Annotated in this window: 243 protein-coding genes, 1 other RNA gene and 2 riboswitches (2 of these 246 only partly in view); of the genes, 205 read left to right on the top strand and 39 right to left on the bottom strand. The window is 42.7% G+C overall.

All coding sequences use genetic code 11. From position 1 onward, the window contains the following. The 21 genes from spoIIIAD to ACOJQI_RS15590 all read left to right on the top strand — a co-directional run. On the top strand, positions 1-63 hold the 3' end of the coding sequence (gene spoIIIAD / locus ACOJQI_RS15690) for a stage III sporulation protein AD (RefSeq protein WP_421385488.1). It extends 330 nt beyond the left edge of the window; the window shows 63 of its 393 coding nt (coding positions 331-393); the start codon falls outside the window, past its left edge; it ends in the stop codon at positions 61-63. Positions 64-91: 28 nt separating this feature from the next. After that, positions 92-1,285: a stage III sporulation protein AE gene (gene spoIIIAE / locus ACOJQI_RS15685; RefSeq protein WP_421379523.1), complete on the top strand. Its 1,194-nt coding sequence runs from the start codon at positions 92-94 to the stop codon at positions 1,283-1,285. A gap of 11 nt (positions 1,286-1,296) precedes the next feature. Then, entirely contained in the window at positions 1,297-1,908 is a 612-nt protein-coding gene (gene spoIIIAF, locus ACOJQI_RS15680) for a stage III sporulation protein AF (protein ID WP_421379521.1), read from the top strand. After that, positions 1,898-2,554 carry a stage III sporulation protein AG gene (gene spoIIIAG / locus ACOJQI_RS15675; protein WP_421379519.1) on the top strand — a complete coding sequence of 219 codons (657 nt, stop codon included), beginning with the start codon at positions 1,898-1,900 and terminating at the stop codon, positions 2,552-2,554. Before spoIIIAF ends, spoIIIAG begins: the two co-directional genes overlap by 11 nt. Before the next feature lie 13 nt (positions 2,555-2,567). Next, a complete protein-coding gene (locus tag ACOJQI_RS15670) occupies positions 2,568-3,140 on the top strand; it encodes a SpoIIIAH-like family protein (protein WP_421379517.1) in 573 nt (190 codons plus the stop codon). Positions 3,141-3,774: 634 nt separating this feature from the next. Continuing rightward, positions 3,775-4,290 carry an acetyl-CoA carboxylase biotin carboxyl carrier protein gene (gene accB, locus ACOJQI_RS15665; RefSeq protein ID WP_421379515.1) on the top strand — a complete coding sequence of 172 codons (516 nt, stop codon included), beginning with the start codon at positions 3,775-3,777 and terminating at the stop codon, positions 4,288-4,290. A gap of 12 nt (positions 4,291-4,302) precedes the next feature. Further along, positions 4,303-5,655: an acetyl-CoA carboxylase biotin carboxylase subunit gene (accC, locus tag ACOJQI_RS15660; protein WP_421379513.1), complete on the top strand. Its 1,353-nt coding sequence runs from the start codon at positions 4,303-4,305 to the stop codon at positions 5,653-5,655. Between the two features lie 60 nt (positions 5,656-5,715). After that, positions 5,716-6,138 (top strand): Asp23/Gls24 family envelope stress response protein, encoded by a 423-nt coding sequence (locus tag ACOJQI_RS15655; protein ID WP_421379511.1) that lies wholly within the window; start codon positions 5,716-5,718, stop codon positions 6,136-6,138. 257 nt (positions 6,139-6,395) lie between these two features. Beyond that, positions 6,396-6,797, top strand: a complete 402-nt coding sequence (gene nusB / locus ACOJQI_RS15650) for a transcription antitermination factor NusB (protein WP_421379509.1) — start codon at positions 6,396-6,398, stop codon at positions 6,795-6,797. An 11-nt stretch (positions 6,798-6,808) separates the two neighbouring features. Beyond that, positions 6,809-7,672 carry a bifunctional methylenetetrahydrofolate dehydrogenase/methenyltetrahydrofolate cyclohydrolase FolD gene (gene folD / locus ACOJQI_RS15645; protein ID WP_421379507.1) on the top strand — a complete coding sequence of 288 codons (864 nt, stop codon included), beginning with the start codon at positions 6,809-6,811 and terminating at the stop codon, positions 7,670-7,672. A 193-nt stretch (positions 7,673-7,865) separates the two neighbouring features. Then, a complete protein-coding gene (xseA, locus tag ACOJQI_RS15640; protein WP_421379505.1) occupies positions 7,866-9,215 on the top strand; it encodes an exodeoxyribonuclease VII large subunit in 1,350 nt (449 codons plus the stop codon). Then, positions 9,215-9,451, top strand: coding sequence for an exodeoxyribonuclease VII small subunit (xseB, locus tag ACOJQI_RS15635; protein WP_421379503.1), 237 nt, complete (start codon positions 9,215-9,217; stop codon positions 9,449-9,451). Before xseA ends, xseB begins: the two co-directional genes overlap by 1 nt. Next, entirely contained in the window at positions 9,448-10,335 is an 888-nt protein-coding gene (locus tag ACOJQI_RS15630; protein ID WP_421379501.1) for a polyprenyl synthetase family protein, read from the top strand. The genes xseB and ACOJQI_RS15630 overlap by 4 nt, the downstream gene beginning before the upstream one ends. Positions 10,336-11,046: 711 nt before the next feature. Then, positions 11,047-11,667 (top strand): hypothetical protein, encoded by a 621-nt coding sequence (locus ACOJQI_RS15625; protein ID WP_421379499.1) that lies wholly within the window; start codon positions 11,047-11,049, stop codon positions 11,665-11,667. Between the two features lie 21 nt (positions 11,668-11,688). Then, positions 11,689-13,581 carry a 1-deoxy-D-xylulose-5-phosphate synthase gene (gene dxs / locus ACOJQI_RS15620; protein WP_421379497.1) on the top strand — a complete coding sequence of 631 codons (1,893 nt, stop codon included), beginning with the start codon at positions 11,689-11,691 and terminating at the stop codon, positions 13,579-13,581. A gap of 2 nt (positions 13,582-13,583) precedes the next feature. After that, positions 13,584-14,411 carry a TlyA family RNA methyltransferase gene (locus ACOJQI_RS15615; RefSeq protein WP_421379495.1) on the top strand — a complete coding sequence of 276 codons (828 nt, stop codon included), beginning with the start codon at positions 13,584-13,586 and terminating at the stop codon, positions 14,409-14,411. Between the two features lie 304 nt (positions 14,412-14,715). Continuing rightward, positions 14,716-15,165: a transcriptional regulator AhrC/ArgR gene (gene ahrC, locus ACOJQI_RS15610; RefSeq protein ID WP_113930949.1), complete on the top strand. Its 450-nt coding sequence runs from the start codon at positions 14,716-14,718 to the stop codon at positions 15,163-15,165. Positions 15,166-15,181: 16 nt separating this feature from the next. After that, on the top strand, positions 15,182-16,885 hold the full coding sequence (gene recN / locus ACOJQI_RS15605; RefSeq protein ID WP_421379493.1) for a DNA repair protein RecN: 1,704 nt from the start codon (positions 15,182-15,184) through the stop codon (positions 16,883-16,885). A gap of 285 nt (positions 16,886-17,170) precedes the next feature. Beyond that, on the top strand, positions 17,171-18,457 hold the full coding sequence (gene spoIVB / locus ACOJQI_RS15600) for a SpoIVB peptidase (RefSeq protein ID WP_421379491.1): 1,287 nt from the start codon (positions 17,171-17,173) through the stop codon (positions 18,455-18,457). 288 nt (positions 18,458-18,745) lie between these two features. Beyond that, positions 18,746-19,525 (top strand): sporulation transcription factor Spo0A, encoded by a 780-nt coding sequence (gene spo0A / locus ACOJQI_RS15595; RefSeq protein WP_421379489.1) that lies wholly within the window; start codon positions 18,746-18,748, stop codon positions 19,523-19,525. Between the two features lie 172 nt (positions 19,526-19,697). Next, positions 19,698-20,423 carry a glycerophosphodiester phosphodiesterase gene (locus tag ACOJQI_RS15590; protein ID WP_421379487.1) on the top strand — a complete coding sequence of 242 codons (726 nt, stop codon included), beginning with the start codon at positions 19,698-19,700 and terminating at the stop codon, positions 20,421-20,423. 73 nt (positions 20,424-20,496) lie between these two features. Here the strand turns inward: ACOJQI_RS15590 and ACOJQI_RS15585 are convergent, their stop codons facing one another. Continuing rightward, positions 20,497-20,748, bottom strand: coding sequence for a DUF2627 domain-containing protein (locus ACOJQI_RS15585; RefSeq protein ID WP_421379485.1), 252 nt, complete (start codon positions 20,746-20,748; stop codon positions 20,497-20,499). A 133-nt stretch (positions 20,749-20,881) separates the two neighbouring features. Here ACOJQI_RS15585 and ACOJQI_RS15580 point away from each other — a divergent pair, with 133 nt between their 5' ends. The 19 genes from ACOJQI_RS15580 to ACOJQI_RS15490 all read left to right on the top strand — a co-directional run bounded on the left by ACOJQI_RS15580 (position 20,882) and on the right by ACOJQI_RS15490 (position 43,294). Beyond that, on the top strand, positions 20,882-22,960 hold the full coding sequence (locus ACOJQI_RS15580) for a sigma 54-interacting transcriptional regulator (RefSeq protein ID WP_421379483.1): 2,079 nt from the start codon (positions 20,882-20,884) through the stop codon (positions 22,958-22,960). A gap of 120 nt (positions 22,961-23,080) precedes the next feature. Then, complete coding sequence (yqiS, locus tag ACOJQI_RS15575; protein WP_421379481.1) at positions 23,081-23,986, top strand: phosphate butyryltransferase; 906 nt, start codon at positions 23,081-23,083, stop codon at positions 23,984-23,986. 32 nt (positions 23,987-24,018) lie between these two features. Beyond that, positions 24,019-25,113, top strand: a complete 1,095-nt coding sequence (bcd, locus tag ACOJQI_RS15570) for a branched-chain amino acid dehydrogenase (protein WP_421379479.1) — start codon at positions 24,019-24,021, stop codon at positions 25,111-25,113. 134 nt (positions 25,114-25,247) lie between these two features. Further along, positions 25,248-26,354 carry a butyrate kinase gene (buk, locus tag ACOJQI_RS15565; protein WP_421379477.1) on the top strand — a complete coding sequence of 369 codons (1,107 nt, stop codon included), beginning with the start codon at positions 25,248-25,250 and terminating at the stop codon, positions 26,352-26,354. A gap of 22 nt (positions 26,355-26,376) precedes the next feature. Beyond that, entirely contained in the window at positions 26,377-27,798 is a 1,422-nt protein-coding gene (gene lpdA / locus ACOJQI_RS15560) for a dihydrolipoyl dehydrogenase (RefSeq protein WP_421379475.1), read from the top strand. Positions 27,799-27,910: 112 nt separating this feature from the next. After that, entirely contained in the window at positions 27,911-28,909 is a 999-nt protein-coding gene (locus ACOJQI_RS15555) for a thiamine pyrophosphate-dependent dehydrogenase E1 component subunit alpha (RefSeq protein ID WP_421379473.1), read from the top strand. 13 nt (positions 28,910-28,922) lie between these two features. Then, positions 28,923-29,906, top strand: a complete 984-nt coding sequence (locus ACOJQI_RS15550; protein ID WP_409251296.1) for an alpha-ketoacid dehydrogenase subunit beta — start codon at positions 28,923-28,925, stop codon at positions 29,904-29,906. 41 nt (positions 29,907-29,947) lie between these two features. Beyond that, on the top strand, positions 29,948-31,270 hold the full coding sequence (locus ACOJQI_RS15545) for a dihydrolipoamide acetyltransferase family protein (protein ID WP_421379471.1): 1,323 nt from the start codon (positions 29,948-29,950) through the stop codon (positions 31,268-31,270). Positions 31,271-31,542: 272 nt separating this feature from the next. Continuing rightward, positions 31,543-33,303 (top strand): methylmalonyl-CoA mutase subunit beta, encoded by a 1,761-nt coding sequence (locus ACOJQI_RS15540; RefSeq protein ID WP_421379469.1) that lies wholly within the window; start codon positions 31,543-31,545, stop codon positions 33,301-33,303. Next, positions 33,293-35,449, top strand: a complete 2,157-nt coding sequence (scpA, locus tag ACOJQI_RS15535) for a methylmalonyl-CoA mutase (RefSeq protein WP_421379467.1) — start codon at positions 33,293-33,295, stop codon at positions 35,447-35,449. Before ACOJQI_RS15540 ends, scpA begins: the two co-directional genes overlap by 11 nt. Then, a complete protein-coding gene (gene meaB / locus ACOJQI_RS15530; protein ID WP_421379465.1) occupies positions 35,450-36,484 on the top strand; it encodes a methylmalonyl Co-A mutase-associated GTPase MeaB in 1,035 nt (344 codons plus the stop codon). Between the two features lie 144 nt (positions 36,485-36,628). After that, on the top strand, positions 36,629-37,213 hold the full coding sequence (locus tag ACOJQI_RS15525; RefSeq protein ID WP_421379463.1) for a cysteine hydrolase family protein: 585 nt from the start codon (positions 36,629-36,631) through the stop codon (positions 37,211-37,213). A 132-nt stretch (positions 37,214-37,345) separates the two neighbouring features. Beyond that, positions 37,346-37,966: an HAD family hydrolase gene (locus ACOJQI_RS15520; RefSeq protein ID WP_421379461.1), complete on the top strand. Its 621-nt coding sequence runs from the start codon at positions 37,346-37,348 to the stop codon at positions 37,964-37,966. 105 nt (positions 37,967-38,071) lie between these two features. Continuing rightward, complete coding sequence (locus tag ACOJQI_RS15515) at positions 38,072-38,650, top strand: hypothetical protein (protein ID WP_421379458.1); 579 nt, start codon at positions 38,072-38,074, stop codon at positions 38,648-38,650. A 124-nt stretch (positions 38,651-38,774) separates the two neighbouring features. After that, a complete protein-coding gene (locus ACOJQI_RS15510; RefSeq protein ID WP_421379456.1) occupies positions 38,775-39,311 on the top strand; it encodes a DinB family protein in 537 nt (178 codons plus the stop codon). A gap of 247 nt (positions 39,312-39,558) precedes the next feature. Beyond that, positions 39,559-40,821, top strand: a complete 1,263-nt coding sequence (locus tag ACOJQI_RS15505; protein ID WP_421379454.1) for a hemolysin family protein — start codon at positions 39,559-39,561, stop codon at positions 40,819-40,821. A gap of 344 nt (positions 40,822-41,165) precedes the next feature. Further along, positions 41,166-41,603, top strand: a complete 438-nt coding sequence (locus tag ACOJQI_RS15500) for a BrxA/BrxB family bacilliredoxin (protein WP_421379451.1) — start codon at positions 41,166-41,168, stop codon at positions 41,601-41,603. Positions 41,604-41,764: 161 nt separating this feature from the next. Next, complete coding sequence (locus ACOJQI_RS15495; protein WP_421379448.1) at positions 41,765-42,757, top strand: aromatic acid exporter family protein; 993 nt, start codon at positions 41,765-41,767, stop codon at positions 42,755-42,757. A 33-nt stretch (positions 42,758-42,790) separates the two neighbouring features. After that, on the top strand, positions 42,791-43,294 hold the full coding sequence (locus ACOJQI_RS15490; protein ID WP_421379446.1) for a L,D-transpeptidase: 504 nt from the start codon (positions 42,791-42,793) through the stop codon (positions 43,292-43,294). A gap of 979 nt (positions 43,295-44,273) precedes the next feature. Here the strand turns inward: ACOJQI_RS15490 and prli42 are convergent. After that, positions 44,274-44,369, bottom strand: coding sequence for a stressosome-associated protein Prli42 (prli42, locus tag ACOJQI_RS15485; RefSeq protein ID WP_409251283.1), 96 nt, complete (start codon positions 44,367-44,369; stop codon positions 44,274-44,276). 179 nt (positions 44,370-44,548) lie between these two features. Here prli42 and mce point away from each other — a divergent pair, with 179 nt between their 5' ends. The 7 genes from mce to ACOJQI_RS15450 all read left to right on the top strand — a co-directional run bounded on the left by mce (position 44,549) and on the right by ACOJQI_RS15450 (position 52,217). Then, a complete protein-coding gene (mce, locus tag ACOJQI_RS15480) occupies positions 44,549-44,962 on the top strand; it encodes a methylmalonyl-CoA epimerase (RefSeq protein ID WP_421379443.1) in 414 nt (137 codons plus the stop codon). 2 nt (positions 44,963-44,964) lie between these two features. After that, on the top strand, positions 44,965-46,512 hold the full coding sequence (locus tag ACOJQI_RS15475; protein ID WP_421379440.1) for an acyl-CoA carboxylase subunit beta: 1,548 nt from the start codon (positions 44,965-44,967) through the stop codon (positions 46,510-46,512). Between the two features lie 78 nt (positions 46,513-46,590). Then, positions 46,591-47,712 carry a tripeptidase T gene (locus ACOJQI_RS15470; protein WP_421379438.1) on the top strand — a complete coding sequence of 374 codons (1,122 nt, stop codon included), beginning with the start codon at positions 46,591-46,593 and terminating at the stop codon, positions 47,710-47,712. 98 nt (positions 47,713-47,810) lie between these two features. Continuing rightward, positions 47,811-48,275, top strand: a complete 465-nt coding sequence (locus tag ACOJQI_RS15465; protein WP_421379436.1) for a chemotaxis protein CheW — start codon at positions 47,811-47,813, stop codon at positions 48,273-48,275. Positions 48,276-48,419: 144 nt separating this feature from the next. Next, positions 48,420-49,673, top strand: a complete 1,254-nt coding sequence (locus tag ACOJQI_RS15460; protein WP_421385487.1) for a DNA polymerase IV — start codon at positions 48,420-48,422, stop codon at positions 49,671-49,673. Between the two features lie 138 nt (positions 49,674-49,811). After that, positions 49,812-51,224, top strand: coding sequence for an NADP-dependent phosphogluconate dehydrogenase (gene gndA, locus ACOJQI_RS15455; RefSeq protein WP_421379434.1), 1,413 nt, complete (start codon positions 49,812-49,814; stop codon positions 51,222-51,224). 207 nt (positions 51,225-51,431) lie between these two features. Next, positions 51,432-52,217 (top strand): 2-phosphosulfolactate phosphatase, encoded by a 786-nt coding sequence (locus ACOJQI_RS15450; protein ID WP_421379432.1) that lies wholly within the window; start codon positions 51,432-51,434, stop codon positions 52,215-52,217. Positions 52,218-52,294: 77 nt separating this feature from the next. Here ACOJQI_RS15450 and ACOJQI_RS15445 read toward each other — a convergent pair whose 3' ends face one another. Next, on the bottom strand, positions 52,295-52,915 hold the full coding sequence (locus ACOJQI_RS15445) for a cyclase family protein (protein WP_421379430.1): 621 nt from the start codon (positions 52,913-52,915) through the stop codon (positions 52,295-52,297). Between the two features lie 20 nt (positions 52,916-52,935). After that, on the bottom strand, positions 52,936-54,405 hold the full coding sequence (gene zwf / locus ACOJQI_RS15440) for a glucose-6-phosphate dehydrogenase (protein ID WP_421385486.1): 1,470 nt from the start codon (positions 54,403-54,405) through the stop codon (positions 52,936-52,938). A 461-nt stretch (positions 54,406-54,866) separates the two neighbouring features. On the opposite strand from zwf, the gene rnz reads away from it, so the two are divergent. Further along, positions 54,867-55,784 (top strand): ribonuclease Z, encoded by a 918-nt coding sequence (rnz, locus tag ACOJQI_RS15435; protein ID WP_421379428.1) that lies wholly within the window; start codon positions 54,867-54,869, stop codon positions 55,782-55,784. A 17-nt stretch (positions 55,785-55,801) separates the two neighbouring features. Then, positions 55,802-56,350 (top strand): histidine phosphatase family protein, encoded by a 549-nt coding sequence (locus ACOJQI_RS15430; protein ID WP_421379426.1) that lies wholly within the window; start codon positions 55,802-55,804, stop codon positions 56,348-56,350. Between the two features lie 62 nt (positions 56,351-56,412). On the opposite strand, the gene namA is transcribed toward ACOJQI_RS15430, so the two are convergent. Together namA and ACOJQI_RS15420 are read right to left on the bottom strand one after the other, a co-directional pair. After that, the gene (namA, locus tag ACOJQI_RS15425; protein ID WP_421379424.1) at positions 56,413-57,429 is read right to left on the bottom strand and encodes an NADPH dehydrogenase NamA; all 1,017 of its coding nucleotides are present in this window, start codon (positions 57,427-57,429) and stop codon (positions 56,413-56,415) included. 84 nt (positions 57,430-57,513) lie between these two features. Then, positions 57,514-58,659 carry a glycosyltransferase gene (locus ACOJQI_RS15420; RefSeq protein WP_421379422.1) on the bottom strand — a complete coding sequence of 382 codons (1,146 nt, stop codon included), beginning with the start codon at positions 58,657-58,659 and terminating at the stop codon, positions 57,514-57,516. Between the two features lie 198 nt (positions 58,660-58,857). Here ACOJQI_RS15420 and ACOJQI_RS15415 point away from each other — a divergent pair, with 198 nt between their 5' ends. The 4 genes from ACOJQI_RS15415 to ACOJQI_RS15400 all read left to right on the top strand — a co-directional run bounded on the left by ACOJQI_RS15415 (position 58,858) and on the right by ACOJQI_RS15400 (position 63,089). Then, positions 58,858-59,820 carry an MBL fold metallo-hydrolase gene (locus ACOJQI_RS15415; RefSeq protein WP_421379420.1) on the top strand — a complete coding sequence of 321 codons (963 nt, stop codon included), beginning with the start codon at positions 58,858-58,860 and terminating at the stop codon, positions 59,818-59,820. A 15-nt stretch (positions 59,821-59,835) separates the two neighbouring features. Further along, complete coding sequence (locus ACOJQI_RS15410) at positions 59,836-60,630, top strand: SDR family NAD(P)-dependent oxidoreductase (RefSeq protein ID WP_421379418.1); 795 nt, start codon at positions 59,836-59,838, stop codon at positions 60,628-60,630. Between the two features lie 791 nt (positions 60,631-61,421). Next, positions 61,422-62,684, top strand: a complete 1,263-nt coding sequence (locus ACOJQI_RS15405) for a DNA polymerase thumb domain-containing protein (protein WP_421379415.1) — start codon at positions 61,422-61,424, stop codon at positions 62,682-62,684. A gap of 66 nt (positions 62,685-62,750) precedes the next feature. After that, on the top strand, positions 62,751-63,089 hold the full coding sequence (locus ACOJQI_RS15400; RefSeq protein ID WP_421379413.1) for a YolD-like family protein: 339 nt from the start codon (positions 62,751-62,753) through the stop codon (positions 63,087-63,089). Positions 63,090-63,140: 51 nt separating this feature from the next. Here the strand turns inward: ACOJQI_RS15400 and ACOJQI_RS15395 are convergent, their stop codons facing one another. Continuing rightward, the gene (locus tag ACOJQI_RS15395) at positions 63,141-63,359 is read right to left on the bottom strand and encodes a CDGSH iron-sulfur domain-containing protein (protein WP_119546950.1); all 219 of its coding nucleotides are present in this window, start codon (positions 63,357-63,359) and stop codon (positions 63,141-63,143) included. A 198-nt stretch (positions 63,360-63,557) separates the two neighbouring features. Between ACOJQI_RS15395 and ACOJQI_RS15390 the strand changes: the two genes are divergently transcribed. Next, positions 63,558-63,878, top strand: a complete 321-nt coding sequence (locus ACOJQI_RS15390) for an iron-sulfur cluster biosynthesis family protein (RefSeq protein ID WP_421379410.1) — start codon at positions 63,558-63,560, stop codon at positions 63,876-63,878. Positions 63,879-63,921: 43 nt separating this feature from the next. Here ACOJQI_RS15390 and ACOJQI_RS15385 read toward each other — a convergent pair whose 3' ends face one another. The 3 genes from ACOJQI_RS15385 to ACOJQI_RS15375 all read right to left on the bottom strand — a co-directional run bounded on the left by ACOJQI_RS15385 (position 63,922) and on the right by ACOJQI_RS15375 (position 66,210). Then, positions 63,922-64,845: an alpha/beta hydrolase gene (locus ACOJQI_RS15385; RefSeq protein WP_421379408.1), complete on the bottom strand. Its 924-nt coding sequence runs from the start codon at positions 64,843-64,845 to the stop codon at positions 63,922-63,924. A gap of 271 nt (positions 64,846-65,116) precedes the next feature. Then, on the bottom strand, positions 65,117-65,248 hold the full coding sequence (locus tag ACOJQI_RS15380; protein WP_421379405.1) for a hypothetical protein: 132 nt from the start codon (positions 65,246-65,248) through the stop codon (positions 65,117-65,119). A gap of 65 nt (positions 65,249-65,313) precedes the next feature. After that, positions 65,314-66,210 (bottom strand): hydroxymethylglutaryl-CoA lyase, encoded by an 897-nt coding sequence (locus ACOJQI_RS15375; protein WP_421379403.1) that lies wholly within the window; start codon positions 66,208-66,210, stop codon positions 65,314-65,316. A 197-nt stretch (positions 66,211-66,407) separates the two neighbouring features. Between ACOJQI_RS15375 and ACOJQI_RS15370 the strand changes: the two genes are divergently transcribed. The 5 genes from ACOJQI_RS15370 (at position 66,408) to ACOJQI_RS15350 (ending at position 70,141) form a co-directional block, all read left to right on the top strand. After that, entirely contained in the window at positions 66,408-67,592 is a 1,185-nt protein-coding gene (locus tag ACOJQI_RS15370; protein ID WP_421379401.1) for an acetyl-CoA C-acetyltransferase, read from the top strand. Positions 67,593-67,616: 24 nt separating this feature from the next. Further along, the gene (locus ACOJQI_RS15365; RefSeq protein ID WP_421379399.1) at positions 67,617-68,306 is read left to right on the top strand and encodes a CoA transferase subunit A; all 690 of its coding nucleotides are present in this window, start codon (positions 67,617-67,619) and stop codon (positions 68,304-68,306) included. A gap of 29 nt (positions 68,307-68,335) precedes the next feature. Further along, the gene (locus tag ACOJQI_RS15360) at positions 68,336-68,998 is read left to right on the top strand and encodes a CoA transferase subunit B (protein WP_421379397.1); all 663 of its coding nucleotides are present in this window, start codon (positions 68,336-68,338) and stop codon (positions 68,996-68,998) included. A 364-nt stretch (positions 68,999-69,362) separates the two neighbouring features. Further along, positions 69,363-69,614: a DUF3886 domain-containing protein gene (locus ACOJQI_RS15355; RefSeq protein ID WP_421379395.1), complete on the top strand. Its 252-nt coding sequence runs from the start codon at positions 69,363-69,365 to the stop codon at positions 69,612-69,614. Continuing rightward, positions 69,614-70,141 (top strand): GrpB family protein, encoded by a 528-nt coding sequence (locus ACOJQI_RS15350; RefSeq protein ID WP_421379393.1) that lies wholly within the window; start codon positions 69,614-69,616, stop codon positions 70,139-70,141. Before ACOJQI_RS15355 ends, ACOJQI_RS15350 begins: the two co-directional genes overlap by 1 nt. A gap of 100 nt (positions 70,142-70,241) precedes the next feature. Here the strand turns inward: ACOJQI_RS15350 and ACOJQI_RS15345 are convergent, their stop codons facing one another. Further along, a complete protein-coding gene (locus tag ACOJQI_RS15345; protein ID WP_421379391.1) occupies positions 70,242-71,165 on the bottom strand; it encodes an aldo/keto reductase in 924 nt (307 codons plus the stop codon). 68 nt (positions 71,166-71,233) lie between these two features. Further along, a complete protein-coding gene (gene mciZ, locus ACOJQI_RS15340) occupies positions 71,234-71,374 on the bottom strand; it encodes a Z-ring formation inhibitor MciZ (protein WP_421379389.1) in 141 nt (46 codons plus the stop codon). Between the two features lie 186 nt (positions 71,375-71,560). Between mciZ and ACOJQI_RS15335 the strand changes: the two genes are divergently transcribed. Next, on the top strand, positions 71,561-72,115 hold the full coding sequence (locus ACOJQI_RS15335) for an NUDIX hydrolase (RefSeq protein ID WP_421385485.1): 555 nt from the start codon (positions 71,561-71,563) through the stop codon (positions 72,113-72,115). Next, positions 72,112-73,278 carry an endonuclease Q family protein gene (locus ACOJQI_RS15330; RefSeq protein ID WP_421379387.1) on the top strand — a complete coding sequence of 389 codons (1,167 nt, stop codon included), beginning with the start codon at positions 72,112-72,114 and terminating at the stop codon, positions 73,276-73,278. The genes ACOJQI_RS15335 and ACOJQI_RS15330 overlap by 4 nt, the downstream gene beginning before the upstream one ends. Before the next feature lie 41 nt (positions 73,279-73,319). On the opposite strand, the gene hpaB is transcribed toward ACOJQI_RS15330, so the two are convergent. Together hpaB and ACOJQI_RS15320 are read right to left on the bottom strand one after the other, a co-directional pair. Further along, positions 73,320-74,771 carry a 4-hydroxyphenylacetate 3-monooxygenase, oxygenase component gene (gene hpaB / locus ACOJQI_RS15325; RefSeq protein WP_421385484.1) on the bottom strand — a complete coding sequence of 484 codons (1,452 nt, stop codon included), beginning with the start codon at positions 74,769-74,771 and terminating at the stop codon, positions 73,320-73,322. A 133-nt stretch (positions 74,772-74,904) separates the two neighbouring features. Then, positions 74,905-75,477 carry a GNAT family N-acetyltransferase gene (locus ACOJQI_RS15320; protein ID WP_421379385.1) on the bottom strand — a complete coding sequence of 191 codons (573 nt, stop codon included), beginning with the start codon at positions 75,475-75,477 and terminating at the stop codon, positions 74,905-74,907. Positions 75,478-75,635: 158 nt separating this feature from the next. Between ACOJQI_RS15320 and spoIIM the strand changes: the two genes are divergently transcribed. The 17 genes from spoIIM to ACOJQI_RS15235 all read left to right on the top strand — a co-directional run bounded on the left by spoIIM (position 75,636) and on the right by ACOJQI_RS15235 (position 90,421). Further along, on the top strand, positions 75,636-76,292 hold the full coding sequence (gene spoIIM, locus ACOJQI_RS15315; RefSeq protein WP_421379383.1) for a stage II sporulation protein M: 657 nt from the start codon (positions 75,636-75,638) through the stop codon (positions 76,290-76,292). A 111-nt stretch (positions 76,293-76,403) separates the two neighbouring features. Continuing rightward, the gene (locus ACOJQI_RS15310; RefSeq protein WP_421379381.1) at positions 76,404-76,856 is read left to right on the top strand and encodes a Fur family transcriptional regulator; all 453 of its coding nucleotides are present in this window, start codon (positions 76,404-76,406) and stop codon (positions 76,854-76,856) included. A 186-nt stretch (positions 76,857-77,042) separates the two neighbouring features. Then, positions 77,043-77,273, top strand: a complete 231-nt coding sequence (locus ACOJQI_RS15305) for a YqzK family protein (protein WP_421379379.1) — start codon at positions 77,043-77,045, stop codon at positions 77,271-77,273. A 6-nt stretch (positions 77,274-77,279) separates the two neighbouring features. Continuing rightward, positions 77,280-78,173, top strand: a complete 894-nt coding sequence (xerD, locus tag ACOJQI_RS15300; protein ID WP_421379377.1) for a site-specific tyrosine recombinase XerD — start codon at positions 77,280-77,282, stop codon at positions 78,171-78,173. Between the two features lie 248 nt (positions 78,174-78,421). After that, positions 78,422-79,615: a phosphopentomutase gene (gene deoB / locus ACOJQI_RS15295; protein WP_421379375.1), complete on the top strand. Its 1,194-nt coding sequence runs from the start codon at positions 78,422-78,424 to the stop codon at positions 79,613-79,615. Positions 79,616-79,617: 2 nt separating this feature from the next. After that, entirely contained in the window at positions 79,618-80,433 is an 816-nt protein-coding gene (locus ACOJQI_RS15290; RefSeq protein ID WP_421379373.1) for a purine-nucleoside phosphorylase, read from the top strand. 57 nt (positions 80,434-80,490) lie between these two features. Beyond that, positions 80,491-81,801, top strand: a complete 1,311-nt coding sequence (locus ACOJQI_RS15285) for a pyrimidine-nucleoside phosphorylase (RefSeq protein WP_421379371.1) — start codon at positions 80,491-80,493, stop codon at positions 81,799-81,801. A 403-nt stretch (positions 81,802-82,204) separates the two neighbouring features. Next, positions 82,205-83,368, top strand: a complete 1,164-nt coding sequence (locus ACOJQI_RS15280; RefSeq protein WP_421379369.1) for a D-alanyl-D-alanine carboxypeptidase family protein — start codon at positions 82,205-82,207, stop codon at positions 83,366-83,368. Positions 83,369-83,498: 130 nt separating this feature from the next. Beyond that, positions 83,499-83,849 (top strand): anti-sigma F factor antagonist, encoded by a 351-nt coding sequence (gene spoIIAA / locus ACOJQI_RS15275; RefSeq protein WP_421379367.1) that lies wholly within the window; start codon positions 83,499-83,501, stop codon positions 83,847-83,849. A 1-nt stretch (position 83,850) separates the two neighbouring features. Further along, positions 83,851-84,291, top strand: a complete 441-nt coding sequence (spoIIAB, locus tag ACOJQI_RS15270; protein WP_421385483.1) for an anti-sigma F factor — start codon at positions 83,851-83,853, stop codon at positions 84,289-84,291. 12 nt (positions 84,292-84,303) lie between these two features. Then, positions 84,304-85,065, top strand: coding sequence for an RNA polymerase sporulation sigma factor SigF (gene sigF, locus ACOJQI_RS15265; RefSeq protein WP_421379365.1), 762 nt, complete (start codon positions 84,304-84,306; stop codon positions 85,063-85,065). A gap of 161 nt (positions 85,066-85,226) precedes the next feature. Continuing rightward, positions 85,227-85,847, top strand: coding sequence for a stage V sporulation protein AA (locus ACOJQI_RS15260; RefSeq protein WP_421379363.1), 621 nt, complete (start codon positions 85,227-85,229; stop codon positions 85,845-85,847). Beyond that, positions 85,837-86,259 (top strand): stage V sporulation protein AB, encoded by a 423-nt coding sequence (locus tag ACOJQI_RS15255; protein ID WP_421379361.1) that lies wholly within the window; start codon positions 85,837-85,839, stop codon positions 86,257-86,259. The genes ACOJQI_RS15260 and ACOJQI_RS15255 overlap by 11 nt, the downstream gene beginning before the upstream one ends. Before the next feature lie 20 nt (positions 86,260-86,279). Beyond that, positions 86,280-86,852, top strand: a complete 573-nt coding sequence (locus tag ACOJQI_RS15250) for a stage V sporulation protein AE (protein WP_421379359.1) — start codon at positions 86,280-86,282, stop codon at positions 86,850-86,852. Continuing rightward, positions 86,842-88,326, top strand: a complete 1,485-nt coding sequence (locus ACOJQI_RS15245) for a spore germination protein (RefSeq protein WP_421379357.1) — start codon at positions 86,842-86,844, stop codon at positions 88,324-88,326. Before ACOJQI_RS15250 ends, ACOJQI_RS15245 begins: the two co-directional genes overlap by 11 nt. A 77-nt stretch (positions 88,327-88,403) precedes the next feature. Next, positions 88,404-89,711 carry a diaminopimelate decarboxylase gene (lysA, locus tag ACOJQI_RS15240; protein ID WP_421379355.1) on the top strand — a complete coding sequence of 436 codons (1,308 nt, stop codon included), beginning with the start codon at positions 88,404-88,406 and terminating at the stop codon, positions 89,709-89,711. A 344-nt stretch (positions 89,712-90,055) separates the two neighbouring features. Further along, positions 90,056-90,421 (top strand): GNAT family N-acetyltransferase, encoded by a 366-nt coding sequence (locus tag ACOJQI_RS15235; protein ID WP_421379353.1) that lies wholly within the window; start codon positions 90,056-90,058, stop codon positions 90,419-90,421. A gap of 60 nt (positions 90,422-90,481) precedes the next feature. Here the strand turns inward: ACOJQI_RS15235 and ACOJQI_RS15230 are convergent, their stop codons facing one another. Further along, positions 90,482-90,991, bottom strand: coding sequence for a DUF309 domain-containing protein (locus ACOJQI_RS15230; RefSeq protein WP_421379351.1), 510 nt, complete (start codon positions 90,989-90,991; stop codon positions 90,482-90,484). Positions 90,992-91,140: 149 nt separating this feature from the next. Here ACOJQI_RS15230 and ACOJQI_RS15225 point away from each other — a divergent pair, with 149 nt between their 5' ends. From ACOJQI_RS15225 to ACOJQI_RS15160, 14 genes are all read left to right on the top strand, one after another. Continuing rightward, positions 91,141-91,902 (top strand): segregation/condensation protein A, encoded by a 762-nt coding sequence (locus tag ACOJQI_RS15225; RefSeq protein ID WP_421379349.1) that lies wholly within the window; start codon positions 91,141-91,143, stop codon positions 91,900-91,902. Then, complete coding sequence (gene scpB, locus ACOJQI_RS15220) at positions 91,889-92,482, top strand: SMC-Scp complex subunit ScpB (protein ID WP_421385482.1); 594 nt, start codon at positions 91,889-91,891, stop codon at positions 92,480-92,482. The genes ACOJQI_RS15225 and scpB overlap by 14 nt, the downstream gene beginning before the upstream one ends. 200 nt (positions 92,483-92,682) lie before the next feature. Continuing rightward, complete coding sequence (locus ACOJQI_RS15215; RefSeq protein WP_421379347.1) at positions 92,683-93,174, top strand: YpuI family protein; 492 nt, start codon at positions 92,683-92,685, stop codon at positions 93,172-93,174. Positions 93,175-93,345: 171 nt separating this feature from the next. After that, positions 93,346-94,500: a D-alanyl-D-alanine carboxypeptidase family protein gene (locus tag ACOJQI_RS15210; RefSeq protein WP_421379345.1), complete on the top strand. Its 1,155-nt coding sequence runs from the start codon at positions 93,346-93,348 to the stop codon at positions 94,498-94,500. Beyond that, positions 94,493-95,086: a nucleoside recognition domain-containing protein gene (locus ACOJQI_RS15205; protein WP_421379343.1), complete on the top strand. Its 594-nt coding sequence runs from the start codon at positions 94,493-94,495 to the stop codon at positions 95,084-95,086. The genes ACOJQI_RS15210 and ACOJQI_RS15205 overlap by 8 nt, the downstream gene beginning before the upstream one ends. A 1-nt stretch (position 95,087) precedes the next feature. After that, the gene (locus ACOJQI_RS15200; protein WP_421379341.1) at positions 95,088-95,618 is read left to right on the top strand and encodes a spore maturation protein; all 531 of its coding nucleotides are present in this window, start codon (positions 95,088-95,090) and stop codon (positions 95,616-95,618) included. A 761-nt stretch (positions 95,619-96,379) separates the two neighbouring features. Next, on the top strand, positions 96,380-97,111 hold the full coding sequence (gene rluB / locus ACOJQI_RS15195; RefSeq protein WP_421379339.1) for a 23S rRNA pseudouridine(2605) synthase RluB: 732 nt from the start codon (positions 96,380-96,382) through the stop codon (positions 97,109-97,111). A gap of 174 nt (positions 97,112-97,285) precedes the next feature. After that, positions 97,286-97,819, top strand: a complete 534-nt coding sequence (resA, locus tag ACOJQI_RS15190; RefSeq protein ID WP_421379336.1) for a thiol-disulfide oxidoreductase ResA — start codon at positions 97,286-97,288, stop codon at positions 97,817-97,819. Positions 97,820-97,877: 58 nt separating this feature from the next. Then, positions 97,878-99,509, top strand: coding sequence for a cytochrome c biogenesis protein ResB (resB, locus tag ACOJQI_RS15185; protein WP_421379334.1), 1,632 nt, complete (start codon positions 97,878-97,880; stop codon positions 99,507-99,509). Positions 99,510-99,607: 98 nt separating this feature from the next. Beyond that, positions 99,608-100,783, top strand: a complete 1,176-nt coding sequence (gene ccsB / locus ACOJQI_RS15180; protein WP_421385481.1) for a c-type cytochrome biogenesis protein CcsB — start codon at positions 99,608-99,610, stop codon at positions 100,781-100,783. 167 nt (positions 100,784-100,950) lie between these two features. After that, positions 100,951-101,667, top strand: a complete 717-nt coding sequence (locus ACOJQI_RS15175) for a response regulator transcription factor (RefSeq protein WP_006836712.1) — start codon at positions 100,951-100,953, stop codon at positions 101,665-101,667. Further along, positions 101,664-103,436, top strand: coding sequence for an ATP-binding protein (locus tag ACOJQI_RS15170; RefSeq protein ID WP_421379331.1), 1,773 nt, complete (start codon positions 101,664-101,666; stop codon positions 103,434-103,436). The genes ACOJQI_RS15175 and ACOJQI_RS15170 overlap by 4 nt, the downstream gene beginning before the upstream one ends. A gap of 262 nt (positions 103,437-103,698) precedes the next feature. After that, positions 103,699-104,235 (top strand): RNA polymerase sigma factor SigX, encoded by a 537-nt coding sequence (gene sigX / locus ACOJQI_RS15165; protein WP_421379329.1) that lies wholly within the window; start codon positions 103,699-103,701, stop codon positions 104,233-104,235. Beyond that, positions 104,222-105,415: a hypothetical protein gene (locus ACOJQI_RS15160; RefSeq protein WP_421379327.1), complete on the top strand. Its 1,194-nt coding sequence runs from the start codon at positions 104,222-104,224 to the stop codon at positions 105,413-105,415. Before sigX ends, ACOJQI_RS15160 begins: the two co-directional genes overlap by 14 nt. A 31-nt stretch (positions 105,416-105,446) precedes the next feature. On the opposite strand, the gene ACOJQI_RS15155 is transcribed toward ACOJQI_RS15160, so the two are convergent. After that, a complete protein-coding gene (locus ACOJQI_RS15155; RefSeq protein WP_421379325.1) occupies positions 105,447-105,953 on the bottom strand; it encodes a hypothetical protein in 507 nt (168 codons plus the stop codon). A gap of 241 nt (positions 105,954-106,194) precedes the next feature. On the opposite strand from ACOJQI_RS15155, the gene ACOJQI_RS15150 reads away from it, so the two are divergent. Continuing rightward, positions 106,195-107,109: a peptidoglycan DD-metalloendopeptidase family protein gene (locus ACOJQI_RS15150; protein WP_421379323.1), complete on the top strand. Its 915-nt coding sequence runs from the start codon at positions 106,195-106,197 to the stop codon at positions 107,107-107,109. 140 nt (positions 107,110-107,249) lie between these two features. After that, a riboswitch (FMN riboswitch) is annotated at positions 107,250-107,394 on the top strand. A gap of 148 nt (positions 107,395-107,542) precedes the next feature. Continuing rightward, complete coding sequence (locus tag ACOJQI_RS15145) at positions 107,543-108,109, top strand: ECF transporter S component (protein ID WP_421379321.1); 567 nt, start codon at positions 107,543-107,545, stop codon at positions 108,107-108,109. Positions 108,110-108,201: 92 nt separating this feature from the next. Here ACOJQI_RS15145 and ACOJQI_RS15140 read toward each other — a convergent pair whose 3' ends face one another. Beyond that, positions 108,202-108,450, bottom strand: a complete 249-nt coding sequence (locus tag ACOJQI_RS15140) for a ferredoxin (RefSeq protein WP_421379319.1) — start codon at positions 108,448-108,450, stop codon at positions 108,202-108,204. Positions 108,451-108,687: 237 nt separating this feature from the next. Here ACOJQI_RS15140 and ACOJQI_RS15135 point away from each other — a divergent pair, with 237 nt between their 5' ends. The 5 genes from ACOJQI_RS15135 (at position 108,688) to ACOJQI_RS15115 (ending at position 113,117) form a co-directional block, all read left to right on the top strand. Then, positions 108,688-109,743 carry a helix-turn-helix domain-containing protein gene (locus tag ACOJQI_RS15135; protein WP_421379317.1) on the top strand — a complete coding sequence of 352 codons (1,056 nt, stop codon included), beginning with the start codon at positions 108,688-108,690 and terminating at the stop codon, positions 109,741-109,743. Then, positions 109,740-111,218, top strand: a complete 1,479-nt coding sequence (locus ACOJQI_RS15130) for a RecQ family ATP-dependent DNA helicase (RefSeq protein WP_421379315.1) — start codon at positions 109,740-109,742, stop codon at positions 111,216-111,218. Before ACOJQI_RS15135 ends, ACOJQI_RS15130 begins: the two co-directional genes overlap by 4 nt. A gap of 4 nt (positions 111,219-111,222) precedes the next feature. Then, the gene (locus ACOJQI_RS15125) at positions 111,223-111,822 is read left to right on the top strand and encodes a CPBP family intramembrane glutamic endopeptidase (protein WP_421379313.1); all 600 of its coding nucleotides are present in this window, start codon (positions 111,223-111,225) and stop codon (positions 111,820-111,822) included. Beyond that, complete coding sequence (locus ACOJQI_RS15120) at positions 111,819-112,484, top strand: LysM peptidoglycan-binding domain-containing protein (RefSeq protein WP_421379311.1); 666 nt, start codon at positions 111,819-111,821, stop codon at positions 112,482-112,484. The genes ACOJQI_RS15125 and ACOJQI_RS15120 overlap by 4 nt, the downstream gene beginning before the upstream one ends. Positions 112,485-112,661: 177 nt before the next feature. Continuing rightward, positions 112,662-113,117, top strand: a complete 456-nt coding sequence (locus tag ACOJQI_RS15115) for a YpbF family protein (RefSeq protein WP_421379309.1) — start codon at positions 112,662-112,664, stop codon at positions 113,115-113,117. Between the two features lie 32 nt (positions 113,118-113,149). On the opposite strand, the gene cotJC is transcribed toward ACOJQI_RS15115, so the two are convergent. Genes cotJC through ACOJQI_RS15100 form a run of 3 tightly spaced genes read right to left on the bottom strand, consistent with a single transcriptional unit; the run spans position 113,150 to position 114,234 of the window. Further along, entirely contained in the window at positions 113,150-113,719 is a 570-nt protein-coding gene (cotJC, locus tag ACOJQI_RS15110; protein WP_421379307.1) for a spore coat protein CotJC, read from the bottom strand. A 30-nt stretch (positions 113,720-113,749) separates the two neighbouring features. Next, a complete protein-coding gene (locus tag ACOJQI_RS15105; RefSeq protein WP_421379305.1) occupies positions 113,750-114,010 on the bottom strand; it encodes a spore coat protein CotJB in 261 nt (86 codons plus the stop codon). 5 nt (positions 114,011-114,015) lie between these two features. After that, positions 114,016-114,234, bottom strand: a complete 219-nt coding sequence (locus tag ACOJQI_RS15100) for a spore coat associated protein CotJA (RefSeq protein ID WP_421379303.1) — start codon at positions 114,232-114,234, stop codon at positions 114,016-114,018. Positions 114,235-114,389: 155 nt separating this feature from the next. Here ACOJQI_RS15100 and ACOJQI_RS15095 point away from each other — a divergent pair, with 155 nt between their 5' ends. From ACOJQI_RS15095 to ACOJQI_RS15065, 7 genes are all read left to right on the top strand, one after another. Further along, complete coding sequence (locus ACOJQI_RS15095) at positions 114,390-115,022, top strand: CBS domain-containing protein (protein WP_421379300.1); 633 nt, start codon at positions 114,390-114,392, stop codon at positions 115,020-115,022. Positions 115,023-115,069: 47 nt separating this feature from the next. Continuing rightward, positions 115,070-115,453: a hypothetical protein gene (locus ACOJQI_RS15090; protein ID WP_421379298.1), complete on the top strand. Its 384-nt coding sequence runs from the start codon at positions 115,070-115,072 to the stop codon at positions 115,451-115,453. Beyond that, positions 115,450-116,217, top strand: coding sequence for a metallophosphoesterase (locus ACOJQI_RS15085; protein WP_421379295.1), 768 nt, complete (start codon positions 115,450-115,452; stop codon positions 116,215-116,217). Before ACOJQI_RS15090 ends, ACOJQI_RS15085 begins: the two co-directional genes overlap by 4 nt. 83 nt (positions 116,218-116,300) lie before the next feature. Further along, positions 116,301-117,206 carry a MerR family transcriptional regulator gene (locus ACOJQI_RS15080; protein WP_421379292.1) on the top strand — a complete coding sequence of 302 codons (906 nt, stop codon included), beginning with the start codon at positions 116,301-116,303 and terminating at the stop codon, positions 117,204-117,206. Between the two features lie 185 nt (positions 117,207-117,391). Then, the gene (locus tag ACOJQI_RS15075) at positions 117,392-117,946 is read left to right on the top strand and encodes an adaptor protein MecA (RefSeq protein ID WP_421379290.1); all 555 of its coding nucleotides are present in this window, start codon (positions 117,392-117,394) and stop codon (positions 117,944-117,946) included. A 295-nt stretch (positions 117,947-118,241) separates the two neighbouring features. Then, complete coding sequence (locus tag ACOJQI_RS15070) at positions 118,242-119,519, top strand: Glu/Leu/Phe/Val family dehydrogenase (protein ID WP_421379288.1); 1,278 nt, start codon at positions 118,242-118,244, stop codon at positions 119,517-119,519. 255 nt (positions 119,520-119,774) lie between these two features. Beyond that, positions 119,775-120,752 (top strand): YpdA family putative bacillithiol disulfide reductase, encoded by a 978-nt coding sequence (locus tag ACOJQI_RS15065; RefSeq protein ID WP_421379286.1) that lies wholly within the window; start codon positions 119,775-119,777, stop codon positions 120,750-120,752. A gap of 41 nt (positions 120,753-120,793) precedes the next feature. Here the strand turns inward: ACOJQI_RS15065 and ACOJQI_RS15060 are convergent, their stop codons facing one another. Further along, positions 120,794-121,774, bottom strand: a complete 981-nt coding sequence (locus ACOJQI_RS15060; RefSeq protein WP_421379284.1) for an asparaginase — start codon at positions 121,772-121,774, stop codon at positions 120,794-120,796. A gap of 110 nt (positions 121,775-121,884) precedes the next feature. Here ACOJQI_RS15060 and prsW point away from each other — a divergent pair, with 110 nt between their 5' ends. From prsW to rpsA, 8 genes are all read left to right on the top strand, one after another. Next, positions 121,885-122,574, top strand: a complete 690-nt coding sequence (prsW, locus tag ACOJQI_RS15055) for a glutamic-type intramembrane protease PrsW (RefSeq protein WP_421379282.1) — start codon at positions 121,885-121,887, stop codon at positions 122,572-122,574. 205 nt (positions 122,575-122,779) lie between these two features. Beyond that, complete coding sequence (sleB, locus tag ACOJQI_RS15050) at positions 122,780-123,607, top strand: spore cortex-lytic enzyme (protein ID WP_421385480.1); 828 nt, start codon at positions 122,780-122,782, stop codon at positions 123,605-123,607. 13 nt (positions 123,608-123,620) lie between these two features. Continuing rightward, positions 123,621-124,967 carry a germination protein YpeB gene (gene ypeB / locus ACOJQI_RS15045; RefSeq protein ID WP_421379280.1) on the top strand — a complete coding sequence of 449 codons (1,347 nt, stop codon included), beginning with the start codon at positions 123,621-123,623 and terminating at the stop codon, positions 124,965-124,967. A 188-nt stretch (positions 124,968-125,155) separates the two neighbouring features. After that, complete coding sequence (locus ACOJQI_RS15040) at positions 125,156-125,803, top strand: flagellar brake protein (protein ID WP_421379278.1); 648 nt, start codon at positions 125,156-125,158, stop codon at positions 125,801-125,803. Positions 125,804-125,908: 105 nt separating this feature from the next. Beyond that, on the top strand, positions 125,909-126,112 hold the full coding sequence (locus tag ACOJQI_RS15035; protein WP_421379276.1) for a YpfB family protein: 204 nt from the start codon (positions 125,909-125,911) through the stop codon (positions 126,110-126,112). Positions 126,113-126,255: 143 nt separating this feature from the next. Further along, positions 126,256-126,936 (top strand): (d)CMP kinase, encoded by a 681-nt coding sequence (cmk, locus tag ACOJQI_RS15030; RefSeq protein WP_421379274.1) that lies wholly within the window; start codon positions 126,256-126,258, stop codon positions 126,934-126,936. Beyond that, complete coding sequence (locus tag ACOJQI_RS15025) at positions 126,933-127,514, top strand: lysophospholipid acyltransferase family protein (RefSeq protein ID WP_421379271.1); 582 nt, start codon at positions 126,933-126,935, stop codon at positions 127,512-127,514. The genes cmk and ACOJQI_RS15025 overlap by 4 nt, the downstream gene beginning before the upstream one ends. 119 nt (positions 127,515-127,633) lie before the next feature. Then, positions 127,634-128,773: a 30S ribosomal protein S1 gene (gene rpsA / locus ACOJQI_RS15020; RefSeq protein ID WP_421379269.1), complete on the top strand. Its 1,140-nt coding sequence runs from the start codon at positions 127,634-127,636 to the stop codon at positions 128,771-128,773. A gap of 399 nt (positions 128,774-129,172) precedes the next feature. Here rpsA and ACOJQI_RS15015 read toward each other — a convergent pair whose 3' ends face one another. Continuing rightward, on the bottom strand, positions 129,173-129,304 hold the full coding sequence (locus ACOJQI_RS15015; protein WP_421379267.1) for a YpzI family protein: 132 nt from the start codon (positions 129,302-129,304) through the stop codon (positions 129,173-129,175). Positions 129,305-129,407: 103 nt separating this feature from the next. On the opposite strand from ACOJQI_RS15015, the gene ACOJQI_RS15010 reads away from it, so the two are divergent. The 33 genes from ACOJQI_RS15010 to ACOJQI_RS14850 all read left to right on the top strand — a co-directional run bounded on the left by ACOJQI_RS15010 (position 129,408) and on the right by ACOJQI_RS14850 (position 157,667). Beyond that, positions 129,408-130,028: a YphA family membrane protein gene (locus ACOJQI_RS15010; RefSeq protein WP_421379265.1), complete on the top strand. Its 621-nt coding sequence runs from the start codon at positions 129,408-129,410 to the stop codon at positions 130,026-130,028. Next, a complete protein-coding gene (locus tag ACOJQI_RS15005) occupies positions 130,025-130,921 on the top strand; it encodes a YIEGIA family protein (protein WP_421379263.1) in 897 nt (298 codons plus the stop codon). The genes ACOJQI_RS15010 and ACOJQI_RS15005 overlap by 4 nt, the downstream gene beginning before the upstream one ends. Further along, positions 130,918-131,106, top strand: coding sequence for a capping complex subunit for YIEGIA (locus tag ACOJQI_RS15000; protein ID WP_421379261.1), 189 nt, complete (start codon positions 130,918-130,920; stop codon positions 131,104-131,106). The genes ACOJQI_RS15005 and ACOJQI_RS15000 overlap by 4 nt, the downstream gene beginning before the upstream one ends. Positions 131,107-131,484: 378 nt before the next feature. After that, positions 131,485-132,795: a ribosome biogenesis GTPase Der gene (der, locus tag ACOJQI_RS14995; protein ID WP_421379259.1), complete on the top strand. Its 1,311-nt coding sequence runs from the start codon at positions 131,485-131,487 to the stop codon at positions 132,793-132,795. A gap of 17 nt (positions 132,796-132,812) precedes the next feature. Further along, a complete protein-coding gene (locus ACOJQI_RS14990) occupies positions 132,813-133,865 on the top strand; it encodes an NAD(P)H-dependent glycerol-3-phosphate dehydrogenase (RefSeq protein ID WP_421379257.1) in 1,053 nt (350 codons plus the stop codon). A 602-nt stretch (positions 133,866-134,467) separates the two neighbouring features. Further along, a complete protein-coding gene (locus ACOJQI_RS14985; RefSeq protein ID WP_421379255.1) occupies positions 134,468-134,665 on the top strand; it encodes a DUF2768 domain-containing protein in 198 nt (65 codons plus the stop codon). 28 nt (positions 134,666-134,693) lie between these two features. Next, on the top strand, positions 134,694-135,401 hold the full coding sequence (locus ACOJQI_RS14980; protein ID WP_421379253.1) for a hypothetical protein: 708 nt from the start codon (positions 134,694-134,696) through the stop codon (positions 135,399-135,401). A gap of 237 nt (positions 135,402-135,638) precedes the next feature. Beyond that, on the top strand, positions 135,639-137,117 hold the full coding sequence (gene spoIVA / locus ACOJQI_RS14975; RefSeq protein ID WP_421379251.1) for a stage IV sporulation protein A: 1,479 nt from the start codon (positions 135,639-135,641) through the stop codon (positions 137,115-137,117). 437 nt (positions 137,118-137,554) lie between these two features. Beyond that, positions 137,555-137,827, top strand: a complete 273-nt coding sequence (locus ACOJQI_RS14970; RefSeq protein WP_421379249.1) for an HU family DNA-binding protein — start codon at positions 137,555-137,557, stop codon at positions 137,825-137,827. Between the two features lie 139 nt (positions 137,828-137,966). Further along, a complete protein-coding gene (gene mtrB, locus ACOJQI_RS14965) occupies positions 137,967-138,197 on the top strand; it encodes a trp RNA-binding attenuation protein MtrB (protein ID WP_421379248.1) in 231 nt (76 codons plus the stop codon). 180 nt (positions 138,198-138,377) lie between these two features. Then, positions 138,378-139,199 (top strand): heptaprenyl diphosphate synthase component 1, encoded by an 822-nt coding sequence (locus ACOJQI_RS14960; RefSeq protein ID WP_421379247.1) that lies wholly within the window; start codon positions 138,378-138,380, stop codon positions 139,197-139,199. Between the two features lie 3 nt (positions 139,200-139,202). Further along, positions 139,203-139,910 carry a demethylmenaquinone methyltransferase gene (menG, locus tag ACOJQI_RS14955; RefSeq protein WP_421379245.1) on the top strand — a complete coding sequence of 236 codons (708 nt, stop codon included), beginning with the start codon at positions 139,203-139,205 and terminating at the stop codon, positions 139,908-139,910. Positions 139,911-139,943: 33 nt separating this feature from the next. Next, positions 139,944-140,906 carry a heptaprenyl diphosphate synthase component II gene (hepT, locus tag ACOJQI_RS14950; RefSeq protein WP_421379243.1) on the top strand — a complete coding sequence of 321 codons (963 nt, stop codon included), beginning with the start codon at positions 139,944-139,946 and terminating at the stop codon, positions 140,904-140,906. A gap of 102 nt (positions 140,907-141,008) precedes the next feature. Continuing rightward, a complete protein-coding gene (gene ndk, locus ACOJQI_RS14945; RefSeq protein WP_421379241.1) occupies positions 141,009-141,455 on the top strand; it encodes a nucleoside-diphosphate kinase in 447 nt (148 codons plus the stop codon). Between the two features lie 228 nt (positions 141,456-141,683). Further along, complete coding sequence (locus tag ACOJQI_RS14940) at positions 141,684-142,457, top strand: CheR family methyltransferase (protein WP_421379239.1); 774 nt, start codon at positions 141,684-141,686, stop codon at positions 142,455-142,457. A gap of 128 nt (positions 142,458-142,585) precedes the next feature. Then, a complete protein-coding gene (aroC, locus tag ACOJQI_RS14935) occupies positions 142,586-143,758 on the top strand; it encodes a chorismate synthase (RefSeq protein ID WP_421379237.1) in 1,173 nt (390 codons plus the stop codon). A 5-nt stretch (positions 143,759-143,763) separates the two neighbouring features. Continuing rightward, positions 143,764-144,855 carry a 3-dehydroquinate synthase gene (gene aroB / locus ACOJQI_RS14930; protein ID WP_421379235.1) on the top strand — a complete coding sequence of 364 codons (1,092 nt, stop codon included), beginning with the start codon at positions 143,764-143,766 and terminating at the stop codon, positions 144,853-144,855. 3 nt (positions 144,856-144,858) lie between these two features. Continuing rightward, entirely contained in the window at positions 144,859-145,221 is a 363-nt protein-coding gene (gene aroH, locus ACOJQI_RS14925) for a chorismate mutase (protein WP_421379232.1), read from the top strand. 137 nt (positions 145,222-145,358) lie between these two features. After that, complete coding sequence (gene hisC / locus ACOJQI_RS14920) at positions 145,359-146,453, top strand: histidinol-phosphate transaminase (RefSeq protein ID WP_421379230.1); 1,095 nt, start codon at positions 145,359-145,361, stop codon at positions 146,451-146,453. A 51-nt stretch (positions 146,454-146,504) separates the two neighbouring features. Continuing rightward, positions 146,505-147,602, top strand: coding sequence for a prephenate dehydrogenase (locus tag ACOJQI_RS14915; protein WP_421379228.1), 1,098 nt, complete (start codon positions 146,505-146,507; stop codon positions 147,600-147,602). A 36-nt stretch (positions 147,603-147,638) separates the two neighbouring features. Further along, a complete protein-coding gene (aroA, locus tag ACOJQI_RS14910; protein WP_421379226.1) occupies positions 147,639-148,931 on the top strand; it encodes a 3-phosphoshikimate 1-carboxyvinyltransferase in 1,293 nt (430 codons plus the stop codon). Between the two features lie 113 nt (positions 148,932-149,044). Then, positions 149,045-149,941, top strand: a complete 897-nt coding sequence (locus tag ACOJQI_RS14905; RefSeq protein ID WP_421379224.1) for a hypothetical protein — start codon at positions 149,045-149,047, stop codon at positions 149,939-149,941. Between the two features lie 66 nt (positions 149,942-150,007). Next, positions 150,008-151,267, top strand: coding sequence for a tetratricopeptide repeat protein (locus tag ACOJQI_RS14900; protein WP_421379222.1), 1,260 nt, complete (start codon positions 150,008-150,010; stop codon positions 151,265-151,267). Positions 151,268-151,311: 44 nt separating this feature from the next. Further along, positions 151,312-151,854 (top strand): ReoY family proteolytic degradation factor, encoded by a 543-nt coding sequence (locus tag ACOJQI_RS14895; protein WP_421379220.1) that lies wholly within the window; start codon positions 151,312-151,314, stop codon positions 151,852-151,854. A 450-nt stretch (positions 151,855-152,304) separates the two neighbouring features. Then, positions 152,305-152,445 carry a hypothetical protein gene (locus tag ACOJQI_RS14890; RefSeq protein WP_421379218.1) on the top strand — a complete coding sequence of 47 codons (141 nt, stop codon included), beginning with the start codon at positions 152,305-152,307 and terminating at the stop codon, positions 152,443-152,445. Then, positions 152,442-152,612 carry a hypothetical protein gene (locus ACOJQI_RS14885; RefSeq protein WP_421379216.1) on the top strand — a complete coding sequence of 57 codons (171 nt, stop codon included), beginning with the start codon at positions 152,442-152,444 and terminating at the stop codon, positions 152,610-152,612. Before ACOJQI_RS14890 ends, ACOJQI_RS14885 begins: the two co-directional genes overlap by 4 nt. A gap of 103 nt (positions 152,613-152,715) precedes the next feature. Beyond that, positions 152,716-153,180, top strand: a complete 465-nt coding sequence (locus ACOJQI_RS14880; RefSeq protein WP_421379214.1) for a YpiF family protein — start codon at positions 152,716-152,718, stop codon at positions 153,178-153,180. A 147-nt stretch (positions 153,181-153,327) separates the two neighbouring features. Then, positions 153,328-153,837 (top strand): ubiquinol-cytochrome c reductase iron-sulfur subunit, encoded by a 510-nt coding sequence (locus ACOJQI_RS14875; RefSeq protein ID WP_421379212.1) that lies wholly within the window; start codon positions 153,328-153,330, stop codon positions 153,835-153,837. A 14-nt stretch (positions 153,838-153,851) separates the two neighbouring features. Further along, the gene (qcrB, locus tag ACOJQI_RS14870) at positions 153,852-154,526 is read left to right on the top strand and encodes a menaquinol-cytochrome c reductase cytochrome b subunit (RefSeq protein ID WP_148938603.1); all 675 of its coding nucleotides are present in this window, start codon (positions 153,852-153,854) and stop codon (positions 154,524-154,526) included. 55 nt (positions 154,527-154,581) lie between these two features. Beyond that, positions 154,582-155,352 carry a c-type cytochrome gene (locus ACOJQI_RS14865; RefSeq protein ID WP_421379208.1) on the top strand — a complete coding sequence of 257 codons (771 nt, stop codon included), beginning with the start codon at positions 154,582-154,584 and terminating at the stop codon, positions 155,350-155,352. Positions 155,353-155,482: 130 nt separating this feature from the next. Then, entirely contained in the window at positions 155,483-156,073 is a 591-nt protein-coding gene (locus ACOJQI_RS14860; protein WP_421379207.1) for a DUF1405 domain-containing protein, read from the top strand. A 65-nt stretch (positions 156,074-156,138) separates the two neighbouring features. Continuing rightward, positions 156,139-156,930 carry a sporulation protein YpjB gene (gene ypjB / locus ACOJQI_RS14855; protein WP_421379205.1) on the top strand — a complete coding sequence of 264 codons (792 nt, stop codon included), beginning with the start codon at positions 156,139-156,141 and terminating at the stop codon, positions 156,928-156,930. Positions 156,931-156,986: 56 nt separating this feature from the next. After that, positions 156,987-157,667, top strand: coding sequence for a zinc metallopeptidase (locus tag ACOJQI_RS14850; protein ID WP_421379203.1), 681 nt, complete (start codon positions 156,987-156,989; stop codon positions 157,665-157,667). A gap of 32 nt (positions 157,668-157,699) precedes the next feature. Here the strand turns inward: ACOJQI_RS14850 and ACOJQI_RS14845 are convergent, their stop codons facing one another. Further along, positions 157,700-158,572: a YitT family protein gene (locus ACOJQI_RS14845; RefSeq protein ID WP_421379201.1), complete on the bottom strand. Its 873-nt coding sequence runs from the start codon at positions 158,570-158,572 to the stop codon at positions 157,700-157,702. A gap of 236 nt (positions 158,573-158,808) precedes the next feature. Between ACOJQI_RS14845 and ACOJQI_RS14840 the strand changes: the two genes are divergently transcribed. From ACOJQI_RS14840 to ACOJQI_RS14750, 19 genes are all read left to right on the top strand, one after another. Then, entirely contained in the window at positions 158,809-159,159 is a 351-nt protein-coding gene (locus ACOJQI_RS14840) for a nucleotide pyrophosphohydrolase (protein ID WP_421379199.1), read from the top strand. After that, positions 159,146-159,946, top strand: a complete 801-nt coding sequence (gene dapB / locus ACOJQI_RS14835) for a 4-hydroxy-tetrahydrodipicolinate reductase (protein ID WP_421379197.1) — start codon at positions 159,146-159,148, stop codon at positions 159,944-159,946. The genes ACOJQI_RS14840 and dapB overlap by 14 nt, the downstream gene beginning before the upstream one ends. An 84-nt stretch (positions 159,947-160,030) precedes the next feature. Beyond that, positions 160,031-160,450 carry a methylglyoxal synthase gene (gene mgsA, locus ACOJQI_RS14830; RefSeq protein WP_421379194.1) on the top strand — a complete coding sequence of 140 codons (420 nt, stop codon included), beginning with the start codon at positions 160,031-160,033 and terminating at the stop codon, positions 160,448-160,450. Beyond that, positions 160,440-161,141, top strand: a complete 702-nt coding sequence (gene bshB1 / locus ACOJQI_RS14825) for a bacillithiol biosynthesis deacetylase BshB1 (protein ID WP_421379192.1) — start codon at positions 160,440-160,442, stop codon at positions 161,139-161,141. The genes mgsA and bshB1 overlap by 11 nt, the downstream gene beginning before the upstream one ends. 3 nt (positions 161,142-161,144) lie before the next feature. Further along, on the top strand, positions 161,145-162,275 hold the full coding sequence (gene bshA / locus ACOJQI_RS14820) for an N-acetyl-alpha-D-glucosaminyl L-malate synthase BshA (RefSeq protein WP_421379190.1): 1,131 nt from the start codon (positions 161,145-161,147) through the stop codon (positions 162,273-162,275). A gap of 9 nt (positions 162,276-162,284) precedes the next feature. Next, positions 162,285-163,466 carry a CCA tRNA nucleotidyltransferase gene (locus tag ACOJQI_RS14815; RefSeq protein ID WP_421379188.1) on the top strand — a complete coding sequence of 394 codons (1,182 nt, stop codon included), beginning with the start codon at positions 162,285-162,287 and terminating at the stop codon, positions 163,464-163,466. Next, positions 163,451-164,431, top strand: a complete 981-nt coding sequence (locus ACOJQI_RS14810) for a biotin--[acetyl-CoA-carboxylase] ligase (RefSeq protein ID WP_421379186.1) — start codon at positions 163,451-163,453, stop codon at positions 164,429-164,431. The genes ACOJQI_RS14815 and ACOJQI_RS14810 overlap by 16 nt, the downstream gene beginning before the upstream one ends. A 313-nt stretch (positions 164,432-164,744) precedes the next feature. Then, positions 164,745-165,581, top strand: a complete 837-nt coding sequence (gene panB / locus ACOJQI_RS14805) for a 3-methyl-2-oxobutanoate hydroxymethyltransferase (RefSeq protein WP_421379184.1) — start codon at positions 164,745-164,747, stop codon at positions 165,579-165,581. Continuing rightward, on the top strand, positions 165,582-166,448 hold the full coding sequence (panC, locus tag ACOJQI_RS14800) for a pantoate--beta-alanine ligase (RefSeq protein WP_421379182.1): 867 nt from the start codon (positions 165,582-165,584) through the stop codon (positions 166,446-166,448). After that, entirely contained in the window at positions 166,441-166,824 is a 384-nt protein-coding gene (gene panD, locus ACOJQI_RS14795; protein WP_421379180.1) for an aspartate 1-decarboxylase, read from the top strand. The genes panC and panD overlap by 8 nt, the downstream gene beginning before the upstream one ends. A gap of 245 nt (positions 166,825-167,069) precedes the next feature. After that, positions 167,070-169,877: an ATP-dependent DNA helicase DinG gene (gene dinG, locus ACOJQI_RS14790; protein ID WP_421379178.1), complete on the top strand. Its 2,808-nt coding sequence runs from the start codon at positions 167,070-167,072 to the stop codon at positions 169,875-169,877. 94 nt (positions 169,878-169,971) lie between these two features. Continuing rightward, entirely contained in the window at positions 169,972-170,802 is an 831-nt protein-coding gene (locus tag ACOJQI_RS14785) for a hypothetical protein (RefSeq protein WP_421379175.1), read from the top strand. A gap of 190 nt (positions 170,803-170,992) precedes the next feature. Further along, positions 170,993-171,163: a YpmA family protein gene (locus tag ACOJQI_RS14780; protein ID WP_006838066.1), complete on the top strand. Its 171-nt coding sequence runs from the start codon at positions 170,993-170,995 to the stop codon at positions 171,161-171,163. 12 nt (positions 171,164-171,175) lie between these two features. Continuing rightward, on the top strand, positions 171,176-171,649 hold the full coding sequence (locus ACOJQI_RS14775; protein WP_421379173.1) for a DUF5590 domain-containing protein: 474 nt from the start codon (positions 171,176-171,178) through the stop codon (positions 171,647-171,649). Positions 171,650-171,664: 15 nt separating this feature from the next. Beyond that, positions 171,665-172,864 carry a pyridoxal phosphate-dependent aminotransferase gene (locus tag ACOJQI_RS14770; protein WP_421379171.1) on the top strand — a complete coding sequence of 400 codons (1,200 nt, stop codon included), beginning with the start codon at positions 171,665-171,667 and terminating at the stop codon, positions 172,862-172,864. 145 nt (positions 172,865-173,009) lie between these two features. After that, positions 173,010-174,302 carry an asparagine--tRNA ligase gene (asnS, locus tag ACOJQI_RS14765; RefSeq protein ID WP_421379169.1) on the top strand — a complete coding sequence of 431 codons (1,293 nt, stop codon included), beginning with the start codon at positions 173,010-173,012 and terminating at the stop codon, positions 174,300-174,302. Between the two features lie 127 nt (positions 174,303-174,429). Beyond that, complete coding sequence (locus ACOJQI_RS14760) at positions 174,430-175,137, top strand: DnaD domain-containing protein (RefSeq protein WP_421379167.1); 708 nt, start codon at positions 174,430-174,432, stop codon at positions 175,135-175,137. A 145-nt stretch (positions 175,138-175,282) separates the two neighbouring features. Beyond that, positions 175,283-175,933, top strand: coding sequence for an endonuclease III (gene nth, locus ACOJQI_RS14755; RefSeq protein WP_421379165.1), 651 nt, complete (start codon positions 175,283-175,285; stop codon positions 175,931-175,933). Further along, a complete protein-coding gene (locus ACOJQI_RS14750) occupies positions 175,933-176,451 on the top strand; it encodes a YpoC family protein (RefSeq protein WP_421379163.1) in 519 nt (172 codons plus the stop codon). The genes nth and ACOJQI_RS14750 overlap by 1 nt, the downstream gene beginning before the upstream one ends. 37 nt (positions 176,452-176,488) lie before the next feature. Here ACOJQI_RS14750 and ACOJQI_RS14745 read toward each other — a convergent pair whose 3' ends face one another. Together ACOJQI_RS14745 and recU are read right to left on the bottom strand one after the other, a co-directional pair. Continuing rightward, positions 176,489-179,107, bottom strand: coding sequence for a PBP1A family penicillin-binding protein (locus tag ACOJQI_RS14745; RefSeq protein WP_421379161.1), 2,619 nt, complete (start codon positions 179,105-179,107; stop codon positions 176,489-176,491). A 103-nt stretch (positions 179,108-179,210) separates the two neighbouring features. Further along, positions 179,211-179,816, bottom strand: a complete 606-nt coding sequence (gene recU / locus ACOJQI_RS14740) for a Holliday junction resolvase RecU (RefSeq protein WP_421379159.1) — start codon at positions 179,814-179,816, stop codon at positions 179,211-179,213. 113 nt (positions 179,817-179,929) lie between these two features. Between recU and ACOJQI_RS14735 the strand changes: the two genes are divergently transcribed. From ACOJQI_RS14735 to ACOJQI_RS14725, 3 genes are all read left to right on the top strand, one after another. Continuing rightward, positions 179,930-180,931 carry a DUF2515 family protein gene (locus ACOJQI_RS14735; protein WP_421379157.1) on the top strand — a complete coding sequence of 334 codons (1,002 nt, stop codon included), beginning with the start codon at positions 179,930-179,932 and terminating at the stop codon, positions 180,929-180,931. 366 nt (positions 180,932-181,297) lie between these two features. Further along, positions 181,298-181,558: a hypothetical protein gene (locus ACOJQI_RS14730; RefSeq protein WP_421379155.1), complete on the top strand. Its 261-nt coding sequence runs from the start codon at positions 181,298-181,300 to the stop codon at positions 181,556-181,558. A 137-nt stretch (positions 181,559-181,695) separates the two neighbouring features. Continuing rightward, entirely contained in the window at positions 181,696-182,052 is a 357-nt protein-coding gene (locus ACOJQI_RS14725; protein ID WP_421379153.1) for a YppE family protein, read from the top strand. A gap of 106 nt (positions 182,053-182,158) precedes the next feature. Here the strand turns inward: ACOJQI_RS14725 and yppF are convergent, their stop codons facing one another. After that, complete coding sequence (gene yppF, locus ACOJQI_RS14720; RefSeq protein ID WP_421379151.1) at positions 182,159-182,347, bottom strand: YppF family protein; 189 nt, start codon at positions 182,345-182,347, stop codon at positions 182,159-182,161. Positions 182,348-182,590: 243 nt separating this feature from the next. Between yppF and ACOJQI_RS14715 the strand changes: the two genes are divergently transcribed. Further along, positions 182,591-183,076: a YppG family protein gene (locus tag ACOJQI_RS14715; protein WP_421379149.1), complete on the top strand. Its 486-nt coding sequence runs from the start codon at positions 182,591-182,593 to the stop codon at positions 183,074-183,076. 46 nt (positions 183,077-183,122) lie between these two features. On the opposite strand, the gene ACOJQI_RS14710 is transcribed toward ACOJQI_RS14715, so the two are convergent. Then, positions 183,123-183,569 (bottom strand): Hsp20/alpha crystallin family protein, encoded by a 447-nt coding sequence (locus ACOJQI_RS14710; protein WP_421379147.1) that lies wholly within the window; start codon positions 183,567-183,569, stop codon positions 183,123-183,125. A 137-nt stretch (positions 183,570-183,706) separates the two neighbouring features. Between ACOJQI_RS14710 and ACOJQI_RS14705 the strand changes: the two genes are divergently transcribed. The 11 genes from ACOJQI_RS14705 (at position 183,707) to ACOJQI_RS14655 (ending at position 195,969) form a co-directional block, all read left to right on the top strand. Next, entirely contained in the window at positions 183,707-184,492 is a 786-nt protein-coding gene (locus ACOJQI_RS14705) for an alpha/beta fold hydrolase (protein WP_421379145.1), read from the top strand. Between the two features lie 101 nt (positions 184,493-184,593). Continuing rightward, a complete protein-coding gene (locus ACOJQI_RS14700) occupies positions 184,594-186,867 on the top strand; it encodes a DEAD/DEAH box helicase (protein ID WP_421379143.1) in 2,274 nt (757 codons plus the stop codon). Positions 186,868-186,878: 11 nt separating this feature from the next. Then, positions 186,879-188,132 carry a ribonuclease H-like domain-containing protein gene (locus ACOJQI_RS14695; protein WP_421379141.1) on the top strand — a complete coding sequence of 418 codons (1,254 nt, stop codon included), beginning with the start codon at positions 186,879-186,881 and terminating at the stop codon, positions 188,130-188,132. A gap of 603 nt (positions 188,133-188,735) precedes the next feature. After that, positions 188,736-189,050 (top strand): CotD family spore coat protein, encoded by a 315-nt coding sequence (locus ACOJQI_RS14690; protein ID WP_421379139.1) that lies wholly within the window; start codon positions 188,736-188,738, stop codon positions 189,048-189,050. A gap of 127 nt (positions 189,051-189,177) precedes the next feature. Further along, on the top strand, positions 189,178-189,735 hold the full coding sequence (locus ACOJQI_RS14685) for a DUF1273 domain-containing protein (RefSeq protein WP_421379136.1): 558 nt from the start codon (positions 189,178-189,180) through the stop codon (positions 189,733-189,735). A gap of 70 nt (positions 189,736-189,805) precedes the next feature. Continuing rightward, positions 189,806-190,108, top strand: a complete 303-nt coding sequence (gene gpsB / locus ACOJQI_RS14680) for a cell division regulator GpsB (RefSeq protein WP_421379134.1) — start codon at positions 189,806-189,808, stop codon at positions 190,106-190,108. Positions 190,109-190,180: 72 nt separating this feature from the next. Further along, positions 190,181-190,565, top strand: an RNA gene (rnpB, locus tag ACOJQI_RS14675) — RNase P RNA component class B. A gap of 227 nt (positions 190,566-190,792) precedes the next feature. Next, complete coding sequence (locus tag ACOJQI_RS14670; RefSeq protein WP_421379132.1) at positions 190,793-191,932, top strand: THUMP domain-containing class I SAM-dependent RNA methyltransferase; 1,140 nt, start codon at positions 190,793-190,795, stop codon at positions 191,930-191,932. 131 nt (positions 191,933-192,063) lie between these two features. Continuing rightward, positions 192,064-192,249, top strand: a complete 186-nt coding sequence (locus tag ACOJQI_RS14665) for a hypothetical protein (RefSeq protein ID WP_421379130.1) — start codon at positions 192,064-192,066, stop codon at positions 192,247-192,249. A 157-nt stretch (positions 192,250-192,406) separates the two neighbouring features. Further along, on the top strand, positions 192,407-194,314 hold the full coding sequence (locus tag ACOJQI_RS14660) for an ATP-dependent DNA helicase (RefSeq protein WP_421385479.1): 1,908 nt from the start codon (positions 192,407-192,409) through the stop codon (positions 194,312-194,314). A 140-nt stretch (positions 194,315-194,454) separates the two neighbouring features. Further along, positions 194,455-195,969 (top strand): carboxypeptidase M32, encoded by a 1,515-nt coding sequence (locus ACOJQI_RS14655; RefSeq protein WP_421379128.1) that lies wholly within the window; start codon positions 194,455-194,457, stop codon positions 195,967-195,969. Positions 195,970-196,018: 49 nt separating this feature from the next. Here ACOJQI_RS14655 and ACOJQI_RS14650 read toward each other — a convergent pair whose 3' ends face one another. The 5 genes from ACOJQI_RS14650 to istA form a co-directional block, all read right to left on the bottom strand. After that, entirely contained in the window at positions 196,019-197,659 is a 1,641-nt protein-coding gene (locus ACOJQI_RS14650; RefSeq protein ID WP_421379126.1) for a b(o/a)3-type cytochrome-c oxidase subunit 1, read from the bottom strand. A 1-nt stretch (position 197,660) separates the two neighbouring features. Next, the gene (locus ACOJQI_RS14645) at positions 197,661-198,140 is read right to left on the bottom strand and encodes a cytochrome B5 (protein WP_421379124.1); all 480 of its coding nucleotides are present in this window, start codon (positions 198,138-198,140) and stop codon (positions 197,661-197,663) included. A gap of 19 nt (positions 198,141-198,159) precedes the next feature. Next, positions 198,160-198,309 carry a cytochrome c oxidase subunit 2A gene (locus ACOJQI_RS14640; protein WP_421379122.1) on the bottom strand — a complete coding sequence of 50 codons (150 nt, stop codon included), beginning with the start codon at positions 198,307-198,309 and terminating at the stop codon, positions 198,160-198,162. Between the two features lie 226 nt (positions 198,310-198,535). Then, on the bottom strand, positions 198,536-199,261 hold the full coding sequence (istB, locus tag ACOJQI_RS14635; protein WP_421379120.1) for an IS21-like element helper ATPase IstB: 726 nt from the start codon (positions 199,259-199,261) through the stop codon (positions 198,536-198,538). After that, positions 199,258-200,673 (bottom strand): IS21 family transposase, encoded by a 1,416-nt coding sequence (gene istA, locus ACOJQI_RS14630; protein ID WP_421379118.1) that lies wholly within the window; start codon positions 200,671-200,673, stop codon positions 199,258-199,260. Before istA ends, istB begins: the two co-directional genes overlap by 4 nt. An 863-nt stretch (positions 200,674-201,536) precedes the next feature. Beyond that, positions 201,537-201,638, top strand: a riboswitch (purine riboswitch). Between the two features lie 116 nt (positions 201,639-201,754). Between istA and ACOJQI_RS14625 the strand changes: the two genes are divergently transcribed. From ACOJQI_RS14625 to ACOJQI_RS14610, 4 genes are all read left to right on the top strand, one after another. Continuing rightward, positions 201,755-202,339, top strand: coding sequence for a xanthine phosphoribosyltransferase (locus tag ACOJQI_RS14625; RefSeq protein ID WP_421379116.1), 585 nt, complete (start codon positions 201,755-201,757; stop codon positions 202,337-202,339). After that, the gene (locus ACOJQI_RS14620) at positions 202,336-203,631 is read left to right on the top strand and encodes a nucleobase:cation symporter-2 family protein (protein WP_421379114.1); all 1,296 of its coding nucleotides are present in this window, start codon (positions 202,336-202,338) and stop codon (positions 203,629-203,631) included. The genes ACOJQI_RS14625 and ACOJQI_RS14620 overlap by 4 nt, the downstream gene beginning before the upstream one ends. A gap of 165 nt (positions 203,632-203,796) precedes the next feature. Further along, complete coding sequence (locus ACOJQI_RS14615; protein ID WP_421379112.1) at positions 203,797-203,928, top strand: hypothetical protein; 132 nt, start codon at positions 203,797-203,799, stop codon at positions 203,926-203,928. A gap of 80 nt (positions 203,929-204,008) precedes the next feature. Continuing rightward, positions 204,009-204,779 (top strand): SDR family NAD(P)-dependent oxidoreductase, encoded by a 771-nt coding sequence (locus ACOJQI_RS14610; RefSeq protein ID WP_421379110.1) that lies wholly within the window; start codon positions 204,009-204,011, stop codon positions 204,777-204,779. Between the two features lie 73 nt (positions 204,780-204,852). On the opposite strand, the gene ACOJQI_RS14605 is transcribed toward ACOJQI_RS14610, so the two are convergent. Continuing rightward, positions 204,853-205,311 carry a chemotaxis protein CheX gene (locus ACOJQI_RS14605; protein ID WP_421379108.1) on the bottom strand — a complete coding sequence of 153 codons (459 nt, stop codon included), beginning with the start codon at positions 205,309-205,311 and terminating at the stop codon, positions 204,853-204,855. A gap of 146 nt (positions 205,312-205,457) precedes the next feature. On the opposite strand from ACOJQI_RS14605, the gene ACOJQI_RS14600 reads away from it, so the two are divergent. The 7 genes from ACOJQI_RS14600 (at position 205,458) to ACOJQI_RS14570 (ending at position 213,232) form a co-directional block, all read left to right on the top strand. Then, on the top strand, positions 205,458-206,531 hold the full coding sequence (locus ACOJQI_RS14600) for a type III polyketide synthase (RefSeq protein WP_421379106.1): 1,074 nt from the start codon (positions 205,458-205,460) through the stop codon (positions 206,529-206,531). Then, a complete protein-coding gene (locus ACOJQI_RS14595) occupies positions 206,528-207,097 on the top strand; it encodes an isoprenylcysteine carboxyl methyltransferase family protein (RefSeq protein ID WP_421379104.1) in 570 nt (189 codons plus the stop codon). The genes ACOJQI_RS14600 and ACOJQI_RS14595 overlap by 4 nt, the downstream gene beginning before the upstream one ends. Positions 207,098-207,190: 93 nt before the next feature. Further along, positions 207,191-207,355, top strand: a complete 165-nt coding sequence (locus ACOJQI_RS14590; RefSeq protein ID WP_421379102.1) for a hypothetical protein — start codon at positions 207,191-207,193, stop codon at positions 207,353-207,355. Positions 207,356-207,530: 175 nt separating this feature from the next. Beyond that, positions 207,531-211,169 (top strand): dynamin family protein, encoded by a 3,639-nt coding sequence (locus tag ACOJQI_RS14585; protein WP_421379100.1) that lies wholly within the window; start codon positions 207,531-207,533, stop codon positions 211,167-211,169. Between the two features lie 11 nt (positions 211,170-211,180). After that, entirely contained in the window at positions 211,181-211,375 is a 195-nt protein-coding gene (locus tag ACOJQI_RS14580; RefSeq protein WP_421379098.1) for a hypothetical protein, read from the top strand. Next, positions 211,353-212,198 (top strand): sulfurtransferase, encoded by an 846-nt coding sequence (locus tag ACOJQI_RS14575; protein WP_421379096.1) that lies wholly within the window; start codon positions 211,353-211,355, stop codon positions 212,196-212,198. The genes ACOJQI_RS14580 and ACOJQI_RS14575 overlap by 23 nt, the downstream gene beginning before the upstream one ends. A gap of 131 nt (positions 212,199-212,329) precedes the next feature. Further along, complete coding sequence (locus tag ACOJQI_RS14570; protein ID WP_421379094.1) at positions 212,330-213,232, top strand: 5'-3' exonuclease; 903 nt, start codon at positions 212,330-212,332, stop codon at positions 213,230-213,232. A 99-nt stretch (positions 213,233-213,331) separates the two neighbouring features. On the opposite strand, the gene sspL is transcribed toward ACOJQI_RS14570, so the two are convergent. Next, the gene (gene sspL, locus ACOJQI_RS14565) at positions 213,332-213,472 is read right to left on the bottom strand and encodes a small, acid-soluble spore protein L (RefSeq protein WP_421379092.1); all 141 of its coding nucleotides are present in this window, start codon (positions 213,470-213,472) and stop codon (positions 213,332-213,334) included. A 117-nt stretch (positions 213,473-213,589) separates the two neighbouring features. On the opposite strand from sspL, the gene ACOJQI_RS14560 reads away from it, so the two are divergent. Both ACOJQI_RS14560 and ACOJQI_RS14555 read left to right on the top strand, forming a co-directional pair. Next, positions 213,590-214,075, top strand: coding sequence for a divergent PAP2 family protein (locus ACOJQI_RS14560; RefSeq protein WP_421379090.1), 486 nt, complete (start codon positions 213,590-213,592; stop codon positions 214,073-214,075). Positions 214,076-214,311: 236 nt separating this feature from the next. Continuing rightward, positions 214,312-214,590 carry a DUF6123 family protein gene (locus ACOJQI_RS14555; protein WP_421379088.1) on the top strand — a complete coding sequence of 93 codons (279 nt, stop codon included), beginning with the start codon at positions 214,312-214,314 and terminating at the stop codon, positions 214,588-214,590. Positions 214,591-214,671: 81 nt separating this feature from the next. Here the strand turns inward: ACOJQI_RS14555 and ACOJQI_RS14550 are convergent, their stop codons facing one another. The 3 genes from ACOJQI_RS14550 to ACOJQI_RS14540 all read right to left on the bottom strand — a co-directional run bounded on the left by ACOJQI_RS14550 (position 214,672) and on the right by ACOJQI_RS14540 (position 216,805). Further along, complete coding sequence (locus ACOJQI_RS14550) at positions 214,672-215,589, bottom strand: DMT family transporter (RefSeq protein ID WP_421379086.1); 918 nt, start codon at positions 215,587-215,589, stop codon at positions 214,672-214,674. Further along, positions 215,579-215,986 (bottom strand): reverse transcriptase-like protein, encoded by a 408-nt coding sequence (locus ACOJQI_RS14545; RefSeq protein ID WP_421379084.1) that lies wholly within the window; start codon positions 215,984-215,986, stop codon positions 215,579-215,581. Before ACOJQI_RS14545 ends, ACOJQI_RS14550 begins: the two co-directional genes overlap by 11 nt. Positions 215,987-216,127: 141 nt before the next feature. Next, positions 216,128-216,805: a queuosine precursor transporter gene (locus tag ACOJQI_RS14540; protein ID WP_421379082.1), complete on the bottom strand. Its 678-nt coding sequence runs from the start codon at positions 216,803-216,805 to the stop codon at positions 216,128-216,130. Between the two features lie 172 nt (positions 216,806-216,977). Here ACOJQI_RS14540 and ACOJQI_RS14535 point away from each other — a divergent pair, with 172 nt between their 5' ends. Then, entirely contained in the window at positions 216,978-217,631 is a 654-nt protein-coding gene (locus ACOJQI_RS14535; protein WP_421379080.1) for a reverse transcriptase-like protein, read from the top strand. A gap of 29 nt (positions 217,632-217,660) precedes the next feature. After that, positions 217,661-217,837 (top strand): zinc-finger domain-containing protein, encoded by a 177-nt coding sequence (locus ACOJQI_RS14530; protein ID WP_421379078.1) that lies wholly within the window; start codon positions 217,661-217,663, stop codon positions 217,835-217,837. Positions 217,838-217,901: 64 nt separating this feature from the next. On the opposite strand, the gene cspD is transcribed toward ACOJQI_RS14530, so the two are convergent. Further along, the gene (gene cspD, locus ACOJQI_RS14525) at positions 217,902-218,102 is read right to left on the bottom strand and encodes a cold-shock protein CspD (protein WP_113929350.1); all 201 of its coding nucleotides are present in this window, start codon (positions 218,100-218,102) and stop codon (positions 217,902-217,904) included. Positions 218,103-218,433: 331 nt separating this feature from the next. On the opposite strand from cspD, the gene mntR reads away from it, so the two are divergent. Next, the gene (gene mntR / locus ACOJQI_RS14520) at positions 218,434-218,856 is read left to right on the top strand and encodes a transcriptional regulator MntR (RefSeq protein ID WP_421379075.1); all 423 of its coding nucleotides are present in this window, start codon (positions 218,434-218,436) and stop codon (positions 218,854-218,856) included. Positions 218,857-218,918: 62 nt separating this feature from the next. Here the strand turns inward: mntR and ACOJQI_RS14515 are convergent, their stop codons facing one another. After that, the gene (locus ACOJQI_RS14515) at positions 218,919-219,137 is read right to left on the bottom strand and encodes a DUF3892 domain-containing protein (protein ID WP_421379073.1); all 219 of its coding nucleotides are present in this window, start codon (positions 219,135-219,137) and stop codon (positions 218,919-218,921) included. Positions 219,138-219,326: 189 nt separating this feature from the next. Between ACOJQI_RS14515 and ACOJQI_RS14510 the strand changes: the two genes are divergently transcribed. The 8 genes from ACOJQI_RS14510 to ACOJQI_RS14475 form a co-directional block, all read left to right on the top strand. Continuing rightward, positions 219,327-220,028: a class I SAM-dependent methyltransferase gene (locus tag ACOJQI_RS14510; RefSeq protein ID WP_421379071.1), complete on the top strand. Its 702-nt coding sequence runs from the start codon at positions 219,327-219,329 to the stop codon at positions 220,026-220,028. Further along, positions 220,025-220,723: an AIM24 family protein gene (locus ACOJQI_RS14505; RefSeq protein ID WP_421379068.1), complete on the top strand. Its 699-nt coding sequence runs from the start codon at positions 220,025-220,027 to the stop codon at positions 220,721-220,723. The genes ACOJQI_RS14510 and ACOJQI_RS14505 overlap by 4 nt, the downstream gene beginning before the upstream one ends. 213 nt (positions 220,724-220,936) lie before the next feature. Next, positions 220,937-222,625 carry a formate--tetrahydrofolate ligase gene (locus tag ACOJQI_RS14500; protein WP_421379066.1) on the top strand — a complete coding sequence of 563 codons (1,689 nt, stop codon included), beginning with the start codon at positions 220,937-220,939 and terminating at the stop codon, positions 222,623-222,625. Positions 222,626-222,651: 26 nt separating this feature from the next. Next, positions 222,652-223,140 (top strand): hypothetical protein, encoded by a 489-nt coding sequence (locus tag ACOJQI_RS14495; RefSeq protein ID WP_421379064.1) that lies wholly within the window; start codon positions 222,652-222,654, stop codon positions 223,138-223,140. A gap of 48 nt (positions 223,141-223,188) precedes the next feature. Continuing rightward, positions 223,189-224,037 carry a DegV family protein gene (locus ACOJQI_RS14490; RefSeq protein WP_421379062.1) on the top strand — a complete coding sequence of 283 codons (849 nt, stop codon included), beginning with the start codon at positions 223,189-223,191 and terminating at the stop codon, positions 224,035-224,037. A gap of 87 nt (positions 224,038-224,124) precedes the next feature. Beyond that, positions 224,125-224,772 (top strand): HD domain-containing protein, encoded by a 648-nt coding sequence (locus tag ACOJQI_RS14485; RefSeq protein ID WP_421379059.1) that lies wholly within the window; start codon positions 224,125-224,127, stop codon positions 224,770-224,772. Beyond that, positions 224,769-226,661, top strand: a complete 1,893-nt coding sequence (locus ACOJQI_RS14480) for an ABC-F family ATP-binding cassette domain-containing protein (RefSeq protein ID WP_421379057.1) — start codon at positions 224,769-224,771, stop codon at positions 226,659-226,661. Before ACOJQI_RS14485 ends, ACOJQI_RS14480 begins: the two co-directional genes overlap by 4 nt. Positions 226,662-226,738: 77 nt before the next feature. Continuing rightward, positions 226,739-227,129, top strand: the 5' portion of a protein-coding gene (locus ACOJQI_RS14475) for a conserved virulence factor C family protein (protein ID WP_421379055.1). Its footprint extends 734 nt past the window's final position; the window shows 391 of its 1,125 coding nt (coding positions 1-391); it begins with the start codon at positions 226,739-226,741; its stop codon lies off the right edge, out of view.

Below are 227,129 nucleotides of genomic sequence, written 5' to 3'. Positions count from 1 at the left end.
ATGGCAGTGCCGATCTTGACTGTCATCATTGAAACCATCATCAATATGATACCGAATAGTTAAGGAAGCAGCTGCCCTTAGAGGTGAAAAAATGCGTCGATTAATACTAATCATTTGTTGTACACTATTTTGCTTATATGTTGGCACATCCGCAGTTCAAGCTGAAGGGGAAGACGCAGAACAAAACACCCAGGTGGGACAGAAGTTATTGGAAGATCAATTGGAAAAACTGGAGATTGATGAACTGAAGGTTTATTGGGAAGACGTGTTGGCACAGTATGGAGGTTTCCTGCCTGAAAGCCAAAAGGGCAGCCTGGTTGACTTTATTAAGGGGGACAAGCAGTTTTCCTTCAAGGCATGGTTCTCAGGGATGTTTCATTTCGCCTTTCAGGAACTGATCATGAATGGAAAGCTTCTTGGGACCCTGATATTGCTTACGATTTTCAGTATGTTTTTACAATCGCTGCAAAACTCTTTTGAAGGGGGAAATGTCAGCAAAGTCGCCTACGCCATTGTTTTCATGGTATTGATCATTATAGCGCTCAACAGTTTCCATGTGGCGATTGATTATACAAAAGAAGCGATAGGGACAATGATCAATTTTATCATTGCCCTCATCCCCTTGCTGCTGGCGCTTATCGCTTCTTCCGGGGGACTCATATCGGCAGCCTTTTTCCATCCGGTGATCATTTTCCTTATGAATACGAGCGGACTCTTGATTCAAAACATTGTCCTGCCGCTATTATTCCTTTCTGCCCTGTTAAGCATTGTCAGCACTTTGTCGCCGCAGTATAAGGTTACACAGCTGGCTAACCTGCTCAGAAACTGGAGCATTGGATTGCTGGGGATTTTCATGACAGTGTTCCTCGGTGTGATTTCTGTGCAGGGAGCAACAGCCGCAGTGACAGATGGCATTACAGTAAGGACAGCCAAGTTTGTTACAGGGAATTTTGTCCCTGTCATCGGGAGGATGTTTACGGATGCCGCCGATACAGTTATCAGTGCGTCGGTCTTGCTTAAGAATACAGTCGGAATTGCCGGTGTCGCCATACTCCTGATGATTGCCGCTTTCCCAGCTATGAAGATATTGATGATCGCCTTGATTTATAAGCTTGCAGCAGCTCTGTTGCAGCCTTTGGGCGGGGGGCCGGTCATTACATGCCTGGATACCATAAGCAAGAGTGTAATTTACGTTTTTGCTGCTCTGGCAATAGTCTCATTTATGTTTTTCCTCAGTATCACAATTATGATCGCGGCAGGCAATATCACCCTGATGGTGAGATAAGGAGGGAGAAGATGTCATTTCTGACAGAATGGATAACCAATATTATCGTCTTTGTTTTATTGGCAAGTGTAATCGATATGCTTCTCCCAAGTTCCAACATGCAGAAATATACAAAGATTGTTACAGGGCTTCTTCTCATCACGATCATCCTTACTCCTCTTATGAAGTTATTTACTGCTGACTTTGAAGAAGCGCTTACAGAAATCAATCTGGATGGGCCAGTCAAAACAGCTTCAGTAGAAAATTTAGTAGAAATGAAGAAAAAAGAAATACAAGCCTCACAACGTGCATATATTTTAGAACAGATGGCTGTCCAAATGAAAGATGACGTAGAAAAGGAGATGATAGAGCAATATGGTTTAACGGTCAAAAATATCGAGCTGGAAGCGGAAGACCTTGAGAAACTGCCGGAAAGCATCTTGTCAGTTTCTGTTCATTTGGATACCTCCCAGAAAGAAGCAGTCACAGCAATAAAACCAGTAGAAATTGATACATCCAAGAATATTCCCAAGAATGAGAGCAATCAAGAGATCGTGTCAATGCTTTCAGAAAAATGGAATATCCCAAGTGACAAACTAGTGATCTTGGTAGAAGGAGGTGCAGGAAAGAAGAATGAAATTTGATAAAGGTCCGCTTAAAGCATTGCAGCAGCTTTTCTCGAAAGATTCAAACGAAACTGGAGAGCCTGGAAAAAAGCCGGGCAAATTCCACTATTTCTTGATCGTCCTTCTGTTTGGGGTTGCATTTATGCTGATCAGTGACATGTGGGGAAGCGGGGACCAGCAAGCATCCATGGTCATGAATACCGGAAGCCAGCCGGAACAGGAAGAAGTACCTGCTTTCGGGACTAAAGATTCAAAGGATTCCATGATGAGAGATTACGAGGACCGGTATGAGAATCAGTTAAAGGAAGCCCTTGAAGATATCGCCGGTGTAAGCGATCCAACGATTGTCGTAAATGTGGAATCGACTGAGCGAAAGGTATATGAGAAAAACAATTCTTCGCAGACACAGGTGACAAAAGAAACAGATCGGGAAGGCGGCAACAGGTCGATCGAAGATAAATCTTCGGATGAACAGCTGGTGATCATCAGGGATGGTGAAAAGGAAGTGCCTATCATTACCGAAACTAAAAAACCTAAAATCAGCGGCGTTCTTGTAGTTGCAAAGGGTGCTGATAATATACAAGTGAAAAAATGGATCATTGAATCTGTAACGAGGGTGCTGGATGTTCCCAGCCACCGGGTTGCAGTAATGCCTAAAAATTAAGGGGGAAATGAATATGTTATTGAAAAAGCAAACTGTATGGTTATTAACAATGTTGAGCCTTGTGATCGTCTTATCTGTGTATTACATCACGTCACCGACTCAGCAGGCAACGGATATGGCAAAGGTGGATGAGAGCAGCCCGGCACAAGGTGAACAAACTTCCGAGGAAGCCGCTAAGGGTGAAGAAACAGCAGCTGAAGGTGAAATGGATATCGTGACGGAAGCAGCCGGTGATGAAGTATTTGAAACACTTCGTTTAGAATTCAGTGATCAGCGGTCAAAGATGAGAGAAGACCTTGAAACGAAAGTAGCATCTTCAGACATTTCCATCGAGGAAAAGAATGAGGCAATTGAACAAATGGATCAATTAAAAGAGCTTGCCACAACAGAAACAGTTTTGGAAACACTAATCAAATCTATGGGGTATGAAGATGCGCTGGTAAGAGCCGATGGAGAGCAAGTCAGAGTAACTGTAAAAGCAAAAGAACATTCAGCTGCAGAGGCTAACAAAATCATCCGCCTGGTTAACGATGAAGTTGGCGGAACAATGCAAAAAGTGGCTGTCCAATTCCAGCCAGCAAACTAAATATAGTGACACAGCCGGGTGCCTTAGGGCAGCCGGCTTCTTTTATAACCTCCAAGGAAACGAGCAGCCAGCAAATCCGTGCTAATACTTTGAAAAAATGCAAAAGAAGCTTACAATAGAGTCAGGACAAGTTATGGTAAGGCTGTATTATAAAAGATAATGTTGCTTTATACAGTAATTTCGTTGTTACAAAGGTTGATTGGAGCGGAAGGTGTGTGACCTCCTGCGGGACTAGCGGGACAGGTGAGACCCCGCAGGCCAATCCAGCTCCAGCGGCCAGCGACTAGAGATTTCGGTCTCCTTCCTTGCGATAAGTCATCATCAACTCACTTTGTTCGTTGTGATTCCTTTATCTCATGCAGGATCCCTCCAATCTGTACGTCGCTAACCGGCCGCCTACGCTTTTTATGCAGCCGAGGAGGCTCACCGCCCGCCCCGCGGAGTCGCATACCTGGAGCGGAAATCAACTAACTCATACATATAGCAACAATCTAATACGAAAAGCTATTTTTAGAGCTGAATTATGAGTATCGAACAGATTAGTTTTATTCTCATATTGAATTCTTACAAGGTCTTATCGTATGATATTAGTAGCTAGTCCTAATTTTGATTAATTACTCTAAGGGGTGTCATTATGTTAAAGGTTCAAGAAATACGTGAATTGATTAAACTTGTTGATCAATCAAGCATTGATGAATTTTCATATGAACTTGATGGTTCAAAGATCAAAATGAAGAAAAATAAGGCAGTTACTTATGTAGAAGAAACAGCAGCAGTCCCAAATAAAGAAGTACATAAACAAGAAGAAGTTGTATCAACACCAGCTGCCAAGGCACCTGTCCAGGCTTCTGCATCAGCTGAAGCTCCTGCTAAAGAGGAAGCGCCGGCAGCGCCAGCAGCAGATGAAAACCTGCACAAGATCGTATCACCTATGGTTGGTACATTCTATGCATCTCCATCACCAGATGCGGATGCTTATGTGAAAACAGGCAGTAAGGTAAGTAATGATTCTGTTGTTTGCATCGTGGAAGCTATGAAGCTTTTCAACGAAATTGAAGCAGAAGTCAACGGTGAAATTGTAGAAATCCTGGTGAAAGACGGACAATTGGTTGAATACGGTCAGCCGCTATTCCTGGTTAAGCCTGAATAAGGAGCGATCATTATGATAAAGAAGCTGTTAATCGCAAATAGAGGAGAAATAGCTGTACGTGTGATTCGCGCTTGTCGTGAAATGGGAATAGAAAGTGTGGCAGTATATTCCGAAGCAGACAAGGAAGCGCTTCACGTACAATTGGCTGATGAAGCTTATTGTATCGGTCCTACAGCAAGTAAAGACAGTTATTTGAATTTCACTAATATTATCAGTGTGGCCAAGTTGACTGATTGCGACGCCATCCATCCCGGTTACGGATTCCTGGCTGAAAATGCAGATTTTGCAGAGCTGTGCCGTGAATGTAATATCACGTTTGTCGGCCCGTCTCCTGAAGCCATCTCCAAGATGGGGACAAAGGATGTAGCGAGAGAGACGATGAGGAAAGCGGGAGTTCCAATCGTGCCGGGTTCCCAGGGAATTGTTAAGGATGCAGATGAAGCGGTTTCATTGGCAGAGAAAATTGGATATCCTGTAATCATTAAAGCAACTGCCGGAGGCGGAGGAAAAGGAATCCGCGTGGCAAAGACCGAACAGGATCTTATCAAAGGTGTGAATATCACCCAGCAGGAAGCTGCAACAGCCTTCGGAAATCCAGGGGTTTATATCGAAAAATTCATCGAAGATTTCAGACATGTTGAAATCCAGGTTCTTGGGGACAACTTTGGCAATGTCATTCACTTGGGTGAAAGGGACTGCACCATCCAAAGACGCTTGCAAAAATTGATTGAAGAGACGCCTTCACCTGCCTTAGATGGAGAAACCAGGGAACAGATGGGGCAAGCAGCCGTCAAAGCTGCTCAAGCAGTCGATTATTCAGGAGCGGGTACAGTTGAATTCATTTTTGATCATGTCAATAATAAATTCTATTTCATGGAAATGAATACCCGTATCCAGGTAGAACATCCCGTTACGGAACAAGTAACAGGTGTAGACCTTATAAAGGAACAAATCAAGGTGGCATCAGGAGAGAAGCTTTCCTTGAAACAAGAAGACATCGAATTCAACGGATGGTCTATTGAATGCCGTATCAATGCAGAAAATCCTGAAAAGAATTTCATGCCATCTGCAGGAAAGATCGATCTTTATCTTCCTCCAGGCGGACTTGGAGTGAGGGTGGATTCAGCTGCCTATCCAGGATATATGATTCCTCCATATTATGACTCCATGATAGCCAAGCTGATCACTTATGGAGCGACACGGGAGGAAGCCATTGCACGGATGAAAAGGGCATTAAGTGAGTTCGTTATTGAAGGAGTTCACACTACGATACCTTTCCATTTGAAAGTACTTGAGCATGAAACATTCGTAAGCGGCGAGTTCAACACGAAGTTCTTGGAAATACATGAGGTAATGAAGTCTTAAACTAAGCTGTGGTATAATAAATAATAAGTATACAGGCGAAATCAGTGGAGGTGTACATTCATGGCTGAAAATCAAAACCAAAACCAAGGCCTTTTGCAAATGTCACAAGGAAAAGACGGTTTAGGTAAAATTGAAATAGCACCCGAAGTAATTGAAGTGATTGCTGGAATTGCTGCATCAGAAGTAGAAGGCGTTGCGCAGATGCGCGGTAACTTTGCCAGCGGTGTCGTTGAAAGACTGGGTAAAAAAAATCATGGTAAGGGAGTTAAAGTCGAACTTGCTGAAGAAGGCATCCAAGTCGATGTCTATTGTATCATGCAGTTTGGTATATCCATTCCAAATACCGCTCAGAAGATCCAGGATAACATCAGACAGGCACTGCTTAATATGACAGCTTTAGAAGCTGATGAAGTAAACATCCATGTTGTAGGAGTGCAGTTTGAGAACCAGAAGACTGAGCAGGAGCTTGAAGAAGAACAATAAGTTCCAGTCCAGTTCAATATTTGTCATTCAAAAACCAAAGGCAGAAGCCTTTGGTTTTTGCTTTGTCTGGAAAGCCGTGTATCCCCAGGATGGTTTAAGGTTTGGTTATTTGTGATATTTTGTTAACATGCCATTCTCCATATGCGGTAATTTTTCAGAATAAAGTATTAATTGGTGTTTACGTGCTTTCACAGGCTCAGTTATGCTATTATCATTGATATGATGAAATCTGATAAGATTAAAAGGAGTACAAAGTAATGAAAAGACGTACAGCGCGTGAAAAAGCTTTACAAGCATTATTTCAGATGGATATGTCCGGAATGACTGCCGATGAGGCATTAACAAACGTATACGAAGATACACCTTCTGACGAATATCTGGAGGCACTTGTCAAAGGAGCCGCAGAAAATAAAGAAAAGATCGATGGCCTTATTAAGGAAAACTTGGAAAAATGGTCTTTTGACAGGCTGGCGAAAGTCGACAAAAATATTATGCGAGTGGCGGTATATGAGCTATTGGAAGTAAAAGATGTACCTAACAAAGTTGTCATAAATGAAGCTATTGAAATTGCCAAGACGTATGGTGATGACCAATCGGGTAAATTCATCAACGGGGTACTTTCAAAAGTGAATTCGTCCATTGAAACACAGGGTGAATAAGGGGGAGTTTGATGCCCGCAAGAATTATAGATGGAAAGAAAATTGCGAAGCACTATAGAAATTCCATCACAGAAGAAGTTAAACAACTGAAACAGAAAGGTATGGTTCCAGGACTTGCAGTCATTCTCGTCGGGGAAAATTCCGCATCACAAACCTATGTAAGAATGAAGCGGAAAACCTGCGAGGAAATGGGAATCCACTCTGTTTTAATTCAGTATGGCGACCAAGTCGGTCAAAATGAACTGCTTGATAAAATAGATCAGTTGAACAATGATTCATCCATTCACGGGATCCTGGTTCAGCTGCCCCTCCCGGAAGGCATCCAAACTGAGAAGGTGATTGAACGAATCTCACCGGACAAGGATGTCGATGGGTTCCATCCGATTAATATCGGAAGGATGATGATAGGGGAAGATGCTTTTCTGCCTTGTACACCTTATGGCATTCTGAAGATGCTTCAATACGAAAATATTGACCCATCCGGAAAGCATGCTGTTATCATCGGGCGGAGTAATATTGTCGGTAAACCGGCCGGACAGCTGCTTTTAAGGGAGAATGCTACCGTCACATACTGCCATTCCAAAACAGAAAATCTCACTGCTTATACCAGAAATGCTGATATATTGATTGCTGCTGCAGGGCGGGCAAAGTTCATTCATGGGAATGATATCAAGCCGGGTGCAGTGGTGATCGATGTTGGCATGAACAGGGATGAAGCTGGAGTGCTTTGCGGAGATATCGATTTTGACAGTGCGAAAAATACAGCAGGTTATATTACCCCTGTGCCGGGCGGGGTCGGACCGATGACCATCACCATGCTTATGTACAATACAGTCAAAGCGGCCCGGAAAACGATCGAAAATGGAATTCAGTAGTTGTTTATAGTACATTCCTCCGTTTTTTTGTTAAAATAATAATGAACCAAAGGGCTGCATTCCAGACAAAGGAAGCAGCTTTTTATTAAGGTGTTACATAAGAATGCGACAAGGAAGTTTTTGATAAGAACACCCCGGCGGACTTCCGCATGGCGGAAGCCTTAAGCCCAGTGAGAGGGGAGGTAGTAAATACATGGATAATCCTCAATATCTGACTATCCAGGCATTGACAAAATATATAAAAAGGAAATTTGATAAAGACCCTCACCTTTCAGGAATCTATGTCAAGGGCGAGATTTCCAACTTCAAAAGACATTCAAGCGGACACATGTATTTTACGCTGAAGGATGAAAGGGCCAGGATATTGGCAGTAATGTTTTCCTCTGCGAATGCTTCCATGAAATTCACTCCTGAAAACGGGATGAAGGTTTTAGTGAGGGGCGATATTTCAGTCTATGAGTCAGGAGGGCAATATCAGATTTATGTGAAAGAAATGCAGCCGGATGGAATCGGCGATCTGTTCCTTGCCTTTCAACAGTTAAAGGAAAAGCTGGAGAAACAGGGGCTGTTTGATGAAGCGAGAAAAAGGCCTCTTCCAAAGTTCCCTCGCAAGATAGGGGTGATCACCTCCCCTACAGGAGCTGCAGTCAGGGACATCATCACAACAATTGAACGCAGATATCCAATAGGAGAGATATTGGTTTATCCCGCGCTGGTTCAAGGGGAGCGTGCCGCCCAATCGATTGCTGATTGTATTAAGAAAGCAAATGAGAATAAAGAAATAGATGTATTGATCGTTGGAAGAGGCGGGGGATCCATCGAAGAATTGTGGGCTTTTAATGAAGAACGGGTAGCGCTCGCCATCTCGGGTTCTGCAATTCCTGTCATTTCCGCAGTAGGGCATGAGACCGACTTTACAATTGCCGACTTTGCTGCAGATATGAGAGCTCCTACTCCGACTGCTGCCGCTGAATTGGCTGTGCCGAATATCGATGACCTTTTGGAAAGGGTGTTGAGCAGAAAGGTTCTGCTCATAAGGGGAATAAAGGCCAGGCTGAACAGTGAAAGGGCCAGGCTCAAAAATGTTAGTTCATCGATCGTATTCAGAAACCCCCGCCGTTTGTATGAACAAAAAATCGAGACAGTCGATCGCTTGACTGATCAGCTTAACAGGAACCAGCAGATGAGGATGCAAATGCAAAGGGATAAGCTGGCCAACCTGGCTTCAAGTCTAAAAAGAGTTCATCCAGGCAGGCTGCTGGAGCAGAAAAATGAACACCACCTTCGTATGAAGAAACAATTACATGCTAATTTTTCAAATATAGTAAAACAAAAACAGAGTGATTTCAGCAGGACAATCTCAACATTAGAAGCTCTAAGCCCCTTGAAGATTATGGACAGGGGGTACAGCCTGGTATATTCCCAGGATGAAAAACTGGTCAAATCAAAAGGTGCTGTCAAAGAAGGGGAAAAAGTAACAGTCCACCTTCAGGATGGAAAACTGCATTGCAGCGTGAATACTATTGAGGGGAGTGAAGGTTAGTGGCAGAAGAGAAAAAAATGTCATTTGAAGAAGCTATGGATAGACTTGAGAGGATTGTTCAGCGCCTTGAAGAAGGAGAAGTTCCGCTGGAAGAAGCGCTTCAGCAATATCAAAAGGGCGTGGAACTGTCAAAATACTGTCATGACACATTAAAACATGCTGAAAAACAGATGACAAAGCTGATGACTGATGAAGGAGAAAAAGAATTCTCTTTATCCGAGGAGGAGAATTCGTGACCGCTTTAAAGCTAGAGGAATTCACAGTAAAATACAAAGAGCTGGTTGAAAATAAGCTGGATGAACTCGTTCAAAGTCTGGATGCTCCAGAAACAGTAAAAGAAGCAATGGCTTATTCCTTGAAAGCTGGAGGAAAAAGGATTCGTCCTGTTCTCCTTTTTGCGACTCTGAATGCTTTCAGGAAAGATCCCAAGATAGGGCTTGAGGCAGCAGCGGCTCTTGAAATGATTCATACATATTCCCTTATTCATGATGATCTGCCAAGTATGGACAATGATGACTTGAGAAGGGGCAAACCGACAAATCACAAGGTTTTTGGTGAGGCTGCAGCAATCCTTGCTGGTGATGGGCTTCTTACATATAGTTTTGAGGTGCTGGCTGATACAAAAGGGGTATCGGCAGAAAAGATTCTCCGAATCGTTTCCCTGTTGGCTAAGTCTGCAGGCCCGGAAGGAATGGTAGGAGGACAGGCTGCTGATATGGAAGGCGAAAACAAATCCCTATCGGTGGAAGAACTGGAGTACATCCATAAAAACAAAACAGGGAGGCTGCTTGCTTTTAGCGTAATGGCAGCGGCCATACTGGCAGAAGCAGCAGAGCAGCAAATCCAACTGTTGGAAGAGTATGCTTTCCATATCGGCCTTGCCTTCCAAATTCAGGACGACATACTTGATGTCGAAGGAACTGAAGAGAAGATAGGAAAACCTGTAGGCAGTGATCAAAACAAGCTGAAAAGTACCTATCCTTCCCTTTTGACATTGGATGGGGCAAAAGATAAGCTGCAGAATCACCTGGAAAAGAGCAAGGCAGCACTTGCTGCATCTGATCTTGATACAGGGCTGCTTGTTGAAATTGCTGATATGATCGCTTCAAGAGATCATTAATCTGCCCTATTTGAGAAAATGCTCTGTTCGTGGTATAATGAAAATAATTGAATAGGGATGGTGCAGTATTCTAGTCAACCTACCAGTTCTGAAGGTGGGCCTAAAAATCCACTAAAGGGCACATCGATGAAGTTCCTTGTTTCGGCTTGAGGCGCCCAGCCTTGGGTCGAAGCTGGGAGTAAGGTGCAAGGGCGATCCACAATGGCATGTGGGCGTTGACCCTTGCACCGCGGAGGTTCCGTTCCAGGCCGGCAAATGCATGAGCAATCAGAACGGAGTATAGACCTGCGATGCGGTGACAACCGCTAGCAGCGTAGCCTGCCTTGAGTGAAGTGTGAGGGGATTATGGTTACAAGGTACACATCAGTTGGCCATTGATATGTGCTTTTTCGCCCATATGAAATCCACTTTGCAAAAGAGGCTAAGAACCTGGTTAAAGGTTGCCGAGGAAAACTCCTAGACTGTTCCCATTTGAGACATATATTGAGGATTATAGTGCGGACTAAGTGGTAATCCAGTCTAACTGCTGGTGACACAGTTAAGTCGGGTTTAAAGGGAAACCGCCGGTATGGCGACATCCGGTACCTGATTGGGAAAACCTACTGGACCTAAGCTGCAATTTTTACTCAATTTATGACCATCCCTTTACATATACTGAATGTAAAGTACAAAACATAGATTTTTATAAAAGAAACGGTGTGTATCTGCCTGATGAAGGACGTAATGAAAAACTCAATAAAATGGAGTATTAGCATTGCCGTTATCACGTTTGTGTTAGCGGCTCTTTTTTCAATCTTTTCTAATCTAATATTAAACGAAGTTACCTGGGTGATCGGCCTGATTGTAGTGCTTATCATTGTTTTTATAGGTATCTTTTTTGATATGCTTGGAATAGCTGCTACGGCCGCGGATGAAACCCCTTTCCACGCAATGGCAGCCAAAAAGGTTTATGGGGCGAGGCATTCCATCAGGATTGTCCGGAATGCGGACCGTTTTGCCAGCTTTTGTAATGACGTAATTGGAGATATTTCCGGCATTATCAGTGGTGCTGCAGCTGCGATTGTGCTCATCGGCCTGACGCTTGATCTGCAGATCAACAGCGGTTCTCCGATTGAATATGCGTTAAATGTACTCTTAACCAGCTTGATTGCTGCTCTCACTGTTGGCGGGAAAGCTCTTGGAAAGACTTTGGCTATCCAATATTCCAAGGATATTATCTTTCAAGTAGGAAAAGTGTTACAATTTGTTGAGGATAAATTTCACATAACCATCATTAAAGATAAAAAAGATAAAAAGCGAAAAAAGCGTGAAAAATTGAAACAAAACATTTAGTTATGAAAGTTGGTGAACTGGATGGATCTGTTATCAATTAAAGACCCTTCCTTTCTAAAGTCGTTATCTCAGCAAGAGCTGGAACAATTAAGTTTGGATATAAGAAAATTTTTAATAGAAACCTTATCTAAAACAGGGGGACATATCGGTCCCAACCTGGGAGTCGTGGAACTCACGATTGCTCTGCATAAATGTTTTGACAGTCCCAAAGATAAAATCATCTGGGACGTAGGCCATCAATCTTATGTTCACAAAATCCTGACCGGCCGTGCTGGACAGTTTGGTTCTCTTCGGCAGTACAAAGGGTTGTGCGGATTCCCGAAAATGGTGGAGAGTGAACATGATGTATGGGAGACAGGACACAGCTCGACCTCTTTATCTGCAGCTATGGGAATGGCCATTGCGAGAGATGTGAAAAAAGAAGATTCCTTTATTGTGCCCGTCATTGGGGATGGAGCGCTGACAGGAGGAATGGCTCTTGAAGCACTGAATCATATCGGCCATGAACAAAAAGATATGATCGTCGTCTTGAATGACAATGAAATGTCCATCGCACCCAACGTAGGAGCCCTTCATAATGTACTGGGCCGCTTGAGGACGGCAGGAAAGTATCATTGGGTCAAGGATGAGCTGGAGTATATACTCAAAAAGATTCCGGCAGTCGGCGGCAAGCTTGCAGTGACTGCAGAGCGAGTCAAAGACAGCCTCAAATACTTATTCGTTTCCGGCATGTTCTTTGAGGAAATGGGCTTCACATATCTCGGACCGATTGATGGTCATGATTATAATGATCTCTTTGACAATATCCAGTATGCGAAAAAGACAGAGGGCCCGGTGATCCTGCATGTGATCACGAAGAAAGGGAAGGGCTTCCATCCCGCAGAATCCGATACGAAAGGGACGTGGCATGGGACAGGTCCATATAAAATGGATTCAGGGGATTTAATCAAACCTGTGAACGCACCTCCTTCCTGGAGCGGTTTGATCAGCGAAACGGTGCGCAGGCTTGCCAGGGAAGATGAAAGAATTGTTGCCATCACTCCTGCAATGCCGGTGGGGTCGAAGCTCGAGGGCTTTGCCAGTGAATTTCCTGACCGCATGTTTGATGTAGGGATTGCAGAACAACACGCTGCCACTGTGTCTGCAGGTCTGGCAACCCAGGGCATGAAACCGTTCCTTGCCATCTATTCGACCTTCCTGCAAAGGGCTTATGATCAGGTGCTCCATGATATCTGCCGCCAAAATTTGAACGTATTCATAGGAATAGACAGGGCAGGCCTCGTGGGAGCAGACGGAGAAACCCATCAAGGGGTATTTGACATAGCTTTCATGCGCCATCTGCCGAATGTCGTGCTGATGATGCCGAAGGATGAAAATGAAGGGCAGCATATGGTAAACACAGCCATTCAATATGATGATGGCCCAATCGCACTCAGATTCCCTCGCGGTAACGGATTAGGCGTGAAAATGGACAAGGAATTAAAGACCATTCCAATCGGGGAATGGGAAGTATTGAAAGAAGGAAATGATACGGCGATCTTAACTTTTGGAACAACCATTCCAATGGCACTTGAAGCTGCCGAACAGCTTGAGAGCCAAGGGATCTCTGTTAGAGTCATAAATGCACGATTTATCAAGCCTCTTGACGAAAAGATGCTTTCCGGCATAATGCGGGAAAACATGCCAATCCTAACAATAGAGGAGGCAGTACTGCAGGGTGGATTTGGAAGTGCAGTATTGGAATTCGCCCACGACCATGGCTTTAATGAAGTGACAGTGGAACGAATTGGAATACCGGATAAATTCATTGAACATGGCAGCGTTAAGGAACTGCTTAAAGAGATTGGGATGACGACGGAAAATGTGGTTGACCGTATTCAATCCATGACACCAAAAAAACAAAAAAGGGCCTGAAAATGAAAGTAAAAAAACAACGATTAGACGTACTCCTAGTAGAGCGGGGACTTGCAGAAACAAGAGAAAAAGCAAAACGGGCTGTGATGGCGGGCTTGGTTTACACCAAGGAATCCCGCCTGGATAAACCAGGTGAGAAAGTCAATGAAGATATCCCCCTTACGATTAAAGGCAATGTCCTTCCTTATGTCAGCAGAGGCGGCTTAAAGCTCGAAAAAGCCTTGAAGCAGTTTGACCTGAGTGTAGAAGGCAAAACCATGATTGATATTGGTTCCTCAACCGGCGGGTTCACGGATTGTGCACTTCAAAATGGCGCAAAGCTGTCATATGCACTTGATGTCGGATATAATCAGCTTGCCTGGAAATTGAGACAGGATGAAAGAGTGGTCGTTATGGAAAGGACCAACTTCCGGTATGTAAAACCGGAAGATCTGGCTGCGGAAATGCCGAGCTTTGCAACGATCGATGTATCTTTCATTTCCCTTTCTCTTATTTTGCCGGTACTGAGAACACTGCTTATTCAAGGCAGTGACGTGATAGCATTGATCAAACCCCAGTTTGAGGCGGGAAAAGACCAAGTCGGCAAAAAAGGCATTGTCAAGGACCCTAAAGTCCATCATGCAGTGATTGAGAAGATCGTCCAACTCTCCATAAAAGAGGGCTATGACGTCAGGGATCTATCCTATTCACCCATCACAGGCGGTGAGGGGAACATCGAATTCCTCATTCATCTAACCTGGCATGGTGAGAAAGAGACAGGAGAAAATCACTTGGGATACTCCATCCAATCAGTCGTAGACGAAGCCCAAAATGAATTCAAATCAAAGTAGAAAGAATAAACACCTTGTTTATTCTTTTTCTTATGTCAGAAGATAAGACCTGCAGAATCACCAATAGTTGTCTTCATAGCTTGTTTTAACTTTTTTTAATCAATACTGCAGGATTGAAGCGGAAGGTGGGCGACCTCCTGCGGGACTAGCGGGACAGGTGAGACCCCGCAGGCGGAGTCGTTCGCCTGGAGCGGAAATCCTCATAAGGATTGTTTTTTATTGTGATAATAATATAAATAAGCTAACATGAATATAGAAGTATAAATATACAGCAGTTTAACGAGTAAGAGGTGTGGGAGTTATGATGAACAAAGGGCAAAGGTTAATAAAAATCAGGGAACTTATCTCAAACCATGATATTGAAACACAGGATGAGCTTGTAGACCGCCTGAAGAATGCTAATTTCAATGTTACACAGGCCACAGTTTCCCGTGATATAAAAGAGCTTCACCTGGTAAAGGTTCCGCTAATGGATGGCCGTTATAAATACAGCCTGCCGGCAGACCAGAGATTTAATCCGCTTCAAAAATTGAAGAGGACACTGACTGATGCGTTCGTTAAAATCGATTCGGCGGGACACATGCTGGTTATGAAAACGCTGCCAGGAAATGCGAATGCCATTGGCGCCCTGATCGACAATCTTGATTGGGAAGAAATACTTGGAACTATTTGTGGTGATGATACATGTTTGATCATTTGCAAGACCGAAAAGGATACAGAGAAAATATCACAGCAATTTCTTGATATGCTTTGATTGAGGTGAAACCGTATTGCTACAGGAACTTTCGATTAAAAATTTTGCTATCATTGATGAATTGACCGTCTCCATTGAAGAGGGGCTTACCGTCCTTACGGGTGAAACGGGTGCAGGTAAATCCATCATTATCGATGCTGTCCATTTATTAGTCGGAGGCAGGGGTTCCTCCGAGTTTGTCAGGCACGGGGAAAAGAAGGCTGAAATAGAAGGATTGTTCACCTTGGAAGATGATGCCCATCCCTGCTATAAAAAAGCAGCAGAATTCGGGATTGACATTGAAGAAGGGATGATTATCCTGAGAAGGGACATATCCAGCCAGGGGAAGAGTGTCTGCCGGATAAACGGGAAGCTGGTGACCATAGCGATTCTAAGGGAGCTTGGCTCATCCCTCATCGACATTCACGGCCAGCATGAACATCAGGAACTGATGAACGAAACACTTCATCTGACATTACTTGATCAGTTTGCTTCAAAAGAGTTGAAATCTTCACACCAAAACTATAAAGAAGTGTTTAAGGAATTTGAAACTGTTCAAAGCCAATTGAAAAAGTATAATGAAAACGAACAGGAAATGGCTCACAGGCTTGATTTGATTCAATTCCAGCTGTCTGAAATAGAAAAAGCAGCGCTTGTGCCTGGAGAAGATGAAGCTCTTATGGATGAGAAGAATAAGCTGATGAACTTTGAAAAACTGTTCGAATCCCTGCAGAATTGTTATAACAGCATTCAAGGTGAAGGACGAGGGCTTGACTGGGCTGGATTGGCAATGAGCCATATTGAGGGAGCCGCTGGAGTGGATTCAAAATATGACAGTCTTATGGAAACCATCTCTAATAGTTATTATTTGCTTGAAGAGGCAGCGGGTGCAGTCCGCTCGGAACTGGATGAACTTGAATTCGAACCGGACAGGCTCAATACCATTGAAAGCCGCCTTAATGAGATAAATACGCTGAAAAGGAAGTATGGCTCTTCAATAGAAGACATATTGGAGTACAGCGCCAAGATTGAAGAGGAAATTGAAACTGTTACAAATAAAGATGCTCTTATCCATGACTTGGAGAAAAAGCTGAAATCTTTGGAAAAGGACTTATATTTGGAGGCGGTGCAGCTTTCAGGCATACGCAAGAAGGCGGCGAAAAAACTGACTGCCCGAATCCATGAGCAATTAAAAGAATTGTATATGGATAAGACCTCCTTTGAAGTCCGGTTCCTGCAAGAGCCCTCGGAGACGAAACCGTTCAAATATAGAAAAGATGGAGCCGACCAGATTGAGTTCTTCATATCAACTAATCCTGGGGAGCCGTTAAAGCCCCTGTCCAAGGTTGCTTCAGGTGGAGAGCTTTCCAGAGTCATGCTGGCACTGAAAACTATCTTTTCGAAACATCAGGGTATAACTTCCATCATCTTTGATGAGGTTGACACCGGTGTAAGCGGCAGAGTTGCCCAGGCAATTGCAGAGAAGATCTATCAGGTTTCGCTTAATTCCCAAGTAATGTGCATTTCCCACCTTCCGCAAGTTGCCGCTATGGCAGATTCACATCTGTATATTGCGAAGAAATCTGCGGGAGGAAGGACCAGCACTTCAGTAACCTCCTTGAATCAAGAGGAAAAAATCCGCGAAATCGGCCGGATGATTTCTGGTGTGGAAATTACAGAGTTGACAAGGGAGCATGCAAAAGAACTCCTCGGCCTTGCCGAATCCATTAAAAATAAGTGATTGTCCTGCTCCATAGCCTAGGGTTATGGGCCTTTTTTTATGTGACAGGTTGCACGTTTCAGCAAGGAGTCACCTTTCTATGTATAAAATTGGATAAATTGTGTAATTTTAAGCATATTATATGTTGTTTGAATATAACTATTCACCTTTTACAGCATTCCCACAGCTATCCAAAATGGGTAGCTTTTTTTCTTGGACAAAGGTTATAAATGTCCTGTTTCAAGGCAAAATTAAAACTGTAGCCAAGAAGAAAGTGTGTGGATTAGAAGCGAGGAGAGTGAAAAAATGAATTCAGATTTATTCAGGAAATTGATTGGTGGAATTCTCCTTGTTTCACTTTGCTTCATAGGTTTTACGAAACCTGTTCAACAATATATCCAATTACCAAATAAAATAGTCATGATGCAGGGTGAAGAAGTTACACTTCCAAAGGCTGCACCCGTATCAGCCATGGCGGCGTCACATTCAAAACTGGCTTTGAGCGATACCAGGGATGCGTTGACCATACAGGGAGACAATGTCGGTAAAGAGGAGGTTCTCCTCGAACTGGCAGGTGTACCAATAAAGAAAGTAGATGTGGAAGTGATCAAAGACTTCAAGGTCATTCCAGGAGGGCAGTCCATTGGAGTGAAATTGAATACCCTTGGTGTACTGGTTGTAGGGCATCACCTTGTGCAAACCAAAGACGGCAAAGTATCCCCTGGTGAGAAGGCGGGAATACAAGTCGGTGATATGATTACTGAAATAAACGGGCAGAAAATTGAAAAGCTGGCAGACGTCGCTCCTTTTGTTCAAGAGGCCGGGGAAACCGAAGATGCTCTTGAGGTAGTCTTAAGAAGGGACAAAGAGAAGATCAAAACTGAACTGCAGCCCATGAAAGACAGCAATGAAAATTCTTATAAACTTGGGTTGTATATTCGTGATGCAGCAGCCGGAATAGGGACGATGACGTTCTATGACCCTAAATCGAAAAAGTATGGAGCACTCGGGCATGTCATTTCTGACATGGATACAAAAAAACCAATCGTTGTCGAAGATGGCGAAATTGTTCACAGTACGGTGACATCAATAGAAAAAGGCAGCAATGGCAAACCTGGCGAGAAACTTGCCAGATTCACCGAAGAAAAAGATGTCATTGGAGATATTACACGAAACAGCCCGTTTGGGATTTTCGGTAAATTAAATAGAGATATAAAAAATGGTATGCTTGATAAGGCTTTGCCAATCGCATTGTCCCATCAAGTAAAAGAAGGGCCTGCGCAAATTTTGACTGTTGTGGATGGTGAAGATGTAGAACTGTACGACATTGAAATCGTCAGTACCATTCCTCAGAAATTCCCTGCAACTAAAGGGATGGTCATTAAAGTGACAGATCCCGATTTATTAGATAAAACCGGAGGGATCGTCCAGGGGATGAGCGGAAGCCCGATCATCCAGGATGGGAAGCTGATTGGAGCTGTAACTCACGTCTTTGTAAATGATCCTACTTCCGGATATGGCGTTCATATTGAGTGGATGCTGAATGAAGCTGGAATTGACATTTATGAAGAAGAAAGAGAAAAAGCGAGCTGACAGGCGGGTGATACCGTCTGTTTTTTTGTTAACCAGGACGCCTATCCTGTTTTTTTGCCTGTCATTATCTGATAAAATGGGTTTATAAAGATTTTTCGACAAACCAATAACTCTGATAGCGAATCAGGTCGAAATTAAGAGAAAATAAAAGGAAATGAAAGAAAACATTTAATTTTTGAGATTTTTTCAAAAAATAAGAGGATTTCTTATTGCTTTGTCGAAAATTTACTTTAGAATAAAAAATAGAGATTGGATATGGATTATATCGGATTGAGGAGGAAAACTGTAGTGAATTCAATTAAAGTGTGTGTAGTAGATGATAATCGTGAGTTAGTCTCATTACTGGAGGAATATATCTCATCCCAAAATGACATGGAGGTCGTTGGGGTAGCTCATAATGGTCAGGAATGCCTGGAACTTCTTGATGAGGTGGAACCGGATGTAATCGTATTGGACATTATTATGCCTCATCTTGATGGTCTTGCTGTTCTTGAGCGTATCAGGGAGCGTTCTGTCATTCCGAATGTAATTATGCTGACAGCTTTTGGACAGGAAGATGTAACGAAGAAAGCTGTGGATTTAGGTGCTTCTTATTTTATTTTAAAACCATTTGATATGGAAAATCTGGTCAGTCACATTCGTCAAGTCAGTGGTAAATCTAATCCGATATTCAAGAAATCTCCATCATCACGATCTGCTGCAGAATCAAAACCTAAGAATCTTGATGCAAGCATTACAAGCATCATTCACGAAATCGGTGTTCCTGCTCATATTAAAGGATATCTATACTTAAGGGAAGCAATCTCAATGGTTTATAAAGATATTGAGCTGCTTGGATCCATCACTAAAGTCCTGTATCCGGACATTGCCAAGAAGTTCAATACGACTGCCAGCCGCGTGGAACGTGCAATCCGCCATGCGATCGAAGTGGCATGGAGCCGTGGAAACATTGACTCTATTTCTAATTTATTCGGCTATACTGTCAGCATGAGCAAAGCCAAACCGACAAACAGCGAATTCATCGCCATGGTTGCTGATAAGCTACGCTTGGAACATAAAGCTTCTTGAAAGAGTGAGGAGTAAAAAACGCACTTATTTTCTTATATAAAAGGAAGAGCAAACCTGGTAAATCTTTTGGATTACCAGGTTTTATTTTGCGGCTGGCCGGTTAGAAGGTATAACGGCACACCAAAATTATTTTCCCTATTAACAATCTAGAAATGAATGGAGTTGTTTTATTATGACCTTGATTTTTGCACACCGTGGGTCAGCCGGGACCCATCCGGAAAACACAATGGAAGCATTTGAAGAGGGAGACCGTGCAGGGGCTGACGGTCTTGAACTGGATGTACAGCTCTCAAAAGACGGGGAGATTGTTGTCATTCATGATGAAACCGTTGATAGAACGACAAATGGAAAAGGATTCATTAAAGATTTAACTCTTCGGGAAATTAAAAAGCTAGATGCCAGCTACAAAAATAAAAAACTCCTGCAAAAAGTCAGGATTCCTACCTTGCGCGAAGTTTTTGAATGGATGAGGACGAACGGTATGATCTGCAATATAGAATTGAAGAATGGGGTCATCCCTTATCCTCAGCTTGAGGAGAAAGTGATAGCTTTGATTAATGAATTCGGATACAAGGACAGGGTCATCATTTCTTCTTTTAATCATTATTCCATTGTCCACTGCTACAGGCTGAACCCCGATGTTGAGATAGCGCCTTTATATTCAAACGGTCTCTTCATGCCATGGGTTTATGCCCAGTCCATACATGCTAAATCCATTCACCCTAATATTAAAGTGGCGCCGGATGCTCTTATCGTCGACTCCATGAGAGCAGGTGTGGCTGTGAGGCCTTATACCATCAATAGTGAAGCCCTTATGAAAAGGCTTTTCAATATAAATTGTTCAGCCATCATCACCGATTATCCTGAAAAAGCGGTTAAGCTCAGGGGATCGATGTAGTGGAATCCGTTTAAGAGAATCCTCTTTTACACAAAAAATCTATCCTGGATGCAGGATAGATTTTTTTGGTTTATCAAGGCCGCTCATCATTGTTGCTCTTAAAACGGTCTTGGACTTTATTTCTCTTTCTGTCTCTATGAAGGATGAAACCTGCTATAAAGCCCAATCCGCCCAGGAATAAAAGGAGTCCCAGAATGAATTGCAGCCACAAGGCTGGTAAAGGCGGCTGCAGGATTCCAAACAGCATATCTCTCATCAGCTTTATTCCTAAAGCAGCCAGTGCCCCGGGGATGAGCATGATGATTAACGCAATCAGTCTTTGCATACCTATATTCTCCTCTGATCAATGTTTCATGAATAATTATATCATAGATGAAATTTGTCAACCAAAGGAACTTACGCTACAATAAAAGAGTGTGAAAGATATTGCAGTCTCAATACCAAGAGGTGGAAAGAAATTGCAAAAGGTTTTAGTAGTGGGCGGTGGAAAAGGCGGAATAGCCATACTTAAGATCTTGAGGGAAACCTCTGTGCTTAAAGTGGCGGCTGTGTGTGACCTGATAGAGGACAGTCCGGGTATCCAGTATGCTAAGGAAAATGGGATACCTTACGGAAAAGATTGGAGAAACTTTTTAACTGAAGAAATAGATATCATCATCGAAGTCACAGGAGACCAGAAAGTCTTCGAGGACTTAAGGGATTCAAGAGGCAGGAATACAGTTGTGATTCCTGGCAGTGTGGCCTTTTTAGTGGCAAAGCTTCTAAAGGAAAAAGAGCATTTGATTGATGAAATGAAAAATGAAAATTTCAAGCGTGACCTCATTCTTAATTCAACTGATGATGGAATGGTCGGAATCGATAAAAGCGAAACCATCATCCTTTTCAATCGAAGTGCCGAAAAGATGATTGGGATTCCAGCTGAAGAAGCGTTGGGAAGGCATATTTATGAGGTCATACCCAAAAGTGAATTACCAAGGGTCTTGGAATCACGAAGAAACGAAATAAACAAAGAATTGCTTTTGGAGAACGGCTTGAAGATCATAACCAACCGAATACCAATGATCACGGAAGATCAAGAGGTCATCGGTGCCTTTTCTGTATTCAAAGATATAACGGAAGTGGTAAACCTTGCTGAGGAGATAACAAACCTTAAGGAAATTCAAACAATGCTTCAGGCAATCATCCAATCAAGTGATGATGCCATTTCTGTTGTTGACGAGGAAGGAAAAGGTATATTGATCAATCCGGCTTACACACGGATAACCGGCCTGACGGAAGAAGAAATCATCGGAAAGCCGGCGACTGCCGATATATCAGAAGGCGAAAGCATCCACTTGAAAGTCCTTCAAACCCGCAGAGCAATCAGGGGAAGCAAGATGAGGGTCGGTCCCAACAAGAAGGAAGTCATTGTAAATGTCGCCCCCATCATTGTGAATGGAAAACTGAAGGGCAGTGTGGGAGTCATTCATGATGTTTCTGAAATTCAGTCCCTTACAAATGAACTGGACAGAGCAAGGCGCATCATCAGAACGTTGGAGGCCAAGTATACATTTGATGACATCATCGGTGTCTCCGAGGAAATGAAGCTCGCTGTTGAACAGGCTAAACTTGGGGCGAAGACGCCTGCCACCGTGTTGCTGCGAGGGGAATCCGGCACGGGGAAGGAATTGTTTGCCCATGCCATTCATAATGCAAGCGATAGAAAATACAACAAGTTCATAAGGGTCAACTGCGCTGCAATTTCTGAAAACCTTCTCGAGAGCGAATTATTCGGTTATGAAGAAGGTGCCTTCTCGGGTGCGAAGCGCGGAGGTAAGAAGGGGTTATTTGAGGATGCGAATAATGGAAGCATCTTTCTTGATGAAATAGGTGAATTGAAAGCGGATACGCAAGCCAAGCTTTTACGGGTGCTTCAGGAAAGTGAAATTGTCAGGGTGGGCGGCACGAAATCCATCAGCATAAATGTAAGGGTTATCGCTGCAACGAATGTCAACCTGGAAAAAGCGATAGCCAGCGGTGCTTTCCGTGAAGACTTATACTATCGACTGAACAGGATGCCCATTCAAATCCCGCCATTACGCTCCAGGAAGACTGACATCCCGCTTTTGTGCGAAGTGCTGATTCAGAAAATCAATCAGGATTATGGCCGGAATGTAGAGGGTATAAAGCAAGCGGCTATGGACAAGTTGATGGATTACCACTGGCCGGGCAACGTAAGGGAGCTTGAAAATATACTGGGAAGAGCCATTATATTCATGAACTACAACGAAACAATGATTGAACCCAAACACCTGCCCTTTATGGAGAGGCTTCCGGAAAAGAGTGAAGGTGTGAACCTTAAAGCAGGTGCTGAAGGACGTGATCTCGCGTCCTTAATTGAAGAGTATGAAAAAAATATTATTAAACAAGTTTTAGAGCATAATAAAGGCAATAAAACGGCAACCGCTAAAGCGCTGAATGTCTCTGTGCGAAACTTGTATTATAAGCTGGAAAAATATAAAATTGAAACAGATAGCACGCAAAATCTTGCAGAGTGAGAAAAAAGCTGCACGTTTATTATGTTTAAAATAAAGCGTTTTCAACGTTTTAAAGTTGGCACGATTCTTGCATGTCATTAAGGTGTGAAGCAAGTTTTATGAAAGGGGTTGAAACAACATATGAATTTAGATCACTTAATAGAACAGGCAACCCGTTTGAAAGATGCAACTGTTGCGGTCGCTGCAGCTGAAGATAAAGAGGTCTTGGAAGCTGTATCTATGGCAGTGGAACGTGGAATGGCGAAATTTTTACTTTTTGGAGACAGTGAAAAGATAAAAGAAATAGCAGGAACTGTTTCACCTCAGCTGCTCAACAATCCAGCTATATCCATTTTGCATTCAGATAGTGCGAAAGAGTCCGCTGAATCTGCAGTTAAGGCAGTCAGAAATAATGAGGCGACCGCGTTGATGAAAGGAAATATAGCAACGGCGGCCATCCTTAAAGCGGTGCTGAATAAAGAGTTTGGCCTGCGGACAGGGAATGCGCTGTCGCATGTCGCTGTCTTTGAAATACCGGGCTACGACAGGCTCACCGTCTTGACCGATGCAGGCATGAATATTGCACCGGATTTAGAGCAAAAGGTCCAAATCATTAACAATGCCGTTGGGGTTGCAAAAGGGATCGGGATTGAAAATCCGAAAGTTGCTCCTCTTGCAGCTGTAGAAGTGGTCAATCCTGCCATGCAGGCAACGGTTGATGCTGCTGTCCTTACCCAGATGAATAGAAGGGGACAAATCAAGGACTGTGTAGTTGACGGCCCTCTTGCGTTGGACAATGCTGTTTCACCGGAAGCGGCTGAACATAAGGGTATTCACAGTGAGGCTGCCGGAAAAGCTGATATTTTGCTTGTTCCTAATATTGAAACGGGCAATTCACTATATAAATCGCTTATCTACTTTGCGAAGGCAAAGGTAGGAGCTGTCATTGCCGGCGCAAAAGCACCAATCGTCCTTACTTCAAGAGCGGACAGTGCTGAAAGTAAAGTGTACTCTTTGGCATTGGCGATCTGTTCTGCTGGTAAATAAAAAAATAACACATACTCAGGGAGGAACTAAAAATGAAAATCTTCACTTATATGGAAAAATACGATTATGAGCAATTACTTTTCTGTCAGGATGAGAATTCCGGATTGAAAGCAATTATCGGGATTCATGATACAACACTGGGACCTGCTTTAGGCGGTACCCGCATGTGGACATATGATTCTGAGGAAGCTGCAATTGAGGATGCCCTTCGTCTTGCAAAAGGTATGACATATAAAAACGCGGCTGCCGGCCTTAACCTTGGCGGCGGAAAGACAGTTATCATCGGAGATCCACGTAAAGATAAAAATGAAGAAATGTTCCGTGCATTCGGGCGTTTCATTCAGGGATTGAATGGCCGCTACATAACGGCTGAAGATGTGGGAACTACTGTAGCTGACATGGACCTGATCCATGAGGAAACGGATTATGTAACAGGTATTTCACCGGCGTTCGGTTCTTCAGGCAATCCATCTCCTGTAACGGCTTATGGAGTGTACCGCGGAATGAAAGCAGCAGCAAAAGAAGCTTTCGGTACAGATTCACTTGAAGGAAGAACAATTGCTGTTCAAGGTGTGGGTAACGTTGCCTTCACGCTTTGCCGTCACTTGCATGAAGAAGGTGCTAACCTGATTGTTACGGATATTAATAAAGAAGCTGTTCAGCGTGCAGTTGATGAATTTGGTGCAAAAGCTGTAGACATTAATGATATTTACAGTGTTGATTGCGATATCTATGCTCCATGTGCATTAGGAGCGGTAATTAATGACGAGACAATTCCTCAAATCAAAGCAAAAGTTATTGCTGGTGCTGCAAACAACCAGCTTAAAGATACAACGCATGGTGATACAATCCATGAAATGGGCATTGTCTATGCTCCTGATTATGTCATTAATGCCGGTGGAGTAATCAACGTGGCTGACGAACTATACGGTTATAATCGTGAGCGCGCAATGAAGAAGGTAGAGCAGATCTACAATAACGTAGAGCGTGTAATTGAAATTGCGAAGCGTGACAATATTCCAACATACCTTGCAGCTGACCGCATGGCTGAGGAAAGAATTGAAAGAAACCGTAAGTCCCGCAGCCAGTTCCTGCAAAACGGAAAGCATATCCTGAGCTACCGCTAAGCTGCTGCAACTTGAAACGCTTGGCTTCGAAGAGGCGAAGCGTTTCTCGGTTTTAAAAGAACAAGGGGTGCGGAGATCTAGAAAAAGGGGACCACTAAGAAAGGCAATGCTTTTCTACATTGGAGGTAACGACATTGGAAGCGAAAGAACATCGAATTCTGGTCATCAATCCTGGTTCTACATCTACAAAGATTGGTGTATTTGATAATGACATATCGGTTTTTGAAAAAACTTTAAGACATGATGCAGAAAAGATTAATGAATTTGAAACCATCATTGATCAATATCAATTCAGAAAAGAAACCATTTTGGAAGCGCTTGACGAAGAGGGGATCAACATTTCCAAGCTCAGTGCAGTATGCGGGCGCGGCGGGCTTTTAAGACCCATTGAAGGCGGTACCTATTCCGTTAATGAAGAAATGCTGCAAGATCTGCGTGAAGGATATTCCGGACAGCACGCGTCCAACCTGGGAGGGATCCTGGCTTACGAAATAGCAACAGGGCTAAACATTCCGTCCTTCATTGTAGACCCTGTAGTAGTGGACGAGCTTGCTCCGATTGCAAGGATTTCAGGTGTTTCACTGATTGAACGGAAAAGCATCTTCCACGCGCTCAACCAGAAAGCGGTTGCAAGAAGGGTTGCCAAAGATCTGAACAAGAAGTATGAAGATCTCAATCTGATCATTACCCACATGGGCGGCGGTATTACGGTCGGTGTCCATAAGAATGGAAAAGTCATCGATGTAAATAATGGCTTGCATGGAGATGGTCCTTTCAGCCCGGAGCGTGCAGGGACAGTGCCAGCTGGTGATTTAGTCGATATGTGCTTTTCAGGTAATTATTACCGCGATGAGATCATGAAAAAACTCGTTGGACAAGGAGGCCTTGTCGGCTACCTTGGGACAAATGACGCTGTAAAAGTAGAAAAAATGATTGAAAATGGCGATGAGAAAGCTAAGCTTGTTTATGATGCCATGGCTTACCAAATTGCTAAAGAAATCGGTTCAGCAAGTGCTGTTCTCGAGGGGAAAGTGGATGCAATTGTGTTGACTGGCGGTTTAGCATATGGGAAAGAGTTTGTTAAACAAATCAGTGAAAGAGTCAATTGGATAGCGGACGTCATCATACATGCGGGCGAAAATGAACTGCAGGCTCTTGCAGAAGGAGCACTGCGTGTCCTTAATGGTGAAGAACAGGAAAAAGACTATCCTGGCAATGTAAAAACAAAAGCGACAGTTTAAAGATACAGAAGGAGGAATACCATTGGCTCAAGAATATGATCTGGTCATCCTTGGGGGCGGAACCGGCGGTTATGTTGCTGCTATCCGTGCTTCTCAATTAGGACTTAAAACAGCTATTGTTGAAAAAGGAAAACTTGGCGGTACATGCCTTCACCGAGGCTGCATCCCGAGTAAAGCGCTTCTCCGCAGTGCAGAGGTGTATGCGACTGCAAAAGAAGCGGATACTTTTGGAGTAATGATTAACGACGTAAAGCTGGACTTTACCCGTGTTCAAGAAAGAAAAGAGAAAATCGTTGAAGGTCTTCATAAAGGTGTTCAGCACTTAATGAAGCAAGGGAAAATTGATGTTTATGAGGGAATGGGCAGAATCCTCGGTCCTTCCATCTTTTCCCCTATGCCTGGAACAATCTCCGTTGAGATGAATAATGGGGAAGAAAACGAAATGCTGATTCCAAAGAATGTCATTGTTGCCACAGGTTCACGTCCAAGAACGCTGCCTGGCCTTGATATTGATGGAGAATTCGTTTTATCCTCTGACGAAGCTTTGGAACTTGAAAACCTTCCTAAGTCAATCATCATTGTCGGCGGCGGTGTAATAGGTATCGAGTGGGCTTCCATGCTTTCAGATTTTGGGGTGGAAGTAACGGTCATTGAGTATGCTCAACAAATCCTGCCTACAGAAGACCATGAGATTTCCAAAGAGATGCAGCGTTTGATGAAGAAGAAAGGCGTCAAGATTGTAACAGGTGCAAAAGTGCTTCCTGAAACAATCGAAAAAGACGGCGGAGTAAAAATCAAAGCTGAAATCAAAGGCGAGCAAAAAGAGTTCTCTGCAGATAAACTTCTAGTTTCAGTTGGCCGCCAGGCGAACGTGGAAGGCATCGGCCTGGAGAACACAGATATCGTGGTAGAAAAAGGATTCATTAATGTAAATAAGCATATGCAGACAAAAGAGTCTCATATCTATGCGATCGGTGATGTAATCGGAGGCCTTCAATTGGCACACGTTGCTTCTCATGAAGGTATTTCTGCCGTTGAGCATATGGCAAACGAAAACCCAGAACCGATTGATTACAGTCTTGTATCGAAGTGCATCTACAGTAATCCTGAAATTGCCAGCGTCGGACTATCAGAAAAAGAAGCCAAAGAAGAAGGTTTTGATGTGAAAGTCGGAAAATTCTCTTTCCGTGCAATCGGAAAAGCGCTTGTTTATGGTGAATCTGACGGCTTTGTCAAAATTATCGCTGATAAAGCAACGAATGATATCCTTGGGGTTCATATGATTGGTCCTCATGTGACTGACATGATTTCGGAAGCGGGTCTTGCTAGAGTGCTTGATGCAACACCGTGGGAAGTTGCCCACACGATTCACCCTCACCCATCTTTGAGTGAAGCAATCGGAGAAGCTGCATTGGCAGTAGACGGAAAAGCAATTCATTCATAAGTTTGTGAATATTGGTTTATCCCGCATTCGATTGGAATGTGGTGCACATATTTTTTTAGTCGGGGAGCCTTGGCGGGTTCTCCCCCTATAAATGTTTGGGAGGTAAAAATAAATGGCTGAAAATCGTCATGAAGCTCTTGGTTTATCCAATGAGAATGTATTAGAAATGTATGAAACTATGTTGATGGCTCGTCGAATCGATGAGCGTATGTGGCTGTTGAACCGTTCCGGTAAGATCCCTTTTGTTATTTCTTGTCAGGGACAGGAAGCTGCGCAAATCGGTGCTGCATTCGCTTTGGATCCCGAAAAAGATTATGCACTTCCTTATTACCGCGATATGGGGGTTGTCCTTAGATTTGGAATGACGGCAAAGGAACTGATGCTTTCTGGATTCGCCAAAGCAGAAGATCCAAACTCCGGAGGCCGCCAAATGCCTGGTCACTTTGGACAAAAGAAAAACAATATCGTAACAGGTTCATCACCGGTTACCACTCAGGTACCGCACGCTGTTGGAATCGCACTTGCAGGAAAAATGGAGAAGAAGGACCTTGTCACTTTTGTTACTTTCGGTGAAGGTTCATCCAACCAGGGGGATTTCCATGAAGGCGCCAACTTTGCGGGAGTACATAAGCTTCCGGTTATCTTCATGTGTGAAAACAATAAATATGCCATTTCTGTGCCTATCGAAAAACAGTTAGCTTGCGAAAAAGTATCTGACCGCGCTATCGGTTACGGTATGCCAGGTGTAACCGTGGACGGCAATGATCCATTAGAGGTTTATAAAGCAGTTAAAGAAGCTGCAGACCGCGGCCGCAGAGGCGAAGGCCCGACACTGGTTGAAACAGTTTCTTACCGCTTGACACCTCACTCCTCTGATGATGATGACCGCAGTTACCGCTCTCCAGATGAAGTGGCACAAGCGAAAACAAAAGATCCTATCATCACTTTCGGTGCTTACCTGAAAGAAACAGGCGTCATGAATGACGAACTTGAAAAAGAAATAAATGACCGTGTTATGAAGATTGTCAATGAAGCGACGGATTATGCAGAAAATGCACCATATTCAGAGCCGGAAAGTGCGCTTAAATACGTCTACGCAGAAGAGAAGTAAGGGGGAATAATTCATGGCAGTAATTTCTTATATTGATGCAGTAACAATGGCTATCCGTGAAGAAATGGAAAGAGACGAAAAAGTATTTGTTCTTGGAGAAGACGTCGGTAAAAAGGGCGGGGTCTTCGGAGCAACCCGCGGTCTGTATGATCAATTCGGTGAAGACCGTGTTTTAGATACTCCACTAGCAGAATCGGCTATTGCGGGGGTAGGGATTGGAGCAGCTATGTATGGCATGCGTCCTATTGCTGAAATGCAATTTGCTGATTTCATCATGCCTGCAGTCAATCAGATTATCTCTGAGGCAGCTCGTATCCGTTACCGTTCCAACAATGACTGGAGTTGTCCGATGGTTATCCGCGCCCCTTATGGCGGCGGTGTCCACGGTGCACTTTACCACTCACAATCGGTCGAGGCAGTATTTGCCAACCAGCCTGGACTGAAAATTGTCATGCCTTCTACACCTTATGATGTTAAAGGCCTGTTGAAAGCAGCTATCCGTGATGAAGATCCGGTTATGTTCTTCGAGCATAAGCGTGCTTACCGCCTGATTAAAGGTGAAGTTCCTGATGATGATTATGTTCTTCCAATTGGAAAAGCAGATGTAAAACGTGAAGGTGAAGACCTGACAGTCATCACTTACGGGCTATGTGTGCATTTCGCGCAGCAGGCTGCCGAAAGACTTGCTGAAGATGGAATTGAAGCAGAAATCCTTGATCTTAGAACAATCTATCCTCTGGATAAAGAAGCGATCATCGAAGCAGCTTCTAAAACAGGTAAGGTCCTTCTTCTTACAGAAGACAACAAAGAAGGAAGCATCATGGGTGAAGTTGCGGCAATCATCTCTGAAAACTGTCTATTTGACTTGGATGCCCCGATCATGCGACTTGCTGGCCCGGATGTTCCTGCAATGCCATATTCGCCTACAATGGAGAAGTACTTCATGGTGAATCCGGATAAAGTTGAAAAAGCAATGCGTGAATTAGCGGAATTTTAATAGCAGCTTAAATAACAAAATGCAGTAAGGAGGGTTCCTCTTTGGGTATTGAAAAAATGAAAATGCCTCAGCTTGGGGAAAGTGTTACAGAAGGTACAATCAGCAAATGGCTTGTTAGTCCAGGAGACCACGTCAACAAATACGATCCAATTGCAGAGGTTAATACAGATAAAGTAAATGCAGAAGTTCCATCTTCTTTTACAGGAACAATCAAGGAATTGATCGCTGAAGAAGGGGATACACTGGAAGTTGGTGAATTCATCTGCTCAATCGAGGTCGAAGGCGGCGGTTCTGCTGAAGAAGCACCTGCACAAGAAGATCCAGTTGGCGGTGAAACTCCAGCTAAAGAAGGCAAGCAAGAAGCAGCAAAACCTGCGAAAAAAGCGGAAAAAGGAAAAGTCCGCTATTCTCCTGCAGTATTGAGATTATCTCAAGAGCACGACATCGACCTTGATCAAGTAGAAGGTACAGGGAGAGAAGGGCGAATCACCCGTAAAGATCTGCAGAAACTGATTGACTCAGGAAACATTCCAAAAGCCGGAGATGCAAAACCAGCAGCTCCTGCGAAGGAAGAGCCTAAGCAGGCTCCTGCTCAAGAAGCACCAGCAGCTTCTGCTCCTTCAAAACCTGCAGCACCGGCACCAAACGTACCGGTCTTGCCTGGTGATGTAGAAATTCCTGTAACAGGAGTAAGAAAAGCGATTGCTGCCAACATGCTGCGCAGCAAACACGAAGCTCCTCATGCTTGGACAATGATGGAGATTGATGCGACAAACCTTGTGAATTACAGAAATACAATCAAAGGTGAGTTCAAGCAGCGCGAAGGCTACAACCTTACATTCTTTGCTTTCTTTGTAAAAGCTGTAGCACAAGCTCTTAAGGAATTTCCGATGATCAACTCTATGTGGGCTGGCGACAAAATCATCCAGAAAAAAGACATTAACATCTCCATCGCTGTTGCAACAGATGATGCACTTTTCGTACCAGTCATCAAAAATGCTGATGAAAAAACAATTAAAGGCATTGCAAGAGAAATCACAGAACTTGCAGGAAAAGTACGCACCGGCAAGCTGAAGTCTGAAGATATGCAAGGCGGAACATTCACAGTGAATAATACTGGTTCATTCGGTTCTGTTCAGTCCATGGGTATCATAAACTATCCGCAGGCGGCAATCCTGCAGGTAGAATCGATTGTGAAACGCCCAGTGGTAATGGACAATGGCATGATTGCTGTTCGCGACATGGTGAATCTGTGTATGTCACTTGATCACCGCGTATTGGACGGACTAGTATGCGGCCGCTTCCTGCAGCGCGTCAAAGAAATCATCGAAAACATTTCAAAAGAAAATACTTCTATTTATTAATAGAGAAGGCCAAACCGGTTTGCAAACAGCAAACCGGTTTTTTCATAACTAAAACTTTAATACTTTAACGTAACAGGGGACAGTCCCCCGCTGCTTTAGAGCGGTAAAGCGGAACTCCAAAGTTTTTACCGCTTTCATTGAAGTCAGCGGCTTTTTTTTATATACTGAAATAGCATTAGTATAAAAATTTTGAATAGTCTACAGGTTTTTATGAAACCGATTACAACAATCGGGAGGGGGAAGCGTTACGCGAACTTATGGATGTGAATAAAATGAAAAATACTTCATTTGAATCAGTGAGCCTGGATGACTGGAAGGCGAAAGCTGAGGAATCATTAAAGGGGAAACCGTTAGAAAAATTATATAAGGAAACATATGAAGGTATAACTTTACAACCTTTATACACGAGAGAAGATGTTGAGAAAGAATCGGCTGTAAACCGTGATCGTTCCAAACGTGAATGGAAAATTGCCCAGAGGGTGTCAGCAGAAAATGCGGCAGACCTGCCAGAAATCTTGGAAACCGTATTATCCAGAGGACAGGACACCGTGGCTTTTGCGGATCCTCAGAAGGGCATAGATGGGAACACTTTGAAAAAGGTGTTTACAATGGCCGCCTCCAAAGGAAAACCGTTGTTTCATATAACATCAATGTCTTCAGCCGGATTTGAAGTATTGAGAGACGGCTTGTCCGAGCTCAGCGGGGCCTATGCCGCAGATCCAATTCCTTCAATGGTGAATGGAGAATCTTCAGGCGTCCAGCAAACCTGGCTGAAAAATATTACATATTTAAAAGAACATTCTCCAAAAGTCCGGACAGTTGCAGTCGATACTTCGCTGGTCAATGAAGCTGGCGGGAGTGCTGTTCAAGAATTGGCCTATGCCGTTTCTGCAGGAGTCTCAATAATAGAGGAATTAAAAGAAAAGGGATGGACAGCAGAGGAAGCAGCCGGCACACTTGTATTCAATTTTTCCATTGGAAGCAGCTTTTTCGTGGAGATCAGTAAGCTTCGTGCATTCCGTTCACTTTGGAAAAACGTTACGGAGGCATACGGATTGAATGACACCAATGCGGTCATAAGTGCTGAGACGTCACAGTTTACAAAATCACGGCTTGATCCCTATGTAAACATGCTGCGATCAGGTAATGAAACTTTTGCTGCAGTACTTGGGGGAGCGGACTATATACATGTTTCACCATTTGATCAAGTATCAGGAAATACTTCCGCTTTTTCTGAACGTATTGCCCGCAATACTCAATTAATTCTCAGTCAGGAATCTCATTTAAACAAAGTCAGTGATCCGTCCGGAGGTTCATACTATATTGAATCGTTAACAAACAGCCTGGCAAGAAAGGCATGGGAGAAATTCCAGGAAATCGATGGCAGTGGCGGAATAATAGAGTCCTTGAAGACCGGAGCGTTTCAGCTTGAAATCCAGCAGGTTTTCAAGAAAAGAGAGCAGGATACTGCTGTTAGAAAGCAGAGCCTGATCGGGACGAATGTGTATGCCGACCTTGAGGAAACCCCATTGAAAGAGGGGCAGCATAAAAGTGGAACTCAAATACCAGGTTTGCACTCAAGACGTTTATCGGAAAGCTTTGAAAACCTCCGTGAGAGGGCAGCTCGATTAACAGAAAAACCTCGGGCAGGCTTGATATTGCTCGGTAAGATAAAGAATCACAAAGCCAGAGCTGACTTTGTCACAGGATTCTTGGCAGCTGGCGGAATCGGGGTTCTGCCGAGCAAGGAATGTTTGTCAGTGGATGAGGCCATTCAATTTGCGGCCAACACCAATACTGATTATTATGTGATTTGCGGCCGTGATGAAGATTATGAATCTATGGCTGAAGCTATTTTATCCGGATTGAACACAAATGGATTAATGGTAGACATAGCAGGAAAATTAAACGGCGGACAAATGGATGATTTAAAGAAGGCCGGGCTGAACGGCTATATATATTCAGGGCAGAATGTAATTGATAAGCTGGACACTCTTCTAAGCAGATGGGAGGCGAATCCTGATGGGAATTAAGCCTGATTTTAAAAATATCGAAATAAAGTTAGCAGACCATTCAGGGAGTCATCTGGAAGAAGGATCTTTTTTCCAGACGAACGAGAAGATTTCTGTAAAACCTTTTTACAACGGGGAGGATACAAAAGATATCCAGCATGGGGATGACATGCCGGGAATCGCTCCCTATACCAGAGGGCCTTATCCGACGATGTATGTCAACAGGCCTTGGACAGTCCGGCAATATGCAGGCTTCTCCACAGCGGAAGAAAGTAATGCATTTTACCGTCGGAACCTTGCCATGGGGCAAAAAGGGTTATCTGTCGCTTTTGACCTCGCCACACATAGAGGGTACGACTCGGATCATCCGCGCGTTGTCGGGGATGTGGGAAAAGCCGGTGTTGCGATTGATTCTATATTGGATATGAAAGTCTTGTTTGATGGGATCCCCCTTGACCAAATGTCAGTCTCGATGACAATGAACGGGGCGGTATTGCCAATACTTGCTTTTTATATCGTGACAGCAGAAGAACAGGGAGTCCCTCCTGAAAAATTATCGGGAACAATCCAAAACGATATTTTAAAAGAATACATGGTGCGTAATACTTACATCTATCCGCCTGAAATGTCAATGAAAATCATTGCGGATATCTTTGAATATACCTCCAAAAAAATGCCGAAATTCAACAGTATCAGTATTTCCGGTTATCACATTCAGGAAGCCGGAGCACCGGCCGATATTGAGCTGGCTTATACACTTGCGGATGGTCTTGAATATGTAAGGACTGGTTTGAAAGCAGGCATTCCAATTGATAAATTCGCTCCGAGACTTTCCTTCTTCTGGGGAATCGGGATGAACTACTTTATGGAAGTGGCGAAGATGAGAGCGGCCAGACGGATCTGGGCAAGTATGATGAAGACTTTCGATCCTCAAAATCCCAAATCGATGGCACTTAGAACACACTCGCAAACTTCCGGATGGAGTCTGACAGAACAGGATCCATACAACAATGTCATCCGTACATTGATTGAAGCCCATGCAGCTGCGATGGGGCACACCCAATCACTTCATACGAATGCATTGGATGAAGCTATTGCATTGCCGACAGATTTTTCAGCGAGAATTGCAAGAAATACACAATTATACTTACAAGAAGAGACAGGCATCACGGATGTCATCGATCCGTGGGCAGGCTCTTATTATGTTGAAAGCCTGACACAACAGCTGATGGAAAGAGCGTGGGACCATATCGAGGAAATTGAAGAGTTGGGCGGCATGACAAAGGCCATTGAAACCGGGCTGCCTAAGATGCGGATTGAAGAAGCGGCTGCAGAAAGGCAGGCAAAAATCGATTCCGGTAAAGAAGCCATCATCGGGGTGAACAAATACCGATTGGATAAAGAAGATGAATTGGATGTCCTTGATATCGACAATACCGAAGTGCGCCGAAAACAGATAGAGAGATTGGAACAATTAAGGGCTGAACGGGATGACTCCAAGGTGAAGGCCGCTCTTGAAGAGTTGGCAGAAGCAGCCCGGACAGGGGAAGGCAATCTTCTTGAACTGGCAGTGTCGGCTGCCCGTGTCCGTGCCTCACTCGGGGAAATATCGGACGCTGTCGAAAGTGCCTCAGGACGCCATAAAGCCGTGATCCGTTCAATCAGCGGCGTCTATAGTTCAAACTTCTCCAACGAGGAAGAAATTACTGTGGTGAAAAAAATGGCGGAGGAATTCAGTGAAAATGAAGGCCGCCGTCCACGAATCATGATTGCCAAAATGGGCCAGGATGGACATGACCGGGGGGCAAAAGTGATTGCTACAGCTTTTGCGGATCTTGGATTTGATGTGGACATCGGACCTTTATTCCAAACGCCTGAAGAGACAGCACTGCAGGCAGTAGAAAACGACGTGCACGTGATTGGCGTAAGCTCTTTGGCAGCCGGACACAAGACACTTCTGCCGGCATTGGTGAAGGAACTTGAAAAACTCGGGAGAGAAGATATCCTAATTGTCATCGGAGGGGTCATTCCACCGAAAGACTATCAATTCCTGATGGATAATGGAGCAGCTGCCATTTTCGGCCCGGGAACAGTGATTCCTGTTGCTGCGCAAAAAGTAATTGAAGAAATCTACCGCAGACTCGGTTACGAGGAAGTGACAGAATAAATGTCAAACTCCTTTAACCAGGACCAATCTGCCAGGAGGTTCAAAAAAAGGACCAAAGCCCTTCAGCCGATCACTGATCTTGTTGAAGGAGTAAGGTCGGGAAACAGGCGCGACCTTGCAAGGGCAATCACATTAATAGAAAGTAATTCCCAGGATCATTTTCAACATGGCCAGGAGCTGCTGAAAGAGTTGACCCCATACACCGGCAGCAGCATCAGAATCGGCATTACAGGTGTTCCTGGTGCGGGTAAAAGCACGTTCATTGAAACATTCGGTGAGTCCCTTTGTGAACAGGGATATAAAGTTGCCGTTTTGGCTGTAGATCCCAGTTCCACTGTAACAGGCGGGAGCATCCTCGGGGACAAAACAAGGATGGAAAACCTGTCACGCAACCAGAATGCTTTTGTACGGCCTTCCCCTTCAGGAGGGGTACTCGGCGGTGTTCACCGGAAGACCAGGGAAACCATGCTGTTATGTGAAGCAGCGGGCTATGACATCATACTCGTTGAAACGGTCGGGGTCGGGCAAAGTGAAGTCATTGTGAGAGGGATGGTCGACTTCTTCATGCTTCTGGTTATTACTGGAGCAGGAGATGAACTTCAGGGCATGAAAAAAGGAATTATGGAGTTAGCAGACTTGATTGTCGTGAATAAAGCAGATGGGGCTAATCTCCCTGCTGCCCAAAAAACAAGAAGGGAATACAAAAGCATCCTTCACTTTTTGCAGCCTGCCACAAAAGGATGGGAGACACAGGCCGTAACGTGCTCCTCCTTACATGGACAAGGTATTGGGGATATATGGGAGACAATAACAAGGTTCGAAAAGAACACGAAAGACAGCGGAGCATTTGTTGAAAGAAGGAAAACACAAACCAAAGAGTGGCTTCATTCCATGATTTCCGACCGTGTTCTCAATAGTTTTTTCCAAAACCCAGATATCAAAAACAATTTTCCTGATATTGAATCGGAAGTGATTGCAGGTAACAAAACGGCATCACAGGCAGTGGAAGCCTTGATGAGTCTTTATCAAAAGTAATATAAAGAAGCAGTTTATCCGGAAAACCCTTTATGGACAAATGGATAAACTGCTTTTTCTTTTATGAAATACTAGTATCTTAATTACTCATGCAGGATAAGTTAAAAGGTGGAACGATTATTTTTCAGATAGGAGAATACCGGCATGACAAATTTAGTTAACCTGCCTGCTTTACTGATCCTCGATGTCCAAAAAGGGTTTGATGATCCTTACTGGGGACAGCGGAATAACCCGCAAGCAGAGCAAAATATTTCAAGGCTGCTCAATGAGTGGAGGAATAGAAACGGTACAGTTATTTATTCGCAGCACTTATCATTGCAGCCAAAGTCGCCTCTCTATCACCGAAATCCACAAGGAACAGAGTTCAAAGACATGATACAACCTGCCGAAGGGGAGAAAGTTTTTCCTAAAAACGTCAACAGCGCCTTTATAGGTACAGAACTTCAGTCCTACCTGGACCAGCAGCAGATAAAATCAGTGGTCATTACAGGCTTGTCTACTCAGCACTGTGTTTCCACAACAACCAGGATGAGCGGTAATTTTGGCTATCAGACATATCTTGTGACAGATGCGACCGCAGCATTTGAAACAACAGGTGCAAAAGGGAAGAAACATTCTGCAGATTCCATACATGAAGCAGAAATGGCGATGCTTAACAAAGAGTTTGCAACCATTATTACGACTGAAGAAATCTTGAATCAATTAAGTCAACTGAGTCAGCTCAAGTAACCTCGCAGGCACCCTCAGGTTTTGGGGGTGCCTTCTCTATTTATAGAATACCCATGGAAAAGAGGAGATTGAAGGGAGAAGGCGAATAGCTTAAAGAGCAGATTTTAAAGGTGCAAAGGAGATAGATAATTCATGGACAGCATCATTTTTGATTTAGATGGAACACTATGGAATTCAATCGATACCGTTTTGGTTGCCTGGAATAGTATTCTTAAAGACCATCCTAAGATAGAAAGAGAGTTAACCAAAAAAGATTTCGGTTCGACTATGGGCCTGCAAATCCAGGAGATAGGGAGAATGCTTTTTCCGTCATTAAATGAAGAGGAGCAGAAACAGCTCTTGAAGGAATGCTGTACTCTTGAAACTGAACATTTAGAGCGAAAAGGCGGGGCGTTGTATGACAACATTGAGCATGTCCTCGAGACGCTTTCAAAAAAGTATAAACTATATATTGTGAGTAATTGCCAGGATGGATATATAGAGGCTTTTTACAAATTTCATAAGCTCGAGAAGTATTTTATTGACTATGAGAATCCTGGCCGAACGGGTCTCTCAAAAGGAGAAAACATTAAATTAGTCATGGAAAGAAACAACTTATCCAGTCCTGTATATGTGGGTGATACAGAAGGAGACCGCCAGGCGGCCAAGCATGCAGGTATCCCTTTTGTGTATGCAAGGTATGGATTTGGACAGGTTGAGGATTTCGATTTTGCTATATCCCGATTTGATGAGTTATTGGATTTATTCTTATAAGGAGTCTTGAACTATTATATAAATATGAAAATTTTTACAAAATTGAAACTATTTTCACTTGTGATTCTTCTAATTGAAAAAGACCTTAAGAAGAAGGGTGATTAGGTGAATCCAGAAAGAAACAGAACAGGAACTGTGAGTGAAAAACTGTGGTTTTCAAAAGTGTTATCTTTTCTATTTATTACTGCAGGAATCGCGTTGTTAGGATATTTTGGCGGCACCCAGGCAGGTTTGATTGAAACGGGAAATTCAGCCCCTGACGGTTTTTATAAAACAGAAAGGGCCCAGGCAGAACTTCCTGCAGATTTAACCTTTCCGGAGATAGTGCCATTTGAGGCGTCAGAAATTTCTTCTGTGAAGAAATGGGAATTGGCCGAAAGTACTACTTACATAATTGTAATCAAAGGAGCAGAAGAGCAGGAGCTTATGATCAGGTATACACCGGGAGCTCAATTCATCGATCAGACAGATCCCGATTTACCTGAGGCAATCAAAGAAACTTCAGTTGAGATCGAAGCGGCGGAAGTAAATGGAACGGCAGCGAACTATCATGAAACCAGATATGAAAGTTTTCTTTCCTGGCAGGAAGAAGACACCTCTGTCACAATCTCTTATAGGCAAGGGATTTCCGATGAAAAATTGGGTAAAGATGAACTGATTATGGTGGCAGGGTCTTTTAAATAGAGAGAAGAAGCCGGTCTATGCAGCCGGCTCTTCTTAATATTTTTATTAATGAGTATCGAAGCCGATTCTAAAATGATTGTGCTCCAATAATATAGTATTAGCGATGGTGAATGGAGGCAGGCCAATGAATTTTGAAATGAATGAAGCACTTGCAATCCTGGAGCGGACTCCACAGACCCTTGAATATTTTCTAACGGGGCTGTCAGATAATTGGCTGCTCGCAGATGAAGGGGAAGGGGCCTGGAATGTCTCGCAGGTTATCGACCACCTCATTGAAGCTGAAAGAACGAATTGGATACCAAGGTTTGAGACGATCATTCAGGATGGGGAGAATAGGGTCTTTCCGCCGTTTGACCGGTTCGCCCATTTGGAACATAATACAAAAACTCCTCTTGGTCAAAAGTTTCAGCTATTTAAAAGGATTAGAGAAGAGAACCTCTCAAAAATCAAAAAAATCGTCACCTCCGATGCTGTCCTTGAAATGACGGGTTTGCATCCCGCCTTCGGTCAAGTGAAGGGAAGGGAACTGCTTTCCACTTGGGTGGTCCATGATTTGACCCATATCTCCCAAATCGTCCGTATCCTGGCAGAAAGATACCGGGAGGATGTCGGTCCATGGGCAGAGTACCTGGGAATTTTAAATAAGCAGCAGAAAAATTAAATTAAGCCAAAAAGAGTTTCCAGCCTTCGGAAACTCTTTTTATAAGAGAGCATCTATTCCTTTTTAGACTGAACTAACCATCACGTGCACCTGTACACTTTTAAAGGTTGCGAGTATACTATATAGAGGTGATTTATCCGAATTGGCCTTCTGATTGTACCAGATCCCCTAGTAATTATCGTTACTTTGACAGCGTTGATACAACTTTAATCATAGATTACCAACATTTTAGGAGAGTGACATTTTTTTGGACGATATACCACTGTATTCATTGATTCTATTAGGTGTTTTAATTTTGCTTTCTGCATTTTTCTCATCCGCAGAGACAGCTTATTCCAGTGTCAACAAAATCAGGTTAAGGAATTTTGAAAGTGAAGGTCTGAGAGGGAGTAAAAAAGCACTTTATATAGCCGAAAACTTCGACCGTGCCCTGTCCACCATCCTGGTAGGAAACAACATTGTAAACATTGCTGCGGCCAGTATTTCTGCCAAGCTGGCAACCGACCTTTTCGGGGGAAATACCGGTTTGGTGATCAGCACGTTCGTAATGACCCTGCTCATTCTGATTTTCGGCGAAATCCTGCCCAAATCCTTAGCAAAAGAAAATGCTGAAGGGTATGCTTTATCCATCTCGGGCATCCTTTACTTGCTGATTAAAATTCTTACACCTGTTAACTTCTTTTTTATAAAATTAAAGGAATTGGTTTCCAACGTTTTTTCCAAAAACAATACGATGCCGTCCGTCACTGAGGAAGAATTAAAAGTCATGCTTGATATCAGTGAAGAAGAAGGAGTTATTGACAAGGAAGAAAGAGAATTGATACACCGTTCAATGGATTTTGACGATATCATGGTTTCGGAGGTTTTAACTCCCCGAATAGACGTGAAAGCGGTTGAAGTAAATCAGCCGGTTGAAGAAATAAAAGAATTGTTTTTTGAAGAGCGTTTCTCGCGTATTCCAGTCTATGAGGACCATATAGATAATGTAATCGGAATCCTTTCAGAGAAAGAGTTCTTCACTCATCTTCTAAAATACGGGGAAGTGAGTATTAGAGAATTGATCCGCGAACCGATGTTTGTGTTTGAATCAGCGAAGATCTCAACCCTTCTTTCCAGGCTTCAAAAAGATAAAGTCCATATGGCAATAGTAGTAGATGAATTCGGGGGCACAACCGGCCTGATTACCCTTGAGGATATTTTGGAAGAGATCGTAGGGGAAATTTGGGATGAACAAGATGAGAAAATCCATTCTATGACGAAAGTCAGTGACAATGTGTATACTTTTGATTCCCAGTTTCAGCTTGATGAATTTACCGATCTGCTCAATCTGCCTGAACCTGAAAGCTCCTATCATACTATCGGGGGATGGGTAGTGGAAAGTTTTCAGGAAATACCTGCTGAAGGCGAAACTTTTGAATATGAAAATGTGAAAGTGACGGTAGAAGAAGTGGAAAACCGCAGAATCCGCACTATCAAAGTGGAAGTCTCAGAAGAAGCGCCTGCAGAGTAAATCGAATAGAAAGCTTTGAAGATGACGATTGTAACTATACTTTCGTCATTTTTTTTACCCAGATAAAAAAAGAGGATAGCCCATCATGAGCTATCCACCATCTAGGGAGTTTAGGGGTATGGATCTAGATGTATTTTTATAGTACCCGGCATTCAGGTTAATAAACCTAAAGTTTGAATTTTTTAGAAAAAGAGTGGAAACCATCCTCTTTATCTGTAAATGGAATATACACTGAGGGAAAAAGATAATATGATTGATAACGGGCAGCTAATATTGATATGATATAAGTACTGTTATATTAGCATTTTATACTGATGCTACTTTTAGAAAAAGGAGAGAGTAATATGGAAATGGATTTCGACTTATTTATGAATGATGTCGTTCGCCAGGCTCGTCAAGAGATGGAGATTTCAGGATATAAGCAGCTAACAACTGCTGAGGAAGTAGAAGAGACGCTTGATCAAAAAGGAACAACCCTTGTGATGATCAACTCTGTATGCGGTTGTGCCGGCGGAATCGCGCGCCCTGCAGCTGCGCATGCGATTCATTATGATAAACGCCCTGACCGCCTTGTAACTGTTTTTGCAGGCCAGGATAAAGAAGCTACAGCGAAAGCGCGCAGTTATTTCACTGGGTACCCGCCATCCTCCCCGTCATTCGCACTTATGAAAGATGGAGAAATATTGACTATGGTAGAGCGCCATGAAATTGAAGGCCATGACCCTATGTCTGTTGTCACTAAGCTGCAAGGCTACTTTGACGAGTATTGTGAAGAAGTATAAAGTGGAAAAAAGAGTGATTCATTCACTCTTTTTTTCTTTGTTCAGTCAGTTTACAGCTGCATTGCAAAAGGGATATAGATTACATAGGAATTATTTTCGTTAAAATACTTAATTAGGAAACACTATCAACAAAAAGAATTAAATAACAGGAGCTGCAGTTTATGTTTCGTATAGGTTATCGTACTGCCAAGACGGCTGCAGGGACAGCTGTCGCTATCTTGGTTGCGCAATGGTTCGGTCTTGATAATTTTGCTTCCGCGGGAATTTTGACCATCCTTTGCATCCAGGATACAAAGAAGAAATCCTTAAAAGCAGCTTGGAGCAGGTTCCTTGCCTGTATTTTGGCCATGCTTTTTGCTTCCATCCTTTTTGAATTGCTATTTTATCATCCCATCATTATAGGTGTGCTGCTCCTATTCTTCATTCCGGTAACGGTCATGCTGAAGATTACACAGGGGATTGTGACAAGCAGTGTCATCATCCTTCATGTCTATTCCGCCCATAACGTCACGCTTGACCTTATATGGAATGAGCTCGGGATCATTGCAATCGGTATCGGCATTGCCCTGCTGGCCAATCTCTATATGCCAAGTGTGGAAAGCAAATTGATTGCTTATCAGGAACAGATAGAAGAGAATTTTCACAAAATATTTACGGAAATCGTGCGGTATCTCAGGACAAGTGAAGACAGGGGATGGGACGGCCATGAAATTACAGAGGTAGAAAAGCTGATCAATGAAGCCAAAACCCTCGCATTCAAAGATGTAGAGAACCACTTTCTCCGACATGAAAATCTTTATTATTTATACTTTAAAATGAGAGAAAAACAGTTCGATATCCTGCAGAGACTCCTGCCTCTTGTCACTTCGATTTCTCTAAAAGTCGAGCAGGGAAAAATGGTGGCTGATTTCATGGAGGAACTAAGTGAACATATCCATCCGGGAAACACAGCCCTGATGTACCTGAAGAAACTTTATGACATGAGGATCAAGTTTGAGGAAATGGAACTTCCGCAAACAAGAGAGGAATTCGAAGCAAGGGCAGCACTCTATCAATTCCTGAAGGAGATGGAGGATTATCTGCTGATCAAGAGTTCGTTTAAAGGCATCAGGCAGCGCAAAGAGAATGAGATGACACCTAAAGAAGCAAACTAATTTCTAACTAATCCCTGAGAGGATGTGAAGGAAATGCGTTTGCTTCTTTCCATTTTTCTGATCGTTTCCCCGATATGGCCGCTTGGCAAGAATCCTTTACCGGGGGACCCTTTTCTGATCGTCAACAAACAAACCAATACACTTGCCTATATACAGGACGAGGAGGTCCGGCAGCAGTACAGTGTGGCAACAGGAAGAACGGATGAATTAACACCGCAGGGTTTGTTTACCATCATTGTGAAAGCAAGAGACCCTTATTACCGAAAATCTGACATACCAGGGGGCGACCCGAAGAACCCGCTGGGCACAAGGTGGATGGGCTTTGATGCCGAAGGGACTGACGGAAGGATTTACGGCATCCATGGCACTAACAATCCTTCCAGTATTGGTCAATATATTTCCAATGGCTGTATCAGAATGCAGAACCCCGAAGTGGAGGCTCTCTTTGATAGGGTTCCCCAGGGAACAAGGCTGTTGATTGTGAAGAGCGGGCAGTCGTTTGAGGAGCTGGCAAAGGAATATGGGGCGATGCGGTAGGGTTTTTGCTTTATGGAACTTTACACTAAGATTGAAGAGCCAAAAGGCATCTAGGAGGGTTCTAGAGACCCGGACGGAGAAGGTAGAAGAGGAAAAGGGCATTTAGGAGGGTTCTAGAGACCCGGATGGAGAAGGAAGAAGAGGAAAAGGGCATCTTGGAGGGTTCTTGACACCCGAACGGAGAAGGAAGAAGAGGAAAAGGGCATCTAGGAGGGTTCTTGACACCCGAATGGAGAAGGAAGAAGAGGAAAAGGGCATCTAGGAGGGTTCTAGAGACCCGAACAGAGAAGGAAGAAGAGCAAAAAGGCGTCTAGGAGGATTCTAGAGACCCGGATGGAGAAGGAAGAAGGGTAAAAGGGCATCTAGGAGGGTTCTAGAGACCCGAACGGAGAAGGAAGAAGAGGAAATCCGCTCGGCTAGAGAGCAGGTTTCAAGGACTCTAAGAAGAAGAAAGCAGTCCAGAAGTGTCTTGAGGGCAGTGTTCAAGGACATGAAGGAGCAGAAGAAAGTGTAGAAGTGTCTTGAGGGCAGTGTTCAAGGACATGAAGGAGCAGAAGAAAGTGTAGAAGTGTCTTGAGGGCAGTGTTCAAGGACATGAAGGAGCAGAAGAAAGTGTAGAAGTGTCTTGAGGGCAGTGTTCAAGGACATGAAGGAGCAGAAGAAAGTGTAGAAGTGTCTTGAGGGCAGTGTTCAAGGACATCATGGAGTAGAAGAAAGTGTAGAAGCGTCTTGAGGGCAGTGTTCAAGGACATGAAGGAGCAGAAGAAAGTGTAGAAGCGTCTTGAGGGCAGTGTTCAAGGACATGAAGGAGCAGAAGAAAGTGTAGAAGCGTCTTGAGAGCAGGTTTCAAGGTCATAAAGAAGAAGAAAGCAGTCCAAAAACGTCTTGAATTTCAAACCCATCCTTAACCAAGTCAATCCCTTAATATAAAAAGAGGTCCACTCCCGAAGGGAATGGACCTCTTTTTAACAACTCATTTTTATAAGAACATGGAAAGTCCCATCATGATAGTAGACGTGATCATAGCAAATAACATTACATAGACAACTGTTTTTTGAAGTTTTTTATTTCTCATCTTTTCAACTCCCGTAGAGAAAAAATAAAGGTATCCCCCTTATTTTATCTTCACTTGCCCAGTATGACAACCCCTTACTGTCTTGAAATCGCTTTCGGAAATTTGGCTTTTTTGCAGGAAAATGCATTATTTTATCGAATATAGTACATGTTAAGCTTCTTTATAAAGGGGAGATATCTTTGAAAAAAGTCGATCATATCGGGATAGCGGTAAAGTCAGTGCAGGAGGTATTGCCTTTTTACACTGAAACACTCGGACTTTCCCTTCTTCAGATTGAAGAGGTGGAATCTCAAAAGGTTAAGGTAGCCTTTATAGATGGGGGAAATATTAAACTGGAGTTGTTGGAGCCGCTGGATGAAACGAGTCCAATTGCATCCTTCCTTGCCAAAAAGGGGGAGGGCATCCATCACGTTGCATTTGGTGTGAGCGGTATCCAGGAAAGAATTGATGAGCTGAAGGACAATGGTGTCAACATGATCAATGAGCAGCCTAAGCCTGGTGCAGGAGGCGCGCAAGTTGCGTTCATGCATCCGAAATCTGCTCATGGCGTATTATATGAGCTTTGTGACAAGACCAACATCAAGGGGGAGTAAGCATGGATATCTATGAAAAAATAAATGAATTATACGACCGCCGCAGGGAAGTCGAGCTGGGTGGTGGAGATAAGCGTATTGACAAACAGCATGAAAAAGGGAAGCTCACAGCGAGGGAACGAATCGACATTCTGGTTGATGAAGGTTCATTCGTGGAGCTTAATCCATTTATCGAACATAGAAGTACAGATTTCGGACTTGATGAAGTCAAGGGACCGGGGGACGGCGTTGTCACGGGATACGGAAAGGTAAATGGAAGGCCAATTTATTTGTTCTCTCAGGACTTCACTGTTTTCGGAGGCGCCCTTGGTGAAATGCATGCGAAGAAAATTGCTCATGTCATGGATCTGGCTGTGAAGAATGGCGCGCCGTTTATCGGCTTGAATGATTCCGGCGGTGCCCGGATCCAAGAGGGAGTCGTGTCACTTGATGGATATGGCCATATTTTCTACCGCAACTCGATTTATTCAGGGGTGATTCCTCAGATTTCAGTGATCATGGGGCCTTGTGCAGGAGGCGCTGTGTACTCTCCGGCCATCACCGATTTCGTTTTCATGGTGGACAAAACAAGCCAGATGTTCATCACAGGGCCAAAGGTCATTGAAACGGTTACTGGTGAAAAAATCAGCTCAGAGGACCTTGGCGGATCGAAAGTACATAATACGATCAGCGGCAATGCCCATTTCAGGGGAGAGACAGAAGAAGAAGTTCTTCATTCAGTGAGGGAATTGCTGTCTTACCTGCCGCAGAACAATGAAGAAAAGCCTCCAATGCTGAAAGCTGATGAGGAAGATGACTACCGTCCGGATTTGACGGACTTGATTCCATTTGATGCAATCCGCCCTTACGACGTGAGGAAGGTCGTTGAACAGGTGGTGGATGAGGGCTCTTTCATGGAAGTTCAAAAAGAGTTCGCCAAGAACATTGTTGTTGGACTTGCCCGTATTAAAGGTGAAGTCGTCGGCCTTGTATGCAACCAGCCGAAAGTGATGGCGGGAGGACTCGATATCGACTCTTCTGATAAAGCTTCCCGATTCATCCGTTTCTGTGACAGTTTTAACATTCCGCTTATCACGTTTGAAGATGTGACAGGTTTCTTCCCGGGCATTAAACAGGAACATGGCGGGATTATCCGTCATGGTGCGAAGATTCTTTATGCCTATTCCGAAGCTACTGTTCCAAAAATGACGGTGATACTTCGTAAAGCATATGGCGGTGCCTATGTTGCCTTGAACAGTAAATCGATCGGTGCGGACCTTGTTTATTCATGGCCGAATGCGGAGATTGCGGTAATGGGGCCGCAGGGTGCTGCAAATATCATCTTTGCAAGGGAAATTCAAAACAGCGAAAACCCGGAAGCAGTCCGGGAGCAGAAAATTGAAGAGTATCGCGAGAAGTTTGCCAATCCTTATGTCGCTGCTGCAAGAGGGATGGTGGATGATGTCATCGATCCCCGTGAAACGAGAATCAAATTGATTCAGGGACTTGAAATGATGAGAAACAAAAAAGAGGACCGCCCGAAGAAGAAGCACGGCAATATTCCGCTGTAACAGCAGGTTGTAATCATTTGTAGACCTTCACCAGAAGAGATATACTATTCTAGTGACTACATAACTGGAGGTAAAAGTATGATTAATCATGAACGTTTACTGAATGAATTCTTAGAATTGGTACAGATTGATTCCGAAACAAAATATGAAGCGGAAATTGCCAAAGTCCTTACAAAGAAATTTGAATACCTTGGAGTCGAGGTTTTTGAAGATGACACTATGGAGCAGACAGGCCATGGTGCAGGAAACCTGGTTTGTACTCTTCAAGGCACTAAAGAAGGTACTGATACGATCTACTTCACTTCCCATATGGACACAGTTGTTCCTGCTGTAGGCGTCAAGCCTTCTGTGAAGGATGGATATGTATATTCTGACAGTACAACAATTTTGGGGGCCGACGATAAAGCCGGACTTGCAGCGATGCTGGAAGCTGTTCGTGTACTGAAAGAACAGGATATTCCACACGGCACCATCCAATTCATCATCACAGTCGGCGAAGAATCCGGACTTGTCGGTGCGAAGGCTCTTGATTCATCTCTAGTGAAAGCGAAATACGGTTTTGCCTTGGATAGTGACGGTAAAGTCGGTAACATCATTGTTGCTGCACCGACGCAGGCAAAAGTAAAAGCGATTATTAATGGAAAAACAGCTCATGCCGGTGTTGCACCTGAAAAAGGAGCTTCTGCCATCACGATGGCTTCCAAGGCGATTTCAAGAATGCCTCTTGGAAGAATCGATGAAGAAACGACGGCCAACATCGGGCGTTTTGAAGGAGGCGGAGCAACAAACATTGTTTGCGACAGAGTGGATATCCTTGCTGAAGCACGTTCACTAGTTCCAGAAAAAATGGAAGCACAGGTTGCGAAAATGAAGGAAGCGTTCGAATCTGCTGCAAGTGAAATGGGCGGAAGTGCAGAAGTTGAAGTGATCGTTATGTACCCTGGCTTCAAATTCGGAGAAGGCGACCACGTTGTCGAGGTTGCCCGTAAGGCAGCCCAAAAAATCGGCCGTCCAACTGAATTGCTGACAAGCGGCGGGGGAAGCGATGCCAATGTCATTGCCGGTTTCGGAGTGCCAACGGTAAACCTTGCTGTAGGTTATGAAGAAATCCACACGAAAAATGAAAGAATGTCTGTTGAAGAGCTTTCCAAACTGGCTGAAATGGTGGTTGCCATTGTTCAAGAGGTTGCAGGCGAGTAAATATTATTTGAACGGGCTCCGTTTTTAAACGCGGAGTCTGTTTTTTTGTTTTGAATTATATGGTAGATTAGACTTATACATATTGAAGGAGCGTTACTATGGATATAAACAATAAAGCTGTCATCTTTCATTCGGGTAAAGAAGAATATGCCATACCGGTAGGACATGTGATTTCAATTGAGAAGCCTGAAAATATTACCTCCATTCCCCAGCTGCCCGAGTATGTATTGGGGATTACAAAAGTCAGGGGAGAACTGGTCCCGGTCATTGATTTTGCAAACATCCTCTATGGCAGGCAAGAAGCACCAGGAAATAAAAAACTGATTGTTTTAAAGTCAGAAGTTCTATCGCTGGGCATTGTGGTTCATGAAGCAAAAGAAATACTGGACATCCCTGAGGGTGCGCTTACACAAGTGGGCTTGATGGCTTATTCGCGCACAAAATATTTTTCTGGTGTCATCAATCTTGAAGACAGGCTCATTACCATGATCGATCCTGATGTTCTGGTGGAAAGTCTTGATGGCATCAGGGAAATCCAAGATTATATGAAGGCCCATCAATAAGCTGAAAAATGCATGTCGTCAACAGACATGCTTTTTTAGTTGCCGAACATGTGTGCTCAAAAACATGTTGTAGTAAACTAAGAGAAAGGGAAGGGGGCAATGAACTCCTCCCAAAGAGTATTCGGAAAAAAGGGCGGGTTTATCATGCATCCTCATTACCCCAAAAATGGACGGGTCATTCTACATGTCGATATGAACAGTTTTTATGCTTCTGTTGAAGCTGCATACGCTCCTGAGCTTAAGGGGAAACCCCTGGCTATCGCGGGGAATCCTGATGAAAGGCGCGGGATCATTGTTACGTGCAGTTATGAAGCAAGGAGTTTCGGGGTCAAGACCACCATGCCTTTATGGGAAGCCAAGAAGCTTTGTCCCCAGCTGATCATCATGCGGCCGAATTTTGATCGTTACCGGGCCGCTTCTCAAGGCATGTTTGAAATCCTAAGGCAGTACTCTCAATTGGTTGAACCGGTTTCCATTGATGAAGGGTATGTTGACATTACGGACAGTTATACATTGGGGAGCCCGCTATTTATCGCGGAATCGATCCAGAATCAGATCCTTTCGCAGCTTGATCTGCCTTCAAGCATTGGGGTGGCCCCCAACAAGTTTCTGGCTAAGACAGCATCTGATATGAAAAAGCCGATGGGAATCACTGTCTTGCGCAAGAGGGATCTGCCAGGGATAATATGGCCGCTTGATGTAAAAGAAATGCATGGAATCGGGGAGAAGACTGCACAAAAGCTATATTCCTTGGATATCCATACAATAGGCGAGCTTGCAAAAGCGAATGAAATTCTCCTGAAATCACAACTGGGTATCAATGGACTGAGGTTGAAAGCAAGGGCAAATGGGAAAGATGACAGACCGGTTGATCCTGATTCTGTGTACGATTTCAAAAGTGTTGGAAACTCTACAACGCTTCCAAGGGACACGGCCAACCAAAAAGAACTGCTGAATACTTTGAATCAGCTTTCGGCCAAAGTTGCATCCAGAATGAAGTCAAAAGATATCCTGTCTTCTACAGTTATGCTCACGATGAGGTTCAAGGATCGTAAAACCATTACAAGAAGCAGGAAATTAAAAAATCCCGTAGGTTCACAGGAAGATATTTTTGCCGCTGCCAAGGCGCTGTTCCTGGAACACTGGAATGGTAATTCAATCCGGCTCCTGGGAGTGACCGGGCAGGATCTTATAGAACGGAATGATGCGGCATTGCAGCTTGATATCTTCTCATACGAAGAACATGCCAAGAAAGAACCGCTGTATGCGACAATCGAAAAACTTCAAGACAAATTCGGGAAAAAGATGATCCAAAAAGGTATCACGTCGAAAAAAGAAAAACGCGATCCCCATAATGATACAAGTTTCAATAAAGATTTCTTACGGGATGATAAATAGAGTATTTTTCCTGGTTATTTTAACCGTGACAATGTCACAATAATGATAAGGTGTATTGTTTGCACTTCAAACAAAAACTTTGTTAAATTTATAAGGATTGTTTACTTAACTAAATACAAAACGAAAGGACGTTTGAACATGTCGAAACAACAAATCGGTGTGATCGGCCTTGCTGTAATGGGTAAAAACCTGGCATGGAATATCGAGAGCAGAGGATATTCGGTGTCTGTTTATAATCGTTCACGTGAAAAAACGGATGAAATGCTTCAAGAATCAAAAGGTAAAAATGTAGTTGGTACATATAGCATTGAAGAATTCGTGCAGTCTCTTGAGACTCCGAGAAAAATCCTCCTTATGGTTAAAGCGGGAGGTCCTACAGACGCTACAATTGAACAGCTTAAACCTCATCTGGATAAAGGTGATATCCTGATTGACGGAGGCAATACTTTCTTCGAAGATACCCGCAGAAGAAATCATGAGCTCAGCGAATCCGGCATCCACTTTATCGGTACGGGTGTTTCAGGCGGTGAAGAGGGTGCCCTTACCGGTCCATCCATCATGCCTGGCGGCCAGAAAGAAGCTTATGAGCTTGTGGCCCCGATCTTCAAAGATATCGCTGCAAAAGTGAATGGCGAAGCTTGTACGACTTATATCGGTCCAGATGGCGCCGGCCACTATGTTAAAATGGTGCACAATGGTATCGAATATGGTGACATGCAGTTGATTGCAGAATCTTACTTTCTTCTGAAGCATGTAGTGGGACTAAGTGCTGAAGAACTGCATGAAACATTTGCAGAGTGGAATAAAGGAGAGCTGGACAGTTACTTGATTGAAATCACGGCTGATATCTTCACGAAAAAGGATGAAGAAACAGGCAAGCCGATGGTCGATGTGATCCTGGATAAAGCGGGACAAAAAGGAACAGGGAAGTGGACAAGCCAAAGTGCGCTTGACCTCGGAGTATCCCTTCCGATCATCACGGAATCCGTTTTTGCCCGTTTCATCTCCAGCATCAAGGATGAACGTGTAAAGGCAAGCAAGATCCTATCAGGACCGGAAACCAAACCATTTGAAGGCGACAAAAAAGCATTGGTGGAATCCATCCGAAAAGCACTTTACATGAGCAAAATCTGTTCCTATGCGCAAGGTTTTGCACAAATGCGTGCAGCATCCGAGGAATACGGATGGGATTTAAGCTATGGTGAAATCGCCATGATTTTCCGCGGCGGATGTATCATCCGTGCTCAATTCCTTCAAAAAATCAAAGATGCTTATGACAGAGAACCCAATCTGTCCAACCTGCTTCTTGATGATTACTTCAAGGAAATCGTTGAAAGCTACCAGTATGCACTCCGTGATGTTATTTCCACGGCAGTGCAAAATGGGGTCCCTGTACCAGGCTTCTCAGCAGCGCTTTCATACTATGACAGCTACCGTACAGAAACACTTCCTGCAAACCTTATCCAGGCGCAGCGTGATTACTTTGGTGCCCATACGTATGAACGTACAGATAAAGAAGGAATCTTTCACACTGAGTGGATGTCTAAATAATGCAGAAAACACTCTTCAGCGTAATGCTGAAGAGTGTTTTTTTTACATTAAAAATTAAAACACAAAAACCTCTCCTGAAACAGGAGAGGTTTTTGTGGACAGTCTTCAAGGTTAATTATAAAACTTTTAGAATTTTAAGTCTACAATATTTTTATTTTTTTCTCTAAAATCAATGCATGGGTCCCAATAAAAGAAAAGGGTGATGTTATGTTATTTGATCAAACTCCTTATGATTGCCGGTTGGAATGGGGGAGGCGCGGCGCCAGGGAAGCTGCTGAACGAGGTGACATCTTGATCATTGTAGACGTCCTCAGCTTTTCATCTGCTGTTGTATCAGCGCTGCATCATGGAGCGCTGATATATCCTTATCCGCCGGATTTAGATGGAATAGAATATGCAAGATTAGTTGAAGCAGAGTATATATTGGGAAGAGCGGAAGCTGCCAGGAAGGGAAAACCAACTTTATCACCAGTATCTTTCAATGAGGGGCAGGGTGGGAAAAAGTATGTCCTGGCTTCGTTGAATGGTGCTTATTGTACCTGGATAGCATCAGGAGTCCCGGCATTGCTCGCCGGCTCATTACTCAATGCATCAGCGGCTGCCGCTGCAGCAAATAAAATAAGAAAGAAAGTAAATTGCAGTATCACCATCGTGCCCTGCGGCGAACAGTGGTCTGATGTTAAAGGCCATGATGACACTCTGCGGCCATCAGTCGAAGATTACCTTGGTGCCGGTGCCATTCTTTCTTGTTTGAAGGGCAGCAAATCGCCGGAAGCTCTGGTGTGCGAAAATGCATTCAACAGTTCCCGCTCTAAAATAAGTGATTTAATATGGGAGTGTGGAAGCGGCAGGGAGTTACGCGAGCGCGGATTCGGGAACGATGTTAAACATTGCAGCAGATTAAATGCCCTCCAAGTCGTTCCAAGTTTGCTTGGTGATCACTTTGTGCCTTTCTCTGAAGAAATGCTGCAGCCAGGCGGGAAGTTTGTATAATCCGAAGAGAAATAATCATATGCATAAAAAAGACTCGTCACCAATTGACGAGTCTTTTTGCCTTCACCGCTCTATATTTATCCAATCAATTCATCCATCAGGATCACGCGTGCAGGCGATGCATCAGTTCCTTGAATCTTTAACGGTGCAGCCACCATGAAATATGAGCCTTCTTCAATATCTTTCAATTGCAGGCCTTCCATGATGATGATGCCGCTTCCCATCAATGCTCTGTGGGTCGGATGTCCTTCCTGGGCTCTTTCAATGCCAAGGGAGTCGATCCCTGTCCCGGCAATCTTTTTCTCTTTCAGATATTCCGCAGCATCTTCTGCTACATAAATGAAGTCAAAGTTAAACTCGGTATCCCAGGAATTCTTTGTTTTGAAAAGAAGGAAATCATTTTCCTGGATGTCATGGTTTTCGATATCCTTCTTTGTGATTTTCTCTTCTACTGATGTCAGGTCGAGTACTTTTACAGGGCGTACCAGCTGCTGGATATCAATCGTTTCGATTGTTTCGCCATCATTGATCATGTGAAGGGGTGCGTCCACATGTGTTCCTGTATGAACATCCATGGAGATTCTGGATTCTGTCACATGGCCGTTTGTGTTTGTGTTGATTTCCGGCTGTTTTTCCGGCTTGTTCTTATAGACCGGCATACCGTTAAAGATTGGTGCAGTAATATCGTAGATTTTCAAGATAAAACATCCTTTCTAAATTAACATTCATCCACTTCAAGCTCAGAGAATGGCCACCAGAAGAATCCGTCTTGTGCAACGAGTTTATCCGCTGCCAGCGGCCCCATCGTTCCGGCATTGTAATTAGGGAATTCCTCTTCGGTTGTGTTTTCCCATACATTCGAGATTGTATCCGTAAATGCCCAGGAAAGTTTCACTTCATCCCAGTGTGTGAAGTTCGTGGCATCTCCCCGCATGCAGTCATGCAGAAGTTTTTCATAGGCTTCGGGTGTATTCATCCCGTCGACGCCGTTATTGACAAAGTTAAGTTTCACAGGCGTTGTTTCAATGTTTTGCCCTGTCTTCTTCGCATTGAGATGAAGGGTAATTCCTTCTTCCGGCTGGATATGGATAACCAGCAGGTTCGGTGACAGCTGTTTGTCTGTATTATAATAAAGGTTCATCGGGATATCTTTGAACTGGATGACGATCTTTGTGGACTTAGCCTTCATTCGTTTTCCTGTACGGATATAGAATGGAGTTCCGGCCCAGCGGAAATTATCGATCATCAGTTTTCCTGCTACAAAGGTTTCCGTATTCGAGGCAGGATCGACATTGCTGCCTTCCCGGTAACCAGGAACTTCTGTGCCGCCGATGGTTCCGGCATCATATTGTCCACGCACGAAGTAATCTTTAACCTCTTCCTGTTTCATGGGGCGAAGGGCCCGCAAGACCTTGACCTTCTCGCTTCTGATTTCATCCGTCGTCAGTTTGATCGGCGGTTCCATGGCAAGGAGGGCGACCATCTGCATCATGTGGTTTTGGACCATATCCCTTAAGGCCCCGCTCTTTTCATAATAGCGGCCGCGGTCCTCTACGCCAAGTTCTTCACTGGAAGTCACCTGGATGTTGGAAATGTAACGGTTGTTCCATAAAGGCTCAAACAGGGCATTCGCAAAACGGATGACCTCGATGTTCTGCACCATGGTTTTTCCAAGGTAATGGTCGATACGATAGATTTCTTCTTCAGAGAAAGAAGAACGGATCTGATTGTTTAAAATTTCTGCAGATTCCAGGTCATGGCCAAATGGTTTTTCAATCACAAGGCGCTTAAATCCTTCGGTATCTGTCAGGCCGTCTTGTTTTAAGTGATCGGTGATCGTCCCGAAGAATTCCGGAGCCATGGCAAGATAGAAGATCCTGTTGCCTTGAAGCTCATATTGCTCGTCCAATTGAGCCGCTAATTGGTTTAACTCTATGTATGAATCACTGTCTGAAACATCGTTGGACTTATAGTAGAAATGAGAGACAAACTCTTCGATATTCTCCTCTCCACCGATTGATGTCAGGACTGAATCTTTAACATGCGCCTGGAATTCTTCATTTGTAAGCTCACGTCGGGCAACCCCTATAACGGCAAAATTCTTAGCGATTTTTCCTTTTCTGAAGAGATGATAGAGTGAAGGAAAAAGCTTTCTTTTGGCCAAATCCCCAGTTGCACCAAAAATCATTAGTAAAGTTGATGGTGTATCATTATGTTTCACTGTAAAGACCTCACTTTTTTCCTATAGAATAGCTGTTTCGTCAGTCTGTTATCCATGTATCCAGCTAAGGATATCATCTTTACGAAAAAGCTTATAGTATAATGTTTGCTGAACCCTTTTTCTGAAAGAAAGAACTCCATACAAGTACTTAATTTTAAAGACTTACTATCTATTTAGCAAATCATTTGCTGTGCCCTTTTGAATAAGCCCTATTATATAGTACACAATAATTCTCTTTAGTGACATACTATTTTAAAAATAAGTTATGCTGTTGGAGCGGTTTGTGTCTTCATTATATTGTCTCTAAATAGCATTCTTATTACATTTTGACCGAGATTTTAAAAAGGCCGGCTCAGTCAATATCTAACGCCATACTTTGCGTTTGTGCTATGATGGAATGGATATAAGTCAGGAGAGGAGTGAGGGGATTGGACCTGCTTTTTCTGGGTACAGGTGCCGGTGTGCCTGCCAAATCAAGGAATGTCACATCAATCGCGTTAAAACTTTTAGAAGAGCGTGGTGCTGTCTGGCTGTTTGACTGCGGAGAAGCGACACAGCATCAAATTTTACATACATCTTTAAAGCCGAGAAAAATAGAGAAGGTTTTTATCACCCATTTGCATGGAGACCATATCTTCGGCTTGCCGGGGTTTCTGGGTAGCCGGTCTTTTCAAGGTGGAGAAACAGAGTTGACTGTTTACGGGCCTCCAGGCATCAGGGAGTTTATTGAAGTGTCTTTATCCATCAGCGGGACACACCTTCTCTATCCCTTACATATAGAAGAAGTTGAAGAAGGCATGGTTTTTGAAGATGAGCAGTTTTCAGTGGAAGCCCGTATGCTTGATCATGCTCTTCCTTGCTATGGGTATAGAATTGTCGAGAAGGATAAGCCCGGTGTTCTCCAAGCTGATAAATTGAAAGAACTTGGCATAAAGCCGGGACCGATTTTCAAAAAGCTGAAAGAAGGAGAGACTGTCACGCTTGATGACGGAAGGGTAGTTGACGGCCAAGATTTTTTGGGCCCCCCGATCAAAGGAAGAATCGTCACCATCCTTGGTGACACAAGACCTTCTCCAGAGGCTGTGAAACTTGCTGAATCTGCGGATGCTCTCATTCATGAGGCTACTTTCAGCAAAGAGCAGGAAAAGATGGCCCATGATTATTTTCACTCTACTACACAACAGGCTGCGGAGACTGCAGCAGCAGCCAATGCCAAGAGATTGTTTTTAACCCATATCAGTTCAAGGTTTACAGAAGCGGAATGGCCTGAACTTGAAAGGGAAGCCCGTGAAACATTTCCTGACAGTCATATAGCCAGTGATTTTTTCGAAGTTTCCATAAAGTAGAGGAGAGGGGATTTTCGTTGAAAAACTTATACATCGTGCGCCATGCGAAAGCAGAAGGCCAGCCTCCGGAGGCAAGGCTGACGAAGCTTGGAGAAAAACAAGCTCAATCCCTGCTGAAATTCTTTGAAGGCCGGAAGATTGATACAGTATACAGCAGCCCGTTCCTAAGGGCTGTCAAAACTATTGAGCCTCTTGCCAATAAGAGAGGGCTCTCCGTTATTCAAGATGAACGACTGGCTGAAAGGATCTTAAGTGTAATCAACCTTGATGACTGGATGATTCATCTTCAGAAAAGCTTTGAGGATTTTGATTATGTACTTGATGGAGGAGAATCAAATCGTGCTGCTTACGAGAGGGCTTCTTCATTTATAGAGGATATCATAATTAGCGGTCACGACAATATCATTGCAGTCAGTCATGGAAATCTGGCCACGCTGCTTCTCAACTATTTTGATGACCGATTTGGCTATAAGGAACTGATGGAATTATCAAATCCTGATGTTTTCCATATCCGTTTCGGGACCGGTGAACCTTCTGTAAACAGGATCTGGAATGATGGGGTTTAATAGTAATGGGGCCGGACTTCAATTGAGAAGTCCGGCCTTTTATAATCTGCATTCCAAGTATGTTACCAAGCCCTGTCATATTGTTTTGGAGACTCTATCTCAACGCCTAATTCTATAGCGGCTGTTCTTGGCCAATAAGGATTCCGCAAGAGTTCTCTCGCCAGCAGTATGAGGTCAGCGCGTTCATTCTGGAGGATTTCCTCGGCCTGGATTCCTGTTGTAATGAGCCCGACTGCACCGGTAGGGATATCTGCCTTGCTTCTGATCGTTTCACTCAATTTGACTTGGTATCCCGGATAAACATCGATTTTTGCCGGCACGACTGCTCCGGAGCTGACGTCGATTAGATCTACACCCTGTTCTTTCATCCAGCTCGCAAAGATGGCATAATCTTCTGCGTCCAATCCGCCCTCAGTGTAATCTTTAGCGGAAACACGTACAAAGAGAGGTCCGTTCCAGACGGTGTTGATCTCATCAATGATTTCCCTGAGGAAGCGGTAGCGGTTCTCGGCTGAGCCGCCATATTCATCACTGCGTTTATTGGAAAGAGGAGAAAGGAATTCGTTGATCAAGTAACCATGAGCTGCATGGATTTCAATGAGATCATACCCCGCTTTTTTCGCTCTTTCTGCACCTTTTTTAAAAGCTTGGATTGTTTCTGTTATATCTTTTTGGCTCATTTCCTGAGGGGTTTTCATTTTTTCGTTAAATGGTATGGCTGAAGGAGCAATGATATCCCCTTCCAGCACAGCTTTTCTTCCTGCATGAGCCAGTTGGATTCCTGCGTGTGCCCCTTGTTCTTTCATGAGGGAAACCAGCTCGCTTAATCCATCAATATGGTCATCGCTCCAGATGCCGAGATCCTGCGGGGAAATGCGCCCTTGAGGAGTGACAGCCGTGGCTTCCTGGATGATCAGGCCGACACCGCCGACCGCTCTGCTTGTATAGTGGGTTCTATGCCAATTCTCCACTTTGCCGTCTTCATTATGGGAAGAGTACATGCACATCGGCGCCATAACGATTCTGTTTTTTAATGTAATATCTTTGATTTTATATGGTTCAAATAATTTTGCTGACATTGGATCCACTCCCTTATACTATTTCGCCTTCCTAAATACACGCTTATTATATCAGCAGGGAATTTGCAGAAAAAGAATTTTGTCTTACTTCTCAATTCTGCTGCGAAGTTCCTCCAACGAGTATTTGGTGCCTCTCCACACCACGCCTCCGCGGACAAATGTAAGCGCGATAGCCCTGATGATACTGAAGATGAAGATGACAGCGGTCACGGGAAGCACCAGGAACAGGCCTGGATGAAAATCTGTCATCTTTTTAATGACCATTAGATAGCTGAAAAAAATCAAGAGGATCACGGCTGAACTTAACAGCCGTATGCCAAAGTCCGGAGCCAGGAGTGCCAGGAAAGGAAAGACTTGTGAAAAAAATATTCCCGCAATGGCCAGGCCGACCATTGAATAGCGGTAGTGGAGTCCCGCAAATGTATTCTTTTCCAGCCCCTGTAACGCAGAACGTAAGGTTGGATACCATTCTACACTCAGAAGACTTATGGCAGTTACCATTCTCTGAGTTAGTCTATGTTCTTTTATTTTTACTCCCAGCTGGAGATCATCATCAGGGCGGTTCCGTAAACGCTCGTGCGTTCCAATTTCTTTATAGGCTGAGCGGGTGATCAGGTTGAACGCACCTATTCCCATCCCAACAGGGGAGGTCCGGTCATTTGCCTTCCAAGGCCTTTTGAAATATGAAAATCCAAACAGGAAAAAAGCAATGAATGTCTTCAGCCAAAACCCTTTCGCCTTTAAGGCAGGGGCCGCTGTCAGATGGTCTGCTTCTTCAGACTGCAGAACGTTGACAGCTTTAGAGATGGAGTCGGGGTGAAAATGGATATCGGCATCAGTAAACAGAAGCAGTTCACCTTGAGAGCGGATATACCCCTGATAAAGCGCATGATTCTTCCCCAGCCAGCCCTTGGGCAGCTCTGTAAGGTGAAGGATCTTTATCCTGTAATCCATAGAGGCAATCCTCGCTATTTCAGCTCCCGTTTCATCCGTCGAGCGGTCATTCACGATAATCCATTCTATATTCTTGTAATTTAGGTTGAGTTGTGACTGGATGCTTTTCCCGATTGTATGAGCTTCGTTTCGGGCAGGAATAATAATGGAAACGAGAGGACCGTCATGGACAGCCTCGCTTTTTTCCAATGAATCGATCTTCCGTAACCCCCAAAACATACCCGAGCCTATTATCATCCATCCAATTATGTTGATGAGCAGCAGTATGGAAAGCATTCCTCACTTCTCCCGTTTCTTATTTGCAATCATTCTTTATTGTAGCAATTCCTATTGAAGCATGCAGTTTTGGATGTTTATTAGTTTGTGTTTTTAATTTTAAAAAAACCGCTGCCCCATGACATCCTGAAAGAAAAGGAGTAAAATATAAGAATGAATGATCATTCATTTCAAATACATAAAAAGTGGTGAATGTATATGAACGCCGAATGGGCTGGAGATATAGCAAAAATAGTACTGCCGACGCCTTTTGCTGTCGGGGACGTCAATATTTACCTTGTAAAAGGGGAAAGCCTGAGCCTGATTGATGCCGGTCCGCAAACCAAGGAAGCGAAAGAAACTCTTGATAGGAATCTTAAGGAATTGGGGTACTCTCTTCAAGATATTGACCAGGTCATCTTGACTCATCACCATCCCGACCATGCCGGAATGCTGGATTGGATGCCTGATCATATGGATATCATCGGACACCCTGCCAATGAAAGGTGGCTGGTAAGGTCGGATGAATTTTTTGAAGAACATGACCAGTTTTATGTAAAATTGTTTCTGCAGGCGGGATTGCCCAAAGAGTACTTTCCTTTCATCAACAAAATCAGATCGCCTTTAAAATTCATGGGGAACAGGGGATTGACCCATGCCATCAAGGAAGGGGACCCTGCACCCGGAATGCAGGAGTGGACGGTGCTGGATACACCCGGGCATGCCCAGAGCCATATTTCTTTCTGGCGGGAAAGGGATGGGGTGATGATCGCCGGTGATCACATTCTTGCCCACATTTCCCCGAACCCGCTGATTGAACCGCCTGAGAAAGAGGGACAGGAAAGACCGAAGCCGCAGCTGCAATACAATCAGTCCCTTCAAGAGCTATTGCAGATTGACATCAGCAAGGCTTATACAGGTCATGGAGAAGAAGTATCAGAGGTTCATCCTCTCATCCATAAACGGTTGAAAAAACAGCATGAACGGGCAATGCATGTGAAAGAATTAGTGAAAAATGATCCACAGCCGCTCTTTTCGCTTTGTCAAAAGCTGTTCCCGGCCGTTTATCGGAAAGAGCTGGGTCTGACCCTGTCAGAAACACAGGCTCAAATAGATTATCTGGAAGCAAGACAGGAAATCTACCGTGAAGAACGGGAGGGTGTCTTGTTCTATTACTGTTAAAAAGAAGGTGAAACCGTGAACCAGCGTTTAAAGAATAAAAACATCGTCATTACGGGAGCCTCCGGTGGAATAGGAGAAAAAATTGCTCTCAAAGCGGCAGAACGGGGAGCCAATGTCGTTTTGCTTGCCCGTAATGGTGAACGCCTGAAAGAACTTCAGCAAAAAATCCTGGAAAATTATAAGGTCAAAGCCTTCATTCACAGTGTGGACGTTTCGGACTTTGACTCACTTCCTTCCGTTTTCCAATCCATTTACAGAGAAGTTGATAATGTCGACATTCTCGTCAATAATGCCGGTTACGGAATTTTCGATGAGGCTGACCAGGCAAGCTTCGAGGACATCAAAGGAATGTTCGATGTCAACGTTCTGGGGCTTATTGCCTGTACCAAACATGTGCTGCCGATCATGAAAAAAAGAAATTCGGGCCACATCATCAATATCGCATCCCAGGCAGGCAAGCTGGCAACACCAAAGTCGAGTGCTTACTCTGCCTCAAAGCATGCGGTACTGGGCTTTACGAACAGCCTGCGGATGGAAACGGCCTCTTCTGGTATCTTTGTCACAGCCGTCAATCCCGGGCCCATCGCCACAAATTTCTTCAATGTCGCAGACCGTTCCGGCACCTATGCCAAAAATGTGGAACGCTTTATGCTCGACCCGGATGCGGTCGCTGAAAAAATCGTGGACAAGATGCTGACCAATACCCGTGAAATCAACCTGCCCCGCTGGATGAATGCGGGCAGTGTGCTCTATACCCTTTTTCCTGGAGTCGTGGAGCGTCTCGGGAAAAATGCGTTTTTTAAGAAATGATCTGAACCCAGCTTAAGGGAAACATCCCGGGCTGGGTTTTTTGTCTGCTGTGATGCTGACAGCTGGTTATAGACGGAGCAGCTCAGTTGTAGTGTGGTGATTAGCGGGGAAGCACCCGGTTATAGAAGGAGAGCAGAGTCACAGTGGGGTGATTAGCGAAGAAACACCCGGTTATAGAAGGGAATCCGAATTATAGCAGGGGAACCGTTTTATAATGGGGTGACTAGGCCGAAACCTCTGAATTGGCTCGAGTGTAATTGGAATTTTTAGAGAAATGTGCCATTACAGGAAAGGGAACCGAGCCATAAGGGCACGATTTCTTGGAAAACGTACCCCTACAGAGCAGAAGCGAGATTATAAGGGTACGATTAGACAAGAAATGTACCCCTACAGAACAAAAGCACGATTATAAAGGTACGTTTAGAGAAGAAACGTACCCCTACAGCAAAGATACAGATTTATAATGGTGCGTTTAATCCATAAACGTACCATTACAGTAAAGCAAGAAAGCTACAATGGTACGTTTTTATACCCAATCCGCTTATTCCATCCCCACTGGATCCCACCCCAACCTTCCCTCTAGCATTATGTCTATCCCCACCTCCCCAATCAGCCTTCTTTCCAGCGTTTCACCTCTTCTGTCCATTATTTGCTGCTTCTCCTTATTTGTCCAGAACACCATAAATTTTCTGTTTGTACCAACAAATAATATTTGAAAACGAACGTATATTCGTATACAATTTTAGATAAAATAGAACGAATGTTCCCTTAGGGAGAAAGGAGTGAATAGAATGACTGTCGACTACGGTGAGCTGCCTGACCAGAAAGTTTTATGCATCGATATGAAAAGTTTTTATGCGAGCTGTTCGGCTGTCATGCTGGGACTGGATCCATTGGACTGCTACCTGGCGGTGGCGGGAAAACTGGACCGGCCCGGAAGCGTCATCCTGGCTGCTTCCCCAAAATTGAAAAAAGAATTCGGAATCAAAACCGGTTCGCGTCTGTTCGAAGTGCCAAAGGACCCCAAAATCCTGGTGGTTGAACCCGCTATGGCTACCTACATCCGCATTTCCACTGAAATCACCCGTTTATTTCATCGGTATGTTCCCAAGGATGCAATCCATACCTACAGTGTTGATGAAAGTTTTTTAAAAATAGATGGAACATCAAATCTTTGGGGCGACGCCCATACTATCGCCTGGAAAATCAAACAGGATATCGAAAGGGAGTTCCAGCTTCCCTGTGCCATCGGGATCGGCCCGAATATGCTCATGTCAAAGCTGTGCCTCGACTTGGAGGCCAAAAAGCACGGGGTTGCAGAATGGACCTATGAGGATGTCCCTGAAAAATTATGGCCGGTTTCTCCATTAAGCGAAATGTGGGGAATCGGCAGAAGGCTGGAAAAGACGCTGAACCGGATGGGGATTTTCAACGTCGGCCAGCTTGCCAAATATGATTTGGAGAAACTGGAAAGCAAATTCGGGATCATGGGCAACCAGCTTTACTATCACGCCTGGGGTGTTGACCTTTCCGAAATCGGAGCACCCATTATGGAAGGGCAGGTCAGCTTCGGCAAAAGCCAGATCCTCCTTCGTGACTATAAAGAAGAAGAGGAAATCAAGAGCGTCATTCTCGAAATATGCGAAGAAGTAGCCCGAAGGACCCGAAATCACCGGCAGGCAGGACGGACGATCAGCTTAAGTATAGGTTACAGCCAGGAGGAATTCGGCGGAGGATTTCACCGGTCCCGTTCCATAGAAGAGCCAACGAACATCACCATGGACTTGTACAAAGTCTGCCTCGATCTTTTTAAAGAAAATTACAATGGCAAAACAGTCCGCAGTATCTCCATCAGCCTCAGCAATCTTTTTCCTGATGAAAGCATGCAGATCAGTTTATTTGAACCGGACCGCTGGAAGAAAAAGGAGCTGGGCTATGTGGTGGATCATATTCGCCATAAATATGGTTCAGGTGCCCTGCTTCGTGCCATTTCATATACTGCTGCCGGCACTGCCAAACACCGTGCGACCCTTGTAGGCGGACATAAAGCATAAGGAAGCCGGCAGGTGATCTGGAGAATCTGCTCAATACTAAATTGAAAGAGAAAGAGGGGGATAAAAATGAACCGCGACCGTGGAAGAATTAAATGGACCTCCATGATGCTTCCCGAGCACGTGAAACTGCTGCGGGACTGGGCGAAGGAAGATGCCTATGAACAGCGGAAGGAGATGGACGAACAGCATCTCGAGGAATTGAGTGAAATTACGGCGGAAGCCATGGAGTTCAGCCGGATGGTCACCATCACCCATTATGCCGGCCGGCGCCATGAATTGCTCATCGGCCGGATTCATTATTACGATGGGTTGAACAGTAAACTTCATATCGTTGACCGCTTTGAGAAAACATACTATCTGTCAATCAATGATATTGTTGACATCCATTTTATAGAAGAGTATTGAACAGAAAACAGCCTGAAACAAGAGAAGTCCTCCTATTTCAGGCTGTTTGAATTATTCTTTATCATCGAGTACTTTTTCTGCGCGTACGCATGATTCGAATTTGCCTTTATGAGAAGCATCGCAGAAAGGCATTCTCGAAGACATCCCGCATCGGCAAAGGGAAAATACGCTCTTCGTCGGAAAGACGTTGCCCTCTGCATCTACAAGTTCTACGTCACCTGTAACTTTTAAAGATCCGTTATCGTTCACTTTGATTTGTGCTTTTGCCAACTAAATCATCCTTTCTATATGTAACAAAGATTCCCCACTATGATAGTAAGTCGAAGGGCGAAAAAAAGCAATAGTTTCCATGCCTTTTATGGCCGCGGATGAAGGTCTGGGGAAAAGTTCATCAGCAATCCGAAAAAATGAAACTGCTCCCCTGATATGATAAACTCGATCCATGGAAGAACAATAGGAGGCCCGCAAATGAACATCACGATAACCAATGAAGCACAAGAAGTTCTACAAACAAGGATAGGCGATAAAAAAGGGCATTTGAAAATAAAATATGAGACAGAAGGGTGCGGGTGCGTCATGAGCGGCATCCCGGTCTTGGAATATGTACAGGAAACAGGCCATGATGATATTGTAATCGACACCGGTTCCCTGCCTGTTTTAGTTGAGAAGTCGAAGCAGGTTTTTTATGATAAGAACCTGAAAATCGATTTTTCATCATCTTCAAAAATGTTTCAATTAAAAAGTCCCGGACAGATATTGAACGGGAGAATGAATTTTTTCATTCTCTGACAGAAAAGGATGGACCCGGCTGACGGGCACCATCCTTTTTTTGCTAAGATACTTGATGAACGGCAGAAATCTCATCCAAAAATTCATCTATTGCTTTTTCGTACTCTTCTTTGTTCTCGTTGTAGGACTGTGCATGCAGTCCGTTCACGGCCAAAAATAATTTTTTGCTTCCGCTCTTTTTATCAAAAAGTTCCTGTGTCATCGAGGACAAGATGTAATCGTCCGGAACGCTGTGAATGAATAAAACCGGTTTATGAATATTTTCTATCACAGAGCGGGGAGAAATATCTTTTAGGGAATATCCTTCACGAACCTTAAGGAATAGATCGGCCAGCGGAAGGAGCAGCCTTCCGACCGGCAGTTTGACTTCCTTGGCCATCCGGTAGGACAGTTGTTCCCCGAAGTCGGAATACGGGCAGTCCGCAATATAAAAATCAGCCCGGTCTTCAAGAGAACCCGCATATAGAAGCATAGTGGCAGCTCCCATGGATTCACCGTGAATACCAAAGAAGACATCCTCCCCCTGTCGTTTGATCAGCTCATCCACGACTGCTTTCAGATCTTGCTTTTCAAAGAACCCGTAGCTTGAGGTTTTTCCCCCTGATTCCCCATGCCGGCGGTGATCATAGACAACCGCATTGAATCCCTTCTTAAGAAAATAATTCATGTATTTTAATGAGTTTAGCTTATTCTCGGTTACACCATGGCAGAAAATCATATATTTATTCCCTGGGTTCGGGTGTACAAACACCGCTTTAATGTTGTAGCCGAAAGGAGAGGGGATACTGACTTCTTCCTTTGGAAGTGCATTGTATTCTTCAAGATTAAGGCGCCCTGCTGAGATTTCCCGCTGAAGGACGACCTGTTCATCTTTCTTTTTCAGATACATAAACTGGTTGGTTAAAAAAACGCCGAGTCCCGCGGCAGCTGCAATAGCTCCGCCGACTGCCGGCAGCCATTTTTTCATGATAAAATCCTCCAAAAATAAGTTAAGTATATTTTACCACTACATAAATAAATTAGGCACAAAAAACTGTTGGCGTTTATGGCCCAATGAGAGTCGCAGGAAGAGAAGATGTTGGCCCATAAACCGAGAAAACGGCCCAATGAGAGTCGCAGGAAGAGAGGATGTTATCCCATAAACTAAAAACGCCGGTCCCAAGGCAGCCAGCACCAGTCACCTAGAAAAAGAAATAACCGGACCGCAAACCGCGGCCCGGTAAAAAATCATTCAGTACTTATTGCTCGGAATTCTGACGGTTAGTCGGATGGACCGCCTTTTCAAGCTCTTCTTTTGAGATTACATTCTGCACCGTATCAGCATTGGGTTTCCCTTTTTGGCTGAATCCCTTTTCGCGTTTTTGACTCATGTTAGCCTTCCTTTCCTAAATAAGATATAGGATTAGGATGCACAAGGAAGTGAAGGATATTCAGCTTATTGAGCGGAAGAATGCAGCTTGTAATAACCGGTATCGATCGTACGGGAAAGGTGAGGTGCCACAATATTGACTGCAGCTGCAAGGCCGTCGAGATCGACTCCCGTTTCGATTCCCATTTGCTGAAGCATATAGACGACATCTTCGGTTGCAGCATTGCCTGATGCCCCGGGAGCGAAAGGACAGCCGCCAAGGCCGCCGGCAGAAGTATCGAAACGGTCAACGCCAGCCTGCAGGGTGGCAAGGATATTAGCAAGCGCCATTTTACGCGTGTCATGGAAATGGGCGGTCATTAAGACATCCGGCAGGGAGTTTTTCAACAGGGAGAAAAGCTCAAAGGACTCCTTGGGGTTGGCCATGCCGATTGTATCCGCGACACTTAATTCATCTACACCCATTTCAACAAACTCCTTGCACAGCTGCAGAGTTTCCTGAGGAGGAATTTTTCCTTCATAAGGGCAATAGAATGAGGTAGAGATGCAGGCGCGGACAAAGTAGCCTTTTCCTTTTAACTCGCTGACAATCGGCCGCAATTCTTCAAGGCTTTCCGATGTCGTCTTGTTGATGTTTTTCTTGTTGAAGGTGTTGCTGACGCCGACAAAAACAGCAACTGCTTTTCCTTTTGTTTCAAGGACGCGGTCGACGCCTTTTCGGTTTGGGGCCAGTACGATGTCCCGATCGCTGTCCAGGCAGGCTTCCACGATTTCACTGGCATCCTTCATTTGAGGCACCCATTTTGGCGAGACGAAGGAAGTAAGCTCCATCTCTTTCAAGCCGGCGTCTTTAAGAGCTCGGATGAATTGGATTTTCGTTTCGGTGGGGACAAAGTTTTTTTCATTTTGCAGGCCGTCCCGGGGGCCGACTTCAATCATCGTCACTTTTTTCGGTAAGTCCATTGAAATTCCTCCAGATCCATAAATAAGTTCTACTATCATTGTAGAAAAATTCAGATTTAAAAATCAACTATAAATTTTTTGACGAATTAAAAGGAATTTAAGCGCTTACATAGAAACCATTATAAGTACATGCAAAAAATGCGGACAGCTTGCTGCATTTTGATGAAAGTTCTGAAACATAAGGAGGACAAAAGAACATGACGAAGGAAGTAGTAATCGTGAGTGCAGTCCGTACTGCCATTGGCAGTTTCAACGGATCTTTAAAGGATATCTCAGCGCCTGAGCTGGGAGCGATAGTAATCAAGAATGCGCTGGAGAAAGCAGGGGTATCGGCCGGTGATGTGGATGAAGTCATCATGGGAAATGTCCTGCAGGCAGGACTTGGACAAAATCCTGCAAGGCAGGCAGCATTGAAAGCCGGAATGCCGGAAACAGTTCCAGCCATGACCATAAATAAAGTATGCGGATCCGGTTTAAAGACAGTCCATCTGGCTGCCCAGGCGATCATCGCAGGTGATGCAGATATCGTAGTAGCCGGGGGAATGGAGAACATGAGCCAGGCGCCGTACTTGCTGAAGAATGCAAGGAACGGTTATAGAATGGGAGACGGAAAGGTAGTCGACAGCATGATCTCTGACGGATTATGGTGTGCGTTCAATGATTATCATATGGGGATGACGGCTGAAAACCTTTGTGACCGCTACTCCATTTCAAGGGAAGAGCAGGATGAGTTTGCTGCCTGGAGCCAGGAAAAAGCAGCAGCGGCTATGGAAGAAGGGAAATTTGACAGTGAAATCGTGCCTGTCGAAATTCCTCAAAGAAAAGGGGATCCGATTGTTTTCAAAACAGATGAATTCCCACGCAAAAGTTCAACAGCAGAAAAATTGGGAGGCTTGAGGGCAGCCTTTAAAAAAGAAGGAAGTGTAACGGCTGGAAATGCATCCGGTATCAATGACGGCGCAGCAGCTGTAGTAGTAATGTCAAAAGAGAAGGCGGAAGCATTGGGCATCACGCCGCTAGTGACCATCAAAGCAAATGCCAATGCGGCTGTAGACCCGGCGGTAATGGGGATCGGTCCTGTTACGGCAGTCAAGAATGTCTTGGAAAAATCAAGCCTTTCACTATCGGATATCGATCTGGTTGAAGCGAATGAAGCATTTGCAGCTCAATCACTGGCGGTTGACCGTGAGTTGAAGTTTGATAAAGAAAAGCTGAATGTAAACGGCGGAGCGATCGCATTGGGCCATCCAATCGGCGCAAGCGGCACGCGCATCCTTGTTACCCTGATTCATGAGATGGGACGAAGGGACGCCAAGCGCGGATTGGCCACACTTTGCATCGGCGGCGGACAGGGCGTAGCGACAATAGTAGAGAAAGCATAAACCTAGTGCAGAGGAGGAAAAGGGATGAAACAAGTATATACTTCTTTTAACGAAGCCATTGCAGATATTCAAGATGGTGCGACGTTGATGGTCGGTGGATTTGGATTGTGCGGAATCCCGGAGAACCTGATTCTTGCCCTTGTTGACAAAGGGGTAAAAGACTTAACCGTCATTTCCAATAACTGCGGAGTTGATGATTGGGGTCTTGGACTGCTTTTGCGCAATAAGCAGATTAAGAAAATGATAGGTTCATATGTTGGGGAAAATAAAGAATTTGAAAGACAGGTGCTCTCAGGGGAGATAGAGGTTGAACTGGTTCCTCAAGGGACACTTGCCGAGAAAATCCGCGCAGGCGGTGCAGGGATACCTGCATTTTATACACCAGCTGGAGTCGGCACCCCGATTGCAGAAGGAAAAGAGACCCGTACATTCAACGGCAAGGAATATTTACTGGAGGAAGCCTATACGGCTGATTTCAGTCTTGTCCGTGCTTGGAAAGGCGATAAAATGGGGAACTTGATTTACAACAAAACAGCGAGGAATTTCAATCCGATGATTGCTGCCGCTGGCAAAGTGACGATAGCAGAGGTGGAAGAGCTCGTTGAAACAGGGGATCTTAATCCAAATGAAATCCATACACCGAGCATTTATGTTCAGCGTATCATTCAGGCAGAACAGGAAAAACGGATTGAAAGAAGAACGGTCAGCCAATAACTAGGATCAGCTGGAAAGGAGAGAACAAGATGGATCGCGCAAAAATGAGAGAAAAAATTGCCAGAAGAGCAGAGAAAGAGATACAGGATGGATTCTACGTCAACCTTGGAATCGGAATGCCGACTTTGGTTGCCAACTATATTTCCGACAACAAGCAGGTTGTCCTTCAATCGGAAAATGGACTGCTTGGAATTGGCCCTTACCCTTCAGAGGAAGAGGTAGATGCCGATTTAATCAATGCCGGTAAAGAAACAGTCACGGCTATTCCGGGATCTGCTTATTTCGACAGCTCGGAATCCTTTGCCATGATCCGCGGCGGCCATATCAATATAGCTATCTTGGGAGGAATGGAAGTTTCCGAGAAAGGCAATCTGGCCAACTGGATGATCCCTGGAAAAATGATTAAAGGGATGGGCGGAGCCATGGACCTTGTTCATGGAGCCCAAAAAATCATCGTCATCATGGAGCACGTCAATAAAAACGGCGAGGGGAAAATCCTGAAAGAATGCACCCTGCCATTGACAGGTGAAGGTGTCGTGAACAGAATCATCACCGACAGAGCAGTCATTGATGTCACTGAAAGTGGCTTGGTACTGAGAGAAGTTGCAAAGGGCTATACAGTCGAAGATGTGACATCTACAACAGAACCAGAGCTGATCATCGATGACAATCTCAAAACAGACGCATTTTAATAGTCAAAAAGAGAAGCACAGCGCTTCTCTTTTTTTATATTTTTGATAAAATGATTTTACGTTAAAAGGTTGTGTTCATTTTTTAATATGGCTCCATTTTAAAAGATTTTTGCTTTTGCAATAGTTTTTTCACTGGGCTGATTGTAGCGGAAGGTTGCGATCTCTTGCGGGACTAGCGGGACAGGTGAGACCCCGCAGGCGCAGCCGAGGAGGCTCAGCGCCCGCCCCGCGGAGTCGCGCACCTGGAGCGGAAATCAACTAACCCATCCATTTGCAACAGTCTATTACGAAAAGAGCCTTTCAATAAACAAGAATTATAAAAATGAAGGGTATAGAATTATTTAATCTCAAGGAGGAAAACGGCATGAAGAAAAAACAAAGACAGCAAAAGCGTCCATCCTCAAAAAATAACGATGAACTGACGTTGAAAGATACATTGCAATCGGATGTGTTTCAAGCACTGAAAGATAAGAAGAAAGAGCTTGAAAAAGCAGAAAGCATCCGACAAGAAGAGGAAGCGGAACGAAAAAGGGAAGAAGCAAGGCAGCGTGAGAAAAACAAGTCTTTCGAGGAGCTGCTTGGAGAAACCAATATGAATTGGAAGGACTTCAAATAGTGGCCAGGAAAGTGGAGGTGACTCCATATAACCATCAATGGAAAGATCAATTCTTTCATGAAAAGCAGAGGCTGGACCGGGTCTTTCACGGAAGCTATGCTGTTGTTCATCATATTGGCTCAACATCCGTTGAAGGACTGGCCGCAAAGCCAATTATCGACTTCCTGATCGTGGTGCAGGATATAAATATTGCAGATGAGAGAACCTCAGAGTTGGAAGATTTAGGGTATATAGCCAAAGGGGAAAATGGCATTCCTAATCGCAGATACTTTTTCTTGGAAAATGAAAATGGAGAAAGACTGTACCATGTACATGTCTTCCCATCAGGCAGCGAAGAAATTGAAAGACACCTGGTTTTTCGTGATTACTTGAGAACATTCAAGGATGAAGCAGAGAAATATGGCAGGTTGAAAAGCGGATTGGCTGCCAAGCATCCAGAGGATATTGATGCGTACATAGAAGGGAAGAATAGTTTTGTCCAGGAGATGGAAAGGAAAGCGATGGATTGGGGAAGAAAACACGACTAGAAACTGGTCGTGTTTTTGTTATTTTATTTAAAAAAGTAATACGGGTTCCCCCTTCCGCAAAAAAGCCATTCCAAAATCCAGGAATGGCCGGGGAGCTTTATCAGATACGGTGTTGTTCATAGACACTGTCCTTGGTGATATCCTTCAAGAATTGTCTTTCTTCACTGGTCAATGGGTCTGCCTTGGCTGCTTTTGCATTCTCACGCACCTGCTCAACAGAACTTGCCCCTGGAACCACTGCAGACACTTCTTCGTGGCTCAAGATATACTGCAGGGCAATTTCATTCATGGACCTGCCGGAAGCCAGTTTATCATGGATGGTCCCAAGCACATCTTGAAGTTCTCGGTAGGAGTAGTCAAGATACCCTTGTTCTTCCATTTTTGCGGAAGCTTTTTCAAGCATTTTCTCACTTAATAAGCCTTTTGCAACAGGCCCTCTAGTTACTACGCTGATGTTTTTTTCTTTTAGAAGAGGAAATACTTCTTCCGGACGCCGGTCCAATAAACTGTACTGCATCATTACTGAAACAATATGGGAAGAATCAGAGAAACGCTTGATGACATTGGGGCGGATGGAAGAGATACCATAGTATCGGATGATCCCCTCCTGCTTCAGCTCTTCGAAGGCTTCAATCGTTTCTTCAGAAGCATCATCGATGGTGCCGCCGTGAAGCTGAAAAAGGTCGATGTAATCCGTTCCCAGCCTTTTTAAACTCCGCTTTGCCGCTTCCTTTATATAATCTTTGGAAGGGTCCCATCGCCAGCCATCCTCCACATCATCCCAGCGATTTCCAGCCTTTGTGGCAATGACGACTTTGTCTCTTACTGCTTTAAGAGCTTTACCGACAATCTGTTCATTTTCACCGAAAAAGTAGAGGTCGGCTGTGTCAAAATAGTTGATGCCTTCGTCCAAAGCTGCTTCAATGATAGGCTGTGCTTTCTCTGGATTTTTCCCAAGAGACATGCAGCCCAATCCCATTCTGCTTACTGACAAATCTGAGTTGCCTAATCGTCGATTTTCCATTGTTTCCTCCCATCCTTTCATTCGAACATTTATGGATATTGTACCGGATAAAGAGGGAGGAAACCAATTTACTGTTTGGTCGTTTGATTTGCAGCATTAATCCAGTCTTGAACATATTCAAACTCATTACAGTACTCTCGCAGCTTTGCTTTGATTTCCCAAGCTTTTCCTGAAAGAATGAACCCTTTTGGATGAATTGTGACTTTCATGTATAACCCCCCGTATCGTATTTGAAACTGAAACAGAGTAATATGTGGTGATGTGAAAAAGTCCGGTGTGTGATTAATCTATATTCATAAAAGGAAATAGTATGAGTGAAGCAGGATGGAAGGGATAGGAAAGAATATTTGATATAATGAACAAATCAATGAAAGAGTCAGAACAGGAGTGTAATGATGAAAAAATTCGAAGAAAAGACTTTAAAAACAGAGAAAATCTACGAGGGGAAAATTATTGATTTGCAAGTCGATGAAGTCAGCCTCCCTGATGGTAAAACTTCCAAGCGGGAATTGATTAAACATCCGGGAGCGGTTGCGGTTATCGCCCTGACACCGGAAGGTAAAATTGTAATGGTAGAACAATACCGGAAGGCGCTGGAGCAATCGATTGTGGAAATACCGGCAGGGAAGTTGGAAAAAGGCGAAGAGCCTGCCAAGACTGCTGAAAGGGAGCTGGAAGAAGAGACAGGCTATGCATGCAAGAACATGAAGCCCCTTATTTCTTTCTATACGTCGCCTGGATTCGCTGATGAGTTGGTTCATCTTTTCATAGCAGAAGATATTTATAAATTGGAAAAGCCCAGTGCGGCTGATGAAGATGAATTCGTCGAGCTGCTTGAAGTAACCCTGGAGGAAGCCCGGAAGATGATCGAAGAGAAGCGGATTTATGATGCAAAAACAGCGTATGCCGTTCAGTACCTTCAATTGAAAGAGGCAATGAAGGGAGAATGAGGGAATACTTTGCAGACCTGCATGTTCATATCGGAAGGACTGCCGGCGGCCGTGCGGTGAAAATTACCGGATCACGGACTTTGACCCTGTATAATATTTTGAGATATTCAGGCTTTCCAAAAGGTCTTCATATGACCGGTATCATCGATTGCCATTCTCCGGAAGTCATTCAGGAAATAGAGTCCTTGATTGAAGAGGGAGAATTAATGGAATTGGAAGACGGAGGTTTTCAGCACAAGAACGGCTTGGTCCTGATACCGGGAAGTGAACTGGAAATATATGATGAAAACTGTAAGGGACCAATCCATGTCCTTGCCTATTTTCCAGGCTTAGAGGAGTTGAAGTCCTTCTCGGAATGGCTGAGCGGCAGGGTGACAAACATTCATCTCAGTTCACAGAGGATCTATGCAGAAGGAATAGAATTACAGAAGACAGTGAAGGAGATGGGAGGCCTCTTTATCCCCGCCCATATTTTCACCCCCTTCAAAAGCCTTTATGGGAAAGGGGTAACTTCTTCATTAAGCGAGGTATTCTTGCCTGAAATGATTGATGCGGTTGAGCTTGGTCTGAGCAGTAATACGGACATGGCAAACAAAATCCCGGAACTTCATGGATACCCTTTCCTGACAAATTCGGATGCCCATTCACTGCCAAAGATTGCAAGAGAATATACTTCGGTTCAGATGGAAGCTCCCTCTTTTAAAGAACTGGAAATGGCATTAAAGAATCAGGAAGGCCGTAAGATTGCCGCAAATTATGGACTTGATCCTCTTTTGGGAAAATATTATGAAACAACGTGCAGCAGCTGCGGCGTCATCATACCTGATGAGGCGGAGGAATGTCCGGATTGTGGTCATACCAAGAGAGTAAGGGGAGTAAAGCATCGAATCGCCGATTTATCAATGGATATACCACGTCCTGACAGACCCCCGTACATTCCGCAGGTCCCGCTGGAATACATTCCGGGCCTTGGTCCCAGGACCATGGAAAAGCTGCTTGATCACTTCGGTACTGAAATGGATATACTGCACTTTGTCCCAAGGGAGAAAATTGCAGAGGTAACGACAGGAAAGCTTGCAGAAGCTATCCATAAAGCCAGGACCGGTGAACTGTCCATACATGCTGGCGGGGGTGGAAGATACGGAAGAGTTTCCAAAGACTGAGAAAGAGAGGACAATGCCGCAATTCAGGCATTGTCCTCTCTTTATTTTTTCAATTTTAGGAAGTCACTTATCATCTTCACGTGTTCCTGTTTGGGATAGGTGTTGTATAGTGCTCCGAATAGTCGGGCTGGATCGCCGAAAAAGTATCGTTCATATTGAGTTTGTCTGGTGCCAAATGGACTCATTGTCAGGTCCCAGGCCAAACGGAATATTCTTGTTTTGTCTTCGGCAGAATGATTGGCTCCTTGAAGATAATGCCCAAGAGCCGGTCCTATTTCTGAATGGAAGGCTTCTTCAGTCGGGAGAGTGACCAATCCGCTTGCCCCGATCAGCTGGATGATTTCAGTAAACCTTGGATAGATTTTTGGGAAAATATTATTGGCCACACGAAGAGGGGTGATGCAGGGCCGCATGAACCCCCATTCATCAAGCTTTGCATCGTTCTCTGACTTCTCAAGAAGGGCTTTCATCGTCTCAAGGCCGATTATGATTTCAGAAAGTTTTTCTTGTATATGGTGATATTCGCTTACATTAATCATTTCCGTCATCAATTGGGCTGTCCCGAGAATGAACTCCGTCTTTACGATCTGCCTGATAAGCACTTGATGAGAGGCGAATTCATGGAAAGAGCTTTGTAACACCAAGGTGTTGGAAGCGTCGGGATTATCATAAAAAAATACACGCTCCCAGGGAACCAAGACGTCATCAAACACTAGAATCGTATCCATTTCTTCAAACCGTGAGCTGAGGGGGGAATCAAAATGGGAACTGCCGCCAACAAAAGATTCCCTGCAAATAAACTTTAATCCCTTGGTATCAGAAGGGATTGAAAAGGCGAAAGCCTCTCCGGTTTCGTATAAAAGTTTGTTTGGGGCACTGAAGACCAGGACCTCGTCGCTTAAACCTCCTTGTGTTGCCAGCAGGCGGGCTCCTTTGATAATAAGGCCTTCTTCATTTTTTCCCACCACTTTTGCCGATATTGGCTGATCGGAGTCATCATCAAAATATCCCTGTGACCGGTTGACTTGAGGGGTTACAAAAGTATGTGTGAAAGATAAGTCCTTTTCCCTTGCGAGTTCGTATAAAGACAGGAAATGTTCAGGAAAACAATTCTCTTTTCCTTTCAAGATATTCGCCGATGAAGCAAAACTCATGATGACAGTGTTTAAATAGTCAGGGCTTCTGCCCATCATCCCGCCTGTATGTCTAGCCCAGCGTTCAATCATACTTCGTCTCTTTAACAAATCTTCTTTCGTCTTTGGCTGCAGAAAAGAAAGGCCGACAAGATTATTTGTAGCCGGGGAAAGATATGTCATTTCTTTTATGTGTTCAGGATCTGTCTGAAGGTCGTACAGGGAAGCCTTTGTTTGAACAATCCCTTTGAATGCAGGGTGTTCTGAAATGTTCTCTTCAATTTTCTTACCATTGTACCAAATTTCAGTATTCATTCGATTAAGCCGGTTGATAAATGTTTTTCCATTAATGGCTCCCAAGTGGTTCATCCCCCCGTTCTTAAAAGTTTGCAACAGTACTAGTCGGTTCATTATATTCCCTGTTGTTATTGTCCGTTCGGGCATAAACCATAGGAGGCCATATAGATTCCATTTTTTAAAATGCTGTTTTACTTCAGTCCCATTCATCTGCCAAAACTGAATAAATGCAAGTGTTTCTAAGCTCCTTGCCATCCGCGCTTAATGAGTTCTTCCGAAGAATCCCTTCCAGCTTATAACCGAGCCGCTCAGGTATCCTCCGGGAAGCAAGATTCAACTCATCACAGCGGATTTCCACTCGATTAACAGCAATGTGCTTAAGGGCAAAGGAGGTCAACTCGTTAACAGCTTCTGTAATATATCCTTTACCACTGTGGGAGGAGACCCCCCAATAACCGATTTCAATAGTCCCTGTGTTCCAGTCCAAACGGTGAAATCCCGTTGAACCCACGAGTTCACCGCTGTCTTTCTTGTATATATGCAGCCTGAAATCTTTTCTTAAAATAAATTGAGCATATGACTCCCGTATGCCTTTCTCAACTTCTTCGATGGTCGGTTCCTTTTGGGCAAACGGCATCCATTCCGCCAGGGTTTTAATAGAAGAATTGATAGCTTTGTGGACCATGACCCCGTCTCCGGGCTTGCATGGTTTTATGTATAACCTGTCTGTTTCGATAACCTCCGGAAAGTCCAGCAGTATTCGGTCCATTGTATCCCTCCTGATTATCAGAAAATTATATCGAATTCAGCAGAAGGCGGCAATACCCCTTAAAGATAAATATCAGACGTGAACTCTATTCTCGAATAGACATAATTGCTAGATTCACCACATAGTATCTAGTAATACGCTATTAGGAGGAAAAATCAATGCGAAAGGGAATCTCAGCAAAAAATCCAATAATTGAACATGTACAGTCACATTCCTCTATCTATTTGTTTATACTGACTCTGTTCTTAATGGGTGTCATTTTCGGGGCAGTTGTCGTAAACAGCCTGTCCTTTACTCAAAAAGAAGATTTGTATTTTTATCTGGGACAGTTCTTTGGGGAAATAGCAGATGGGAAAATTGCTTCAGCAGAAGACTTGTTCCGGCAGAGTTTTCTTCATAATGTTAAATATTTAGGATTTATGTGGATACTGGGGATTTCCATTATCGGCCTTCCGCTTATTTTCATCCTGTTATTCATGAAGGGAGTTGTGATCGGTTTTTCGGTAGGGTTTTTAGTTAATCAAATGGGGTGGAGTGGTTTTCTGCTTTCATTTGCAACGGTACTGCCGCAAAACATTGTCATCATTCCGGCCTTCATTTTCATAGGAGTAATCAGTGTCAGCTTTTCTTTGACATTGATCCGTAAGATATTCATGAAACTTTCTCCGCACTTGCAAGTGCAGATGGTGCCCTTGCTTTCGAGATATGTGCTGGCATTTGTTCTTGCGATTGCAGTTGTAACAGTAGCCGCTGGTATCGAAGCCTACATTTCTCCGAATTTGATGAAGACAATGGTGAATCTTTCTAATAAATAATGATTGTAATTTAATAGTAATTATAAACACTACTTTATAATAATTTTATTTTGCTTATTCCTCCCTTTTTGTTATAATAATGGAGACATTGACGAGGGAGGGAGACGGATTATGGAAAGCCGAATAGACCGTATAAAGAAGCAGCTTTCTTCTGCGAGCTATAAGCTGACACCACAGCGAGAAGCGACAGTAAGAGTTTTGTTGGAAAATGAAGAAGATCATCTCAGTGCAGAAGATGTATACCTCCTCGTTAAAGAAAAATCTCCCGAAATTGGATTAGCGACTGTCTATCGGACATTAGAGCTTTTGACAGAATTGAAGATTGTAGACAAAATAAATTTCGGCGATGGTGTATCGAGGTATGATCTCCGTCAAGAAGGAGCCGCTCATTTTCACCATCACCTGGTGTGCATAGAATGCGGAGCTGTTGATGAAATCCAAGAAGATCTTCTTGAAGACGTGGAAGCGGTTGTTGAAAGAGATTGGAAGTTTAAAATAAAAGATCACCGCCTTACATTTCATGGCATTTGCTACAGGTGCCAGGATAAATCAGATAATGAATAAGAAAATGATTAGAAATCAGGGAGCTGGCCAGTATGTTGTCAGTTCTTTTTGTTTTATTTAGTTGGTGTCTATTGTACCTGCAGTGACTGTTTTCGGAAAAGAACTAGAATTTTTAAAAGGGCATGGTATAAATCACGCCATTTTCGTCATAGCTTGTTAGAAAGAACGTTATTGGAGGACAGGCGTATGATTCAAACAGGCATGAAAACAATTTGGCACACAATTAAAGTATTTATATTGTTTACGGGCTCTACGATTCTTTTTTACTATGGTATTATGTGTATAAGTGAAGAATATGAGAGCTATCACAGGTATGATGAGCCGGAAGGTGCTGCCGTCAAGGTATTCCAGACTGTTTCAGAGGAGGAACGCAGCTGGACTGACCGGCTATTACTTTTTTACATGAATGGGGAGTAATGAAGCTTGGAGAGCCGACTACAAGATTTTATCCATTTTTTGATTGTTGAGAAGGGTCTGGCCAAAAATTCAGTAGATTCCTATCAACGAGACTTGAAAAATTACATGAAATTCATTCAAAAAGTGGACTCAGCAGAAAACTGGAACGAAGTACAAAGAGTCAATATTACAGGATTTCTCGGCCACTTGAAAAATGAGGGGAAGTCTTCGAAGACGATTGCAAGGCATGTGGCTTCCATACGGTCTTTTCACCAGTTCCTGCTGCGTGAAAAAGTGACAGATCAAGATCCTTCTATACATATAGAGTCTCCAAAGATGGAGCGTTCACTTCCGAAAGTGCTCAGTATAGATGAAGTGGAAGCTTTGCTGGAAGCACCTCAGGAAAGTACGCCTCTTGGAATCAGGGATAAAGCGATGCTCGAGGTCCTTTATGCGACTGGAATCCGTGTATCTGAGTTGATCAGGCTTAAAATGGAGGATGTGCATCTGAAAATGGGTTTTGTCAGATGTATAGGAAAAGGGAACAAGGAACGGATCATCCCTATAGGAAAGACGGCCATTTCAGTGCTTGAAAAGTACCTGTTGGAAGGCCGGCCGAAATTGGTCAGTAAAAAGCATAAAGATGATTCCCTCTTTTTGAACCATCATGGAAAAGGATTGTCCAGGCAGGGGTTTTGGAAGATTTTAAAAGGACTGGCTGCAGAAGCCAGGATTTCAAAGGAGCTCACACCGCATACCTTAAGGCATTCCTTTGCAACCCATCTGCTTGAAAATGGAGCTGATTTAAGGGCAGTGCAGGAAATGCTGGGACATGTGGATATATCCACAACTCAAATTTATACCCATGTGACAAAGACAAGGATGAAAGATGTCTATTCGAAATTTCACCCGCGGGCCTAAAGGCCGGCGGTTTTCTTGTTTTAAATAGCAAACAGAAGAATAGAAGACATCAACAGGCATGTAAACGCTTGTATTTTCAGGACAGCAGATTTAAAATAAGGTTGTCTGACTTCTGACAAATCTTCTTTTGGTTATGAGAGGGTAAACAGGGTATTATAAACCTATTAATGACTATATTTAAGAATGGATAAAAGATGCCAATAACCTTATCCAAAGAAGCAATAAATCAATGAAGGAGGAAGAGACAAATGAGCAATTATACATACAAACGAATCCATCTGGTTGTCATGGACTCTGTTGGGATCGGGGAAGCACCGGATGCGAAAGAATTCAACGATGAAGGTGCGGATACCTTAGGACATATCGCTGAACATATGAACGGATTGAATATGCCTAATATAGCTAAGCTCGGATTATCCAATATCCGTGAAATCAAAGGTATTGAAAAACAGGAAACGCCTTTGGCTTATTACACAAAAATGGAAGAGGCTTCTGTAGGGAAGGACACGATGACAGGCCACTGGGAGATCATGGGCCTGAATATCAGCCAGCCATTTAAAGTATATCCAGATGGTTTCCCGGAAGAGCTATTAAAGGAACTGGAAGAAAAAACGGGAAGGCCAGTCATCGGCAATAAGCCGGCAAGCGGAACAGCGATCATCGAGGAGCTTGGGAAAGAACATATGGAAACAGGCGCGCTGATTGTCTATACATCCGCTGACCCTGTGCTTCAAATCGCTGCACACGAAGACATTGTTCCTATTGATGAGCTATATAAGATTTGCGAAATTGCAAGAGAATTGACTAAAGAAGAGAAATACCTGGTTGGAAGGGTAATTGCTCGTCCATTTGTCGGTGAACCAGGGAATTTCCAGCGTACATCAAACAGACATGATTACGCATTGAAGCCATTTGAGCGAACAGTAATGAATGAACTCAAGGATTCAGGATATGATGTCATCGCGCTCGGGAAGATTTCTGATATTTACAATGGCGAAGGTGTAACGAAATCAGTGAGGACCAAGCATAATATGGACGGAATGGATCAAATGGTCAATTCCTTTGAAAAAGATTTTACAGGATTGAGTTTCCTGAATCTGGTAGACTTTGATGCCTTGTTCGGTCATCGCCGCGATCCAGAAGGTTACGGGAAAGCATTGGAAGAATTCGACGCCCGTCTTCCGGAAGTATTTGAAAGAATGACGGACGACGATTTGCTGATCATTACAGCGGATCACGGAAATGACCCGGTTCATCATGGAACAGACCATACAAGAGAGTATGTTCCTCTTCTCGTTTATTCTAAGCGGATGAGCGGCGGGAAAGAGATTCCGGTCCGAAAGACGTTTGCGGATATTGGGGCAACAGTGGCAGACAACTTCAATGTGAAGCTGCCGAAATATGGAGAAAGTTTCTTGAAAGAAATCACTAAGGAGTCATAAACATGAAATTTGGACAAATAGAGAATGCAGCAGATTTTTTGAAGAATAAATATACAGGAAAGCCGGAAATCGGCCTGATTCTGGGCTCTGGATTGGGCGTACTTGCAGAAGAGATTGAAAATCCGGTTGTCGTACCGTACAAAGAAATACCTGATTTCCCTGTTTCGACTGTAGCAGGGCATGCAGGCCAATTGGTATTCGGACAGCTGTCTGGAAAAGAAGTTGTTGCGATGCAAGGGAGATTCCACTATTACGAAGGTTATGGATTTGATAAAGTGACATTCCCAGTGCGTGTCATGAAGGAACTGGGAGTGGAATCCCTGATTGTAACGAACGCAGCAGGCGGCGTGAATGAATCCTACGAACCTGGTGACTTGATGATTATTTCCGATCATATCAATAATATGGGAGGAAATCCGCTGATCGGTCCTAACGATGACCGCCTCGGTGTCCGATTCCCGGACATGTCAGAAGCTTACAGCAGATCTTTGCGGGAGCTTGCAAGGTCAGTAGCAGAAAAGCTCTCCCTGAAAGTACAGGAAGGCGTTTATGTTGGCAACACCGGTCCTGTTTATGAAACACCGGCCGAGGTTCGCATGCTCAGGACACTGGGAGGGGATGCAGTGGGAATGTCCACTGTGCCGGAAGTCATTGTGGCCAGACATTCAGGGTTGAACGTCTTGGGGATTTCCTGCATTTCTAACATGGCAGCAGGAATCCTTGATCAGCCTCTTACCCACGATGAAGTGATTGAGACAACCGAAAAGGTCCGTGCAAATTTCCTTGATTATGTAAAATCAATTGTTAAATCAATGTAAGAAAGAATACTTACAGGATAGAATCTGTATGACCACTATGTTTTGAGGTGAATGGAAATGAGAATGGTTGATGTTATTGAGAAGAAACGCGATGGAAAAGAGCTGACCTCAGAAGAAATCAATTTTTTTGTTGAAGGGTACACCGATGGAAGCATTCCGGATTACCAGGCCAGTGCTTTGACAATGGCAATCTTCTTTCAGGGAATGTCTGAAAGAGAAAGAGCCGATCTGACCATGGCCATGGTCAAATCGGGAGATCAAATCGATTTATCAGCTATTGAAGGAGTCAAGGTTGATAAACATTCAACAGGGGGAGTCGGCGATACAACCACTTTAGTACTCGGACCGCTTGTAGCTGCAGTCGGGGTTCCGGTAGCCAAGATGAGCGGGCGCGGCCTGGGGCATACTGGGGGAACCATCGATAAATTAGAAGCAGTACCAGGCTTTCATGTGGAAATCGATAATGATGAATTCATCCGGCTTGTGAATGAAAATAAAATTGCTGTCATAGGGCAGAGCGGGAATCTTACTCCAGCAGACAAAAAATTATATTCACTGCGTGATGTGACTGCAACGGTCAACAGCATTCCTTTAATTGCTTCTTCCATCATGAGCAAAAAAATTGCTGCAGGTGCCGATGCCATCGTCCTTGACGTAAAAACAGGGGCAGGAGCCTTCATGAAAGATCTGGATGATTCCAAAGAACTGGCACAGGCGATGGTCAACATCGGGAATAATGTCGGACGGAGAACGATGGCCGTCATTTCAGATATGAGCCAGCCCCTTGGGTTTGCTATCGGGAACGCCCTTGAAGTAAAAGAAGCCATCGATACTTTGAAAGGTGAAGGGCCGGAAGACTTGACTCAGCTTTGTTTGACTCTTGGAAGCCATATGGTCTACCTTGCCGATAAAGCGGAATCATTGGAAGAAGCACGTGAAAAATTAATCTCGGCCATGAAGGATGGTTCAGCGTTGAACAGCTTCAAACTCTTCTTGAAATCACAGGGCGGGGATGAAACTGTAGTGGATGATCCTGAACGTCTGCCGAAAGCTTCACATGTATTCGAACTGGAAGCAAAACAAGACGGATATGTTTCGGAAATCGTTGCCGATTCAGTCGGCACTGCCGCAATGTGGCTTGGGGCAGGGAGAGCTACTAAGGAATCAGAAATCGATCTAGCGGTAGGTTTGGAGCTCAGAAAGAAAATTGGCGACAAAGTCCAAAAAGGCGAATCCCTTGTCACCATCCACAGCAACACTCAAGACATAGAAGATGTGCAAAATAAACTGTACGAAAGCATTAAAGTGACAGAAAGCAAAGTGGAAGCCCCTGTTCTCGTTCATGGGGAAATTAAAGAAACAGAATAATTCCACTCAATATAAAAAAAGAAGGCCGAATCATAATGATTCAGGCCTTCTTTTTTGTCAATTTCGAGGTTCATCTTTAATAAAAATCAAACCGTTTATAAACAGAAGTAACTTGAAGGGATAAATGACTATTTAAGAAAGCAGCACGAAACATGTAGGGTTGGAGCGGAAGGTGTACGACCTCCTGCGGGATCAGCTCGACAGGTGAGACCCCACAGGCAAAGCCGAGGAAGCTCACCGCGAGCCCCGCGGAGTCGTGCACCTGGAGCGGAAATCCCAGAACTTCTATTTAGTCTCGATTCTAATTTAAAAATCATTGGAAATCACTGTATAAAAAAGATAAGGATGGAAAAAATGGGGCTATGCCTGTTATGAAATTTTTACATTGAATGGAGGACCTGGAATGAAACGAATGATATCGGCCATCCTTATGTTAGTATTGATCACTTCCACCTTTGCTCCGTTTGCTTCGGCAGAGGAGAAGCAAACAGAATTAGCTGCAGGTGCCAAATCTGCTATTTTGATTGAAAGAGACACTGGATCAGTTTTATATGATAAAAACAGTCATGAAAAACTGCCGCCGGCATCCATGACAAAAATCATGACCATGATCTTGATTATGGAGGCAATCGAAAAAGGCCAAATCAAGTGGGAAGACAAAGTAAGAACCAGTGAATATGCTGCATCAATGGGCGGTTCGCAAATTTTCCTTGAGCCCGGCGAAGAAATGACGGTGAAAGAAATGCTGCTGGGCATTTCTATCGGATCGGCAAATGACGCATCAGTTGCGATGGCAGAGCATATTGCGGGCAGTGAAGAAGGATTTGTAGAAAAAATGAACAGTAAAGTGAAGGATTTGGGACTGAAGGATACTCACTTCAAAAATCCGACTGGACTGCCGGCAAGTGACCATTTTAGTTCAGCACATGATATGGCGATGATGGCCAAGGAGTTATTGAAACATCAAGAAATCACCAAGTTTACTGGAACATATGAGTCCTATCTGCGTGAAGATTCGGATAAAAAATTCTGGCTTGTGAATACAAATAAATTGGTTCGTTTTTATCCGGGAGTGGACGGATTGAAAACCGGATTCACAAACGAGGCAAAATATTGTCTGACGGCGACAGCCAAGAAAGATAATATGAGAGTCATTGCAGTTGTATTTGGAGAGCCGACACCTAAAGACAGAAATGCTGAAATCAGCAAAATGTTCGACTATGCCTTCAGCCAGTACCAGACGAAACCTTTGTTTGAAAAAGGAGCAAGTGTGGGCAAAACGAAAGTTTCAAAAGGAAAAGCAAAAGAAGTTGAAGCGATGACGAACGAACCTATCTCACTCTTGGCGAAAAAAGGTGAAAAGCTTGACGGTATTGAGAAAAAAGTGAAGCTTGATAAATTGAAGGCTCCAGTCAAAAAAGGGGACACAATCGGCAAACTGGTCATCGAAAAAGATGGAAAACAGCTTTCCGAAACACCTCTGATTGCTAAAGAAGATGTCCCGCAGGCAAGCTTCTGGCAGCTATACAAGCGTGCGTTCGGCATGTTCACCAAAAGCGGAAACTAGAATATATGCCTCCTTTATAAAAAAATCAGCATAAAATGTCTAATTTCTTCTAGTTTTGTCTTGTAGAAGGAAATTTAGAATACTAAGTAGAATTGACTCACTATACGACAGAGAAGGAGGCCTGTGAATAGTGAGTCTTACTATTGGTCTAGAAGTTAAAAGTGATGTTCTTTGCATTCGTCTCAGCGGAGAACTGGATCACCACACAGCAGAACAGTTGAGGCAGCAAGCCTCTCAGTTGATTGAAGAGCATGGAATAAAGCACATCGTACTGAATATGGAAGCCCTCGGATTTATGGACAGCTCGGGTCTTGGTGTGATTTTAGGAAGATATAAGCAAATCAAGCAAAAACATGGAGAAATGGTCGTCTGTGCAATATCCCCGGCAGTCAAACGATTATTTGAGATGTCAGGTCTATTCAAAATCATTCGTTTAGAGCCGTCTGAAGAAAATGCATTACAAAGTTTGGGGGTTGCATAAGATGAAAAATGAAATGAACATCCAATTTAGTGCAGTAAGCCAAAATGAATCGTTCGCACGGGTAACGGTAGCTTCTTTCATCGCTCAACTTGATCCGACGATGGACGAATTGACTGAGATCAAGACCGTGGTTTCAGAGGCTGTGACGAACGCCATTATTCATGGTTATGATAACAACCCAAACTGTTTTGTCTATATCACAGTTAAAATGGAAGACGGCTTTATTGATATGGAAATCAGGGATGACGGTATCGGCATCCAGGATGTAGAGGAAGCCCGCCAGCCGTTATTTACAACCAAGCCGGAGCTCGAACGATCTGGAATGGGCTTTACAATTATGGAAAACTTTATGGATGAAATTGAAGTGAGTTCGCAACCGGGAGCAGGCACAACCGTTCGTTTAAAAAAGCATTTAGCTAACAGTAAAGCGCTATGCAATTAAGGAGCCATGCTTATGGATGTGGAAGTTAAGAAGGACAAAGAGCAGAGCTTTTTAAAGGATACAGAGGTTAAAGAGCTCATACAGCGCAGCCAGGAAGGTGACCAGTCAGCCAGGGATACGATTGTCCAAAAGAATATGAGACTGGTATGGTCGGTAGTTCAGCGCTTCTTGAACCGGGGCTATGAACCCGATGACCTTTTCCAAATCGGGTGTATCGGTCTATTAAAATCAGTGGATAAATTCGATCTGTCATACGATGTTAAGTTTTCAACCTATGCCGTTCCGATGATCATTGGTGAAATCCAAAGGTTTATAAGAGACGACGGCACAGTAAAAGTAAGCCGGTCATTGAAAGAAATGGGGAACCGGATCCGCAGGGCAAAAGATGAATTATCAAAAACACTGGGCAGAGTTCCGACTATCAATGAAATTGCGGCTCACCTGGAACTATCGCCGGAAGAAATCGTCATGGCACAGGAAGCAAGCCGGGCACCATCATCCATTCATGAGACTGTATATGAGAATGACGGTGACCCGATTACCCTCCTCGATCAAATTTCCGACAACTCAGACCAGAAATGGTTCGATAAAATTGCATTGAAGGAAGCAATAAGGGAATTGGATGAGAGGGAGCGGCTGATTGTCTACCTCCGCTACTACAAGGACCAGACCCAGTCTGAAGTCGCTGACCGGCTGGGAATATCCCAGGTCCAGGTCTCCAGGCTGGAGAAAAAAATACTTCATAATATGAAAGAAAAAATGAATTTGACTTAAATGATGGAGCAGACCGCCTTTGGTGGTTTGCTCCTTTTTGTTTTCAGCCAAAAAACCAGCAAATTAACACAGTTAGCAATTATTGGCTTCATGAAATTTTTGTCTGAAATCCATACTATTTATACAAGCAGGAAAATAATGTTGACCAGGGAGTGATAAGGATGGAAGGATCAGTATATATTCGGCTGAGGCACAGGCTGCAGGTAAGACCGGAAAGCAGTATCCTGCTTGAAAATACTGCCCAGATCATCGCCCCTGAACATTATCTTCAGGACATTCGGAAGATCGTTCTCCATAAGGTGACGGAAGAGGATAAGAACATCATCATTCTTGATCTGATGAGAGTGATTTCGCAGATTAAAGCGGTGCTTCCTGATGTGGATGTTCAAACGATCGGTCCTTCCCAGACCATTGTTGAAGTGGTGTATAAGCGGAAAAAGGTATCGCCGGCGCTGTTTGCTGCTGTCTGGCTCTTGCTTTTTATCGGTGCTGCCATGGCAATCATGAATTTTCATGAAGATGTAAGTATGCGAGAAGTGCATCAGCGCCTTTATCTGATGATGACAGGTAAGGAAGACCCGCATCCCTTATTGTTTCAGGTTCCTTATTCCTTCGGTTTGGGTTTAGGGATGATTTTATTTTTTAACCATGTGTTCCGGAAAAGAATCAATGAAGAACCAAGCCCGCTTGAAGTCGAAATGTTCAACTATCAGCAGGACCTCGATCAATATGTGATTATGCATGAAAATAAGGAAAGCATGAAGCATCTCGATGACCATTAACATCCTTTTGTTAGGTTTCGTCGGGCTTGCCGGAGGACTTGCTGTAGGTTCTGGTTTAGTAGCTTTTTTAACGGTGCTTGGTATCATCCCCCGTTTGACCCAGCTGACAAAAACAATGAAAATGATTCATTTCTATGAATGGGCCGTCGTGTTTGGTGCAGTGATAGGGAGCATCTTCAGTCTGAATGAATTCACTCTTGCATTTTCGCCGTTTTTTCTTGTTCCGATGGGGCTGCTGAGCGGTATTTTTGTAGGAATGCTTGCAGCTGCATTGACGGAAGTGTTGAATGTCCTGCCGATTCTCACAAAGAGAATCGGGATCAATGACCGCATCATTACTCTTTTAATGGCCATCGTACTTGGAAAAGTAATTGGGTCACTGTTTCACTGGATCTATTTCGTCCGCCTATAAACCTTGAAAGGAGAGCTCTTATGGCAAAAAAGAAAAATGTAATACTCGTCACTGATGGAGATGAATATGCCAGAAGAGCAATTGAAACAGCGGCAAAGCAATATGGTGCCCGCTGCATCTCAAGGTCTCAAGGGAACCCCTCGGTACTTAAAGGGCGTGAAATAGTTGAGTTGATTAAGTCAGCAAAAGGGGATTTGGTGTTTGTCATGTTTGATGACAGTGGATTTCTTGGGGAAGGCAGCGGTGAAACAGCGATGAAATACGTTGCCGGATGCAATGAATTTAACATTCTTGGAGCCATCGCTGTGGCGTCCAAAACTAGACAGGCTGAATGGACCAAGGTGGATGTTTGCGTGGATAAATTTGGAGAGCTTACTCCCTATGGGGTGGATAAATTCGGTGTCCCGGAAAATGAAATAGGGAGGCTGAATGGTGACACAGTATACTGTTTGGACCAATTAAACCTGCCGATTGTCGTCGGTATTGGAGATATTGGGAAAATGGCAAAAAAAGACCATTTTTCTCGTGGAGCTCCTATAACAAAAAAGGCAATAGAAATCATACTTGAAAGGAGCGGTTATCATGCCAAGTAAGGAAAGAGAAAAAACGCCTATACCGGAAGACCTCGGACAGCTGGAAAAACTGATGATTGACACCACAGGGTTGAACACGAGTTTTGATCTTGGTGTTAGGAAGCTGAAGATCCTTAAAAAAGATGTTCATTTCTATTACGTTAATGGATTATGTGACACACAATTTATCATGAGAATCGTTGAAGATCTCGTCGAGGTAAATGACCATGAACGCCTCTCTTCCAAACTGTATGAAATTGTCCAAAATCGGATTCCGCACCAGTCGGTCCAGCCGGTTAAAACAGTTGAAGAAATGGTTGATGAGGTGTTGTGCGGGCTTATCGCTTTTGTAGTGGAAGGTGAGCAGCAAGCGCTGATTGTGGATGTGAGGAGCTATCCCGGAAGACAGCCGCAGGAACCGGATACAGAGAAAGTTGTCCGCGGTTCACGCGATGGGTATGTGGAGAATATTATAGTCAATACTGCTTTGACAAGAAGAAGGATTAGGGATCCCCGTTTAAGATTCGAGATTTTCAGGATTGGAGAAAGGTCCAAAACGGATATATCAATCGCCTATATAGATGACGTTGCCAATCCTTCACTAATCAAAGTCATTAAACAGGAATTAAAGAATATAAAGATAGACGGATTGACAATGGCGGATAAAACCGTTGAAGAGTTTCTGGTTAAACAAGGGTACAATCCATATCCTCTGGTCAGATATACAGAAAGGGCTGACATCGGTGCCACCCATTTGCTTGAAGGGCACGTACTCATATTTGTCGATACTTCACCGAGTGTAATCATAACACCGACAACATTCTTTCATCATATGCAGCATGCGGAAGAATACCGTCAGTCGCCTGCAGTCGGTACATTTGTCAGATGGGCCAGATTTGTGGGGTTGATTGCCAGCTTATTCTTGCTGCCGCTATGGTATTTATTTGTTCTGGATCCTTCCCTGCTCCCGCCGCAGCTAGAGTTTATAGGGCCGAATGAGGAAACGAATATACCGGTCATTGTACAGTTGTTAATGGCAGATCTGGGTATAGAATTTTTGAGGCTGGCCGCCATACATACCCCGACACCGCTTTCAACGGCAATGGGGTTAATCGCAGCTGTATTGATTGGCCAAATTGCCATTGATGTAGGGTTGTTTGTCCCTGAGGTCATTTTGTATGTATCAGTAGCTGCAATTGGTACATTCTCTACACCAAGTTACGAGTTGAGTGTAGCCAATAAACTATTCAGGCTTGCTTTATTAATAGTAGTTGCTTTGTTCCATATTCCTGGTTTAGTAATCGGAACAACCGTATTCTTCCTGTTGTTAGTAAGAATACGCTCATTAAACACACCTTATTTATGGCCTTTCCTGCCATTCAGCCCTAAAGCATTTATGCAAATCATTATCAGGCGCTCAGTTCCTGGGTCAAAAATCAGGCCGAGTATCGTTCAGCCCAGAAATAAATATAAACAGCCCGCAAAGTCCCGTTAGGATTGCAACCCTCTTCATTCTGTGATAAATTTACTTTTAATTACTAAAGCGATAAAGTTGTCAAAGGGATGAGAAGAATGCATTTTAACGGAACAGCCGGGATCAACGGTCAGAATCACCTTGAAATCGGGGGAGTCGACACTGTTGAGTTGGCGAAAGAGTATGGAACACCGCTTTATATTTATGACGTTGAATTAATCAGGGAAAGAGCAAGAGGTTTTAAAGATACATTTGAAAAGCTTGGAATCAAGGCACAGGTTGCCTATGCCAGCAAAGCATTCTCGTCAGTGGCTGTTTTTCAACTTATGAATGAGGAAGGGCTGTCTCTGGATGTTGTTTCAGGAGGAGAGCTTTTCACGGCAATGAAAGCAGGTTTCCCTGCAGAGCGTATCCATTTCCATGGAAACAATAAGAGTGAAGATGAACTGCGTATGGCTCTTGAACATAAAATCGGCTGTATTGTTGTTGATAATTTCTATGAATTGCAGCTGTTGGAAAATGTCTGTAAAGATATGGGACAAAGTATGGATATTCTTCTGAGGGTAACACCTGGAATCGAGGCTCACACCCATGACTATATCTTGACAGGCCAAGAGGACTCCAAGTTCGGCTTTGGTCTGGAAAATGGACAGACAGAGGAAGCACTGATGAGATCTGTAAAATCTGACTACCTGAATGTGCTTGGGCTTCATTGTCACATTGGCTCCCAAATATTCGAAACTACAGGTTTCGTTTTGGCTGCAAGTAAAATTATCGGGAAGCTTGCTGACTGGAAAGATAAATATGGCTACTCAGCGGAGGTTTTGAACCTTGGCGGAGGTTTTGGAATCAGATATACTGCTGAAGATGATCCAATTCCAGCTTCTCAATATGTCGAGGAAATTATTTCGGAAGTACGAAAAAAGGCTGAGGATTTCAACTTGGATATGCCGGAAATCTGGATTGAACCCGGCCGTTCCCTTGTCGGGGATGCCGGGACAACTCTATACAGTGTAGGCTCAAGCAAAGAGGTGCCGAATATCAGAAAATACCTGGCTGTAGACGGTGGCATGAGTGACAATATCCGTCCTGCATTATATGAGGCTAAATATGAAGCAATCCTTGCAAATAAAGCAGGGCAGCCGGTTCAGGAAACGGTCTCGATAGCGGGTAAATGCTGTGAGTCCGGAGATATGCTTATATGGGATCTGCCGCTTCCTGAATCGACACAGGGAGATATCCTCGCTGTCTTCTGTACAGGTGCCTATGGATATTCAATGGCGAATAATTATAACAGGATTCCCAGACCGCCGGTGGTCTTTGTGGAAAACGGGGAGGCAAGGCTTGTCGTGAGAAGGGAAAGCTTTGAAGACCTTGTTAAGCTGGACTTGTCCCTTAACGACTAATATCTTATAGCAGAGGCGGACAGCAAGCTGTGTCTGTCTCTTTTTTTGTTTCTTTTCGAAAGGGTGTCACCCCTTGCCGATCTTTTAAATCCATAGAAGGAGCTGCACGATTATGAGAAAGAAAAATATAATGTTATTCATCCTGTTCTTGATCCTTTCTCTTGGATGGGGCGTAATTTACTGGATGTTTTTCGCAAGTTGATGTGCCGCTCTCTGGCAGATAAATGCGAATAATGTTGAATAATTTGCTTAATTTTAGTAAGATAATAATCGGTTAACATGATCACGGAAAAGAATATAAAACATTGTGCAGTACATGCACAAATTATAACGAGGGGTCTTTTATGCTTATACGTTACAAAAAAGCTTTTGAGAAAATTGCTATGGGGTTGCTGTCTTTTATGCCGCAGGAAAAGGATTTGAAAAAGCTGCAGCAGACGATGCTGAATTATGAGCAGGAAGATGACTGGCAGTTATTTCTGTGGAAAGATGAAGATATTGTCGGCTTGATAGGTGTCGTTGTTGGCGAAGAAGCAATTGAAGTAAGACATATATCGGTCAATCCTTCGCACCGGCATGAGGGGATAGGAAAAGCAATGCTTAGAACCTTAAGTGACATCTATTCCAATAAGGTATTAAAGCCGAACGAACATACCGCTGCATTTTTTGAAAAATGCCATTTGGATAATAATAAAGATCAGGAAGTATAATATCGGCGTTTTATGAATTCTTGAATAAAGTCTTAAATAGTAAAAGACTGACGAAAATGGTCAGTCTTTTTGTTTTTGCTTCAAAAGTAGTGCCTCTTCCCTCATCCTGATTACTTCTGTACGATCCCGCATGGTATGGCGGTGAATAATTGAAGGGGGGATGACTGCTTGTCTTCCAATCTTACTGCATTCCGCATCTACAATCCGTTTCAACTCATCTGTCAGGGGAAGGCCGACACTTTGATAATCCTTACCGGAACGGATATTGACCAATGTATCCTTAAGGATCGCCAATAGCTTATCAGAATCGATTCCTAGATTCCTTAATGACTCCGGATGCTGTTTAAGGATCTCCATTCCCTTGTTCAGTATTCTCGAAGCTCCCTGTCTATTGTTCCTGCGGAAATGATAAAAGCCGACAGCCATTTGTATAAGACCGACCCAGATGGAACTTCTGTTGCCGGGATCAGTTTCCTTCCAATATTCTTCCAGGACTTCATGGCATTCAAAATAGTCCCTGTCACAATGGAAATGAATAAGGAAATCAAGATACTCTTTTGGATAACCCATAGGAGTTTCCCCCTTTCTTCAGATGATTTTATCACATGCATCCCTGAGGAAGAAAACCTAAACCTAAATTTACTATTGGAGAATGCCCGATAATCTACTATACTAATAGATAGTCTAAAAATGCGTATTCAAAAAGAATTGGTGATATTATGGAATATAATGTGAAAATCGATGCCTTTGAAGGTCCCTTAGATCTCCTTTTGCATCTGATTCATTCATTGGAAATTGATATTTATGACATTCCAATGGCACAGATCACAGAGCAGTACTTGTTTTATATACATACGATGAAAAGGTTGGAGCTTGATGTAGCAAGTGAATACCTGGTAATGGCAGCAACTTTACTTGCAATCAAAAGCAAGATGCTCCTTCCCAAACATGAGGAAATAGAAGATGAAGAAAATTTTGAAATAGAAGAAGATCCACGTGATGAACTGGTTGATCGCTTGATTGAATATAAAAAATACAAAGAAGCGGCTGAAGAGTTGAAGAGCAGGGAAGAAGAAAGAGGTCAAATGTACACAAAACCGCCAAGTGATCTCTCTCAGTATGCAGATGAGAAAGTTACAGGGCAGCTGGACCACGATGTGACGATTTACGATATGCTTGGAGCTTTTAATAAATTGCTGCGCAGAAAGAAATTGCAAAAACCAGTTACAACCAAAATCTCGAGGCAGGAAATTCCGATCGAAAAAAGAATGGATGAAATTCTGGTCCATCTTAAAGGGTCACGAAAGAAACAAAGATTCTTTTCTTTGTTCCCTTATGAAGACAGGGAACATATCGTGGTGACATTCCTGGCTGTCCTGGAACTTATGAAAAGAAAGCAGATCGTTGTCAGGCAGGAACAAAACTTTGACGACTTTACTGTTCAATCAGCAGAGGAGGCAGAACTTGTTGGAAATCATTAATTGGAAAGGCATACTGGAAAGCTTGCTATTCGCTGCAGGGGATGAAGGGCTTTCTCTTAAACAAGTCTGCGCAGTTTTAGAAGCTGAAGAGCATCAGGCGCTGGAAATAATTAAGGGACTCTTTAATGAATACGACAGGGATGAAAGCAGGGGAATCACGCTTATCGAACTGGCGGGGACCTACCAGCTTGTCACCAAAAAAGAGCATGCCCCCTACTTGAAAAAGCTTGTTGAATCCCCGAATGTCAACTCTCTTTCACAGGCTGCCCTCGAGACCCTTGCAATTGTCGCTTATAAACAGCCGATTACGAGAGTGGACATCGAGGAAATCAGAGGTGTCAAAACCGAGAGGCCTCTAAGCACACTTGCTTCTAAAGGCTTGGTTAAAGCGGTCGGAAGAGCCGAAGGAACCGGAAGGGCTATTCTTTATGGAACTACTAAAGAATTTCTCGATTATTTCGGCCTGAAGGATATAAGCGAACTTCCCCCGCTGCCTGATAATATTGATGAAGACTTCATGTCGGAGGATGCCGATTTGTTTTTTGAAAAATTTCAGGAAACATTGGATTCACAGTCCTGACTTTATGGTAATATAAATACAAGCTGATCAATGGAGAGGCTGTTTTCCTCCTGATCAGCTTTTTCTCTAACAATTGTTTTCTGAAAGTTCAAAATTTGTTTTCGTTACAGGAATTGAAATTATTTAGCATCATAAAAATGATAAGGGAAGAAAGTAACGCAGTTTAATAAAAACCAATTGAAATGATATGGAGGGATCCTATGAGTAACCCTATCGTCAAATCACAAGTTGAAGAAGTACATACATTCCTTGAAAAGACAGTTACAAACCTTGAATCCTATCTGAACAATATTACGATTGATAAGCTCCTTCAAGAAAAGAATGGTGATAGAGCTTATTATGAAGGTGTTCTTTCGAATATGAGAAGGCTGCTTGTTTATTGTGAAGAAGGCCTGGATTCTTGTCATGTGGTCCTGCAAAATGTCCCCTTTATTAAAGGAGCTGCAGAGAAAACACTCTATAAAATCTATCACCAGTGTATAGAGGAATTCTTCTCTCCGCGATACGATTTATGGTATGAAAACAGCCGGTCAGCCTATACCGGCAAGAACTCGATCATGTTCCGCCAGGAATTGCCTGCAAGCATAGTGAAACTGATGGCGGCTGCAGAAAGTGACTTCCAGCAAATTCGGGAAGAACTTGAATACTATGAAACTGATTTCCGCACGAAAATCACCCAGTCCCGTGGTTAATCTTGCAAGGAAGCAGCAAGTGCACTTGTCACTTGCTGTTTTTTTTGTCCAGAAAAATGCTGACCTCAGTGGATGTAGAGGGTAATTGAAAACCGGTTTTGAATCATAATTCCTCCTGCCGAGCATAGACTTGTACAAACACCTTTGGACAAGGAAAGGGAGTAGATGTGTATGAAGAAGGGGAGAGTGCAGGCCTACATATGTGCGGTTTTTATCCTTTCATTAATTTTTTCTTCACTAAACGGAACAGCCGAAGCTGCGCCTTCAGTCAGTGCGCAAAGGGCGATTGTCATAGATCAGGATACAGGAAGGGTTCTGTATGAGAAAGATGCGCATACACAAAGCAGAATTGCCAGTATCACAAAAATCATGACAGCTATCTTGGCGATTGAATCGGGCAAGCTGGATGAAACAGTGGAAGTCAGCAACAACGCTGTAAGAGCAGAGGGTTCTTCGATTTATCTGAAGCCGGGTGAAAAAATCAAGCTGGAGGACCTGGTTTTTGGGTTGATGCTCCGGTCAGGGAATGACTCGGCTGTAGCTATTGCCGAGCATGTAGGGGGCAGCTTGGAAGGCTTTGTCTACCTAATGAATAAAAAAGCCGAAGAAATAGGGATGACCAATTCCCACTTTGAAAACCCTCATGGATTAGATGATCATGAGAATCATTACTCAACAGCCTATGACATGGCGATATTGACAAGATATGCTATGCAGAATGAAAAATACAGGGAGGTCGCCGGGACAAAAGTCCACAAATCTCCAGACCCTGAACATGAGTGGGACAGGAAATGGAAGAATAAGAACCGCCTCCTAACCGAATTGTATAAGTACTGTACAGGAGGGAAGACAGGCTACACAAAAAGGGCAAAAAGAACATTGGTCACCACAGCGACAAAAGGGGAGCAGAACCTGATCGCGGTTACCCTTAATGGACCGGATGACTGGGACGATCATATCCAGATGTTTGAATACGGGTTCAAGAACTTTGATACCGTAATCGCTTTATCAGAAGGGAAAATTAAGGGTATCAAGGATGACTTTTATAAAAACAAAGTGTATACCAAAAGGGATGTATTGCTGGCAATACAGAAAGAAGAGGAAGACAGCGTGCGGGTTGAATATAAACTTATGAAGCCGGACAGTTCCTGGAAAGACGGGAAGGTCCCTGATGTTGTCGGGAAAGCTGTGATTTACTTGAATGAAGAAGAAACGGATGCAGTGCCGATTTTCTACAGTCAAGAGAAAGTGAAGGAGAAGAAAAGCTGGTGGATGTTTTGGAAACAATCCTTCATTTCTGTCCTTGGAGTGAAAACGGATGGTTAACTATATTTGGGTGGGCATGACAATTATCGGCCTGATCTTTGCTGCCGTAAATGGGAAGATGCAAGAAGTGAATGAAGCGATTTTTCAATCCGCCAATGAAGCGGTCACACTTTGTATCGGGCTCGTCAGTATCTTAGTATTTTGGCTTGGGATCATGCGGATCGCCCAGGATTCGGGGCTATTGGATAAGCTGTCCTATTTATTCCGCCCGATTGTTAAAAGGTTATTTCCGGAAGTCCCTGCCGACCACCCTGCCATGGGATATATTCTATCCAATATGATGGCGAACATGTTCGGCCTCGGAAATGCTGCCACCCCCCTTGGAATCAAGGCAATGGAACAGCTCAAAGAGTTAAATGGAGGCAGGGATTATGCCAGCCGCTCAATGATCACCTTTTTGGCTATAAACACTTCTAGTTTGACGATAATTCCCACAACAGTCATAGCCATCAGGATGAACTATGAATCAGCCTCACCAACGGAGATCGTAGGGCCAACTCTTGTTGCCACCTTTCTTTCCACAATTGGGGCAATCATGATTGACCGTTATTTTTATCACAGAAGAATCCGCAATGGAGTGAAGTGATATGCAGATAATATCGACTATTTCGCTTTGGCTGATTCCGATGCTTATTGGAGTCATTCTTTTATATGGAACATACAAAAAAGTCCCCACATATGAAAGTTTTGTCGATGGGGGCAAAGAGGGGATCAAAATCGCTGTTTCAATTATCCCGTTCCTGATCGGGATGCTTGTCGCGATTACGGTCTTTAGGGCATCTGGCGCTTTGGAGTACTTCGTTTCATTGATGGAGCCGATGTTGAATGCAGTCGGCATCCCCGCAGACATAGTCCCGTTGGCGATCATCAGGCCGATTTCAGGAACCGCCGCTCTTGGAATGGTAAGCGATTTACTTGCAACGCACGGCCCTGATTCCTTTATTGGAAGATTGGCTTCCGTTTTGCAAGGAAGTACCGACACGACCTTTTATGTGTTAACCGTATACTTCGGGGCAGTCGGCATCAAAAAAATGGGCGATGCCTTGAAAGTCGGGCTGCTCGCAGACCTCATCGGTATAGTAGCTGCCATCGTCATCGTGACATTAATGTTTTCCTGAAAACTATTCAACCAGAGTACCTAGGCTTGCTGTGGAAACGTGCCATTAGAAAAGGAGTCTTTGGGAGTAGTGGTAAGATTAAGGTAGAAACGTGCCATTAGAAAAGGAGTCTTTGGGAGTAGTGGTACGATTACGGCGGGAACGTACCATTACAAACGAAGTCCTTGAGTGTAGTGGTACGATTAGGGGAGAAACGTACCATTACAAACGAAGACCTTGAGTATATTGGTATGATTAGTAGAGAAACATACCATTAAAAACCCAGTCCTTGTTTGTAGTGGTAAGATTACGTGAGAAACATGCCATTATAAAAAAAGTTCCTCGGTGTAGTGGTATGTTTCCAGCAGAAATCCTGACATAGAAAGCGTTTCCCATAACACCCAAATCTAAATAAACAAATCCTACCAAGAGCCGGGGCCCGCCCCGGCTCTTTCTTTTCATTGAGACCCCTTTTAAAAAACCCCGGCATTACCAATACTAATAAAGGACAATCCCTTTGCATTTTAATGCTTATATGTAATAATTCAACTTGTGAAAGAATTTCAACCGAAAGATTTTACGAATGAAATAATTCCAATATAAATTATATTCGAATGGAAAAGGTGTAGGTTGGAGCGGAAGGTGTACGATCTCCTGCGGGATTAGCTCGACAGGTGAGACCCCGCAGGCGTAGCCGAGGAGGCTCACCGCGAGCCCCGCGGAGTCGTGCGCCTGGAGCGGAAACCATCATAACACGCATTAACTTAAGAGGTGAAAATTGAATGGAACGTCTACAAAAAGTCATTGCCCATGCAGGTGTGGCATCAAGAAGAAAAGCGGAAGAGCTGATTTTAGAAGGAAAAGTAAAAGTAAATGGAAAAACAGAAAAAGAATTAGGAACAAAAGTGTCGGGAACGGATAAGATTGAAGTAAATGGTGTCCAGATTGAAAGAGAAAACAAAGTATACTATCTCCTTTATAAGCCAAGAGGAGTGATTTCAGCTGTCACAGATGACAAGGACCGTAAAGTCGTGACTGACTTCTTCCCTCATATTCCAGAGAGGATTTACCCTGTTGGAAGACTCGACTATGATACTTCCGGCTTGATTCTTCTGACAAACGACGGAGAATTCGCCAACCTCCTGACACACCCGCGCTACAATATCGATAAGACGTATGTGGCAAGATTGAAAGGAATACCTCCGAAATTCAAGCTGAAGGAACTTGAAAAAGGTATCATGCTTGAGGATGGAAAAACAGCCCCTGCAAAAGTTAAGGTCCTGAAAATCGAGAAAAAGCAGGACAAGTCCATTGTTGAAATCACCATCCATGAAGGCAGGAACAGACAAGTAAAAAGAATGTTCGAAGCGATCGGCCACCAGGTGCAAAAACTGAAGCGTGAAAGGTTTGCATTCCTGGACTTGCATGGTTTGAATGCAGGGGAATCAAGGGAACTCACTCCTCATGAAGTGAAGCAGTTAAGAGCGCTCGCAGAAACAGGGAATCTTTTATAAGCCATCCGCGTTTTTTGAGGAAAAGTGTCACACTTCCTTCATAATCATCTTCAAGAAGAAAAAACAAAAATGCTATAATAGATGGGAATATATAAACACAGACAAAAGGGACAATCACATTGTCCCCTTTCGTTTGCAGCAAAAACTGTTATATGCAAGGAGGCAAAATGGAAGATGGATAAAAAGAAGCGCCGCTTGCTTATCCGGACAATTATCTTGATTGTGCTGGCTGCAGCAGTCATATATACCTTATATGCGAATTTCACGAAGGATGACAGGGGAGTATTGCAGGCTGGTGATCAGGCACCTGATTTTGTACTTCGTGATATGGAAGGGAACAGCCACCGTTTATCGGACTACAAAGGCCAAGGAGTATTCCTTAACTTCTGGGGCACTTGGTGCAAGCCTTGTGAAAAAGAGATGCCTTACATGGAGAATCAGTATCAGGCCTTCAAAGATGAAGGTGTTCAAGTCTTAGCGGTTAATGTAGGTGAATCAGATTTTCAAGTGAATAAATTCATTGAAGAGCATAATCTGACCTTCCCTGTTGTAATAGACTCAGAAAGGGATGTGCAAAATGCTTACGGCATTAAGCCTTTGCCTACTACACTCCTGGTCAATGCTGAGGGCAAGATTGAAAAGATCCTCACAGGAGAAATGACAGAGGCAGACATTAAACAGCATATGGAAAGCATCAAACCTAATTAACAGGGGGCCGGAACTATTAGATAAAAAAATGCCGGCCTGAAGAATGAGGAGTTTTAGCATGAAGGAAATTAAATGTGAATGTGGGCATGTAAATCCACATGGAACGATCCTTTGTGAATCGTGTGGAAGGGCTTTGACAGAAGAAGCAAAAAAAGACAAGCTCCATGATATGAGATACGAAGGAAGTGCGCGTCGTTCACAAACCTATAATAAATCAATTATTGATAAAGTCTGGAATTTCTTTTCATCTGTAAAAGTGGGAATCTGGCTGATTTTGATTACGCTGATTGCTTCTGCAGTCGGAACGATCCTGCCTCAGGAAATGTATATTCCGAACACAATGCCCCCGGAAGAATATTACGGGGAAGTGTACGGCTGGTTCGGAGATCTCTATTACACTCTCGGCTTCCATGATATGTATGGTTCATGGTGGTTCCTGCTGATGATAGCCTCTATAGGGATATCCCTTGTCATCTGCAGTCTCGACAGGGTGATTCCGCTTTACAGAGCGTTGAAAAAGCAAAAGGTATCAAGGCACGAAGGATTTCTTAAAAGGCAGAGGCTCTATGGCCGGACAGAAATGGAAAATCCTGATGAAACAATGCAGGAAGTTAAGAAGCAGATGGAAGCGAAACGATACAATGTCCGTGAAGAAGACGGAAATCTACTTGCAGAAAAAGGCAGATTCTCAAGATGGGGTCCTTACGTCAACCATGTAGGATTGATCATCTTCTTAATCGGTGCAATGCTTCGATTTGTACCAGGCATGTATGTAGATGAAGTCCTGTGGATAAGAGAAGGGGAAACCAGAGCCATCCCGGGTACTGATAAAGAATACTACCTGGAAAACAAAGAGTTCACCCTTGAAACATACGATAAAGAAAGTGATAAAGAAGTTTTCGGTGAAGCTATTGATAAAAATGGCGTCATAGCCAAAAATTATCAGACTGATGCAATCCTTTACCGTGCGGAAGAATCGGATGTCCCTGGTGAAAAGGCTGAAATGAAAGAAGAAAAAGAAGAAGCCATTAAGGTTAATGAGCCGCTGAAATTCGGTTCCTATGCAGTCTATCAGACGAGTTATCAGTTAGATGAGTTTAAAGCAATGTCATTTATTCTCTCTAATAAATCAACCAATGAAGAGTTTGGCAAGTTCACTGTCGACCTTTTTGATCCAAAGGAAATGTATGAATTGGAGGATGGAAGAAAGGTAGAGTTGATGGGATACTACCCTGACTTCTCGGGATTTGATGAAAAAGGGGAACCACAAACGAAATCCCCGCTTCCAAATAATCCAGCTTTTCTCTTTAAGATGTTTTCACCTGAAAAACCAGATGGTGAAATCAGCTTCGTAGGGATTCAGCAAAACCTTGAGCCATTAGGCGAGAATGTTTATAAAATGAATTTTGCTGGTTTGGACACCAGGGATGTCTCAGCCTTAACAGTAAGAAAGGACCTGACCCTGTGGGTGATCGGAATAGGCGGAGCTATCTTCATGATAGGAGTTGTCCAAGGCGCCTATTGGAATCATAGAAGGATATGGGTCAGAAAATCTGACGGCAGTTTGATTGTTGCCGGACACACGAATAAAAACTGGCACGGTTTAAAGAAGGAAATTCAGTTTGTGCTGGAAGGTACCGGCATTAATGAACCGGAAGATCAGCAGCAAAAAGATGTAAAAGAAGCTTAAATGATGGATAATGAACATGTCGGATGGTGAGAGACCAGGAGCATTCAGCCTCTCTCACCGGAAGTCATTTGTAAAAGGAGGATTTCCCTGTGACGGATTTGGCACAATGGAGCAGTAATCTACTATATATTGCCTTTATTCTTTACCTTATCGCAACGCTCTTCTTCGGCGGATCCATTCGTGATAAAAACAAAGAGCGGGAAGGTGTAAACCGCTGGGGTAAGATTGGTATGGGGCTTACATTAATCGGGTTCGCTGCCCAGCTCGGATACTTTTTCACCCGTTGGGCTGCAGCTGGACATGCTCCAGTAAGTAACTTGTTCGAATTTACAACATTCTTTGGGATGATGCTTGTGGGAGCATTCATCATCATCTACTTCTTATATCAATCAACAATATTGGGGCTATTCGCATTGCCGATCGCGCTTTTGGTCATTGCCTATGCAAGTATGTTCCCAAGAGAGGTAAGCCCGCTTATCCCTGCATTGCAAAGTGACTGGCTGAAGATCCATGTTACGACTGTCTCTGCAGGAGAAGCAATCTTAGCTATCAGTTTCGTGGCAGGCTTGATATACCTTTTGAAAAAAGTGAACCACCAACAGGAAAAGAAACAATCTTTCTGGCTTGAAAGTGTCATGTATGGACTGGTTGTAGTAGTAGGATTCATAGCCTCGTCAACGACATTCACGCTAATGGACTACAACGCGGAATTCCAATACGTAAACCAGGCAGGTCAGGAAGCGGTCGAAGAATATAAAATGCCTGCTCTTGTCGCTCCGAATGAAGGAGAATTGCTGACAGCAGACAAGCTGGATCCAGCTGTCGAAGTGCCAGCATTCATTAATGCACGCAAATTGAATACAGTGCTTTGGTCATTTATAGTCGGAACCGGTATTTACTGGATCCTGCGCTTATTAGCAAGAAAGAAAATCAGTCTATGGATCCAAAAATACATGAAAAATGTAAACCTGGACCTGATGGACGAAATCGGGTATCGTTCCGTGTTAATCGGTTTCCCTGTTTTCACATTAGGCGGGCTGATCTTTGCCATGATATGGGCACAGATTGCCTGGAGCCGTTTCTGGGGCTGGGATCCTAAAGAAGTATGGGCGCTTATTACATTTTTATTCTATGCGGCATTTCTGCATTTCCGCCTCTCAAAAGGGTGGCATGGTGAAAAGTCAGCCTGGTTGGCAGTCGTAGGGTTTATCATTATTATGTTCAACCTTGTCGCTGTTAACTTGATTATTGCAGGCCTGCACTCTTATGCATAATCAGTAGCCAGATAAGCGTAAAAGGATTTTCTTCAGGAAAGCAGTTCATATTTTATGCTGCTTCCTGAAAAAGATGCAGCAATATTATTCCCTCCGCTTTTAGTGGAGGCTTTTTTCTATTAAAATAGGAAGTAGTGAAGAGTACTCATATTTAAAGGGGGATAAACATGGATCAGGACGTAAAAGTATTGATAGTTGACGATGAAGATCGAATCAGGAAACTGTTAAGGATGTACCTGGAAAGGGAGAACTATGTTATAGAAGAAGCGGAAGATGGAGAAAGTGCCCTTGAACTGGCATTGAATAATGAATATGACTGCATTCTGCTGGATCTTATGATGCCGGGTATGGATGGGATAGAAGTTTGTAAAGAGCTTCGCCAGAAAAAGTCGACTCCTGTAATCATGCTGACAGCAAAAGGTGAGGAAGCCAACCGGGTTCAAGGTTTTGAAGTAGGAACAGATGACTATATCGTGAAACCGTTTTCTCCGAGAGAAGTGGTGTTAAGAGTCAAAGCGCTGTTGAGAAGATCATCTAAAACAAGTTATATACATACCGATACAAAGGCAAAGGATATGATAGTCTATCCTCATCTGACAATCGATAATGATGCACACAGAGTGACGGCTGATGGGAAAGATGTGAATCTTACACCAAAAGAGTATGAGCTTCTTTATTTCTTATCCAAGGCTCCAGATAAAGTCTTTGACCGTGAACATCTGTTAAAAGAGGTGTGGCATTATGACTTCTTCGGTGATTTACGAACTGTAGACACTCATGTAAAGAGGCTGCGGGAAAAGTTGAATAAAGTTTCGGAACAGGCAGCGAAAATGATTGTCACGGTTTGGGGCGTTGGCTATAAATTTGAGGTTAATAATGAATGAGGCTTTGGCGCAGCGTTGTAGGTAAACTATGGATCACCATACTGTTCCTTGTAGCATTCGTTCTTTTCATTCTGACAATTTTACAGCTTGAGTTTTTTCAAAACTACCATTTAGAGCAGGTTGAAAATGATCTGTCCGATACAGCCGAAAAGATAGCCTCAGTTGTAGAAAATCATGACGATCTAAGTATGGGGCTGCAGATCTCAAAAGAAATAGTAGATGATCCCCACAATTTGATTATCGCTGAAAATAGAAATAAGTTGTATTATGCGGACGATATTACAGCAGAACATCAACTCCTTATTCAGGAAATTCTGGATGAAAAAGAAGTTACCGCTGTATTTCAAAAAGAGCAGCCATTCGTCAAGGAGCTCCATTTAAATGGTGAATCTGTTTCAAATCTATATGAAAATATCGTTGTTGTGGGAGCCCCTGTACAAATTGGAAATGAGACGGGTGCCGTCCTGATATTTCAATCCTTGGAGGAAATAAAAGAAACGACAAGGCAGACTACCCGGCTGATTTTGCTTGCAGCAGGAATTGCCATCATTCTGACGACCATCTTTGCTTTCTTCTTATCTACCCGAATCACGGCACCGCTAAGAAAAATGCGTGAGGCTGCATTCGAAGTCGCAAGAGGAAGGTTTGATACAAAGGTGCCGATCCTTACACATGATGAAATCGGTGAACTGGCAACTGCCTTCAATCAAATGGGGAAACAATTGAATTTCAACCTGCATGCACTCAGCCAGGAGAAAGAGCAGCTGTCAAGCATACTAAGCAGTATGGCTGATGGGGTTATCACTTTTAACAGGGATGGAACCATCTTGATTACAAATCCTCCTGCCGAACGGTTTTTGCAGCAATGGTACTATGAACAGGAGGGGAATGAGCAGGAAGCCATTCCAACTACGCTTAAAGAGCTTCTTGAGCAGGTAATCCTCCTTGAAAATGAACAAACAGGTGAAGTGAGCCTTCAGGGACGTTCTTATGTCGTGATCGTAAGTCCGCTTTATAATGAAGAATATGTCAGAGGTGCTGTTGCGGTTGTCAGGGATATGACGGAAGAGAGGCGTCTCGATAAATTGAGAAAAGACTTCATCGCAAACGTCTCGCATGAGCTGCGCACCCCTATAGCAATGCTTCAGGGATACAGCGAGGCGATCATAGATGATATTGCCGCATCAGAAGAGGAGAAAAAGGAAATCGCCAAAATCATTTATGATGAATCCCTTCGGATGGGCCGCCTTGTGAATGACTTGCTTGACCTTGCCCGGATGGAAGCGGGCCATATTACATTAAACAAGGAAATGACTGATGTTTCCCGGTTTCTTGAACGTGTGACGAATAAGTTCCAGGGAATCGCCAAGGAAAAAAATATAAGTTTAAATTACCTCGGCAATAAGTCCGAAAAGAGCAATCAACAGTTATTTATCGATCCGGATCGTCTAGAACAGGTATTGACGAATTTAATTGATAATGCATTGAGGCATACTCCTGAAACGGGGAGTGTATCGGTGAATTATAAGCCTTCGAAGAGCGGTATACTGGTAGAAGTCAGTGATTCAGGCTCCGGTATTCCAGAAGAAGATCTTCCTTTCGTTTTTGAACGATTTTATAAGGCTGATAAGGCAAGAACCCGTGGGAAATCGGGAACAGGCCTTGGTTTGGCGATTGCCAAAAACATCATTGAGGCCCACAATGGGCAGATCAGTGTCCACAGCAAGTTGGACCAGGGGACGACGTTCTCTTTCTTCCTTCCTCAATAATCGTCAAAATTATCTCCCGAACACGTCCAATCCTGGAGATTGGTGACGATTAATCTTGTTACACGCGAAACATTTATATACTGTGAAACGCCCAGACAGCTCTGGGCGTTTTTTCATTCAATCGATTTTCGTCTTCCTTTACTCTAACAATTTCAGTTTGTTACCAAAATGAACTTCCTTTTTCAAATAATTAATAATATAGTTGAGGGTGTAACTTTTATTATTTAAATCCGTCTAATCCATTGAACGGGGAGGGGAAGAAATGGACTCCGTTTTTGAAGAATTATATTCAAAATACCACCAGGATGTATTCCAATTCTTAATATATACAGTCAGGAGCCGGCAGCTCGCAGAAGATCTGGTCCAGGAAGTATATATACGCGTCCTGAAGTCGCATAAAAATTTTGAAGGGAAAAGTACAGAAAAAACCTGGCTTTTCTCAATAGCTAAAAACGTCGCAATCGATCACTACCGAAAACAAAAGGGATGGAAGGGCAGGATCCTCGAGAAATTTGATTGGAGCCAGCCCATAAAAGATGAAAACGAAATCCCGGAAGAAGTGGCGATGCAAAAAGAAGAAATAAGAGACTTATACAAGTGCATTGATAAATGTACAACAGACCAAAGAATGGTTATAACTATGAGATATATACAGGATCTATCCATTACAGAAACGGCGGAAGTCCTGGATTGGACTGAAAGTAAAGTGAAAACTACTCAGCATAGGGCCATCAAAGCCCTGAAAAAATTGATGGAGCATCAAAAACGAGAGGAGGGTGCCATCATTGAAGAAAAATAATTGGGAAGAGACGGAAATTGAAAACCTCTTGAGAGAGATGCCCTCCCTAAAAGACAGCAGAAGCCGGGAGGAAATCTATCAGGCCGTCAGCGGGGACAAAGCTGCCAAAAGACCTAAGTCTTGGGGGTACCCTGCTCTCGCCGGAATAGCTGCTGTCTTGATTCTTGCCTTGATTACACCTTCACTGTTTAATTCCATGAATAATACAGAATTTGAAAACTCGGCTTCAGATATGGCAGTGGAAGAATCAGCTGATACAGGCATTGCCGAAAAGGAAATTGCTTCTTTGCCGGAGAGGACGGAAGAAAACAGTAATGCAGGCGGCGCTGAAAGCAATCATGAATCAATCATGATGATGGAAGCAGAAACTGCTGACCTGACCAATGTCTATGAGGAAGATTTACTTCAGTATGATGTTTTTACCTATGGACTGGTCACAGCTGATGCTTTTGCTGTACCTGTGAGTGTCCTTGTGGAAAAATCAGAAACAGGGAACTGGCTGGAGAGATTTGAAGAGGTTTCCAGTGGAATACCTGAGGAAGACTGGGGCTTTGATAATTATTATCCACTTGAGGGGTCGCTCCGCATTGATAAAGAAACAAATGAATTAACATACACGGTAACTGATGAAGAACAGGGGAAACTCAGTGGGGGTGGGGAGAAACTTTTCTATGACTCCATCGTGATGGTATTGGAATCATCCCCCTATGAAAAAGTGAAGCTGCGAAATGCAGATGGATCAGTTCCTTCGTTTTCACACATGGGTGAAGTGTCAGAAATTATAAAAACGGTCCATTCAAATAAGGGATATTATAAATATACCAGCGGAAACGGAGATTCTTACCTTGTGCCAGGTGAAGAAAAATTTGAGTCGGTCAACGATGCTTTATCAAAAATGAAAACGTCGCCTAACGGATTCCTTGAGTCGGTTATCGCGAATGATGTTCAATTTGAAACCACCATAGAAAACAACCTTCTGACACTTTCCTTTAACAAAGAGCTCACTCTCAAAGATAATCCAGATAGCTTGCTGTTAATCGAAGGAATATTAATGACAGCTAAGGAATTCGGTTTTGAAGCAGTATTGTTTGAAAATGTGGAAAGCACCGATTGGAAAGGTTTTGATTTTTCTCAGCCTGTTACCGTTCCGGTCAGCCCGAATAAAAAGATACTGAACTAAAAACCGGGAAATCTCCCGGTTTTCTTTTGCCTTATTTTATTGGGTTGATCACAAGTGATGAGTAAGGGGCTTCATGGATAGCGAAAAAAAGTCCTGATTCTGCATCGACTTTCAATTCTTTTATCACTCCTCCATCATTCAAGCGTAATAATTGAATTGACGAATCAAATACTTTACCGGCAAGTATGGATATTTTCTCCCCTGTGTTACTCTCAAGGTCGAAACCCACTGTAGAATAAGGAAGGTCCCCTCCGGCTTCAAAGCCGTTATAGGGATGGTCACGATGCCAGCTGACCCCTTTTTTTCCTTCAGATATAACAGCAGTACCCAAGGATTCATCTCTCTTGAAAAACACTATTGTCTCCCCTCGATATTCTTCAAATGCTAAAAGAGCTGACTTATTCAATTCGTTTTGCTGCAATCCACCTTCAATTGCTTCTTCTTTTGAATCAAACCAGACATCCTCCTGATCTCCAAAGGAACAACCCGCTAATGATAACCCGGCAATCAGTAAGAAAAATCCAAGTAATTTATGCAAAAAGCTCACCTCTTTTAAAGATTACAACAATATACTCAATATTTAAAATACTATGCAGATAACGAAACATACATATTTATAGAAATATAGTAAATGCTATCTAGGGAATTTTTAATGAGACAAAAAATGCTGATTCTACAACCTAGTCGCATGATTCGTGGAAGAAAAGGCAATCTTTTGTTCTATGGTGGTACAAGCTTTCATAGTTTTAAAGCGTACCAGATAATTAAGGAGGATATAAATGGTTGACTATATAAGAAGAGTTTTGATTGTCGGTTTGCTTGCATTGTGTGTAAGTCTGCTGTTTCTCAGCGGAAGAGCGGCACATGCAGAAGAGGGGACATCTTCTTGGCTTTTCCCAACAGACGGTTATATTACGGATCACTTCGGTACAAGGGGAGGAAAGCATAAAGGCATCGATATTGGAGGGAAACATGGTTCTCCTGTGTTTTCCGTTGATGATGGAGTTGTTTCCAAGTCCTATTATTCGTCCAGCTATGGACATGTAATATTCATCAAACATTCAAATGGATATGAAACTGTCTACGGTCATCTAAACGAAAGGGAAGCAGAAGAAGGACAAGCAGTGAAAAAAGGCCAACAAATAGGGACACTGGGGAACACAGGAAGATCAACCGGCCCGCATCTGCATTTCGAAATCCATCAAGGTGATTGGAATATTGATAAAAATAATGCAATCGATCCTTATATTGTTTTTGGTGAAGGAGAAACAGGCCAGACAGTCTTTGCCAAAAAACACGATCCCTATCAGGTCCGTGAAGTAGCACTTAAGCTTGCCGGTTCAGAGTCCCTGCATCCTTCTGATTCTGCTGTCTCAGAGGGAAAAGAGGAAGCAGAACAGCGAATACATACCGTTCAATCAGGGGATACCCTTTGGAGCATAGCACAGACATATGAAGTGAGTACAGTGGAGGTCATTAAACAAAATGAGTTGAGAGATTCCACAATAATCCCAGGCCAGCAATTGGTCATTGCTGATAAAAGAGGGAAGGTACATCTGGTGAAACAAGGTGAAACATTGTTTGGCATTGCCCGACAGTATAACGTTTCTGTTGAGGATTTGACCGGATGGAATGGTTTGGGGAAAAACGAACCGATCCTTCCCGCACAGGAACTTGTTGTTCAAATAGAATAGCTTTGGGAGATGAAAAGACAGTTTGGTCCGTAAAGAGTTTGCTCAGACCCTTTCAAAGACAAAAATCATCTCGATTTCGAGCTAATCCCTTCACACATTGATTGTTATTTTGTATAATGATGATGTACAAAAAAATAAAGATTCGTCTTCGGGGCAGGGTGAAATTCCCGACCGGCGGTGATGAGTGACTGAATACAATCATTCTAAGCCCGCGAGCCTGTTGTTTGGGCAGGATTTGGTGAGATTCCAAAGCCGACAGTAAAGTCTGGATGGGAGGAGATGAAGGTGGAGCCGCGTTCAAAAATTCTGTTTTTGAACGTTTATTCGGGCATGCCTTTTAAACTTCTCAAGAGATCCTCTTGAGTTTTTTTAGGTTGCTCTGGCAAAACCTTTCTTCTGACGTGAGATGAGTCACCAAGAGGAGAGAGGAAGCATGAAGAAATTGAATACCAGAGGTTTTATCTTGATTGGAATGCTCAGTGCAGTCTCTTATGTACTGATGTTGTTGAATTTTCCAATCCCGCCGTTCCCCAGCTTTTTAATGGTGGACTTTAGCGATGTTCCTGCATTGATTGCAGCGATCACATTAGGGCCGGTTGCCGGGATTTTAGTGGAATTGCTGAAGAACGTCCTGGATTATGTAATGACAGGCAGTGACACAGGAGTACCAATTGGCCACTTCGCTAATTTCATGGCTGGAATTTCATTTATCTTACCCGCTTATTACATTTATAACCGTATCCAATCTAAAAAAGGAATGGTGACAGGTCTTGTTACTGGGACAGTAGTGATGGCGGTGTTAATGAGTGTGCTGAATTATTTTATTATTTTGCCTGCTTATAAATACTTTATGAACTTTGAACTGCCGACTACTATTATTGTTACCGGAATCCTTCCATTCAATATATTGAAGGGTATCCTGATTGCAGTAGTTTTTGCTTTATTATTCACTAGGATGCATGTATGGCTAAATAAACAATTTGCATTTAAACGTGCTTAAATAACGAAGCGGCTGACAAATGTCAGCCGCTTTTATATTTTTACTCAAAGACAGAAAAAAACGGCTGGAAAAACCAGCCGTTTGCCTGCTATCTATTCAAATTTCAAGGCGTCTCCGTCAAATGGCTCATCAGCAACCTTGATGGAATCTGTCGGGCAGCCTTCAAAAGCATCTATCATATCATCTTCGAGAACATCCGGTACTTCAACTGTACCTGCGTTATCGTCAAGAACCACAAACGCAATACCTTCATCATCGTAATCATAGATGTCTGGAGCGGCAGCACCGCAAGCTCCACATGCAATGCATGTATCTTTATCAACAATCGTATACTTTGGCAATGGAAAAACCTCCTGAAAAATGGTCGATATTGTTAAGTATCATACACTTCGTCCGTAAAGTGTATTAATATTCATATTATTATTCTAATGGTGAATCAAGAAACTTTCAATAGTTAAGGTTCCCATTGAAGATAATTTCTATCTAATGTCCTGTTAGGATAAGTAGGAAAAAGTCGCAAAATGTCAATTTCATGATACAATTATTTAAATAAGAACAGATCTAAAAGGAGTAAATATATGACCTATATTGAGGCCGTCGTTCTTTATTGTCTCAAGAAAATCAATGGAGAGAGAACCATCTTTTCGATCTTTCATTTGCTTAAAGGAAAGAGGTCTTCCCAGACCATCCAGGATGCCCATTTGTATTCTTTGACTCAGCTTTTTTACACTTATCCAATTATGAAGCGGAGCAGCTTCGAACAAATGGCTTCAAATTTACATGAAAAAAAGTTGATAGCCGAGTTTGAACCTGAGAGGTATACCCTTACTGAAGAAGGACATGATCAATTGGTGGATTTTTTTAAGGAAAACCTTTTCCCTGCTTCTTTGAACGGCTGGCTTTACGGCAGTTCGGTGGAAGCTTTCTGGAAAAGAATATCTCTATTGGTTCAGGTGTTATCCCATTACATAAGAGCTGAGCAGAAATACTATCCGATCCAGAGGGAACGGGATGTTCAAAGGTGGATTAAAACTTTTTTGTATGAACCTCCCGCACCATTAAAGGAATTGAATCACCTCTTATATACAGAATTGATTTCCCTGGTTAAACAGGATGAGTTTCCCGATGATCCCGAAATCTTGATCTGCCGCCTTACTGGAGGAGAATACATCGGTCTTACCAGGGGTCAGGCAGCAGATAAGTTCGGATTGAAAGAAGATGAGTACTGGTACAGGTTCTTAAACGTTTTGCATTATATGGTAAATGAGGTAACAGAGCGGAAATCAACATTTCCCTTACTTTATTCACTTATGTCAGATCTGGTTCCGGAAATCTCCCTCACTCAATCAAGTGTGGAAACCTATAAGATGTTAAAACGGGGATTCGACATAAAGAAAATTGCTGAAATCCGGAGACTGAAAGAAAGTACAATTGAAGATCATGTCGTAGAGATTGCACTGAATGATAATCAATTTTCAATAGAAGGTTTTGTACCTCCGGACGATATTAAGAGCATTATTCAAATAGCAAAAGAAGTGAATAAACGGAAACTTAAACCTATAAAGGAGTCTCTTCCACAGCTGTCTTATTTTCAAATCAGGCTTACATTAGCGAGATATGGTGATCGAATATGAATTTACACAATGAACTGAATAGATGGTTTGGCTACACTGATTTCAGACTTGGCCAAGAGGAAGTAATACAGTCGGTGCTGGAAGGACGGGATACCATAGCAATGCTCCCCACTGGAACGGGCAAGTCGTTGTGCTATCAGCTGCCTGCCTATATCACCGGCGGCACCGTTCTTGTTGTTTCGCCGCTCCTTTCTTTAATGCAGGACCAGGTTGAACATATGAAAGTAATGGGTGAGAAGAAAGCCGTAGCCCTTAATTCCTTTCTTGATTATCGGGAAAAGAACTATATTTTACGGAACCTGAATCAGTTCCGATTTATCTTTATTTCGCCTGAGATGTTGATGGCTCCTAAAGTAATGGAACGGCTGCGGTCATTGCTTGTGTCCTTGTTTGTGGTAGATGAAGCACACTGCATTTCACAATGGGGGCATGATTTCCGGCCGGATTATCAAAGACTTGGAGATGTAAGGGCTTCTCTTGGTTCTCCTGTGACTCTTGCATTAACCGCTACAGCAAACAGGGAAGTAAGGGAGGATATAAGGAAAATCCTCCATATGAAAGTCTGTAAAGAAATTGTCTATTCGGCAGACAGGCCAAATATAAGTCTTGCGATTAAGAAAGTATCATCCTTCCAAGAAAAAATGGAAACCTTGTTTGAGCTTGTTTCTTCCTTTCAAAAACCGGGAATCATTTATTTTTCCAGTAAGAAAATGGCTGAAGATACGGCAGATTGGCTTAAACAGAAAGGAATGCACAAGACCGCCTATTATCATGGAGGAATGGAACAGGAGCAAAGGATTCTTATTCAACAACAGTTTCTTCATGGCCGGCTGGATATCATTTGTGCTACAAGTGCTTTTGGGATGGGGGTCAACAAAGCAGATATCCGCTTTGTTATCCATTTTCATCTTCCTTCAAGTGCTGAAGCTTATCTTCAGGAGATTGGGAGAGCGGGAAGGGATGGACAGGGAAGTATCGCCATGCTGCTCTATTCTCCGGGAGATGAGGGACTGCTATATCAGATTACGGATAATGAAATGCCTGCCGATTTTCAAATAGAAGAATTTTTTGAACGGGCCGGAATGCAATCAGAGTCCGAATTAATGGACCAATTGGGATTAAATGAAATCCATATCAGGTTTTTAAGCTTTTATAAGCAGGTATATATAAGTAGGAGCAAAGGTTCAATACCCGATAACCAGGGATTGGCCACCTTTGTGAAGAAAACGAGGGATTTGCGGCTGGAAAGCAAACGTCTCAAGATTGGCATGATGGCAGACTGGGCCATGGGATCAACATGCAGAAGAAGCGGGATCCTTAAGATGTTCGGCGAAGAATATAAGGGAAGTAATGAAATGTGCTGTGATATTTGCGGCTTGGATTACAGTAGATTTGAAGGAAACCAAAGGGATGAGAGGCAAGATGAAATATTAACATGGGAAGAGCAGTTATCCAAGATGCTGCTAAACAAGTGAGATTATGAGAAACAAACAAAAAGACCTTATCATGCAAATATCGGACCGGGAATTAACCTTTCATCTTTACGCTACTCAATTCGTCCTATTAACGGTGGCGGTCATTTTAGGTATATTTTTATATGACGATATTTCAGCTTTTTTACAACAGTTTGTCTGGAGTCGTCAAATCCTGTTCTATGGGGTAAGCAGTGGAATCGTTATCGTCACCGTGGATATACTCTTAATGAGGATGCTGCCTGAGAAGTATTATGATGACGGTGGAATCAACGAGAGGATTTTTCAAAATAGAAGTGTTATGCATATAGCATTTCTGGCGGCTGTCATCTCGATATGTGAAGAGATATTATTCCGTGGTGTCATTCAATATCATTTTGGCTTTATTGCAGGAACGCTTATTTTTGCCATTGTCCATATAAGGTACTGGGGAAATTGGTTCCTGATCCTCAACATTCTTCTCCTAAGTATTTGGATTGGGCTGGTTTATGAATGGACTGCCAATCTTGGGGTAACCATGGTGATGCACTTTATCATCGACTTTTTATTAGGACTTGTGATTAAGTATCAAGCCGAAAATCAAGAAAAAAGAAGGGATGTTTTATGAGAAGAGATCCTTATCGAGCTCAAGCTGAAAAGCTGCGTCAAAAAATTGAAAGAGTAGAACCAAAGCCTGAGCCTGAAGTTGAACAGAAAAAAACACTTCCTAAACGAAGTGAGCTGCACCAAGAGAAAAAGAAGAAAATTAAGTACCCTCTCATAAAAGGAATGCTGGCTTTTTTCGTGCTTTTACCTATACTGATGTTTGGAATTTATACCTCTTTAGATCATAACCAAAATGAGAATAGAAGCATTGTTACTGAAAAAGGACAGCTGGAAGAAGTAACTTATGAAACAAGAGATATTGAAGAAAAAGTCAAAAGCGGCACCAATGAAAATGAAGAAAAAACGGCTGATGAACCAGCTCGGGAAGCTGCGCCCGCTGAAGAGCCGCAGCCAGCGGTTCAGGAGGAGCCGCCTTCTGAAGAAGTTGATGAAGAAAACCTTGTCCAGTTGACAGAACAGAGTGACACAGTCCAAGAGACAAAGTACCAAGAAAATGTACAAGTCATTGAACATGTTGTAAAGCCGGACGAAACCTTGTTCAGAATAGCCATGAATTATTATAATTCCCAGGCTGGAATCGATAAAATTAAAGATTGGAACAACATAGAAACTCATGACCTGGAAGCAGGGCAGGTACTTGAGATCCCGCTGCCGGTGGATTAATACTTATATTAAAAGCCTTATGATGACTCGTTCATAAGGCTTTTTTGTTTATACAGTTATAAATTTTTATCTTGATTTTTATGCACTGTAATAAAATCCTTCTTGCATTCTAATACCAGGGACAAGTTCATATACATAGTACTATTAGAACTTATTGAAGACTTGGGGTGAAGGAGAATGAATTCCCTTATTTCCAGACTGGATGACTGGACAGACCTGGCAACTAAGCAAATGCTTCAGAATGTGATTGAAAGAAAACAGAAGTGGGACAAGTTTAAACAACTTCATCTGATTGTGCTTTGGAGCAGTGTGTTTTTTGCATTCTGTTTTCTATACTACTGCTACGCAAGAATTCTTGGTCCTTATTCGTATTCCTTTGAAGCGATGTTCTCTGTTTTCTTTTCCAAACAGAGCCATCTATACGCTTTTCTGTTTATTTTTGGTATGTTTGGTGCGGTGAAAGTACTGTACAACAAAAAAGAGAAAGCGGAAAAAGAGTACCATGCTTTAAGGAGTGAAATAATTGACCGGAGCAAGGATCTATGGAAGGAAGATTCATGGAAAAGACGCCACCAGGTATATGAACTTCTGAAAAAAGAGTGGGATATCAACCTTTATCATGTGAGTAAATGAAAGAACCTGCAAACGAATTTGCAGGTTCTTATCTAGAATATTTTCTTTCGATCTCTCTCTTCTTTAAGGATTTCAACTGCTTCCCTGAAGCGCTGGGAATGAACAATTTCCCTTTCTCTTAAAAATCTCAAGCCATCATTCAAATCAGGGTCATCACTCATGTTGATGATCCATTGATAGGTTGCCCTCGCCTTTTCTTCTGCTGCTATATCTTCATATAAATCAGCAATCGGGTCACCCTTTGCCTGGATATAGGTTGCCGTCCAGGGGGCCCCTGCGGCGTTGTGATAGAACAAGGCGCTGTCATGATTGACATAGTGGGGCTCTAAGCCTGCTTCTTTAAGCATTTCCGGAGTGGCATCCTTGGTCAATTTATAAATCATTGTTGCGATCATTTCCAAATGTGCAAATTCTTCTGTGCCTATATCAGTCAAGAGTCCAATGACTTTATCCGGTATCGTATATCGTTGATTCAAATAACGCAGTGCAGCTGCCAGTTCCCCATCGGCCCCGCCATATTGTTCAATTAAGTATTTTGCTAACCTGGGGTTGCATGTACTCACTTTCACTGGATACTGTAATTTCTTTTCATAAACCCACATGTCTGCTTGACCCCTCCCTGTGTTTTATAGTTATACCTGCCATGGCCAAGGAGCTTCCGGCCATTCATAAGGATAATGAGAGTAACTGTATCCGAAGTTCGTCAGCATACCGAACCTTTCTTCAAAAGCCTTTTTGATTTGCTTGCGCTGTTTGACAAATTGGTTGAATTGCTGGATCGCATTTGAATCACCAGGATGAGTGTCCAGATAGAGTGTCAATTCGACAATAACGAAATCAACCGTCTGAAGATCTTCCAACAGTTGATAATATTCAGGAGGCATTTGTTTCATCTTCATCACTCCTTATATTTTTCATAGGGGCTGTAATATGGATCATAAAAAACTTTCCATAGTGTCCCGGCCCTTAATGCTTCTTTGGGAGTGAATTGAGGCAGGTCGGGCGGCTGGTAGCCAAGGTAGAGATTAGGTGGAGTGGAATAGGTTTTCACTTTGATTGGCGGGCACGGATCGAAAGGGGATACATAGGGTTTATAGCTTTTATACAGACTATTCAATTCAGGTCCCTCCAGTATTTTACTTATTCATTTCATTGTATGAATGCCCAAATAATACATTCCAAAAGTTTTTGTTTTAGTAGAGGAAAAAGCAGGTATTTAACCAATATGCGTGGAATTATAATAATATAGTTAAATTTAATGGGGTGATATGAATGTTCGTGAAAAGTGCAATGATCCCGAAACACAAGTGTTATGTGGTTCAGGAGAATGATTCGGTCGACAAGGCCCTGGAAGTCCTGGAACATCATCAAATTGACGGTGTCCCGGTACTTTCTGGTGATCAATATGTTGGAGTTGTCACAAGGTATAATATTTATCAAAACTTCTTTAATTCAGAAAAATTAAAAGCTGATTTTGTCAAAGAAACCCTTGTTAAAGATATCGTTTCTCACACAGATAAGTATCTTGTCGGGGATGAAATATTCGAGAAGACACTTGTTGAACTGCAGGACTTTCCGATTCTGTCTGTGGTGGATGAAGAGAGGAAATTCCTTGGTCTTGTAACAAGATATGATGTACTGGAGCAGTTCCAGAGTGCTTTCGGATTGCACCGTGAAGGAATTCGGATCGCCTTTACTTCTGTAGAAACAGAAGGGCGGATTGCCCGTTTGGGAGATATCATTCAACAGTTCCATGAATCTGTTATTTCATTGGTAACTTTCGATGCTACAGACAGGATGCTGCGGAGAATCGTCCTGAAAATTGAAAAGAAAGATAATGTTGATAAATTCATGAAGAAACTTGAAAAATCAGGCTTCCGCATTCTTGATATTTACGAAGACTGAAATCATTAAACAGAATCCTTCTCATATGATTTATGGGAGGGATTTTTTTGTTGCTGTCCATATTCAAATTAGCCGTGTCTTTAATAACAGGATACCTTTTCATTAAGTGGTGTCCTGTTATTGAGCTGGTAAGCGTATCTGATATCATTGTTGAACTTGTGTTGGATCCCGTTAAATTTTTTGCATCCTCTATTGCATTTATGGCAGGTTTCTTAATCAATGCGGATTTAATAAAAAAGGAGATTGCCATGATCATAGATCTATTTCATGGAGAATACTCTGCGGAGATCTTTTTGATCCCCCTGCATATCGGGGGTTTTTATCTTCTAAGTATAGCGGGTTTGTGGCAGACATTATTATTCTTATGTTTAGCTCTTGTTTATGGTATGATTTCTGTAGATTTTTCAGGAAATAGCAGGAGGTCTTCATGATAGAACTTATAGGCTTACTAATATGCTGTGGATTGCTTTTGCTCATTTATATGTTGAGAGAAGCATTTATAGATAAAGTTAAAGTTGAGGAATTGCGTTTTGATGATTATCCCGGTTCAGCCGAACCGTTAAACATCTTCTTTATTTCAGACATCCATAGAAGAAAAGTTCATGAAAGAATCATTTCTGAGGTCATGGGTAAAACAGATATTGTCGTAATCGGAGGGGACCTGACTGAAAAAGGGGTTCCCTTTGATCGGATACAGCATAACCTTCAAAAGTTAAAAAAGCTGGGACCTGTCTATTTCATATGGGGAAACAATGATTATGAGGCTGAAGAAACAGCTTTTCGACGCCTTCTAAAGAGTAATGGTGTCATCCTGTTAGAAAATGCATCATTACTGCTGGGAGGGGATGAAGATCATCCACTGGCTTTGATAGGTGTAGAAGATCTCAGTTTCGGAAGGGATGATATAGAAAAGGCGTTTGATGGGGTTCCTGATGATTCATTCAGGATTCTTTTGGCACATAATCCGGACACAATTAAAAAACTCGAGAAAAGACATCAGGTAAGCCTGATGCTGAGCGGGCATACGCATGGGGGACAAATTCGCATCCTGGGGTTTGGCATGTATCAAAGAGGCTGTATTTCGACTGTTGCCGGGACAGTTGTTATGGTCAGCAATGGTTATGGGACAACCGCTCTTCCATTAAGGCTGGGCGCTCCCCCGGAAACCCATTTGATTACAATAAAAGGAAAATAAGAGAGTGTTCAAAGAGTCAACATTTTACAGTTGTAAATCACTCCATTATAATTTTAGTACAGGGTACATTTGGAGGATTTAATATGACAAACAATTCCGAAGGAAAATATAATATCAAAGCTATTTCCAAAATGCTCGGAATCCAGCCAGGGACCTTAAGAGCATGGGAGAGAAGATATAAAATGATTGCACCGGTCCGGAATGAATCCGGCCACCGCCTTTACTCAGATGAACATCTGCGCATACTAAAATGGCTTGTATCAAAAGTGGAACAGGGCTTTACGATCAGTCAGGCAGTTTCCCTGCTGGACAAGCAGGAAGTGACGGAAGAATTGGATTCCGAGAGTCAAACCGGTAACCGGATGTATGACCTGACTGAAGAACTTTTACAGGCATTGCTTCAGTTTGATGAAACAAAGGCCCACCAGCTTATGAATACGGCTTTTTCACTTTATACAATTGACAAGGTGGTCATTGATGTCCTGGGGACTCTCTTAGTCAAAATAGGTGATCTATGGGAGCACAATGAAATTACAACAGCTCATGAACATTTTGCATCAGCTGTATTGAGAGCACGAATTTCAACCCTAATGCAGACATTTCCCCATAATGGTCTATTGCCTAAAGTTGTTGCTGTTTGCGGTCCTGGGGAGTTTCATGAACTTGGGCTCCTTATCTTTACCGTCTATGTTAGGCGAAAAGGCTTTGAAGTGATCTATCTTGGATCCAGCATCCGGGAGGAAGATATTGAGGTTGTCGTCGACACGGTTAAACCGAGGTTTTTATTCTTATCGTGCACCATGAGGGAGAACATCGATCAAACACTCGGTATTATAGACAAACTGCAGGAAGAAAAAGAATCTTTGCATGTAGGTGTCGGAGGACTTGCTGTGAACACACTGCCTCATCACTTGAAGGAAAAATACAAAGCAAACCTTGTCGGCACCAAGAAAGAAGACTGGGATATCTGGCTTAGAAGCAACTTATAAAAGGAATATATTTTACAGCTCAAGCGGCAGCAGTCCGTTTGAGTTTTTTTGTCAAGACCATGGAGAAATTCTCCTGTATGCCAAATGAAAATTTATCAAATATCAGTAAACCTGCGCTGGGAACGAACCTTCTTTTCCTCCTTACATAGTATGTTGGTAACCATTCATACTCAGGGGGCGGAAATATGAAGCTTGAGCGGTTATCCAGCAACACCGTTAAATTTTCGATCAGCATCGCTGAATTAGAAACAAAGGGAATACTAGAGGATGATCAGTGGAAAGATTCATTGGTTTGGCATGAATTTTTTGAAGAGCTGATGGATGAGATGTATAGTGAGTATGGAATCGACTTGGAAAGCACTGTAACCGTCGAGATTAATTCAGTTAACTCAAATGAAATGGTCCTAATCCTTACATTGAATGAAGAGGAATCTTTTGAGGATAATCCTTTTATAGATGGAGGGGCAGTGAAAGAGGATCTTTTGTATAAATTTATGCAATTCGAAGATGTACTGTCCTTCACCCGGCGCCTGACGCCTTCAGATTATGAAGAAATCTCTCTTTATTCAAAAGATGATATATACTTCATTGAGATAAAGGAATGGAGCAGCAGACTTGCCTCTTTAGTTGGTGAATATGGAGAAAAAGCAGCTGAAACCATTCATGTATTGAAAGAATATGGAAACATAATCATTGATAAAAAATGCAGGGAAGTATTAATGGATCACTTTGGGGTATAGCCGTGCAGGAGGGCAGGAAATTACTGTCCTCTTTTTCATTGACTGAAATGGCCTGCCTTTAAGTAAAGGACAAAAAAAGTCTGGTTTTAATGAATATAGAGAGTGCGTTCGGGTAAAAAAATAATGGAGAAGCAACAGTCAAAATCAGATAATATTGAAAATGACAGCGTTTTCAAAAAAACGAACTTTTTTTATTTTTGTATCTTTGCAACCACATATCAAACGTGTATACTATTGCTTGTAAAGGCGGACATGTTTCCGTAAAACAGTGAATCGAACTGGGAGGTTTACATTAATGGTAGCCGAGAAAGATGCAGCAAGCAACAATCCTGAAGAGAAGAATGATGTCCTGAAATCGACACAAACAGTAATTCAGCTCGCTCTTGAAAAATTGGGATACTCAGAAGAAGTCTATGAGCTTCTTAAAGAGCCTGTTAGAATGCTTACAGTTAAAATACCTGTCCGAATGGACGATGGAAAAATAAAAGTATTTACCGGGTATCGTGCTCAGCATAATGATGCGGTTGGGCCTACAAAAGGCGGAATCCGGTTCCACCCGAATGTAACAGAGAAGGAAGTTAAGGCTCTTTCAATCTGGATGAGTTTAAAATGCGGAATCGTCGATCTTCCATATGGAGGCGGAAAAGGCGGGATCGTTTGTGATCCCCGTGACATGTCATTTAGGGAATTGGAGCGGTTGAGCCGCGGGTATGTCCGTGCAATCAGCCAGATTGTAGGGCCGACAAAGGACATTCCTGCGCCTGATGTATTTACTAATTCACAAATCATGGCGTGGATGATGGATGAATACAGCCGCATTGACGAATTTAACTCACCTGGCTTCATTACTGGAAAACCGCTTGTCCTTGGTGGTTCACATGGACGGGAAACAGCGACTGCTAAAGGTGTGACGATCTGTATACGTGAAGCAGCCAAGAAAAAAGGGATCGAACTGGAAGGAGCGAGAGTTGTAGTCCAAGGGTTCGGAAATGCCGGAAGTTTCCTTGCCAAGTTCATGCATGATGCCGGAGCAAAAGTGATCGGTATTTCGGATGCATACGGCGGTCTTCATGATCCAAACGGTTTGGATATTGATTACCTGCTGGACAGACGCGACAGCTTTGGCACAGTAACAAAACTCTTCAATAATACAATCAGCAATAAAGAATTATTGGAACTTGACTGCGATATCCTGGTTCCTGCAGCAATCGAGAACCAGATTACGGAAGAAAATGCAGGAAATATCCGTGCAAGCATAGTTGTTGAAGCTGCAAACGGACCGACAACTCTGGAAGCAACCAAGATTCTGACTGAACGTGATATTCTTCTCGTCCCGGATGTTCTGGCATCTTCAGGCGGAGTAACCGTTTCTTACTTCGAATGGGTACAAAACAACCAGGGCTATTACTGGACGGAGGAAGAAGTAGAAGAGAAACTGGAAAAAATCCTTGTAGCTTCTTTCAATAATGTATATGATGCTGCTCAAACACGCAGAGTGGATATGAGGCTGGCGGCTTACATGGTCGGAGTCAGAAAAATGGCAGAAGCCAGCAGATTCAGAGGCTGGATTTAATAACTTTTGAACAGAGGCATATTGGCCTCTGTTTTTTTTGTTGGGGAAGGGACTGTTTAAAGCAGGGATAATGTGAAAAAATCCAACCATTCCAATGTATATTGTGCATTTTATTTGAGATTCTGCTGCTAATGTTTTGCATCCACCATCAAATTCTCCTATCATATTATGGTAGGAGAATTTTTATAATTTATCGATTAAATTAGGCATGATAAAAATATATAAGAATGTGACGACCCCAGAGGAGTGAAGGCAATGAGACAAGAAGAGTGCATCATCGTGGGCGGAGGACCTTGCGGTATGTCTGCGGCCATAGAATTGAAGAAAATCGGTATCAATCCCTTGATTATTGAAAAAGGCAACATCGTGAATGCTATATATAATTACCCGACACATCAAACTTTCTTCAGCTCCAGTGAAAAGCTGGCGATCGGTGATGTACCGTTTATTATTGAACAGCATAAACCGAAGAGGAACCAGGCATTAGTTTATTACAGGGAAGTAGCTAAGCTGCATGACCTTAGGATAAACAGGTTTGAAGAGGTTCAGGATGTCACAAAAACGGGGAATGGCCGCTTTGTGGTGAAGACAGCTAAAGAGGAATATGAAACCAAACGGGTCATCATCGCTACTGGTTACTATGACCATCATAATAAATTGGATGTCAAAGGAGGGGACCTTGATAAGGTCCACCACTATTTTAAAGAAGCACACCCTTACTTTGATACAGATGTGGTTGTCATTGGAGGCAAAAACTCGGCAGTGGATGCAGCTATAGAATTACAAAAAGCTGGAGCCCGGGTGACCGTCCTATATCGGGGAAGTGATTATTCCAGCAGTATCAAACCCTGGATATTACCTGAATTTGAGGCCTTGGTGAAAAATGGAAAAGTAGGGATGGAATTTAATGCAGAAGTAAAGGAAATCACCGATGATAAAGTCAAATACTCTACAGGAGGGGAGACGAAGGAATTAAAAAACGATTTCGTCTTTGCCATGATTGGCTATCATCCGGATCATTCATTCTTAACTAAGATGGGGGTTAATATCGATCACGAAACAGGAAGGCCTCAGTTCAACCCTGATTCCATGGAAACAAATGTGCAAGGAATTTTCATAGCTGGAGTTATAGCAGCGGGGAACAATGCGAATGAAATCTTCATTGAAAATGGCCGGTTTCATGGAGGCCTGATTGCTGAAGCGATTAAAGAAAAAGATGACACATTAGAATAAAAAGAAAAATGGCCCGGGAAGCCTTCCCGGGCCATTCTTAATTAATTTTTAAATATCTCTTCAACTTCCTTCAAATCCGGTTCGTTGGACGCCGAAAGGGCTACAAGAAGCTTCAGTCTGGCTTTTTGTCCGTTTAGACCATTGGAAAAGATGACCCCCATCTCTTTTAACTGCTTCCCGCCGCCGGCATAGCCGTAGATATCCTGGGCAATGCCGTTGAAACATCTGGAAACAAGGACCACCGGGATTTTTTCCTCAATGAGGCCTTCAAGACCCTCCACTGCAGCAGGGGGGAGATTACCTTGTCCAAGTGCTTCTACTATGACCCCATCATATTTCAGATCTCTTAAGGCAAACAGCAGGGCGGAATCCATTCCCGCATGAGCCTTAATGAGAGCGATTTTTTTGGATACGCCATTTACTGAATATTTTTCCAGTGAAGTTGGTTTATGATGGAATATAACTCCCCGTTTTGTCACTATCCCAATTGGGCCGTATTGAGGGCTTTGGAAGGTGGACACATTGCTTGTGTGGGTTTTGGTGACGTTCTTGGCTGAATGGATTTCATCATTAAGGACAACCAGGACCCCTTTATCCACGGAGTTTTCATTGGCTGCAACCTTTATGGATGATAAAAGGTTATAAAGTCCATCTGCGCCGATTTCGTTGCTTGAACGCATTGCTCCGGTTACAACAATGGAAATCGGCAGATCAACAGTCAAGTCGAGGAAGTATGCTGTTTCCTCCAAGGTGTCGGTCCCATGTGTAATGACTGCCCCTTGGAACTGTTTCTGTTTATATTCTTCTTCAATAATTTGTTTCAGCTGAAGCATGTGATCAGGTGTGATATGAGGGGAGGGAAGGTGGAACGCTTCTCTCACTGTAATATCTGCCAATTGCTCCAGGGATGAAGAATGTGTAGACAGAGGGTTTTCTTCACCAGGTTTAACAGCACCGGTTGCGGCATCTTCCATCATGGAAATGGTTCCGCCTGTGTGGATGACTAAAATATGTTTTTTCATATGTAATCTTCATCTCCTTTGAATATACTCATGTAATTGCAATCGGATATTTTCTTTCTCCCATCTACATGATACGATTAAGAAAACAGAAAGAAAAGAGGACAAATTTTATGCTGGTGATCTTATCAGCTGGTTTCGCACCTGGGCTGGCTTTGCTCAGCTATTTCTATCTGCGTGATGAATTTGAGACCGAACCGGTTTCCTTCATCATCAAAACATTTATGTATGGTGCCGTATTGACCTTTCCGATTATGTTCCTTCAATATGTATTACAGGCTGAGGGAATCATCACTTCACCTTGGATCAATGCATACGTTTCTGCGGGTCTGCTGGAAGAGTTCTTCAAATGGTTTATTTTATTTTTCGCCGTAGCGCAGCATGTGGAATTCAATGATCCGTACGATGGCATCATCTACGGAGCGAGTGTATCACTTGGTTTTGCCACCGTTGAGAACATCCTTTATCTTGTTGCCCATGGCGTAGAATTTGCGATTGGCAGAGCGCTGCTTCCTGTTTCTGCACATGCTCTATTCGGGGTGGTCATGGGATATTATCTCGGCAAAGCCAAGTTTGCCGGCCAGCACCTGAAAATGAAGCGAATTTACATGTCGCTGTTAATCCCTTTTGTTTTACATGGAACCTATGATTTTATACTGGGCACCGGGAGAAACTGGATTTTTTATATGATTCCATTTATGTTATTCCTTTGGTGGACCGGCCTTAGGAAAATCAAAAGTGCCCATCGATTGACCACTAAACACTACGACCAAAACGAAATGAATAAAAAAATATCGATATAGACCTTTCATTCAAAAAGTGTGAATTTGATATGAGGGGTCTTTTTTATATTCCACCATCACCTCCTAATACTTCCTCTGCCTAAATATAAACCCTGTGTATGTATAAAATGGGTCCTACTACAGAAACTAGGTTTAATGTTAATACATGATTTGGAGGGTAAGCATGGTGAAAAAACACATCAAGTTGACAACAGTTTTTCTGCTCATGGTGCTTATATTATCAACTTTATCATTTACAAATGAAACGGACCACGCAGGAGCATTCTCTAACCAGGTCATCCAAAAAGGGGCGACCGGGGAAGATGTCATTGAATTACAGTCCCGCTTACAGTACATCGGTTACTATAATGGTAATATCGATGGTGTATTCGGCTGGGGTACTTACTGGGCAGTCAGGAATTTTCAATATGAATTCGGCTTGCCTATTGATGGACTGGCAGGACAAGAGACGAAAGATAAACTTGTAAAAGCTTCAAAGTATAATAAAGAGTTTGTGAAAAAACAGATTAATCAAGGGAAAGACTTTACCCATTACGGAGGCACTGATTTAGCCAAGCAGTCGGAGGGCGGAGGCAAAGCAGGAGGCGGGGGTGGTGGAACACCTGCGAAACAGGGAACCGCTCCTGAAAAATCAAATACGCCCAAAAAACCGACTGCGGTAAATATTCCAAACGGATTTTCCCAAAATGATATACAGCTTATGGCTAATGCCGTCTATGGTGAAGCCAGAGGTGAACCATATGAAGGCCAGGTTGCTGTCGCGGCTGTAATCCTGAACAGAGTGGACAGTCCTTCTTTTCCAAACACAGTTGCGGGTGTCATTTTCGAACCGGGTGCTTTTACAGCCGTTGCGGATGGCCAGATTTGGCTGACTCCTAATGAAAGGGCTAAAGAGGCTGTTATGGATGCCATTCAGGGCTGGGACCCTTCAGAGAATGCCCAATACTATTTTAATCCTGTTACAGCAACAAGCAAGTGGATATGGAGCAGGCCGCAAATCAAGAAAATTGGTAAACACATATTCTGTAACTAAGGGGTGATCAGGTTTGATCCGAGGTATATTGATTGCAGTGCTGGCCATAGGGGTAGCAGGTACAGCTTACTGGGGATATCAAGAACATCAAGAGAAAAATGCCATACTCATCAATGCAGAGAATAACTATCAGCGTGCCTTTCATGAGTTAACTTATCAAATAGACCTCCTGCATGACAAAATAGGGACAACGCTTGCGATGAACTCGAAGAAGTCATTGTCCCCTGAACTTGCAGATGTATGGAGATTGACTTCGCAGGCGCATAGTGATGTGGGGCAGCTTCCGCTCACGTTGCTCCCTTTCAATAAAACGGAGGAATTCCTTGCTAGTATCGGGGATTTCAGTTACAGGGTTGCCGTAAGGGACCTCGACAAAGAACCTTTATCCGATGAGGAGTACAAGAATCTGCAGCAGCTGTATGAGCAAAGCGCGGATATACAGAAAGAATTAAGGAACGTCCAGCACCTTGTCATTGAAAACAACCTTCGCTGGATGGATGTAGAGATGGCCCTGGCAACAGGTAAAGAGCAGGCAGATAATACGATCATCGACGGGTTCAAAACAGTTGAAAAGACTGTAGATGGATATGATGAAGCCAATTTCGGTGGACCAACATTCGTCAATACCCAAAAGAAAAATGATAATTATAAGAGCCTCCAAGGTGAGAAGATTTCCAAGGAAAAAGCAGTCGATATCATGAAGAAATATACAAGAATCAAAGATGTGAAAGAAGTGAAGGTTACGGAAAACGGCAAAGGATCGAATTTTGGTTTTTACAGTGTTTCACTTGCAAATACGGACAGCGAAGCAAGTATGGATATAACCAAAAAGGGTGGTTATCCGATTTACTTCATTCATAACCGGGATGTCGAGACAAGCAATATCAGCCTTAACGAAGCAGCCAATAAAGCTGCTGCATTTCTAAAAGATAATAAATTCAAGGATCTGGAGTTATTTGAAAGTGCTCAATATAATAATCTAGGCGTATTTACTTATGTAACAACGTTGAATGGCGTAAGGATTTACCCGGATGCGTTAAAATTGAAAGTGGCACTTGATAATGGCCAGGTTATCGGTTTTGCTGCGGAGGAATATCTGAAAAACAATCAGGAGCGGAACATTCCTGAACCGGCATTAAGCAAAGCTGAAGCACAAGGGAATATCAATCCGAAAGTTAAGATCATGGAAGACAGGTTGGCAGTCATTGTAAATGAGTTGAATGAAGAAGTATTATGTTATGAGTTTCTTGGAATGCTCGGCAATGATACTTACAGGATTTATATAAACGCAGACAACGGAATTGAAGAAAAGGTAGAAAAGCTTAAAAATGCAGAGCCTATATTCGAAGAAACAGTATAAGGGACACAGGCAGCAGATTTTGATCTGCTGTCTGTTTTGTTTGTTTATTAAGAGTTTCAGCAAGGAGTGAAACTGTATAAAAACTATAGCCGAAATAAGAAAATCATGACATAATATACCTATAATACATATTGGGTGAATTTTGAAAATTTGATTACAGCTGGATATGCAAACGAGGAAGTGTAGTTATGTTAAAAATAGGGACAATACTGACTTTAGAGCCTGTTCAGGCGGAAAAGGCCGAGAAATACAGATGTAAAGTGGTTGAGTTCAATGGTTCCAGGTTATATATTGATTATCCTGTTCATACAGAAACCGACAGGACTGTTTTCTTGATTGATGGAACACAGCTGAAGGTTAGCTTTGTATATAATGATACAACCGTTTATTCATTCGAAACGGAAGTGACCGGCAGGAAAAAAAGCAATATCCCTATGATCTGCCTTCACTATCCAGGCAGCAATGAGCTTGTAAAGGTGCAGAGAAGACAATTTGTGAGGGTTGATGCTGCAGTGGATGCTGCCGTCATTACTCCACGAGTTTCTTACCCTACCATTACCACAGATATCAGTGCAGGGGGATGTGCCGTTAAAGTACAGAAAAACCAGTCATATGAAGCCGGAATGGAAGTTGAAATCATACTGGTCTTGCCGATGCAGACAGGGGAGTACCACTATTTGAATGTTCCATGCCGTGTGGTGAGGATTTGGGATAAAAGCACTAATAGAATTGCCTCCCTGGAATTCACCGAATTGAAAGATTTACAGCAGCAGAATATTCTGAGATTCTGCTTTGAGAGGCAGCTGGCGTTAAGGAATAAGGGGTTAATTGAATAGAAGTTCGAAAAGAACCTTCAAAAGTAAATCCTGTCCGAGAAACGAATAAAATGATTATGGACAACCCATACTTTTAGTAAACTGCTGAAAGAATGGAAGGTCGAAATGAAAAGAATCGAACGATTGCTTATCAAACTGGCATTTTTACATTTTGTCCTCCTGCTTATCACTCAAATCGTCTTTCATGGATTGGATTTCCTGCCTGAATTAAATAAGCTGGCATTTTATGAAGGTGTAAACAAGCAGGAACATACTGAGATCATTGATGTCCTGAACAGCCAGAAGGATCTGGGGTCGGAGAGAGATTGAATGCTCTCTCTTTTTTCTTGCGGGTATGCGGCAGGTTGAAGGATTTAAAGCACATTAGAACAATCTATGTGTGTAATGCTTTTTTTATGGTAAAATATACGAGAATTTAAGCTATAGAATAATAAAGTGGGTGTTTTAATTTTATGGATAAGAAATTAAGGATTGCAATTGACGGCCCGGCAGCTGCAGGAAAAAGCACGGTTGCCAAAATTGTGGCAGAAAAACTTTCATATATTTATATCGATACAGGAGCAATGTATCGCTCTATTACTTATAAGGCGATTGAGAGCGACGTGGATCTCAATGATGAGGAAAACCTTCATAAGCTTCTTCTGGATACAAAAATTGAGCTTGCCCCAGGACCGGATGGCCAGCTGGTATACGTAGACGGGCAAGAGGTAACACAGGAGATCAGGCAGAATAATGTAACAAATTCTGTATCAATCGCCGCTAAACACCGTCTTGTACGTGAAGAAATGGTCAAAAGGCAGCAAGAGCTGGCAAATGAGGGCGGTGTTGTAATGGATGGCCGGGATATTGGTACACATGTCATCCCTGATGCTGAAGTGAAAGTATTCCTGTTAGCCAGTGTAGAAGAAAGAGCCAAAAGAAGGCATAGTGAAAACACATCGAAAAGCATACCATCCGACCTGGAGCAATTGAAATCCGAAATTGCCCAAAGGGATAAACTTGATTCCGAACGTGAGGTATCACCTCTTAAAAAAGCAAGTGATGCAGTTGAAATTGATACTACTTCCCTTGGGATTGACGAAGTGGCTTCCAGGATTCTTGCTCTGGTATCAGAAAGGACAGGGGCTCGATGAAGTTTTACTATTTTGCAAAAGGTGTTGTGAAGGGCATCCTGGCACCCTTATACAGAATAGAGGTGCAGGGAACGGAGCATTTCCCGAAAGACGGCGGTGTCTTGCTTTGCAGCAATCATATAAATAATCTGGATCCCCCTGTTGTGGGGATCAGCTGCCCAAGACCGGTGGCATTCATGGCCAAGGAAGAATTGTTCCGGGCCCCGGTGTTAAAAAATATTCTGCCCCATGTCAATGCTTTTCCTGTAAAACGGGGGATGAGTGACAGAGAGGCATTAAGGACCGGCATGAAAATTTTAAAGGAAAATAATGTTTTAGGACTTTTTCCTGAGGGTACTAGAAGTAAAACCGGAAAGTTAGGAAAAGGCTTGGCCGGTGCCGGGTTCTTTGCTCTGCGCACAGACGCCGCTGTAGTTCCATGTGCGATCATCGGTTCTTATAAACCATTCAGAAAATTGAAAGTGGTTTTTGGACCGCCTGTCGATCTGGAAGGGATGAAAGCGGAGAAAGCAAACGCTGAGAAAGTAACGGAAGTCATAATGGGTGAAATCCAAAAACTTTTGGATGAACATCAGTAAGGTTTTCTGCTTGACAAATGAGCCCATTTATTAGAAGTTAGTAGAAAGAATATTTTTAAAGATAAGTGAATTCACTCACTTTAAAATGATTAGCAGTCAAGGATTAAGGAGGAGTACATATGGTAGAAGACATGAACCAAGTGGAAGTAAACAACCTTGAAGTTGGTGACAAGGTTAAAGGAACAGTCACGAAAGTTGAAGAAAAGCAAGTCCTTGTTGATGTAGAAGGCAGCAAAGTGGACGGCATTATTCCGATCAGTGAATTATCCAGCCTCCATATTGAAAAAGCTTCTGATGCATGCCAGGAAGGCGATGTACTTGATTTAATCGTAACGAAAGTGGAAGAGGAGCTATTGGTCCTTTCCAAGCGTAAAGTTGACGCTGAAAAAGCATGGGATGAAATGCAAAGCCGTTTTGAAAGCGGGGAAGTCTTTGAAGCTGAAGTCAAGGATGTCGTAAAGGGCGGCCTTGTGGTTGATCTTGGTGTGCGCGGATTCGTTCCTGCTTCACTTGTTGAAGATCATTATGTTGAAGATTTCAGTGATTACAAAGGAAAAACCCTGACTTTTAAAATTGTCGAGCTGGAAAAAGATAAAAACCGCTTGATCCTTTCTCACCGTGCAGTCGTTGAGGAACAAAAAGAAGAGCAGAAAAAAGAAGTACTGGATAAAATTGAAACTGGCGAAGTCCTTGAGGGAACAGTCCAGCGTTTGACAGACTTCGGTGCCTTTGTTGATATCGGCGGAGTCGATGGACTAGTCCATATCTCCCAGCTTTCACATGAGCACGTTGAAAAACCATCTGATGTAGTATCAGAAGGACAAAAGGTCAATGTCAAGGTTCTATCCGTAGATCGTGACAATGAAAGAATTTCACTTTCTATCAAAGAAACATTGCCTGGACCATGGAATGACATTGCAAGCAGGGCACCTAGAGGCGAAGTGCTTGAAGGAGAAGTGAAGCGCCTTGTGTCTTACGGGGCTTTCGTTGAAGTCTTCCCTGGGGTTGAGGGCCTTGTGCACATTTCTCAAATTTCCCATAAGCATATCGGCACACCTCATGAAGTTCTTGAAGAAGGCCAGACGGTCAAAGTCAAAGTTCTTGATGTAAACGAAAACGATCAGCGTTTATCCCTAAGCATCAAGGAATTAGAAGAAAAGCCTGTTGAAGAATATGATGATTATGAGATGCCTGAAGAAAACACCGGCTTCCAGCTTGGTGACATGATCGGGGATAAATTAAAAAACTTTAAGAAATAACGAGTAAGAGCCGGCCGGGCAGCGGCCGGCTTTTTTCTGTCTGGAAAAAGGGGTTAATAGACCAAATTTCCGTGAAGCAGGTGAAAAGATGGTGTATTAAAGAAAGAATTGAACCAAATTTTTTCGAAGGCCGCGAAAAATTGGTTGATTAAGTAAAAGAATGCACCAAATTTTTGAGGTTGTAGCGATAAAGTGGTTTATTAATCAAAGTAATGGACCAAATTGTAACTGCCAGCTCAAAAAATTGGCTTAGTAATCGAAAGAAGGGACCAAGTTTTGTTGAAGCAAGTGAAAATCTGGTCTGTTACTCATAAGATGCCCCTGAAATACACGGCCATTTAGATCCGTATTAAGTTAAAAGACCCCCGCGGCACAAAGCAGCGGGGGTCCTTTTCGAGTTTACCTCTGTCTCCGTCTTGACTCCTCGGGGCTTTCCAATCTTGTTGCCCCTGCTTTTTCCAGCGTTTGGTCTCTGTCAGATTCCACTCTTCCGCTTTTTCTTAATTTTTTCTCCTGGCGATCTTTTCCCATTGTAACCACACCTCCTGTCTTTAATTTTTTCTAGAAAGAATTCAAGTATGCATGAATGGATTACATAAAGATTTTCCATAATGGAATAATAGGAGGTAGGTACATGGATGGTTTAATGTTTTTATGGATGATGTGGCTATGCTGGATTATTAGTACGTTTTTACTGGAAAAGCAAAATGATTGGCGATTAAGAAGTTCTGCATCTGCCCTTATTCTAATTATCAGTTTCCCTTTTGGAATAGAACTCTTCGGTTTACAAGTTGGTGTTTCAGCGGCACTGATATTTCTTTATTCAATGTATTTCATTAGAGGCTTTTCTCTTTCCGAAAAGCTTTATTTATTCCTGAGCAGTTCCATTATCGGGCTGTCTTACTCCAGTTTCACCTTATTATCGTTTTATGATCCCATCATGCTGATTATGGACAAGAAAATCATGGTCTCGGTCATACTCATCATTCTCTCTGTATTGTTGTACGGTGATATGAAATTCCTCAAAAAAAGGCAGCTTGCCATTATCATAGGAATGCTGACAGGGGAATGTTTAACGGGAAATATCTTTATCCAAAATAAATTACCATATCAGATAGGAGGATCTTCATTTCTTGACGTGCTTTCTATAATAGTGGCCAGCGGGTTTGCCCTGCATCTGTTCCAGTACTTAGCCAACTCACAATCAAGTTACATCAAATCTGCACTCAAAAAAGGAGAAGTCAAGAATATATGAATGAATATGTTTATCCAGTCATCTTTGGTGTAGTAGTAGGGACCTTAACACGTATATATATGCTTAGAACCGACTACCGGCAGTATCCTACATATTTGCATGGGAAAATCATACATATTGCTTTGGGCTTCATAGCAGCAGGCTTAGGGACTATTGCCGTTCCTGCATTATTAGAAGAGAATTTTACAGCAATTACTTTTCTGACGGTAGCGGCTTCCCAATTCAGGGATGTACGGAATATGGAGAGAAATACATTGACTGAATTGGATGCGTTTGAATTGGTGCCGAGGGGTGCGACCTATATTGAGGGGATAGCGATTGCATTTGAGAGCAGGAACTACCTTGTCATTTTCGCTTCTTTGCTTACTACCCTGGCTTATTTGGTTGTTAACTTTTGGGCGGCCCTTGTTGTGGGGATCATCAGCCTTATCGTTGCGCACAGGCTTATGGCCGGCGGGAAATTGAAGGATATAGTGAATATTGAGTTTATAGAACCGCACTTTGATGGGCCCGGCCTTTATGTCGATAACATCTACATCATGAATATTGGTTTGCCTGCGAGACAAGAGGAAATATTAAGATATGGAATGGGTTTTTTGCTTACTCCAAAATCATTCGACTCCAGGTCGACGATAGCCAACCTTGGACAGCGCCAGGCAATCTTGCATGATATGTCGACAACCCTTGGCATCTACAAGGATTCAGGGACCCCGGCACTTACTCCCCTTGCCAAAAGGGACCTTGATGATGGAAGGGTAGGCGTGTTTGTCCTTCCTCAGGAAAAAGATGTTGAGAAAGCGATAGCGGTTCTTGGGCAGGTCCCCACCCTTGAAAATGCGATCAGAATGCCTACAGAGTCAAAAGCGAATAAAAAGGGGAGGAAACTTAAATGAGTTCAGTCGATAAGTTTATTCTCGCAGCCGTTACAACTTATCCCGAGAAAGTACCGAGCGGAACAGCCGTTTTCATTTGCAAGACTCAAGAACAGCTTGAAAAGGTATCAGCCAACCTGGAAGCCATCTTGGATGGAATAGCACATGAAATTGACGACGGCTTATTCATCATCGTCAGACACTGATAAAGGTAATACGGAGTGGAATTCTTAAGATTAATTGCTAGAAATTGCATTTACTGATAAAATAACGAAGTTAAGGGGGCTGGCCTGTAAGGAGAAAAATACCTTAAAAGGTCAGTCTTTAATTTATACACCTGAATAGAGAAAGCCCCTTAGCGATAGCCGAAGTCAAAAATAGACAAGCATTGTGAATTGTTGAAGAAATGATGATTGATGAATCAGGCTCTTTTCCTGAGTTTTTATAAAAGAAATTCTAAAAACATGAAGTGTCAATACGAGAAAAAAGCCTGCCAATTAACATATGTTCCTGACTTTTTCTGAAACAACGAAACATAAAAAAACGGCCTTTAATGTACCTAACAAACAGAAAGGGTGAACAATGTGACAAAACCAGTTGTTGCAATTGTAGGACGTCCCAATGTAGGGAAGTCCACCATCTTTAACCGCATCGTCGGTGAAAGAATCTCCATTGTGGAAGATGTTCCGGGAGTAACAAGAGACCGGATATACAGCTCAGCGGATTGGCTGACACATGACTTTAACATAATCGATACCGGAGGAATTGAAATTGGTGATGAACCGTTTCTTGAGCAGATCCGGCAGCAGGCTGAAATCGCTATTGATGAAGCCGATGTCATCATTTTCCTGACGAACGGCCGTGAAGGTGTAACAGCTGCGGATGAAATCGTGGCAAAAATCCTTTATCGTTCGAAGAAGCCGGTTGTGCTGGCAGTGAACAAAATTGATAACCCGGATATGAGAGAAATGGTTTATGATTTCTACTCATTGGGATTTGGCGAGCCATTCCCTATTTCAGGTGCTCATGGAATAGGGCTTGGCGACATGCTTGATGAAGTAGCCAAGAACTTTAAGAAAGATTCAGGGGAAACATACGCGGAAGATGTCATCAAATTCTCATTGATCGGCCGTCCGAACGTAGGGAAGTCTTCCCTGGTCAATGCGCTGCTTGGGGAAGATCGTGTCATTGTCAGCAATGTTGCCGGAACAACCCGGGATGCCATTGATTCAAAGCTTAAAGTTGATGGACAGGAGTATGTCATCATCGATACAGCAGGAATGCGGAAAAAAGGGAAAGTGTACGAATCCACTGAGAAATACAGTGTCCTTCGTGCTTTAAGGGCAATTGAACGCTCAGATGTTGTTTTAGTAGTGATTGACGGGGAAGAAGGAATCATCGAGCAGGACAAGAAGATTGCCGGATATGCTCATGAGGCTGGACGAGGTGTCATCATCGTCGTCAATAAATGGGATGCAGTGGAGAAAGACGAAAAGACAATGAAAAAATTCGAAGAAAATATCAGAGAGCACTTCCTGTTCCTGGATTATGCACCGATCATTTTCTTGTCTGCAAAAACAAAGAGAAGAATCCATACACTGATTCCGGTCATAAACCAGGTAAGTGAGAATCATGCATTGAGGGTTCAATCCAGCATCCTTAATGAAGTGATTGCTGATGCAGTAGCCATGAATCCGACTCCAACGGATAAAGGAAAGAGGCTGAAAGTATTCTATGCGACACAAGTGGCTGTAAAACCGCCTACCTTTGTCGTCTTTGTAAATGAACCGGAACTAATGCACTTTTCATATGCACGATTCCTGGAAAACAGGATAAGGGAAGCTTTTGCTTTTGAGGGTACACCAATCCGTATTATCGCGCGTGCACGAAAATAGATCTGGAGGGTGAGACTGTGGAGAAACCTTTGAAAACAATCTCAGTATTGGGAGCGGGAAGCTGGGGTACAGCTCTTGCAATGGTCCTTGCCGATAATAAGCATACTGTAAATCTGTGGGGACACAAAGCGGAACAAATGGAAGAGATCAACTCCATGCATACCAATGAGAAATACTTAAAGAACGTACAGCTTCCGGAAGGGATAAAAGGGTACACCGACCTTCAAGAAGCATTGGAAGGTGTTGAGACTGTCATTTTGGCGGTACCGACGAAAGCTGTCAGAGAAGTTCTTCAAAAGGTAAAGAAAATCGTATCCAAGCCTGTGATAATTGTACATGTGAGTAAAGGAATCGAGCCGGATACCTTAATGCGGATTTCAGAAATGATCGAAGAAGAAATGGATGATCAAACTCTGAAAGATGTCGTGGTTCTTTCAGGTCCGAGCCATGCAGAGGAAGTCAGCCTGAGACATCCTACTACGGTTACCGTATCTTCAGAAAATATGGAGTCCGCAGAACATGTTCAGGACCTTTTCATGAATCAAAATTTCAGAGTATATACAAATCCCGATGTTGTCGGCGTTGAAATTGGCGGGGCCTTGAAGAATATAATCGCGCTTGCCGCCGGAATCACGGATGGTCTTGGATATGGGGATAATGCCAAAGCGGCGTTGATCACACGAGGCCTTGCGGAAATTGCCAGACTGGGCAGTAAAATGGGGGCCAATCCGCTTACCTTTTCCGGTTTGACAGGAATAGGGGACCTTATCGTAACCTGCACCAGTGTTCACTCCAGAAACTGGAGAGCCGGAAACCAGCTGGGAAAAGGAAAGAATCTTCAAACTGTGCTGGATGAGATGGGGATGGTTGTGGAAGGTGTCAGGACCACAAAAGCAGCCTATCAACTGGCGGAAAAATACAATGTCCAGATGCCGATCACCAAGGCACTGTACGATGTCCTCTTCAACGGAGTTCCTTCAAAAGAGGCAGTGGACTCCTTGATGGGACGTATGAAAACACACGAAATGGAAGACCTATTTAACATACTGGGCGAAAAAATGACGGATTAATCCTCCATAATAGGCATTCGACGATGCAGTTACCTTTTATTTGCATAGGATGAATGGAACATAAACAGCTTTAAACATGGATGGGTTAACTGTCACCTTGGACTGAAGGAAGGAAATGAATCCTTGCTTCAGTCTTTTTTTGTGGCTGCATTTTTCAAATGATCCCTCAAGGACTTTAAAAGTGGGGTAGTGAAATGTAAAAGCCTTTAAGTCGCCTTTAAAGGACTTAAAATTTGGGAAGCGGAAATTAAAAGCCTTTAAACGGTTTTTATAGGACTTTAAAATTGGAAAGCGGAAATTAAAAGCCTTTAAACGGTCTTTATAGGACTTTAAAATTGGAAAGCGGAAATTAAAAGCCTTTAAACGGTCTTTATAGGACTTTAAAATTGGAAAACGAAAATTAAAAGCCTTTAAGCAGTCTTTAAAGGACTTAAAAATCGGGAAGCGAAATTAAAAGACTTATAGGCCGACTCAACATGCTTTAAAAAGGCAAAAAGAATACTAAGGACGAAAAACGACATAACAGTGAATTATCTCCAGATGCTATTAACTTTTTTACAGTGTGTGATATAATACTTTCGACAAATAAGGAGGGACGTCCAATGTCTTCTATGATGAAAATGTGGGTTTCATTCGCCTCAATGGGTTTTATGATTCTTGCCATACTGACAATTTACTTAAGCAGATATAAATTAAAAAGAGGCATCTTCCGCTTTATTACTGCACTGATTGCATATGTTCTAATGATTTCAGGCGGACTGATGATGGCTTACATTGTATTGAGCGGGCCGACGAATTAGACAAGTTATGTTTTAAGGATGTGTTACTTTGAAAATATTAAAACTTTCGCTGCTGATGGTACTTGCCGTTTCGCTGCTGTCCGGTTGTTTATATCCTGACGAACAGCTTCAGAAGAATCAGATTCCATATGAAGACCAGATTGAAGCAGTCCAGTCGGCGGTTGAAAAGTATCAGTCAGCTAATGGCGGGATACTTCCGATAAAAACACGGGATCAGGATACACCGATCTACATAAAGTATCCTATTGATTTCAATAAACTGAAAGGTCAATTCCTTTCCGAAGTGCCGGGAAATGCCTATGAAAATGGGGGCATCTTTCAATATGTTTTAATTGATGTTGAAGAGAATCCGACAGTCAAAATATTTGATTTAAGGATAGCTGAAAAGATTCGGGAGATTAATATCAGGATCCAGTCAACCGGCTATCCGCCATTCAAGGAAAGCGTTGCGGATAACGTATATACCCTGGACTATTCCAAAATTGGTTATGATGAGGAGCCGTATGTTGTCAGTCCCTACTCCAATAATAATCTGCCCTTGCTGATAAATGGCAGCGGGGAAATTTTCGTTGACTACAGAATGGATCTGAACACGCTTCTCCAGGAAGGTGACTATACTTTTGAAAAAGGTGAGGATATCCGGCCGATCCTAACGGAAGATTCGGCTTTTGTGCCCGCCTATTCACCTCCCTATACTGTAAATGAACAGAATGAACCAGTCTTTATGACGAAATAGGCATAACCCCTTTCTTACAAAATATATTTGTATAGAAAGGGGTTTTTTCATTTTCCTTACTCCCGTTTCTGTTCCCAACTTTTTGCCGGACGCTTTTTATTTTTCTTTTTTAGTAATAAGAAGGCAAAAAAAACATATTAATAGTCATAAGTAATTGGGACAACATCATAAATATATATTGTCCAAACAGCTAACCGGATGAAACATCCCTGGAAGATAAAGATTGGAGGGAATCTCTTGGAAAGAGTAGATCTATTTAAAGACATTGCAGAAAGAACCGGCGGAGATATTTACCTAGGTGTAGTAGGAGCCGTTCGAACTGGGAAATCGACATTCATCAAGAAATTCATGGAACTCGTCGTCCTTCCTAATATCTCAAGCGAATCAGAACGTGCGCGTGCTCAAGATGAACTGCCTCAAAGCGCAGCAGGAAAAACAATCATGACGACAGAACCGAAATTCGTCCCGAATCAGGCGGTTTCTGTTCATGTGGATGAAGGCCTGGATGTGAATGTGCGCCTGGTTGATTGTGTGGGGTACACCGTACCGGGTGCAAAAGGATATGAAGATGAGAACGGACCGAGAATGATCAATACTCCTTGGTACGAAGAGCCGATCCCGTTCCATGAAGCGGCTGAAATTGGAACAAGGAAGGTCATTCAGGAACACTCTACAATCGGGGTTGTGGTTACGACTGACGGTTCGATTGGGGAGATTCCTAGAAGCGACTACCTCGTTGCTGAAGAAAGAGTGATAGAAGAGCTGAAAGAGGTCGGAAAACCATTCATCATGGTTATCAACTCCGCGAAGCCTCATGCGCCTGAAACGGAAGACCTGCGCCTTAAGCTTCAGGGAAAATATGATATCCCTGTACTCGCCATGAGTGTTGAGAGTATGAGAGATTCAGATGTTTTGAATGTCCTGCGTGAAGCATTATATGAATTCCCAGTGCTTGAAGTGAATGTGAATCTTCCAAGCTGGGTAATGGTGCTGAATGAAGATCACTGGCTGCGGGAAAATTATCAGGAAGCTGTGAAAGAAACAGTCAAGGACATCAAGCGATTAAGGGATGTCGACAGGGTCGTCCATTATTTCAGTGAATTTGAATACATCGAAAGAGCTGGGTTGGCCGGTATTGAAATGGGGCAGGGTGTAGCGGAAATCGACCTGTATGCACCTGATGAACTGTATGATGAAGTTCTGAAGGAGATTGTGGGCGTGGAGATCCGCGGCAAAGATCACCTGCTTGAACTGATGCAGGACTTCTCTCATGCCAAGCGTGAATATGACCAAGTGGCAGATGCACTGAAGATGGTTAAGCAGACAGGTTACGGTATTGCGGCTCCTTCTTTGGCCGATATGAGTCTGGATGAGCCGGAAATTATCCGTCAAGGATCCCGTTTCGGTGTCAGTCTGAAAGCAGTGGCTCCTTCAATCCATATGATCAAAGTGGATGTACAATCCAAATTCGAACCAATTATCGGTACAGAAAAGCAGAGTGAAGAACTGGTCCGATACTTGATGCAGGACTTTGAAGACGATCCGCTTTCAATCTGGAACTCCGATATTTTCGGGCGCAGCCTAAGTTCCATAGTCAGGGAAGGAATCCAGGCGAAACTTTCATTAATGCCTGAAAATGCGAGGTATAAACTTAAAGATACGCTGGAAAGAATCATCAACGAAGGTTCCGGCGGACTCATTGCAATCATCTTGTAGGAGGCTCTCTTTTTGAGAGTCTTTTTTTTGCTCTTTAGTAAATGTAAGATTTCAAAACGGAAATGAACTAACTCATTCAATTTCTTTACTTTATTAAGAAAAGGGCAGTACACCAAACACCTCATCAACCCCATTGTTACGGGATTTTAAAACCTAAGGCAACCCGGGAATTTTAAAATAACGGCAAAAAGTGTTCGTTAAAATGAATTTAAGCCCTTAAAAAGAAAAGATTCCCATTATTTCTTGAAATATTCTTGCTAACCTTATTTTTATATGATAATCTTTTAACAGAATTGATGTCGAACATTGATTCTACAACGTTTTTGACGGTTTTTGTTTACGTTCATGTATAGAAACCGAAAATTATGTTTACTAATGTAACAAGACAGTTATATGAATCATGACTGAGACATTTCCTTTGGGAGGAGGTGAATGGCATGAACAAGACAGAACTAATTAATGCTGTTGCTGAAGCTGCTGAGCTTTCTAAAAAGGATGCTACAAAAGCAGTTGATGCCGTTTTTGATAGTATTCAAAACGCACTGGCAAATGGTGATAAAGTACAATTAATCGGTTTTGGTAACTTCGAAGTTCGTGAGCGTGCAGCACGTAAAGGACGCAACCCGCAAACTGGTGAAGAAATCGAAATCTCTGCTAGCAAGGTGCCTGCATTCAAACCAGGTAAAGCGCTTAAAGATGCTGTAAAATAATTACATACCTTTAGCGTAAAAAGAGCCGCATAGACTGCGGCTCTTTTTTTCATTTAATGTCCTTCTTTGATAAAATATTGAATGAAAAGCGCTTTTAGTATCGAACGAACAATAAATAGAGATGACTGGAGTGAAGAGAATGGCAAACAGCCAAACAGATTATATTGTGATCAAAGCAATCGAAGACGGGGTGAATGTGATTGGATTGACAAGGGGAACCGACACGAAATTTCATCATTCCGAGAAATTGGATAAGGGAGAAGTAATGATTGCCCAGTTCACTGAGCACACTTCCGCCATCAAAGTCCGGGGCAAGGCGAAAATCATCACTAGCAATGGTGAAGTTGAAAGTGAAATGAAGGAGAAGTAGTGGCAAAGACAGCAGCGATAACCGTCCTGCTGTCTTTTTATAAAGCTTGTATAGAGCTCCTGACTTTGAGGGCAGAGGGAAGGGGGATATTATGTATTCGCCCGTCCTGCCTTATTATGATATAATATTTGTTGCTGAAACGACTAGAAGATACATATAACGAAATGGGGACTTAGGTTTATGAAACATTTGGATTGTTTTCATCTTGAAGCATCAATAAAACACTATGTTGAAGAGAAGTTATCCTACTCTTATTTGCAAAAGTATATTGATTCTCCGCAAATTGATGAAGACAGGATCAGCTTTTTGGTCCTTCCTTTTTCAAATGGGGACCAAGTGTTGGACGAGGAGGAAATCATCCGCTTGATTTCAACCGTCATGCTGATCCAAATTGGCCTAGATACCCATGAGAAAGTGACGAATTCACCAAGTGAATCATTAAAAGAAAGACAATTGACTGTATTGGCCGGCGTTTATTTCAGTGGCCAATATTATAAAATTCTGTCAGAATTGGAGAATGTCAGTTTGATTAACCATCTGGCTCAGGCAATCAAGACGGTTAATGAAAGCAAGATATCTCTTTATAAACAAGAATATTTCAATGTTCCACAGATCATGAACAGCATCAAGACAATTGAGTCTGCTGTCATTCACAGTTTCTTTGCCCACTATGGCACTGCTCAATGGCAGGAACTTGTCGGGGAGGCCTTGTTTTTGCGCCGAATGGTTATCGAGGAAAGGGCGCTGGAACAAGGTGAAATCACTCTGCTTCTTCCTTCAATCAAATCGAGCTTGTATCCAGGTGATAGGGGTTCTTCCCTGACTCTGGAACAGAAACAGAAGGTGGGAAGCATTTATACAGGCTGCATTATTGAATCGAGAGATAAAATTGTAGAAATGCTGCGAAGTGAATCCTTTGACGGACACTTCATTGAAGGCCGGATCCTCTCGTTATTAGAACACACCAAGCCATACACGAAAATTTTTGCGGAAGAGGGTTAATGGATGAACCAGTCAAAAGAGCAAAGAGTCCATACAGTCTTTGAGAAGATTTACGGCAATTATGACAAGATGAACTCGCTTATCAGTTTTCAACAACATAAAAAATGGCGGAAAGATACCATGAAAAGAATGGCTGTCAAAGAGGGGGCATCTGCCCTGGATGTTTGCTGCGGTACAGCCGACTGGACACTTGCTTTGGCAGAGGCAGTGGGGGAAAAGGGTACCGTAAAAGGCCTGGATTTCAGTAAGAACATGCTGAAAATCGGAGAGGAAAAGGTAAAAGAGTCAGGAAAGAAGCAAATCGAACTGATTCACGGAAATGCAATGGAGCTGCCATTTGAAGATAACACATTTGATTATGTAACAATCGGTTTCGGACTTAGGAATGTACCTGACTACCTGCATGTACTCAAAGAAATGAACCGTGTTCTGAAACCGGGTGGAATGGCTGTTTGTTTAGAAACATCCCAGCCGACCATGTTTGGTTACCGTCAAGCCTATTACTTTTATTTTCAATTTCTTATGCCTTTATTCGGAAAAGTGTTTGCAAAGAGTTACAATGAATATTCTTGGCTGCAGGAATCGGCAAAAGATTTTCCGGGGATGAAGGAACTGGCGGATATGTTCTGGGACGCCGGCTTTGATAAGGTATCATACAAGCCTTATACGGGCGGTGTAGCGGCGATGCATATGGGGTTCAAAAAGAACTGATCAAGAGAAAAATTATAACTGGGTGGAAATGAAATGAAGTTTAAAATGATATATTCGTTTCTGAAGGCGGATATCGATCTCATTGAAAAAGAATTAAAGACGGCCATTGATTCCCATTCCCCTCTTTTGAATGAAGCATCCCTTCACTTGCTGTCAGCGGGCGGAAAAAGAATCCGCCCTGTATTTGTTTTGCTGTCTGCCAAATTCGGCCATTATGACATTAACAGCATCAAGAATGTAGCGGTTGCTTTGGAACTCATCCACAGTGCATCTCTCGTTCATGATGATGTCATTGATGATGCTGATTTGAGACGGGGAAAGCCTACGATCAAGTCTCAATGGGATAATAAGACGGCGATGTATACAGGTGACTACATATTTGCGCGATCCTTGGAATACATGACCAAGATTGATAACGAAGAGGCCCATAAGATTCTTTCGAATGCAATTGTGGAACTCACTGTCGGTGAAATAGAACAAATCAAGGACAAATACCGTTTTGAGCAGGGGTTGAAAGATTACCTGAGAAGGATTAAAAGAAAGACAGCTTTATTGATTGCTGTCAGTTGTCAGCTCGGTGCGATTTCTGCAGGGGCGCCTTCAGAGATACATAGGAAGTTATACCGGTTTGGATATTATGTTGGAATGTCTTTTCAAATCACAGATGACATTCTGGACTTTACCGCCAGTGAGGAAGATCTCGGAAAGCCGGCAGGCAGTGACTTGCTGCAGGGTAATATTACATTGCCTGTCCTTTTTGCAATGCAGGATCCTGCATTAAGGGAAAGAATCATCAAGATTGATGAGGAAGTTGATAAGGAATATATGAAAGCGGTCATTGATGATATTAAAAGGTGCGGAGCGATTGAAAAGTCTCACGAAGTCAGTACACGCTATCTTAAGAAGGCGCTGAAAGAACTGGAAGGTCTTCCAAGGAACGGGGCAAACAAGACTTTGAAAGATATTGCCAATTTTATAGGCAAGCGAAAATTTTAGAAAATTTCAAATGGAAACGTTGCCAAAACGTGAAATCAATGATACCATTTTTTGTGGGCAATCGAATAGAGACCCATACATACATATCTAGGAGTGGAAAAAATGGAAAAGACATTTTTAATGGTAAAGCCTGACGGCGTACAACGCGGTTTAATTGCTGAATTTGTTTCTCGTTTTGAAAAGAAAGGTTTCCAGCTTGCTGGTGCAAAGTTGATGAGCATTTCTAAAGAATTGGCTGAAGAACATTACGGCGAACATAAAGAGCGCCCTTTCTTCGGAGAACTTGTGGACTTTATCACTTCCGGTCCTGTTTTCGCAATGGTATGGCAAGGCGAGAATGTCATTGCTACTGCTCGTCAAATGATGGGTGCTACAAATCCTAAGGACGCTGCTCCAGGAACAATCCGCGGCGACTTCGGTATCACTGTTGGCAAAAATGTCATTCATGGTTCTGACTCTGCTGAAAGTGCAGAGAGAGAAATCGGTCTGTTCTTCAAGGAAGAAGAATTGGTTGAGTATTCAAAACTAATGAATGAGTGGATTTATTAATCAGTTCATTAAATGAATATATGCTTATAAAGCCTGATTCAGGGGGATTCTCCTGGAATCAGGCTTTTTCTGTTTAATTGAGGGAAGTTTTAGCTGGATGGAATCAGGGCGGTTTCATAGAATCCACAAAATAAATTGCATGATTTTTTCAAGGCATTTCAATTTTGTTCTGTTTTTTCCGATATACTAGATAGGCAAGGTAATTCGAATGTTGGAGTGTAAATGATAATGGCATATGATTACGAACAATTCACGAAGGACATATATAGGAAAACGGGTATAAACCTTTCTCTTTACAAGGAAGCCCAGATGAAGAGGAGATTGACTTCCCTCTATGAAAAAAAGGGGTACTCCGATTTCAAAGATTTCTTTACAGCGATCGAAAAAGAATCAAAGCTTCTTAATGAATTTTTGGATAGGATGACCATCAATGTAACGGAATTCTATCGGAATGAGAAACGGTGGGCGGTGCTTCAAGAGAAGATATTCCCGAGGCTGCTTGCCCATAATAAAAGATTGAAGATTTGGAGTGCAGCATGTTCAACCGGTGAAGAACCTTATACGATTGCCATGGTTCTTTCCAACTATCTGAATCTTTCAGAGATGGCAATTAAGGCAACCGATATTGATGAAAATGCAATTGCGAAAGCTAAACTGGGTGTCTATCCTGAACGCTCGATGAATGAAATTCCCCCTGAGATTAAGCACAAATACTTCACAAAGGAGGGGGATTTTTATAAAATCTCACCTCAGATCAAAAGCAGGATTTCCTTCCAAAAGCATAACTTGCTCGCGGATCAATACGAATCTAACCATGATTTGATTGTCTGCCGGAATGTCATGATTTATTTTACTGAAGAAGCAAAGGAAGAGATTTACCACAACTTCAGTTCAGCACTGCGCCCAGGGGGAATCCTGTTCGTGGGCAGTACCGAGCAGATCTTCAATCCGGCAAAATATGGATTGGAAACAGAAGATACCTTTTTCTATCGGAAAAAGTAATCAAACACCGGGAACTTGTCCGGTGTTTTTTTATTTCTTTCAAGAAATAGAGTGAATCTTCTATGTACTCCTATCTGGAATGTGTTATATTGATACAAAATTATTTACGCGGGGAAGGAGAAGACATTATGAGATACTTAACAGCCGGAGAATCGCATGGCCCACAATTGACAGCCATATTAGAGGGAGTACCTGCAGGGATGCCTCTCAGTGAAGAGGATATCAATTTTGAACTTGCGAGAAGACAAAAAGGATATGGCCGCGGCAGGAGGATGCAAATAGAAAAGGACCGGGTGAACATTGCCGGAGGTGTCAGGCATGGCAAGACACTGGGATCCCCGCTGGCACTGATTGTCGAAAACAAGGATTGGACCCACTGGACAAAAATCATGGGAATCGAACCGATCTCTGATGATGAGCAAGATGATATCAAAAGAAAGATTACAAGGCCGCGCCCTGGACACGCTGATTTAAATGGGGGCATTAAGTATGGGCACCGTGACTTAAGGAATGTCCTTGAAAGGTCTTCAGCAAGAGAGACAACAGTGAGGGTTGCAGCAGGTGCGGTTGCCAAAAAGCTCCTCAGCCAACTGGGCATCAAAGTTGCAGGGCATGTCAGGGAGATAGGCGGGATTACAGCTGAAAATACTCAATATGAAAGCATTGACGAGCTGATGGAGAAAACGGAGAACTCTCCCGTCCGATGCCTTGACGAAGAGGCTGCCCAAAAGATGATGGAGGCAATAGATACGGCCAAGAAGGCAGGCGACTCCATAGGTGGTGTTGTGGAAGTAGTGGTTGAAGGTATGCCCCCGGGTGTGGGAAGCTATGTTCACTATGACCGAAAGCTGGATGCGAAAATTGCCATGGCAGTAATGAGTATCAATGCATTTAAGGGGGTAGAGTTCGGACTGGGATTTGAAATGGCAAGAAAGCCAGGCAGTGAAGTGCACGATGAAATTGCATGGAATGAAAAGCAGGGCTACTACCGTAAAACGAACCGCCTGGGCGGGTTCGAGGGCGGAATGACCACGGGGATGCCAATAGTGGTCAAAGGAGTTATGAAGCCCATCCCGACTCTATACAAGCCTTTGAAAAGTGTCGATATTGACAGCAAAGAAGAGTTCTCGGCGAGCATTGAGCGTTCTGACAGCTGTGCTGTCCCGGCAGCTAGTGTGGTGGCAGAAGCTGTAGTGGCATGGGAACTTGCTAATGCCCTTACAGAACAATTCAACAGTGACCAATTTGAGAGTCTCAAGGATTCTATAGATGAATACATGCGGAAATCAAAGGAGTACTAATTAAAGTGGATACTCTGCATATCAAAACGGATACAAAACAATATCCTGTATACATAGGAAGCCATATTTTGGATAGGCTTAAGGGGTTATTAACAGGCGACTTAGAAGGTATTTCACAAATCATGGTCATTGCAGATAGAGCTGTTTATGAACTGCATGGGGGGACTCTTGAGGAATATTTGCCTGCTTCAATTGAAACTGCCGCCTTTATGGTTCCGGCCGGCGAGGAAGCAAAGTCCCTCGAGGTGTTTAACGATTGCATGACCTTTGCCATCAATCATGGTTTAGACCGTAACTCCCTCATTCTCGCCTTTGGCGGCGGTGCCTGCGGAGATCTTGCCGGCTTTGTGGCGGCAACCTATATGAGAGGAATCAGATTTGTCAGTCTGCCGACGACGATACTGGCACATGATAGTTCTGTCGGAGGCAAAGTTGCAGTGAATCATAAGCTCGGAAAAAATCTTATTGGACAGTTTTATCATCCAGAAGCAGTCATTTATGATACCGCATTTCTCGATAGCCTTCCAGCCAGGGAAATCAGGTCGGGAATGGCTGAGGTCATCAAACATGCTTTGATATCGAATGAAATGTTTTACAGCGATTTGATGAAAAATTTAAAAACATTCTCTACTATTGATCCAGCGTTTTTAATACAATGTTTAAAACAAGGAATAGCCGTCAAGGCAGGGATTGTTGAAAGTGATGAAAAGGAAAATGGCATCAGGGCATTTTTGAACTTTGGCCATACTTACGGCCATGCTCTTGAGAATCTGGGTGGGTATAAGGGCATTTCTCATGGTGAAGCTGTAATGGCGGGGATGGTCTATGCTTTATTTTTAAGTGTAAAGCATGCAAATCTCAGCTTCGACCTTTCAGGATTCATTTCTTGGATCAAAAGCCTGGGATATCCACTTTCATTCCCCGCTGCATATTCTTTTGAAGAAATATATACAGTCATGACCAGGGATAAAAAAGCGGCCAATAAAATTCCCAAGTTTGTCTTGCTCAATGCAATCGGAAAACCGGTACTAATGGAAATCGGCCGAGCGGATCTGAAGGAAGCTCACAATTTTATTTTGTCTATTAAAGGAGAGTGAGTAATGATCAGGGGAGTTCGTGGTGCGATAACAATCACGTCGGATTGTGAAAGTGACATCATTAGTTCCACCGAAATCTTGCTAAGGGAAATGATCAACAAGAATGGAATTGTACCTGTTCAAGTCGCTTCTGTATTCATTTCAGCCACAGAGGATATCCAAAGTTCCTTTCCCGCAAAAGCTCTGAGAAAATGGAATGAGTGGAAATATGTTCCAGTTCTTTCCATGCACGAGATGCATGTTAAGGATAGCCTGAAAAAATGCATCAGGATTATGATTCATTGGAATACGGAGAAAAATCAGGATGAAATTCTGCATATTTATATGAGGGAAGCCAAAAATCTGAGGCCGGATTTATTGCCATAGGATAATAATTCAGCTGTTTTTTTCACTAAGGCTGCCATCTTGTTATAGAAAAACACCAGGAAATTATGTTAGTATAAACCTTATAACGCTTTAACGTGATAACGCATTAGAGAATTGAAGAAAAGGGTGGAGCTAAGGTGAATTGGAAAAAAGAAATTGAAAACTTGAAAGCATATCAGCCTGGTAAAACAATAGATGATGTGAAGAAACTTTATGGGTTGAAATCCATTGTGAAATTATCTTCAAACGAAAATCCATTCGGCTTTTCACCGAGGGTGCAGGAATATTTGAATAAAGCAGATTTCAGTTATTCCATCTATCCAGATGGGTACGCAAAGAAGCTCAGAAGTTCTATTTCTGAGCACCTGAATGTGTCTGAAAAGCAGATCATTCTGGGCAATGGATCCGATGAAATCATCCAGATTATATCGAGGGGATTGCTGCAGCGAGGAACAAATACGGTTATGCCAAGCCCAACCTTTCCCCAGTATAAACATAATGCTGTTATTGAGGGTGCGGAGGTAAAGGAGGTTGTATTGAATGAGGGTGGCAGGCATGACCTGGCAAAGATGCTTGAAGCTATCGACGAAAATACAACTGTTGTATGGCTGTGCAGTCCAAATAATCCAAGCGGAGAATATATTCGGGAAGATGAATTGATCAATTTCCTTGATCAAGTTCCTTCTCATGTTTTAACTGTATTGGATGAAGCCTATTTTGAATATGTAACCGCCTCGGATTATTATGATTCCGTTGAATTGGTACAAAAATATCCACGTCTTTTAGTTACAAGAACGTTCTCAAAAGCTTATGGACTTGCAGGACTGCGTGTCGGATACGGAATTGCAAATGAACACATCATATCCAAACTGGAGCCGCTGCGTGAACCTTTTAATAATAATATTGTTGCCCAGGGGGCTGCCGCGGCTGCTCTGACAGATCAGGAATTCATTAAGAAATGCCGTATAGAAAACAGGAAGGGCATGGAGATGTATTATGATCTATGCAGGGAAAAAGGCCTGAGGTATTTCCCGTCACAAGCAAATTTCATTGTTATTGATTTCGGCATCGATGGCGATGAAGTCTTTCAATACCTGCTCAGCAAGGGGTACATCGTACGATCCGGAAAGGCTCTTGGCTATCCGACAACTGTGAGGATCACCATTGGCACTCTTGAACAAAATACAGGTCTGATCGATACTATCAGAAGCTTTTTGGATTCAAATAACTAAACTTCAGAGAGCTGGCTGAAGAAGATAAACTGGAAAAGAAGGTGAAGCCTGTTGAAAGGAACAGTTCTGGTTGCCGGTTTAGGTTTAATCGGGGGCTCTCTATGCATCAGTATCAAAAAGGAAAATCCAGAAGCAAAGATTATCGGATTCGATAAAAATAGTCAGGAGCAGTCTCTTGCTTTGGATCTTGGGATTATAGATGAAGAGGCAGATTCCTTCGAGGAGGCAGCCATCACAGCCGATATAATCATTTTGGCTGTACCTGTTATTCAAATCATCAAATTAATTGAAATGCTTCAGACTCTGGATTTAAAGGAAAATGTCCTGATCACAGATGCCGGCAGTGTAAAAGGTCCAATAATGGAGGCCTCTCAAGTTCTAAGTAGTAGAGGTTTTTCTTTTATAGGCGGCCATCCAATGGCAGGTTCTCATAAAAGCGGCATAAAGGCAGCAAAAGACCTGTTATTTGAAAATGCCTATTATATATTGACACCCGATGAGAACACCTCAGGACAAAAATTGGCTGAGCTTCGATCATGGTTGAAAGGTACAAGAGCAAAATTTCTTGAACTAAGTCCAATTGAACATGATGAACTGACTGGGGTGGTAAGCCATTTTCCCCATTTAATAGCTTCTTCTCTGGTTCATACGGCAAAAAGTGCTCAAGAGAGCTTTCCTTATATCTCTAGACTCGCAGCAGGAGGGTTCAAAGATACCACGCGGATTGCTTCGGCAGACCCGCAAATGTGGAGTGACATTACTTTGCAGAACAGTGGTGTTCTGGTTAAGTTACTGAAGAGGTGGCAGGAGAATACCGATCATTTGCTGGAGATGATTGAAAGCCGCGACTATGAAAAGACTTACCGTTTCTTTTCGGAAGCTAAAGACTTCAGGGACGGCCTCCCGGTGAAAAGCAAAGGCGCCATCCCTGCTTTTTACGACTTATATGTAGATATCCCTGATCAACCCGGTGTGATTGCTGAGATTACTGCTGCCCTCGGTAAGCAGGGTATAAGTATAACAAACATCCGGGTGCTGGAAATGAGGGAGGATTCTGTAGGCAGGCTTGTCATCAGTTTTCAAAGCAATGGAGATCTTGAAAAAGGAAAAACAGTCTTACGCCAGGAGACACAGTTTGATGTAATTTAATTCTTGATTAAGAATATGTCGTTAAAGGTGGTTGCTATGGAAACTCAAAAAAAGTTAGCTATTCGAAGTAAGGGTCTCAAGGGACAAATTAAAGTGCCTGGCGATAAATCGATATCCCACCGTTCCATCATGTTTGGTGCGGTCGCCAACGGCACTACTGTCATACATAATTTTTTGAAAGCCGATGATTGCTTAAGCACGATGTCGTGCTTTAGGAAAATGGGAGTGGAGATAACCGAAGAAGGCGGCAAGGTAATCGTCCATGGAAATGGCTGGGATGGCCTTAAGGAACCTGAAACCATCCTGGACGTCGGTAATTCGGGAACTACAGCCCGATTAATGGCTGGGATTTTATCAGGCCGTCCCTTTCATTCCGTAGTGGTGGGTGATGATTCAATCGCAAAAAGGCCAATGAAACGGGTTACAGATCCACTCAGCCTTTTTGGAGCGGATATTGATGGACGTAATAATGGCCAATATACACCATTGTCTATTAGGGGAGGAGAGCTTTCGGCAGTCGATTACAATCTGCCGGTGGCCAGCGCACAAGTGAAATCAGCCATGATTTTTGCTGCCTTGCAAGCAGAGGGTGTGTCCACCATTAAGGAACCTGTCCCTACCCGGAATCATACTGAAACGATGATAAAGAAATTTGGCGGGGACATTACAAGTGAGAACAGAGAAATAAAAGTAAAGGGAGGACAGAGTTTTTACGGAACAGAGATTGAGGTCCCGGGGGATATTTCTTCTGGCGCATTCTTCCTTGCCGCCGGTGCTGTGGTCCCTGAAAGTAAATTGGTCCTCCCCGTCCTGGGTCTCAATCCGACCAGAACCGGCCTTATTAAAGTTTTGGAAGAGATGGGCGCCAATATTACTGTAGTGCTGGAAGAGGGCGAAGATTATGAGCCAAGAGGCACAGTTACAATAGAAAGCTCTGCACTTAAGGGAATTGAAATCGGAGGAGATATCATTCCAACCTTGATTGATGAGATTCCGGTAATCGCATTTCTTGCGACACAAGCAGAGGGACGGACAGTAATCAAGGATGCGGAAGAGTTGAAAGTGAAGGAAACCAATCGTATCGATGCTGTTGTTTCACAGTTGAAGATTCTCGGAGCCGACATCGAGAGCACGGAAGATGGAATGGTCATCCACGGTCCGACATCACTGCAAGGAGGAACCGTAGATTCGCTCGGCGACCATCGCATTGGTATGACTCTTGCGATAGCCGCCCTGGTATGTAAGGATGAAGTGGTTTTAAAGAACGCGGAGGCAGTTAATATCTCCTATCCTTCATTTTATTCTGATCTGGACTCATTGGCACGGTAGATAAGGTATTTCTGTTCCTGTTCCGGGAATAGGAATGCCTTTTTTCTAGTTTTTTGTCATGACTTTGCCCTGTTTCTCATAGCTTGTCTTAAGAGAAGAAGGGAGAGTTGGCAATGGCTTATATTATTGATGAAGTTCCCTGCATAGAATACGGCCGAAGACGAAATCTTTCCATGCTTGTGAAGAATAATGAAATAGAATCAATCAATTCCAACTACAAGCGCTATTCCTTTCCGCGAATGAACATTTCTCCGTTCATCATGTCGCCTGTCCACGTAATGGCAGACCTGGATCTTCCTGACTTCCTTGAATTCACCCATTTCAAGGCTTATTTTACAACTGAATTTATAAAACGTGGATGTACCACCCTGGTTACTTCATTTTCCGTAGATTACCTATCGCAATTCGCTGTCAATCTCAATCGAAGAAGAACATCATTGCTGAGCAGCCCAATCGATTACTGTCTTGTTTTAAGATGCAAAGCCGGACTCCTTTCACCGGAACTGATCAGGCTTCTTAAACGCAACAAGATACCCGCGGTATTCATAGAACTTTCAATGGCAGAAGACCTCGAAAAGATCGCTTGGGGCTGGATAAAACAAGCTTTATATGGCTATCCATTGATTTTTTGTCCTCTTATTTCCTCAGAAATCGACAAGAGGGACAGGACAAAATTAGTTAAGGCATGGCAGGAAATCCTAAGAAATGAAGGTATTCCGCATATTGACTCCCCCATATCGTCAAAAAAGCCTCTGCCGCTGCAGTTCTTGAAAAAAATTGGCATCTATCCCCTTAAAGGGAATTTCAGGGTTGGCGGAGAAATTAGTTATAACCTATATAAAAGCCCAGCTTCTGAAATAGTTGATGATTGCCAATCATTTCTTTATGATAATCATATGTTAATTCTCACAGTAAATAAGGGTAAAGTACTTATGTCTAATGGTAAATGTTTTTTTCAGCCAGGGATTGGCGAGGAATTGGTTATTAAAACTCCCGGCTACTTAACATGATCTGCTTGATGTAATTTCTGATATACCCTTCTATAAAAGTATTTGTAGAAGAAAGGAATTTTTGATATGAATTATGCAGAAGAAATGCTTACATCACTGGAAAACGGAGACTTGGACAGCGCGAGAAAACATTTCAAGCGGGTGAAGAATCTAGGTACTGATGAAGAAAAGTTTGCGTTGGCAGAAAATCTTTATCATCTGGGATTTTTGGAGGAAGCGAAAGAACTCCTTGAAATGCTTCTAGCCAAATATCCAGGTGAAGGTGAATTGATTGTCATGCTTTCGGAAGTCCACGTGGAAATGGATGATGAGGAAGGTGCACTAGAACTCCTTTCTGAAATGAATGAAACGGATCCCGATTATCCAAGGGCATTGTTACTACAGGCTGATTTATTCCAAATGCAAGGACTGTTTGAAGTCAGCGAACAAAAGCTGCTCCAGGCAAAAAAAATCCTTGCCGATGAGCCGGTCATCGACTTTGCACTTGGTGAACTTTACCTTGAAATCGGTAAGTTTCTTGAAGCGATCCGTTCATATGAAAATGTCCTGAAGGCCGGGAAGAACAATGTCGGCGGAGTGGATGTCCATCAGAGGATGGGGGAAGCACTTAGTGCAGGAGGAGACTTCGAACAAGCCCTTGTTCATTATGAAAAAGCATTGGATGAGCACTTGGAAATCAATACACTTTTCGGATACGCATTCACGGCATATCAAGCGGGGTATTACGCCAGGGCCATCGAAAAGCTGGAGGCTGTAAAGGAATTAGATCCTGATTACCACTCTGTGTATCTGCTTCTTTCAAAGGCATACGAGCACGAGGAAGAGCTTGAAAAGAGCCTGGAAACCGTGAAGGAAGGCGCAGGGCATGACGAGTTTAACAAGGAACTTTTATTCCATGGAGGGAAGATTTCCTTGAAACTCGGCAACGAAGATGAGGCTGAACAGTTTATCCGTGAATCATTGGCGCTTGACCAGGGATATATGGAAGCGGCTCTTACCCTGAATAAGCTGTTCCTTCAGCAAGAGAGATACGAAGATATCCTGGAAATCATTAAGCTGATGGAATCTGAAGGTGAGGAAGATCCCCAGCTATACTGGGACGCAGCAATTGCTTATGAGAAAACAGAGGATTATAAAGAAGCATTAAAACAATACCGTCTTGCATATACTTTCTTTAAAGAACATCCAGAATTTCTTCAAGAATTTGGATATTTCCTGATTGAAGAAGGAAAACATGGAGAAGCACGAGAAGTATTTAATGAATTGTTAAAGAAAGACCCATCAAATGAAGAATGGGCGATGGTTATCGAAAGATTGGAAGAGTAGCTGCTCAAGACTGGGCGGGAATAAAACGCAGAGGAGGGAAAAGAATGAAGACCCCTGTATCTGTCAACGAGAAAAAGGATTTCATCCGGTGGTTTTTAAATCGTTATCAGCTGAAGAGGCGTGAATGTGTCTGGATTTTAAATTACCTAATGAGTCACGATCAGTTAATGAAAAAAGTTCATTTTGTCGAGGAAGCACAATATTGCCCCAGAGGGTTGATCATGTCTACCCACTGTGTAGAGGAAGTGCCATTCAGATTCTATAAAGAAAATATCATGACCACTGATGCTGAAAAATCTTTTCATGATATCAGGCTGAATAAGGATGAGGATATTTACATCCAATTGAACTTCAGCAAGTCGAATGCTTCTTACCAATACGCAGCGGTACTTGAAGAAAATCCCTTCATGCCGAAATATCTGTTGATCAATGAAAAAGACAGGATCATTGCTGAGGAGTTCCTGAAAAGCAGTATCGAAACTTACCAAAGGCAGAGGCTCTTGGATGCCATTGATGATGCCCTGGATAGAAATGATAAAGAAGAATTCAGAAAGCTGACATCCCAACTGAAAAATATGCCTGGTTAATACGGGAGCTGTCAATCTAAACAGATTGGCAGCTCTTTTTATTATTTTAGGAAATTTTGAATGTCTTAAAGGGGATAACAAAGATTGATATCTGCACCCGGCACCAGCGGCTAGGCCCTCGGATCATACGCGACTCCAACATTAAAAGAGGAGCTGGCGGAGAATGCTGCTGCTAAAGAGGGTCTATGCCGACATCAAAAGAGGGGTTGGCGGAAAATGATGCACTCAAAGAGTGTCTATGCCGACATCAAAAGAGGAGCTGGCGAAAAATAATGCACCCAAAGAGTGTCTATGCCGACATCAAAAGACTAGCGGAAGGGAAATGATGCACCCAAAAAGGGTCTATGCCGACATCAAAAGAGGCGTTGGCGGAAAATGATGTCCTCAAAGAGGGTCTATGCCGACATCAAAAGTGGCGCGGAAGGAAAATGATGTCCTCAAAGAGGGTCTATGCCGACATCAAAAGAGGCGTTGGGGGAAAATAATGCACTCAAAGAGTGTCTATACCGTCATCAAAAGTGGCACGGAAGGAAAATGATGTCCTCAAAGAGGGTCTATGCCATCATCAAAAGAGGCACGGAAGGAGAATGATGACCTCAAAGAGGGTCTATGCCATCCTCAAAAGAGGAGCTGTCAATCTAAACAGATTGGCAGCTCTTTTTATTATCGTGAAGAACAATAAGGTTGTAGGCTTGTTCCTGCTTGCTGTGCTGCCTCCCGTAATGATGAATCTTTCAAAAGCTTCTGTAGAATACTAACACCACAAAGTCATAGTTTAACTATTCTGCTGCCTTAAACTTTCATCCTCTATCAGATAGTGATATCATAATCGGGAAGAAAGCAAACAAGAGGTGTAGAATATTGAATTGGAATGGAAAAGAAGTTGAACTCTATTTAAAGGAAAAGAAGTATATTGATACAGCGATCATTCCGCTTCTTCCAGTAGGGTTGGAAGAAGAAATGAAGACTTTCGCTGGGCAGGGAGAATTCATCTCACTGTTATCCATGCATTTGGAACATCAATTTAAAGGGAGGCTGATGCTTTTTCCGGCATTCACTTATTTAAAAACAGAAGAGAAAGTTTCTGCAGAGAAGAGGCTGTCTGAATGGCGGACGGCGATGAAAGATTCAGGCTTCAAGTATGTTTTCTTCCTGACTTCTGACAGTGACTGGCGTTTCAATGATCAAGAGCTTGAAAGAAGTCTCATGTGGATTCCGTCAATTCCTCTCGATAGTATGGATGAGAAATATAAACATTCCATCATGGAAGATCAAGTGAAGCAGCTCCTGAATGTAATCGTGAAAAAATGGCAGGTTGAAAGTTAATATAAAAAAAGTCACATTGTTGACATCTTTTTAAAGGACTGAGTTATTGACCTGATAGGGAGATTAATATATCATTATTATGTCCTAGTTTTATATTTGTGCGAAAAATGTCCGTCGGACTGACCTTACGATAGAGGGGGGATAAGGATGAGCAAACAACGTGTATCTAGACGTCAATTCCTTAATTATACGCTAACTGGTGTAGGCGGTTTCATGGCTGCCGGAATGTTGATGCCGATGGTTCGCTTCGCAGTGGATCCTGTTCTGAAAGCAGAAGCTGGAGGAGACTTCATTGCAACGAAACAAAAGGCTGATGACCTGACAAATGAACCTGTACGTGTCGATTACAGCTACGAACAAGTGGATGCATGGTACACTTCTGAGGTTACTCAGACAGCATGGGTTTATAAAGATGAAGCGGGCGAGATAGTAGCGCTTTCACCTGTATGTAAACACTTAGGCTGTACAGTTAACTGGAACGGGGACAAGAACCATGAAAATATGTTCTATTGCCCTTGCCATGGCGGTCTTTATAAGAAAAACGGCAAAAATATGCCGGGTACACCGCCGACAGCACCATTGGATTCATATCCAACACAAGTTAAAGACGGTATTTTATACCTTGGAAAACCTGAGCCAAATAAATTCGTTAAGTAAAGGAGGCGTAATCCGTGCTGAACAAAATGTATGATTGGGTTGATGAGCGTTTGGACATTACGCCTTTGTGGCGCGATATCGCTGATCATGAAGTGCCTGAGCATGTTAACCCTGCACATCATTTCTCTGCATTCGTTTACTGCTTTGGCGGACTGACTTTCTTCGTGACAGTCATTCAGATTTTATCTGGAATGTTCCTTACTATGTATTATGTTCCGGATATTCAAAACGCTTGGCAATCTGTTTATTATCTTCAAAATGAAGTGGCATTTGGACAAATCGTCCGCGGTATGCATCACTGGGGAGCTAGTTTAGTTATTGTAATGATGTTTTTACATACGTTACGTGTCTTTTTCCAAGGAGCATACAAGAAACCTCGTGAATTGAACTGGGTAGTCGGAGTTCTTATTTTCTTCGTTATGCTTGGTCTTGGTTTCACAGGATATCTATTACCATGGGATATGAAAGCGCTATTTGCGACAAAAGTTGGTCTTGAAATCGCAGCAGCGACGCCGTTTATCGGAGAACAGGTTAAGATTCTCCTTGCCGGTGACGCTACAATTGTTGGAGCTCAGACTCTGACTCGTTTCTTCGCCATCCATGTGTTCTTCCTGCCGGCAGCATTGCTTGGTCTTATGGGAGCTCACTTCCTGATGATTCGTAAACAAGGGATTTCAGGTCCATTGTAAGATATTCGATTCAACAAGGTTATTTATTCACCTTAATTAATAAGGAGGGGACACTATGCATAGAGGAAAAGGGATGAAGTTCGTAGGCGATTCTCGTGTGCCTGCAGAACGTAAGCCTAATATTCCGAAAGATTATTCCGAGTTCCCTGGAAAAACGGAAGCCTTCTGGCCAAACTTCCTGTTGAAGGAATGGTTGGTTGGAGCGGTATTCCTAATCGGTTATCTATGTTTAACGGTTGCTCACCCGTCGCCGTTAGAACGTATTGCCGATCCAACGGATGCGGGATATATTCCATTACCTGACTGGTATTTCTTATTTCTTTATCAATTATTAAAGTATTCATATGCATCTGGTCCATACAATGTCATTGGTGCATTTGTTATTCCAGGACTTGCATTCGGAGCTCTTTTACTTGCTCCGTTCATCGACCGCGGACCACACCGCCGTCCGGTAAAACGTCCATTTGCTACAGGTTTCATGCTCTTGGCGCTAGCTGCGACAATTTTCCTTACTTGGGAATCTGTTGCCACTCATGACTGGGAGGCTGCTGAAAAGCAAGGTCAAATCGTTGCGGAAGTGGAAGTGGATACTGAGTCTGAAGGCTACCAACTCTATCAGGAGAACGGATGTATCAACTGTCATGGTGATACACTTCAAGGCGGAGCAGCAGCTCCTTCTTTAGCCAATATTGAATTGAGCAAAGAAGAAATTGCTGACATCGCCGTGAACGGTAAACCGCCTGGTATGCCTGCTGGTATGTTCAAAGGTACTGACGAAGAACTTGAAAAGCTTGCTACGTTCATTTCTGAACTTAAAAGCGAATAGTAAAGAAAGATCCGGCCCAAAAAGCTGGATCTTTTTTTATGGTATCAACTTTGGTGGAAAATTCTTCTGATTTTCTTTATAATTTGAAATAAAATACATATGAAGAAATTTTATTCTTAAAGGAGATAGTATGAATCTAATCTATACTTACCTAACTCATAAGACGTTTCTTTCCCTGCTGTTTATCATTAATATTCTCGGTACGATTTATGGCTACATATGGTATCTGCCTCAATTAGAAAGGACTGCCGCTCATTTTTTGGTGTTCGTTCCCGACAGTCCGACAGCGAGCCTCTTCTTTTGTTTTGTTGTCGGTGCATTTCTGCTAGGGAAGAACTGGCCGTTGATGGAAGCACTTGCCCTCGTTACATTATTTAAATACGGAATCTGGGCAGTCGTCATGAATTTGCTTACATTGGCGGTTTCAGGTGATTTATCCTGGCAGGGCTACATGTTGATAGGGTCACACTTTGCGATGGCGGTGCAGGGAATTCTGTATTCACCTTTCTACAAAGTGAGAGTCTGGCATATCCTGGCCGCTGCTGTATGGACATTGCATAATGATATCATCGATTATGTTTTCATGCAGTATCCGGTATATTCTCAGCTTTATTTAGTTGTAAAAGAAATTGGTTACTTTACTTTTTGGCTCAGTCTTCTTTCTATATTCCTTTGCTGGTACTTTACTAGAAAAGTGGAGAGGCGCAGTATTCATTTCTAGAATTTTAAGGTCTACTCTTGTCCAAGCCCTCATACAATTTATTAGTAGTTTGAGGGGGGACAAGTATGAAATTATTCAGGTCGGTTTTTATTGCGATAATACTTTTTATGATAAGTTCACCGTTATATTCCTCTGCAGAGGGGACATCGCTGGCAGAGCTGGATAACATCGCTGATGAGGCCTTGCAAATGACAAAGTCCGGCCGATTTGATGAAGCGAAGCAGCTTTTACAATATTTTTCAGATAAATTTGCCCAAGTTAATGCAAGAGACCGCTCATTTACGATGGATGAGCTGAGAATACTGACAGTCGCCCATGAGGGAGCGTTACAATCTCTGACCAATTCCACTGAAACGATAGAACAGAGAATTGATTCAGTCATCACCTTCAGATTGGTAATGGATACAATATCTTCACAGCATCAGCCTTTGTGGACGGAGATGGAAAAACCTATCATGTCTGCTTTTAAGCAGGTACAGGATGCTGCAAGCACCGGTAATTCCGAGGAGTATCATACTACCTTGAATCAATTCTTGACAAAGTATAGTATTATTCAACCAAGTATAAAACTGGATGTGCCTGTTGAAAAAGTTCAGCAGCTTGACTCCAGAATTACATTCATTGATCGATATCGTAATGAAGCGGGCGGCAGTAAAGAAACCCTTAATGAGTTAAATACGCTGGAAAGCGACCTGGAAGACCTGTTCGATGGATTGACGGAAGATGAAGCGGACCCTTCACTCTGGTGGGTCATCACGACCACTGGAAGTATTATCATACTTACATTATCTTATGTAGGCTGGAGAAAATATAAAGGAGAATCCCAACAGTCCAAGTCGGAAAGGCAAAAGGATTGACAACCATTTGATCGAAAGATAAAATTTTAGTAATTACATCTAGATGGAGGTATGAAATGGGAGGATTTATCCTTTATTTCATTTTAATTTCACTTATTCCGATTCTGGCAAGCATGAATGTAAAGAAGACATTCAAGAAATACTCAAGAGTTGCCACAACATCGGGAATGACTGGGGCAGAAATGGCCCGTCGTATTTTGGATGCCAATGGACTGCATGAAGTAAAAGTGGTTGAGGGCCGCGGATTTCTAAGTGACCATTACAACCCTTTAAATAAAACTGTTGCGTTATCTCCTGATAATTATCATGGACATTCGGTGGCGGGGGCTGCTGTAGCGGCCCATGAAGTAGGGCATGCCATTCAGGACAGCCAAAATTACAGTTTCCTTCGATTCAGGCATGCGCTTGTTCCAGTGGCAAACATCGGATCCAACCTTTCATGGGTATTCATTTTGATTGGGATCTTCAGCCAGATTTCAGGAATGTTCCTATTAGGGATTGTCTTAATGGCAGCCGGTGTCCTTTTCCAAATGGTTACTCTTCCGGTCGAATTCAATGCCTCATCCAGGGCAATGGATCAGATCGTTTCACTCGGGTTAATCCGAAATGAAGAAGAACGTCACGCAAAGAAAGTGCTGAATGCCGCAGCTTTGACTTATGTAGCTGCTACAGCAGTTGCGATTATAGAATTACTTCGTCTTGTCCTGATTTTCACAGGTATGCAGGGAGAAGATTAAAAAAGTGCTTCCCGGGTGGGAAGCACTTTTTTTTAGTCCTCAAGAGGGTTTTTGTTTGCATCCAGGGTGAACCCTTCACCTAAGACATCGTGTACTACAGTTACGGATACAAAGGCATGTGGATCGACAAAACTGATAATGTTTTTTAAGCGGACAATCTCGTTCTTTCCAACTACGCAATAGAGGACATTGCGGTTTTCCTTTGTGAAGGAACCGTGTCCCTTTAGTACAGTCACTCCGCGGTCCATTTTTTCGTTTATTGTATCAGCAATTTCTTCATACTTATCGGAAATGATCATGGCCCCTCTTGCTGAATAGGCCCCTTCTTGCATGAAATCTATTACGCGGGCTCCGACAAACACCGCGACAAGCGTATACATCGCTTCCCTGTAGCCTAAGTATGTAATGAGAGAAGCTGAAATAACGATGGCATCAAACATAAACATTGTTTTTCCCATGCTCCAGCCAACATATTTATGGACCAGCCTGGCGATGATATCAACCCCGCCAGTCGTCCCTCCATAACGGAAGATAATACCGAGACCGACACCCAGGAAAGCTCCTGCGAATAGGGCTGCAAGGAACAGGTCTCCTTCTAATGGAATCCTCATCTGATAGCGCTGGAAAATCCAAAGGAAAACAGAGAGACTGATGGTCCCTATAATGGTATAGTAAAAAGCCCGCCTGCCTAGAAATTTCCATCCGATAAAAAAGATAGGAATGTTAAGGGCAAGGTTAGAATAAGAAGGGTCAATACCGGCAAGAAAATATAATAGCAAGGTAATACCTGTGAATCCGCCTTCCGCCAGCTCATTCTGCATGTTAAAGTGGACCAGCCCGAATGCAAATATGGCAGAACCCAGCAGGATAAAGAATATATTTTTGGCCCTTAGTCCGAATATCATAAAATTATTTCCTCCAATCTGTACGGCGCTGAACGGCCGCTTCCGCTTTAGCTATATAACAGAGCAATTATATAGGAACCCATACAAACTATCAATAAGACTCTTTTCATAATAAATCGAAAATATAATGTAGTATCTGGCTTGCGAGTCTATTTATATGAAGCTCATTAGTTTAATTATTTGTCAAAAATCAATTCTTTAGCTAACATAAAATAAGAAATCAGCGAGGTGTTTATATGGCAAATCAAAAAACCATTAAAGAAATGCAAGAAGAAGTTGATACATACATAGGACAATTCAAGGAAGGGTATTTCAGCCCTTTGGCGATGATGGCAAGGTTAACTGAAGAAATGGGTGAACTGGCCAGGGAGATCAATCACTATTATGGTGAAAAACCAAAGAAGAGTACAGAGAAAGAAAACACAATAGAAGAAGAACTGGGCGATATTCAATTTGTTATCACCTGCCTGGCAAACTCATTAGGAATTGACCTGGAAAAAGCGCATAATACAGTCATGAATAAATTCAACACAAGAGATAAAGACCGCTGGACACGCAAAGAGGAGGAGACACATGGCGACAATTAAGGTAACGATTGCCGGGCCCAGGGGAAGAATGGGCAGTGAGGCAGTTAAAATGGTGGAGAGTACCGAAGGGTTGAAATTAATCAGTGTCTTGGATAATAAGAATAATGGAAAAAGCTTAAGTGAATTAGAAGGATTTGCAGGAATTGATGTACCGGTCTTTTCAGACATAAATGAATGCTTCCAAGCCGATTCCCCTGATGTACTAATTGACCTGACTACTCCGGAGACAGGATATATACATACAAAAACAGCCTTGGAACAAGGGGTGAGACCAGTCGTAGGTACGACAGGTTTTTCTAATGAGCAGTTACAGGAACTGACTGACCTTGCGAAAGAAAAACAATTGGGTTGTATCATTGCGCCTAACTTTGCAGTAGGGGCCGTCTTGATGATGAAATTCTCGCAAATGGCTGCAAAGTATTTCGAAGATGTTGAAATCATCGAACTTCATCATGATCAAAAACTTGATGCTCCTTCAGGTACAGCTGTTAAAACTGCTGAAATGATTGCTTCACAAAGAAAGCCTAAAGTGCAAGGACACCCGGGTGAAAAAGAGACGCTAGAAGGAGCTCGAGGGGCAGACTATGATGGAATGCATATCCACAGTGTCAGGCTGCCTGGTTTAATTGCACACCAGCAGGTTATGTTTGGAGCAGACGGCCAGACATTGACAATCAAGCATGATTCCTATAACCGGGCTTCCTTTATGTCAGGGGTGAAAGTCTGCGTTGAAACCGTCATGAATCTTGATACATTGGTATATGGGTTGGAAAATATACTTGATTAATGAATGAAAGAGGCCGGGCAGCAAGAGATTCTATTGGATTTCAAGTAAAAGGCCGGCTTCACTTCTATTTGAGGGGTGATTGTGTTGAACATTGCTTTAATTGCACATGATAAAAAGAAAGACAATCTCATTCGATTTGTTATAGCCTATAAAGACATTTTTCAAAAACACAGTTTATTTGCAACAGGTACAACCGGAAAAAGAATAAATGAAGAAACGGGATTGGACCTGCACCGGTTCAAATCGGGACCACTGGGAGGAGACCAGGAAATCGGGTCTTACATTGCAAATGATAAAATGGATCTCGTAATTTTTTTCAGGGACCCTTTGACTGCACAGCCCCATGAACCGGATGTATCTGCACTGATCCGTTTATGTGATGTATATGCTGTTCCTCTTGCCACCAATATGGGTACAGCCGAGATTCTTATAAAGGGACTGGAGCGCGGAGATATTCAATGGCGGGACATTCAGCGCAAGGAGAATAATGGGAATGAAGGTTGACATTCTCGCGTTCGGTGCCCACTCCGATGATGTGGAAATCGGGATGGGCGGTACGCTGGCTAAGTATGCATCCAATGGAAAAAAGATTGTAATCTGTGATTTGACCCAAGCAGAAATGTCCTCAAACGGCACTCCGGAATCCCGGAGAAAAGAAGCAGAAGAAGCTGCTTCCATACTTGGTGTTCAAGAACGAAGAAATCTTGGACTCCCTGACAGGGGTCTTTACATAAAGAAACAATACATAGATGAAATTGTCCGTATGATCAGGTTTTATAAACCGAAGATCGTGTTTGCACCATACGAAGTCGACAGGCATCCGGACCATGGTAATGCTTCTGCCCTAGTGCAGGAAGCGTTTTTTTCAGCCGGCATAAGGAAGTACGGAGAAGGTTCCATGGGTGAGCCTCATAAACCTTCAGCTTTGTATTTTTACATGATAAATGGTTTTCATCGTCCTGATTTTGTCATAGATATAAAAGATTTCATTAAACCAAAATTAAAAAGCCTGCAAGCATATCAAAGTCAATTCATCAGTTCAGCAGGGAGTGTCGCTACTCCTCTGACAGAAGGGTACCTGGAATCAGTTGAAGCAAGAGAAAGGATGATGGGGAAATCAGCCGGCCTGACATTTGCAGAAGGATTCCTTGCCCATAATACTTTGATTGTTGACAAGGACTTATTAGGAGAGTAGCTTATGAAATTAAAAATAGGGATAACCTGCTATCCGACAGTCGGAGGATCTGGCGTCGTAGCTACCGAGCTGGGGAAACTGCTTGCGGAAGGAGGGCATGAGATTCATTTCATCACCTCCAGTGTTCCTTTCAGGCTAAACAGAATGTATCCGAATATTTATTACCATCAGGTAGAGGTCAACCAATATTCTGTATTTCAGCATGCCCCTTATGATATAGCGCTTGCTAACAAGATGGCGGTTGTGGCGAGGAGGGAGGAGCTGGATATATTGCATGTCCATTATGCAGTACCTCACGCAGTATGTGCGATACTCGCAAAGCAAATGGCAGACACCGACCTGAAGATTGTTACAACCCTGCATGGCACCGATATTACTGTACTGGGATATGACCCCTCATTAACGGAAGCAATCCGGTTCGGAATTGAACAGTCCGACCATGTTACAGCTGTATCTCATGCATTGGTAGATCAGACATACAATCTCATAAAGCCTGATAAGGATATTGAAACAGTATACAATTTTATAGATGAGCGCGTATACCGCAAAGTCGATTCAGAACACTTGAAAAAAGAATATGGTATCTTGCCGGATGAAAAGGTCATCATTCATGTGTCCAACTTCAGGGCTGTAAAGAGGGTGGAAGATGTCGTTCAGGCCTTCAGCAGAATAGTAAAACAAATCCCTTCTAAACTCCTGCTGGTAGGAGATGGGCCAGAAATGACCGTGATCTGCCAGCTGGTGCGGGAACTTGGCATAAAAGATAAGGTCCTTTTCCTGGGTAAACAGGATAGTCTTGAAGAGCTATATTCATTGAGCGACCTGATGCTTTTGTTGTCGCAAAAGGAAAGTTTCGGTCTTGTTGCATTAGAAGCAATGGCTTGCGGTGTGCCTTGTATCGGCACAGATATCGGGGGGATCCCTGAAGTGATTGAGGATGGAGTCAATGGGTATATTTGTCCTCTTGGAGACGTTGAGGCAGTAGCGGATAAGGCAGTATCGTTACTGGAAAGGCATGATCTTTATAAAGAGTTATCAGACAATGCATTAGAGACAGCGAGGACAAAGTTCCATTGGAGCAAGATAGTCGATCAGTATGAACAAATTTATAGGAAGCTCTTAACTGAAAGATAGGTGATCATTATGCTTCCAACTCACTTTGAAAATGCTCTCCCGGTCTTGAAAAAACTTGAAGAAGCAGGTTATCAGGCCTATTTTGTTGGGGGTGCAGTCAGAGACTTGCTAATGAAAAGGCCGACAAATGATGTCGACATTGCTACTTCGGCACTTCCTGAAGAGGTTAAGGCAGTCTTCCCAAAGACGATTGATGTGGGTATAGAACATGGAACAGTAGTAGTGATATTTAATGAGACCCCTTATGAAATCACCACATTCCGAAGTGAAGAGGAATACAAGGATTTTAGAAGGCCGGAGTCAGTGACCTTTATCACTTCACTGAAGGAAGACCTGCAGAGGCGGGACTTTACGATAAATGCCATTGCTATGGATAGTTCCGGCGGAATTCATGATCCGTTTGGGGGAGAATCTGACATTCATGCCAAGATAATCAGAACGGTAGGATCGGCGGAAGAACGGTTCAAAGAGGATGCCCTCAGGATGATGAGGGCAGTTCGCTTTATGGCGCAGCTGGATTTTGAAATGGAGTCAGAAACGTTAGAAAGTGTTAGGCGCAATGGGGCTAACATCAGGTTCGTTGCCATTGAAAGGCTTTCAGCAGAATTTGAAAAGCTGCTGTCCGGCAGTTTTAAAAAAGCCTCAATTGCCTCTTTGGTGGCTACAGGCCTCTATAAATACCTGCCAGCCTTACAGCGTAAAGTACTAGAATCTGCTGCCTCCCTCCCTGTTAACCGCCTGACAAATGAACAAATGTGGCTGCTAGTCAGCTTTCTCTCAAAGGGAGAAGAAAATCTAATGGAACATTGGAGGCTCCCTTCCAAAAAGATAAAGTACATATCAAAAGCAGTAAAGTTTCTTTCTGGAAGAATGGAAAGAGAGTGGGACCGGTATACACTCTATCTCGCAGGGATTTCAACGGCATATGATGTTGAAGAGGTATACAGAGTGCTTAAGTTGTCTGACCAAACAGGCAGGGCAGAACTGGAAAAACTATATGATGAGTTACCGATTCGAAACCGCGGTGAATTAGCGGTAACTGGAAATGATTTGATGAAGTGGTCAGGTAAATCGGGAGGTCCATGGATAAAGGAAATCCTTGATAACACAGAAAAAGCCGTCATCAACTCTATTATTCCCAATCAAAAATCAACGATAAGGGAGTGGTTAGGTCTGTGCAATCACCAATAAGGAAAAAATTAATGGATGCTTTTAACAAGGCGGAAGGTGAGTTCCTATCGGGACAAGCCTTAGCTGATATTGCGGGCTGCTCTCGAACAGCTGTATGGAAACATATTGAAGAGCTTCGAAAAGAAGGTTTTGAGTTTGAGGCTGTAAAAAAAAGAGGCTACAGAATTGTAAAAGCACCTGACAGAGTCAGTGAGGAAGAGATCCTTCCGGGGTTGAAGACCAGGTCTGTAGGCAGAGTGATTAAATACATAGAATCAGTTCCCTCAACACAAAAGATTGCTCATTCGCTTGCACAAGAAGGAGCGGATGAAGGAACAGCAGTGATTGCCGATGAACAGACAGAAGGAAGAGGGAGGCTGTTAAGAAGCTGGCACTCACCTAAAGGGACAGGGATATGGATGAGCATCATCCTGAAGCCGCAGCTTCCTCCTCAGAAGGCGCCTCAATTCACTCTCATTGCTGCCGTTGCAGTGGTACAAGCCATTGAAGAGGTTTGCGGAATCAGTCCTGAAATTAAATGGCCGAATGATATATTGCTTAATGGCAGAAAAGTGACCGGAATCCTTACAGAGCTTCAGGCGGAAGCCGACAAGATTAATTCCATCATTATTGGAATAGGGATGAATGTCAATCAGGAGGCAGAAGATTTCCCAGAGGAGCTGCAATCGATTGCCACCTCATTATTCCTTGAGAAGGAAGAGAAGATCTCAAGGGTTAAACTTATTCAAAAAGTAATGGAGAAACTGGAAATGTATTATGCCTTATACATGGATAAAGGTTTTACCCCAATTAAATTGCTCTGGGAGAGCTATGCTGTCAGTATTGGAAGGCAGATTACGGCAAGGACGATTACCGGCAGTATACATGGTAAAGCGCTTGGCATCAACGAAGATGGCGTTTTAAGGATTGAGGATGAAGAAGGAAAGATTCATGAAGTGTACTCTGCAGATATTGAACTCAGGTGAAAACGGTTTCTTCAAGTCTATTTTTTCTATTGAATTCCCGACTTCATTTGTTATAATCTTTTAGTGAAGGGCAGTATCTAAGATGAACTGCACCATTGCTGTATAACTGAATAATGATTTGAAATTTTCTGCCTTGATCCAATTGGACAGGGACGGAGGGTCGAAACTTTAAATTAGAACTTAACGGGATCCTTCTGCTTTTTAGAGGGGTCCTTTTTTGCTGAGGCTCTTTCTTAAATCGTCTTGTGAACATTTTTTTGAAAAGAGCCTTTAACATGTTTCGCCGTCTCTGATTAAAAAGGAGGAAACGAAAATGAAGAACACTTCCGATTTTATCAAGATGAAAAAAGAAAAAGAAAAAATCTCGATGGTGACTGCTTATGACTATCCATCTGCCAAACTCGCTGAAAAGGCAGGTTTGGATATGATCCTGGTAGGCGATTCCTTGGGAATGGTCGTGTTGGGTTATGACTCTACTGTTGCAGTTACACTGGAAGATATGATTCATCATACAAAGGCGGTCAGAAGAGGTGCGCCTGATACTTTTGTGGTGACTGACATGCCGTTTATGACTTACCACCTCTCAAAGCGGGATACGATGCAGGCTGCCATGGAAATCGTTCAAAAAAGCGGAGCCCATGCCCTCAAGGTTGAAGGCGGTGGGAAGGTGATTGACACCATTTCCGATTTGACAACAGCAGGCATTCCGGTTGTCGCCCACTTAGGCCTTACTCCTCAGTCAGTAGGGGTCCTTGGAGGTTATAAAGTCCAAGGGAAGACAGCGGAAGCAGCCTCAAAGCTTATTGAAGAAGCAAAGAGGTGTGAAGAAGCAGGTGCTTTTGCCCTCGTAGTCGAATGTATACCGCGCCAGCTTGCTGCGGAAGTGACAAATAGCGTAAATATACCGGTCATCGGTATTGGGGCTGGAAGTGTAACAGATGGCCAGGTCCTTGTTTTCCATGATATTATGACCTATGGTGTGGAGAGAATACCTAAGTTTGTTAAAAAATACGGTGATTTTAACGAGATTGCTCTGGCAGGTCTGGAGCATTATCATAAAGAGGTCAAAGAGGGAAGTTTCCCTGAGGTCGGTCATACTTTCACAATGAAAGAAGAAGAACTTCAATCCTTGTATGGAGGAAGTAAATAAATGCAAAAATATACAAAAATCTCCGCTATCCAGGAGATCCTTTTATCAGAAAAACGAAAAGGAAAGAAAATAGGGTTTGTTCCGACAATGGGTTTTCTGCATGAAGGCCATCTAACTCTTGCTGAGAGGGCAAGGCAGGAAAACGATATTGTTGTCATGAGTATCTTTGTAAACCCGCTTCAATTCGGTCCTAATGAAGATTTTGAAAGCTATCCTCGCGATCCGGAGAGAGATGCCGGGCTTGCACAATCCGCGGGCGTCGATATGTTGTTTCTTCCTGAAGCTGAGGAAATGTATTCTGGCTCTTCCATTAAAATGCATGTAACCGAACGGACTGACGTTTTATGCGGAAGCAGACGGGAAGGGCACTTCGATGGAGTCGCCACCGTGGTTTCCAAGTTATTTAATATTGCAGGACCTGATAATGCATATTTCGGTTTGAAGGATGCCCAGCAGGTTGCCGTCATTGAAGGGCTTGTAAACGACTTGAATTTCCCAGTCAACATAGTCCGTGTGCCCACTGTCAGAGAGGAAGACGGACTTGCGAAAAGCTCAAGGAATGTTTACCTTTCTGAGGCAGAAAGAGAAGAAGCGCCTGTTTTATACAGAAGTCTGATGGATGCTGAAACCTTCATCTCTGAAGGAGAGTCCAATCCGGAGACGATCATTTCACATATTCAAAACAGGATCACTGCAGAAACAAGCGGTGAAATTGATTATATAGAGATCTATTCTTTTCCGGAATTAAAAGAGATAAGAGAACTGCACGGTGAATTTATCATTGCATTGGCAGTGAAATTCCAGAAAGCCCGTCTGATCGATAATATAATCATCAAGAGAACCCAGGAGGAGAAGCAAAATGTTTAGAACAATGATGAGCGGCAAAATCCATAGAGCAACTGTAACGGAAGCGAACCTGAATTATGTCGGAAGTATCACGATAGATGAGGATATCCTTGATAATGTGGGGATGCTGCCCAATGAGAAAGTTCAGATTGTAAACAATAATAATGGAGCAAGACTGGAGACTTATATCATACCCGGTGAACGAGGCAGTGGAGTATTCTGTTTAAATGGAGCAGCTGCAAGACTGGTACAGCCGGGAGACGTAATCATTGTCATCTCCTACAAAATGGTCCCGGAAGAAAAAGTCCATGCACATGTACCGAAAGTGGCGATTATGGATAAAAATAATAAAATCGTTGAAATGCTGGGAACAGAACCAGAAGCAACAGTATATTGATTCTTCTAAAGAGCGAGTGATCTTACTCGCTCTATTTTTATTTTCTTAAAGAAAATCGCTGAATCCAAGAGCATCCCATTGAAATTATTAAGTTTCATTTCAGACTGACCGGAGTCACGCCCCTGTAGCGGAGGTCCAACCAAACTTGTTAGTAGGCTAATCGCTCCCTTCTGGCTCTGCTGCAAGGAATTATGGTACACTTGTGAAGATAAACAGATAAGAGAAGACAAAGGCTGTGTGATTTTATGGTACCTCATAAAATAGTTGTAGTGGATTTGGAAACTACAGGTAATTCCCCGAAGAAAGGGGATAAAATTATACAATTAGCTGCAATGGTTGTCCAAGATGGAGCTGTTGTCAGTTCGTATACAACATTTGTGAATCCCGGCATTGGAATTCCTTCTTTCATCGAGGAACTGACGGGAATAAATGATGAGATGGTTAAAGATGCCCCTGAATTTTCAGAGATTGCCCCCCGGGTTTTAGAACTGCTGGACGGGGCTGTTTTTTGTGCCCATAACGTCCAATTTGATTTAGGTTTTTTACAAGCGGAGTTAGAAGAGGCAGGATATAACCCTTTTTCCGGTCCTTCTTTTGATACAGTTGAACTGGCGAAGATTACACTGCCGACTGCGGACAGTTATAAGCTGACAGAACTCTCCGATCGATTTTCGTTTACCCACAGCCGTCCGCACCAGGCGGATAGTGACGCACTGGTTACAGCCGAGCTGCTGATCCATTTTATTGAAAAGCTTTCAAAACTGCCGCTCGTTACGCTTGAGCAATTGGAGAAGCTGGCATCCTGGCTGAAAAGCGATTTATCTTTGCTGTTTTCCGATATTCTTTCTGAGAAAAGGAAATCCATAGCGGATATCGACCATGACCTTGAAGTGTTCAGAGGGATAGCATTGAGGAAAAAGACAGAGCTGTCTCAGGACGGTTCTTACCCAGACCCTTCACTCCTTCGCTACCCTGCGGAGGAAAAGGATAAGACAGCCTTATTATCCTCAGGGCTTGCCGCCTTTGAAAAGAGAGATGGACAGTTTTTGATGATGGATAAAACCTATGAAGCAATGACAGAGGATAAACACATGATCATTGAAGCAGGAACAGGCGTAGGAAAGTCATTGGGATACCTGCTTCCGGCTGTCTTTTACAGTAAGCAGAGTGGAACTCCGGTTGTTCTGAGTACCTACACTATTCAGCTGCAGGAACAGCTCTTGCAAAAAGAAATAAATTTTCTAAAAGGGATGCTGGATTTTCCATTTCAAACTGTTCTTTTAAAAGGGAAGAATCATTATCTCAATTTGTTTAAATTCGAGCAGTCATTGACAGAGGATGAGAATCATTATGACATTGCCATAACCAAAATGCAGATTCTCGTCTGGCTGACAGTAACTGAAACCGGCGACGTTGATGAACTGAACCTGACCAGCGGAGGAAGATTGTTTTGGAACAGGATCCGGCATGATGGATGGCACATAAAGAAGGATCCATGGATCGGCAGGGACTTTTACCTTCATGCCCGTAATATGTCAAAAAAAGCAGATTTGATCATCACCAATCATTCCATGCTTCTTGCCGACCTGGTGAGTGAGAGGAAGCTGCTGCCCGCTTATGAAACGGTCATAATAGATGAAGCTCACCACTTGGAAAAATCGGCAAGAACTCATTTTGGAAAGGTGATTGATTACCTGTCTGCCAAATTTGTGATTGGACAGCTGGGTGGGCTTGACCAGAAACAGCTGTTTTATAAATTGGAAAACATGCTGGAGAATTACTCCATTAAACCTGAACTGCATTCTTTTGAGCTGGATCAGCGTGTAAATGCCTTTTACAGAGAAATTGAGGAATGTTTCTCAGTGATCATTTCACTTTTCCTTAAGCATTCGAAAAGAAGGAAGGGCGTTCAAAAAATACAGATGAGATTGACCCATGATCTGCTGAATTCCAAGGAATGGATGCCGGCCGTCATGAGTGTGGAGAGGGTTATTTCTCAAATGAAAGTAATTGAAACGGAAATGAACAGCAGGCTGCAAAAGTTAAAAGAGAAGGAAAATTCCCTTGAGGATTCAGAAAGAGCATCTTTAGAGGAATTCTATAGTTTCATGGTTGAATGGAAGGAATTGAGGGCTGATTTCCGTGATGTATTCGTTGCTCCTTCAGAAAAGGACGTAATATGGCTGGAAGGGGACTTGAGGTCTCTTCCCAACAGTTTGATGATACAATCCCAGCTGGCAGCTGTAGGGGAGAAGTTGAAACAGTCGTTTTTCGAGGAGAAGAAATGTGCGGTTATGACATCTGCTACTTTAACTGTCCAAAACTCCTTCAACTACTTTCAAGAGGAAGTGGGCTTGTCCAAGCATGAGGCAGAGACTGTGCGGATTTCCTCCCCATTTCAGTATGATGAGATGACGAAGCTGTTTATACCTACGGATATTCCTGAGATTCAAAATGTGTCGCTGGATGAATATGTGGAGGCGGTGGCTGCACATCTGATCGGTGTAGCGCAAGCAACAAAAGGAAGGATGCTGGTCCTTTTCACTGCTTTCGATATGCTGAGGAAAACACATGATTTAATGAAGGACAGCGGGCTCCTTGAGGATTTTGTCTTGATGGCACAGGGGATTTCCGGCGGGAGCAGGACCAGGCTGACGAAAAATTTCCAGCGGTTCGATAAAGCTATTCTGTTTGGCACCAGCAGTTTTTGGGAAGGTGTCGATATTCCGGGGGAGGATTTATCCTGCCTTGTTCTTGTGAGACTCCCTTTCTCACCTCCTGATGAACCTGTCGCACAGGCCAAAAGCGAACTGCTGAAAAATGAAGGCAAGAACCCATTTTCCCATTATTCTCTTCCTGAAGCAGTCCTTCGCTTCAAACAAGGTGTCGGGAGGTTGATCAGGCGCAGCACCGACAGGGGAATTGTGATTGTGTTTGACAGAAGGATCGTTACGGCAAGGTACGGAAAGGCGTTCCTGGATTCTATCCCTGATATGCCGGTAAGGCAGGGGGAACTTCATGAAATGGTAGAACTAATTGAGGAATGGCTCTAAGGAACATTTTAAGGAAAGGACTGTTATCTCGTCGGATAAATTTTTATGAATAACGTACTCTATATGTAGAAGTGAATTGGGAGGTATGTTATTCATGAAACGCTTTATTATGGCAGTCCTGATGTTGATGTTTTTTCTATCTGCGGGAGGGAATATACTAGCAGCAGATCCACAGGTAGATTTAAAGCTGAAGCCTGAGGAATTTGCCTTGTCCTTCCTGCCTTTCGCAAAAGGAGAAATTGCCATTATCCACCTTCCAGAGGGAATCAATTATCTGATCAATACCGGCGGGAGCAGCCAGTTGAAGAACCTTGAATCCATCTTGGATAAATACGGGATTAAAAAGGTGAAGGGCATCCTGGTCACAGACCTTAAGGAATTTCACCCTGATTCCCTCAAAGCGATAACAGAACAATGGGGCGTGGAAGAAATACTGACAGGTTCGAAGCTTGCAGAAGGGTTCATGGTTCCGGGTCTGAATATCCGTGCATTGAATAAAGGTGAGAAACTTCAATTGAATCCGGAAGTCGCCATCGATGTGATGTTTGAAGGAAATCAAGCAAATGAAGGACTTGATTTCACTGTTACTTCACTTCCGCATCGTTTTTTATGGTTGAATTCACATTCCCCGGCAGCGGAAGACTCTCTTATAAATCAGCAGCTGAATGATGTAAATATCCTTAAGGTCCCTTTGTATGACAAGACTGAGTTACTATCCGAGAGGCTGTTGAATCACATCGATCCGCAGACAGCCATTTTTTATCGTGAGAAAAAAAAGTATATTAATACAGACTTACTCGAACTGTTTCATGAAAGCTGGATTGATGTATATTTTACAGGCCAGCATGGGCTTATCACGATCAAGTTTAATGAAAATAATTATGAAGTGATAACATTCCCTGAGGAAAATCAAGTACTTGGGTGAATGGGAACAATAAAGAGAGGACTGCTTAACAGCCCTCTGAAGAAATGTGTGTGGGATTAGAATTATTTTTAATTGAATGTGTTCGGATTAGGCTTAATTGCTGTTATAATGGGTAATGGTTCTACTGTTATTGTGTCTTAATCCTGGCGCAATATTAATAACATTTTTTGTGATGTAAGGGGGATTTTATTTGGAAAGCAAGATTGAAGTATTATCAACAGTCAAAATCCAGCATTCACCTGACTTTTACAAAGTGGTTGATGCTTTGAACCGTACACTGAAAGAAAGAGACTTGATGTTCGGACTGGCCTTGGACCCTGAGGATCAAGAACAGGCCATCTTTACAATATATCGTACATAAAGAAGTGATGAAATGAAAAAGACAATATTTTTTGCAGTATTATTAACTATTGTGGTCATTGGTGCAATGGTTGCCGTTTTTATTAATGCAAGGTCACCTGTGAATGACAGGGCGGAAGTTGCACTCCAAAGAGCAGAAGCTGAAACCGATATCGCTTCAACCGAGGATGTTTCCCTTTACAATGGAAAGAAATCCTATGTTGTTATTACCGGTGAAAACACTTCCGGTGAAAAGATCATTGTTTGGGTTCCCGAAAAAGATGAAGAAATTATTGTGAAAAAATGGGCTGATGGCATCTCGAAAGAAGCTGCAATTAATAAACTGAAGGGTGAAAACGATGTAAATGAAATCCTTTCAGTCAAGCTGGGGATGGAGAGTGTCGGCCCTGTTTGGGAAATGACATATTTAGATGATAACGAGCATTTGAACTATTATTATCTCCTTTTTGAAACGGGAGAATGGTGGAGGAAGATTGAAAATCTATAGTAGGAGGAAATGCGGATGAAATGGGAATTAGCAGAAAGGGTCAGCGCATTGACGCCGTCAACAACCCTTGCTATAACAGCAAAGGCAAAAGAAATGAAATCAAAAGGTATAGATGTAATCGGTCTTGGAGCAGGAGAACCAGACTTCAATACACCTGAACATATCATGGCTGCTGCCAGTGCTTCCATGAAAGAAGGACATACCAAATACACTCCTGCAGGCGGTCTGCCTGGACTGAAGAATGCCATTATTAATAAGTTTAAAAACGATCAAGGCATATCTTATGAGCCCTCAGAGGTGATTGTTACAAGCGGTGCAAAACACGCACTTTATACACTGTTTCAAGTTCTTCTTAATGAAGGAGAAGAAGTCATCATCCCAACCCCGTACTGGGTCAGCTATCCTGAACAAGTAAAGCTTGCCGGGGGTTCTCCTGTCTTCATTGAAGGCAAAGAAGAGAACGAATACAAAATTACGCCTGAACAATTAAGGTCTGCTGTTACTGAAAAGACCAAAGCGGTAATTCTCAACTCACCAAGTAATCCGACAGGAATGCTTTACAGCAAGGAAGAGCTGGAAGCAATCGGCGGGGTCTGCCTTGAGAAAAATATTCTGATTGTTTCTGACGAGATTTATGAGAAATTAGTGTATGAAGGGAATAAGCATGTTTCCATAGCAGAAATTTCTCCTCAACTGAAAGAACAGACTGTGATCATAAATGGAGTTTCTAAATCTCATTCCATGACAGGATGGAGGATTGGCTATGCAGCTGGGGATTCTGGCATTATCAAAGCCATGACTAACCTTGCAAGCCATTCGACTTCAAATCCCACGACCACCTCGCAGCATGGAGCCATTGCTGCCTATGAAGGTACTCAGGAGCCTGTAGAAGAAATGAGAAAAGCTTTCGAGGAGCGCCTGAACATTGTTTTTGAAAAGCTTAATGCAATTCCTGGATTTAACTGCATCAAGCCACAAGGAGCCTTCTATTTGTTCCCGAATGTTAAAGAAGCTGTTTCGCTAACAGGTTACGAATCAGTCGATGATTTTGCAAAAGCACTGCTTGAAGAGGCAAAGGTGGCAGTCATTCCTGGATCAGGATTTGGCTCTCCTGATAATATTAGATTGTCTTATGCAACATCACTGGAATCATTTGAAAAGGCATTAGAGAGAATACACTCCTTTGTCGAACAAAAAATGGAAGAATCCAAATAAACATAACTTGCGGTGTCAGCTTCAGGCTGTCACCGCAAATTATAGTCAAATGGCCAGTGTTCTCTGTTGCTTGGCTATGCCGGGATATGTATAATAAAAAGAAATTGATACATAAGTGTGTTGAGTTTTTTGGAGGGAATTAAACGTGAAAACAACAATCGCAGAAGTAAGTAAGCATGTTGGAGAAGAAGTGAAAATTGGTGCGTGGCTTGCAAATAAAAGATCAAGCGGCAAGATTGCTTTCCTTCAACTGAGAGATGGAACAGGATTCATTCAAGGTGTCGTTGTAAAAAGTGAAGTGGAAGAAGAAATCTTCCAAAAAGCGAAATCAATTACTCAAGAGTCATCCTTATATGTTACCGGTGTCATCCAGGAGGACAGCCGTTCTCCTTTCGGATTTGAGATGCAGGTGAAAGGCATTGAAGTCATCCAAGAATCGGTAGATTATCCAATCACTCCGAAAGAGCATGGAACTGAATTTTTAATGGACAACCGTCATTTATGGCTTCGTTCACGCCGCCAGCATGCGGTGATGAAAGTAAGAAATGAAATCATCCGTGCGACATATGAATTCTTCAATAAGGAAGGGTTTGTTAAAGTTGATCCGCCTATCCTTACTGGAAGTGCCCCGGAAGGGACTTCAGAGCTTTTCCATACGAAGTACTTCGATGAAGATGCCTATCTGTCCCAGAGTGGACAGCTCTATATGGAAGCAGCAGCCATGGCGTTAGGAAAGGTATTCTCTTTCGGTCCGACATTCCGTGCTGAAAAGTCCAAGACCCGCCGTCATCTTATTGAGTTCTGGATGATTGAACCGGAAATGGCTTTTTATGAGCATGATGACAGCCTGAAAGTTCAGGAAGAGTATGTATCACATATTGTCCAATCTGTTCTTGAAAACTGCAAACTAGAGTTAGAAAGACTGGGACGCGATACATCCAAACTTGAAAACATCAAAGCACCTTTCCCGCGGATCACTTATGATGAAGCAGTTGAATTCTTGCAGGAAAAAGGGTTCGATGATATCAAGTGGGGGGACGATTTTGGTGCTCCGCATGAGACGGCAATTGCAGAAAGCTATGATAAGCCGGTTTTCATCACTCATTATCCAACTTCACTGAAGCCTTTCTACATGCAGCCTGATCCAAATCGTGAGGATGTTGTGCTGTGTGCAGATTTAATCGCGCCGGAAGGGTATGGAGAAATCATCGGTGGTTCCGAGCGTCTTCATGACCATGAAATCCTGAGCCAGCGTATCAAGGAACATGATCTTGATCCAAAAGCTTACGAGTGGTATTTGGAATTGCGTAAATACGGTTCAGTACCTCATTCTGGGTTCGGTCTTGGATTGGAAAGAACAGTAGCATGGATCAGCGGAGTGGAACACGTACGCGAGACTATCCCATTCCCAAGATTATTAAACCGTCTATATCCATAATGGTTAAATAATAAACGACTGCCTTGTGAGTGGACAAGGCAGTCGTTTTTATATTTAGGGTTTGTAGTCTTTTCCATGTTCAGTGTTTCTGTCATCATGATATACTAATAAATGAGGTGGGCGTATTATGGATTATAAACAATTGATGGTCAGCTGGTTGGAAGAAGGCACTGTAAGCATTCCACAACTGCTGCTTTCCAATTATCATAAGCTTGGGTTGAGTGAATCTGAATTTGTTTTGCTTCTCCAAGTATATTCTTTTATAGAAAAAGGCAACGATTTTCCTACTCCTGAAGAACTTTCCTCCAAAATGAGTTTTTCCAGTGAAGAGTGTGCCTCGATTCTCAGAAGGCTCGTTCAAAATCAATTCATTTCAATTGAAGAAGGCAATTCCTCAAGCGGGATCCTTTATGAAAAGTATTCCTTGAAGCCGCTTTGGAACAAACTTGCTGAGTTTGTTTTGACAGAAAGTAAATCTGAAAAAGTGGAAAAAACACTTCTTGATGAAACGGATTTATATACCGTCTTTGAACAAGAGTTCAGCAGACCGCTTTCCCCGCTGGAATGTGAAACGCTTGCCATGTGGATTGATCAGGATGAACATAATGCCGTCATCATTAAAGCGGCACTTAGGGAGGCTGTCATTTCCGGAAAATTGAATTTCCGGTATATTGATCGAATCTTATTTGAATGGAAAAAGAATGGTGTTAAGACCATTGAGCAGGCTAAGAAGCAAGGAGAGCGGTTCCGGCCGCATCAAAAAATGCAGTCATCATCACAGACATCGCAGTCAGAAAAGAAGACAGTACCTTTTTATAATTGGCTTGAACAGTAAAATCAGCAGTAATATGACTCCTGTCATCTAAGAATATTCAGCTAAGAAGGGATGTCATGAAGAATGTGGCATTCCCTGTTTTTATAACTGATAGTTCCGGGAATATACATACCAACTAAAAAACAAAGTAGCAGTGGTGAAGAATATGTTGAATAAAAGTCAAATAGAATATTGCTTGACGGAAATGGAAAAGATGTTTCCGGATGCTCACTGTGAGTTGAATCATCGAAATCCATTTGACCTGGTGATTGCTGTCCTTTTATCAGCACAATGTACAGATGCATTGGTTAATAAAGTAACGAAATCCCTTTTTGAAAAGTATAAAACGCCGGAAGACTACCTTTCGGTCAGTTTAGAAGAGCTTCAGCAGGATATCCGCTCTATCGGGCTTTACAGGAATAAGGCCAAAAATATCAAAAGCCTCTGTGAACTTCTTTTGGAGGAGTATGGGGGAGAGGTGCCGCAATCGAGGGATGAGCTTGTGAAACTGCCAGGGGTGGGACGTAAAACCGCAAACGTGGTGGTTTCTGTGGCATTCGGCGAACCTGCACTTGCAGTCGATACCCATGTAGAGAGGGTAAGTAAGCGGCTTGGGATCTGCCGCTGGAAAGACAGTGTATTAGAAGTCGAAAAAACATTGATGCGAAAAATACCGCGGGAGAAATGGTCAGATACACATCACAGGTTAATTTTCTTTGGAAGGTATCATTGCAAAGCACAATCCCCGCAGTGTGAAATTTGTCCACTTCTTGACCTGTGCAGGGAAGGGCAAAAACGAATGAAGAGGAAAAAGTAATGGGGAAGAGTAAATCCTTATCTGTCCCAAAAGAAGTCATGCACCCGCTTTTCTATACAGAAAATGGTGAGAAGGTGAATGTGGAAAGTCAGCAGCCGGATCCTTTGAATCCTGTTTTTTCTTATGAAATTCTCTTTTACAACAATCTACCCGTTATTGCGAAGCCATGGGAGGCCAGCTCCTATATAAAAAAAGCGGAGATGAAATGGCAGGGCATAAAAGAAGAATTGGATGCAGCTTTTTCCGCAAGATCTGGTGATGAAATTAAATCATTGATGAAGAAGGGCATAGCCCTGTTTATGATGTATCTGTTCTGGACGAACGCAATGCCTTCAAAGCCAGCCATGTGGAAAGAGAACTTGGATAAAATGAATGTGAAGCCGGTAAACGTGCTTGAAAGATTGAGTTTTGTCTTGATGCACCATTCATTATTTCATTCCTACAAGCAATTGGATCAGTTATTCATTGAACAGTTAAAACAATATGCAAAAAACCAAGCTATGCTAAAACAAAAATAAAACAGCGCCTGAGTGCTCTCAGGCGCTGTTTTTTATGTTATTGCTGATTACTTTCTGAGTTGTTACCTGCATTTCCATTATCTTGGCCTTCAACATCGCCGTTTCCGTCGCCATTTCCTTCACCGGTGTCTCCTTCGGCAGGAGGATTATTTTCATCCTCATTAGTGTTATCTTCGCCGGTTCCTTCTCCAGTTTCATCCTGATTACCTTCATCATTACCATCTTGAGTTCCTTCATCTTCCTGGTTCTCTTCAGGTTCTTCTTCTTCTTCAGGTTCTTCCTGGTTTTGGACGGTGTAGGTGACCGTTGCAGGATCACTGCGCTGTTCACCATCTACTGCTGTTACCGTGAACGTATAGGTTCCATCAGCGGCAATATTTTCAACGATCAAGCCTTTTTCAGGAGTAGTGGAAAGGACTTTTCCTTCCTCTCCATTGAAAGATCCAGTGACCTCAAAGTTAGGTTTATGATCCTTGTCTTTGTAATCCCAAGTCAACGTGATGGTTTTCTTATCATCATCGAATTCTGCTTTCAACCCTGTAGGTCCAGGCAGCTTATCGTATTGCTCTGATACCTTGCTTGGTTCAGTGCCGCGGACAAAGAGTTCATACGTAATCTTGTCTTCTGGTGTGTAATCACTAGGAAGACGGGCAGGATTCGAACCTTTTTCAACAGGGGATTCCACTACACTCTTCGGTTTCTTAAAGTCTGGAGTGTCGATATCCTGTGAGACATGGCTCATGATATCCTTTACGATAAACTGTGCAATATGGCGTTCCTGAGGATTTAAAGGATACTTCCTATCACTGTATCCGGTCCATACGGAAGCAGTATAATTTGTCGTATAGCCGACAAACCATGAATCTGGGGCTTCATTGGCAGCCACGTTATATTTAGCTCTGTCTTCATCTGTATAGTTGGTAGTACCTGATTTCCCTGCCATAGCCAGCCCTGGTACGTTTGCATAAGTACCAGTTGCCCCTGGCTTCAATACATCTTTCAGCATATCCGTAATCATATAAGCTGTATAGTCTTTCATTACTGTCTTAGGTTCCGGATCAACGGTTACTTCCGTTTCTCCGTCCCTGAGAACAATCTTTGTTACAGAGTGTGGCTTATTATAAATACCGCCATTACCAAAAGCAGCATAGGCTCCGGCCATTTGAAGGGAGTTAACCCCAGGTGTTCCGCCAAGGGCGTAGGCTTCATAAACTTGTTCAAAGTTGATTCCTAGACCTCCAAGAAAACCTCTTGCTTCTTCAGTACCGACTTCTTGTAAAGCCTTAACTGCAGGTACATTTCGTGAATCCCACAGCGCTTCTCGAATAGAGATATTGCCTTTGAATCTTTTATCCCAGTTATTAATATTAATATCAGTATCTGTATATTGATAAGGTTCATCATTAATTTGATGAAATGTCGACCATTTTAAGTATTCGATCGCAGGACCATAGTCAAGCAAAGGCTTAATTGTTGATCCCGGCTGCCTCTTGGCATCAACTGCATAGTTGAATCCGCGTTTTATTTCCCCATAACCGCGTCCTCCGCCGATTGCCCTGATTTCACCGGTCTGCGTGTCAAGGACAGTAATACCAGCCTGCATCAATTCCTCAAACCTTTCAGGGTAAGCAAAATCAGTGGCTTCTCCAGCAAGGATGGCCTCGACCCGCTCCTGGGCTTTAGGTTCCACGGTCGTATAAACTTTCAATCCATCAGTGAACAGGTTGTAGTCTCCAAGCTCGGCAACTTCATCTATTACAACATCGACGAATGCCTGGTACTTATCTGCAGCCCGTTCTTCTCTTGCTTCTTCTGATACAAGCGATTCGCCGACAGGTACTGCTTGTGCCTGTTCCATTTCTTCTTGTGTGATCTTACCGTGCTGGTGCATCAGGCTCAGAACAATATTCCTTCTCTTCTCCGCTTTTTCAGGAAACTTGAAAGGATTATAGTTATTAGGACTTTGCGGCATTCCAGCAAGTAGTGCTGCTTCGTGTAGTTCAAGGTCTTTTAAGTCTTTACCGTAGTAGTAAGTTGCAGCAGTACCGAACCCATTGATACCTGCTGACATATAAACTTTGTTGAAGTACATTTCAAAGATTTGCTGTTTCGTATAATCCTGCTCCAATTTAACGGCAAGCCATGCTTCCTGTGCTTTACGTTCAAGCGTTTTTTCAGGAGTAAGGAAAGACCCTTTGATGACCTGCTGTGTAAGGGTGCTGGCGCCTTCTGAACCAAATCCGTTTGTGACGTTGGCGATAACGGCGCCTCCAAGGCGGATCAAGTCAATTCCGTTATGCTTGTAAAATCGGTTATCCTCCGTAGCAAGGATTGCATCCTCCATAAGAGGGGGGATCTGTTCGTAATTGACATAATCCCGTTGCTCGGTACCAACGGTTGTGATTAAATCACCATTCATATCATAAATTTCAGATGCAATTGGATCTTTAAGCAGGGACTCGTCTAATTTTGGCGCTTTGCTTGCATAATACGCGAAAAGCCCTGCCCCGGAAAGCATACCAATAATTCCTATGATAAATAGACTGATGATGGCCTTGGCGAAAAAGGACTTTTTCTTTCCATTTCCTTTGTCTTTTCCTTTCGCCTTTTGCTGTGCCAGGCGCTTTTCTTCCCTGGATTTATATTGACCAGACATAGTTTGTTTCCTCACTTTCATAGCTACTCTCTACAGCATCTGCAGATTGCTGGACAAGCTGTAATTTAATAAATTTACTCTGCAGCAAGAGAAATATCTGTTTTCAAAAATATAAAGAATGAACGGTTTTTAGATAATCGATGCGGGGGTATAACCCTAAAGGAATTTTGACCCCATCACTTTCTATCTCTTCTTTTTTGATTGATTTCCTGCCGCCTTGCTCCATTCTTTCCCAATATTTAAAGAGCTCTTTGAAATTCATAAAGAAAATTTCTTCGGTCGACGCGAAACGGATTAATATAAATGCAATGCCCTCTTGCTCATCCACCTGCTTCATATGCTGGATTTGATGAGTATGGAGGTTTTGAAGTGGAAAGGAGGTTTTATTTTTCGTTTCCTTTGCCTCAAAATCAATGTATCTGCCTTTATACAGTCCGTTATAATCTGTCGTTGAAGGCTGTTTGAAATAGGCCTCCTTGATAACGGCAGCACTTCTCTGGGGATAGTGTACATCAACAATCTGCACTGGTGTAGGTTTCTTATGGATGACCGCGATCCCGTTAGCCAAATAATATTGGTTTGTTTCGTTGATATCTTCCTCAAGCGTCATACCGCGGTTGCTGTAAGACACTTTCTTTGCACCCGGTCTTTTACCGGATGGGGAAGCCTTCGGAATAAATTTTTTCCCATTTGGATAATGGAAGTTCATATTCACACCTCACAAACTAATCTATATCATATCAGATACGTCAAGAAGATGGGTGAATAAAATTTCCTAAATCTCGTTAACATAACCCTATATTGACTAACGAGGCGGTTTACATGAACAAAATATCCTTTTTTCAACCGTTTTTACCCGATTGCTCACTCGTTGAAACTCCTGAAGACCTTATTAGGATCATCAGGGAGAAGACCTTCCAGTATAACCGGGATAATATCTCAAGAACGAAGGCTTATCAAGAGTATTACCTATTACATCCAGAAATAAAATGGTCTTTTTTAGCCTCGATGGTATCGCGGAATGCAGGCTGGAACATGTGCGATCTTCAAGGTCCATGGCTCCCGCTAGTTATCGATGAAAAAATGAGGAAATCTCTATTCCTGACATATGAGAGAGCGAATTGGCTTATCTTTCAGGATGTATTTCCCCAGTTATTGATACATCACTATAAGACGGAATTGAATGTTGAAATGTTTCACAATTTTCGTGAACTTTTTGTGTCCGCCTTTATGCAAAAAGAATGGAAGCTTTTCTGGAAGGAAGGAAACAGGGACAGACTCATGCAGTCTCTTATCATTAATGAACAAAATGTCATTGAGGAACCAGTCATGAGACACCCTGTTTATAAACGGAGGGTCTTTAAAACCGGGTTGTTTTTTCTGGAAGATCATTTACACTTCAGTTCGGTTGTCTTTCCCACTAAAGGAGGAAATTTATACGGAGCCAGTGTGAGTGACTTCAGAAGGCTGGACAGCCGTATTTCGCTGGGCAGCAGGTTGTCGCAAATTCTATTCAAAGATGATTTATATTTCCACTTCAAAGAATTTGCACTTTCTACAGAACCTACTGGATCAAGAAAAGACTATGAACGCTACTGTCCTGATGCTCCCTATTCGGGTACGCCCATCCTTAGAACTGTATTTGATGTGCAAGAGCATCATGTCCACACACCGATTCCTGACTGGTCTATGAAAAGGAAAGTAAAGGAGAAATGGTTCAGGCGCTCAAAGTCCAAAGAACCCGTCAAAGTGACTCAATGGTATTTTAATAAACAGAGACAACTTCAGAAGATGATCAAACTGAATGACCTTTTTCATAAATGATAAAAAAACAGTGCCGGTGCACACTCGCTTTGAGGGTGCCGGCACTTCTTAAACTAGTGGTATATTAAGTTGATGGACGGTCCGGACCTTCTAATTTCGGATTTCCTTGCCCGGCTTTTGTTACATTGCGCTTTTCTTCCTTAATACGTTGTTCCTTGCTTTCGTTTTTGGCCATGATCCCTAACACCTCCTTGTTATATTGTTCTAAATTCACTTGATTTTCATGCAGTATTTCTGTCGAAAATCTTTATGCAGAATGTACTATTCCGACTTTCTTTGCCGAAAGAGTACTAGTTTTGTCAGGCAGGCAGGTAGTCGGAAAAAGAGGGAGAATACCTTAGTAAATAAATCTGAGGAGGCTTTAAAATGGTGAGTAAAAATGACCTGCTCTTGTTGCTGACGGATATTGAACACGAATTGAATGATTTGGAAGAAAAAATAAATGTCAGAGTAAATGAAGAAAAAAAAGCTTTGGTCACGGAAAGGAAACTCAGGATTGCAAAGGCTGAGAAGAAATACACAAAGGCAGAGACCAAAATCCTTTTAAAGATGAACATGTATGGAGATCCAAGCTTTGAAAGAAGCAGGCATATCAATAATCTTGAATTATCTTATAAAACCACATAAAATGAGAAAATAATCGAAGTAGCTGATAAGCTGCTTTTTTTTAGGCTGAATTTAAGATGGTTCTAAAATATATTTCATAGGGCAAGATCAAAAAGCTTTTTAAAAGCAGCTTAAAAAAAATCAAAGGAGGGAGATTGGTGGATAACCTAAAACAATTAACTTCTGAACTCCTGGAAATGAATGGAGAAATATTAAGAAAGTACAAAGAAACAAGAGAGCGGGGAGAAGAAGGGGATTTCTACACGGAAGTCAAACCTTTCGCTGACAAAGCTAAAGAAAAGATTGATGAGTGGCAGGAGAATGCCCTTCAATGGATGAAAGAAGAAAGGCCGAAAAATCTTCATCCCAGTCAAATAATCAACACTGCAGAAAACCTGGAAATGATATCGATCCAAGCTTTTTTTCCTAAAGCCAGTTACAGCAGATTCATCAGTCATTCCCAGTCAGTGCATTATGTTTTAAAGACTGCCCTCGATCAGCTTTCAGAGAGTTGACAATGTCTAACTTGTAAATGTCCTGGTTCATTACCACGACCAGGGTAAGAGTGCTTTTATAAACAAGAAGGGACAGCATCAAAGATGATGTGTCCCTTTACAATTATTAAGAAACCGTAGGTGATTCGGATAATGGATAAGCGGCTTCAATTTCTTTAACGAGCTGTCTGTATTCTTTGATGCTGATATCATTCTCTATGTAACATTTTCGGGCAAAAGTCAAAAGTTCATTTAATGTGGCAGGTTTAAAATGGTACTTCTCATGAAATACTTGCTGAATTTCTTCTAAATTCATTATGATTCCTCCCCAAGTTACGTTTGTATAAAGCGGTGGATGCCGCTTCCCCTTACAAGCCTATACTAACATGGATTCCTGATATTTAAAGTTGTAAGAAAAATGTAACTTCCGACAAAAAAACTGCTCTTTGTCGAAAGATGTTAAACTCCATTTATCATGTGATCGAACCGGGCATCTGCACATTTTTCTTGCTGAAACATACTTTATAGCAGAGATTCCTTTGTCAGGAGGATGAATGGAATGTATTACAATAATATAAGAAGAGTTCCAATGCATCGATATAACGGAATGCAAGCCGGTTACCCGGGATCCATACCTGTTTCGCCTTATGGAAATCCACATCAATTCCAGCAAATGCAGTATAGTGCCCCCCTTCCTTACGGTTATGGGAATGGTTACCCAAATCAGCAGGGGAATTACGGAGTGTATTCACAGCCTTCTTCTTTCAGCAATCAGTATTTTCAGAATCCGCTGCAGCCAGAGGAAACAAGTTATTATCAACAAGGAAACTTTAATGAGTACCAGGGTCTGACTAATCCTTACCCTAAAGGAAGTTTTATGGTTAAACCACAGTCTTCCGGTATGGGTACGATCATGAATTCATTCAAGTCACAGGACGGTTCATTGGATTTTAACAAAATGGTCAATACAGCAGGACAAATGATGAGTGCAGTGAACCAGGTCTCAAGCATGGTGAAGGGGCTCGGAGGAATATTCAAGGTATAAAATCTTAAAAGGAGAAGCTCAGGGGCACGCCCCTGAGCTTCTTTTATTAAAGTTCCACTTTTTTTCCTCTAAGTTTACCGAGCTTAAGCGTCAATAAGCCGTCTTCATAAGCCGCCTTGACCTTTCTCTCATCCACCATGCCCGGAAGCGGGATGGTTCTTGAATTATGCTGTTTGAGCTGCTTGTGAAAAAAGACATTGGATTTTTCATCTTCTGAAGTGTGGATTTCATGATTCTGGACAGAGATGGTTACATAGTTTTGAAAGACATCGATATCTATCTGCTCTTTTTTGACACCCGGAAGCTTTGCAGTAATCGTGTAGTTATTCTTTGATTCTTTCAAGTCCACGGGAAATCCTCCGAACGGAAAAGGAGAGGAGAAGAAATCATCAATGCTTTCCAGTATTCCCCGGACAGGTTTCTCTTGAAAGAATGAGTCCATTAATTCACCAAATTTTGGCCGCTTTTTATCAGGCAGGTTACCATCCATCATACTTGTCTCCTTTCAGACCATTTTCACCAACCATTCTATGTAGGTTGAAGGAGAAGTGTGTTACTGACTATCTACGTTTATACGATTTCCTTAAGGGCAATATAAAAAATAGATTCTGTATAAGGGTGGGGTTAGTTATGGATACTCAGCGTGTCGGAATAAATGAACTTGCATTTAAAGATCATGGCGAAGGGCAAACGGTCATTCTCTTGCATGGATTCTGCGGAAGCTCGGACTATTGGGAAAAAGTCATGCCGCTCCTGGACCAGTACCGGGTAATAGCTGTCGACCTGCGGGGGCATGGAGGATCCGGAATTCCGGAAGGCGGCTATTCTATTGAAGATATGGCTAAAGATGTTAACTACTTCATGGATCAGAAACAATTGAAAGATGTATATATGTTCGGTCATTCACTTGGAGGATATGTGACATTGTCCTTTGCAGAAAAATTTCCTGATAAGCTGAAGGGTTTTGGATTGATCCACTCGACCCCATTGCCTGATGATGAAAAAGCCAAAGATAAAAGAACGGAATCCATAAAAAAAATAGATTCCGAGGGGATGGAATCCTTCATAAATGGACTGGTTCCAAATCTGTTTAATCAGGACAAGATTGAGGAATTGGATGATGAAATAAATAAAGCAAAAGAGATTGGCTATAACACAAGCCCTGCAGGGGCGAAGGAAACATTGAAAGCTATGCGCAGCAGGGGGGACTTACGGACAGTAGTGAAAAACAGCGGTGTCCCGGTCCTGCTGGTTGCAGGGGCCAACGATTCAGTAGTGCACCAGGAAAAGACATTTGCAGCTGATGGGGACCATGTTAAGAAGGTAGTCCTGGAAAGATCAGGGCACATGGGAATATATGAAGAGCCTGAAAAGCTAGCAATGGAGATAAAATCTTTCATAACAGAAAACCAATAAGATGAATGCCGGGTAAATTGGCTCAGCCAATTATTACCTGGCATTTTTTTCTCTTTTTCTTCGAACGTTTATTCGCTAGAATAAAGAGAGAGGTGAAAAGCATGCTTCGTAAAAGAAATTTGCAAGAAATGATAGAACAATTACAACGTCAGTCAGAGCATAAAGGACAAATTGTCCATTGGCATACTATAGAAGAAAAAAAAGCACAGCTGAAAGAACTGCCTGAACGAATTCATCCCAAGCTGAAATCAGCTCTGGAAAAACGGGGAATCGAAAAACTTTATACCCATCAGGCAACTGCATTTGATACTGCTATGAGCGGCAGGAGCTTCACGGCTGTTACACCGACAGCATCAGGAAAAACACTCTGCTATAACCTTCCTGTTCTACAGACCATACTGGAAAACAAGAATACAAGGGCGCTGTATATCTTTCCAACCAAGGCATTGGCCCAGGATCAAAAAAGCGAAATCAATGAGATCATTGCTGAAGCGGATGCGGCCATCAATAGTTATACATATGACGGGGATACTTCTGCCAACATCCGGCAGAAAGTAAGGAAGGCTGGCCATATCGTCATTACAAACCCCGATATGCTTCATTCAGCGATTCTTCCGCATCATACTAAGTGGGTGTCACTTTTTGAAAATTTGAAGTACGTCGTCATTGATGAACTTCACATTTACCGGGGGGTTTTTGGAAGCCATGTCAGCAATGTAATCAGAAGGTTGAGAAGGATCTGCAGATTTTATGGAAGTGATCCAATTTTCATCTGTACATCGGCAACGATAGCAAACCCTAAAGAGTTGGCTGAAGGCCTTACAGAAAAAGAAATGACCCTGATTGATAATAATGGTGCACCGAGCGGCAGGAAACATTTTGTGTTCTATAATCCTCCGATTGTCAATAAGCCATTGAACATCAGGAGAAGTGCTACTTTAGAAGTGAGAGATATTGCGGGTTCGCTTCTGAAGAATAAAATTCAGACCATCGTCTTTGCCAGAAGCAGGGTCAGGGTGGAAATCATTCTTACATACCTGCAGGAATTGGTGAAAGCCCAGCTTGGTCCGAAGTCCATACGGGGTTATCGCGGCGGCTATTTGCCGACACAGCGGAGGGAGATTGAAAGAGGACTTCGCAATGGGGAGATTTATGGGGTTGTCAGTACCAATGCCCTTGAACTTGGAGTGGACATCGGCCAGCTGCAAGTCTGCGTCATGACCGGATATCCCGGTACCATTGCCAGTGCCTGGCAGCAGGCTGGACGGGCAGGGAGAAGGCAGGATGAAGCCCTTGTCATCATGGTGGCTAGTTCCAGTCCATTGGACCAGTACATTATCGAGAACCCTCAATACTTCTTTGAAAACTCACCCGAGACAGCGCGGATAAATCCGGATAATTTGATTATCCTTATCGATCATTTGAAATGTGCTGCCTATGAATTGCCTTTTACTGAAGGAGAGCAATTTGGCGGATTGGATATAGAAGATATTCTTGATTTCCTTTCAGAGGAAAGAGTTCTTCATAAAAATGGTGAAAAATGGTACTGGATGAATGACTCATTTCCAGCTCATAACATCAGTTTGCGATCGGCTTCCCAAGAGAATGTCATCATTATCGATCAAAGTGATATAGCAAATGTGAAGGTCATTGGGGAGATGGATAGATTTTCAGCCATGACCCTTCTCCATGATGAAGCTATCTATCTCCATCAAGGTATACAGTACCAAGTGGAATTACTGGATTGGGAAGAGAAAAAAGCTTTTGTCAGGGAAGTGGATGTCGATTATTTTACAGATGCCAATCTCGCTGTCCAGCTGCGTGTGCTCGAGGAAGATAAATCCAAGGGCAGCGAGACGGCTGAAACAGCTTATGGAGATGTCACTGTGCAAGCGATGGCAACCATCTTTAAAAAGATCAAGTTTGATACACATGAAAATATCGGCTCTGGCCCTATCCATCTCCCGGAAGAGGAACTGCATACGAATTCCACATGGGTATCGTTAAAGAAAGAGATTGAGCTTTCTACTGACCGGATTGAACAGGGATTGATCGGTCTCGCACAAAGTTTAAAGGCGATTGTGCCCTTGTTCGTTATGTGTGATCCAAGCGATGTATTCGTCGTTCCTCAAGTGAAAGCAGCCCATAATGAAAAGCCCACCATCTTCATTTATGACCGCTATCCAGGTGGAGTCGGGCTAAGTGAAAAGGTCTTTGACCAAATGGATGAAATCCTTCAAGAAGCAAGAAGGATGATTTCCAGGTGCAGATGTGAAAATGGCTGTCCGTCTTGTATCGGTACAGATATTTCATCAGAGGAGGCAAAAAACGACGCTGTAAGATTGCTTGATATGTTTCTGCAAAGCCAGCACTAAAGATAGGAGGGGTGGAGTTGTCATTAAAAAACAAATTGAATCGCATGAAGAATCATATTGTAAGGGAACCAATAAGTTCTGCGCCAAAACAGCCTGAGCCTGATAAAGATATTGAAATTCCTTATATGGCCGCTTGGTCGAGCCATGGTGTCAGACCTTATTATTTAGATGAAGATTATTGTCTCATCCGGGAAAAAATATATAGTTTGTCGGATTTCCACGGTAAGTACCAGCTGGGAAGTTTAAGGGAGGCGGTTCAGGCGTGGAACCAGTTTCAAGGAACTCACCCCTTGTCCGCTAATGGCTTGGCTGCCGAAGACTTATTTTTCTTTGACACAGAAACAACTGGACTTGGAGGAGGGACGGGCAATACGATTTTTCTCCTGGGTTATGCAAGGGTTGAACAAGATAAACTTATTCTCAGACAGCATATCCTTCCCCAGCCGGGCAGTGAAATCCCTCTGTATCACAGTTTTCTGGAAAAAGTGGACTATAACACACTGGTAACTTATAACGGGAAAGCATTTGACTGGCCTCAGGTGAAGACAAGGCATACTTTGATCAGGGAGCATGTCCCCAAGCTGCCTTCATTTGGACATTTTGATTTATTTCACGGCAGCAGAAGGCTTTGGAAATCGCAGATGGATTCTGTCAAATTGAGTAATGTCGAGAAAGAAATTCTTGATTTTCACCGTACAGATGATGTTCCGGGCTACTTAGCTCCCATGATTTACTTTGATTATGTTGAACGAAGAGATCCTGAAGGAATGCTCAAAGTGCTCCTTCATAATGAACTGGATATCCTTTCACTGGTTGTTCTTTATGCCCACCTGAGTTTTCAAATCCTAGGGGTGGACTCGACTCAAACCTCAGGCGAAAAACTACTGGTCGGAAAATGGTTTGATTATCTGGGGGATAAGGAACAAGCCATTGCCAGGCTGGAACAATTGGTCAGTGAAGAAGTTGGAGAAGAAACTATTGCTGCAAAGCACTCCTTGGCTTTCCAATATAAACGTTTAAAAAAATATAGTAATGCATACGACTACTGGCTGGAGGTACATGAGAGCGGTCCTGCGGAATTAAGGGTGGAGGCCTGTGTTGAATTGGCCAAGCTTACAGAGCACCAGTTCAAGCAGCTGGAGAGAGCTATGATGTTTAGCGAAAAAGCCTATGAGGAAATGAACAAAAGAGCAATTAAAAATGAAAAGATTTTAATGGAGCTGGAGAAGAGAATACAAAGGCTTGAAAGAAAATTAGCGAAATAACAACAAAATAATGAAAATTTCCCGGGCAACCGCATTATTCGCTAACCTTCTTATGGGTTGTCGAAAAAAGGAAGAAAGGGTATCTGGACTGAATCTTCCAGGTAAGTATGGAAAACGAAGCGGTAATCATGGTAGTATTTCTTCTTCTAAATGTTAACGACAAACAACTGTCACTTTATCCATTAATTTCTTATTGAGGAATCCTTTGTCCTTTTGTAAAATGTTGAATTGTGTTGAAATTCGCAGGCTGCTGCTGTTCAGTTTCTTATAAAGCAGCCATTGCAGCCATACAGATTCTAATTATAGGATAGGATGAATGTTGATGAGTAGAGCTTTGGTTTTTCTGTTTTTTGTTGTCATATGCTTAACCGCTTTCATATTTTCAAGCATGAAGGACGGTTCTTATACGTTTCTCTGATCATTTAGTCAGACAATGAGACCGCTTGTAAGCCTGATAAACTGAATCGGCAAGAGGGATTTTTGATTGGAATCCAGCTTATTCAGGCTGTATTCCTTAAAAATAGGTGTTTGCATTAGTACATGTTCCCTCCTTTCATCATAGGCTGTTAATGTAACGAGATAAAGATGAAAGGAGAAATTAATATGCATTGCAGACCAAGACCTAATCAAGTTCTTCCGACCGTTATGCATCCAACAAAATGCTGTACAGTGAATAACTTTTCAACGTATGAAGTTCCTCATGTTCATCCGCAGCATACAACGATCGTAAATAATCAGATGTATCAGCATAAGCATTATTTCCCGCAAACTCAATCAATGGTGGATAGCGTTTCCCATCAGCACTTCAACTGCGGACCTGGACCAGGAGGCGCACCGGGACCCGGCCCAGGCGGACCTGCTGGCCCTATGGGACCAATGGGCGGACCTGGATTTGGACCGTATGGACCAGGAAGATAATGTGAAGGAAAGAAAACAAGGGCACAGTGTGTCCTTGTTTTTTTATTTATCAGGTCCGCTTTGTTTACAAAGAAGATAGAATTGATTATAGTGTAAACAATATCTTCAATGGCAAGGAGGTCTGCGAGTGGGTACGGTTGCAGCTGTAACTGGATATAAATCATTTGAATTAGGTATCTTTAAAGAAGATGAACCAGCATTGAAGTATATTAAGGCAGCGATTCAAAAACAGCTCGAATCCCTTCTTGAAGAAGGCCTTGAATGGGTATTGATCAGCGGACAGATAGGGACAGAGCTTTGGGCAGCAGAAGTAGTTTTTGATCTGCAGATGGAGTATCCTGATTTGAAGCTTGCCGTCTTGACTCCTTTTTTGAATCAGGAAGAAAAGTGGAGTGATAATAACAAAGAGTACTATGAAATGATCATCTCTCAAGCTGATTTTGTGGACAGTGTGTCCAAACAGCCATACACCAATCCTGCTCAGTTCCGGAACAGAGATCAGCTGTTTTTACATAAGAGTGATGCTGTCATCATATTATATGATGAAGAAAAAGAAGGTTCACCGCAATATTTTTTCAGATCAGCGAAGGAATACAAGGAAAAACACGCACTGGACATAAGGCAGATCAGCTTTATGGACCTGCAGTGGATAGTGGAAGAGGAACAATTCAATTCCATTGATTAAAAGAAAATTGACAAATTAGGTTTTTTTTGAAAAAATATACTTGATGTTGGTTGAATTTAGAGGTGAAAATATGATAGCTGATAAAGTGAAATTAACCGCAAAAGATATACTTGAAAAAGAATTTAAATCAGGAATGCGCGGCTACAAACAAGAAGACGTTGATAAATTCCTGGATTTGATCATCAAAGATTATGAAACATTCCATCAGGAAATTGAGGATCTGCAGCAGGAGAACCTGCGCCTGAAGAAACAGCTCGAGGAATCCAACCGCCGTGCTCCTTCTCAGCAGCAAACGGGTACGACGAATTTTGATATTCTAAAAAGACTGTCCAATCTAGAAAAGCACGTATTTGGAAACAAATTGTACGATTGATCCTGGAAGATAATACCGCTTGTACGTTCCTGAATACTTCTGTATAATTACTTCTTGGATATACTAATAATAACATTCGGGTAATCGCTGCAACGCTTGTTGTAGAGGAAAGTCCATGCTCGCACGGTGCTGAGATGCCCGTAGTGTTCGTGCCTGGCCAATTCATAAGCCAGGGCAGTCTGCATTTGCAGATTGACGGCAGGGAAAACACCTAAGTCCTTGTGATATGGTGTGAATACCTTGAAAGTGCCACAGTGACGGAGTCTTGCAAGAAATTGCAAGAGTGGAACGAGGTAAACCCCACGAGCGAGAAACCCAAAATATGGTAGGGGCACCTTCTTTGAGGAATTCAACGAGAAGAAGGACGAAACAGCTGTTTCGTAGATAGATGATTGCCGCCGGAGTACGAGATGACCCATCGTTTGCAGTACGAAGGAACAAAACATGGCTTACAGAATGTTATTATGGGGATTAATAATTGACTAAAGACGCTCTCCTATCATTAGGAGGGCTTTTGTTTTGTGTGGATCTTTTTTTTTTGCAGATTCTTTTATATTATTCATGGTCTAACTGTTGCTTAAAGTTGTCTCCAATGGTTACACTTAGAAATGAATATAAAAATACATAAGGCAAAGCTGTATATGCAGTTTTGAAATAGATTTTGGATAAGTTAGGGTGAATTTAATGAGATTTAAATTAATTGCGACTGCAGCGATGGGGCTTGAGGCTTTGGTGGCGAAAGAAGTTAGGGACCTTGGGTATGAATGTGAAGTAGAGAATGGAAAAGTCATATTCGAAGGAGATGAAAAAGCAATCGCGAGGGCAAATATGTGGCTGAGGACAGCAGACCGCATAAAGATTCTTGTTGGTGAATTCAAGGCTTTCTCATTTGATGAATTGTTTGAGAAAACCAAATCTCTTCCATGGGAAGATTATCTGCCGGTAGATGCACAGTTCCCGGTTCAGGGAAAATCGGTGAAATCCAAATTGTACAGTGTTCCGGACTGTCAGGCGATTGTCAAGAAAGCCATTGTTAACAAGCTTCAAACTGCTTATAATCGTACGAGCTGGCTTGAGGAAAGCGGAGCCGTATTCAAGTTGGAGGTAGCTATCCATAAAGATACAGCTTCCTTGACGATCGATACCAGCGGTCAGGGCCTTCACAAACGCGGGTACCGTATCGGGCAGGGAGAGGCCCCCCTTAAAGAAACGCTGGCTGCGGCGCTGATTCAGTTGACAACCTGGAATCCGGACAGGCCATTTGCAGATCCTTTCTGCGGATCCGGTACTATCCCAATTGAAGCAGCCTTGATAGGGCAAAACATTGCTCCTGGTTTCAACAGGGAATTCCTCTCTGAAACATGGCCATGGATGTCTGATAAGATATGGGATGATGTCAGGATGGAAGCGGAGGATGTCGCTAAATATGATCAGCCGCTTGATATAATGGGGACTGATATAGACCATAGAATGGTGGAAGTCGCAAAGAATAATGCGTTTGAAGCGGGTCTTGGAGATCTGATTCAATTTAAACAGATGCAGGTGAAAGATTTCCATAGTGATAAAAGCTATGGGGTCATTGTCGGAAATCCTCCTTATGGTGAAAGGATCGGCGACAGACCTGAAGTGGAACAAATGTACAAAGCGATGGGAGAAGCATTCGAAAAGATGGAAACCTGGTCTAAATATATCATGACCTCCCATGAAGAATTTGAAGAATTCTATGGAAAAAAAGCCACGAAGAAAAGAAAATTATTTAATGGATTTATCAAGACTGATTACTATCAGTATTGGGGGCCGAGACCTCCTAGAAAAGAACAATAAATGATGAAGAGCCGCCTGGCATAAGGTGGTTCTTTTTTTGATAAAATTGGTTGAACAATCTTCTGCTTAGTCATATAACCTGAAAAATCTGCGTATAATACTCAATATACAATTTCGAGGAGTGAATCGCAGTGCGTCAATCGTCTATAGACTATAATCGTATTTCGAAGGCATTACAGTCTACGATCGATTTAATTGAAGAGGAAAAATTGAAAATGGACAGTCAGGTTATGGGAGGATTGATGTCTGCCAAGGATGACCTGACAAATGCCCTTGCTTATGAACTTTTTTACAGTAACCCGCGGAATCAATCATAGTTGAGAAACGTTAAAAATGAGGCAGCAGATAGAAAACGCAAGCAGTGGATGCTTGCGTTTTCTGCTGTTGAAGTTTAAAATTAATTACTTATGGTTTGTTTTTAAGGTTATTTATAAACTAGATTTGATAAATAGATACATTTGAAAGTTGGAGGAAATTATGAGAGGGAAATTACCATTTGCATTATCACGGGAGCAGTCTTTTTATGAAGGACTTGGCGACTGGATAGGAGACGTCTTTTATGATATTCTCCCGGAAAAAGGATTCGAACTGCGTGATGAACAAATATATATGGCTTTTCAGGTTTTAAAAGCCTACAAAGATAAAAAAGTAATGTTTGCCGAAGCCGGAGTAGGGACGGGAAAAACATTGGTTTATTTACTTTATGCCCTGGCTTATGCACGGTATACCGGTAAACCTGCTATTATTGCATGTGCGGACGAAACGTTGATTGAACAGATCGTCAAAAAAGAAGGGGATATAAGGAAAATTGAGCAAGCCCTGAATCTTAAGGCAGATGTCCGGTTAGCAAAGTCGAGAGAACAATATCTGTGTCTCCAGAAGCTTGAATCAGAAATGCTTGAGGACGACAAGTTCATGGATATACACAGTACCCTGCCGGAATTCGTCCATGGTAAATCCTCCATGACAAAATATCACCGGTATGGTGACAGGAAAGAGTACAGCCAGCTTACTGATAAAGAGTGGGAAAGAGTAGGGTGGGACAACCTTCAGGATTGCATGTCATGTTCACAGCGCCATCGATGCGGACAAACCCTGAACAGGGATCATTATCGTGAGGCAGCTGATTTGATTGTTTGTTCCCATGATTTCTACATGGAACATATCTGGACCAAGGAATCCAGGATTCGAGAAGGGCAGCTTCCTTTACTCCCTCAAGCAAGTTCGGTCATATTTGATGAGGGCCATTTGCTTGAGTTTGCATCCCAAAAGGCACTCACGTACAGAATTAAAAAAGAAACACTTGAAAGTCTGTTGGAGAAAATGACAGCAAGTGACATGCGTGAAAACACTATGTATCTTATTGAAGACATCATTACCCAAAATGACAGGTGGTTTCATGAATTAAATCAAGCTTCTGATAAGGATGACGATGCTCTCCGCCTTCATGTAAAAAAGACAGAAGCGGTAAAATCAGAAGGGCGCAAGCTTGTGGAACTCATTGATAAGCTTACAGAAGAACTTGTCTTTGAATCTGAAATGTATGTGATGGACGAGTATTTATTGAAGGTGATTGAAGAGTACCTTGAGCAAATACTTTATTCATTAAAACTTTTCTTGGAGGAAAACAAAGGGATCAATTGGCTGGAGACCAATGGAGGTACCGAGACCCTTGTCATCATGCCGAGATTGGTTGAGGAAATCCTCCGCCAGAAAGTATTCAATCAGAAGATTCCATTCATTTTTTCTTCTGCCACTTTGTCAAATAACAAAGATTTTTCCTATTTGGCCAAGAGTCTTGGAATCGACCAGTATGAGTCATTTTCAGTTGATTCACCATTTGATTATGAAGAAAAGATGCTGATTGATATTCCAGAATTTTCTTCGAGCGAAAAAAATGAAAAGCTGCTATACAGCCTGGAAAAAATTAAAGGAAACGAAGGAAAGACTTTGGTTTTATTTTCATCCAAAGGAGAACTTGAAACCTTTAAGAATTACCTGCAGGATAACAATTTGCCTTATCCGGTTTATTTTGAAGGGGATGAGGAAATCAGCTTAACGGTTGAACGATTCCAAAATGAAGTGAATAGTGTACTCTGTTCATATCATTTATGGGAAGGTCTCGATATACCAGGAGAGTCCCTATCGCAAGTATTGATTTACTCGCTTCCATTCCCTCCAAAAGATCCGGTATTCGATGCCAAACGAAACCATACAGCCAACTCTTTTGAAGAAGTTGATCTGCCATATATGCTGCTTCGTTTAAAACAAGGAATAGGCCGTCTCATCAGGACTTCTACTGATGAAGGCAAAGTATCCATAATGGTGGATGAAAGTGAAAAATCATTAATACCGCAAATCAAGGCTGCATTGCCTTACTAAGTGCTATTGCAAATCATGTGGAAGGTACATCCAGCGTATCTTTCACTTCTTTTTTATCCTATTATGCTAAGCCCTTTTACGAGAATTTTTCAGAAAAATATGATAAAATTGTAAAGATGCCAAAGATTAGGGGGAGTAACATGACAACAGAAATTAAAGAGATTGAAAAAGACTTCTTAGAATATGTGAAAAAGATGTCAGCCTACAACGAAGCACTAGGTCTGATTTTTTGGGATTTAAGAACAGGAGCTCCCAAAAATGGAGTTGAACAGCGCTCTGAAGTAATCGGATTGTTATCTTCGGAAGTATTCGAAATGTCAACTAGTGAAGAAATGGCAGCATACATAGCAAAATTATCCGCACATAAAGAGGAATTGCCGGAAATGGTCCTCAAAGTCTTGGAAGAGTGCCAAAAAGAATATGACCGGAACAAAAAGATTCCTGCTGATGAATACAAGGAATACGTTGTCCTTCAATCCAAAGCAGAAAGTGCCTGGGAAGGTGCGAAATCAAATGACGATTTTGATTCTTTCCAGCCGTACTTGGAAAAGCTGGTGGAATTCAATAAGAAGTTTATCGGCTATTGGGGATACGAAGGCAATAAGTATAATACATTGCTCGATATGTATGAGCCTGGGGTTACAGTGGAAGTACTGGACCGTGTATTCGGGGAACTTCGTGAAAAAATCGTTCCGCTTGTCCAGCGTATAAGTGAAAGCAGCAGCAAGCCGAATACAGATTTCATCTTTGAACACTTTCCAAAAGACAAACAGAAGGAGTTCAGCCTTAAGGTCCTTGAGCAGATGGGCTATGATTTCAATTCAGGAAGACTGGATGAAACGGTGCATCCTTTCGCCATCGGTCTAAACCCAGGGGATGTACGGGTTACTACAAAATATGATGAGGGTGACTGGAGAACGGCTGTCTTTGGTACAATTCATGAAGGCGGCCATGCGTTATATGAGCAGAATATTTCAAGCGAACTGACGGGGACACCCCTTGCAACTGGAACTTCCATGGGTATCCATGAATCACAGTCGCTATTCTATGAGAACTTTGTGGGACGAAACTATTCCTTCTGGGAAAAGAATTATTCCCTTCTTAAAGAATATGGTGAAGGGCAATTTGACGAGGTGGAACTGGATGATTTCTACCGTGCCATCAACGAATCAAAACCTTCCTTGATCAGAATTGAAGCAGATGAGCTCACTTACCCGCTCCACATTATGATCAGATACGAAATTGAAAAAGGACTTTTCAATGATGAGATTGAAGTGAAAGACCTGCCTCGAATTTGGAATGACAAATATGAGGAATACTTGGGAATCCGTCCTGAGACAAATGCAAAAGGTGTCCTGCAGGATGTCCATTGGGCAGGGGGTAGCTTTGGTTACTTCCCTTCATATGCATTAGGATACATGTATGCCGCACAATTCAAGCAGGCGATGATTAAAGATATACCAAATTATGATGAATTGCTTCAAAAAGGTGATCTTGCCCCGATCCGTGAATGGATGACAAAGAATGTCCATCAGTGGGGGAAAATGAAAAAGCCGCTTGAAATCCTGACAGAAGTGACAGGTGAAGGGCTGAATGCCTCTCATCTTGTAGAATATCTGACAGAGAAGTATTCCGGAGTATATAAACTCTCCTAATCACCATAAAAAAACAGGCGTCCAATAAATTGGATGCCTGTTTTTGTTACTACCATAATTTAAACCCTTTTGATCCCGGTGGTGCATTTTGAATCATATCTGCAAATGGTATCGTATAGGCTACTAAGATTAGAGCCGTTAAGACCGTCAGCCAGATTTTCCAGTTCTCCAGAACCATCGGTGTTTTTTCAGCTTCATCAGCTGTTTCGCCAATCGGGAATTCCTGCTCGCCTTTCGGAGCAAAGAAAGCCAGGTTGATGAAGATGTAAAGAATCAGGATGATTCCAAGGAAGAGAATCGTTCCGCCGACTGCTTGAGCAATTTGATAAGGAATCCAATCCAGAGCTTGTGGTGCATCACCATATGTTGAAAAAGAAGAACGTCTTGGTGCACCCAATAAGCCTACAGCATGCATGGCTCCTGACATGATACTCATACCGACCGCCCAGGTAACAGCTTGAACAATCGCAAGTTTATTCATCGCTTTGGTAAGGACACGTCCTGTTAAATGAGGGACAAGCCAGTAAGCGATACCGAAGAATGTCAATACTACCGATGTTGCCAATGTTAAGTGGAAATGGCCTGTTACCCAAATTGTATTATGAACAACTTGGTTCATTTGGTTGGAAGCGTTGATCAGTCCACCAGCACCGGCAGGTATGAAAGCGACCATACCGATGAAAGGAACGCAGAACCTCGCATCACACCAAGGAAGTTTTTTAAACCAGCCGAACAATCCGGTTGCCCCTTTTGATCGCCCGTACATTTCAAACGTCGCAAACAGGGAGAAAGCTGTCATCAAGGATGGAATCACAACCATGAATGTCAAGACAACCTGCAGGAATTTCCAAGATGCATCGATGCCTGGTTCCACCAATTGATGGTGAAAACCAACTGGGATTGAAAACAGCAGGAATAAGATAAATGACATCCTTGCCAGGGAATCTGAGAAAATCTTACCGCCAATGACCTTAGGGATGATAACATACCATGCCATATAAGCAGGCAATAGCCAGAAGTATACCAGCGGGTGGCCGAAGTACCAGAATAGAGTACGGCTGATAAGAACATCTACTTCTTCAACCAGTCCAAGAGACCAAGGAAGAAGCTGGAATAATACTGTTCCTGCTACACCCAGAGTAGCCACAATCCACAAAACCATATTAATGATGGCCATGAATGTCAACAGAGGGCTGGGCTGACCAGGGTGCTGCTTACGCCAGTGGATATATTCGGCAATCATCGCTGCCCCGCCTATCCAGCTTCCCACTACAACGAACGTTAAACCCAGATAGAAAATCCAGTGTGCTTGAAGAGGTGCATAAAATGTATAAAGGACGGTTGCTTCATTTAATAGGATCATGGTCGCAGCCATCGCTGTCCCAATAAGCATTACCCAAAAACCAATCCATCCGGTTGTTCTCGAACCTTTACGGTAAGTCCCTGAAGTCCGGGAAATAGCTGCGTGTTGAAAACCAAGAATAAAGAATGTAGTAAGTACAAGTCCTAATAAAACACCATGAACCGTTAATACCTGATAGTAGCCAATATTTGCCGGAAGAGTGAATCTTCCTGAACGAACCAAAACCTGGAGCAAACCTGCCAGCCCGCCTAGAGCCAGTGCTATGAATGCAACATATATGTGAGCCATTGCTAAACGTGAATCTTTTCGATCTACTGTAGAAAGCATCTTATTCCACCACCTTAATCATTGTCTTCATAGTATGATGACCGACCCCGCAGTACTCATTACATAACACGAGGTATTCACCAGCTTTGTCAAAAGTGGTTACATATTCACTGATGAAGCCGGGTTCAAGCATCATATTAATATTGGTTCCTGCAACTTGGAAACCGTGAACCACATCTTTCGTTGTCGCGATAATCTTAACACGTGAATTTAGAGGGACATTGATTTCCTCACCGGAGTAGTAAAAGAAAGCTGAGCCAACTACTACCAGTTCGTAATCCCAATCTTTCCCTTCCACCTTTTTTAACCCGGGCTCATTGAATGGAGCTACTTGATCCACCTGCTCAGGATCAATATAAGCTTGAGCACTTGGGGGTGTATGCCCTGAATGAAACGCGCTGATACCTAAAATAATTAAGAAAATGACAAGAGACCCAGTACCTAAAACAAGCCACCATTTTTCGTAACGGTGCATATGCATAAAAATCTTCCCCTTCCACTTAGAAACGATCTATAAAAATGTAATAAACACCAAACCAGCTGAGAATTAGAAACAGCCCGAGAAACAAAACTGAAGCCAAGGTTCCTTTCAATGATGAAGAATCTTCAGTCTTTGCCTTTGGTTTATGATTCAATTGTGGATTTGCCATGAGGCTCACTCCTTTCCAATTCGTAACATTTTCTTGTTATCTTTATAATAGGGATGATCAAACATTCTATCTGTGATAAATATCACACCAGGAAGGAAAATTGTGAAAGAAATGTGAATGTAAGAACAAATATATTTAGGAAGTAAGTAGTTCAGTTTGTATTTTGCAAGAAAAAAGTGCAGAATAGCGCAAAGAATTTTGCAGATTTTTGCCACCCTATTACGAATCACTTTGCCTTTGACAAGGCATTGGAAAGCCTGTAGCTTCCTCCATTGAAAGTTAAAACATGAGCGTGGTGAATCAAACGATCCACCAACGCAGCTGTAAGTCTAGAATCAATAAAAATTCTGTTCCATTGGCTAAACTCCAGGTTTGAAGTAATGATTAAGCTTTTTTGTTCATACCAATCAGCGATTAGCTGAAATAGTAACTCTGAACCTTCTTTGCTAAAGGGTAAGTAACCCATCTCATCTAATATGATCAATTCTACCTTTTCGAATTTCTTCCTAAAAGAAGGCAATTTATCATGCTTTAACGCCTGTTCCAGTTGCTCAATAAGGTAAGACACACGGTAAAACCTAACTTCATATCCCTTCTCGCATGCTTTTCTTCCTAACCCTGTTGCTAAATGAGATTTCCCTGTTCCAGGGGAACCGATTAAAACGACATTTTGCTTTTGCCTAATAAAATCTAGACTCATAAGACCTTCTTTATCAATATGAGAAGGGAATCGGATCCTCTCGTTCCACTCATAATTAGATAGATTCTTTGAGTCTAGAAATTTTGCATTTTTAATTAGACGTTGAACCTTCGCTTGCTCCCGCAATCGAAATTCCTCTTTAAACAGAGCTTCTAAATATTGAGAAGGGGAATCAAAGGAAATCGTTTCGTAAATTTCTGATATATAGGCTAACCTCAATGACTTACACATAGAACGAATAGAATCACTCATGATTGTTCACCCCTTTCTAGAGGAGCCAGGGAATCATATTGAGACCAGTCTAGCCCGAAGGGGTTCTCATTCTTTCCAGAAATTAAATCGTAAAATTCCTCATTAATTCTCTTCATGTCATGGGTCACTAGTAAATTTACGATTTCCTCTAATCGTTCCTTACGGACTAATAGGTCTTCAACCATTAAATACTCAGATACTCGTCCAGGTAAGTATTTTTGATATCTTGAGTAAGGTACTACTCTTGGTTTCCGGATCCAATCCTTAAATATAGAAATCCATGGAATAGCTCGTTTTTTGTTCATGTAAGGTCTGTAATCTTCTAAGAGAATTTCACCTTCAGGTGAGACAGCTTTGAATTTATCCCATGAAAGCACAAAGTAAACGAATGGATAGTTAGCTGCTTTTGGAATATGTACAAGGGTATTATCCAGCTTGGCTTCATTAAATTTATTGACATTGGTTTCAACCTCTTTAAATACTGGATATTCCTCCACAGGTAATTCTAATAAGAAGCTTTTCTCCTTATTCCATAGATCTTCAATCATTACTTCTTTTTCATAATGGAGTCTTTGTCTGTCATTTTCTAATTGAACACGAAGTGTTTCTGTTAAATCTTCAAAACTGGTCATAACTGGTGATGTTGTAAAGAAGTTGTATCGAATATATCCCACTTTATTCTCTACACTTCCTTTTTCATGGCCACTGCGAGGATTACAAACTTGCACTTCAAAGCCATAGTGATTCTGGAATTGGATAAATGCGTCCGTTAACTTTGCCTCTTCAGTCTTTGACCTTACCTTCTTTACTGCCGGTGTTAAGTTATCAATCCTGATTTTTCTCGGTACTCCTTTTGTTTGGTTAAATAAAAGTTTAAGCCCTTGAAGGAAACACTCTTGATTCTCTGATGGCAGTGCTACAGCGAAAGCTGCATTGCTATGTGGATAGGACATAACTAAGACATGAGTGTCAATAAAGTCCCCATCTTTAACAACTTCCATTATTCCGAAATCTACTTGTGCTTCACTTGGAGGATGTTCTAAACGATCATGGCCCTTATCGATTTCTGCATTATGGCTGTTTTCCCAATCGGAAATAAAGTAACAAACGGTCCGGTAGGACCCTTTAAAACCAAGGGTCTGTAATTCTTTAAAGATATGTTTCTTCGTTCTACGCAACTTCATCTTTAACTTGCTATCTTCAAAGAGCCAATCAGAGACAATCTCTCCCCACTTTTCAGTATGCATCATTCCCTTAGGCTGATTAATCTTTGATTTAGGCAATTGATCATCATCTGCATACTTCTTAGCTGTCCTCCAGTTAATTCCTAGAGTTTCCTTGATTTTTGATATAGATAGTCCTTTTTTGTTTCTTAGGTGTTTGATACAATTAATATCAGACATTGCTAGCATCCTTTCTACCTCCACTAATAAATTGCTCGACACAATTAATTTAGTGGGACTTGGGGTGACTGGCAAGTCTTTTTTTTATGCACATAAAATTAGTGCAGGACTCTGCATTTTTCCTTAGCAAAGCTCTGCACTTTTATTTTGCAATAAACAGTTCAGTTTGTAAAAACAAGCTTTGTACCCTTAACTGAACTACTTTTTTTATATGAAACCAAATACTAATCTGCATCCTGATTCTTTATGTAAAGTGGAACTAAAACTAGCAATTTTATGGAAAGAAGATGGTAAGATGAAGTTGAGGGAATGGATCATTATGGAGAAGGATAGTCGACGATCCATAAAATAAGGGAAGATTTTTCCCTTAAATTGCAAAAATGGCTGATTGAGCGATAAATAAGGGAAGATTTTTCTCTTATTTCTGCTACAGCACCCCATTTTTCGTGATTTTCATATAAATAGCGGAAAATATTTCCCTTATTTTCATCAGCTCATGGTGCTGTTTCTTGTGGCCGATAAAATCTCGATCTGGGTGGGACCACCTATTGAACAAACTGGGATGTAACTTGAAGAAAAGCCATTTTGCAAACAGTAATATTTGATGAACATATGAAGGAACAGGTTATAACCATAATGGACAAAATCAGTTATGTTGATGATTTGCTTTATACCAATAAAAATAGCATACGATTAATGGGGTAAATTCGTCTGGTGAGGCTTTGGAATTTTACGGTTTGAACCTCTAAAGTGAACGGCTTAATTTATGAAGGATGTTATATTTACGAATATTTATTGCTGATAATTAATTATCGTTCGTATTAATTCGAAAAAAAGGGTTGAAATTTAAAATTTTACTGATATACTATTAAATAAATTAAATATCACTTACTCATATAATCGCGGGGATATGGCCCGCAAGTTTCTACCGGACGACCGTAAATTGTCCGACTATGGGTGAGCAATGGACGGAATGGTTTTCACTCTGTTTTTCTTTGGTTTTTTTAAAGCTCAATGGCATTGTCTCACTCATTGTGAGTGTGATGCCCTTGAGCTTTTTTTGTTGAAGGGCGGAAGGAGGAGAAATGGAATGAAAAGATTAGAAATGAAAATCATCGAAGAGGGAAGCGTATTATCTGATTCAGTTCTGAAAGTTGATTCCTTCTTGAACCATCAGGTTGATCCTGTATTGATGAAAGAGATTGGTGAGGAATTTGCAAGACGGTTTAGTGGAGCAGGCATCACTAAAGTGATTACGCTTGAATCTTCCGGGATCGCCCCTGCTGTCATGGCTGCTTTGACAATGAATGTTCCGCTTGTCTTTGCAAGAAAACGTAAATCTCTTACTTTGCGGGAGGGATTACTGACTGCAGAGGTGTATTCCTTCACTAAAGAAGAAACCAATACAATTGCCATATCTGATAAATACATAGAAAAAAGTGATACAGTTCTTATCATCGATGACTTTCTGGCCAATGGACAAGCGGCAGAAGGTTTGATTAAAATCGTTTCTCAGACCGGAGCTGCCATTGCCGGTATAGGGATTGTGATTGAAAAAGCATTCCAGGATGGCGGAAAACTCCTCAGAGAAAAAGGGTATAAAGTTGAATCCCTTGCGAGAATTCAATCCTTAGAGAATGGAAATGTGGAATTTTCAGAGGAGGCATTAGTATGAAACCCTTAAAACTATCGACGTTAGCCATTCAGCATGTCCTCGCCATGTACGCCGGGGCCGTCATTGTTCCTTTGATTGTCGGAGGAGCACTGAGTCTGACAGGCGAACAGTTAACCTACTTGGTTTCTATTGATATATTGATGTGCGGTGTGGCCACAATTCTGCAAGTTTGGAAGAATCGTTTCTTCGGTATCGGCCTTCCAGTAGTGCTTGGATGTACGTTTACAGCTGTCGGTCCTATGATAGCAATCGGAGGGCAGTTTGGGATTCCTGCAATCTATGGGGCAATCCTGGTGTCTGGTTTATTCGTTATGTTGATATCCGGTTACTTTGGAAAGTTGATCCGTTTCTTCCCGCCAGTAGTTACTGGTTCTGTCGTTACTATCATTGGTATTACTTTGATTCCCGTGGCGATGAATAATATGGCGGGCGGGGAAGGTTCTGCTGACTTTGGATCTCTCTCCAATATCGGCCTTGCTTTTGGGACTCTCATATTCATTATATTATTGTTCCGTTTTTTCAAAGGGTTTGTAAGGGCCGTTGCAATTTTATTAGGTTTGCTGGGAGGAACAGCAGCTGCGGCATTTATGGGCAAGGTAGACTTTTCACCGGTAATGGAAGCTTCATGGTTTCATATGGCCCAGCCATTCTACTTCGGGATGCCTGAGTTTCATCTGACTGCGATTCTTACAATGATTTTAGTTGCAATGGTCAGCCTGGTAGAATCTACAGGAGTTTACTTTGCGCTTAGTGATATCTGTGAGGAAGAGATAGATGAAAATGATGTGGCAAGAGGATACCGTGCTGAAGGAGCAGCCATTGTTCTAGGAGCGCTATTCAACGCTTTTCCGTATACAACATATTCCCAAAACGTCGGCTTGACCCAGTTATCCGGTGTTAAAACAAAAAACGTCATCTATTTGACTGGAGGCATGTTGATGGCTCTTGGCCTGGTTCCTAAGATTGGAGCTCTTACAACCATCATCCCTTCTGCAGTATTGGGCGGAGCCATGGTTGCTATGTTCGGCATGGTGGTCGCTTACGGAATCAAAATGCTTGGCCGTGTGGAATTCAATTCACAGGAGAACCTCCTCATTGTTGCATGTTCGGTCGGTATGGGAATGGGCGTAACCGTTGTGCCAGACATGTTCAGCCAGCTGCCTGGAAGCTTGCAGATCCTTACCAGCAACGGAATTGTAGCAGGAAGCTTGACTGCCATCATCCTGAACATCGTTTTCAATGTAAGGAGATCAGAAAGAGCTGTAAGAGTCGTGGAGCAGAAAGCTTCGTGAAGTAAAGACAGATTTGAAGAGCAGCCTCATTTTTGAGGTTGTTTTTTTAGTTGATCTGCGTAAAGAACCAGAGGGATATTGAGGTCCCATTTGTGAATTATTTCCTGACACTAACTCCATTCTCCTAACATATTATAGAAGCAACGAGTTCTTGGAGGTTAGAAAATGGAGAAATATTATTGTGAGCAGTGCAGGCGGCTGTTTGAGCAGGATGCCATCTGTGATATCTGCAGATTGGAAACGAAGAAAATAACAATCCATAATCTCTATCAAAAATCCATAAAAAAAGAGGATTAGAGTTTGATAGCAAGCAATCTCCTCATGAAAATAACAGGCTTATGATAAAATAAGGTAAATATTGAAAGGGGGAGATTGTAATGTTTTTACCATCTTTTGAGCTTAAAGGAAAGACAGCGATTGTAACGGGTGCCGGAAGGGGCATCGGGCGGGCTATAGCGATTGGTATGGCAGAGGCCGGTGCGGACGTAGCCCTTTTATCAAGAACAGAAGAAGATCTCAAGGAAACAGCTTCACATATCGAGGGGCTTGGAAGGAAAGCATACATAATCAAGACAGATGTTACATCCAGGGAAGAAGTGGAAAGAGCTGCCGCCATGGTAAAAGAGCAAGCGGGTTCCATTGACATACTTGTCAATAATGCGGGAATGAATATCCGTTCCCAAGCCTTGGACGTTACCGATGAAGAATGGCAGAAAATCATGGATACCAATTTGAAATCAGCGTTCATGATGAGTCAGGCAGCGGGTAAGATCATGAAGGAACAAAACAGCGGGAAAATCATCACGATTGCTTCGGTTGCAGGACATGTTGCACTTCGAACAGGCGTAGTGTATGCTGCAACAAAGGCTGCATTGATTCAGATGACAAAAGTCCTTGCATTCGAATGGGGTAAGTATAATATCAATGTAAACAGTATTGGACCATGGTATTTTAAGACCCCGCTCACTGAAAAGCTTCTTCAGGACGAGCAGTATGTGAATGACATTTTGGCTGTCACACCCCTTAATAGGGTTGGTGAACTGGAAGAGCTTGTCGGTCCTGCTGTTTTCCTTGCTTCATCTGCTGGAAATTATGTAACAGGGCAGACTCTCTTCGTCGATGGTGGTATGACGATCCAAGGTTTTTAATGGTTATGAATAACAAAGAGAGAAGGCATGCGAATGTTGATTCGTATGTCTTCTCTCTTTGTCATGGTGTTGATTATGCCTGGTCCACCATGATGATAATTATGAATTCGCCAATATTTTCTATTGCTATGGGAAGCTTCAATGCCCTGTCAAACCCGGATAGTTTTGATTCGCCAACGATGACTGCCGGCGGAGTAATATCCATTGAATGACCGAGTTGGGAAATCTGGGTGGAAAGGTTGCCTGCAATCATGTTGCCTAGTTCTCCAGCAAAGGATTCAAGCATTTCACCTTCAAGCGGCATGCCGAACATGGAAGCGGCCAGGCCTTGGAAATCTTGAATATCCCCATCAAGGATAATCTGGCCCCGAATATCACCGGTAAGTCCAATCAAAACACCGATTTTCTGCTTTCTCACCGGCTCTGAAACCAGAGTTGGCTGATCAACTTTTACAGGGAGGGGGAAGACCGATTTAATAGATTGAATCGTTCCATTCAAAATATCGGTAACACTTTTTGTTGTTGTCGTCATGTCGAATCCTCCAATAATTTGTTTCTTGGTGTCTATAATTCTTTTATCGGTGAGAATTATAATCTGTTTAGACTTTGTATAAACAAATATGAATGAATTTTAAATGAATGGTAAAGATATCCTTACTGAGGTAAGGAGAGATTTGTATGCCTAAAATCCTAAAAGTGGAAACAGCCATTCCTCCATACTGTATCAACCAAGAGGAAGTGGCCATTTTTGCAGAGAATTTATTTTCGGAGAACTTCCGCGATATCAAACGGCTTTTACCTGTTTTCCAGAATGGAGAGATAGAATCAAGGCACTTTGTACATGATATCGATTGGTTTAAAAAGCCGAAGTCTTTTCAGGAGAAAAATGATTCTTTCGTAGAAAAGTCAGTTGAATTAGGAATCGAAGCGATACGCAAATGTATAGAGAACAGCCATGGTGTTAGTTATGGAGATATAGATGCAATCTTCACAATATGCACGACCGGCCTAGCCACACCAAGCATAGAGGCGAGGATCATGAATCACCTTCCCTTCCCGGACCACGTCAAGAGAATCCCGATTTGGGGTCTGGGCTGTGCAGGAGGTGCCAGCGGATTAGCACGGGCTTATGAGTACTGCCTGGCATTTCCAAAAGCGAATGTGTTGGTGCTGACTATTGAACTATGTTCATTGACCTTTCAGCATGGTGACAGGTCAAAGAGCAACCTTATTGGAACTTCTTTATTTGCCGATGGAACAGCTTGTTCTTTGTTATGCGGAGATGAGAGCCCTGCTTTGAATGAATCTAGGACACCCCTTCCGGCAATATTCGCTACTCAATCCACCACTATGAAAAACTCCTTGGATGTGATGGGATGGAATATCAAAGATAATGGCCTGTTTGTCGTCTTTTCCAAAGATATACCCACGATCATCGAAGACTGGCTGAAACCAAATGTTGAGAGTTTCCTATCCAAGAATAATTTGTCCTTAAAAGATATCAAACATTTTGTTGCCCACCCCGGAGGAAAGAAAGTCATAGATGCGTATGAGACAGCACTGGGACTGGATCATTCATTGCTTGATAGCGCAAGAGATATTTTGAGGAGATTTGGAAACATGTCATCTGCCACCATCCAATATGTTTTACAAGATCATTTGAACAAAGAAATCCAAACTGGAGATATAGGGCTTGGAGTAGCTCTAGGACCGGGATTCAGTTCCGAATTGCTCTTAATGAGGTGGGAATGATGTTTTATCTGTTATTTTCCATAATTGCCATCCAACGGATTGTAGAGCTTTTTATCGCAAAAAGAAATGAAAAGTGGATGAAAGCAAAAGGCGCTAAAGAATATGGCCGGAACCATTATAAGATTATGGTGGCCATACACTTGCTCTTTTTTGCTTCTCTATTGGCTGAAGAAATCTTTGGACAAAGTTCCCTGAGTGATTATTGGCTTGCTTTGTTTTTCATCTTTCTGCTGACACAAGCAGGGAGGATGTGGGTAATTACCTCGCTGGGGAGGTATTGGAATACAAAGATCATTGTTCTACCGCAAGCTGATGTTGTAGCGAAAGGGCCCTATAAGTTCATCAAACACCCCAATTATTTTATCGTAACAGTTGAACTGATAGTTATCCCGCTCATGTTTAATGCATATTGGACCTTATTCATCTTTGCGCTGCTCAACCAATTCATTTTATCGATACGCATCCCTGTTGAAGAGAAAGCGCTGGCATCAGTGACAGATTATCAAGAGATACACCAGGGGAAGAAGCGGTTTATCCCTTCTGTGAAAAAAGAGGGAATTGACTGAATAATGATTGAAAATGATTATCGTTTCTGATAAAATCCTAATTGAAGATGAAAATTATTCTCAAGACGGGCATAAGAGGAAGGGGTTTCCGGTATGATTTTGTTTTTGGTTCTCCTGACGGCAGTTGTATACGGCATATTAACGAAATATGTTTTGAAGAATGTATTCGTAACAAAAAGCAAGACAGTATTGACGGCTAGGGCAATCGCTTCTGAAGATTCAGATTCAAGAGATCTGGTTCCTGCGTATGATCGATGATTTGCAGCCTTCCAAAAAGGACTGAATGTTCAAGGACAACTTGAATATTGAGTCCTTTTTTGTATGATGGTTCCATTTACGGCCATGTTTTAATAGGAATGAAGTAAATTATGAGATAAAATATAAGATGCATAACATGGATAAACATTACTTCAGGTATAAGGGGAAGGTTACTTTGCAATCGCTATCACATACAAAGACAACGTTCGATGAAAAAATAAAAAAGCTTGCATCCTTACATGAAACGCTGAGTGAAAGCGGTGATAAAGAGGCTGCTTTAAAAGCAGAGCTGCTCGCAAATAAATTTTGGAAAAATGAATTTATAGCCGGTTTCTGCGGACACTTCTCCGCCGGTAAATCGACAATGATCAATGCACTGGCAGGAGAGGAGCTGTTGCCGTCGAGCCCTATCCCGACCTCAGCCAATCTGGTAAAGCTTCACTATGCTGATTCTGACTTTGCCAAAGTTCATTATCACGATAAGCAGTCGGTCATCTTTGATGGAGCTTATGATTTTAATATTGTAAAACAATACTGTAAGGACGGGGAAAATGTCCAAAGTATCGAAATAGGGAAAAAGCACACCAAGCTTCCTGATGGAGTGACAGTACTGGATACACCAGGAGTGGACAGCACAGATGACGCTCACCGGATTTCAACAGAGTCGGCGCTTCACCTTGCAGATATTGTGTTTTATGTGATGGATTACAATCATGTTCAATCACAGTTGAATTTCGAATATACCCGGGAGCTTGCCAATCATGGCGTCAGGCTTTATTTGATTGTCAATCAGATTGATAAACACAACGATGAAGAGTTATCTTTTGATCAATTTAAACAGTCTGTTTCAGATTCTTTTGCTGCTTGGCAGGTTAAACCGGAGAGGATCTTTTTCACTTCTCTTCGGGATCAAGCAAATCCCCATAATGAATTTACAGAAGTCAGGGACTTGATCAACAGCCAGTTCCAGCATAAAGATGAACTGCTGCAGCGCTCATTTGCTGCTGGTGTGAACCGCTTGGTGAGCGACCATCAGAAATGGCTCAAAGAGAATTTAAAGGAGCAGCAGGATTCCCTTTCTTCAATAATCTCTTCGGAAGATATTGAGAACAGTGAGGAATTAATCCAAAAGGAAGCTGCATTACGCACGAAAATTGCTGATAATAGCTCTAAGTCTTATATCCAAACCTTTGAAGAAGAACGAGAAAAAATAATCAAAAACGCGTATTTAATGCCTTTTGAAACAAGAGAGCTGGCAAAGAAGTATCTGGAGTCGCTTCAGGATGATTTCAAGGTGGGAATGTTTTTCTCAAAAAAGAAAACAGAAGAAGAACGCCGCCAGCGTCAGTCCGATCTCATGGAGAATCTGAAAAAAAATGTCGAGGCTCAATTGGAGTGGCACTTGCGAGGTCTGGGCAGTCTTGTGATGAAACAGGCGGGCTTTCATGATGAAGATTTAATGACGAAGTCGGAAGGCCTGACGGTGGAGGTCACTGAATCAGATCTAAATGAGACGGCAAAAGCTGGTGCCAGGGTGACTGGTGAGTATGTTTTAAATTATTGTGAAGAGCTTGCCGGAAAACTTAAAAGGAAAGCAAGAAGAGAGACTGAAAGCCTCAAAGCGAGGTTGGTGGAACTTGTTGACTCCGAAAAAAACGAGGAAAACGAAGCTTTGAAGGAGCAGCATAAGCTGATTAAAGAAAAAACAGATGCTCTTAAGCAGCTTGATTTTTATAAGGAAGACGCCGAAATCAAGAATGATAATCTCCAAAGTATTGTTGAAGGGTCAGTGAATCTAAATTCGCAAGAGACAGTTGATGAATGGGAAGACAAGTGGGAGAAAAGTGAGAAAAACTACACCACTTATGCTGCAGAAATTCACAAAGAAAAAAAAACGGACAGTATCAATGAAGAAACAGAATCAGGGGAAAAAATGCGGGAGGCCGAAAACAAGTCCATAGCATTGGAACCATTGATAAAGCGCTTGAATGAGATGGCGGGAGATTATGAAAGCATCAGCGGTCTTAAACAGACAGCCCAAATCTTGAAGAAGAAAGCTGAAAGGCTCCAGGAACAGCACTTCACCATTGCGTTATTTGGTGCATTCAGTGCCGGTAAATCCTCGTTTGCCAATGCGCTGTTAGGGAGCAAGGTATTGCCTGTAAGTCCGAATCCGACAACTGCATCCATCAATAGGATCCGCCCGGTATCGGAAGGGCGGGAACACGGGACTGCCCAAGTATTCCTGAAGACCGGACAGCAGATGCTCATTGATGTGCAGAATTCAATGAAGGTTTTCCAAGTTCAGGCCGATTCACTTGAGGAGGCGGCAGAGCGCATCCCAGGCTTGTTAAAAAGCAACGATGGAGAAGGGAAAGAAAAAGTCCACCTTTCATTCCTTGCCGCATTCCTAAAAGGATACGATGAGTATCATTCAAAGTTGGGGGAAGTGTTAAAGGTCGGTTTGGAAGAATTCAGAGGTTTCGTTGCGAATGAAAGCCAATCCTGTTATGTAGAGTCAATAGACCTTTTCTATGATTCTCCGATAACAAGGCAGGGCATCACCCTCGTTGATACTCCTGGTGCTGATTCCATCAATGCAAGGCATACAGGTGTCGCTTTCCAATATATTAAAAATTCAGATGCGATCCTGTTTGTGACTTACTATAATCATGCGTTTGCAAAAGCTGACAGGGAATTCCTGATTCAGCTGGGAAGGGTCAAGGATGCCTTTGAATTGGATAAGATGTTCTTCATTGTCAACGCAGTCGACTTGGCCAAAGATGAAGAAGAAAAACAAGATGTGATCGACTATGTACAAGGACAGCTTATTGAGTACGGCATCCGTTTCCCTCGGATTTTTGGAGTATCCTCCAAGCTGGCTATGGAGCCGGAAAGGAGAATGGAATCAGGAATAGAGTCCTTCAAGAATGAATTTAACGATTTCATTGACGGAGAGTTGAAATTGATGGCCGCCCAATCTGCATCAGCAGAATGGGAGCGCGGCCTCGACCGCCTGAAAACATTGATCGAGAACTCTTCAATGGATGAGAAGAACCGCGAAAACAGGAAAGAAGAATTACTGTTGATTAAAGAGAAAGTCCAGGAATTCCTTGCCAGTGAGGCTCCTGAAAGCATGAAACTGCGAGTGTCTCAAGAGATAAAAGAGCTGATCCATTATGTGAAGCAAAGGGTATTTCTTCGTTTCTCAGACTTTTTCAAGGAAGCATTTCATCCGGCTGTCTTTACACAGCATTCCTCTTCGAAAGCAGCATTACAGGCTGCATTGGAAGAACTGCTGGATTCAACAGGATTTGATTTTGCACAGGAAATGCGTGCCACAACACTGAGAACGGAAAAGTTTTCAGGAAAGCAATTAAAGTCACAATTCGAAATCTATATTGAGAAAGTCAAGAAAATGGAAGAGAACCTGGTCTTTTCTCCATACGAAGCAGGGGACCCAAAGGAAATAGACTTTTCAAAGGCATTCACGGAACTTGAGAGGGAACGATTCAGTCCCGCATTGAAAAACTTCAAAAATCCTAAGGACTTTTTCGAGAATAATGGAAAGAAAAAAGTGATGGAAAGTTTAAATGGAGATCTTCAAGGTCCGGCAGACGACTATTTGGACCAATCAAAAAAGCGGATCACCGAGTGGGCGGTTGAATTCTTGAAGGATGAACATCGACGAATGACAGAAGAGTTACTATCACAATCGCAGGAACAAATCGACTCATGGCTGGCCGCATTGGAATCAATTGAAAACTTAGAGGGTTGGAAAGAGATTTACTCCAAACTCTCTGCAAACAGATAAGGGTTGGGAAAATGAAGAACAGCCGTTACCATGCATGTGCAACCTGCAAAAACTTTTCAGCGGATAGAATTGACGGTAAAATGCACTATCACTGTACAAGGCTGGGCTATGAAACTAAGCCTGAGTACCAATTTAACTGCTGGGACCCAAAAGAGCATATCAGCAAGCTGATGAAAAAGGAGGATGAAGCAGGTGAAGAATACTAAAGATATCTCATGGCTCCAATCCAACTACCTCAATGAGAATGTTAGAATCATTGACTGCCGCTTTAAACTAGGCGAGCCGGAATATGGGAAGAAAGCCTACAAGGAAAGTCATATTCCCGGCGCCGTTTACTTTGACTTGGAAAAGGATTTATCCGGTGAAGTGAAAAAGCATGGCGGAAGGCACCCGCTGCCGAATATGGACGATTTCATTCGTAAGCTCGAACAGTCGGGAGTAGACAATGATACAACTGTCGTCGTGTATGACGACAGTGAGGGAGCCTTTGCTGCCCGCTGCTGGTGGCTGCTGAAATATGCCGGGCACAATGAAGCCTTCGTTATAAATGGAGGATATGAAGGCTGGAAGAAACAGAACCTGCCTGTTACCAGCGAAATCATTGACTTTAGCTCAAAGAAGTATCATCCTAACATACAAAATGAGATGATTGCAGCAGTTGATGATGTGAGAGAAATCTCAAGAAAAGCACTGGAAGGCATTCTTATTGATTCCCGGGCAAGGGAACGCTACCTTGGTCTGGCGGAACCCATTGACAAGATCCCCGGGCATATTCCTGGAGCTGTGAATCATGAATGGACAGAGGGACTGCAAGACGGCAGTTTCCTTCCAGTAGAGGAACAACAGAGGAGATGGGAAGGGCTCGATCGGGAAAAGCCGCTCATCGTTTACTGCGGTTCAGGTGTAACAGCCGCACCGAATATCCTTTCTTTATGGGAAGCGGGCTATCAAAACGCGAAGCTCTATCCAGGCAGTTATAGTGACTGGATTTCTTATGAAGAACATGAAGTGAATAAAGGGGAAGAGTAAAATGAAAACCTGATTCTGTGGAATCAGGTTTTTTTGTGTTTGTAAGATTCTTACCATCCCTCCTAAGAATTTCAAAAAAATTCATTACTGAAATATGTTATAATGCTAGAGTGAACAAAGGAGTGGTGAATGTGGAAAAACACAATGAACATTTATTATTGATCGATGGAATGGCTCTATTATTTCGCTCGTTTTTCGCGACTGCCGTTTCAGGACAGTTTATGATAAATTCAAAAGGACAGCCTACCAATGGTGTACAGGGATTCATGAAACATTTGCTGATGGCTGTTGAACATATCAATCCCACACATACAGCGGTATGCTGGGATATGGGAAGTGCTACTTTCCGCAATGAGATTTATTCTGATTATAAGGCAAACCGCAATGCGCCGCCGGTTGAATTGATTCCGCAATTTGATTTGGCAAAAGAGGTTGCAGAAGGGTTTGCACTGTATAATATCGGAATGAGCGGTTTTGAAGCAGATGACTGCATCGGAACAATCGCCAAAACAGCTGCAAAAGAAACAAAAGTATCCATTTTAAGCGGTGACCAGGACTTGCTGCAGCTTTTGGATGATAATATTGATGTGGTTCTTTTGAAAAAGGGCTTTGGAAATTATCTAACGTATTCAAAAGATTATTTTATAGAAGAAAAAGGTTTGACGCCTGAGCAGTTTATCGACGTAAAAGCGCTGATGGGAGATACAAGTGATGGATACCCTGGTGTTAAAGGAATCGGTGAAAAAACAGCAGTCAAATTGATTCAGGAACATGAGCATATTCAGGGGATCTTGGACAGCCTCCATCTGCTTACTCCTTCTCAAAGAAAGAAAATTGAAGGGGATTTGGAAATGCTTCATTTATCCCGCCAGCTTGCAGAAATCAAATGTGACGTACCGCTGGAATTTCAAATGGAAGCAGCTAAATGGGAAGCAATTGCACCGGATGCCATTTTAATGATGGAGGAATTGGAACTTAGGGCATTAAGACGCTTTCTTATTGGTAAAGATCATCTGCTAAGCCAGCATGCTTAATAGCCGGAATTTATATTAGGGACTTATCAAGTGGAACATTTTGTGTTCTTTGATAAGTCCCTTTTTATGTGGTGTTGTTCATTATGGAATTGTTGGAAATTAAATTTTTGTATTGGACCTTTTAGCTCGATCCTCAAGTTTTGATTTAGGATCCGGAGTCGATACACCATCCTGCGCAAATCCTTGAGGGTTGACCGCAGGTGCTTTTGTTCCCCTGTTTTTATTATGTTTTTTGCTCATTTTGTCACCTCCATTTTTATTTTCACCATCCTGCCGCTTTTAATGTAAATAATTCAATTGGACAAACTAATGAGGCGGAGGAGAGAGGTTTTAAATAGAAAAACAGGGGGTGAACAGATGAATAGAGGAGTTGTGACAGCTCTTTTGAGTATATTTGCAGCACAGGCCCTTAAAATCCCATTACACTTTTTTAAAACAGGGAAATGGAAACCAATGTTGTTTTTCCAGACTGGGGGAATGCCAAGCTCCCACTCAGCCGGCGTTTCATCATTAACGACATTCATCGCATTAAAAAGGGGATTTTCCACTATTGATTTTGCTCTTTCCTTTATTTTCGGGCTGATTGTCATGTATGATGCACAGGGAATACGCCGGCAGACTGGTGAACTTACCCTTAAAGTCAATTCGCTCGACGAATTGGTACGAAAGGCACATGAAGACCAGCCGATTCCATTTGAAGAAAAGCCGATGAGACTAAAAGAAATGCTGGGACACCAGCCTGTAGAAGTTATCGGAGGGGCCATTTTCGGTGCCGTAGTTGGCAGCCTCAGCTTTCTCCTCGGAAAAAAAGATAGGCAAAAGGGCAGATTTTTTGTAAGATAGAACCAAAAGCGAAAGCGGCCCGTAAGCGACGTACGGATTGGAGATCTTCCGCATGAGATAAAGGAAACACAACGAACGAAGTGAGTTGATGTTGACTTATCGGAAGGAGGAAGATTGAAATCCGCTAGTCGCTGGCCGCTGCAGCTGGACGGGACCAAAAGCGAAAGCGGCCCGTAAATCTGGCCTATCCAGCAAAATACAAAGAAAAGAACTTTAGACACAGGGTGAGGAAAATCGTGAAGTATAGCAAACAAACAACCGAAGACTTTCTAATTCATTTAGAAAACAAAGGATTTAAATTTGGGGAAGACGCGATAGGTTTTATTTACTTTGGCAAAAGATCGGTGAATGTTTCTGATGAAATCGTTAATGCGGCAATAGAGATCACATTAAAAGCACAAAAAGGATTCGATAACAGCTTTTATATGTCTTTATTGGAGACTTTGCATTCCAACAATATCAAGACAAGACAGGCTGCATGGAGTTATGCTGAAAGTCTTGAATTATTGGCTTGATCTCAGAGAAGCGTACCGCAAAGTGAGAATTTAGAAATTAAAAAGCAAAGACAACCTTAATTCGGTTCTCTTTGCTTTTCTTTATGCTTCAGGCGAGTACTTCTTGATCATCGTCCTGAAAAGCTGCGGCAGCTCTGTCAGGATCATCCCCAGAAAAATGAAAAAACAGCCCGTAATAGCAATGGAGGTCAGCTCTTCTCCAATCCAAAGGTAAGAAAAAAGCGCCGCGAAGACAGGTTCCATTGTCAAAATGACTGCAACCCGGGCTGGAGTGGTATACTTTTGTGCAGATGTTTGAATCAGGTAAGCAGCTGACGTAGCCAGCAGAGCTGTGACAAGTAAAGCGATCATGACCTCTGTTTCAAATAAGGTCGATATAGTCAAGGCAGTTTGCCAATCCTCAAAAAGAAGCATGGAAATTAAAGATAATCCGGCAACCGTCAATATTTGTATGATCGTCAGCTGCAAAGCGGAATTCATTCTTGTATACTTGTCCGTCAATATGATATGAATGGCAAATCCGAATGCGCATATCATGACAAGGAAATCACCAAGATTTATCGACTGTGTATGTCCGGCAGCAAGTAAATACAGTCCCAGTGCCGCAGAAACAGCTCCTGCAACATAAGCGGCAAGAGGCTTCTGCTTTAAAATCAGAAAGCCGAGAAAAGGAACAAGGACAACACTTAACCCAGTGATAAATCCTGCTTTTGCAGGGGTGGTGTATAAAAGTCCGAATGTTTGAAATGCATATCCCAGGAAAAGAAAAAAACCTAACACAATTCCCGGTATCAAACTGCTTCGGCTGATGCGGATTTTTCCTTTTTCCTTCATGAGCAAAAGTAACAGCAGGGATATTCCCCCGAGCAAAAACCTCACTGTATTGAAAGCAAAAGGAGGAAGAAAAGATATAGCATTCTGAATGATGACAAATGTGGTTCCCCATATAAATGCTACTGCAAGCAGGGAGAAATCCGCTAACCACCTTTTAGAGTTCATTCGTTGAATCCTCGTTCAGATGGATGGCTTTACGGGCAAGTTCATCAGCTCGTTTATTTTCCTTACTTGGAATCCACTTGATAAAGAACAAATCAAACTCTTTGGAAAGCTGCAGTATCTCCTCCAATAGATGCTTGTACTTTTTGTTTCGTGCATACTCTTTCTCTACAGCATTGACGACGGCCTGGGAGTCGCTTCTGAAAGAAAGAACATTGAAGTTCTTCTCCCTGCAGATTTGCAGGGCTTTGATGCAGGCAAGGTATTCAGCTTCATGATTTTCATTAATTCCCAAGGGAATGGAGTAAGATAAGTTTTCACCACTGTTCTTAATATAAATCCCGACACCGCTTTGTCCCGGATCGCCGGCGCTTGCGCCGTCTATGTACACTTCGACCATACTTTTCACCTCAAAAAAATAAACTAACTATAAGTCTAATCACAAATGGGAAAAACATCAATTCTTATTAATTTTCCCTGCTAAAACCTGGTTATATAAAAAAGCTTGAAACAGGTTCGTATCCCGTCTCAAGCAGTTTAATCAATCTTTTACATCAAATCGTTTGGCAAGATATCCAAAGGGGGTATCGAGCAGGGCGACAATCCATTTTAATAAATAGGTTGTAAATACAATCTGGATCCATACATCAAATGGGAATGCTCCAAGGAACGCAATCGTTGTAAAAACGAGAGTATCGAGTAATTGACTGAGCATGGTACTGCCGTTGTTGCGGATCCAGAATTGAGAATCTTTAGGAAACCTTTTCTTAAGGAAAGAAAAAATGTAGACATCCGCGAACTGGCTGACCAGATAAGCGGCAAGGCTTCCGATGGCTATACGTGGAATCATACCGAAAATGGTTTCAAGGGAACCCTGGGCGAAATCATCAGGATGCGGATCAAAGATAAGAACCATTTGCATGATGATCGTCATAACAAGCAGAGTGAAGAACCCCAGCCATACCGCTTTTTGAGCTTCTTTCTTACCGTATTTTTCATTCAGGATGTCCGTCACCAGGAAGGCGGTACCATACATGGCATTGCCTAAGGTAGCAGTCAGCCCGAAAATCTCAATGGTTTTAATCACCTGTAAATTGGCTAATATAGTTGAGACGCCTATCCACACGAACAGGCCTGTCCTGCCAAAGATTCTGTACATTGCAAGAACCAAGATGAAATTGACAAGAACAAATATGAGTCCAAACCATTCATTGAACATATTATCTCCTCCCTGAAAATATAGTGAGTTAATGCATATACTAAGGACATTCTATCGGATATTCTTTACGAAACCTAAGCCCTATACGCTGAAATAATTGAAAAGACCTTGTACATTATACATAGTAAGGGTCAAATGGACAATAGAGTCAGTCGGAAGGAGAGAAAAAATAATGAAAATGAAAGTTATCTGGACATACAGCGGAAAAATTCCTGACAAAATAACATTTGAATCAGATTGGATGAACCGGAAGTTTGTTGAGTATCTAATTGAAGATTTGATGAAAACCGGCAGAGCCGGGGATATCATTATTCGGGATGAAATGGATAATGAATGGACCAGGAAGGAATTTCTTAAATTGAATGAAGAGCTCGAACAAGAGCCTGAAGATATTAAGGTTTACTTTGACGGAGGATTTGATAAAGAAAACGCGCTTGCCGGTCTGGGCATGGTCGTTTATTATCGAAAAGGCGGAGAAAAATACAGGATTCGAAAGAATGAAAAACTTAAAGAGCTCGAAAACAACAACGAAGCTGAATATGCTGCCCTCTATTCTTGTATGCAGCTCTTGGAGGAACTGGGTGTCCGCAATGCACCATGTGTCATAACGGGGGACTCCCAAGTCGTTTTGAAACAGCTTGAAGGAGAATGGCCTTGTTATGAAGAAACGTTAAATAGCTGGCTGGACCGCATTGAGGCAAAAATAAAAGCACTGGGGATAAAACCCACTTACGAAGCGGTCAGCCGAAAACAAAACAAAGAAGCAGATAATTTGGCAAACCAAGCACTGCAAGATACTTTTATCCATAGTCACTCAAAATATTGAATGCAGGATATAGGAAAGGTGATGTAACTTTGGAGCGAATTCAAGTCATCGGGAAACTGGACGAAATACTTGGAACCTACTGTGAAGACTGCCTGTTAAAAGCACATTTCAGAAAAGAACATGGCAAGAATTATGCCCACCGGTTTTGTATTGAAAAATGCACGGTCGGACAAAAAATAAAAGAGCTCGGGAAAAACCTGACATAAAGCGTATTTAAACATAAAAAAAGAAGCTGTCAAAGACAGCTTCTTTTATCTATTATAGTCCGAATTATAGTTTAGTTACGTTAGCAGCTTGAGGTCCGCGGTTGCCTTCTACGATTTCGAAAGAAACTTCTTGACCTTCTTCTAATGACTTGAAACCTTCACCTTGGATAGCAGTGAAGTGAACAAATACATCGTCTCCGCCTTCTACTTCGATGAATCCAAAACCTTTTTCATTGTTGAACCATTTTACTTTACCGTTTTGCATAATACTGTTCCTCCTAAATCTTTCAAGCACACTTTTGTGCTCCTGGAAATATTATCATTATAAGAACCTTTTGCCATTCCAAGAAGAGGACATAGAATTCTGTTAAATGATGTCTTAAATATACAATACCGCCTTTGACATAGTCAAGGAAGTTAGCGTAGTTTTTGTAAGAAAATTTAAACGGTTTCATATCAAGTATCATGGGCTTGCCTGACATGGGAAAAACGCATCATAACAGTATAGGGAATTGGCTGATCAATCGGTTTCAGTTGTATTCAACCGGTATATATAGTAAACTTTTAATGATATTTACCAATGTGGAGGGTTCAATATGCCAACGCCGAGTATGGAGGATTATATAGAACAAATTTATTTATTGATCGATAATAAAGGATATGCCAGGGTTTCAGATATTGCCGATGCACTGTCAGTCCATCCCTCCTCAGTAACCAAAATGGTACAGAAACTTGATAAAGATGATTACCTGATATATGAAAAATACAGAGGGCTTATTTTGACTGCCAAAGGGAACAAAATCGGGAAACGGCTTGTTTTCAGGCATGAGCTGCTGGAACAATTCCTGAATATAATTGGAGTGAAGGAAGAAAACATTTACGAGGATGTTGAGGGGATAGAACACCATTTAAGCTGGGATTCCATCGACAGGATCGGAGACCTTGTTCAGTTGTTTGAAGAGAATGAAGACCTTCTGAAGAAGTTAAGGCAGATACAAGCAAAGAATGAAAGCGAATGAAAAAAAGGACGATTATCCAATCGTCCTTTTTTTCATGATTCCTATTCACCAGCAATGGGTCCTTAAAATATTTCAGGCAGTTCAGAGAAGGTAACATCCCCATTGAAGCTGTTAGCGAGCTGGGAAGTTCCTTCCCCGTCAAATTCAATGCTTACCCCTGATAATACCCCTTCTTGAGCTTCCATTACAGCCTTTTGATATGAAATGATCCTGCCGGTTGAGGTTTGAAAACTGATAATCTGCCCATCATGATTTCGCTGGATTTTAGTGATTTCCTCCATTTGCGTACCCCTTTACAAATAATCTCAAGCCTAGTATGGTCAAAAATCCAAAGTTTAAGAAGGAATCGGGCAAATGTTAATAAAAATAAACTTTTTATCACTCCTTTGAAAGCAGGACTTTTTGCGTTAGGGTGAGAAGAGAATAATATATAGGTTATATACATAATGTTCAGCGAAGAAGGTGGAAGAATGGAAAAGAGAGAATGGCATGAAAGTGCGCAGGAGCGGTGGGATCATAACGCCAGTAATTGGCACAGCAAAAGCGTCAATATGTGGACAGAAGGCAGCAGGAAAGATATCGTGCCATTTGTGGTGAAAAATGTTCCGCAAGGCAGTAAAGTTGCAGACCTCGGGTGCGGAGACGGATTCGGCTCTTATTTATTGAACCAAGAAGGATATGAAGTAACGGGGATGGACCTTTCTGAGAAAATGGTCGAGTTTGCAAGAAAACAAGAAAAGGAGGGATTAGATTTTGTAAAAGGAGACCTATCGCATCCTCCGTTTGAAAAAGGGCAGTTTGATGCAGTCATGATGATTAATTCCCTGGAATGGACGGAAGATCCATTGCATGCTTTAAAACAGATTTCAGAAGTCGTAAGAGAGGATGGGAGGGTATGTATTGGGATCCTTGGGCCCACTGCCCATCCACGGGAAAATTCATATCCGCGGCTTTATGGCGAAGATGTCATTTGCAATACCATGATGCCATGGGAGCTGGAGAAACTGGCCAATGAAAATGGATTGGTAAAAGAGGATGAGACATGGGTGTTCAAAAAAGGTGTTTCAGAAAAACTTACCAATAATCTGTCTCAGGAGCTGAAACAAGCATTGACATTCATGACATTGTTCATGTTCAGAAAAACTCAAGCCGATGTGGAGGGATTAGAGTGAACCAGCGTTTTTCAATTGATGAATTTATCAAGCAAACCCAGCAAGAGGATAAAGGAGAAGGGCTGTTCGAACTGGAAACACCAAGAATGCTGGAGATAAACCTGGATGGAGATGTTTGGGCCAAAATGGGCTCCATGGTTTCCTACAGAGGTGCGATCAAGTTTGAAAGGGAAGGGGTCCTTGAACACGGATTGGGCAAATTATTCAAAAAAGCCCTGACGGGAGAAGGGACTTCCTTAATGAAGGCAAATGGTCAAGGAAAGCTCTACCTGGCTGATCAAGGCAAAAAAATCTCTATCCTGCATCTGCACAATGAAGCAATCTACGTAAATGGAAATGACTTGCTCGCCTTTCAACCAGGTTTGAAATGGGATATTAAACTGATGAGGAAAGTTGCGGGAATGATGGCGGGAGGCCTGTTCAATGTCCGCATTGAAGGCTCTGGTATGGTTGCCATCACCTCGCATTACGAACCATTGACGCTTTTGGTGAAACCGGGGAATCCGGTCTATACCGACCCAAATGCCACTGTTGCATGGTCAGGGGATCTGCAGCCGGATTTCGTTACAGATGTTTCATTGAAAACATTCTTTGGCAGGGGAAGCGGGGAATCCATCCAGATGAAATTTGAAGGAAATGGATTTGTCGTGGTTCAGCCGTTTGAAGAAGTCTACTACAGTGAGCAGCAATCCTGATTCTTTTCAGCAGTTCATTGGGAACCCCCCTTCCTCTTTAGGGAGGGGGGTTTCGATGATAAATACCTAACAGCGAGCGCATAGCCTTTGTTATATATGGACTTTTATATGGTCATTCTGTATAAATGTATCAAGGATGAATTTTCAGTAGTTTACAAATAAATTTTTTTACATAAAGTACGCAAAAAAGTTATGTGTTTAGGAGGTCTCGGAATGAATCAACGAAAAAAAGTGCCAACAGACATTGAAATCGCCCAGGAGGCTGAAATGCTTCCTATCAAGGACATAGCAAATTCACTGGGGCTGATGGAAGAAGATATCGATTTATATGGAAGGTATAAAGCGAAGTTGTCGTATGAATCTATAAAAAAACTGGAGGACAGGCCCGACGGTAAACTGATCCTTGTCACTTCCATTAATCCGACACCGGCCGGGGAAGGGAAGTCAACCGTTACGGTGGGTTTGGGGGATGCGCTTAATTCCATCGGTAAAAAGACGATGATTGCTTTAAGGGAACCTTCACTGGGACCAACGATGGGCATCAAGGGCGGTGCAGCAGGCGGCGGGTATGCACAAGTGCTGCCAATGGAAGATATCAACCTTCATTTTACGGGGGACATTCATGCGATTACCACTGCAAATAATGCATTGGCGGCAATGATTGATAATCACATCCATCAGGGGAATGACCTTGAGATCGATCAAAGACGTATTACATGGAAGAGGGCACTGGACATAAATGACCGGGCGCTCAGGCAGATTGTCATCGGTTTAGGAGGACCAGTTCAGGGGGTGCCGAGGGAAGACGGGTTTGATATTACTGTTGCTTCTGAAATCATGGCCGTCCTATGCCTGGCTAACGATCTTAATGATTTGAAGAAGCGCCTGGGCAGGATGATTGTAGCATATACAATCCATAAAGAACCGGTAACCGTTGAAGACATCGGTGCTCAAGGGGCATTGGCGCTGCTTTTGAAAGATGCGTTGAAACCGAACCTTGTCCAAACCATCGAACATACCCCTGCTCTTGTTCATGGCGGTCCGTTTGCAAACATTGCCCATGGCTGCAATTCTGTGATAGCTACGCGAACCGCTTTAAAACTTACAGATTATGTTGTGACTGAATCAGGATTTGGCGCTGACTTAGGTGCTGAGAAATTTATGAACATTAAAACAGAGGCGCTTGGTGCCAGTCCGGATGCAGTGGTATTAGTCGCAACCGTGAGAGCGTTAAAAATGCATGGCGGACAGGATAAAGCAGATCTGGCCAATGAAAATCTGCCTGCCCTGGAAAAGGGCCTTGAAAACTTGCAGAAGCATATGGAAACCATTCGATTATTTGGTGTTCCTTTTGTTATTGCCATCAATAAGTTCATGACTGATTCAGAAGCAGAACTTTCTTATCTGTTTAACTGGTGTGAGAACAACGGGGCAGCCGTGTCCTTGACTGAAGTTTGGGAAAACGGAGGAAAAGGCGGAGAGGACTTGGCTGGGAAAGTGGTCAGCATAATTGAAAATGACGAAAAATCTTTCAAGAGATTGTATGATAAACAGGTCAGTATCGAAGATAAAATCAGAACGGTTGCATTCAACGTATACGGAGCCAGTGAAGTTGAATTCTCAACAAAAGCGGAAAAGCAGCTGAAAGAGATTAAGGATCTTGGCTGGGGCAGTTTGCCGGTTTGCATGGCAAAGACCCAATACTCACTTTCAGATGATGCCAAGAAGCTCGGCAGACCAAGAGACTTCTCGATTCATATAAGAGAGCTCCGCCCAAAGATTGGCGCCGGATTCATTGTAGCCCTGACAGGTGAAGTGATGACCATGCCGGGCCTTCCCAAAAAACCAGCTGCATATGGAATGGATGTCGATGAAAATGGAAATGTAAGTGGGCTATACTAGGAAGTTTCCGAAGGGAGAAACGGGCGATGTTTGATCCAACAGCTTATGAAAACCTGAAAGTTGTTTTACAGGGAGCATTGTATGAACTCGATATAATGGGATCATTGAAGGTGACAAACAGAGAGGATATTATAGACCTTGCAAGCTTAGAGAGGAGATATTCCCTGACCCTTTCCAACCCGGTTAAAGACGGAGTTACCGTAATGGTGACCCTGTCTGCCGGTATAAAGGAGTGGAATGCAGAAGCTTACCCGAAACAGGGATTGGAGCCAGGAGCAATGCTTCAGGTTCAGTATCAATCAAAAGGAAGCAGCTTTACTGATTCTGTTATGGCTGGAATTGAAAATTGGTGGGGGCCGAAGCGGGATATCGAGTGGCGTGAAATTACTTCCACCAGCCAGCCATTCCTTCATCAGGGAATTGTGAACTTCAACCGGATCATTACAGAAGAAATGGTGGATGACTTGGAGGAAGTTGTAGTACATATAGAAAATTCATTACTGCAATTATTCTGAGCGATTCATAGCCGGATATATATCGGACATACATATAGAAAAAAGGGGATGAGGGATTTGAAGATTGCATGGGTAACAGACAGTACAGCATGCAGCGTTGATGATTTTGACAGAAATCAAGATGTATATGTGGTTCCAATGAATATCCTGATTGGAAAAAAGGAGTATAAAGATGGTGTTGATTTATTTCCGCAGGACCTTTTTGAATTATTGAAAGAAAATGGGGCGGATGCCAAGACCTCTCAGCCTTCAATCGGGATCTTTCAAGAGTTATATACGAAACTGCAAGATGAATATGATCATATAATTTCCATTCACGTATCTGCTGCCTTCAGCGGGACGTTTTCTTCTGCACAGCAGGCAGCCCAACTGGTAGATATCCCGGTTACCGTCATAGATTCAAAGATATTATCTTACCCTTTAACTAAGTTGATATTAGAAGGCATCAAAGCTTCAGAGAATGGCATGCATCCCTCTGACATCGAAAGGGACCTCTTAACAAAGATCAATACAGGTGAGACATTTGTGATGGTTGGAAGTCTTGAACAGCTTCATAAAAGCGGCAGGATGAACGGAGTCTCTTTCTTCCTTGGGTCGGTTTTGAAAATCAAACCAATCCTTGCGATAAAAGACGGAAAGCTAGAGGTTGAAGAGAAAGTAAGAAGCACCCCAAAAGGGTACAGCAGAATGAAAGATTATTTAGACCAGGCCCTGAAAACCAAGGACATTAAAGAAGTCTATATCCTGTATGGATTGAATAAAGACGAGGCGGATTCATGGGTCAACGACCTTTCAGGAAAGTATCCGGAAATCAAATTCTCCTCCCATGAACTTGGTGCTGTCATCGGGGTTCATGCAGGGGAAAATACATTGGGAATCAGCTGGTTTGCGGAGTGAGTTTTAGTGAGGGGCTATCCCTCTTTTTTTGTTGTCATGATATAGATACATCATTCTGTTAAAATAGAGTAAAAAGGGGAGGGCGCTATGGATCAATCAACCATCCGCTTCATTGAGGAACAGGTAAAAGGGGTGCACGCCAAAGATGCAAGCGGCCACGACTGGCATCATATAGACAGAGTGCGGAACCTCGCGCTTTATATAGGAAGAAAAGAAGGAAGCCCCCATTTGGATATCATTGAAGCAGCGGCGCTCCTGCATGATGTTGCCGACGATAAATTGAATGAGAGTGAACATGAAGGCCGGGTAAGGTTACATAGAATTTTAAATAGTATAGAATTACATAATGAAGAAAAAGAGAAAATTATCGATATCATTATGAACATCTCTTTCAGAGGCGGAAATGAAGCGCAGCTTGACTCGCTTGAGGCGAGGGCAGTAAGGGATGCAGACAGGCTTGATGCCATGGGAGCCATCGGTATTGCCCGCACTTTTGCATATGGAGGCAAGAAAGGCAATCCACTATATGATCCCACCCTACAGGTCAGAGAAAATATGACCAGGGAGGAATATCGGATCGGCAAAACATCGACAATACATCATTTTTATGAAAAATTGTTGCTGCTGAAAGATCTCATGTGTACAAAAACTGGGAAACAGGTCGCAGAAGAAAGACATGAGTTCATGGAACTCTTTCTAAAGCAATTTTATACAGAATGGAATGGTCATCAATGAGAATGTTAACGGTTGAAAATATAACAAAATCATACGGGGAAAAGACCCTTTTCAAAAATATCGGTTTTACTATAACTGAAAAGGAAAGGGCAGGATTGATCGGAGTGAACGGAACGGGAAAATCCAGTCTTCTTAAAATCATTGCCGGACTGGATGATGCAGACAGCGGCGACATGACGAAGCCGAACGATTATGTCATTTCCTACCTGGCACAGGAACCTGAACTTGATCCGGATTTAACAGTAATCAGCCAGGTCTTCCAAAGTGATGCGGCAGTCATTAAAGTGATGCGGGAGTATGAGACTGCTTTGCTTCAACTGGAGTCAGACCCCGAAAATGTAAAGAATCAGGAAAAGCTTTTTGAAGCTCAAAGGCAGATGGAAATTCATAATGCTTGGGATGCCAATGCGAATGCAAAAGCTGTTTTAACAAAACTGGGGATTTCTCAATTCTTTACAAAAGTGGGACAACTTTCAGGAGGGCAGAAGAAACGTGTAGCCCTCGCCCAGGTGTTGATTGAAACACCGGATCTGCTCATTCTCGATGAGCCTACCAACCACCTTGATTACCAATCAATCAAATGGCTTGAAGACTACCTATCCAAGTATCAAGGCGCCGTTCTTCTCGTTACGCATGACAGGTACTTCCTTGATCGTGTGACCAATAGGATTTTTGAACTTGATGGAGGAAATCTTTATTCCTATAAGGGGAACTATCAGGCTTTCATTGAAGCAAAAGCCGAACGAGATGTACAGGAAAAGCAAATGGCTGAAAAGCAAAGGAACTTATACCGCAGGGAACTTGCCTGGATGAGACGGGGAGCAAAAGCTCGGAGCACCAAGCAGAAAGCAAGAATCCAGCGCTTCGAAAACCTTGAGGACAACATGATCTCTTCTGCAGCAAATGATGGAATCGATATGTCTCTTTCAGGGAGCCGCCTCGGTAAGCAGGTTTTTGAATTTAAAGATGCATCCAAGAAGTATCCTGGACAGGTTATACTCGACCAATTTGATTATTTGATCAAGCCTGGTGACAGAATCGGCATTGTGGGGAGAAATGGGAGCGGAAAATCGACATTCCTTAATATCCTTGCCGGCGTGGACGGACTGGATTCTGGTGAGCTGACGCAAGGTCAGACCGTTAAGATTGCCTATTATACACAGGGCCATGAAGAGATGGATGAAAATAAAAGAATGATTGAATATATCAGGGAATCCGCTGATGTCATTACCACTGACAGCGGAGACCAGATATCCGCAGCCAGTATGCTTGAACGTTTCTTATTCCCGACCCAATCTCATGGGACTCTGATAAGGAAACTTTCGGGCGGGGAAAAAAGAAGGCTTTTCCTTTTGAAGCTGCTGATGACCAAGCCGAATGTGCTTCTATTGGATGAGCCGACCAATGACCTTGATACAGAGACATTGACAGTACTCGAAGACTATATTTCCGATTTCTCAGGGGTCGTCATTACTGTTTCGCATGATCGTTATTTCCTGGATAAGACAGCAGCCCAGCTCCTGGTCTTTGAAGGCAGCGGTCATATAGGAACATATTTAGGTGAATACTCTGAGTATCTGACACAAAAAGCTGAGGAAACAGCAGAGCCGAAAGAAAAGAAACCTGTTGAAAAACAGGCTGCAGCTAAGCCGGCTCCTTCTGAAAAGAAAAAGCGTATGACTTATAACGAGAAAAGAGAATGGGAATCAATCGATGACAGAATCGCAGAAACAGAGGAAAAGCTGGAAGCGGCACAGTCAGAGCTGGAAACTGTGGGAAGCGATTTTGAAAAGGCACAAAAGCTGATGGAACAAATTGAAGAATACAATACTTCATTGGAAACATTGATCGAGCGCTGGTCCTATCTCTCAGAAATTGCAGAGGGGTAAGCACATTAATTAGGCTAGTCTTCTGTCTATGTTAAAATGGAAGCAATATCAGGGGACTTAGAAAGGGGTCAAGACCTATGAGAATCAAATCAATTGAACCAACGCCAAGTCCGAATACAATGAAAATCATCCTTGATGAAGAAATGGCTGGCGGAAAAAGCAATAATTATAAAAAAGAGGATGCGGCTTCAGCACCAAAACGTATAAGAGATATCCTTGAAATTGAAGGCATCAAAGGTGTATATCATGTGGCTGACTTTCTGGCCATTGAGAGAAATGCTAAATTCGACTGGCAGGAACTCCTCCCGAGAGTAAGGAAAGCATTTGGGGAAGATGCCGAAATTGAAGATCAGGCAGCACAAGCTGATGAGCACTTTGGGGAAGTTGCGGTGAGTGTTCAGGAATTCAAAGGAATTCCCATGCAGGTGAAGCTGACAACAGATTCTGAAGAGAAACGTTTTTCCTTGC

This window comes from Bacillus salacetis, assembly GCF_049177075.1.
GTDB lineage: Bacteria > Bacillota > Bacilli > Bacillales > Bacillaceae_B > Rossellomorea > Rossellomorea salacetis_A.
This window is presented reverse-complemented; position numbering and strand designations above follow the sequence as displayed.

What these genes read in the sequence shown, in the direction of transcription:
- ACOJQI_RS15075 (WP_421379290.1), top strand. Translation starts at nt 117,392, where the DNA reads ATGAAGCTTGAGCGGTTATCCAGCAACACCGTTAAATTTTCGATCAGC.
- nusB (WP_421379509.1), top strand. Translation starts at nt 6,396, where the DNA reads ATGAAAAGACGTACAGCGCGTGAAAAAGCTTTACAAGCATTATTTCAG.
- ACOJQI_RS15400 (WP_421379413.1), top strand. Translation starts at nt 62,751, where the DNA reads ATGAACCGCGACCGTGGAAGAATTAAATGGACCTCCATGATGCTTCCC.
- ACOJQI_RS14580 (WP_421379098.1), top strand. Translation starts at nt 211,181, where the DNA reads ATGAAGAACAGCCGTTACCATGCATGTGCAACCTGCAAAAACTTTTCA.
- ACOJQI_RS14590 (WP_421379102.1), top strand. Translation starts at nt 207,191, where the DNA reads ATGATTTTGTTTTTGGTTCTCCTGACGGCAGTTGTATACGGCATATTA.
- ACOJQI_RS15365 (WP_421379399.1), top strand. Translation starts at nt 67,617, where the DNA reads ATGAAACAAGTATATACTTCTTTTAACGAAGCCATTGCAGATATTCAA.
- ACOJQI_RS14900 (WP_421379222.1), top strand. Translation starts at nt 150,008, where the DNA reads ATGAATTATGCAGAAGAAATGCTTACATCACTGGAAAACGGAGACTTG.
- ACOJQI_RS14750 (WP_421379163.1), top strand. Translation starts at nt 175,933, where the DNA reads ATGGGGAAGAGTAAATCCTTATCTGTCCCAAAAGAAGTCATGCACCCG.
- ACOJQI_RS14710 (WP_421379147.1), bottom strand. Translation starts at nt 183,569, where the DNA reads ATGATGGATGGTAACCTGCCTGATAAAAAGCGGCCAAAATTTGGTGAA.
- dinG (WP_421379178.1), top strand. Translation starts at nt 167,070, where the DNA reads ATGGTACCTCATAAAATAGTTGTAGTGGATTTGGAAACTACAGGTAAT.
- ACOJQI_RS15345 (WP_421379391.1), bottom strand. Translation starts at nt 71,165, where the DNA reads ATGGAAAATCGACGATTAGGCAACTCAGATTTGTCAGTAAGCAGAATG.
- panC (WP_421379182.1), top strand. Translation starts at nt 165,582, where the DNA reads ATGCAAAAATATACAAAAATCTCCGCTATCCAGGAGATCCTTTTATCA.
- ACOJQI_RS14705 (WP_421379145.1), top strand. Translation starts at nt 183,707, where the DNA reads ATGGATACTCAGCGTGTCGGAATAAATGAACTTGCATTTAAAGATCAT.
- ACOJQI_RS15235 (WP_421379353.1), top strand. Translation starts at nt 90,056, where the DNA reads ATGCTTATACGTTACAAAAAAGCTTTTGAGAAAATTGCTATGGGGTTG.
- ACOJQI_RS14845 (WP_421379201.1), bottom strand. Translation starts at nt 158,572, where the DNA reads ATGATATTCGGACTAAGGGCCAAAAATATATTCTTTATCCTGCTGGGT.
- ACOJQI_RS14640 (WP_421379122.1), bottom strand. Translation starts at nt 198,309, where the DNA reads ATGGCAAATCCACAATTGAATCATAAACCAAAGGCAAAGACTGAAGAT.
- ACOJQI_RS14510 (WP_421379071.1), top strand. Translation starts at nt 219,327, where the DNA reads ATGGAAAAGAGAGAATGGCATGAAAGTGCGCAGGAGCGGTGGGATCAT.
- ACOJQI_RS14760 (WP_421379167.1), top strand. Translation starts at nt 174,430, where the DNA reads ATGGATTATAAACAATTGATGGTCAGCTGGTTGGAAGAAGGCACTGTA.
- ACOJQI_RS15230 (WP_421379351.1), bottom strand. Translation starts at nt 90,991, where the DNA reads ATGGGTTATCCAAAAGAGTATCTTGATTTCCTTATTCATTTCCATTGT.
- ACOJQI_RS15465 (WP_421379436.1), top strand. Translation starts at nt 47,811, where the DNA reads ATGGATATAAACAATAAAGCTGTCATCTTTCATTCGGGTAAAGAAGAA.
- panD (WP_421379180.1), top strand. Translation starts at nt 166,441, where the DNA reads ATGTTTAGAACAATGATGAGCGGCAAAATCCATAGAGCAACTGTAACG.
- ACOJQI_RS14600 (WP_421379106.1), top strand. Translation starts at nt 205,458, where the DNA reads ATGCCTAAAATCCTAAAAGTGGAAACAGCCATTCCTCCATACTGTATC.
- ACOJQI_RS15080 (WP_421379292.1), top strand. Translation starts at nt 116,301, where the DNA reads ATGACAAACAATTCCGAAGGAAAATATAATATCAAAGCTATTTCCAAA.
- ACOJQI_RS15550 (WP_409251296.1), top strand. Translation starts at nt 28,923, where the DNA reads ATGGCAGTAATTTCTTATATTGATGCAGTAACAATGGCTATCCGTGAA.
- recU (WP_421379159.1), bottom strand. Translation starts at nt 179,816, where the DNA reads ATGAACTTCCATTATCCAAATGGGAAAAAATTTATTCCGAAGGCTTCC.
- ACOJQI_RS15225 (WP_421379349.1), top strand. Translation starts at nt 91,141, where the DNA reads ATGGAATATAATGTGAAAATCGATGCCTTTGAAGGTCCCTTAGATCTC.
- accB (WP_421379515.1), top strand. Translation starts at nt 3,775, where the DNA reads ATGTTAAAGGTTCAAGAAATACGTGAATTGATTAAACTTGTTGATCAA.
- meaB (WP_421379465.1), top strand. Translation starts at nt 35,450, where the DNA reads ATGTCAAACTCCTTTAACCAGGACCAATCTGCCAGGAGGTTCAAAAAA.
- ACOJQI_RS14610 (WP_421379110.1), top strand. Translation starts at nt 204,009, where the DNA reads ATGTTTTTACCATCTTTTGAGCTTAAAGGAAAGACAGCGATTGTAACG.
- ACOJQI_RS15405 (WP_421379415.1), top strand. Translation starts at nt 61,422, where the DNA reads ATGACTGTCGACTACGGTGAGCTGCCTGACCAGAAAGTTTTATGCATC.
- spoIIM (WP_421379383.1), top strand. Translation starts at nt 75,636, where the DNA reads ATGCGAAAGGGAATCTCAGCAAAAAATCCAATAATTGAACATGTACAG.
- folD (WP_421379507.1), top strand. Translation starts at nt 6,809, where the DNA reads ATGCCCGCAAGAATTATAGATGGAAAGAAAATTGCGAAGCACTATAGA.
- ACOJQI_RS15450 (WP_421379432.1), top strand. Translation starts at nt 51,432, where the DNA reads ATGTTATTTGATCAAACTCCTTATGATTGCCGGTTGGAATGGGGGAGG.
- ACOJQI_RS15385 (WP_421379408.1), bottom strand. Translation starts at nt 64,845, where the DNA reads ATGAAAAAATGGCTGCCGGCAGTCGGCGGAGCTATTGCAGCTGCCGCG.
- ACOJQI_RS15135 (WP_421379317.1), top strand. Translation starts at nt 108,688, where the DNA reads ATGACCTATATTGAGGCCGTCGTTCTTTATTGTCTCAAGAAAATCAAT.
- mtrB (WP_421379248.1), top strand. Translation starts at nt 137,967, where the DNA reads ATGGCAAACAGCCAAACAGATTATATTGTGATCAAAGCAATCGAAGAC.
- ACOJQI_RS14615 (WP_421379112.1), top strand. Translation starts at nt 203,797, where the DNA reads ATGGAGAAATATTATTGTGAGCAGTGCAGGCGGCTGTTTGAGCAGGAT.
- dapB (WP_421379197.1), top strand. Translation starts at nt 159,146, where the DNA reads ATGGCGACAATTAAGGTAACGATTGCCGGGCCCAGGGGAAGAATGGGC.
- ACOJQI_RS14495 (WP_421379064.1), top strand. Translation starts at nt 222,652, where the DNA reads ATGTTTGATCCAACAGCTTATGAAAACCTGAAAGTTGTTTTACAGGGA.
- ACOJQI_RS15060 (WP_421379284.1), bottom strand. Translation starts at nt 121,774, where the DNA reads ATGAAAAAACATATTTTAGTCATCCACACAGGCGGAACCATTTCCATG.
- sspL (WP_421379092.1), bottom strand. Translation starts at nt 213,472, where the DNA reads ATGAGCAAAAAACATAATAAAAACAGGGGAACAAAAGCACCTGCGGTC.
- mciZ (WP_421379389.1), bottom strand. Translation starts at nt 71,374, where the DNA reads ATGAAAGTCACAATTCATCCAAAAGGGTTCATTCTTTCAGGAAAAGCT.
- ACOJQI_RS15280 (WP_421379369.1), top strand. Translation starts at nt 82,205, where the DNA reads ATGAAACGAATGATATCGGCCATCCTTATGTTAGTATTGATCACTTCC.
- ACOJQI_RS14655 (WP_421379128.1), top strand. Translation starts at nt 194,455, where the DNA reads ATGACAACAGAAATTAAAGAGATTGAAAAAGACTTCTTAGAATATGTG.
- sigX (WP_421379329.1), top strand. Translation starts at nt 103,699, where the DNA reads ATGGACTCCGTTTTTGAAGAATTATATTCAAAATACCACCAGGATGTA.
- ACOJQI_RS15510 (WP_421379456.1), top strand. Translation starts at nt 38,775, where the DNA reads ATGAATTTTGAAATGAATGAAGCACTTGCAATCCTGGAGCGGACTCCA.
- gndA (WP_421379434.1), top strand. Translation starts at nt 49,812, where the DNA reads ATGTCGAAACAACAAATCGGTGTGATCGGCCTTGCTGTAATGGGTAAA.
- ACOJQI_RS15215 (WP_421379347.1), top strand. Translation starts at nt 92,683, where the DNA reads ATGAGTAACCCTATCGTCAAATCACAAGTTGAAGAAGTACATACATTC.
- ACOJQI_RS14650 (WP_421379126.1), bottom strand. Translation starts at nt 197,659, where the DNA reads ATGCTTTCTACAGTAGATCGAAAAGATTCACGTTTAGCAATGGCTCAC.
- ACOJQI_RS14560 (WP_421379090.1), top strand. Translation starts at nt 213,590, where the DNA reads ATGAATAGAGGAGTTGTGACAGCTCTTTTGAGTATATTTGCAGCACAG.
- ACOJQI_RS15525 (WP_421379463.1), top strand. Translation starts at nt 36,629, where the DNA reads ATGACAAATTTAGTTAACCTGCCTGCTTTACTGATCCTCGATGTCCAA.
- ACOJQI_RS15415 (WP_421379420.1), top strand. Translation starts at nt 58,858, where the DNA reads ATGAACGCCGAATGGGCTGGAGATATAGCAAAAATAGTACTGCCGACG.
- aroC (WP_421379237.1), top strand. Translation starts at nt 142,586, where the DNA reads ATGAGATACTTAACAGCCGGAGAATCGCATGGCCCACAATTGACAGCC.
- gpsB (WP_421379134.1), top strand. Translation starts at nt 189,806, where the DNA reads ATGATAGCTGATAAAGTGAAATTAACCGCAAAAGATATACTTGAAAAA.
- ACOJQI_RS15670 (WP_421379517.1), top strand. Translation starts at nt 2,568, where the DNA reads ATGTTATTGAAAAAGCAAACTGTATGGTTATTAACAATGTTGAGCCTT.
- spoIVB (WP_421379491.1), top strand. Translation starts at nt 17,171, where the DNA reads ATGAATTCAGATTTATTCAGGAAATTGATTGGTGGAATTCTCCTTGTT.
- ACOJQI_RS15495 (WP_421379448.1), top strand. Translation starts at nt 41,765, where the DNA reads ATGTTTCGTATAGGTTATCGTACTGCCAAGACGGCTGCAGGGACAGCT.
- ACOJQI_RS14620 (WP_421379114.1), top strand. Translation starts at nt 202,336, where the DNA reads ATGAAACCCTTAAAACTATCGACGTTAGCCATTCAGCATGTCCTCGCC.
- menG (WP_421379245.1), top strand. Translation starts at nt 139,203, where the DNA reads ATGAACCAGTCAAAAGAGCAAAGAGTCCATACAGTCTTTGAGAAGATT.
- ACOJQI_RS14515 (WP_421379073.1), bottom strand. Translation starts at nt 219,137, where the DNA reads ATGGAGGAAATCACTAAAATCCAGCGAAATCATGATGGGCAGATTATC.
- prli42 (WP_409251283.1), bottom strand. Translation starts at nt 44,369, where the DNA reads ATGAGAAATAAAAAACTTCAAAAAACAGTTGTCTATGTAATGTTATTT.
- ACOJQI_RS14715 (WP_421379149.1), top strand. Translation starts at nt 182,591, where the DNA reads ATGTATTACAATAATATAAGAAGAGTTCCAATGCATCGATATAACGGA.
- ACOJQI_RS15290 (WP_421379373.1), top strand. Translation starts at nt 79,618, where the DNA reads ATGAAATTTGGACAAATAGAGAATGCAGCAGATTTTTTGAAGAATAAA.
- deoB (WP_421379375.1), top strand. Translation starts at nt 78,422, where the DNA reads ATGAGCAATTATACATACAAACGAATCCATCTGGTTGTCATGGACTCT.
- ACOJQI_RS15305 (WP_421379379.1), top strand. Translation starts at nt 77,043, where the DNA reads ATGATTCAAACAGGCATGAAAACAATTTGGCACACAATTAAAGTATTT.
- ACOJQI_RS15625 (WP_421379499.1), top strand. Translation starts at nt 11,047, where the DNA reads ATGAAGGACGTAATGAAAAACTCAATAAAATGGAGTATTAGCATTGCC.
- ACOJQI_RS14535 (WP_421379080.1), top strand. Translation starts at nt 216,978, where the DNA reads ATGAAAATGAAAGTTATCTGGACATACAGCGGAAAAATTCCTGACAAA.
- dxs (WP_421379497.1), top strand. Translation starts at nt 11,689, where the DNA reads ATGGATCTGTTATCAATTAAAGACCCTTCCTTTCTAAAGTCGTTATCT.
- ACOJQI_RS15420 (WP_421379422.1), bottom strand. Translation starts at nt 58,659, where the DNA reads ATGCTTTCCATACTGCTGCTCATCAACATAATTGGATGGATGATAATA.
- ACOJQI_RS15245 (WP_421379357.1), top strand. Translation starts at nt 86,842, where the DNA reads ATGCCAAGTAAGGAAAGAGAAAAAACGCCTATACCGGAAGACCTCGGA.
- ACOJQI_RS15500 (WP_421379451.1), top strand. Translation starts at nt 41,166, where the DNA reads ATGGAAATGGATTTCGACTTATTTATGAATGATGTCGTTCGCCAGGCT.
- ACOJQI_RS15370 (WP_421379401.1), top strand. Translation starts at nt 66,408, where the DNA reads ATGACGAAGGAAGTAGTAATCGTGAGTGCAGTCCGTACTGCCATTGGC.
- ACOJQI_RS15120 (WP_421379311.1), top strand. Translation starts at nt 111,819, where the DNA reads ATGAGAAGAGATCCTTATCGAGCTCAAGCTGAAAAGCTGCGTCAAAAA.
- ACOJQI_RS15010 (WP_421379265.1), top strand. Translation starts at nt 129,408, where the DNA reads ATGGATGGTTTAATGTTTTTATGGATGATGTGGCTATGCTGGATTATT.
- spoIIIAF (WP_421379521.1), top strand. Translation starts at nt 1,297, where the DNA reads ATGTCATTTCTGACAGAATGGATAACCAATATTATCGTCTTTGTTTTA.
- ACOJQI_RS15555 (WP_421379473.1), top strand. Translation starts at nt 27,911, where the DNA reads ATGGCTGAAAATCGTCATGAAGCTCTTGGTTTATCCAATGAGAATGTA.
- ACOJQI_RS15115 (WP_421379309.1), top strand. Translation starts at nt 112,662, where the DNA reads ATGAATTCCCTTATTTCCAGACTGGATGACTGGACAGACCTGGCAACT.
- ACOJQI_RS14480 (WP_421379057.1), top strand. Translation starts at nt 224,769, where the DNA reads ATGAGAATGTTAACGGTTGAAAATATAACAAAATCATACGGGGAAAAG.
- ACOJQI_RS15520 (WP_421379461.1), top strand. Translation starts at nt 37,346, where the DNA reads ATGGACAGCATCATTTTTGATTTAGATGGAACACTATGGAATTCAATC.
- accC (WP_421379513.1), top strand. Translation starts at nt 4,303, where the DNA reads ATGATAAAGAAGCTGTTAATCGCAAATAGAGGAGAAATAGCTGTACGT.
- istA (WP_421379118.1), bottom strand. Translation starts at nt 200,673, where the DNA reads ATGCTAGCAATGTCTGATATTAATTGTATCAAACACCTAAGAAACAAA.
- istB (WP_421379120.1), bottom strand. Translation starts at nt 199,261, where the DNA reads ATGAGTGATTCTATTCGTTCTATGTGTAAGTCATTGAGGTTAGCCTAT.
- xseA (WP_421379505.1), top strand. Translation starts at nt 7,866, where the DNA reads ATGGATAATCCTCAATATCTGACTATCCAGGCATTGACAAAATATATA.
- ACOJQI_RS14960 (WP_421379247.1), top strand. Translation starts at nt 138,378, where the DNA reads ATGAAACATTTGGATTGTTTTCATCTTGAAGCATCAATAAAACACTAT.
- prsW (WP_421379282.1), top strand. Translation starts at nt 121,885, where the DNA reads ATGCTGGTGATCTTATCAGCTGGTTTCGCACCTGGGCTGGCTTTGCTC.
- ACOJQI_RS14985 (WP_421379255.1), top strand. Translation starts at nt 134,468, where the DNA reads ATGTCTTCTATGATGAAAATGTGGGTTTCATTCGCCTCAATGGGTTTT.
- nth (WP_421379165.1), top strand. Translation starts at nt 175,283, where the DNA reads ATGTTGAATAAAAGTCAAATAGAATATTGCTTGACGGAAATGGAAAAG.
- ACOJQI_RS14850 (WP_421379203.1), top strand. Translation starts at nt 156,987, where the DNA reads ATGGGAGGATTTATCCTTTATTTCATTTTAATTTCACTTATTCCGATT.
- bcd (WP_421379479.1), top strand. Translation starts at nt 24,019, where the DNA reads ATGAAAATCTTCACTTATATGGAAAAATACGATTATGAGCAATTACTT.
- ACOJQI_RS14670 (WP_421379132.1), top strand. Translation starts at nt 190,793, where the DNA reads ATGAGATTTAAATTAATTGCGACTGCAGCGATGGGGCTTGAGGCTTTG.
- zwf (WP_421385486.1), bottom strand. Translation starts at nt 54,405, where the DNA reads ATGATTTTTGGTGCAACTGGGGATTTGGCCAAAAGAAAGCTTTTTCCT.
- ACOJQI_RS15475 (WP_421379440.1), top strand. Translation starts at nt 44,965, where the DNA reads ATGGATATCTATGAAAAAATAAATGAATTATACGACCGCCGCAGGGAA.
- cspD (WP_113929350.1), bottom strand. Translation starts at nt 218,102, where the DNA reads ATGCAAAACGGTAAAGTAAAATGGTTCAACAATGAAAAAGGTTTTGGA.
- ACOJQI_RS14605 (WP_421379108.1), bottom strand. Translation starts at nt 205,311, where the DNA reads ATGACGACAACAACAAAAAGTGTTACCGATATTTTGAATGGAACGATT.
- ACOJQI_RS15330 (WP_421379387.1), top strand. Translation starts at nt 72,112, where the DNA reads ATGAGGGAATACTTTGCAGACCTGCATGTTCATATCGGAAGGACTGCC.
- ACOJQI_RS14775 (WP_421379173.1), top strand. Translation starts at nt 171,176, where the DNA reads ATGAAAAAGACAATATTTTTTGCAGTATTATTAACTATTGTGGTCATT.
- ACOJQI_RS15065 (WP_421379286.1), top strand. Translation starts at nt 119,775, where the DNA reads ATGAGACAAGAAGAGTGCATCATCGTGGGCGGAGGACCTTGCGGTATG.
- ACOJQI_RS14595 (WP_421379104.1), top strand. Translation starts at nt 206,528, where the DNA reads ATGATGTTTTATCTGTTATTTTCCATAATTGCCATCCAACGGATTGTA.
- ahrC (WP_113930949.1), top strand. Translation starts at nt 14,716, where the DNA reads ATGAACAAAGGGCAAAGGTTAATAAAAATCAGGGAACTTATCTCAAAC.
- ACOJQI_RS15025 (WP_421379271.1), top strand. Translation starts at nt 126,933, where the DNA reads ATGAAGTTTTACTATTTTGCAAAAGGTGTTGTGAAGGGCATCCTGGCA.
- ACOJQI_RS15200 (WP_421379341.1), top strand. Translation starts at nt 95,088, where the DNA reads ATGCAGATAATATCGACTATTTCGCTTTGGCTGATTCCGATGCTTATT.
- namA (WP_421379424.1), bottom strand. Translation starts at nt 57,429, where the DNA reads ATGTCAGCAAAATTATTTGAACCATATAAAATCAAAGATATTACATTA.
- ACOJQI_RS15615 (WP_421379495.1), top strand. Translation starts at nt 13,584, where the DNA reads ATGAAAGTAAAAAAACAACGATTAGACGTACTCCTAGTAGAGCGGGGA.
- mntR (WP_421379075.1), top strand. Translation starts at nt 218,434, where the DNA reads ATGCCAACGCCGAGTATGGAGGATTATATAGAACAAATTTATTTATTG.
- panB (WP_421379184.1), top strand. Translation starts at nt 164,745, where the DNA reads ATGAAGAACACTTCCGATTTTATCAAGATGAAAAAAGAAAAAGAAAAA.
- ACOJQI_RS14940 (WP_421379239.1), top strand. Translation starts at nt 141,684, where the DNA reads ATGGCATATGATTACGAACAATTCACGAAGGACATATATAGGAAAACG.
- ACOJQI_RS15085 (WP_421379295.1), top strand. Translation starts at nt 115,450, where the DNA reads ATGATAGAACTTATAGGCTTACTAATATGCTGTGGATTGCTTTTGCTC.
- ypjB (WP_421379205.1), top strand. Translation starts at nt 156,139, where the DNA reads ATGAAATTATTCAGGTCGGTTTTTATTGCGATAATACTTTTTATGATA.
- ACOJQI_RS14770 (WP_421379171.1), top strand. Translation starts at nt 171,665, where the DNA reads ATGAAATGGGAATTAGCAGAAAGGGTCAGCGCATTGACGCCGTCAACA.
- ACOJQI_RS14730 (WP_421379155.1), top strand. Translation starts at nt 181,298, where the DNA reads ATGGTGAGTAAAAATGACCTGCTCTTGTTGCTGACGGATATTGAACAC.
- ACOJQI_RS15380 (WP_421379405.1), bottom strand. Translation starts at nt 65,248, where the DNA reads ATGAGTCAAAAACGCGAAAAGGGATTCAGCCAAAAAGGGAAACCCAAT.
- ACOJQI_RS14860 (WP_421379207.1), top strand. Translation starts at nt 155,483, where the DNA reads ATGAATCTAATCTATACTTACCTAACTCATAAGACGTTTCTTTCCCTG.
- ACOJQI_RS15460 (WP_421385487.1), top strand. Translation starts at nt 48,420, where the DNA reads ATGCATCCTCATTACCCCAAAAATGGACGGGTCATTCTACATGTCGAT.
- ACOJQI_RS15540 (WP_421379469.1), top strand. Translation starts at nt 31,543, where the DNA reads ATGAAAAATACTTCATTTGAATCAGTGAGCCTGGATGACTGGAAGGCG.
- ACOJQI_RS15260 (WP_421379363.1), top strand. Translation starts at nt 85,227, where the DNA reads ATGGAAGGATCAGTATATATTCGGCTGAGGCACAGGCTGCAGGTAAGA.
- scpA (WP_421379467.1), top strand. Translation starts at nt 33,293, where the DNA reads ATGGGAATTAAGCCTGATTTTAAAAATATCGAAATAAAGTTAGCAGAC.
- bshA (WP_421379190.1), top strand. Translation starts at nt 161,145, where the DNA reads ATGAAATTAAAAATAGGGATAACCTGCTATCCGACAGTCGGAGGATCT.
- rpsA (WP_421379269.1), top strand. Translation starts at nt 127,634, where the DNA reads ATGGTAGAAGACATGAACCAAGTGGAAGTAAACAACCTTGAAGTTGGT.
- ACOJQI_RS14625 (WP_421379116.1), top strand. Translation starts at nt 201,755, where the DNA reads ATGAAAAGATTAGAAATGAAAATCATCGAAGAGGGAAGCGTATTATCT.
- ndk (WP_421379241.1), top strand. Translation starts at nt 141,009, where the DNA reads ATGGAAAAGACATTTTTAATGGTAAAGCCTGACGGCGTACAACGCGGT.
- ACOJQI_RS15105 (WP_421379305.1), bottom strand. Translation starts at nt 114,010, where the DNA reads ATGAAACAAATGCCTCCTGAATATTATCAACTGTTGGAAGATCTTCAG.
- ACOJQI_RS14890 (WP_421379218.1), top strand. Translation starts at nt 152,305, where the DNA reads ATGCCGACATCAAAAGAGGCGTTGGGGGAAAATAATGCACTCAAAGAG.
- ACOJQI_RS14500 (WP_421379066.1), top strand. Translation starts at nt 220,937, where the DNA reads ATGAATCAACGAAAAAAAGTGCCAACAGACATTGAAATCGCCCAGGAG.
- ACOJQI_RS14540 (WP_421379082.1), bottom strand. Translation starts at nt 216,805, where the DNA reads ATGTTCAATGAATGGTTTGGACTCATATTTGTTCTTGTCAATTTCATC.
- ACOJQI_RS15255 (WP_421379361.1), top strand. Translation starts at nt 85,837, where the DNA reads ATGACCATTAACATCCTTTTGTTAGGTTTCGTCGGGCTTGCCGGAGGA.
- ACOJQI_RS15210 (WP_421379345.1), top strand. Translation starts at nt 93,346, where the DNA reads ATGAAGAAGGGGAGAGTGCAGGCCTACATATGTGCGGTTTTTATCCTT.
- ACOJQI_RS14905 (WP_421379224.1), top strand. Translation starts at nt 149,045, where the DNA reads ATGGCTTATATTATTGATGAAGTTCCCTGCATAGAATACGGCCGAAGA.
- ACOJQI_RS14690 (WP_421379139.1), top strand. Translation starts at nt 188,736, where the DNA reads ATGCATTGCAGACCAAGACCTAATCAAGTTCTTCCGACCGTTATGCAT.
- ACOJQI_RS14865 (WP_421379208.1), top strand. Translation starts at nt 154,582, where the DNA reads ATGCATAGAGGAAAAGGGATGAAGTTCGTAGGCGATTCTCGTGTGCCT.
- cmk (WP_421379274.1), top strand. Translation starts at nt 126,256, where the DNA reads ATGGATAAGAAATTAAGGATTGCAATTGACGGCCCGGCAGCTGCAGGA.
- resA (WP_421379336.1), top strand. Translation starts at nt 97,286, where the DNA reads ATGGATAAAAAGAAGCGCCGCTTGCTTATCCGGACAATTATCTTGATT.
- ACOJQI_RS14895 (WP_421379220.1), top strand. Translation starts at nt 151,312, where the DNA reads ATGAAGACCCCTGTATCTGTCAACGAGAAAAAGGATTTCATCCGGTGG.
- ACOJQI_RS14545 (WP_421379084.1), bottom strand. Translation starts at nt 215,986, where the DNA reads ATGGTCGAAGTGTACATAGACGGCGCAAGCGCCGGCGATCCGGGACAA.
- ACOJQI_RS15335 (WP_421385485.1), top strand. Translation starts at nt 71,561, where the DNA reads ATGAAAAAATTCGAAGAAAAGACTTTAAAAACAGAGAAAATCTACGAG.
- ACOJQI_RS15285 (WP_421379371.1), top strand. Translation starts at nt 80,491, where the DNA reads ATGAGAATGGTTGATGTTATTGAGAAGAAACGCGATGGAAAAGAGCTG.
- cotJC (WP_421379307.1), bottom strand. Translation starts at nt 113,719, where the DNA reads ATGTGGGTTTATGAAAAGAAATTACAGTATCCAGTGAAAGTGAGTACA.
- ACOJQI_RS15015 (WP_421379267.1), bottom strand. Translation starts at nt 129,304, where the DNA reads ATGGGAAAAGATCGCCAGGAGAAAAAATTAAGAAAAAGCGGAAGAGTG.
- ACOJQI_RS15490 (WP_421379446.1), top strand. Translation starts at nt 42,791, where the DNA reads ATGCGTTTGCTTCTTTCCATTTTTCTGATCGTTTCCCCGATATGGCCG.
- ACOJQI_RS14550 (WP_421379086.1), bottom strand. Translation starts at nt 215,589, where the DNA reads ATGAACTCTAAAAGGTGGTTAGCGGATTTCTCCCTGCTTGCAGTAGCA.
- ACOJQI_RS14575 (WP_421379096.1), top strand. Translation starts at nt 211,353, where the DNA reads ATGAAGCAGGTGAAGAATACTAAAGATATCTCATGGCTCCAATCCAAC.
- ACOJQI_RS15150 (WP_421379323.1), top strand. Translation starts at nt 106,195, where the DNA reads ATGGTTGACTATATAAGAAGAGTTTTGATTGTCGGTTTGCTTGCATTG.
- hepT (WP_421379243.1), top strand. Translation starts at nt 139,944, where the DNA reads ATGAAGTTTAAAATGATATATTCGTTTCTGAAGGCGGATATCGATCTC.
- lysA (WP_421379355.1), top strand. Translation starts at nt 88,404, where the DNA reads ATGCATTTTAACGGAACAGCCGGGATCAACGGTCAGAATCACCTTGAA.
- ACOJQI_RS14745 (WP_421379161.1), bottom strand. Translation starts at nt 179,107, where the DNA reads ATGTCTGGTCAATATAAATCCAGGGAAGAAAAGCGCCTGGCACAGCAA.
- yqiS (WP_421379481.1), top strand. Translation starts at nt 23,081, where the DNA reads ATGAATTTAGATCACTTAATAGAACAGGCAACCCGTTTGAAAGATGCA.
- ACOJQI_RS15170 (WP_421379331.1), top strand. Translation starts at nt 101,664, where the DNA reads ATGAGGCTTTGGCGCAGCGTTGTAGGTAAACTATGGATCACCATACTG.
- ACOJQI_RS15360 (WP_421379397.1), top strand. Translation starts at nt 68,336, where the DNA reads ATGGATCGCGCAAAAATGAGAGAAAAAATTGCCAGAAGAGCAGAGAAA.
- ACOJQI_RS14815 (WP_421379188.1), top strand. Translation starts at nt 162,285, where the DNA reads ATGCTTCCAACTCACTTTGAAAATGCTCTCCCGGTCTTGAAAAAACTT.
- ACOJQI_RS15375 (WP_421379403.1), bottom strand. Translation starts at nt 66,210, where the DNA reads ATGGACTTACCGAAAAAAGTGACGATGATTGAAGTCGGCCCCCGGGAC.
- ACOJQI_RS15070 (WP_421379288.1), top strand. Translation starts at nt 118,242, where the DNA reads ATGGTAGCCGAGAAAGATGCAGCAAGCAACAATCCTGAAGAGAAGAAT.
- ACOJQI_RS15125 (WP_421379313.1), top strand. Translation starts at nt 111,223, where the DNA reads ATGAGAAACAAACAAAAAGACCTTATCATGCAAATATCGGACCGGGAA.
- ACOJQI_RS15095 (WP_421379300.1), top strand. Translation starts at nt 114,390, where the DNA reads ATGTTCGTGAAAAGTGCAATGATCCCGAAACACAAGTGTTATGTGGTT.
- ACOJQI_RS15175 (WP_006836712.1), top strand. Translation starts at nt 100,951, where the DNA reads ATGGATCAGGACGTAAAAGTATTGATAGTTGACGATGAAGATCGAATC.
- ACOJQI_RS15310 (WP_421379381.1), top strand. Translation starts at nt 76,404, where the DNA reads ATGGAAAGCCGAATAGACCGTATAAAGAAGCAGCTTTCTTCTGCGAGC.
- rluB (WP_421379339.1), top strand. Translation starts at nt 96,380, where the DNA reads ATGGAACGTCTACAAAAAGTCATTGCCCATGCAGGTGTGGCATCAAGA.
- ACOJQI_RS15035 (WP_421379276.1), top strand. Translation starts at nt 125,909, where the DNA reads ATGAAAAGAATCGAACGATTGCTTATCAAACTGGCATTTTTACATTTT.
- aroA (WP_421379226.1), top strand. Translation starts at nt 147,639, where the DNA reads ATGGAAACTCAAAAAAAGTTAGCTATTCGAAGTAAGGGTCTCAAGGGA.
- ACOJQI_RS15130 (WP_421379315.1), top strand. Translation starts at nt 109,740, where the DNA reads ATGAATTTACACAATGAACTGAATAGATGGTTTGGCTACACTGATTTC.
- ACOJQI_RS14645 (WP_421379124.1), bottom strand. Translation starts at nt 198,140, where the DNA reads ATGCATATGCACCGTTACGAAAAATGGTGGCTTGTTTTAGGTACTGGG.
- ACOJQI_RS15000 (WP_421379261.1), top strand. Translation starts at nt 130,918, where the DNA reads ATGAGTTCAGTCGATAAGTTTATTCTCGCAGCCGTTACAACTTATCCC.
- bshB1 (WP_421379192.1), top strand. Translation starts at nt 160,440, where the DNA reads ATGAAGGTTGACATTCTCGCGTTCGGTGCCCACTCCGATGATGTGGAA.
- ACOJQI_RS14885 (WP_421379216.1), top strand. Translation starts at nt 152,442, where the DNA reads ATGATGACCTCAAAGAGGGTCTATGCCATCCTCAAAAGAGGAGCTGTC.
- yppF (WP_421379151.1), bottom strand. Translation starts at nt 182,347, where the DNA reads ATGAATTTAGAAGAAATTCAGCAAGTATTTCATGAGAAGTACCATTTT.
- ACOJQI_RS14700 (WP_421379143.1), top strand. Translation starts at nt 184,594, where the DNA reads ATGCTTCGTAAAAGAAATTTGCAAGAAATGATAGAACAATTACAACGT.
- ACOJQI_RS15205 (WP_421379343.1), top strand. Translation starts at nt 94,493, where the DNA reads ATGGTTAACTATATTTGGGTGGGCATGACAATTATCGGCCTGATCTTT.
- ACOJQI_RS15390 (WP_421379410.1), top strand. Translation starts at nt 63,558, where the DNA reads ATGAACATCACGATAACCAATGAAGCACAAGAAGTTCTACAAACAAGG.
- ACOJQI_RS15590 (WP_421379487.1), top strand. Translation starts at nt 19,698, where the DNA reads ATGACCTTGATTTTTGCACACCGTGGGTCAGCCGGGACCCATCCGGAA.
- ACOJQI_RS15355 (WP_421379395.1), top strand. Translation starts at nt 69,363, where the DNA reads ATGAAGAAAAAACAAAGACAGCAAAAGCGTCCATCCTCAAAAAATAAC.
- spoIIIAE (WP_421379523.1), top strand. Translation starts at nt 92, where the DNA reads ATGCGTCGATTAATACTAATCATTTGTTGTACACTATTTTGCTTATAT.
- ACOJQI_RS15040 (WP_421379278.1), top strand. Translation starts at nt 125,156, where the DNA reads ATGTTAAAAATAGGGACAATACTGACTTTAGAGCCTGTTCAGGCGGAA.
- ACOJQI_RS15470 (WP_421379438.1), top strand. Translation starts at nt 46,591, where the DNA reads ATGATTAATCATGAACGTTTACTGAATGAATTCTTAGAATTGGTACAG.
- ACOJQI_RS14970 (WP_421379249.1), top strand. Translation starts at nt 137,555, where the DNA reads ATGAACAAGACAGAACTAATTAATGCTGTTGCTGAAGCTGCTGAGCTT.
- ACOJQI_RS15005 (WP_421379263.1), top strand. Translation starts at nt 130,025, where the DNA reads ATGAATGAATATGTTTATCCAGTCATCTTTGGTGTAGTAGTAGGGACC.
- ACOJQI_RS15250 (WP_421379359.1), top strand. Translation starts at nt 86,280, where the DNA reads ATGGCAAAAAAGAAAAATGTAATACTCGTCACTGATGGAGATGAATAT.
- ACOJQI_RS14735 (WP_421379157.1), top strand. Translation starts at nt 179,930, where the DNA reads ATGAACAAAATATCCTTTTTTCAACCGTTTTTACCCGATTGCTCACTC.
- spoIIIAG (WP_421379519.1), top strand. Translation starts at nt 1,898, where the DNA reads ATGAAATTTGATAAAGGTCCGCTTAAAGCATTGCAGCAGCTTTTCTCG.
- ACOJQI_RS14785 (WP_421379175.1), top strand. Translation starts at nt 169,972, where the DNA reads ATGAAACGCTTTATTATGGCAGTCCTGATGTTGATGTTTTTTCTATCT.
- ACOJQI_RS14840 (WP_421379199.1), top strand. Translation starts at nt 158,809, where the DNA reads ATGGCAAATCAAAAAACCATTAAAGAAATGCAAGAAGAAGTTGATACA.
- resB (WP_421379334.1), top strand. Translation starts at nt 97,878, where the DNA reads ATGAAGGAAATTAAATGTGAATGTGGGCATGTAAATCCACATGGAACG.
- ACOJQI_RS15145 (WP_421379321.1), top strand. Translation starts at nt 107,543, where the DNA reads ATGAAGAAATTGAATACCAGAGGTTTTATCTTGATTGGAATGCTCAGT.
- ACOJQI_RS15320 (WP_421379385.1), bottom strand. Translation starts at nt 75,477, where the DNA reads ATGGACCGAATACTGCTGGACTTTCCGGAGGTTATCGAAACAGACAGG.
- aroH (WP_421379232.1), top strand. Translation starts at nt 144,859, where the DNA reads ATGATCAGGGGAGTTCGTGGTGCGATAACAATCACGTCGGATTGTGAA.
- ACOJQI_RS14485 (WP_421379059.1), top strand. Translation starts at nt 224,125, where the DNA reads ATGGATCAATCAACCATCCGCTTCATTGAGGAACAGGTAAAAGGGGTG.
- ACOJQI_RS14490 (WP_421379062.1), top strand. Translation starts at nt 223,189, where the DNA reads ATGAGGGATTTGAAGATTGCATGGGTAACAGACAGTACAGCATGCAGC.
- ACOJQI_RS14875 (WP_421379212.1), top strand. Translation starts at nt 153,328, where the DNA reads ATGAGCAAACAACGTGTATCTAGACGTCAATTCCTTAATTATACGCTA.
- spoIIAB (WP_421385483.1), top strand. Translation starts at nt 83,851, where the DNA reads ATGAAAAATGAAATGAACATCCAATTTAGTGCAGTAAGCCAAAATGAA.
- ACOJQI_RS15655 (WP_421379511.1), top strand. Translation starts at nt 5,716, where the DNA reads ATGGCTGAAAATCAAAACCAAAACCAAGGCCTTTTGCAAATGTCACAA.
- ACOJQI_RS15585 (WP_421379485.1), bottom strand. Translation starts at nt 20,748, where the DNA reads ATGCAAAGACTGATTGCGTTAATCATCATGCTCATCCCCGGGGCACTG.
- sleB (WP_421385480.1), top strand. Translation starts at nt 122,780, where the DNA reads ATGGTGCTTATATTATCAACTTTATCATTTACAAATGAAACGGACCAC.
- sigF (WP_421379365.1), top strand. Translation starts at nt 84,304, where the DNA reads ATGGATGTGGAAGTTAAGAAGGACAAAGAGCAGAGCTTTTTAAAGGAT.